The sequence below is a fragment of the Sphingomonas taxi genome, assembly GCF_000764535.1.
Lineage (GTDB): Bacteria > Pseudomonadota > Alphaproteobacteria > Sphingomonadales > Sphingomonadaceae > Sphingomonas > Sphingomonas taxi.
On record NZ_CP009571.1, the window covers coordinates 631,034 to 859,924 of the forward strand.

Annotated in this window: 209 protein-coding genes, 4 tRNA genes and 1 pseudogene (2 of these 214 only partly in view); 107 read left to right on the forward strand and 107 right to left on the reverse strand. The window is 67.9% G+C overall.

All coding sequences use genetic code 11. From position 1 onward, the window contains the following. Window positions 1-46, reverse strand: partial view of a hypothetical protein gene (locus MC45_RS02730; protein WP_038659191.1) — the 5' end (the start) only. 218 nt of this gene lie to the left of the window's left edge; 46 of the gene's 264 nt are visible here — the first part of the coding sequence; the start codon lies at window positions 44-46; its stop codon lies off the left edge, out of view. Window positions 47-182: 136 nt separating this feature from the next. Then, window positions 183-1,580 (reverse strand): M20/M25/M40 family metallo-hydrolase, encoded by a 1,398-nt coding sequence (locus tag MC45_RS02735; protein ID WP_038659193.1) that lies wholly within the window; start codon window positions 1,578-1,580, stop codon window positions 183-185. A gap of 160 nt (window positions 1,581-1,740) precedes the next feature. Between MC45_RS02735 and ettA the strand changes: the two genes are divergently transcribed. Beyond that, window positions 1,741-3,420: an energy-dependent translational throttle protein EttA gene (gene ettA / locus MC45_RS02740; protein WP_038659196.1), complete on the forward strand. Its 1,680-nt coding sequence runs from the start codon at window positions 1,741-1,743 to the stop codon at window positions 3,418-3,420. A 48-nt stretch (window positions 3,421-3,468) separates the two neighbouring features. On the opposite strand, the gene MC45_RS02745 is transcribed toward ettA, so the two are convergent. The 5 genes from MC45_RS02745 to MC45_RS02765 form a co-directional block, all read right to left on the reverse strand. Beyond that, window positions 3,469-4,041 (reverse strand): Uma2 family endonuclease, encoded by a 573-nt coding sequence (locus MC45_RS02745; RefSeq protein WP_038659199.1) that lies wholly within the window; start codon window positions 4,039-4,041, stop codon window positions 3,469-3,471. Between the two features lie 32 nt (window positions 4,042-4,073). Then, a complete protein-coding gene (locus MC45_RS02750; RefSeq protein ID WP_038659202.1) occupies window positions 4,074-4,859 on the reverse strand; it encodes an NYN domain-containing protein in 786 nt (261 codons plus the stop codon). Between the two features lie 23 nt (window positions 4,860-4,882). After that, a complete protein-coding gene (locus MC45_RS02755; protein WP_038659204.1) occupies window positions 4,883-5,263 on the reverse strand; it encodes a DoxX family protein in 381 nt (126 codons plus the stop codon). A gap of 86 nt (window positions 5,264-5,349) precedes the next feature. Continuing rightward, entirely contained in the window at window positions 5,350-5,835 is a 486-nt protein-coding gene (gene greB, locus MC45_RS02760; protein ID WP_038666307.1) for a transcription elongation factor GreB, read from the reverse strand. Window positions 5,836-5,844: 9 nt separating this feature from the next. After that, window positions 5,845-7,872, reverse strand: coding sequence for a lytic transglycosylase domain-containing protein (locus MC45_RS02765; RefSeq protein ID WP_038659212.1), 2,028 nt, complete (start codon window positions 7,870-7,872; stop codon window positions 5,845-5,847). A gap of 79 nt (window positions 7,873-7,951) precedes the next feature. Here MC45_RS02765 and dapA point away from each other — a divergent pair, with 79 nt between their 5' ends. The 13 genes from dapA to MC45_RS02830 all read left to right on the forward strand — a co-directional run bounded on the left by dapA (window position 7,952) and on the right by MC45_RS02830 (window position 23,940). After that, window positions 7,952-8,836 (forward strand): 4-hydroxy-tetrahydrodipicolinate synthase, encoded by an 885-nt coding sequence (dapA, locus tag MC45_RS02770; RefSeq protein WP_038659215.1) that lies wholly within the window; start codon window positions 7,952-7,954, stop codon window positions 8,834-8,836. Window positions 8,837-9,020: 184 nt separating this feature from the next. Further along, on the forward strand, window positions 9,021-9,503 hold the full coding sequence (smpB, locus tag MC45_RS02775; RefSeq protein ID WP_038659218.1) for an SsrA-binding protein SmpB: 483 nt from the start codon (window positions 9,021-9,023) through the stop codon (window positions 9,501-9,503). 20 nt (window positions 9,504-9,523) lie between these two features. Next, window positions 9,524-10,075 carry a DUF2062 domain-containing protein gene (locus MC45_RS02780; protein WP_038659222.1) on the forward strand — a complete coding sequence of 184 codons (552 nt, stop codon included), beginning with the start codon at window positions 9,524-9,526 and terminating at the stop codon, window positions 10,073-10,075. Between the two features lie 59 nt (window positions 10,076-10,134). After that, the gene (locus MC45_RS02785; RefSeq protein ID WP_038659225.1) at window positions 10,135-12,198 is read left to right on the forward strand and encodes a M13 family metallopeptidase; all 2,064 of its coding nucleotides are present in this window, start codon (window positions 10,135-10,137) and stop codon (window positions 12,196-12,198) included. 64 nt (window positions 12,199-12,262) lie between these two features. Next, entirely contained in the window at window positions 12,263-14,287 is a 2,025-nt protein-coding gene (locus tag MC45_RS02790) for a M13 family metallopeptidase (RefSeq protein WP_038659227.1), read from the forward strand. Window positions 14,288-14,497: 210 nt separating this feature from the next. Next, the gene (locus MC45_RS02795; RefSeq protein WP_038659230.1) at window positions 14,498-16,873 is read left to right on the forward strand and encodes a hybrid sensor histidine kinase/response regulator; all 2,376 of its coding nucleotides are present in this window, start codon (window positions 14,498-14,500) and stop codon (window positions 16,871-16,873) included. An 82-nt stretch (window positions 16,874-16,955) separates the two neighbouring features. Then, window positions 16,956-17,306 carry a response regulator gene (locus MC45_RS02800; protein ID WP_038659233.1) on the forward strand — a complete coding sequence of 117 codons (351 nt, stop codon included), beginning with the start codon at window positions 16,956-16,958 and terminating at the stop codon, window positions 17,304-17,306. Between the two features lie 228 nt (window positions 17,307-17,534). Further along, complete coding sequence (locus tag MC45_RS02805; protein WP_038659236.1) at window positions 17,535-18,302, forward strand: SDR family oxidoreductase; 768 nt, start codon at window positions 17,535-17,537, stop codon at window positions 18,300-18,302. A 10-nt stretch (window positions 18,303-18,312) separates the two neighbouring features. Then, on the forward strand, window positions 18,313-19,227 hold the full coding sequence (locus tag MC45_RS02810) for a glycoside hydrolase family protein (RefSeq protein WP_038659239.1): 915 nt from the start codon (window positions 18,313-18,315) through the stop codon (window positions 19,225-19,227). Between the two features lie 43 nt (window positions 19,228-19,270). Next, the gene (ilvD, locus tag MC45_RS02815) at window positions 19,271-20,989 is read left to right on the forward strand and encodes a dihydroxy-acid dehydratase (RefSeq protein ID WP_038659242.1); all 1,719 of its coding nucleotides are present in this window, start codon (window positions 19,271-19,273) and stop codon (window positions 20,987-20,989) included. Then, window positions 20,976-21,371 (forward strand): hypothetical protein, encoded by a 396-nt coding sequence (locus MC45_RS02820; protein ID WP_038659245.1) that lies wholly within the window; start codon window positions 20,976-20,978, stop codon window positions 21,369-21,371. The genes ilvD and MC45_RS02820 overlap by 14 nt, the downstream gene beginning before the upstream one ends. Further along, window positions 21,368-22,756: a bifunctional ADP-dependent NAD(P)H-hydrate dehydratase/NAD(P)H-hydrate epimerase gene (locus MC45_RS02825; protein ID WP_038659248.1), complete on the forward strand. Its 1,389-nt coding sequence runs from the start codon at window positions 21,368-21,370 to the stop codon at window positions 22,754-22,756. The genes MC45_RS02820 and MC45_RS02825 overlap by 4 nt, the downstream gene beginning before the upstream one ends. Further along, window positions 22,753-23,940: a class I SAM-dependent RNA methyltransferase gene (locus MC45_RS02830; RefSeq protein ID WP_038659251.1), complete on the forward strand. Its 1,188-nt coding sequence runs from the start codon at window positions 22,753-22,755 to the stop codon at window positions 23,938-23,940. The genes MC45_RS02825 and MC45_RS02830 overlap by 4 nt, the downstream gene beginning before the upstream one ends. 317 nt (window positions 23,941-24,257) lie before the next feature. Here MC45_RS02830 and truA read toward each other — a convergent pair whose 3' ends face one another. Both truA and fmt read right to left on the reverse strand, forming a co-directional pair. Then, window positions 24,258-24,995, reverse strand: a complete 738-nt coding sequence (gene truA / locus MC45_RS02835) for a tRNA pseudouridine(38-40) synthase TruA (RefSeq protein ID WP_038659254.1) — start codon at window positions 24,993-24,995, stop codon at window positions 24,258-24,260. Beyond that, entirely contained in the window at window positions 24,992-25,903 is a 912-nt protein-coding gene (gene fmt, locus MC45_RS02840; protein ID WP_038659257.1) for a methionyl-tRNA formyltransferase, read from the reverse strand. The genes truA and fmt overlap by 4 nt, the downstream gene beginning before the upstream one ends. A 54-nt stretch (window positions 25,904-25,957) precedes the next feature. On the opposite strand from fmt, the gene recR reads away from it, so the two are divergent. The 4 genes from recR (at window position 25,958) to MC45_RS02860 (ending at window position 28,989) form a co-directional block, all read left to right on the forward strand. Continuing rightward, window positions 25,958-26,551 (forward strand): recombination mediator RecR, encoded by a 594-nt coding sequence (gene recR / locus MC45_RS02845; protein ID WP_038659260.1) that lies wholly within the window; start codon window positions 25,958-25,960, stop codon window positions 26,549-26,551. A 72-nt stretch (window positions 26,552-26,623) separates the two neighbouring features. Further along, entirely contained in the window at window positions 26,624-27,142 is a 519-nt protein-coding gene (gene def / locus MC45_RS02850) for a peptide deformylase (RefSeq protein WP_038659263.1), read from the forward strand. 153 nt (window positions 27,143-27,295) lie between these two features. Further along, window positions 27,296-28,747, forward strand: coding sequence for a DNA recombination protein RmuC (locus MC45_RS02855; RefSeq protein ID WP_038659266.1), 1,452 nt, complete (start codon window positions 27,296-27,298; stop codon window positions 28,745-28,747). Window positions 28,748-28,758: 11 nt separating this feature from the next. Beyond that, the gene (locus MC45_RS02860; RefSeq protein WP_038659268.1) at window positions 28,759-28,989 is read left to right on the forward strand and encodes a hypothetical protein; all 231 of its coding nucleotides are present in this window, start codon (window positions 28,759-28,761) and stop codon (window positions 28,987-28,989) included. A gap of 182 nt (window positions 28,990-29,171) precedes the next feature. On the opposite strand, the gene MC45_RS02865 is transcribed toward MC45_RS02860, so the two are convergent. The 7 genes from MC45_RS02865 to MC45_RS02895 all read right to left on the reverse strand — a co-directional run bounded on the left by MC45_RS02865 (window position 29,172) and on the right by MC45_RS02895 (window position 34,368). After that, window positions 29,172-29,969: a TrmH family RNA methyltransferase gene (locus MC45_RS02865; protein ID WP_038659271.1), complete on the reverse strand. Its 798-nt coding sequence runs from the start codon at window positions 29,967-29,969 to the stop codon at window positions 29,172-29,174. Window positions 29,970-30,082: 113 nt separating this feature from the next. After that, window positions 30,083-30,358 (reverse strand): HPr family phosphocarrier protein, encoded by a 276-nt coding sequence (locus tag MC45_RS02870; protein ID WP_038659274.1) that lies wholly within the window; start codon window positions 30,356-30,358, stop codon window positions 30,083-30,085. Then, window positions 30,355-30,762 carry a PTS sugar transporter subunit IIA gene (locus MC45_RS02875; RefSeq protein WP_038659276.1) on the reverse strand — a complete coding sequence of 136 codons (408 nt, stop codon included), beginning with the start codon at window positions 30,760-30,762 and terminating at the stop codon, window positions 30,355-30,357. The genes MC45_RS02870 and MC45_RS02875 overlap by 4 nt, the downstream gene beginning before the upstream one ends. A gap of 14 nt (window positions 30,763-30,776) precedes the next feature. Next, window positions 30,777-31,685, reverse strand: a complete 909-nt coding sequence (gene rapZ, locus MC45_RS02880; RefSeq protein WP_038659278.1) for an RNase adapter RapZ — start codon at window positions 31,683-31,685, stop codon at window positions 30,777-30,779. Window positions 31,686-31,695: 10 nt separating this feature from the next. Continuing rightward, window positions 31,696-32,124 carry an HPr kinase/phosphorylase gene (locus MC45_RS02885; RefSeq protein WP_038659281.1) on the reverse strand — a complete coding sequence of 143 codons (429 nt, stop codon included), beginning with the start codon at window positions 32,122-32,124 and terminating at the stop codon, window positions 31,696-31,698. After that, window positions 32,121-33,692, reverse strand: a complete 1,572-nt coding sequence (locus MC45_RS02890) for a sensor histidine kinase (RefSeq protein WP_038659284.1) — start codon at window positions 33,690-33,692, stop codon at window positions 32,121-32,123. Before MC45_RS02890 ends, MC45_RS02885 begins: the two co-directional genes overlap by 4 nt. Next, a complete protein-coding gene (locus tag MC45_RS02895) occupies window positions 33,661-34,368 on the reverse strand; it encodes a response regulator transcription factor (protein ID WP_038659287.1) in 708 nt (235 codons plus the stop codon). The genes MC45_RS02890 and MC45_RS02895 overlap by 32 nt, the downstream gene beginning before the upstream one ends. A 248-nt stretch (window positions 34,369-34,616) precedes the next feature. On the opposite strand from MC45_RS02895, the gene MC45_RS02900 reads away from it, so the two are divergent. The 3 genes from MC45_RS02900 to MC45_RS02910 all read left to right on the forward strand — a co-directional run bounded on the left by MC45_RS02900 (window position 34,617) and on the right by MC45_RS02910 (window position 38,175). Continuing rightward, a complete protein-coding gene (locus tag MC45_RS02900) occupies window positions 34,617-36,230 on the forward strand; it encodes a phosphoenolpyruvate carboxykinase (protein ID WP_245640823.1) in 1,614 nt (537 codons plus the stop codon). A gap of 87 nt (window positions 36,231-36,317) precedes the next feature. Further along, complete coding sequence (locus MC45_RS02905; RefSeq protein WP_052075494.1) at window positions 36,318-37,538, forward strand: BtaA family protein; 1,221 nt, start codon at window positions 36,318-36,320, stop codon at window positions 37,536-37,538. Then, the gene (locus MC45_RS02910; protein ID WP_038659289.1) at window positions 37,531-38,175 is read left to right on the forward strand and encodes a class I SAM-dependent methyltransferase; all 645 of its coding nucleotides are present in this window, start codon (window positions 37,531-37,533) and stop codon (window positions 38,173-38,175) included. The genes MC45_RS02905 and MC45_RS02910 overlap by 8 nt, the downstream gene beginning before the upstream one ends. A gap of 21 nt (window positions 38,176-38,196) precedes the next feature. Here the strand turns inward: MC45_RS02910 and MC45_RS02915 are convergent, their stop codons facing one another. Genes MC45_RS02915 through MC45_RS02925 form a run of 3 tightly spaced genes read right to left on the reverse strand, consistent with a single transcriptional unit; the run spans window position 38,197 to window position 40,129 of the window. After that, window positions 38,197-38,637 carry an acyl-CoA thioesterase gene (locus MC45_RS02915; protein ID WP_038666315.1) on the reverse strand — a complete coding sequence of 147 codons (441 nt, stop codon included), beginning with the start codon at window positions 38,635-38,637 and terminating at the stop codon, window positions 38,197-38,199. A 59-nt stretch (window positions 38,638-38,696) separates the two neighbouring features. After that, complete coding sequence (locus MC45_RS02920) at window positions 38,697-39,149, reverse strand: NfeD family protein (protein ID WP_038659292.1); 453 nt, start codon at window positions 39,147-39,149, stop codon at window positions 38,697-38,699. Further along, a complete protein-coding gene (locus MC45_RS02925; protein ID WP_038659294.1) occupies window positions 39,146-40,129 on the reverse strand; it encodes an SPFH domain-containing protein in 984 nt (327 codons plus the stop codon). Before MC45_RS02925 ends, MC45_RS02920 begins: the two co-directional genes overlap by 4 nt. Before the next feature lie 74 nt (window positions 40,130-40,203). Between MC45_RS02925 and MC45_RS02930 the strand changes: the two genes are divergently transcribed. The 4 genes from MC45_RS02930 (at window position 40,204) to MC45_RS02945 (ending at window position 44,166) form a co-directional block, all read left to right on the forward strand. Next, a complete protein-coding gene (locus MC45_RS02930) occupies window positions 40,204-40,941 on the forward strand; it encodes an ATP-grasp domain-containing protein (RefSeq protein ID WP_038659297.1) in 738 nt (245 codons plus the stop codon). Window positions 40,942-41,003: 62 nt separating this feature from the next. Further along, window positions 41,004-42,461, forward strand: a complete 1,458-nt coding sequence (guaB, locus tag MC45_RS02935; RefSeq protein WP_038659300.1) for an IMP dehydrogenase — start codon at window positions 41,004-41,006, stop codon at window positions 42,459-42,461. Continuing rightward, the gene (locus tag MC45_RS02940) at window positions 42,462-43,634 is read left to right on the forward strand and encodes an RsmB/NOP family class I SAM-dependent RNA methyltransferase (protein WP_038659303.1); all 1,173 of its coding nucleotides are present in this window, start codon (window positions 42,462-42,464) and stop codon (window positions 43,632-43,634) included. Window positions 43,635-43,665: 31 nt separating this feature from the next. Then, the gene (locus MC45_RS02945) at window positions 43,666-44,166 is read left to right on the forward strand and encodes a tetratricopeptide repeat protein (RefSeq protein ID WP_038666318.1); all 501 of its coding nucleotides are present in this window, start codon (window positions 43,666-43,668) and stop codon (window positions 44,164-44,166) included. Between the two features lie 254 nt (window positions 44,167-44,420). Here MC45_RS02945 and rsmA read toward each other — a convergent pair whose 3' ends face one another. From rsmA to MC45_RS02965, 4 genes are all read right to left on the reverse strand, one after another. After that, entirely contained in the window at window positions 44,421-45,263 is an 843-nt protein-coding gene (rsmA, locus tag MC45_RS02950; protein ID WP_038659306.1) for a 16S rRNA (adenine(1518)-N(6)/adenine(1519)-N(6))-dimethyltransferase RsmA, read from the reverse strand. Further along, on the reverse strand, window positions 45,260-46,252 hold the full coding sequence (pdxA, locus tag MC45_RS02955; protein WP_081974315.1) for a 4-hydroxythreonine-4-phosphate dehydrogenase PdxA: 993 nt from the start codon (window positions 46,250-46,252) through the stop codon (window positions 45,260-45,262). The genes rsmA and pdxA overlap by 4 nt, the downstream gene beginning before the upstream one ends. Window position 46,253: 1 nt before the next feature. Beyond that, window positions 46,254-47,573: a peptidylprolyl isomerase gene (locus MC45_RS02960; protein ID WP_245640824.1), complete on the reverse strand. Its 1,320-nt coding sequence runs from the start codon at window positions 47,571-47,573 to the stop codon at window positions 46,254-46,256. A 126-nt stretch (window positions 47,574-47,699) separates the two neighbouring features. Then, window positions 47,700-49,922 (reverse strand): LPS-assembly protein LptD, encoded by a 2,223-nt coding sequence (locus tag MC45_RS02965; protein ID WP_179944572.1) that lies wholly within the window; start codon window positions 49,920-49,922, stop codon window positions 47,700-47,702. Window positions 49,923-50,099: 177 nt separating this feature from the next. Here MC45_RS02965 and MC45_RS02970 point away from each other — a divergent pair, with 177 nt between their 5' ends. From MC45_RS02970 to MC45_RS02985, 4 genes are all read left to right on the forward strand, one after another. Next, window positions 50,100-51,572 carry a leucyl aminopeptidase gene (locus MC45_RS02970; protein ID WP_038659315.1) on the forward strand — a complete coding sequence of 491 codons (1,473 nt, stop codon included), beginning with the start codon at window positions 50,100-50,102 and terminating at the stop codon, window positions 51,570-51,572. 327 nt (window positions 51,573-51,899) lie between these two features. Next, window positions 51,900-52,340: a DNA polymerase III subunit chi gene (locus MC45_RS02975; protein ID WP_038659318.1), complete on the forward strand. Its 441-nt coding sequence runs from the start codon at window positions 51,900-51,902 to the stop codon at window positions 52,338-52,340. A gap of 112 nt (window positions 52,341-52,452) precedes the next feature. Next, window positions 52,453-52,875: a nucleoside-diphosphate kinase gene (ndk, locus tag MC45_RS02980; protein ID WP_038659321.1), complete on the forward strand. Its 423-nt coding sequence runs from the start codon at window positions 52,453-52,455 to the stop codon at window positions 52,873-52,875. Then, a complete protein-coding gene (locus tag MC45_RS02985; protein ID WP_038659325.1) occupies window positions 52,875-53,393 on the forward strand; it encodes a GNAT family N-acetyltransferase in 519 nt (172 codons plus the stop codon). Before ndk ends, MC45_RS02985 begins: the two co-directional genes overlap by 1 nt. Window positions 53,394-53,734: 341 nt before the next feature. Here MC45_RS02985 and MC45_RS02990 read toward each other — a convergent pair whose 3' ends face one another. Continuing rightward, on the reverse strand, window positions 53,735-54,364 hold the full coding sequence (locus tag MC45_RS02990) for a carbonic anhydrase (RefSeq protein ID WP_038659328.1): 630 nt from the start codon (window positions 54,362-54,364) through the stop codon (window positions 53,735-53,737). Between the two features lie 139 nt (window positions 54,365-54,503). Here MC45_RS02990 and lipA point away from each other — a divergent pair, with 139 nt between their 5' ends. Then, the gene (lipA, locus tag MC45_RS02995) at window positions 54,504-55,454 is read left to right on the forward strand and encodes a lipoyl synthase (RefSeq protein ID WP_038659330.1); all 951 of its coding nucleotides are present in this window, start codon (window positions 54,504-54,506) and stop codon (window positions 55,452-55,454) included. Continuing rightward, window positions 55,447-55,905, forward strand: a complete 459-nt coding sequence (locus MC45_RS03000) for a type II toxin-antitoxin system RatA family toxin (RefSeq protein WP_038659333.1) — start codon at window positions 55,447-55,449, stop codon at window positions 55,903-55,905. Before lipA ends, MC45_RS03000 begins: the two co-directional genes overlap by 8 nt. Here MC45_RS03000 and MC45_RS03005 read toward each other — a convergent pair. The 3 genes from MC45_RS03005 to MC45_RS03015 are packed head-to-tail and all read right to left on the reverse strand — an operon-like array spanning window position 55,866 to window position 58,008. Then, window positions 55,866-56,366 (reverse strand): CinA family protein, encoded by a 501-nt coding sequence (locus MC45_RS03005; RefSeq protein WP_038659336.1) that lies wholly within the window; start codon window positions 56,364-56,366, stop codon window positions 55,866-55,868. The two genes, MC45_RS03000 and MC45_RS03005, sit on opposite strands and share 40 nt — an antisense overlap. Next, a complete protein-coding gene (locus MC45_RS03010) occupies window positions 56,366-56,887 on the reverse strand; it encodes a hypothetical protein (protein WP_038659340.1) in 522 nt (173 codons plus the stop codon). Before MC45_RS03010 ends, MC45_RS03005 begins: the two co-directional genes overlap by 1 nt. After that, on the reverse strand, window positions 56,884-58,008 hold the full coding sequence (locus tag MC45_RS03015; RefSeq protein ID WP_038659343.1) for a bifunctional 2-C-methyl-D-erythritol 4-phosphate cytidylyltransferase/2-C-methyl-D-erythritol 2,4-cyclodiphosphate synthase: 1,125 nt from the start codon (window positions 58,006-58,008) through the stop codon (window positions 56,884-56,886). The genes MC45_RS03010 and MC45_RS03015 overlap by 4 nt, the downstream gene beginning before the upstream one ends. A gap of 81 nt (window positions 58,009-58,089) precedes the next feature. Here MC45_RS03015 and dusB point away from each other — a divergent pair, with 81 nt between their 5' ends. The 7 genes from dusB (at window position 58,090) to hflX (ending at window position 67,655) form a co-directional block, all read left to right on the forward strand. Beyond that, complete coding sequence (gene dusB / locus MC45_RS03020) at window positions 58,090-59,097, forward strand: tRNA dihydrouridine synthase DusB (protein WP_038659346.1); 1,008 nt, start codon at window positions 58,090-58,092, stop codon at window positions 59,095-59,097. Between the two features lie 7 nt (window positions 59,098-59,104). Continuing rightward, window positions 59,105-60,166, forward strand: coding sequence for a two-component system sensor histidine kinase NtrB (locus MC45_RS03025; protein ID WP_038659349.1), 1,062 nt, complete (start codon window positions 59,105-59,107; stop codon window positions 60,164-60,166). Continuing rightward, window positions 60,163-61,578 (forward strand): nitrogen regulation protein NR(I), encoded by a 1,416-nt coding sequence (ntrC, locus tag MC45_RS03030; protein WP_038659351.1) that lies wholly within the window; start codon window positions 60,163-60,165, stop codon window positions 61,576-61,578. The genes MC45_RS03025 and ntrC overlap by 4 nt, the downstream gene beginning before the upstream one ends. Before the next feature lie 589 nt (window positions 61,579-62,167). After that, the gene (locus tag MC45_RS03035; protein WP_038666325.1) at window positions 62,168-64,378 is read left to right on the forward strand and encodes a sensor histidine kinase NtrY-like; all 2,211 of its coding nucleotides are present in this window, start codon (window positions 62,168-62,170) and stop codon (window positions 64,376-64,378) included. A gap of 3 nt (window positions 64,379-64,381) precedes the next feature. Next, entirely contained in the window at window positions 64,382-65,758 is a 1,377-nt protein-coding gene (gene ntrX / locus MC45_RS03040; RefSeq protein WP_038659353.1) for a nitrogen assimilation response regulator NtrX, read from the forward strand. A 122-nt stretch (window positions 65,759-65,880) separates the two neighbouring features. Beyond that, window positions 65,881-66,366, forward strand: coding sequence for an RNA chaperone Hfq (gene hfq / locus MC45_RS03045; protein ID WP_038659355.1), 486 nt, complete (start codon window positions 65,881-65,883; stop codon window positions 66,364-66,366). A gap of 2 nt (window positions 66,367-66,368) precedes the next feature. Continuing rightward, a complete protein-coding gene (hflX, locus tag MC45_RS03050; protein WP_038659357.1) occupies window positions 66,369-67,655 on the forward strand; it encodes a GTPase HflX in 1,287 nt (428 codons plus the stop codon). 9 nt (window positions 67,656-67,664) lie between these two features. On the opposite strand, the gene mazG is transcribed toward hflX, so the two are convergent. The 8 genes from mazG to MC45_RS03090 form a co-directional block, all read right to left on the reverse strand. After that, window positions 67,665-68,396: a nucleoside triphosphate pyrophosphohydrolase gene (gene mazG / locus MC45_RS03055; protein WP_038659359.1), complete on the reverse strand. Its 732-nt coding sequence runs from the start codon at window positions 68,394-68,396 to the stop codon at window positions 67,665-67,667. Between the two features lie 43 nt (window positions 68,397-68,439). Beyond that, on the reverse strand, window positions 68,440-69,057 hold the full coding sequence (locus MC45_RS03060) for a retropepsin-like aspartic protease family protein (protein WP_038659361.1): 618 nt from the start codon (window positions 69,055-69,057) through the stop codon (window positions 68,440-68,442). Next, on the reverse strand, window positions 69,054-69,818 hold the full coding sequence (locus MC45_RS03065) for an MBL fold metallo-hydrolase (protein WP_038659363.1): 765 nt from the start codon (window positions 69,816-69,818) through the stop codon (window positions 69,054-69,056). The genes MC45_RS03060 and MC45_RS03065 overlap by 4 nt, the downstream gene beginning before the upstream one ends. Then, entirely contained in the window at window positions 69,815-70,591 is a 777-nt protein-coding gene (locus MC45_RS03070) for a TatD family hydrolase (protein WP_038666327.1), read from the reverse strand. Before MC45_RS03070 ends, MC45_RS03065 begins: the two co-directional genes overlap by 4 nt. Beyond that, window positions 70,591-72,141 carry a methionine--tRNA ligase gene (gene metG / locus MC45_RS03075; protein ID WP_038659365.1) on the reverse strand — a complete coding sequence of 517 codons (1,551 nt, stop codon included), beginning with the start codon at window positions 72,139-72,141 and terminating at the stop codon, window positions 70,591-70,593. The genes MC45_RS03070 and metG overlap by 1 nt, the downstream gene beginning before the upstream one ends. 41 nt (window positions 72,142-72,182) lie before the next feature. Then, window positions 72,183-73,157, reverse strand: coding sequence for a DNA polymerase III subunit delta' (locus MC45_RS03080; protein WP_038659368.1), 975 nt, complete (start codon window positions 73,155-73,157; stop codon window positions 72,183-72,185). Window positions 73,158-73,167: 10 nt separating this feature from the next. Further along, window positions 73,168-74,334, reverse strand: a complete 1,167-nt coding sequence (locus tag MC45_RS03085) for a D-alanyl-D-alanine carboxypeptidase family protein (protein ID WP_038659370.1) — start codon at window positions 74,332-74,334, stop codon at window positions 73,168-73,170. Between the two features lie 68 nt (window positions 74,335-74,402). After that, window positions 74,403-75,404, reverse strand: coding sequence for a lytic murein transglycosylase (locus MC45_RS03090; RefSeq protein ID WP_245640825.1), 1,002 nt, complete (start codon window positions 75,402-75,404; stop codon window positions 74,403-74,405). A 137-nt stretch (window positions 75,405-75,541) separates the two neighbouring features. On the opposite strand from MC45_RS03090, the gene MC45_RS03095 reads away from it, so the two are divergent. Further along, window positions 75,542-75,631, forward strand: a tRNA-Ser gene (locus MC45_RS03095). Window positions 75,632-75,660: 29 nt separating this feature from the next. On the opposite strand, the gene MC45_RS03100 is transcribed toward MC45_RS03095, so the two are convergent. Then, window positions 75,661-76,560, reverse strand: a complete 900-nt coding sequence (locus tag MC45_RS03100; RefSeq protein WP_038659374.1) for a LysR family transcriptional regulator — start codon at window positions 76,558-76,560, stop codon at window positions 75,661-75,663. 176 nt (window positions 76,561-76,736) lie between these two features. On the opposite strand from MC45_RS03100, the gene MC45_RS03105 reads away from it, so the two are divergent. Continuing rightward, window positions 76,737-77,168 (forward strand): cupin domain-containing protein, encoded by a 432-nt coding sequence (locus MC45_RS03105; protein ID WP_081974317.1) that lies wholly within the window; start codon window positions 76,737-76,739, stop codon window positions 77,166-77,168. A gap of 5 nt (window positions 77,169-77,173) precedes the next feature. Next, window positions 77,174-77,731 (forward strand): DUF4865 family protein, encoded by a 558-nt coding sequence (locus tag MC45_RS03110; protein WP_245640900.1) that lies wholly within the window; start codon window positions 77,174-77,176, stop codon window positions 77,729-77,731. A 47-nt stretch (window positions 77,732-77,778) separates the two neighbouring features. On the opposite strand, the gene MC45_RS03115 is transcribed toward MC45_RS03110, so the two are convergent. After that, entirely contained in the window at window positions 77,779-79,893 is a 2,115-nt protein-coding gene (locus MC45_RS03115; protein WP_038659381.1) for a prolyl oligopeptidase family serine peptidase, read from the reverse strand. A gap of 84 nt (window positions 79,894-79,977) precedes the next feature. Here MC45_RS03115 and MC45_RS03120 point away from each other — a divergent pair, with 84 nt between their 5' ends. Continuing rightward, a complete protein-coding gene (locus MC45_RS03120) occupies window positions 79,978-81,375 on the forward strand; it encodes an MFS transporter (RefSeq protein ID WP_038659384.1) in 1,398 nt (465 codons plus the stop codon). A gap of 130 nt (window positions 81,376-81,505) precedes the next feature. Here the strand turns inward: MC45_RS03120 and MC45_RS03125 are convergent, their stop codons facing one another. Next, the gene (locus MC45_RS03125) at window positions 81,506-83,242 is read right to left on the reverse strand and encodes a DUF885 domain-containing protein (RefSeq protein WP_038659387.1); all 1,737 of its coding nucleotides are present in this window, start codon (window positions 83,240-83,242) and stop codon (window positions 81,506-81,508) included. 125 nt (window positions 83,243-83,367) lie between these two features. Between MC45_RS03125 and MC45_RS03130 the strand changes: the two genes are divergently transcribed. The 4 genes from MC45_RS03130 (at window position 83,368) to MC45_RS03145 (ending at window position 88,541) form a co-directional block, all read left to right on the forward strand. Then, window positions 83,368-84,195 carry an alpha/beta fold hydrolase gene (locus MC45_RS03130; protein WP_038659390.1) on the forward strand — a complete coding sequence of 276 codons (828 nt, stop codon included), beginning with the start codon at window positions 83,368-83,370 and terminating at the stop codon, window positions 84,193-84,195. 87 nt (window positions 84,196-84,282) lie between these two features. Continuing rightward, the gene (gene acs / locus MC45_RS03135) at window positions 84,283-86,220 is read left to right on the forward strand and encodes an acetate--CoA ligase (RefSeq protein WP_038666332.1); all 1,938 of its coding nucleotides are present in this window, start codon (window positions 84,283-84,285) and stop codon (window positions 86,218-86,220) included. A gap of 78 nt (window positions 86,221-86,298) precedes the next feature. Then, window positions 86,299-88,353 carry a carbon starvation CstA family protein gene (locus MC45_RS03140; RefSeq protein WP_038659393.1) on the forward strand — a complete coding sequence of 685 codons (2,055 nt, stop codon included), beginning with the start codon at window positions 86,299-86,301 and terminating at the stop codon, window positions 88,351-88,353. Next, window positions 88,350-88,541 carry a YbdD/YjiX family protein gene (locus MC45_RS03145; RefSeq protein ID WP_038659396.1) on the forward strand — a complete coding sequence of 64 codons (192 nt, stop codon included), beginning with the start codon at window positions 88,350-88,352 and terminating at the stop codon, window positions 88,539-88,541. The genes MC45_RS03140 and MC45_RS03145 overlap by 4 nt, the downstream gene beginning before the upstream one ends. Before the next feature lie 205 nt (window positions 88,542-88,746). Here MC45_RS03145 and MC45_RS03150 read toward each other — a convergent pair whose 3' ends face one another. Then, window positions 88,747-89,139 carry a MarR family winged helix-turn-helix transcriptional regulator gene (locus tag MC45_RS03150; RefSeq protein ID WP_245640826.1) on the reverse strand — a complete coding sequence of 131 codons (393 nt, stop codon included), beginning with the start codon at window positions 89,137-89,139 and terminating at the stop codon, window positions 88,747-88,749. Window positions 89,140-89,265: 126 nt separating this feature from the next. Between MC45_RS03150 and MC45_RS03155 the strand changes: the two genes are divergently transcribed. From MC45_RS03155 to MC45_RS03170, 4 genes are all read left to right on the forward strand, one after another. After that, window positions 89,266-90,453, forward strand: coding sequence for an HlyD family secretion protein (locus MC45_RS03155; protein ID WP_425423993.1), 1,188 nt, complete (start codon window positions 89,266-89,268; stop codon window positions 90,451-90,453). Continuing rightward, window positions 90,450-92,024, forward strand: coding sequence for an MDR family MFS transporter (locus MC45_RS03160; protein ID WP_038659402.1), 1,575 nt, complete (start codon window positions 90,450-90,452; stop codon window positions 92,022-92,024). The genes MC45_RS03155 and MC45_RS03160 overlap by 4 nt, the downstream gene beginning before the upstream one ends. 4 nt (window positions 92,025-92,028) lie before the next feature. Beyond that, window positions 92,029-93,477, forward strand: coding sequence for an efflux transporter outer membrane subunit (locus MC45_RS03165; protein ID WP_245640827.1), 1,449 nt, complete (start codon window positions 92,029-92,031; stop codon window positions 93,475-93,477). Window positions 93,478-93,563: 86 nt separating this feature from the next. Further along, on the forward strand, window positions 93,564-94,220 hold the full coding sequence (locus MC45_RS03170; protein WP_038659405.1) for a GntR family transcriptional regulator: 657 nt from the start codon (window positions 93,564-93,566) through the stop codon (window positions 94,218-94,220). Between the two features lie 93 nt (window positions 94,221-94,313). On the opposite strand, the gene MC45_RS03175 is transcribed toward MC45_RS03170, so the two are convergent. Continuing rightward, window positions 94,314-94,390 (reverse strand) — tRNA-Pro (locus MC45_RS03175). A gap of 205 nt (window positions 94,391-94,595) precedes the next feature. Between MC45_RS03175 and yajC the strand changes: the two genes are divergently transcribed. Genes yajC through MC45_RS03195 form a run of 4 tightly spaced genes read left to right on the forward strand, consistent with a single transcriptional unit; the run spans window position 94,596 to window position 97,905 of the window. Then, window positions 94,596-94,934, forward strand: coding sequence for a preprotein translocase subunit YajC (gene yajC / locus MC45_RS03180; RefSeq protein WP_038659408.1), 339 nt, complete (start codon window positions 94,596-94,598; stop codon window positions 94,932-94,934). Beyond that, window positions 94,934-96,535: a protein translocase subunit SecD gene (gene secD / locus MC45_RS03185; protein ID WP_038659411.1), complete on the forward strand. Its 1,602-nt coding sequence runs from the start codon at window positions 94,934-94,936 to the stop codon at window positions 96,533-96,535. The genes yajC and secD overlap by 1 nt, the downstream gene beginning before the upstream one ends. 16 nt (window positions 96,536-96,551) lie before the next feature. Next, a complete protein-coding gene (gene secF, locus MC45_RS03190) occupies window positions 96,552-97,526 on the forward strand; it encodes a protein translocase subunit SecF (RefSeq protein WP_038659414.1) in 975 nt (324 codons plus the stop codon). A gap of 10 nt (window positions 97,527-97,536) precedes the next feature. After that, window positions 97,537-97,905, forward strand: a complete 369-nt coding sequence (locus MC45_RS03195) for an Mth938-like domain-containing protein (protein ID WP_038659417.1) — start codon at window positions 97,537-97,539, stop codon at window positions 97,903-97,905. Here the strand turns inward: MC45_RS03195 and MC45_RS03200 are convergent. Both MC45_RS03200 and MC45_RS03205 read right to left on the reverse strand, forming a co-directional pair. Next, on the reverse strand, window positions 97,887-99,095 hold the full coding sequence (locus MC45_RS03200) for a glycosyltransferase (protein WP_038659419.1): 1,209 nt from the start codon (window positions 99,093-99,095) through the stop codon (window positions 97,887-97,889). The genes MC45_RS03195 and MC45_RS03200 overlap by 19 nt on opposite strands. 50 nt (window positions 99,096-99,145) lie before the next feature. Next, entirely contained in the window at window positions 99,146-99,970 is an 825-nt protein-coding gene (locus MC45_RS03205) for a pirin family protein (RefSeq protein ID WP_038659422.1), read from the reverse strand. Window positions 99,971-100,061: 91 nt separating this feature from the next. On the opposite strand from MC45_RS03205, the gene MC45_RS03210 reads away from it, so the two are divergent. Together MC45_RS03210 and recN are read left to right on the forward strand one after the other, a co-directional pair. Further along, a complete protein-coding gene (locus MC45_RS03210) occupies window positions 100,062-101,030 on the forward strand; it encodes an outer membrane protein assembly factor BamD (protein ID WP_038659425.1) in 969 nt (322 codons plus the stop codon). A gap of 89 nt (window positions 101,031-101,119) precedes the next feature. After that, window positions 101,120-102,778 (forward strand): DNA repair protein RecN, encoded by a 1,659-nt coding sequence (gene recN / locus MC45_RS03215; protein ID WP_038659428.1) that lies wholly within the window; start codon window positions 101,120-101,122, stop codon window positions 102,776-102,778. A 34-nt stretch (window positions 102,779-102,812) separates the two neighbouring features. Here recN and MC45_RS03220 read toward each other — a convergent pair whose 3' ends face one another. Then, window positions 102,813-103,793 (reverse strand): SDR family oxidoreductase, encoded by a 981-nt coding sequence (locus tag MC45_RS03220; protein ID WP_038659431.1) that lies wholly within the window; start codon window positions 103,791-103,793, stop codon window positions 102,813-102,815. Between the two features lie 162 nt (window positions 103,794-103,955). Here MC45_RS03220 and ligA point away from each other — a divergent pair, with 162 nt between their 5' ends. From ligA to MC45_RS03240, 4 genes are all read left to right on the forward strand, one after another. Further along, window positions 103,956-106,106, forward strand: coding sequence for an NAD-dependent DNA ligase LigA (ligA, locus tag MC45_RS03225; RefSeq protein ID WP_038659434.1), 2,151 nt, complete (start codon window positions 103,956-103,958; stop codon window positions 106,104-106,106). Between the two features lie 169 nt (window positions 106,107-106,275). Continuing rightward, window positions 106,276-109,065 (forward strand): TonB-dependent receptor, encoded by a 2,790-nt coding sequence (locus MC45_RS03230; protein WP_038659437.1) that lies wholly within the window; start codon window positions 106,276-106,278, stop codon window positions 109,063-109,065. Between the two features lie 102 nt (window positions 109,066-109,167). Beyond that, window positions 109,168-110,280: a sensor histidine kinase gene (locus MC45_RS03235; RefSeq protein WP_038659440.1), complete on the forward strand. Its 1,113-nt coding sequence runs from the start codon at window positions 109,168-109,170 to the stop codon at window positions 110,278-110,280. Beyond that, complete coding sequence (locus tag MC45_RS03240) at window positions 110,277-111,077, forward strand: LytR/AlgR family response regulator transcription factor (protein ID WP_038659443.1); 801 nt, start codon at window positions 110,277-110,279, stop codon at window positions 111,075-111,077. Before MC45_RS03235 ends, MC45_RS03240 begins: the two co-directional genes overlap by 4 nt. A 44-nt stretch (window positions 111,078-111,121) precedes the next feature. On the opposite strand, the gene MC45_RS19195 is transcribed toward MC45_RS03240, so the two are convergent. The 4 genes from MC45_RS19195 to MC45_RS03255 all read right to left on the reverse strand — a co-directional run bounded on the left by MC45_RS19195 (window position 111,122) and on the right by MC45_RS03255 (window position 114,935). Then, window positions 111,122-111,268, reverse strand: a complete 147-nt coding sequence (locus MC45_RS19195) for a lmo0937 family membrane protein (protein ID WP_137897336.1) — start codon at window positions 111,266-111,268, stop codon at window positions 111,122-111,124. 110 nt (window positions 111,269-111,378) lie between these two features. After that, a complete protein-coding gene (locus tag MC45_RS03245) occupies window positions 111,379-112,167 on the reverse strand; it encodes a 3'(2'),5'-bisphosphate nucleotidase CysQ (RefSeq protein ID WP_038659446.1) in 789 nt (262 codons plus the stop codon). Further along, window positions 112,160-113,509 carry a TldD/PmbA family protein gene (locus MC45_RS03250; RefSeq protein WP_038659449.1) on the reverse strand — a complete coding sequence of 450 codons (1,350 nt, stop codon included), beginning with the start codon at window positions 113,507-113,509 and terminating at the stop codon, window positions 112,160-112,162. Before MC45_RS03250 ends, MC45_RS03245 begins: the two co-directional genes overlap by 8 nt. Window positions 113,510-113,924: 415 nt before the next feature. Next, window positions 113,925-114,935: an aldo/keto reductase gene (locus tag MC45_RS03255; protein ID WP_038659453.1), complete on the reverse strand. Its 1,011-nt coding sequence runs from the start codon at window positions 114,933-114,935 to the stop codon at window positions 113,925-113,927. A 93-nt stretch (window positions 114,936-115,028) separates the two neighbouring features. On the opposite strand from MC45_RS03255, the gene MC45_RS03260 reads away from it, so the two are divergent. Continuing rightward, on the forward strand, window positions 115,029-115,925 hold the full coding sequence (locus MC45_RS03260) for a LysR family transcriptional regulator (protein WP_038659456.1): 897 nt from the start codon (window positions 115,029-115,031) through the stop codon (window positions 115,923-115,925). Window positions 115,926-115,935: 10 nt separating this feature from the next. Here MC45_RS03260 and ubiA read toward each other — a convergent pair whose 3' ends face one another. Beyond that, the gene (ubiA, locus tag MC45_RS03265) at window positions 115,936-116,850 is read right to left on the reverse strand and encodes a 4-hydroxybenzoate octaprenyltransferase (RefSeq protein ID WP_038659459.1); all 915 of its coding nucleotides are present in this window, start codon (window positions 116,848-116,850) and stop codon (window positions 115,936-115,938) included. Window positions 116,851-116,942: 92 nt separating this feature from the next. On the opposite strand from ubiA, the gene MC45_RS19490 reads away from it, so the two are divergent. The 3 genes from MC45_RS19490 to MC45_RS03280 are packed head-to-tail and all read left to right on the forward strand — an operon-like array spanning window position 116,943 to window position 119,273. Beyond that, the gene (locus MC45_RS19490; RefSeq protein ID WP_169742517.1) at window positions 116,943-117,116 is read left to right on the forward strand and encodes a hypothetical protein; all 174 of its coding nucleotides are present in this window, start codon (window positions 116,943-116,945) and stop codon (window positions 117,114-117,116) included. Next, window positions 117,113-117,862 (forward strand): 16S rRNA (uracil(1498)-N(3))-methyltransferase, encoded by a 750-nt coding sequence (locus MC45_RS03275; protein WP_038659462.1) that lies wholly within the window; start codon window positions 117,113-117,115, stop codon window positions 117,860-117,862. Before MC45_RS19490 ends, MC45_RS03275 begins: the two co-directional genes overlap by 4 nt. Before the next feature lie 37 nt (window positions 117,863-117,899). Then, window positions 117,900-119,273 (forward strand): glutamate--cysteine ligase, encoded by a 1,374-nt coding sequence (locus MC45_RS03280; protein WP_038659465.1) that lies wholly within the window; start codon window positions 117,900-117,902, stop codon window positions 119,271-119,273. Window positions 119,274-119,276: 3 nt separating this feature from the next. Here the strand turns inward: MC45_RS03280 and MC45_RS03285 are convergent, their stop codons facing one another. The 7 genes from MC45_RS03285 to MC45_RS03315 form a co-directional block, all read right to left on the reverse strand. Then, on the reverse strand, window positions 119,277-120,059 hold the full coding sequence (locus tag MC45_RS03285; RefSeq protein WP_038659468.1) for a polyphosphate kinase 2 family protein: 783 nt from the start codon (window positions 120,057-120,059) through the stop codon (window positions 119,277-119,279). Between the two features lie 73 nt (window positions 120,060-120,132). Next, a complete protein-coding gene (locus MC45_RS03290) occupies window positions 120,133-121,203 on the reverse strand; it encodes a DUF2332 domain-containing protein (protein WP_245640828.1) in 1,071 nt (356 codons plus the stop codon). Beyond that, a complete protein-coding gene (locus MC45_RS03295; RefSeq protein WP_038659471.1) occupies window positions 121,200-123,017 on the reverse strand; it encodes a HAMP domain-containing methyl-accepting chemotaxis protein in 1,818 nt (605 codons plus the stop codon). The genes MC45_RS03290 and MC45_RS03295 overlap by 4 nt, the downstream gene beginning before the upstream one ends. Before the next feature lie 273 nt (window positions 123,018-123,290). Further along, window positions 123,291-126,026: a TonB-dependent receptor gene (locus tag MC45_RS03300; RefSeq protein ID WP_038659474.1), complete on the reverse strand. Its 2,736-nt coding sequence runs from the start codon at window positions 126,024-126,026 to the stop codon at window positions 123,291-123,293. 186 nt (window positions 126,027-126,212) lie between these two features. Next, a complete protein-coding gene (locus MC45_RS03305) occupies window positions 126,213-126,353 on the reverse strand; it encodes a metal-sensitive transcriptional regulator (protein ID WP_179944557.1) in 141 nt (46 codons plus the stop codon). Window positions 126,354-126,571: 218 nt separating this feature from the next. After that, the gene (locus MC45_RS03310) at window positions 126,572-129,295 is read right to left on the reverse strand and encodes a TonB-dependent receptor (protein ID WP_038659477.1); all 2,724 of its coding nucleotides are present in this window, start codon (window positions 129,293-129,295) and stop codon (window positions 126,572-126,574) included. Between the two features lie 214 nt (window positions 129,296-129,509). Further along, window positions 129,510-129,788: a metal/formaldehyde-sensitive transcriptional repressor gene (locus MC45_RS03315; protein WP_038659480.1), complete on the reverse strand. Its 279-nt coding sequence runs from the start codon at window positions 129,786-129,788 to the stop codon at window positions 129,510-129,512. A 281-nt stretch (window positions 129,789-130,069) separates the two neighbouring features. On the opposite strand from MC45_RS03315, the gene MC45_RS19200 reads away from it, so the two are divergent. The 3 genes from MC45_RS19200 to MC45_RS03325 are packed head-to-tail and all read left to right on the forward strand — an operon-like array spanning window position 130,070 to window position 133,262. Beyond that, window positions 130,070-130,207, forward strand: coding sequence for a hypothetical protein (locus MC45_RS19200; RefSeq protein ID WP_156143766.1), 138 nt, complete (start codon window positions 130,070-130,072; stop codon window positions 130,205-130,207). 55 nt (window positions 130,208-130,262) lie between these two features. Next, window positions 130,263-131,900, forward strand: a complete 1,638-nt coding sequence (locus MC45_RS03320; protein ID WP_038659482.1) for an NRAMP family divalent metal transporter — start codon at window positions 130,263-130,265, stop codon at window positions 131,898-131,900. A gap of 24 nt (window positions 131,901-131,924) precedes the next feature. Further along, window positions 131,925-133,262: a carbohydrate porin gene (locus MC45_RS03325; RefSeq protein ID WP_038659484.1), complete on the forward strand. Its 1,338-nt coding sequence runs from the start codon at window positions 131,925-131,927 to the stop codon at window positions 133,260-133,262. 47 nt (window positions 133,263-133,309) lie between these two features. Here the strand turns inward: MC45_RS03325 and aspS are convergent, their stop codons facing one another. Then, window positions 133,310-135,142, reverse strand: coding sequence for an aspartate--tRNA ligase (gene aspS / locus MC45_RS03330; RefSeq protein WP_038659487.1), 1,833 nt, complete (start codon window positions 135,140-135,142; stop codon window positions 133,310-133,312). A 100-nt stretch (window positions 135,143-135,242) separates the two neighbouring features. Here aspS and rnd point away from each other — a divergent pair, with 100 nt between their 5' ends. Together rnd and MC45_RS03340 are read left to right on the forward strand one after the other, a co-directional pair. Further along, a complete protein-coding gene (rnd, locus tag MC45_RS03335) occupies window positions 135,243-136,418 on the forward strand; it encodes a ribonuclease D (protein ID WP_038659490.1) in 1,176 nt (391 codons plus the stop codon). Next, the gene (locus tag MC45_RS03340; RefSeq protein WP_038659494.1) at window positions 136,415-136,699 is read left to right on the forward strand and encodes an I78 family peptidase inhibitor; all 285 of its coding nucleotides are present in this window, start codon (window positions 136,415-136,417) and stop codon (window positions 136,697-136,699) included. The genes rnd and MC45_RS03340 overlap by 4 nt, the downstream gene beginning before the upstream one ends. On the opposite strand, the gene MC45_RS03345 is transcribed toward MC45_RS03340, so the two are convergent. The 4 genes from MC45_RS03345 to MC45_RS03360 form a co-directional block, all read right to left on the reverse strand. Further along, window positions 136,700-138,163 carry a Ppx/GppA family phosphatase gene (locus MC45_RS03345; protein WP_038659496.1) on the reverse strand — a complete coding sequence of 488 codons (1,464 nt, stop codon included), beginning with the start codon at window positions 138,161-138,163 and terminating at the stop codon, window positions 136,700-136,702. 133 nt (window positions 138,164-138,296) lie between these two features. Beyond that, window positions 138,297-140,462 (reverse strand): RNA degradosome polyphosphate kinase, encoded by a 2,166-nt coding sequence (locus MC45_RS03350; protein ID WP_038659499.1) that lies wholly within the window; start codon window positions 140,460-140,462, stop codon window positions 138,297-138,299. Next, window positions 140,459-141,097, reverse strand: a complete 639-nt coding sequence (locus MC45_RS03355; protein WP_038659502.1) for an HdaA/DnaA family protein — start codon at window positions 141,095-141,097, stop codon at window positions 140,459-140,461. Before MC45_RS03355 ends, MC45_RS03350 begins: the two co-directional genes overlap by 4 nt. A gap of 3 nt (window positions 141,098-141,100) precedes the next feature. Then, the gene (locus tag MC45_RS03360; protein WP_038659505.1) at window positions 141,101-142,339 is read right to left on the reverse strand and encodes a hypothetical protein; all 1,239 of its coding nucleotides are present in this window, start codon (window positions 142,337-142,339) and stop codon (window positions 141,101-141,103) included. A gap of 134 nt (window positions 142,340-142,473) precedes the next feature. On the opposite strand from MC45_RS03360, the gene purM reads away from it, so the two are divergent. Genes purM through MC45_RS03380 form a run of 4 tightly spaced genes read left to right on the forward strand, consistent with a single transcriptional unit; the run spans window position 142,474 to window position 145,007 of the window. Then, complete coding sequence (gene purM, locus MC45_RS03365) at window positions 142,474-143,586, forward strand: phosphoribosylformylglycinamidine cyclo-ligase (RefSeq protein WP_038659507.1); 1,113 nt, start codon at window positions 142,474-142,476, stop codon at window positions 143,584-143,586. Next, the gene (purN, locus tag MC45_RS03370; protein WP_038659510.1) at window positions 143,579-144,133 is read left to right on the forward strand and encodes a phosphoribosylglycinamide formyltransferase; all 555 of its coding nucleotides are present in this window, start codon (window positions 143,579-143,581) and stop codon (window positions 144,131-144,133) included. The genes purM and purN overlap by 8 nt, the downstream gene beginning before the upstream one ends. Next, window positions 144,130-144,420: a hypothetical protein gene (locus MC45_RS03375; protein WP_038659513.1), complete on the forward strand. Its 291-nt coding sequence runs from the start codon at window positions 144,130-144,132 to the stop codon at window positions 144,418-144,420. Before purN ends, MC45_RS03375 begins: the two co-directional genes overlap by 4 nt. After that, window positions 144,417-145,007 carry a hypothetical protein gene (locus tag MC45_RS03380; RefSeq protein ID WP_038659516.1) on the forward strand — a complete coding sequence of 197 codons (591 nt, stop codon included), beginning with the start codon at window positions 144,417-144,419 and terminating at the stop codon, window positions 145,005-145,007. Before MC45_RS03375 ends, MC45_RS03380 begins: the two co-directional genes overlap by 4 nt. Here MC45_RS03380 and MC45_RS03385 read toward each other — a convergent pair. Continuing rightward, window positions 145,004-146,275: a methyltransferase family protein gene (locus tag MC45_RS03385; RefSeq protein ID WP_081974318.1), complete on the reverse strand. Its 1,272-nt coding sequence runs from the start codon at window positions 146,273-146,275 to the stop codon at window positions 145,004-145,006. The genes MC45_RS03380 and MC45_RS03385 overlap by 4 nt on opposite strands. Before the next feature lie 129 nt (window positions 146,276-146,404). On the opposite strand from MC45_RS03385, the gene MC45_RS03390 reads away from it, so the two are divergent. Then, window positions 146,405-146,478 (forward strand) — tRNA-Gly (locus tag MC45_RS03390). Window positions 146,479-146,531: 53 nt separating this feature from the next. On the opposite strand, the gene MC45_RS03395 is transcribed toward MC45_RS03390, so the two are convergent. From MC45_RS03395 to MC45_RS03410, 4 genes are all read right to left on the reverse strand, one after another. Then, window positions 146,532-147,317 (reverse strand): SDR family NAD(P)-dependent oxidoreductase, encoded by a 786-nt coding sequence (locus MC45_RS03395; RefSeq protein WP_038659519.1) that lies wholly within the window; start codon window positions 147,315-147,317, stop codon window positions 146,532-146,534. A gap of 28 nt (window positions 147,318-147,345) precedes the next feature. Next, the gene (locus tag MC45_RS03400) at window positions 147,346-148,527 is read right to left on the reverse strand and encodes a zinc-dependent alcohol dehydrogenase (protein ID WP_038659522.1); all 1,182 of its coding nucleotides are present in this window, start codon (window positions 148,525-148,527) and stop codon (window positions 147,346-147,348) included. Then, a complete protein-coding gene (locus tag MC45_RS03405; RefSeq protein WP_038659524.1) occupies window positions 148,524-149,099 on the reverse strand; it encodes an SRPBCC family protein in 576 nt (191 codons plus the stop codon). The genes MC45_RS03400 and MC45_RS03405 overlap by 4 nt, the downstream gene beginning before the upstream one ends. 165 nt (window positions 149,100-149,264) lie before the next feature. Continuing rightward, window positions 149,265-149,350: transfer RNA gene (locus tag MC45_RS03410), tRNA-Tyr, on the reverse strand. 152 nt (window positions 149,351-149,502) lie between these two features. Between MC45_RS03410 and MC45_RS03415 the strand changes: the two genes are divergently transcribed. Both MC45_RS03415 and rlmB read left to right on the forward strand, forming a co-directional pair. Further along, the gene (locus tag MC45_RS03415; RefSeq protein ID WP_038659527.1) at window positions 149,503-151,098 is read left to right on the forward strand and encodes a M20/M25/M40 family metallo-hydrolase; all 1,596 of its coding nucleotides are present in this window, start codon (window positions 149,503-149,505) and stop codon (window positions 151,096-151,098) included. A 33-nt stretch (window positions 151,099-151,131) separates the two neighbouring features. After that, window positions 151,132-151,875, forward strand: a complete 744-nt coding sequence (gene rlmB / locus MC45_RS03420; RefSeq protein ID WP_038659530.1) for a 23S rRNA (guanosine(2251)-2'-O)-methyltransferase RlmB — start codon at window positions 151,132-151,134, stop codon at window positions 151,873-151,875. 146 nt (window positions 151,876-152,021) lie between these two features. On the opposite strand, the gene MC45_RS03425 is transcribed toward rlmB, so the two are convergent. Continuing rightward, complete coding sequence (locus MC45_RS03425; RefSeq protein WP_038659532.1) at window positions 152,022-152,339, reverse strand: 2Fe-2S iron-sulfur cluster-binding protein; 318 nt, start codon at window positions 152,337-152,339, stop codon at window positions 152,022-152,024. 57 nt (window positions 152,340-152,396) lie between these two features. On the opposite strand from MC45_RS03425, the gene MC45_RS03430 reads away from it, so the two are divergent. From MC45_RS03430 to treA, 9 genes are all read left to right on the forward strand, one after another. Beyond that, on the forward strand, window positions 152,397-153,032 hold the full coding sequence (locus MC45_RS03430; RefSeq protein ID WP_038659535.1) for a DNA-3-methyladenine glycosylase family protein: 636 nt from the start codon (window positions 152,397-152,399) through the stop codon (window positions 153,030-153,032). A gap of 466 nt (window positions 153,033-153,498) precedes the next feature. After that, a complete protein-coding gene (locus MC45_RS03435) occupies window positions 153,499-154,806 on the forward strand; it encodes an Nramp family divalent metal transporter (RefSeq protein WP_038659538.1) in 1,308 nt (435 codons plus the stop codon). 85 nt (window positions 154,807-154,891) lie between these two features. Next, the gene (locus MC45_RS03440; RefSeq protein WP_038659541.1) at window positions 154,892-157,330 is read left to right on the forward strand and encodes a glycogen/starch/alpha-glucan phosphorylase; all 2,439 of its coding nucleotides are present in this window, start codon (window positions 154,892-154,894) and stop codon (window positions 157,328-157,330) included. Then, window positions 157,327-159,492 (forward strand): 1,4-alpha-glucan branching protein GlgB, encoded by a 2,166-nt coding sequence (gene glgB, locus MC45_RS03445; protein ID WP_038659544.1) that lies wholly within the window; start codon window positions 157,327-157,329, stop codon window positions 159,490-159,492. Before MC45_RS03440 ends, glgB begins: the two co-directional genes overlap by 4 nt. A gap of 44 nt (window positions 159,493-159,536) precedes the next feature. Further along, complete coding sequence (gene glgC / locus MC45_RS03450; protein ID WP_038659547.1) at window positions 159,537-160,799, forward strand: glucose-1-phosphate adenylyltransferase; 1,263 nt, start codon at window positions 159,537-159,539, stop codon at window positions 160,797-160,799. After that, window positions 160,796-162,211: a glycogen synthase GlgA gene (gene glgA, locus MC45_RS03455; RefSeq protein WP_038659550.1), complete on the forward strand. Its 1,416-nt coding sequence runs from the start codon at window positions 160,796-160,798 to the stop codon at window positions 162,209-162,211. The genes glgC and glgA overlap by 4 nt, the downstream gene beginning before the upstream one ends. After that, window positions 162,208-163,827 carry an alpha-D-glucose phosphate-specific phosphoglucomutase gene (locus tag MC45_RS03460; protein WP_038659553.1) on the forward strand — a complete coding sequence of 540 codons (1,620 nt, stop codon included), beginning with the start codon at window positions 162,208-162,210 and terminating at the stop codon, window positions 163,825-163,827. Before glgA ends, MC45_RS03460 begins: the two co-directional genes overlap by 4 nt. Beyond that, window positions 163,824-165,734 (forward strand): glycogen debranching protein, encoded by a 1,911-nt coding sequence (locus MC45_RS03465; protein WP_052075496.1) that lies wholly within the window; start codon window positions 163,824-163,826, stop codon window positions 165,732-165,734. Before MC45_RS03460 ends, MC45_RS03465 begins: the two co-directional genes overlap by 4 nt. After that, entirely contained in the window at window positions 165,731-167,269 is a 1,539-nt protein-coding gene (gene treA / locus MC45_RS03470; protein WP_038659556.1) for an alpha,alpha-trehalase TreA, read from the forward strand. Before MC45_RS03465 ends, treA begins: the two co-directional genes overlap by 4 nt. A 3-nt stretch (window positions 167,270-167,272) precedes the next feature. Here treA and cyoD read toward each other — a convergent pair whose 3' ends face one another. The 16 genes and pseudogenes from cyoD to MC45_RS03550 all read right to left on the reverse strand — a co-directional run bounded on the left by cyoD (window position 167,273) and on the right by MC45_RS03550 (window position 183,499). Beyond that, on the reverse strand, window positions 167,273-167,653 hold the full coding sequence (cyoD, locus tag MC45_RS03475; RefSeq protein WP_038659559.1) for a cytochrome o ubiquinol oxidase subunit IV: 381 nt from the start codon (window positions 167,651-167,653) through the stop codon (window positions 167,273-167,275). Beyond that, the gene (gene cyoC, locus MC45_RS03480; protein ID WP_038659561.1) at window positions 167,650-168,273 is read right to left on the reverse strand and encodes a cytochrome o ubiquinol oxidase subunit III; all 624 of its coding nucleotides are present in this window, start codon (window positions 168,271-168,273) and stop codon (window positions 167,650-167,652) included. Before cyoC ends, cyoD begins: the two co-directional genes overlap by 4 nt. Beyond that, entirely contained in the window at window positions 168,270-170,276 is a 2,007-nt protein-coding gene (cyoB, locus tag MC45_RS03485; protein WP_052075497.1) for a cytochrome o ubiquinol oxidase subunit I, read from the reverse strand. Before cyoB ends, cyoC begins: the two co-directional genes overlap by 4 nt. A gap of 2 nt (window positions 170,277-170,278) precedes the next feature. Beyond that, entirely contained in the window at window positions 170,279-171,136 is an 858-nt protein-coding gene (gene cyoA, locus MC45_RS03490) for a ubiquinol oxidase subunit II (protein WP_081974523.1), read from the reverse strand. A gap of 167 nt (window positions 171,137-171,303) precedes the next feature. After that, complete coding sequence (locus MC45_RS03495) at window positions 171,304-171,636, reverse strand: GCN5-related N-acetyltransferase (protein ID WP_245640830.1); 333 nt, start codon at window positions 171,634-171,636, stop codon at window positions 171,304-171,306. A gap of 2 nt (window positions 171,637-171,638) precedes the next feature. Next, window positions 171,639-173,039, reverse strand: coding sequence for a dihydrolipoyl dehydrogenase (lpdA, locus tag MC45_RS03500; RefSeq protein WP_038659567.1), 1,401 nt, complete (start codon window positions 173,037-173,039; stop codon window positions 171,639-171,641). Window positions 173,040-173,134: 95 nt separating this feature from the next. Further along, window positions 173,135-173,422 (reverse strand): GIY-YIG nuclease family protein, encoded by a 288-nt coding sequence (locus MC45_RS03505; protein ID WP_281177480.1) that lies wholly within the window; start codon window positions 173,420-173,422, stop codon window positions 173,135-173,137. A 99-nt stretch (window positions 173,423-173,521) separates the two neighbouring features. Then, window positions 173,522-174,762: pseudogene (odhB, locus tag MC45_RS03510) on the reverse strand (2-oxoglutarate dehydrogenase complex dihydrolipoyllysine-residue succinyltransferase). A gap of 47 nt (window positions 174,763-174,809) precedes the next feature. Continuing rightward, complete coding sequence (locus MC45_RS03515) at window positions 174,810-177,782, reverse strand: 2-oxoglutarate dehydrogenase E1 component (RefSeq protein WP_038659569.1); 2,973 nt, start codon at window positions 177,780-177,782, stop codon at window positions 174,810-174,812. 175 nt (window positions 177,783-177,957) lie between these two features. After that, window positions 177,958-178,842, reverse strand: a complete 885-nt coding sequence (gene sucD, locus MC45_RS03520) for a succinate--CoA ligase subunit alpha (protein WP_037536645.1) — start codon at window positions 178,840-178,842, stop codon at window positions 177,958-177,960. Between the two features lie 49 nt (window positions 178,843-178,891). Next, on the reverse strand, window positions 178,892-179,182 hold the full coding sequence (locus MC45_RS03525) for a GIY-YIG nuclease family protein (protein ID WP_038659575.1): 291 nt from the start codon (window positions 179,180-179,182) through the stop codon (window positions 178,892-178,894). 87 nt (window positions 179,183-179,269) lie between these two features. Continuing rightward, on the reverse strand, window positions 179,270-180,232 hold the full coding sequence (gene mdh, locus MC45_RS03530) for a malate dehydrogenase (RefSeq protein WP_038666366.1): 963 nt from the start codon (window positions 180,230-180,232) through the stop codon (window positions 179,270-179,272). A gap of 121 nt (window positions 180,233-180,353) precedes the next feature. Beyond that, entirely contained in the window at window positions 180,354-181,454 is a 1,101-nt protein-coding gene (gene zapE, locus MC45_RS03535; RefSeq protein WP_038659578.1) for a cell division protein ZapE, read from the reverse strand. A gap of 140 nt (window positions 181,455-181,594) precedes the next feature. Further along, window positions 181,595-182,041, reverse strand: coding sequence for a PaaI family thioesterase (locus tag MC45_RS03540; protein WP_038659581.1), 447 nt, complete (start codon window positions 182,039-182,041; stop codon window positions 181,595-181,597). Window positions 182,042-182,051: 10 nt separating this feature from the next. After that, window positions 182,052-182,837 (reverse strand): succinate dehydrogenase iron-sulfur subunit, encoded by a 786-nt coding sequence (locus MC45_RS03545; protein WP_038659584.1) that lies wholly within the window; start codon window positions 182,835-182,837, stop codon window positions 182,052-182,054. Between the two features lie 80 nt (window positions 182,838-182,917). Beyond that, window positions 182,918-183,499: a ClpP family protease gene (locus tag MC45_RS03550; RefSeq protein WP_038659587.1), complete on the reverse strand. Its 582-nt coding sequence runs from the start codon at window positions 183,497-183,499 to the stop codon at window positions 182,918-182,920. Window positions 183,500-183,598: 99 nt separating this feature from the next. On the opposite strand from MC45_RS03550, the gene MC45_RS03555 reads away from it, so the two are divergent. Then, on the forward strand, window positions 183,599-184,606 hold the full coding sequence (locus MC45_RS03555; protein WP_038659590.1) for an SDR family oxidoreductase: 1,008 nt from the start codon (window positions 183,599-183,601) through the stop codon (window positions 184,604-184,606). Further along, window positions 184,603-184,839 (forward strand): hypothetical protein, encoded by a 237-nt coding sequence (locus MC45_RS03560; RefSeq protein WP_038659592.1) that lies wholly within the window; start codon window positions 184,603-184,605, stop codon window positions 184,837-184,839. Before MC45_RS03555 ends, MC45_RS03560 begins: the two co-directional genes overlap by 4 nt. Before the next feature lie 4 nt (window positions 184,840-184,843). Here MC45_RS03560 and galA read toward each other — a convergent pair whose 3' ends face one another. Further along, on the reverse strand, window positions 184,844-187,312 hold the full coding sequence (gene galA, locus MC45_RS03565; RefSeq protein ID WP_038666369.1) for a beta-galactosidase GalA: 2,469 nt from the start codon (window positions 187,310-187,312) through the stop codon (window positions 184,844-184,846). A gap of 457 nt (window positions 187,313-187,769) precedes the next feature. Between galA and MC45_RS03570 the strand changes: the two genes are divergently transcribed. Continuing rightward, complete coding sequence (locus tag MC45_RS03570) at window positions 187,770-188,012, forward strand: hypothetical protein (protein ID WP_137899379.1); 243 nt, start codon at window positions 187,770-187,772, stop codon at window positions 188,010-188,012. Window positions 188,013-188,087: 75 nt separating this feature from the next. Here MC45_RS03570 and MC45_RS03575 read toward each other — a convergent pair whose 3' ends face one another. From MC45_RS03575 to MC45_RS03595, 5 genes are all read right to left on the reverse strand, one after another. Then, the gene (locus tag MC45_RS03575) at window positions 188,088-188,342 is read right to left on the reverse strand and encodes a hypothetical protein (RefSeq protein WP_038659598.1); all 255 of its coding nucleotides are present in this window, start codon (window positions 188,340-188,342) and stop codon (window positions 188,088-188,090) included. Window positions 188,343-188,552: 210 nt separating this feature from the next. Beyond that, the gene (locus MC45_RS18560) at window positions 188,553-189,131 is read right to left on the reverse strand and encodes an acyltransferase (protein ID WP_052075500.1); all 579 of its coding nucleotides are present in this window, start codon (window positions 189,129-189,131) and stop codon (window positions 188,553-188,555) included. A 296-nt stretch (window positions 189,132-189,427) separates the two neighbouring features. Further along, a complete protein-coding gene (locus MC45_RS03585; protein ID WP_038659601.1) occupies window positions 189,428-190,027 on the reverse strand; it encodes a hypothetical protein in 600 nt (199 codons plus the stop codon). 9 nt (window positions 190,028-190,036) lie between these two features. Continuing rightward, window positions 190,037-191,176, reverse strand: a complete 1,140-nt coding sequence (locus MC45_RS03590) for a M48 family metallopeptidase (protein WP_038659604.1) — start codon at window positions 191,174-191,176, stop codon at window positions 190,037-190,039. 1 nt (window position 191,177) lies between these two features. Continuing rightward, complete coding sequence (locus MC45_RS03595) at window positions 191,178-191,879, reverse strand: hypothetical protein (RefSeq protein ID WP_038659607.1); 702 nt, start codon at window positions 191,877-191,879, stop codon at window positions 191,178-191,180. Window positions 191,880-192,129: 250 nt separating this feature from the next. Here MC45_RS03595 and MC45_RS03600 point away from each other — a divergent pair, with 250 nt between their 5' ends. From MC45_RS03600 to MC45_RS03645, 10 genes are all read left to right on the forward strand, one after another. After that, entirely contained in the window at window positions 192,130-192,837 is a 708-nt protein-coding gene (locus MC45_RS03600) for an endonuclease/exonuclease/phosphatase family protein (RefSeq protein WP_038659610.1), read from the forward strand. Next, complete coding sequence (locus tag MC45_RS03605; protein WP_038659614.1) at window positions 192,837-195,131, forward strand: patatin-like protein; 2,295 nt, start codon at window positions 192,837-192,839, stop codon at window positions 195,129-195,131. Before MC45_RS03600 ends, MC45_RS03605 begins: the two co-directional genes overlap by 1 nt. Window positions 195,132-195,404: 273 nt before the next feature. Next, window positions 195,405-195,731, forward strand: a complete 327-nt coding sequence (locus MC45_RS03610; RefSeq protein WP_038659616.1) for a lipopolysaccharide assembly protein LapA domain-containing protein — start codon at window positions 195,405-195,407, stop codon at window positions 195,729-195,731. Further along, window positions 195,728-196,399: an orotidine-5'-phosphate decarboxylase gene (gene pyrF / locus MC45_RS03615; protein WP_038659619.1), complete on the forward strand. Its 672-nt coding sequence runs from the start codon at window positions 195,728-195,730 to the stop codon at window positions 196,397-196,399. The genes MC45_RS03610 and pyrF overlap by 4 nt, the downstream gene beginning before the upstream one ends. 175 nt (window positions 196,400-196,574) lie before the next feature. Next, window positions 196,575-197,210: a phosphoribosylanthranilate isomerase gene (locus MC45_RS03620; protein ID WP_038659622.1), complete on the forward strand. Its 636-nt coding sequence runs from the start codon at window positions 196,575-196,577 to the stop codon at window positions 197,208-197,210. Continuing rightward, window positions 197,207-198,439 carry a tryptophan synthase subunit beta gene (gene trpB, locus MC45_RS03625; RefSeq protein ID WP_038659625.1) on the forward strand — a complete coding sequence of 411 codons (1,233 nt, stop codon included), beginning with the start codon at window positions 197,207-197,209 and terminating at the stop codon, window positions 198,437-198,439. The genes MC45_RS03620 and trpB overlap by 4 nt, the downstream gene beginning before the upstream one ends. Further along, window positions 198,436-199,239: a tryptophan synthase subunit alpha gene (gene trpA, locus MC45_RS03630; RefSeq protein ID WP_038659629.1), complete on the forward strand. Its 804-nt coding sequence runs from the start codon at window positions 198,436-198,438 to the stop codon at window positions 199,237-199,239. The genes trpB and trpA overlap by 4 nt, the downstream gene beginning before the upstream one ends. After that, the gene (gene accD / locus MC45_RS03635; protein WP_038659632.1) at window positions 199,236-200,090 is read left to right on the forward strand and encodes an acetyl-CoA carboxylase, carboxyltransferase subunit beta; all 855 of its coding nucleotides are present in this window, start codon (window positions 199,236-199,238) and stop codon (window positions 200,088-200,090) included. Before trpA ends, accD begins: the two co-directional genes overlap by 4 nt. A 92-nt stretch (window positions 200,091-200,182) precedes the next feature. Further along, the gene (locus MC45_RS03640) at window positions 200,183-201,496 is read left to right on the forward strand and encodes a bifunctional folylpolyglutamate synthase/dihydrofolate synthase (protein WP_038659635.1); all 1,314 of its coding nucleotides are present in this window, start codon (window positions 200,183-200,185) and stop codon (window positions 201,494-201,496) included. A gap of 69 nt (window positions 201,497-201,565) precedes the next feature. Then, window positions 201,566-201,994, forward strand: coding sequence for a DUF6628 family protein (locus tag MC45_RS03645; protein WP_038659638.1), 429 nt, complete (start codon window positions 201,566-201,568; stop codon window positions 201,992-201,994). Here MC45_RS03645 and MC45_RS03650 read toward each other — a convergent pair. Then, the gene (locus tag MC45_RS03650; protein ID WP_052075774.1) at window positions 201,991-203,325 is read right to left on the reverse strand and encodes an AmpG family muropeptide MFS transporter; all 1,335 of its coding nucleotides are present in this window, start codon (window positions 203,323-203,325) and stop codon (window positions 201,991-201,993) included. The two genes, MC45_RS03645 and MC45_RS03650, sit on opposite strands and share 4 nt — an antisense overlap. 237 nt (window positions 203,326-203,562) lie before the next feature. Next, window positions 203,563-203,997 (reverse strand): response regulator, encoded by a 435-nt coding sequence (locus tag MC45_RS03655; protein WP_038659641.1) that lies wholly within the window; start codon window positions 203,995-203,997, stop codon window positions 203,563-203,565. A 116-nt stretch (window positions 203,998-204,113) separates the two neighbouring features. Between MC45_RS03655 and MC45_RS03660 the strand changes: the two genes are divergently transcribed. Both MC45_RS03660 and rsmD read left to right on the forward strand, forming a co-directional pair. Then, window positions 204,114-205,646 carry a pseudouridine synthase gene (locus tag MC45_RS03660; RefSeq protein WP_038659644.1) on the forward strand — a complete coding sequence of 511 codons (1,533 nt, stop codon included), beginning with the start codon at window positions 204,114-204,116 and terminating at the stop codon, window positions 205,644-205,646. Further along, window positions 205,643-206,179 (forward strand): 16S rRNA (guanine(966)-N(2))-methyltransferase RsmD, encoded by a 537-nt coding sequence (gene rsmD, locus MC45_RS03665; protein ID WP_038659647.1) that lies wholly within the window; start codon window positions 205,643-205,645, stop codon window positions 206,177-206,179. The genes MC45_RS03660 and rsmD overlap by 4 nt, the downstream gene beginning before the upstream one ends. Before the next feature lie 5 nt (window positions 206,180-206,184). Here rsmD and MC45_RS03670 read toward each other — a convergent pair whose 3' ends face one another. Next, complete coding sequence (locus MC45_RS03670) at window positions 206,185-207,465, reverse strand: MFS transporter (protein ID WP_038659649.1); 1,281 nt, start codon at window positions 207,463-207,465, stop codon at window positions 206,185-206,187. 248 nt (window positions 207,466-207,713) lie between these two features. Then, window positions 207,714-208,052 (reverse strand): UrcA family protein, encoded by a 339-nt coding sequence (locus MC45_RS03675; protein ID WP_038659652.1) that lies wholly within the window; start codon window positions 208,050-208,052, stop codon window positions 207,714-207,716. A gap of 212 nt (window positions 208,053-208,264) precedes the next feature. Here MC45_RS03675 and MC45_RS03680 point away from each other — a divergent pair, with 212 nt between their 5' ends. Then, window positions 208,265-210,553: an ATP-dependent helicase gene (locus tag MC45_RS03680; protein WP_038659655.1), complete on the forward strand. Its 2,289-nt coding sequence runs from the start codon at window positions 208,265-208,267 to the stop codon at window positions 210,551-210,553. A gap of 83 nt (window positions 210,554-210,636) precedes the next feature. Then, window positions 210,637-211,176, forward strand: coding sequence for a glycine zipper 2TM domain-containing protein (locus tag MC45_RS03685; protein WP_038659658.1), 540 nt, complete (start codon window positions 210,637-210,639; stop codon window positions 211,174-211,176). 19 nt (window positions 211,177-211,195) lie between these two features. On the opposite strand, the gene MC45_RS03690 is transcribed toward MC45_RS03685, so the two are convergent. From MC45_RS03690 to MC45_RS03710, 5 genes are all read right to left on the reverse strand, one after another. Continuing rightward, a complete protein-coding gene (locus MC45_RS03690; RefSeq protein WP_081974524.1) occupies window positions 211,196-211,534 on the reverse strand; it encodes a hypothetical protein in 339 nt (112 codons plus the stop codon). A 99-nt stretch (window positions 211,535-211,633) separates the two neighbouring features. Next, window positions 211,634-211,957: a hypothetical protein gene (locus tag MC45_RS19645; protein WP_052075501.1), complete on the reverse strand. Its 324-nt coding sequence runs from the start codon at window positions 211,955-211,957 to the stop codon at window positions 211,634-211,636. A gap of 115 nt (window positions 211,958-212,072) precedes the next feature. Then, a complete protein-coding gene (locus MC45_RS03700; RefSeq protein WP_038659664.1) occupies window positions 212,073-212,378 on the reverse strand; it encodes a 2Fe-2S iron-sulfur cluster-binding protein in 306 nt (101 codons plus the stop codon). Beyond that, window positions 212,375-213,463: a cysteine desulfurase family protein gene (locus MC45_RS03705; protein WP_038666378.1), complete on the reverse strand. Its 1,089-nt coding sequence runs from the start codon at window positions 213,461-213,463 to the stop codon at window positions 212,375-212,377. The genes MC45_RS03700 and MC45_RS03705 overlap by 4 nt, the downstream gene beginning before the upstream one ends. Then, window positions 213,460-214,476 (reverse strand): cysteine desulfurase family protein, encoded by a 1,017-nt coding sequence (locus MC45_RS03710; RefSeq protein WP_052075502.1) that lies wholly within the window; start codon window positions 214,474-214,476, stop codon window positions 213,460-213,462. The genes MC45_RS03705 and MC45_RS03710 overlap by 4 nt, the downstream gene beginning before the upstream one ends. Window positions 214,477-214,610: 134 nt before the next feature. Here MC45_RS03710 and MC45_RS03715 point away from each other — a divergent pair, with 134 nt between their 5' ends. Next, complete coding sequence (locus tag MC45_RS03715) at window positions 214,611-215,267, forward strand: alpha/beta hydrolase (RefSeq protein WP_038659670.1); 657 nt, start codon at window positions 214,611-214,613, stop codon at window positions 215,265-215,267. Between the two features lie 61 nt (window positions 215,268-215,328). Here MC45_RS03715 and MC45_RS03720 read toward each other — a convergent pair whose 3' ends face one another. The 3 genes from MC45_RS03720 to MC45_RS03730 form a co-directional block, all read right to left on the reverse strand. Then, window positions 215,329-215,721 carry a hypothetical protein gene (locus MC45_RS03720; RefSeq protein ID WP_038659673.1) on the reverse strand — a complete coding sequence of 131 codons (393 nt, stop codon included), beginning with the start codon at window positions 215,719-215,721 and terminating at the stop codon, window positions 215,329-215,331. Window positions 215,722-215,925: 204 nt separating this feature from the next. After that, entirely contained in the window at window positions 215,926-216,105 is a 180-nt protein-coding gene (locus tag MC45_RS03725) for a hypothetical protein (protein WP_038659677.1), read from the reverse strand. Window positions 216,106-216,170: 65 nt separating this feature from the next. Beyond that, a complete protein-coding gene (locus tag MC45_RS03730; protein WP_245640831.1) occupies window positions 216,171-217,130 on the reverse strand; it encodes a threonine ammonia-lyase in 960 nt (319 codons plus the stop codon). A gap of 139 nt (window positions 217,131-217,269) precedes the next feature. Here MC45_RS03730 and MC45_RS03735 point away from each other — a divergent pair, with 139 nt between their 5' ends. The 4 genes from MC45_RS03735 to MC45_RS03750 all read left to right on the forward strand — a co-directional run bounded on the left by MC45_RS03735 (window position 217,270) and on the right by MC45_RS03750 (window position 220,534). After that, on the forward strand, window positions 217,270-218,508 hold the full coding sequence (locus tag MC45_RS03735) for a type III PLP-dependent enzyme domain-containing protein (RefSeq protein WP_081974320.1): 1,239 nt from the start codon (window positions 217,270-217,272) through the stop codon (window positions 218,506-218,508). 114 nt (window positions 218,509-218,622) lie between these two features. Further along, on the forward strand, window positions 218,623-219,705 hold the full coding sequence (locus MC45_RS03740; protein WP_038659683.1) for a 1,9-bis(guanidino)-5-aza-nonane synthase: 1,083 nt from the start codon (window positions 218,623-218,625) through the stop codon (window positions 219,703-219,705). A 218-nt stretch (window positions 219,706-219,923) separates the two neighbouring features. Next, window positions 219,924-220,349: an MAPEG family protein gene (locus MC45_RS03745; RefSeq protein WP_038659686.1), complete on the forward strand. Its 426-nt coding sequence runs from the start codon at window positions 219,924-219,926 to the stop codon at window positions 220,347-220,349. Beyond that, on the forward strand, window positions 220,349-220,534 hold the full coding sequence (locus tag MC45_RS03750) for a hypothetical protein (RefSeq protein ID WP_038659689.1): 186 nt from the start codon (window positions 220,349-220,351) through the stop codon (window positions 220,532-220,534). Before MC45_RS03745 ends, MC45_RS03750 begins: the two co-directional genes overlap by 1 nt. Before the next feature lie 23 nt (window positions 220,535-220,557). Here the strand turns inward: MC45_RS03750 and MC45_RS03755 are convergent, their stop codons facing one another. The 7 genes in view from MC45_RS03755 to MC45_RS03785 are tightly spaced (at most 12 nt apart) and all read right to left on the reverse strand, a layout consistent with a single transcriptional unit that may run on beyond the window. Continuing rightward, window positions 220,558-222,444, reverse strand: a complete 1,887-nt coding sequence (locus tag MC45_RS03755; protein WP_038659692.1) for an XrtA/PEP-CTERM system amidotransferase — start codon at window positions 222,442-222,444, stop codon at window positions 220,558-220,560. Beyond that, window positions 222,444-223,934 (reverse strand): exosortase A, encoded by a 1,491-nt coding sequence (gene xrtA, locus MC45_RS03760; RefSeq protein WP_038659695.1) that lies wholly within the window; start codon window positions 223,932-223,934, stop codon window positions 222,444-222,446. The genes MC45_RS03755 and xrtA overlap by 1 nt, the downstream gene beginning before the upstream one ends. Next, window positions 223,931-225,229 (reverse strand): glycosyltransferase, encoded by a 1,299-nt coding sequence (locus MC45_RS03765; RefSeq protein WP_038659697.1) that lies wholly within the window; start codon window positions 225,227-225,229, stop codon window positions 223,931-223,933. The genes xrtA and MC45_RS03765 overlap by 4 nt, the downstream gene beginning before the upstream one ends. Further along, the gene (locus MC45_RS03770) at window positions 225,229-226,254 is read right to left on the reverse strand and encodes a FemAB family XrtA/PEP-CTERM system-associated protein (RefSeq protein WP_038659700.1); all 1,026 of its coding nucleotides are present in this window, start codon (window positions 226,252-226,254) and stop codon (window positions 225,229-225,231) included. The genes MC45_RS03765 and MC45_RS03770 overlap by 1 nt, the downstream gene beginning before the upstream one ends. Beyond that, window positions 226,251-227,105 (reverse strand): XrtA system polysaccharide deacetylase, encoded by an 855-nt coding sequence (locus MC45_RS03775; RefSeq protein WP_038659703.1) that lies wholly within the window; start codon window positions 227,103-227,105, stop codon window positions 226,251-226,253. Before MC45_RS03775 ends, MC45_RS03770 begins: the two co-directional genes overlap by 4 nt. Then, window positions 227,095-228,276: an ExeA family protein gene (locus MC45_RS03780; RefSeq protein WP_038659706.1), complete on the reverse strand. Its 1,182-nt coding sequence runs from the start codon at window positions 228,274-228,276 to the stop codon at window positions 227,095-227,097. The genes MC45_RS03775 and MC45_RS03780 overlap by 11 nt, the downstream gene beginning before the upstream one ends. 12 nt (window positions 228,277-228,288) lie before the next feature. Next, window positions 228,289-228,891, reverse strand: the end of a protein-coding gene (locus MC45_RS03785) for a hypothetical protein (RefSeq protein ID WP_245640902.1). Its footprint extends 993 nt past the window's final position; the window shows 603 of its 1,596 coding nt (coding positions 994-1,596); its start codon lies off the right edge, out of view — the gene reads right to left on this strand; it ends in the stop codon at window positions 228,289-228,291.

Consider the following 228,891-nt stretch of genomic DNA (forward strand, 5'->3'; position numbering starts at 1 on the left):
CGGACATCAGGCCGGCGGCAGCGAGAACGAAAGCGATCTTCTTCATTCGGTTGCTCCCAAGCAAAGCAAAGCAAAATCGCGGCCGGCCCGATCGCCGTCGCGAGACAGCTCAAATACCGCACGACTCCCCCCGGTCAATCACGAAATTCACCGGGGCGAAAGGTTCCGACATTCTTTGGCCGTTATCGCCGCGGCGTGACCGATCCGATCTCCTCCGGCGCATTGGCCACGATCGCGAGCATCGTCGTCCACGCCGCGACGTTCTGGCGCAGCTGTTCGGGGTCGATCCGGTCGAGCGTGTCGTCGGGCGTATGGTGGGTATCGAAATAGCGGGTGCCGTCCTGGTTGAGGTCGATCGCGGCGACGCCGAGCGCCAGCGTCGGGCCGACGTCGGTACCGTCGCCACCCACGCCCGCGCCGCGCCCGATGCCGAGCGGCGCCAGCGCGGTCTGCAGCCGGTCGGCGATCGGCTTGGCGCTGTCGGGAAGGTTGACCTCGTAGCGCCAGATGCGGTCCGCGCCGAAATCGCTCTCGCCCGCGGTCGCATGCCGCTCGCCGCCATGCACCCGCGCATAGTCCTTGCCGCCATAGCCGCCCGGCTCCTCCGCGCCGAACCAGACGACGCGGATCGTCCGCTTCGGCCGCGGGCCGTCGAGCAGCCGCTTGGCGGCGGCGGTGGTGATCGCGACGCCCGAGGCATCGTCGATCGCGCCGGTGCCGAGATCCCAGCTGTCGAGATGGCCGCCGATCAGCACGATCCCGGCCTTGGGATCGCTGCCCGGCACTTCGGCGATGACGTTGCCGGAGGTGCCGGTGCCGGCGAAGCGCGGGGTGAGCACCAGCTTCAGCGTGATCGGCTTGCCGCGGTCGGCGATCCGTTCGAGCAGTTCGGCGTCGCTGACCGACAAGGCCGCCGACGGGATCGGGACGACACCGGCGGGGAAGTCGGTGACGCCGGTATGCGGGTTGCGGTGATGATCGGTGCCGATCGACTTGATGACGATCGCCGCCGCGCCGAGCCGCGCCGCCAGCGCCGGGCCGACGAAGCGGGCAGGGCCGTAGGCGCCGTAGCTCGATCCGTCCTGCGTCGGCACCATCGCATTGCCGACATAGACGATCTTGCCGCGCACCGCCTCGGCGGGGGCGTTGGCGAGATCGCCATAGGTGCGGAACACCACCACCGGCGCGGTCAGGCCCGCCGCGGGCGTCGCGCCCGAATTGCCGAGCGCGACCAGCTTGAGCGTCTGCGGGAAGGGGGCGAGCACCTCGGCGCGCTCCTCGCCGCGCAGCCAGACCGGCATCTGATAGGTCTCAACATGGACGTTCTTGAAGCCGAGCGCCTTGAGCTTGGCGACGCCCCAGGTACGGGCCCGCGCCTCCGCCTCGGTCGCCGCGAGCCGCTGGCCAACCTCGGTGGTAAGCCCCTCGACGATGTCATAGGCGACGTCGTCCTTCAGCGCCGCGTCGCGCAGCGCCGCGACCTTGGCATCGACCGGGGCGGGCAGCGGCGGCGCGGTGCGCTGCGCCGCCAGCGCGGTGGAAGAAGCGAGGGCCAGCAAGGTCAGTGCGATGCGCGTCATTCGGTCGTTTCCCTGTTCGATCGTATCGCCAGGTGTGAGCGATGGCCGCGTCAAGCACAAGCCGGGGCGGGCCGCGGCGGCGGCATTTGCACGGGGGGCATCGGATCGCTACATGCCGCTCCAAGATTTCCCGTCCTTATCGATCAGGAGCCGTCGGCACATGGCCGTCCAGTATACCTACGTCATGAAGGGTCTGACCAAGACCTTCCCCGGCGCGAACAAGCCCGTCCTCAACAATATCCATCTGCAGTTCATTCCGTCGGCGAAGATCGCGATCATCGGCCCCAACGGCGCCGGCAAGTCGACGCTGATGAAGATCATGGCGGGCATGGACGCCGATTTCACCGGCGAGGCATGGGCCGCCGAAGGCGTGCGCGTCGGCTATCTCGCGCAGGAGCCGCAGCTCGATCCGACCAAGGATGTGATGGGCAACGTCAAAGACGGCGTCCGCCCGGTCGCCGACCTCGTCGATCGCTTCAACGCCATTTCGGCGGAGATGGGCGATCCCAAGGACGACACCGACTTCGACGCGCTGATGGAGGAAATGGGCGAGCTTCAGGCCAAGATCGATGCGGTCGACGGCTGGACGCTCGACAGCCAGCTCGAACAGGCGATGGAGGCCTTGCGCTGCCCGCCGGGCGACGCCGAGGTCACCCGCCTGTCGGGCGGCGAGAAGCGCCGCGTCGCCTTGTGCAAGCTGCTGCTCGAAAAGCCCGACATCCTGCTGCTCGACGAACCGACCAACCACCTCGACGCCGAAAGCGTGTCGTGGCTGGAGAATTATCTCAAGGAATATACCGGCAACGTCATCCTCGTAACGCACGACCGTTACTTCCTCGACAATGTCGTCAACTGGGTGCTCGAGCTCGATCGCGGGCGTTATTACACCTATGAGAGCAACTATTCGGGCTATCTTGAGAAGAAGGCGAAGCGCCTCGAGCAGGAAGAGCGCGAGGAGGCCGGCAAGCAGAAGGCGATCGCCGACGAGCTCGCCTGGATGCGCCAGACTCCCAAGGCGCGCCAGACCAAGTCCAAGGCGCGTATCCGCGCATTCGACGAGCTGATGGCGAAGCAGGAGAATCGCGTCGCCGGCAAGGCGCAGATCCTCATCCAGCTGCCCGAACGGCTCGGCGGCAAGGTGATCGAGGCCAAGGGCCTGACCAAGGCCTATGGCGACAAATTGCTGTTCGATGGTTTGGACTTCACGCTGCCGCCGGGCGGCATCGTCGGCGTGATCGGGCCGAACGGCGCGGGCAAATCGACGCTGTTCAAGCTGATCACCGGCCAGGAAACGCCCGACAGCGGCACGATCGAGGTCGGCTCGACGGTGAAGCTCGGCTATGTCGACCAGAGCCGCGACGATCTCGATCCCAACAAGAACGTCTGGCAGGAGATTTCCGACGAGCTCGAGGTCTTCCGCTTCGGCAAGCAGGAACTCGGCACGCGCGCCTATGTCGGCGCGTTCAACTTCCGCGGCCCCGACCAGCAGAAGAAGGTCGGCCAGCTCTCGGGCGGCGAGCGCAACCGCGTCCATATGGCCAAGATGCTCAAGGAGGGCGGCAACGTCCTGCTCCTCGACGAACCGACCAACGACCTCGACGTCGAGACGCTGCGCGCGCTCGAGGAGGCGCTGGAGACGTTCGCGGGCTGCGCGGTGGTCATCAGCCACGATCGCTTCTTCCTCGATCGCCTCTGCACGCACATCCTCGCCTTCGAGGGCGACAGCCACGTCGAATGGTTCGAGGGCAATTACGAGAGCTACGAGGAAGACAAGCGCCGTCGCCTCGGCGACGCGGCCGATCGTCCGACGCGGCTGGCGTATAAGAAGCTCACGCGCTGAACGAAGGGGCAGCTCCGGGGACGGAGCTGCCCCTTTCGGGCATCGCGTTCAGATGTCGATGGTGGAGATGGTCAACTCGGGAATCGTCAGGGCAGTGATCACCTCGCCCAACGGAACGCGTCGCTGCGTCGCAAAGCCCGTCCCCTTGGGATCGGCCATCTGATGGATGACACGACCCCTCACGTCGATCACCCAATATTCCGGCACGCCCTCCTGCGCATAGACCTTGCGCTTGCGTCCGAGGTCGTTGCGGAGCGACGTATCGGCAACCTCGATCACGAGTGCGAGCGAGGCGAGCGGAATTAGGCCATCGCCCTCCGGTTCGGTCGTGAGCGCGATGTCTGGCTCCGGCACATTATGCGGCGGCATCGCGATCGATCCTTCGACCAGCGCCTCCAATCCAGAGTCGATCCGGTCAAGTGCGTCCGCCAGCAGTCGGAACAGGCGCGACTTTATCCGGGCATGCGGACGATGCTGCGCGTTCACGTGAACGATTTCGCCATCGAGCAACTCGGTCTTGCCATAGGCATCGAACGCCCCCGCCGCGTCGAGCGCCAGATAGTCCTCGACCCGCAGCTTGACCCGCCGTGGGGTGGTGATGCGCGGCACCAGTCCAGCCATGGCGGCCTTTTATCACCAAGCCGAACGCGACGCTACCGCACCCGCTTGACGAACACCCGCCCATCCTCGCGCCGCTCGCTCTGGAAGTTCGGCACCGCCTGGATCAGGTCTGACAGGCGCTGATAGCCGTAGTTACGCGCGTCGAAGCTCGAACGGTTGCCGGCGAGCTGGCCCATCGCCGACAGGCTGACATAGCCCTTTTCGTCGCGCTTCACCGACTGATAGGCGTCGATCAGCAGCGCGATCAGTTCGGGATCGATCGGCTTCTTCGCCTTGGGTGCGGCGATCGAGGGGGGCAGCGCATCGCCGATCGGGACGTCGACGTTCGCCGGTTTCGCCGCCGCAGCCGCCGGGGCGGTCGCCTCCGCCTTCGCCTCGCTGACCAGCGCGCCGACGTCGATGAAGCGCGTGCACGCCTGTTTGAACGCCTCGGGCGTCTTGAGATTGCCGAAGCCGTAGACGGGGATGCCGTCCTGGCGGATGCGCATCGCCAGCGGCATGAAGTCGCTGTCCGACGACATGATGCCGAAGCCACCGATCCGCCCGCGGAACAGCAGGTCCATCGCGTCGATCGTCATCTTCATGTCGGTGGCGTTCTTGCCTTTGGTCAGGTCGAACTGCTGCTGCGGCTCGATGCCGTGCTTGAGCGTCATGTCGCGCCAGCCCTTGAGCGCGGGCTTCGACCAATTGCCGTAGACGCGGCGGATGTTGACCGTACCCAGCTCGGCGAGCACGGTCAGTACGGGGTCGATCGCATGCCAGGAGGCATTGTCGGCATCGATCAGCAGGGCGATGTTGCGATTGTTGTCGTCGGGCATCCGCCCGGCCTATCAGAGCCGGCTCAGCCCCGCCAGCGCAGCGCGTCGACGCTCCACCGCCCGCCACCGGCGGCGGCAAGGTACAGAAAGCCGAAGCAATAGAGGATCGCCGCCTCGCCGCCATTGGCGAGCGGCAGCCAGCCCTGCGGCGCATGCGCGAGGAAATAGGCCACCGCCATCTGCCCCGACAGGAGGAAGGCGACCGGCCGGGTCAGCAGCCCGACCGCGATCAGCGCGCCGCCGACGAGTTCGAGCACCCCGGCGACGGTGAGCAGCGGATTGAGCGGCATCGGAAAAGGCGGCAGGCCGAAAAATTTCGATACGCCATGGCCGAGGAACAGCAGGCCAAGCACGAAACGGAAGACGCTGAGGAGATAGGGGGACCAGCGGTCGGGGATCGGCATGACGGGAGACCTTTCGTTGTCGTCCCGAAACATCGCGCCGGCCGGCAAACGGCGCAATACGAAGGGCCGAAACGGTCCGTTGCCGCTTATGCCGCGGGATAGGCGATCGCGATCACCTCATATTCCTTTTCGCCCGCGGGCAGCAGCACGCGGCGCAGATCACCCACCGTCGCGCCCCGCAGCGCGCGCGCGATCGGCGCGTTCCAGCCGATGCGGCCGGCACCCGCCTCCGCCTCGTCGTCGCCGACCAGGGTCAACACGCGTTCGTTGTCGTCCTCGTCGGCGATCGTCACCGTCGCGCCGAACCAGACGCGCGTCCGGTCCTCGGCGCGCGCCGGATCGACGACCTTGGCCGCCTTCATCCGCTTCGACAGCCAGCCGAGCCGGCGGTCGATCTCGCGCAGCCGCTTACGGCCGTAGATATAGTCGCCGTTCTCCGACCGGTCGCCGTTGCCCGCCGCCCAGGCGATCGTCTCGACCAGCGCCGGCCGCTCGGTGCCGAACAATCGGTCATATTCCGCGCGCAGCACCGCATAGCCCGCGGGCGTGATGTAATTCGGCCGTTGCTCCATCGCCATGGCTCAGCCCGGACGGCCCTTGCCGAGATACCAGCTCGTGTTCGCCGGCCCGCGGCTCTTCGCACGCGCCGGATTGATGAGGTCGTAGACGACCGCATTCTCGATCACGCGCTGCACGTAGTTGCGCGTTTCCTGATAGGGGATCGCCTCGATCCAGTCGACCATGTCGACCGCTCCAGTGCGCGGATCGCCATTGGCGCGCAGCCATTTGTTCACGTTGCCGCCGCCCGCGTTATAGGCGGCGATGGCGAGCGGATAGCTGCCGTAGATGTTGAAGATGCGCTGGAAATAGCTCGATCCCAGCATGATCGACAGCTTCGGATCGGTGGTCAGCGCGCCGGGGTCGTAGGCGATGCCGATCTTGCCCGATTGCTCGCGCGCGGTGGCGGGCATCAGCTGCATCAGCCCGCGCGCGCCGGCATGGCTGACCGCGGTCTTGTCGAACTGGCTCTCCTGCCGTGCGATCGCGTGGATCAGCGTCCAATTGTCCTCGTAACCGACCGGCACCGCCACCGTCGGGAAGCCGGTCGCCGAATAATCGCTGAGCCCGTTCTGCATCGCGCTGCGCCCGACCAGCACGCCGAGATCGGGCCGGCCGATCTGCGACGACAGCTCGGCGGCGAGCAGATGATCGTTCGGCGTGGTGGCGTCTACCGCGATCTGGCGGATGAACGCGGTCTGGTCCTGCCACTGGCCGATCTGGCCGAGGAAGCGCGCCGCGCGCACGGTCTCGCGGCTGGCGAAGGCCTGCCGCACCTCGGGCGCGATCGCCGGCGTGCCGATCGCGGGCGGCGCCACCAGCGGCCGCCCAGTCCGCTCGAGCGCGAGCTGGCCGTAGAATTGATCGCGATAGCCCGCCGCCTGCGCGTAATAGCCGGCCGCTTCCGCCGGTTTGCCCGCCGCCTCGGCGGCGCGGCCGGCCCAGTAGAAGCCCTTGGCGCGCGTCTGCGGCGCCTGGCTGCCGCGGCCGTAGCGGTCGAACATCACCATCGCATCGGCGGGCCGGCCGAGCTGCTTCATCGCGGTCTGCCCGGCGAGCCAGACGAGGCTCGTATAATCGTCGCGCTCGCCATAGGGCTTGGTCGAGACGTCGGTGCCGGCCGGATAGGCGTCGTCGACCTGCCGCGCGATGTCATAGGCGAGCTGATATTGCCCGTCCGCCGCGGCGCCGCGCGCGTTGGTCAGCAGCACTTCGTACCACGCCTCGACCGCGCCCGGCCGCGAGGCGAGGCTGCGCGGCCGCGCCAGCCAGTTGCGCGCGGTCGGCGACGCGCCCGAATTGCGCAGCCACACCGCGCGATCCGCGACATAGCCGGGGTCGCTGGCGAACTGGTCCTGCGTGCGCATCGCGAGATCGGCGGCGGTGGCGGCATTGGTGCGGAACGCGAGCCGCGCCTCGAACACGGGCCGCCGTGCCGGGCTGGTATAGGCGATCTGCCGGCCGGCGACGCCGGTCGCATTCTGCCACAGCAAGGCATCCATGCGCGCATCGTGATCGTCGGGCGTCAGCGCGCTGGCAAAGCTCGTCAGGATCGTCGCCTCGTCGTTTGCCGACAGTCCGCCCTTGCGCCACGCCGCACGCGCGGCGGCCTGGGCCTCGGCGCTACGCCCGACCGCCTGATAGGCGCGCGCCTGCGCGACGAGACCCGCGGTCGACTGCGGCGGGAAGCGGGTGAAGAAGGCGAGCACGTTGCTCGGCGAGGCATTGACCGCCTGCCGCTCGGCAGCGCGCCGGTTGGCGGTCTGGCTCGGCCAGCCGGGATGCGCCATCAGGAAGCCGGCATAGCTGTCGAAGGGCAGCGCGTCGGTTTGCTGGATCGTCTTCCATTGCGCGATCGCGGCCGCGATCGCGCCGTCGGCGGGCGATTGCGGCGCCTGCGGCGACATGTTCGCCATCTGGGTGCGATAGCGTTCGAGCGCGTCGGGGCTGCTCGCCTGATTGCCGGGCGGGATCTGCTGCTGTACGGGCGCCGCGGTGACTCCGGCGAAGGCGGCGATGAGGATCGAGATCGGCAGGCTGGTCGGGTGCATGTGGACATCATACGGTCTCGACCCGTATCTGTCCTGAACGAAAATCCCGACCCGGCGCAGCAGGAGCCCGAAAAGTCCCATGTTCTCTGGTTCCATCCCCGCTCTGGTCACGCCCTTCGCCGCCGACGGGGCCTTCGACGAAGCCGTCTATCGTGATCTTATAGACTGGCAGATCACCGAAGGATCGTCGGCGCTGGTCCCCTGCGGCACGACCGGCGAGGCGGCGACGCTGACCGCCGACGAGCATTTCGGCATCGTCCGCATCTGCGTCGATCAGGCGGCGGGCCGCGTGCCGGTAATCGCCGGCGCCGGCTCGAACGACACGCAGGTCGCCGCCGCCAACATCCGCCGCGCCAAGGAGGCGGGGGCCGACGCGGCATTGATGGTCCCGCCTTATTACAACCGGCCGAGCCAGGAGGGCATCTACCAGCATTTCGCCCGGCTCGCCGAGCAGGCGGACCTGCCGATCGTCCTCTACAACGTGCCGGGTCGGACGGTGACCGACATCCAGCCGGCGACGCTGGTGCGGATCGTCACCACCTTCCCCGACATCTTCGTCGCGGTGAAGGATGCGAGCGGCGCGATCGCGCGCGTCTCGGCGCATCGTGCCGGCTGCGGGCCGGACTTCGTCCAGCTTTCCGGCAACGACGATATGGCGCTGGCATTCAACGCGATGGGGGGCAGGGGGTGTATCTCGGTCTCCGCCAACGTCGCGCCGCGACTGTGCGCCGAATTCCAGGCGGCGTGTCAGGCGAGCGATTATGCCGCCGCGCTGGCGTTGCAGGACCGGCTGTATCCGCTCCACGACGCTTTGTTCACCGATGCGTCGCCGGGGCCGGTGAAATACGCGATGACCCGCGTCCGGCCGGGCTTCCCGCAAGGCCTGCGTCTGCCGATGACCTGGCCGTCGGAGGCGTCGCGCAACGCGGTCGATGCTGCGCTGGCGCACGCGGGACTCGTTTAAGCCGCTTCGTCACGCACCCATCCGTCACCCCGGCCTTCCGCCGGGGTCCCGCTTCTTGCGGTCTGCCGTACGGATGAACAGCGGGACCCCGGCGCAAGGCCGGGGTGACGATAAGGGAAAGCCGGAATGTTATAACTGCGACCCGCTTCCCCTTGCCCGCAACACCGCCTACATCGCCGGTCACATGTCGCGTCCCAAACCCGCCACCTTCGACAAGAAGAAGATCGTCGCCGAGAACCGCAAGGCCCGGTTCGAATATACCATCGATACCGTCTACGAGGCGGGGATCGCGCTGACCGGCACCGAGGTGAAGTCGCTGCGCTTCGGCGAGGGCAGCATCGCGGAAAGCTATGCCGAGGTGCGCGACGGCTCGGTCTGGCTGGTCAACGCCAACGTCCCCGAGTTCAGCCACGGCAACCGCTTCAACCACGAGGCCAAGCGCCCGCGCAAATTGCTGCTCCACGAACGCGAGATCAACAAGCTGCACGGCGCCGTCGCGCGCGAGGGGATGACGCTCGTCCCGCTCAGCGTCTATTTCAACGGCCGCGGCCGGGCGAAGGTGGAACTCGCGCTCGCCAAGGGCCGCAAGGACCACGACAAGCGCGCGGCGATCAAGGAGCGCGAATGGAAGCGCGAAGCCGGTCGCATCATGCGCGACCGCGGCTGACCGGAGCGAACGCGCACCGCATGTTCCAGAAAAGCGTCGCCTGGTGTCGTCGCAACATGCCGACCCGCGAATCGATGGAATCGAACCGGCTGCTGCGGCCGGTCGCGCATCGCGTGATGGAGCCGGGCCTGTGGCGGTTCAACCGCCGCTCGGTGCCGCGTGGCGTCGCGCTCGGCATGGTCGCCGGCTTTCTCTTCCCGGTCGCGCAGATCGCGATCGCCGCGCTGTTCGCGCTGCCGTTTCGCGCCAACGTGCCCGTCGCGGCGCTCACCACCTTCATCACTAATCCGCTCACCACGCCCTTCCTGTGGTTCGTCGCCTATCGCATCGGCGCGTGGATCCTGCACAGCGATGCGCCGGCAATCGTCCAGCCGGTGGCGGAGGCGACCGACTGGCTCCACCGCGTCACCGGCGCGCTCGGCTGGCTGTGGGACAAGGGGCCAGCGTTCGCGCTTGGCCTCGTCATCCTGACCAGCGTCTGCGCGGGCCTCGGCTATGCACTCAGCGCATTCGGCTGGCGATTGTGGATCGCCCGCAAATGGCGTCATCGTCATGCGGCAAACCGGGTTTGACGGACGGCGGCAAGCCGGTACAACAGACATGATAACATTCGATACTATGGGGGATTTTGATGCGTAAACAGGTACTTGGCGCCATTCTGCTCGCTTCGGCCGCATCCGGCGCGGTCTATGCGCAGACCGCCGCCCGTTCCGCCACGGCACCCGTCGTCACCAATGGCAAGCCGCAGCTCGGCGACTTCGGCGTCGACCTGACCGCGATGGACCGCAAGATCGCGCCCGGCGACGATTTCTACAATTACGTCAACGGCGCGTGGATGGCGCGGACTGAGATCCCCGCCGACAAGGCGAGCTGGGGCGGCTTCGGCATCCTGCGCGATTTGTCCGATACCCGCACCCGTGCGGTGATCGAGGGGGCGGCGGCCAATCCGGGCAGCGATCCCGTCGCTGCCAAGATCGGCGATACCTATGCGACCTTCATGGACGCCGCGGCGATCGAGGCGGCGGGCGCCACCCCGCTGAAGCCCTATCTCGCCAAGATCGCGGCGATCCGCTCGCAAAGCGATCTCGCCAAGGCGTTCGGCGAGGCGACGATGCACGGCATCGACGTGCCGGTCGGTGCCGGCATCGAACAGGACCTCAAGGACAATACTGTCTACGCCGTCTATCTCGGCCAGGGCGGCCTCGGCCTGCCCGACCGCGATTACTATCTGAAGGACGACGCCAAGTTCGCCGAGGCGCGGACCAAATACGTCGCCTATATCGCCGACATGCTGCGGATGGCCGGCCAGCCCGATCCGCAGGGCTCGGCGCAGCGCATCTATGATCTCGAGAAGCAGATCGCGCAGGTCCATTGGGCGCGTGCCGAGCTGCGCGAGGTCGAGAAGGGCTATAACCCCGCGCAGGTCGCCGATCTCGCCACCAGTATGCCCGGCTTCGACTGGAAGGCGATGCTCGCCGCCCAGGGTCTTGGCGCGCAGTCCCGCGTGATTGTCGGCCAACCCTCGGCGCTGACCGGCATCGCCAAGATCGTCGCGGCGACGCCGCTGCCGGTGTGGCGCGAATATCTGGCGTTCCATACCATCTCGAACGCCGCGCCGCTGCTGTCGTCGAACTTCGTCAACGCGCAATTCGCCCTGTTCGGCACGACGATCAACGGCACGCCGGAGCTCAAGCAGCGCTGGAAGCGCGGCGTCGATCTGGTCAACGGCAGCCTCGGCGAGGCGGTCGGCCAGATCTACGTGCAGAAATACTTCCCGCCCGAGGCGAAGGCCAAGGCCGACGAACTGGTCCGCAACCTGATCGCGGCGATGGACGCGCGCCTCGCCAAGCTCGAATGGATGGCGCCCGAGACGAAGGTGAAGGCGCGCGCCAAGCTCGCCGCCTTCACGCCCAAGATCGGCTATCCCGACAAGTTCCGCGACTATACCGCGCTGCGCGTCGTCAAGGGGGACGTGCTGGGCAATGCCGACCGCGTCGCCGAGTTCGAATACAACCGCCAGCTCAACAAGATCGGCAAGCCGGTCGACCGCAGCGAATGGTTCATGACGCCGCAGACGGTCAACGCCTACGCCAACCCGCTGATGAACGAGGTCGTCTTCCCGGCCGCGATCCTCCAGCCGCCGTTCTTCGATCCCAATGCCGATCCGGCGGTGAACTATGGCGCGATCGGCGCGGTGATCGGCCACGAGCTGAGCCATCACTTCGACGATCAGGGCCGTAAGTTCGACCCCAAGGGCAATTTCGCCGATTGGTGGACGCCCGCCGACGTCCAGCGCTTCACCGCGCTGACCGACAAGGTCGTCGCGCAATATGGCGCCTACGAACCGATCCCGGGCAGCCACGTCAACGGCAAGCTGACGCTCGGCGAGAACATGGCCGATCTCGCCGGCATCAACGTCGCCTACGACGCCTACAAGCTGTCTCTCAAGGGCAAGAAGCCGCCGGTGCTCGACGGGTTCACGGGCGACCAGCGCTTCTTCATGGGCTTCGGCCAGGTCTGGCAGACCAAGGCGCGCGAGGCGTCGATCAAGAACCAGCTCACCACCGATCCGCATACGCCGGGCCAGTGGCGCGCCTATGTGGTCCGCAACCTCGACGCCTGGTATCCGGCGTTCGACGTGAAGCCGGGGCAGAAATATTATCTCGCCCCCGCCGACCGCATCAAGATCTGGTAATTACGTTTTTATCCGCCGCCCGCTCCCCGTCGAGCGGGCGGCGGTTTCGTTTTCGGGAGCTTGCATGAAGTCCTTCCTCCTCGCCGGTCTGCTCGGCGCCTCGGCGCTCGCCGGCATCGTCCACGCGCAGAACGCGCCCGCACCCGCCGCACCATCGGGCAAGCCCGAACTCGGCACCTACGGCTTCGACACCGCCGGCATGAACACCGCGGTCGCGCCGGGCGACGATTTCTACGATTATGCCAACGGCACCTGGGCGAAGACCACGGCGATCCCCGCCGACAAGTCGAGCTTCGGCGCGTTCGACGTGCTCGCCGACCGCTCGCGCGACCGTACCCGCGGCATCCTCGAAGCCGCCGCCAAGACCAGCGGGTCGAAGATCGGCACCGCTTATGCGACCTATCTCGACACCGCGGGAATCGAAAAGAAGGGCCTTGCCCCGATCAAGCCGTGGCTCGCCGAGATCAAGGCGGTGACCAAGGCGAACTATCCGACGCTGATCGCCAAGGCGGCGAGGCAGGGCGTCGGCACGCCCTTCGGCACCGGCGTCGGCCAGGACGCCAAGAACCCCGAAGTCTATATCGTCGGGGTTCGTCAGGCCGGCCTCGGCCTGCCCGATCGCGATTATTACCTCGACGCCAAGAACGCCAAGGAGAAGGCGGGCTATGAGGCGCATATCGCGAAGATGTTCACCCTCGCCGGCGAGCGCGATGCGGCGGCGCGCGCGAAGGCGCTGGTCGATTTCGAGACGCAGATCGCGCAGGTGAGCTGGACGCGGATCGACAGCCGCGACGCCAACAAGACCTATAACAAGACCAATGTCGCCGATCTGGCGCGCAGCGCGCCGGGTTTCGACTTCGTCACTTACCTGAAGGCGCTCGGCACGCCGGTCGACAGCCTCAACGTCAGCCAGCCGTCGGCGATCGCCGGCATCGCCAGACTGATCGCCGATGCTCCGGTCGCGGTGTTGCAGGATCAACTGCTGATCCGCAGCCTCGACAATTATGCCGACGTGCTGCCTGCTGCCTTCGATCAGGAGCAATTCGCCTTCTACGGCACGTTGCTCTCGGGCACGCCGCAGCAGGAGGAGCGCTGGAAGCGCGCGGTCGGCTTCACCAGTGGCGCGCTGTCCGACGAGGTCAGCAAGGTCTATGTCGCGCAATATTTCCCGCCCGAGACCAAGGCGGCGGCGGACAGCCTCGTCAAGAACGTGTTGGCGGCGATGGGCACGCGCATCGACAAGCTTGACTGGATGGCGCCCGAAACCAAGGTCAAGGCGCATGCCAAGCTCGCTGCCTTCACCCCCAAGATCGGCTATCCCGATCGCTGGCGCGATTATTCGGCGCTGAAGATCGTCGCCGGCGACGCCTTCGGCAACGAGCGTCGCAGCGCGGAATGGCGCTACGCCTATAACATCGGCCATCTCGGCAAGCCGTTGCAGCGCTGGGAATGGGGCATGACGCCGATGACGGTCAACGCTTATGCCAATTTCGGCATGGTCGAGATCGTCTTTCCCGCCGCGATCCTGCAACCGCCGTTCTTCGACCCCAACGCCGATCCGGCGGTCAATTACGGCGGCATCGGCGCGGTGATCGGCCACGAACTGAGCCACCATTTCGACGATCAGGGCTCGAAATACGACGCCAAGGGCCAACTCACCGACTGGTGGACGCCGCAGGACGTGGCGCGGTTCAAGGCGCTCACCGGCAAGCTCGTCGCGCAATATGACGCCTATGAACCGCTGCCCGGCATGCACGTGAAGGGCGCGCTGACGCTCGGCGAGAACACCGCCGATCTCGCCGGCCTGTCGGTCGCCTATGACGCGTACAAGACGTCGCTGGGCGGCCGCGCGGCACCGGTGATCGACGGCATGACCGGCGACCAGCGTTTCTATCTTGGCTGGGCGCAGGTCTGGCGCCGCAATTATCGCGAGGCCAATCTCAAGCAGCGGCTGATGACCGATCCGCACAGCCCGTCGCAGCAGCGCACCTGGGTCGTCCGCAACCTCGACCCCTGGTATGCCGCCTACAAGCCGGCACCGACCGGCAAGATCGTCCTGCCGCCCGAACAGCGCGTGCGCATCTGGTAGCTGCGTCCTGCCCCGCCATGCCGCAACGACGGCATGGCGGGGTGTCGTAAGGGCAGGGGGCCGGCGGGCCGCCACGAGCGGGCGGCCCGCCGGCCGGGACATTTGGCCAATGCCAAACAGGAACCAATACGCCGCAACGGCTTACTCCTGCGCCGGACTGCTACCAATCGCTTGACCTGACCGGCCCGATCCCGCGATGACGGCGCGGAGATGGCCTCGTCCCCGATCCTCGATAACCCCACCCGCACCGCCGCGTTGATCGCCGGCGTGATCACGCTTGCCGCGGCGGCACTGATCCTCGCCGTCGTCGGCAGCCTCGTCGCCGCGGCGGGGTTCTTCGCGGTCGGGATCATTGCCGCCGGCATGGTCTTCGCCTGGCGCCTGCTGACCCCGCAACACGCCGGCGAGGCGCGCGCGGTCGACTGGGAGTTCACCCGTGCCGTCGCGCAGGCGAGCAGCGACGCCGTGGCGATCACGGACCGCGCCGGTCGGCTGGTCTGCGCCAACGACGCCTATGAGGCGCTGTTCGCCGGCTTCCCGACCCCGCCCGGCCTGCCGCTCGACAATGACGGCGTCGCCCTGCTCGGCAATGCCGGCCGCATCGCCTGGCGCGAGGGCAATGGCGTCGTCCGCAATCTCCAGGTCGGCGTCCACCGCGTCTGCGCGCGCATCACCCGCGCCGGCGACGAAGGCGACATGCTCGTCTGGCGCTTCAGCGTGACCGAAGAGCAGGACGTCGCCGCCTCGACCGAGGCGCTGATCGAGGGGGCGACCGGCGATCGCCTCGGCGGTGCCGGCGTGATGGCGGCGCTGATCTGCCCCGATGGCCGCGTCCGCGCCGCCAACCGGGTGCTGGCCCAGCGCGCGCTCGGCGGCGGCGAGCGGCTGGAGGGGCGCGACTTTGCGCGATTGCTGATCACCGACAGCCGCGGCCTCGTCCGCTTCGAACGCGAGGGGCTCGACGGCACGCCGCTGCGCGTCGTCCAGATCCCCTTCATGGATTCGGAGGACGCCCCGGTGCTCGTCGCGCTGCTCGACGACGAGGACAGCGCGCCGGCGATCGGCGCCTCGGCCTCGGCGCATGTGCGCAGCCTCGTCAGCCTGATGCCGTTCGGCATGGCGCTCGTCGACCGCGAGGGCAAGTTCCTGCAGATGAACGACGCCTTCATCCGCGCCGCGGGTGTCGAGCCGAAGGCGCCGCCGCTCTACCCGGGCGATCTCGTCGTGCGCGAGGACAAGGCCGCGGTCGCCGATGCGATCCGCCGCTTCGCCGGCGGCGCGACGCATTCCTCCGACATGGCGGTCCGCCTCAAGAGCCATCCCGACGAGCCCGTCGCGCTCACCATCGCCGGCGCGCGCGGGCTCGGCGATGCCGCGGTGCTGCTCAGCCTCAAGGACAATAGCGAGGAGAGCCGCCTCAAGCGCGAGGTGGCGCAGGCGACGAAGATGCAGGCGGTCGGCCAGCTCGCCGGTGGCGTCGCGCACGACTTCAACAACATCCTGACCGCGATCATCGGCCATTGCGACCTGATGATGATGCGCCATTCGCCCGGCGACAGCGATTACGACGATATCCAGCAGATCCGCACCAATTCGAACCGCGCCGCCAGCCTGACCCGCCAGTTGCTCGCGTTCAGTCGCCAGCAGACGCTGCGGCCGCAGACGCTGCAACTGCCCGACGTCGTCGCCGAGGTTTCCAACCTGCTCAAGCGGCTGATGGGCGAACAGATCCGCCTCGACGTCACCCACGGGCGCAACCTCGGGGCGGTGCGCGCCGATCCGGGCCAGCTCGAACAGGTCGTCGTCAATCTCGCCGTCAACGCCCGTGACGCGATGCTCGCGCATAATCCGGGCGGCGGCGGCACGCTGACCATCCAGACCAAGTCGGTCACCGCCACCGAGGTGCGTGCGATGGCGTCCGACATCCTGCCCGTCGCCGATTATACCGCGCTGGTGGTGAGCGACGAGGGCGGCGGCATTCCCCCGGAGATCCTGCCCAAGATCTTCGAACCCTTCTTCACCACCAAGGAGGTCGGCAAGGGCACCGGCCTCGGCCTGTCGACCGTCTACGGCATCGTCAAGCAATCGGGCGGCTGGATCTTCGCCGAATCGAAACCGGGCCAGGGCGCGACCTTCACCATGTACCTGCCGGTCCATGCCGCCGGCACCGTCAGCCGCGTCCCCGCCTCGCGGCCGAGCCCCAAGCCGGTCGAGATGTGGGGCACCGGCACGATCCTGCTCGTCGAGGACGAAGGCATGGTCCGCGCCGTCGCCGAACGCGCGCTGACCCGCCAGGGCTATACCGTGATGACCGCGGAGAATGGCGAGGCGGCGCTCGAACTGCTCGACCGCAACGGCCGCCCCGACCTGTTGATCAGCGACGTGGTGATGCCGACGATGGACGGCCCGACCATGGTCCGCCACGCCCGCGACCGCTATCCCGATCTGCCGATCATCTTCATGTCGGGCTATGCCGAGGAGCAATTGCGCCGCTCGATCGACCTCGACAACGTCGCCTTCCTGCCCAAACCGTTCAGCGTGCAGCAGCTTGCCGAGGCGGCGAGGGACGTGCTGGTTGGACGCTGATCGCGGGTTCGCCGCCGGAACGGGACACCGCGCGCGAAATCATATGTTGGCATTGCACAATGACCGCGGGTAAGGGCGCGGGATGGCTTCTCCTACGCAGATCCTCATCGTCGAGGATGAACCCCTCATTGCGATGATGCTCGAGGATTTCCTCGAGGTCCTGGACAAGACGTCCGCCGGCACCGTCGACACGGTCGCCGGTGCGCTGGCGCGGGTCGAGGACGGCGGCATCGACGCCGCGATCCTCGACGTCAACCTGCGCGGCGGCGAGAAGAGCACGCCGATCGCCGAAGCGTTGGCGGCGCGCGACATCCCCTTCATCTTCGCCACCGGCGGCAGCGACGACAGCGTCGACGCGCAGTTCCGCGACCGGCCGGTGCTGCAGAAGCCGTTCACGATGGACGGCGTGGCGAAGGCCCTCGAAGCGCTCTAAAGCGGGGCCTCTGCCAAATCCTGCCAGTGCTCCCGCGCAGGCGGGAGCCCAGGAGTCGCGTGCGCTACCGAACGTTTCTCTGTTTGGGTCCGTGTTCCCGCGTTCGCGGGAACACGGGCAGGCGATCGCGCGAAGCGACAGGTGCGCCCCCGCGCATGACGCATTTGTCACCGGAACGAAGGCCCTGCGGATCGCATTGACGGTCCAGGCTTTCAGGAGGGAACAGGCGTGGCAGGCGAACCGATTGCGATCGTGACCGGCGGGGAATCCGGCATCGGCGCGGCCTGCGTCGCGGCGCTCGCCAAGGCTGGCACCCGCGTCGTCTTCACCTATTTCCGCGACGCCGCCGCCGCGCAGGCGGTGGTGCAGGCTGCCGGCGGCGAGGCCCTCGCGCATGCCGTCCAATGCGACGTCTCCAGCGAAGCCGCGGTCGAGACCCTCTTCGCCGAGGCCGAGGCGCGCTTCGGCACCGCGACCTGGCTGGTCAATTCCGCCGGGCTCAACATGGCCGGCACCAAGCTGGTCGACATGCCGCTCGACCAGTTCGATCGGGTGATCCGCTCCGACCTCTACGGCCCGTTCCTCACCTGTCGCCGCTTCGTCCGCGCGGCCGAGGCCGCGAAGGCCGGCGGCCGTATCGTCAACATCTCCTCGATTCACGAGCGCGCGCCGCGTCCTGGCGGCGCCGATTACGATTCGGCCAAGGGTGGCCTCGCCCAGCTCACCGCGACGCTGGCGCTCGAGCTGGCGCCGTCGCGGATCGCGGTCAACGGCATCGCCCCCGGCATGATCCTGACCCCGATGAACGCGCATGCGGTCGCGGATCGCGACTATCGCGCGAAGCTGGAGGCGAACATCCCCTGGGGCCGCGCCGGCACCGCCGACGAGGTTGCGACGCTCGTCGCCTTCCTGCTCTCGCCCGCCGCCGATTACATCACCGGCACCACCGTGACGATCGACGGCGCCTTGTCGCTCGTCGTCGCGCAGGGCGCATAAGGAGCGCCCGATGCCCACCTACGCCGTCGAAGCGCTCGACACCGTCACCATCGCCCCGGGTTCGCCGATCGACGGCATGGACCTGATGAGCCCGTTCGTGTGGCAGGAGCACGGCCGCTACCGCATGCTGGTGCGCGGCGTCCCCGATCCGCTCGGGCCGCACGATCCGACCGGGCTGATCGCCAGCGGCTGGAGCGACGACGGCCTCCATTTCACGCTCGACGCGCAACTCGCCATTGCGCCGGGGACCGATCCGCAGGACGCCGACGCAGGCGGTTGCGAGGACCCGACCGTGCTGATCGCCGACGATGGCAGCTATGTCGTCTATTACACCGGCGTCGACGCCGCCCGCTCGCAGGGCGTGCTGATCGCCGCCAGCGGCCCGTCGCTCGATACGTTGGTCAAACGCCGCGTCGCGCTCGCCGCACCGGCAGGCGAAGGCAATATCAAGGAGGCGACCTTCGCGCAGACCCCGGCGGGCGACTGGCGCCTGTTCTACGAATATGCCGCCGCGGAGGACCGAGGCATCGGCGCGTCGCGCGTCGGCATCGCCCGGGCCGAAATGCTCGGCGATCCGTGGACGTCGCTCGCCGATCCGTTTCCGATCCGCGCTGATTCCTGGGACAATTGGCACCTCTCCACCGGCCCGGTCTGCCAATTGCCCGGCGCCGATCCGGTGATGTTTTACAATGGCGCGACGCTCGACGCGCGCTGGCGGATCGGCTGGATCAGTTTCTCGCCGGACTTCGCGCACGTCACCGGCCGCGGCCTCGAACCCGTCATCCTGCCGCCGCCGCCCGAGGATCGCGCCAAGACCGACATCGCCTTCGCTGCATCGACGATCATCGAGAACGGCATGATATCGTTATACTTTTCGCTGGAGGACCGCATCCTGCGCCGCGCGCGCATCCGATATTACGCGTAACAAGCTTGCGTTGAAGGGGCCTCCCGCGACATAGGGCGTCGCCATGACCCAGTTTGACAAGTCCCGCCTGCCGAGCCGTCACGTCTCCGTCGGCCCCGAACGCGCCCCGCATCGCAGTTATTATTATGCCATGGGCATCGGCGAGGAGGATATCGCCAAGCCCTTCGTCGCGCTCGCCAGCGCCGGCAACAATTCGGCGCCGTGCAACACCACGCTCGACGGTCAGGCCGATGCCGCGCAGGCCGGCGTGATCCAGGGCGGCGGCATGCCGCGCCGCTTCAACACGATCACCGTCACCGACGGTATCGCGATGGGCCATCAGGGGATGAAGGCGTCGCTGGTCAGCCGCGAGGTGATCGCCGATTCGGTCGAGCTGTCGGTGCGCGGCCATTGCTACGACGCGCTGGTCGGCTTCGCCGGCTGCGACAAGTCGCTGCCCGGCATGATGATGGCGATGCTGCGCCTCAACATCCCGTCGATCTTCGTCTACGGCGGCTCGATCCTGCCCGGCCGCTTCCACGACCGCGACGTCACCGTCGTCGACGTGTTCGAGGTGGTCGGCAAATATGCCGCCGGCGCCTGTCCGCTGTCGGAAGTCCACGAACTCGAAAAGGTCGCCTGTCCCGGTCACGGCGCCTGCGGTGGCCAGTTCACCGCCAACACCATGGCCTGCGTCGGCGAGGCGATCGGCCTCAGCCTGCCCAACAGCAACATGGTCCCCGCACCTTATTCGACGCGCGAGCAGATCGCCGTCGCCGCCGGCGCGCAGGTGATGGAGCTGGTCGCGAAGCAACTCCGCCCGCGCGACATCTGCACCCGCGAAGCCTTCATCAACGCCGCCCGCGTCGTCGCCGCCACCGGCGGCTCGACCAACGCCGCGCTGCACCTGCCGGCGATGGCGAGCGAGGCGGGCATCGACTTCGACCTGTTCGACGTCGCCGAGGCGTTCAAGTCGACGCCGTATATCGCAGACCTCAAGCCCGGCGGGCGGTATGTCGCGAAGGACATGTACGAGGCGGGCGGCGTCTACATGCTGATGAAGACGATGCTCGCCGGCGGCCTGCTCGACGGCAATTGCATGACCGTAACCGGGCGTACGCTGGGCGAGAACATCGATCAGGTGACGTGGAACCCCGACCAGAAGGTCATCTACGACGTCGCCACGCCATTGAGCCCGACCGGCGGCGTCGTCGGCCTGCGCGGCAGCCTTGCGCCCGACGGGGCGATCGTGAAGGTCGCCGGCATGCACCGCCTCCAGTTCGAGGGGCCGGCGCGCGTCTTCGATTGCGAGGAGGATTGCTTCGCCGCGGTCGAGGCGCGCAGCATCAACGAGGGCGAGGTGCTCATCATCCGCTACGAGGGGCCGAAGGGCGGCCCCGGCATGCGCGAGATGCTGTCGACCACCGCCGCGCTCTACGGCCTCGGCATGGGCGAGAAGGTCGCGCTCATCACCGATGGCCGCTTCTCGGGCGCGACGCGCGGCTTCTGCATCGGCCATGTCGGGCCCGAAGCCGCCGAGGGTGGCCCGATCGCCCTGGTCGAGGACGGCGACACGATCCGCATCGACGCGGAGGCGGGCACGATCGACCTGCTGGTCGACGATGCCGTGCTCGCCGAGCGCCGCGCCGCGTGGCGCCCGCGGGTGAACGATTACGGCTCGGGCGCATTGTGGCGCTATGCCCAGAACGTCGGACCTGCCTGGCAGGGCGCTGTCACCCATCCCGGCGCCAAGGCCGAAACGCACGTCTATGCGGATATCTGATCGCGGCGCGGCGGGGGCGGCGCTGCTGCTCCTCGCCGCGTGCAGCGATCCGCACGCCGACGGCAACACGCTGGCGCGGATCGAATTGGCGCAGGCCGAGGCGGCGGAGGACGACGGCAACATCCTTTGTGCGCGGGACGGGGAGTCGCTGAAGCGCGACTGCACCGTCGACCGCACGCAGGGCGAGCGCGGCCTGATCCTCACCGTGCGCCACGCCGATGGCGGCTTCCACCGCCTGCTCGTGACGCGGGACGGCCGCGGCGTGGTCGCGGCGGACGGTGCCGAGGCGGCAAGGGTGACGATCCCCGAGCCGGGTCTGATCGACGTCGCGCTCGGCACCGATCGCTACCGTCTCCCCGCGACGATCAAGCCCGCCCGATGATCGCGATCGACGGCCAGCCGATCCTCACCGCCGCGCAGATGCACGCCGCGGAAGATGCCGCGATCGCCGCCGGCACGTCGGTCACGGCGCTGATGCAGCGGGCGGGCGAGGGCATCGCCGCCGCCGCGCGCCGGCTTTCCGCCGGTGCCGACATCCTCGTCCTGTGCGGCCCCGGCAACAACGGCGGCGACGGCTATGTCGCCGCGACGACGCTCGCCCGCCTCGGCCACCCGGTCCGCGTCGCCGCCGGCGCCCCGCCGAAGACCGACGCCGCCATCGCCGCGCGCGCCGGCTGGACCGGTCCGATCGAGCCGCTCGCCGAGACCGCACCCGCGCCGGTCCTGATCGATTGCCTGTTCGGCACCGGCGTGACGCGTCCGCTCGCACCCGAGATCGACGCGACGCTCGCCCTCCTGTCGCGCGCCGCGCGCCTCGTCATCGCCGCCGATTTGCCCAGCGGCACGGATGCCGACAGCGCCCGGGCCCCAGATTGGGCCACGGACCACCCCGTTACGCTGACGCTCGCGCTCGGCGCGCTCAAGCCCGCACACGTCCTCCACCCCGCCGCGGCCGCCTGCGGCACCATCCGCCTGATCGACCTCGCTATCGACCGCCCCGATACGGTCGCCGTCGCCGGCGGGCCGACGCTGCCGCAGCCCGGCGCCGCCTCGCACAAATATACCCGCGGCATGGTCGCGATCGTCACGGGGGCGATGGAAGGCGCCGCCCGCCTCGCGGCCGTCGCCGCACTGCGCAGCGGTGCGGGCTATGTCACGCTTTACGGCGGCAGCGGGCAGGGCGGTCCCGACGCGATCGTCCACCGCCCCTACGACCCCGAAGCGCTCGCCGACGACCGCATCGGCGCGATCCTGATCGGCCCCGGCCTCGGCCGCGACGACGAGGCACGCGCGCGGCTCGCCGCGCTGATCGCCGCCGACACGCACCGGCTCGTCATCGACGGCGACGCGCTCCACCTGCTCGACCCGGACGCGTTGCGCGACCGCCGCAATCCGGTCGTCCTCACCCCCCACGCCGGCGAGTTCCGCGCGCTGTTCGGCACCCCCGACGGCGCGCTGATCGATCAGGCGCGTAGCGCCGCGGCCCGCGCCGCCGCCATCGTCGTCCTTAAGGGCGCGACCACGATCGTTGCCAGCCCCACCCATGCCCGCGTCCACCCCGCCGGCAATCCATGGCTTTCGACCGCCGGCACCGGCGACGTCCTCGCCGGCACGATCGCCGCGCAGCTCGCGCAACCCCACGCTGATCCGCTCGCCGCGGCCGACGCCGGCGTCTGGCTCCACGCCCGCGCCGCCCGGATCGTGGGGAAAAGCTTCATCGCCGACGACTTGGCAAATGCGCTCACCCCCGCCAGAGCCGGCGCATGACCTCCACCGATACGATCCTGCGCGTCGCGGCGCGCGGAGACGGCGTCACCGCCGACGGCCGCCACGCCGCCTTCGCCGCGCCCGGCGACCTGCTCGGCGCCGACGGCACGCTGACCCACGGCCCGCACCATCAGGCGCCGCCCTGCCGCCACTTCCCCGAATGCGGCGGCTGCCAGCTCCAGCACCTCGACGACGACGCTTATGCCGCCTTCGTCACCGACCGTGTTGCCAGCGCGCTCGACGGTCAGGAGCTGATCGCCACGCTGCGCCCGCCGCTCGTCTCGCCGCCCAACACCCGCCGCCGCGCGACGCTGCATGCGGAGGGGAAGGGCGGTCGCGTCACGCTCGGCTTCACCGCCGAGAAGAGCCATGCGATCGTCGACATGCGCGAATGCCATATCCTCGCGCCCGCCTTGTTCGCGGTCGTCGGCCCGTTGCGCACCCTGCTCCAAAAGCTCGGCTTCAAGCGGCGCGGCGACGTCCATCTGACCCTGTCCGACCAGGGTCCGGACGTGATGGTGACCAACCTCACCGCCGACGGCCTCGCCGCCGCCGAGGCGATCACGAGCTTCTGCGAACGCCACGGCATCGCGCGCTTCGCGCTCGACAGCGGCATCGGCGCCGAGACGCGCTGGGAGCCGCAGCCGGTGACGATCACGCTGGGTGGCCACCCGGTGCCGCTGCCCCCCGCCGCATTCCTGCAGGCGACGCAGGAGGGCGAGGACGCGCTCGTCGCCGCGATGCGCGAAGCGACCAGCGGCGCCGCGACGATCGCCGACCTGTTCGCCGGCCTCGGCACGTTCACGCTCGCACTGCCCGCGCGCGTCTACGCGGCGGAGGGCGCGCGCGACGCGCTCTTTTCGTTGAAGGCGGCGGCGGGCAGGGGCCAGCTTCCCGTCTTCACCGAACACCGCGACCTCTACCGCCGCCCGCTGACGGTGGCCGAGCTCGACCGGTTCGACGCGATCGTGATCGATCCGCCGCGCGCCGGCGCCCGCGAGCAGGTCGAGGCGCTCGCCGCCTGTCAGGCCAAGGTGATCGGCTACGTCTCGTGCAACCCGTCCAGCTTCGCCCGCGACGCGAAGCTGCTGATCGACGGCGGCTGGCGGATCGACTGGGTCCAGCCCGTCGGCCAGTTCCGCTGGTCCACCCACGTCGAACTGGCGGCGCGCTTCGTGCGGTGATGTCGCGCGAAGACGCGAAGACGCGAAGAGGTCCCGCCAGGCGGCGACCGAAGCGACCGGAAGACAATGCGCCGCATGGGGAACGCGCCCCAGCTATCCCGATCGCAACACCTTCGCGTCTTCGCGTCTTCGCGCGAAAACATCATCGGCCTGAAAAGAAAGATGGTTCACGCGGAGGCGCGGAGATGTTGCGCCCGCGGGCAGATCACCGATCGTCGCCAGCTTCCCGCTCGCGGCAGCCACAAACGCCAATGTCTCCTGATCGCGCCACCTGCGCCAAGGGCGGGATCTCCGCGCCTCCGCGCCTCCGCGTGAACTCAATATACGGCGGAGACGAAGAACAGCCCGTCCGGCGGCGCGTTCAACCCCAGCCGCGCCCGGTCCCGCGCCTCCAGCGCCACCCGCACGTCGTCCACCGACCAGCGCCCCATGCCGACAAGCGCCAGACACCCGACCATCGAGCGCACCTGATGGTGGAGGAACGACCGCGCCGCCGCCCGCACCGAGATCCGTTCGCCCGCCCGCGTCACCGATAGCAGATCGAGCGTCCGCACCGGGCTGTCCGCCTGACAATGTGCCGAGCGGAACGTGGTGAAGTCGTGCCGCCCGACCAGCACCGCCGCCGCTGCCGCCATCGCGTCGGCATCGAGCATCTGCGGCACCTGCCACGCCAGCCCCGCCTCCCAGGTCAGCGGCGCCCGGCGGTTGACGATGCGATACTCATACGCCCGCCCCAGACAGGAAAACCGGGCATGCCAGTCGTCCGCCACCACGACGCAATCGAGCACCGCCACCGGCGCCGGCCGTACCCGCGCATTCAGCGCCTCCATCAACCGGAACGGCCCGATATCCTTGGCGATATCGACATGCGCGCGCATCCCCAGCCCATGCACCCCGGCATCGGTCCGCCCCGCCGCATGCACCGCGGTCCGCTCGCCGGTCACCGCGAACACCGCCTCCTCCAGCGCTTGCTGCACGCTCGGCCCGTGTTTCTGCCGCTGCCAGCCCATGAACGGCCGGCCGTCATATTCCACCGTCAGCGCGAACCGCGTCAAAGCTGCGTACCCGATCGCACCGGAAAGCCGCGCAGCAACTCCGCCGTACTCGTCACCCCGCGCCCGGCGCGCTGCACCAGCGTCGGCCGGATCGCGCCGTCGGCGCAGGCGATCGTCAGCGCGTCGTCCACCGTCGTCCCCTCGCCACCGGGGAAGCTGAACGGCAGCACGTCCGCGGAGAGCACCTTGACCCGCTCGCCCGCGATCTCGAACCACGCCCCCGGCGCCGGGTGCATCGCGCGCACCAGCCGCTCGACCTCGACCGCGCTGCGCGTGAAGTCGATCCGCGCCTCCGCCTTGTCGATCTTGCTGGCATAAGTGACGCCCGCCTCGGGCTGCGCCACCGGCGGATGCGCGTCGGGATCGCCGAGCACTTCGACCATCAACCGCGCGCCCAACGCCGCCAGCTCTGCGGTCAGCTCACCCGCGGTCTTGCGATCGACCGCCACGCGCCCTTCCATCCGCACCGGCCCGGTATCGAGCCCCGCCTCCATCTGCATGATCCCAACCCCGGTCTCGGCATCGCCAGCGAGGATCGCGCGCTGCACCGGCGCCGCCCCGCGCCAGCGCGGTAGCAGCGAGCCATGCACGTTGAGACAGCCGAAGCGCGGCGCCGCCAGCACCGGCTTGGGCAGGATCAGCCCGTACGCCGCCACCACCGCGACATCCGCGTCCAGCGCCGCGAACGCCGCCTGCTCTTCCGCGCCCTTCAGGCTGACCGGATGCCGCACCGCGATCCCGAGCGCTTCGGCGCGCTGCTGCACCGGCGAGGCGACCGTCTCGCGCCCGCGCCGCCCGCCGGGGCGCGGCGGTTGGCTATAGGCCGCGACGACGTCATGCCCGGCCGAAACCAGCGCCTCCAGCGTCGGTACGGCGAAGTCGGGGGTTCCCATGAAGATGATCCGCATGGCCTGCCTTCAACGCGCTGGCGGGCGACGGCGCAACCCCCTATCTGTTCCGTCATGGCCTCTCCCGAAATCGAAGCCCTGACCCAGGCGCTCGCGCGCCTCCCCGGCCTTGGCCCGCGCTCGGCGCGCCGCGCGGTGCTGCATCTGCTCAAGAAGCGCGAGGCGGCGCTCGGTCCGCTGCGCGCCGCGCTCGAGGCGGTCGACGAACGGCTCGAGACCTGTGCCACCTGCGGCAACGTCGACACCGCCAACCCCTGCGCGATCTGCGCCGACCCGCGCCGCGACCAGCGCTCGCTCTGCGTGGTGGAGGAAGTGGCGGACCTGTGGGCGCTCGAACGCTCGCGGCTGTTCCCCGGTCGCTTCCACGTCCTCGGCGGCCGGCTGTCGGCGCTCGAAGGCATCCGCCCGGAAGATCTCGCGATCGACGCGCTGGTCACGCGCATCGAGGCGGGCGGTATCGACGAGGTCGTCCTCGCGATGAACGCGACGCTGGAGGGCCAGACGACGGCGCATTACCTCGCCGACCGCATCGAACGCTTCCCGGTACGCGTGACCCAGCTCGCGCACGGCCTGCCGGTCGGCGGCGAACTGGATTATCTCGACGAAGGCACGCTCGCGCAGGCGCTGCGCGCGCGGCGTCCGGTCTGAATTCCTCCCCGTGCCGGGGGACGATTACGCTCGAACTTGACGCCAAACCCCTCGCCACCTAGCTGACCGGGCATGGCAGTCCTCCCCATCGTCGAAGTCCCCGATCCGCGCCTGCGCCTGATCTCCAAGCCCGTCGAGCAGGTCACCGACGAGACGCGCGCCTTCGTCCGGGACATGATCGACACGATGTATGACGCCAACGGCATCGGCCTCGCCGCGATCCAGGTCGGTATCGACAGCCGCATCCTCGTCATCGACCTGCAGGACGAGAAGGACGAGGAAGACAAGCCGATCAAGGCGCCCCACGCCTATATCAACCCCGAAATCCTCTCGGTCAGCGAGGAGACGAGCAGCTACAACGAAGGCTGCCTGTCGATCCCCGAACAATATGCCGACGTCGCCCGCCCTGCGAGCTGCCGCGTCCGCTGGCTCGACGAACAGGGCGAGCGCCACGAGGAAGAGCTGACCGGCCTGCTCTCGACCTGCATGCAGCATGAGATCGACCATCTCAACGGCGTGCTCTTCATCGACCATATCAGCCGCCTGAAGCGCGACATGGTGATGAAGAAGCTGGCGAAGATGCGCCGCTAAGGCGTTTGCCCAGCCCCCCTGAAGGAAGGGGCGGGGCTTGCTAGCCTCTCGCATCCCATCTGCCGTATTTAGGGACTGTCCTCCCCCCGACGTTCGATCTATGTTCCTCGCCACGACAAGACTGCCGGCGCGGTTTGCCGGCCGCCAAAGGGAATGAACGTGGACCTGACGATCGTCATCATCGCCATCCTCGCGCTGGCCGCGGGCCTGCTCGTCGGCGCGCTGCTCGCCAACCGCAAGGCCGGCAGCCTCGCGGCCGATCTCGCCGTGGCGCAGAGCAAGGCCGCCGACGCCGAGCTGGTCGCCCGCGCCCGCGACGCCGTCGAGCGCGAGCGCAACGAGGCGATGCGCGACCTCGCCGCGTTGCGCGCCCAGTCGGAGGACCGCGCGGCTACCCTCGACGCGCTGCGCGACGAACTCGCGACGATCCGCGCCGATCGCGACGCCGCCCGCACCGCGCTCGCCAGCACCGGCGCGCAGGTCGAGGCGTTCGAAGCGCGCCTGCTCGACATGCGCGACGCCAAGGAGCAGATGGCGGCGCAGTTCAACGACCTCGCCAACAAGGCGCTGACCGATGCGCAAAAGGCGTTCCTCGACCGTGCCGAAGCGCGCTTCCGCCAGTCGGAGGAACTCGCCGGCACCAACCTCAAATCCTTGCTCCAGCCGGTCAACGACCGGCTCGCCCGCTACGAGGAGGGCGTCGCCAAGGTCGAGGCCGAACGCCGCGACGCCTTCGGCGACCTCAAGGGCCAGATCGAACAGATGCGGCTCGGTCAGGAACGCGTCTCGGGCGAGGCGGCCAAATTGGTCAACGCGCTGCGCAACGCGCCCAAGGCGCGCGGTCGCTGGGGCGAGCAGCAGCTCCGCAACGTGCTCGAAACCTGCGGCCTCGCCGAACATACCGATTTCGCGATGGAGGTCAGCGTCGCCGACGGGGAAGGGGGCCGCCTGCGCCCCGATGCGATCGTCCGCGTCCCCGGCGGCAAGTCGCTGATCATCGACGCCAAGGTCTCGCTCAACGCCTATCAGGATGCATTCGGCGCGGTCGACGAGAGCGAGCGCCACATCGGCCTCACGGCGCATGCCGCCTCGATGCGCGCGCATATCAACGGCCTGTCGGCAAAGGCCTATTGGTCGCAGTTCGACGATACGCCCGAATATGTCGTGATGTTCGTTCCCGGCGAGCATTTCCTCTCCGCCGCGCTGGAGCATGATGCCGGCCTGTGGGATTACGCCTTTGACAAAAGGGTATTGCTGGCAACGCCGACCAACCTCATCGCGATCGCGCGCACGGTGGCGGCGGTCTGGCGGCAGGAGAAACTGGCGACCGAAGCCCGTGCCATCGGCGCGCTCGGCAAGGAACTCTACGACCGGCTGGCCAAGGCCGGCGAGGATCTCCGCAAGGTTGGCGGGGGCCTCACCACCGCAGTCAACAATTACAACAATTTCGTCTCGAGCTTCGAAAGCCGCGCATTGGTGTCGGCGCGCAAGTTCCGCGATCTTAATATCGAGCCCGGTGCGCGTGAAATCGGCGTCGCGGAACCCGTCGAGGCCCTGGCGCGCTACGGCGAGGAAGCGCTGCGCCTGCCGGATGCGGCGGAATAGAGGAGCGGGCGATGAAGGGCATGCATCATGGCGATGTCATCATGGATCACGACGGCAGGCTGTCCGGCATGGTGGCGGGCGACGTGATCGTCCGGTCTGGCTGCGATGTCCGGATCAGCGGCATGGTCGCGGGAGACGTCTATGTCGAGGCCGGCGCCCGGGCGCGGATCAGCGGCATGGTGTCCGGGCGAGTCTTCAACCGCGGCGGCGCGATCCGGGTCAGCGGCATGGTCGGAGGCTAGGCCGATCGGCAAGGCTTTGATGCGGCGGCCGAACCCGGCGTTGCTGTCCTACTGGTGACACCCGTGATATCCGAATGGCTCTTTTTGATCGGTGCAGATGTCGAAATGATAGGGCTCGATCGTTTCGATTAAGGCGTCCAACTTGTCCATGTTGGCTGTTCGGCAAGACGCGAGGATGAGCCTTAGCCGTGCTGCGCCAGCACCTCATAGGCCATCACCGCCGTCGCCACCGCGGCATTGAGACTGTCCGCCTTGCCCAGCATCGGGATCTTGACCAGCAGGTCGCACGCCGCGGCATAGTCCGCCGGCATCCCCTGCGCCTCGTTGCCGGTCAGCAGGAAGGTCGGCGTCGCGTAGCGCGCGGCGCGATAATCGTGCTCGGTATCGAGGCTCAGGCCGACGAGCTGCCCCGGCCCCTCGCGCAGCCAGCCGAGGAACGGCGCCCACTCGCTTCGCACGACGGGAATGGTGAACAGAGCCCCCATGCTGGCGCGCACCGCCTCGACCGAAAAGGGATCGACGCATTCGCCGATCAGGATCAGCCCGCCCGCGCCGACCGCATCGGCGGTGCGCAGGATCGTGCCGAGATTGCCGGGATCGCGCAGCCGCTCGGCGACCAGCCAGATCTTCGCCGTGGTCCGATCGAGATCGGCCAGCGTCCGGTCGAATTCGTCGAACACGCCGACCACCGCCTGCGGATTGTCCTTGCCCGACAGTTTGGACAGGATGTCGGGCGTCGTCTGGATCGACTCGCCGCCCGCCATCTCGACGTCGATCGACAGCGCATGGACCAAAGGATGATCGGCGTTGCCCGCGGCATAGAACAGGATGCGCGGCAGCCGCCCGGTCTCGCGCGCCTCGGTGAGGATACGCAGCCCCTCGGCCATGAACTGGCGCGCGCCGCGGCGATGGCGCTTGTCGCGCAGCTCGCGGGCGTATTTGACAAGCGGGTTGGAAAAGGCGGTGATTTCACGGGGCATGGCGCGTCGGCCTTCGCGCTAGCCGACGGCTGGCGCAAGGCGAAAACGACGCGCCCGGCCGGCGCGGCATCGGCCGCGTCCGACGACGCGGCTTTGCCGCTGCGCCACCGCCGTCAATCTTCGCCGAACTTCGCCTCGACCAGCTCGCACAGCGCGCCGACCGCCGCCTCGGCGCCGTCGCCGCTCGCGCTGATCGTGATCGAATCGCCCTTGGCGGCGCCGAGCATCATCAGCCCCATGATCGACGTGCCGGTCACCGCGCCGTCGTCCTTGCGCACCCTGACCTCGACCGGCTGGGTCGAGGCGAGCGTGACGAACTTGGCGCTCGCCCGCGCGTGGAGCCCGCGCTTGTTGGTGATGAGGACGGTGCGGGCGATCTCGTCGCTCACGCCGCCGCCTCGCCGAGCACTTCGGAGGCGACCGAGATATATTTGCGCCCCGCCTCGCGCGCCGCAGCGACCGCCTCGACGACCTTCATCGACTTGCGCGCCGAGCCGAGCCGGATCAGCATCGGCAGGTTCATCCCCGCGATCACCTCGACCCGGCCGCGCTCCATCAGCGAGATGGCGAGATTGGACGGCGTGCCGCCGAACAGGTCGGTCAGCACGATCACGCCGCGCCCCGAATCGACCGCGCCGATCGCGGTGGCGATATCGGCGCGCCGCTCCTCCATATCGTCGTCGGGACCGATCGAGATCGTCGCGATGCGATCCTGCGGGCCGACGACATGGATCATCGCGGTCACGAATTCTTCCGCAAGCCGCCCGTGCGTCACCAGAACGAGGCCAATCATCTCAGATACGTTACTCATTTGCTGGCCGGCGGCCCCTCGAGCGAGTCCTGCGGTGCGGCCCCGAGGTCGCGATGCGTAATGGTGGGCGAAAAACCCGCTTTGCGCAACCGGTCAGCGAGACGCTCGGTGACATGGACCGATCTGTGTCTCCCTCCGGTACAGCCGATCGCGACGCTGACATAGGATTTGCCCTCGGCGCGATAGCGCGGCAGCAGCAATTCGAGCAGGCCGCCGATCTGTTCCATCGCCGCCGGATAGGCGGGGTCCGCCGCGACATAAGCGGCGACGTCGGCATCGAGGCCGGTGCCGGGTCGCAGCACCGGGTCCCAATGCGGATTGCGCAGGAACCGCATGTCGAAGACGAGGTCGGCGTTGCGCGGCAGCCCGCGCGCGAAGCCGAACGACTGGATCGACAGCACCGGCGCGTCGCGCCCGTGGCCGGCGAAGGTCGTGCGCACCTGCTGCGCCAGCGCATTGGCGGTGAGATCGGTGGTGTCGATCAACCGGTTGGCCCAGTCGCGCAGCGGGCGCAGCAATTCGCGCTCGCGGGCGATGCCGTCGCCCGCCGGCCGGTCGGGGGCGAGCGGGTGGCGCCGCCGCGTCTCCGAATAGCGCCGCTCCAGCTCGGCGCCCGAACAGTCGAGGAACAGCATGCCGATATCGAGGCCATGATCGTCGCGCAGCGAGCGGATGCGCTCGACGATCCGCGTCGGGTCGAAATCGCGGGTGCGCGCGCCGATGCCGATCGCCAGCGGCTGGCTGTCGTCCGCCGCCCCCGCGGCGAGCGGCGCGTCGAGCAGCCGGTCGAGCAGCACCAGCGGCAGATTGTCGACCACCTCCCAGCCGAGATCCTCGAGCGTCTTGAGCACCGTCGACTTGCCCGCGCCGGACAGGCCGGTGACGAGCAATATGTCCTTGGTCATAGCAGGAACCTCATTCCGGTGTCGCCTCGGGCTGACGCAATGCCCATTCGATCTTGAGCGGCGTCGCGGCGTGAAACGCGTCGAGCCCGATCTCGCGCACGTCGAGTCCCGCCAGCCGGCGCCGCTGCCGCTCTGGCATGCGGACGGGCGCGCCGTCGAGCCGGACGATCAGCGCGACCGGCACGTCGTCGACCGAGGCCATGCGGACGATGCCGATCCCGCGCACCTCGATCTGGCCGCGGATCGTCGCCGGCGCGCTGGCCAGCAGCGCTGCACCGTCGCGCACCAGCAATGTCTGGTCGTCGCTGACCAGCATCGCGCCCCGGTCGATCAGCCGCAATGCGAGGTCGGACTTGCCCGCCCCCGGCGGCCCTTCGAGCAGCACCGCGCGGCCGTGGATCGCGACGCAGGTCGCATGGCGGCGTTCGCGCGCGATCATTCGGCAACGAGCGGCAGGCGGACGACGAAGCGCGCACCGCCCAACCGGTCCTCGCGCGATTCGACCGCGATGCTGCCCTGATGCGCCTCGACGATCGTCCGCGCGATCGCGAGGCCGAGGCCGGAATGCTGGCCGAACGCCTCCGATTCGGGGCGGATCGACTGGAACCGGCGGAAGATCGCCTCGCGCGCTTCCTCGGGCACGCCCGGCCCCTCGTCCTCGACGCGGACGACGAGATCGTCGCCCTCGCGCGCCACCGCGATCGCGATCAGCGCGCCGTCGGGCGAGAAGGAGAGGGCGTTGTCGATCAGATTGTCGAACACGCGTTCGAGCCGCGCGCCCTCGCCGAGCGTCACCAGCGGTGCCCCGGCATGATCGAAGCGCAGCCGCACGCCGCGCTCGACCTCGCGGGCGAGCCGCTGGTCGACCAATGCGCGGATCATCGCCGCGATATCGATCGCCTCGAACTTGGCGCGGCTGAGCTGCGCATCGAGCCGCGACGCCTCGGAGATGTCGGTGATCAGCCGGTCGAGCCGATGGACGTCGTCGCGGACGATCGACAGCAGCCGCGCGCGCAAGTCGGGGTCCCTGACCGCGTCGAGCCCCTCGACCGCGGACCGCAGCGAGGCGAGCGGGTTCTTCATCTCGTGCGTCACGTCGGCGGCGAATGCCTCGGTCGCGTCGATCCGCGCCCGCAACGCGAGGCTCATATCGGAAAGCGCGCGCGCGAGGCTGCCGATCTCGTCGCGCCGCGAGGGCAGGCGCGGGACGACGACCTCGCGGGCGCGCCCCAGCCGCACCCGCACCGCCGCCCGCGCCAGCCGGCGCAGCGGCCGCACGATCGTCCGCGCGAGGAACAGCGACAGCGCGACCGAAACGATCGTCACCAGCAACAGCACGAGGCTCAATCGGAAGCGCTCGATCCGCACCGTCTGGGTGATGTCGCGCGCGTTGATCGTCGTCATCACCACGCCGCCGCTCGGCAAAGGCGCCGCGGCGGTGATCACCGGCGTCCGGTCGGGCGCCCGCCATACGCTCGCCGAACTCAGCCCGGTACGCGCGCGCCGCACGTCGGGCCATTGCCGCCCGTCGCTCCGCTCGCGATAGAGCGGCGCGCGCGCCGCGCCGACGATGATGTCGATCCCGGCGTCGAGCCAGCGCGCCACCACCTGGTCCCACGCCTGTTTGTCGGGATCGAGCAGCACCGCGTTGCGCGATCCCAGCGCGCGGCTGTCGACGATCGTCCGCCCCGTCGCGTTGAACACCCTGAGCCGCGCGCTGGTGTCGCGGGCCAGCCGCAACAGCAGGTCGTCGCGCTGGTCGGGGGCGACCATCGCCAGTGCCTCTCCGATCAGCCGCGCCTCGCGCGCCGCCTGCGCGACGCGGCTGTCGACGATCCGGCTGCGATACGAATCGAGGTAGAAGAAGCCGCCGGCGAGCAGCAGCAGCGCGATGATGTTGACCGCGAGGATGCGGCGGGTGAGCGAGATCTGCCCCGACCAGCGCAGCGCGAGATCGCCGCCCTCCGGCCGCGGCTCACTCGTCGGAGAATCGGTATCCGGCGCCATACAGGGTCTCGATCGCGTCGAAGGTGGGATCGACGCCGCGGAACTTGCGGCGCAGGCGCTTGATATGGCTGTCGATGGTGCGGTCGTCGACGTAGATGTCGTCCTGATAGGCGGCGTCCATCAGCTGGTTGCGCGTCTTGACGATGCCCGGCCGCTGCGCGAGCGTTTCGAGGATCAGGAATTCGGTCACGGTCAGCGTCACCGGCTCGCCGCCCCAGGTGGTGCGATGCCGCGCCGGGTCCATCGACAGCCGCCCGCGCACCAGCGGTTCGCTGCCAGTCGATGCCGGATCCTCCGCCGTGATGGCGGCGACCTCGGTCCGGCGCAGGATCGCGCGGATGCGGGCGATCAGCAACCGCTGGCTGAACGGCTTGGCGATATAATCGTCCGCGCCCATCGCCAGGCCGAGCGCCTCGTCGAGCTCGTCGTCCTTGCTGGTCAGGAAGATCACCGGGATCTGGCTCTTCTCGCGCAGCCGGCGCAGCAGCTCGAGTCCGTCCATCCGCGGCATCTTGATGTCGAAGATGGCGAGATCGGGCGGATTGTCGGTGAGCGCCTTGAGCGCAGTCTCGCCGTCCGAATAGACGCGGGTCAGGAACCCCTCGGTCTGCAGGGCGATCGAGACCGAGGTCAGGATATTGCGGTCGTCGTCGACCAGCGCGATCGTCGCGGTCATACGTGGGGGACCCTCGGCATCATCGGCCTGCGGTAGGGCAAAGCGGCGCGAGGCTCAACCTGAGGATCGTCTCCCCTGTGTAGCGGCTCACAAACGCCGGAAAGGCCATCATTCCGTCCCGTAACGACCCACCGTCCGTCGCGCGGCGATTTGACGCTACGTCGCGGCTGGCTTATGCGCAGGCCGATCACCGGCGTGCGTGCAGACCCTCCCCAGGATGCGCGCGCCGGGCCGAACGCATTGGGAGGATGTACGTGAACGAGCGCATTCCGCACGCAGGTCTCGCGAGCCAGTCTATCGAAACGAGAGCCGATCTCCACTGGAACCTGGTCACCGCGCGGCTGGTCGAGGCCGCGGTCGCCCGCGGCGAGGGCAAGCTCAGCGCCGACGGGCCTTTGGTCGTCGAGACCGGCGCGCACACCGGCCGCTCGGCGCAGGACAAGTTCATCGTCCGCGATGCCGAGACCGAGGACAGCGTCTGGTGGGGCAAGTCCAACAAGGGGATGAACCCGGCGCATTTCGCCGCGCTCAAGGCCGATTTCCTCGCTGCGCTGCGCGACAAGGAGCATCTGTTCGTCCAGGATCTCTACGGCGGTTCGCAGCCCGAGAACCGGGTCCGCGTCCGCGTCGTCAACGAGCTTGCCTGGCACAACCTCTTCATCCGCACGATGCTGGTCCGGCCGGAGGAGCATGAGCTGCAGGGGTTCGTCCCCGAATATACGATCATCGATCTGCCGAGCTTCCGCGCCGATCCCGCCCGCCACGGCACGCGCAGCGAGACGGTGATCGCGGTCAATTTCACCGAGAAGCTGATCCTGATCGGCGGCACCCGCTATGCCGGCGAAATGAAGAAGTCGGTGTTCGGCCTGCTCAACTATCTGCTGCCGAAGAGCGGCGTGATGCCGATGCATTGCTCGGCCAATATGGGCGCGGACGGCTCGACCGCGGTGTTCTTCGGCCTGTCCGGCACCGGCAAGACGACGCTCAGCGCCGATGCCAGCCGCACGCTGATCGGCGACGACGAGCACGGCTGGTCCGACACCGCGGTCTTCAATTTCGAGGGCGGCTGCTACGCCAAGATGATCCGCCTGTCGCCCGACGCCGAGCCGGAGATCTTCGCGACCACCAAGCGCTTCGGCACGGTACTCGAGAATGTCGTGATGGACCCGGTCACCCGCCAGCTCGACCTCGACGACAACAGCCTCGCCGAGAACAGCCGCGGCGCCTATCCGATCGACTTCATCCCCAATGCCTCGCGCAACAATATGGGCGGGGTGCCGAAGAACATCGTGATGCTGACCGCGGACGCCTATGGCGTGCTGCCGCCGATCGCCAAGCTGACCCCCGATCAGGCGATGTACCATTTCCTGTCGGGTTATACCGCGCGCGTCGCCGGCACCGAGATCGGCGTCACCGAACCCGACGCCACCTTCTCGACGTGTTTCGGCGCGCCGTTCATGCCGCGGCATCCCTCGGTCTACGGCAATCTGCTCAAGGAGCGGATCGCCGAGGGCGGGGTGGATTGCTGGCTGGTCAACACCGGCTGGACCGGCGGCAAATATGGCGTCGGTCATCGCATGCCGATCAAGGCGACGCGCGCGCTGCTCAACGCGGCGCTCGACGGCAGCCTCAAGCACGGCGAGTTCCGCACCGATCCGAATTTCGGCTTCCAGGTGCCGGTCGAGGTGCCGGGCGTCGACGGCGCGATCCTCGACCCGCGCAGCACCTGGGCGGATACCGCCGCCTATGACGCCACCGCCGCGAAGCTCGTCGATCTGTTCGTCGAGAATTTCGCGCAATTCGACGACCATGTCGATGCCGGCGTGCGCCGATCAGCACCGCAGGTGACCGAAGCGGCGTGATGCTGTCACGATAGCATCGCGCAACCGACCATGCGCCGTCACAATGGCGGCGCATGGGCCGCTCCCATGACCATGAGGGGCGGATCAATGACCGGTGAAACGCAAAAGGCCGTCGCGGCCGCGATGCAGCGGCACGGCCAGCTTTCCAGACAGGGCCTGCTCGAACGCGCCTTCACCTGGGCGTTCCGCGGCCTCGTCTATGCGCAGATCTGGGAAGACCCGGTGGTCGACATGGCGGCGCTGGCGATCACACCGGACAGCCATGTCGTCACCATCGCTTCGGGCGGCTGCAACATGCTGTCCTATCTGACCGCCGACCCCAAGGCGATCGACGCGGTCGACCTCAACACCGCGCATATCGCGCTCGGCACGCTCAAGCTCGCCGCCGCGCGCCATCTGCCCGATCATGCGAGCTTCCACCGCTTCTTCGGGCACGCCGCCAGCCGCGACAATCTCGCGGCGTACGAACGGCATGTGCGCCCGCATATCGACGAGCCGACGCGTCGCTATTGGGAAGGGCGCGATCTCAGCGGCCGGCGCCGGATCGCCGGTTTCGCCAGCGGCGTCCACAAGCGCGGGCTGCTCGGCCGCTTCATCGGTGCGGCGCATCTGCTCGCCAGGCTCAACGGCGTCGATCCGCGGCTGCTGCTCGAAGCCGAGACGATCGAGGAGCAGCGCGCCATCTTCGAACGCGATTTCGCGCCGGTGTTCGACCGCGGCTTCGTCAAATGGCTGACCGACCAGCCCGCCTCGCTGTTCGGGCTCGGCATCCCACCCGCGCAGTTCGAGGCGCTCGCCGGCGACGGCCGGATGGCGGCGGTGCTGCGCCAGCGGCTGGAAAAGCTCGCCTGCGGCTTCGACCTGCGCGACAATTATTTCGCCTGGCAGGCGTTCGGGCGCCGCTACGGCGAGGGGCCGACCGCGCCGTTGCCACCCTATCTGCAGGCAGAGCATTACGACGCAATCGTCGCGCGCGTCGGCCGCGTCGATCTCCGCCACGCCAATATGACCGAGCATCTCGCCGGCCTGCCTGCGGCGTCGCGCGACCGCTATATCCTGCTCGACGCGCAGGATTGGATGACCGACGAGCAGCTCGGCGATCTCTGGGCGCAGATCACCCGCACCGCGCGCCCCGGTGCGCGCATCCTGTTCCGCACCGCGGGTGAGGCCGACATCATCCCCGGCCGCGTCCCCGATCCGATCGTCGCGCGCTGGCGCTATCAGGCGGAGGCGTCGCGTCGGTTCACCGCGCAGGACCGGTCGGCGATCTATGGCGGCGTCCATCTCTACGTACTCGCCGATGGTTGAGGGGGACCATGCCGGCCGGATGGACCGCATCTACGGCGGGCAGCGGCATATCTACGATCTCACCCGCAAATATTATCTGTTCGGGCGGGATCGGCTGATCGACGGGCTCGACCTGCATGCGGGCGGTACGCTGCTGGAGATCGGCTGCGGCACGGGACGCAATCTGATCCGCGCGGCCCGCGCCTGGCCCGCCGCCCGGCTCTGCGGCATCGACATCTCCGCCGCGATGCTGGCCACCGCACGCGCCAACGTCGCCGCCGCCGGCCTGTCGGACCGGATCGTGCTGGCGCAGGGCGATGCCGCCGGTTTCGATCCGCAGATGTTGTTCGGGCTGGCGCGGTTCGATCGCGTGATGTTCAGCTACACGCTGTCGATGATCCCGCCATGGCGGGAGGCGCTGGCGCAGGGGCTGGCGGTGACGCGCGACACGGGACGGTTGGTGGTGGTGGACTTCGGCACGCAGTCGGGCTGGCCGGCGATCTGGCGCAAGCCGTTTCTGGCATGGCTCGCGCATTTCGACGTCACGCCGCGCGCCGAGCTGGCAGGCGAGGTCACGCGACTCGCCACGAGCCAGGGCCGCACGTGCGATACCAAAATGCTCTGGCGGGACTATTCGCAGATGGCATGGGTCGCGTAATCGACGCCGCCCCGACCCCGGTCAGCCGCGCTCGACCGGCCCCGTCGCCGGCAACGGCCCATCGCCCCGCTGGAAGAATTGCTCGACGATCTCACGCGCCAGCCGTGCCGGCCGCAACGTTTCCGCATCCAGGCAGCACCAGCTCGATTTGACCTCGGCGAGCACCTCTTCGCCGCGCCGGATCACCGTCTCGTAGAAGGCGCGCGCGCCCTGCACCTTTTCGAGCAGCACCGTCGCGATCACGTCGTCGCCGAGGAAGGTCGGCTTGCGGTAGGTGATCTCATGCTTCAGCGCGACCCACAGATGCGCGGTGACCGCTTCCGCCGGCGCGAGCTTCTGCCAGTGGCTGACCACGGCGTCCTGTACCCACTTCAGGTAGCTCGCGTTGTTGACGTGCCCCATGAAATCGATGTCGGCGGGATCGATGCCGATCGGGAAGCTGTGGGGGATGCTCTGGGTCACAGGCTCCATATAGCAGATCGCCGTGCCGCTTACACCCGGCAAGCGTGGTGCGCAGCGAATTAACCGCCCGCCGGCTCGACGATCGCGATCCCGTCGCGGATCGCGACGATCCGCACCCGTGCGCCCGCTTCCGCGACCACGCCGCGCGCCGGCCACGATCCATCGCCGACCACGACGCGGCCGCCCTCGGGACCGATCGCCACCTGCACCACCGCGGTGGTGCCGATCAGCCGCGCGACGCGGTCGTTGAGCTGCGGATCGCTGCTTGGCACCGGAAAATCCACGTACCAGCGCTTGCCGATCAGGACGGTGACGATGCTCCACAACGCGAAGGCGACGATCTGCGCCGCCACCGGCAGCCCGGGCAATACCAGCACCGCGACGCCGACCACCGCCGCGGCGATCGCGAGGAACACCGCGAAGACGCCGGGGATCACCAGCTCGGCGATCCCCAGCAACAGCGCCGCGATCAGCCACGCGCCGCCCGCTCCGCCGATCGTGTCCAGCGTCACGCCGGCGGCAGTTCGAACGGCCCGCGCTTCGCCCCGGGCCTGGCCGCCCCGGTGGCGGCGGTCGGGGCAGGTGCCTTGCCGAGCGCATCCTTGGCCAGCTCGCCGATCCCGCCGAGCGTCCCGATCAATTGCGTCGCCTCGACCGGGAACAGGATCGTCTTGGCATTGGGGCTGGTCGCGAATTTGCCGATCGCCTCGACGTATTTCTGCGCGATGAAATAGTTGATCGCCTGCGTCCCGCCGCGCTCGATCGCCTCGGACACCACCAGCGTCGCCTTCGCCTCCGCTTCCGCGGCACGCTCGCGCGCCTCCGAATCGCGGAAGGCGGATTCCTTGCGCCCTTCCGATTCGAGAATGCGCGCCTGCTTCTGCCCTTCGGCGCGCAGGATTTCTGACGCCCGCGTGCCCTCGGCTTCGAGGATGTTGGCGCGCTTCTCGCGCTCCGCCTTCATCTGCCGGCCCATCGCGGTGACGATATCGGCCGGCGGACGGATGTCCTTGATCTCGACGCGGGTGATCTTGACCCCCCACGGCACCGTCGCATGGTCGACGACCGACAGCAGCCGCGCGTTGATCTCGTCGCGTTTCGACAGCGTCTCGTCGAGGTCCATCGATCCCATCACCGTGCGCAGGTTGGTGGTGGTGAGCTGGAGCAACGCGACATACAGGTCCGACACCTCATAGGCCGCCTTCGGCGCGTCGAGCACCTGGAAGAAGACCACGCCGTCGGTCGAGACGATCGCATTGTCCTTGGTGATGATCTCCTGACCCGGAATCTCGATCACCTGCTCCATCATGTTCACCTTGCGCCCCACCCGGTAGAAGAAGGCGGGGTAGAAGTTGAAGCCCGGGCTTGCGGTGGCGGTGTAGCGGCCGAAATGCTCGATCGTATATTGATAGCCCTGCCGGACGATCTTGATGCTGGTGAACAGATAGAACAGCACCAGGACCAGTGCGAATGCAGCAATCGTGATACCCATGAGCCCTCCCGCCGGCGCGAATCCCTACGCCGTTGCCCGATCCTAGCACAGCTCGACGTCCGACAAAGGTCACCATGCAGCGCATTCTTTTCGGCAACCATTCCACACAGATGCCCGCGATCGCCCGCCATATCGATCATCATCGGTACGAGGCGAGCTTCGCCCCCTTCGACGCGGTCGACCTGTCGCGCTTCGATCTCGTCGTGCCGCTGCGCGTCGGGCAGATCGAGGGCGCGCGTGGCGGGCGCGCGGTGCTCCCGACCGCCGACCTCGTCGCGCTGTGCGACGACAAACTGGCACTCAACCTCTGGCTGATCGATCACGGCTTCGGCGACACCGTGCCCACGCTGCTCGGCGCGCGGCCGACTGACTATCCCTATATCCGCAAGACCCGGCGTGGCGATTTCGGCTTCGGCTGCGCGATGATCCGCGGTCCCGGCGAGAATGACGGCAGCGATCATCCCGACGTCTTCCGCCAGCGCGCGGTCGCCGGTGCCGACGAATACGTCCTCCACCTGCTCCGCGTCGGCGGCACGATCCGCTTCCAGGTCGCCTATCGCTACGACATGGGCCAGCCGCTCGGCGTCCGCGGCGCGGTCGATCGCCCGGCGAGCATCACCCCCGCCGATCCCGGCCCGGCGCTCGGCCCCTGCACCGCGATCCTCGAAGCGCTCGGCTATGACGGCAACTGCTGCTTCAACTACAAATGGGAGGAGGGCGCCTTGCGCATCCTCGAACTCAACCGGCGTTTCGGCGGCTCGCTGGTCGGCGTGGTGACGGAATACGTCACGGCGCATCTCGCCGCCCTCTAGCGCAGATGCTGCGCTGCGGTTACATGGCCCGCCACTTATCCCTCCCGCGAGGAAACGGCACCTTGGACATCCGGCTCGGCCTCACCTTCGACGACGTTCTGCTCGTACCCGGCGAGTCGGACATCCTGCCGAGCACCGCCGACACGCGCACGCAGCTGACGCGCGGCATCGCGCTCAACATCCCGATCCTGTCCTCGGCGATGGATACGGTGACCGAGGCGGACATGGCGATCGTCATGGCGCAATTGGGCGGCATCGGCGTGCTCCACCGCAACCTGTCGATCGAGGAGCAGGTCGCCGCGGTGCGCCAGGTCAAGCGGTTCGAATCGGGCATGGTGGTCAATCCGATCACGATCGCGCCGACCGCGACGCTGGGCGAGGCGCAGGCGCTGATGGCGCATCACAAGATCAGCGGCATTCCGGTGGTCGAGCGCGACGGCAAGCTCGTCGGCATCCTCACCAACCGCGACGTCCGCTTCGCCGGCGATCCCAAACAGCCGGTCGCCGAGCTGATGACGCACGACAATCTCGCCACCGTCTCGACCGACGTCGGGCAGGAGGAGGCGCGCGTGCTGCTCCACCAGCGCCGCATCGAGAAACTGCTGGTGGTCGACGAGGCCTATCGCTGCGTCGGCCTCATCACCGTCAAGGACATCGAGAAGGCGGTGACCTATCCCACCGCGACCAAGGACGCCTCCGGCCGGCTGCGCGTCGCCTCGGCGACCACCGTCGGCGACAAGGGGTTCGAGCGGACCGAGGCGCTGGTCGACGCCGAATGCGACCTGATCGTCATCGACACCGCGCACGGCCACAATCGCGACGTCGCGCGCGCCGTCGAGCGGGTGAAGAAGCTCTCCAACTCGGTGCAGGTCGTCGCCGGCAACGTCGCGACGGGCGAGGCGACGCGCGCGCTGATCGACGCCGGCGCCGACGGCATCAAGGTCGGCATCGGTCCGGGCTCGATCTGCACCACCCGCGTCGTCGCCGGTGTCGGCGTGCCGCAGCTCACCGCGGTGATGGATTGCGCCGAAGCCGCCGCGAAGCACGGCGTTCCCGTGATCGCCGACGGCGGCCTGCGTACCTCGGGCGACCTCGCCAAGGCACTGGCGGCGGGCGCCTCGACGTGCATGGTCGGCTCGCTGCTCGCCGGCACCGAGGAGGCGCCGGGCGAGACGTTCCTGTATCAGGGCCGCGCCTACAAGAGCTATCGCGGCATGGGATCGGTCGGTGCGATGGGCCGCGGCTCGGCCGACCGCTATTTCCAGGGCGACATCAAGGATCAGATGAAGCTGGTCCCCGAGGGGATCGAGGGGCAGGTCGCCTATAAGGGGCCGGCGCGCGACGTGATCCACCAGCTCGTCGGCGGCATCAAGGCGGCGATGGGCTATACCGGCTCGGCGACGATCCCCGATCTGCAGAAGCGCGCGCAATTCGTCCAGATCACCGGCGCCGGGCTCAAGGAAAGCCACGTCCATGACGTCACCATCACGCGGGAAGCCCCCAATTACCCGACCCGCTAAGTGACCCCCGCCGCCCGCACCCAGGCCGCGATCGAGTTGCTCGACGCGGTCATCGCCGCGGCGCGCGGCGGTGGCGCCGCCGCCGACACGCTCATCGCGCGCTATTTCGCCACTCGCCGCTACGCCGGGTCGAAGGACCGCCGCGCGGTGCGCGAGCTCGTCTATGCCGCGATCCGCCGCGCTGGCGAGATCCCCGCCTCGGGCCGTGCCGCGCTGCTTGGGGTCGCCGCCGCCGACGCGGCGATCGCCGCCACCTTCGATGGCTCGTCGCACGGCCCCGCACCGATCGCCGCCGGAGAGGGCGCGGCCCCCGGCGGCGTCATGCCCGCCTGGCTCGCCGATGCACTCGCCGCCTCGGGGATCGGCGCCGAGCAGCAGGCGGCGTTGATCGGTCGCGCTCCGCTCGACGTGCGCGTCAACCGGCTGCTCGCCGATCCGGCGACGCTCGCCGAACGGCTCGGCGGTACACCGATTCCCGGTCTACCCGACGCGCTGCGGCTGCCCGCCGGCACCAATATCGACACGCTCGCCGGTCAGGCCGAAGTGCAGGACGCCGGCAGCCAGATCGTCAGCCTCGCCGCGCTGGCGCAGCCCGGCGAGCGGATCGTCGATCTCTGCGCGGGCGGCGGCGGCAAGACGCTCGCGCTCGCCGCGGCGATGCGCAACGAGGGGCAGATCCTCGCCGCCGATATCGACCGCGGCCGCCTGTCGCGCCTCGCGCCCCGCGCCGCCAGGGCCGGCGTGACCATCGTCGAGACGCGGCTGCTCGACCCCCGGCGCGAAACCGAGGCGCTCGCCGACTGGCAGGACGCCGCCGATTGCGTGCTGATCGACGCGCCCTGCTCGGGCACGGGCACATGGCGGCGCAATCCCGAGGCACGCTGGCGGCTGACCCCCGACCGGCTCGCCGGCTTCGCCGCGCAGCAACGGCACGTCCTCGCCGTCGGCGCGGCGCTGGTCCGGCCCGGCGGCGCTCTGGTCTATATCACCTGTTCGCTGCTCGATGCCGAGGGCATGGATCAGGTCGACGCCTTCCTCGCCGATCATCCCGGCTGGACCGCCGCGCCGCTCGATCTGCCCGCCGGCACGCCGCGCGGAAAGGGCTATCGGCTCGATCCGGCAAGCGACGACACCGACGGCTTTTTTGTCGCGCGGCTGACCCGCCCCTGCTAATCCGGCAGCCGTGCCCCCAGTGGAGACCTTCATGCGCGTTACGTCCGTCGCTCTTGCCGCTGCGCTGACCCTCGTCTGTGTCTCGACCTCGCTCAGCGGCCAGCGACCCGACGACCAGATCGACGCGCGCTCGCTGCAATTGCTCGCGCAGGGCCGCGCCGCCAGGGCCGCCGGTAACCTCGACGGCGCGACCGACCTGCTCGAGACCGCGGTCGCGGTCGATCCGCGCAACCGTCAGGCGTTCGTCACGCTTGCCGAGGTCGCCGAGAGCCGTGGCCTGCCCGGCAAGGCGATCCGCTTGTACCGCGAGGCGCTGACGCTCGAACCCAATGACGTCGTCGCGTTGCGCGGGCAGGGCGAGGCGCTGGTCGCCAAGGGCGCGGTGGCGATCGCCAAGACCAATCTCGCCAAGATCCGCACGCTCTGCAAGGCCGGCTGCCCGGAGGCAAACCAGCTGGCGGCAGCGATCGCCAAGGGACCGCCGGTCACGACGGCACAGACCGAAACCAAGCCGACCGCGCCGAAGGAATAAACGCCCGGCACGGGGAGGGGACCGCATATGGTTGTTAGTGTGAGTCCCTCGTGTTCCAAACCCACCCCGTCACCCCGGACTTGTTCCGGGGTCCACTCCGCGGCGAGGAGAACGGCTTGAGCAAACACCGTTCTCCCGCGGCCCGGTGGACCCCGGAACAAGTCCGGGGTGACGGATCTAATTAGGGAACCGATCAAGCCTCATTACCGCAGCCATAGAAGAGGCTCGGTGTGGCACGCGTTGGGCCTCTAGGCTCAGCCCGCGCCGCCCACCACCCGCGCCAGCGCGACGAATTCGTCGACGCCCACCGTCTCCGCCCGCCGCGTCGGATCGATCCCGATCTGCTCCAGCCCGGCCAAGGCCCCCGGCACGCCCTTCAGGCTCTGCCGCAGCATCTTGCGTCGCTGGCCGAACGCCGCCGCGGTGATCCGCTCCAGCACGCGCACCTCGACCCCCTCCGGCGCCTCGCCCGGTACGATATGCACCACCGCCGACATCACCTTGGGCGGCGGGGTGAAGGCCGAGCGGTGCACCGGCATCGCGATCCGCGCCGACGAGCGCCATTGGCTCAGCACCGCCAGCCGGCCATAGGCGTCGTCGTTCGCCGAGGCGACGATCCGCTCGGCGACCTCTTTCTGGAACATCAGCGTGCACGACTGCCACCACGGCTGCCATTCCGCGGTCAGCCAGCCGACCAGCAGCGCGGTGCCGACGTTATAGGGCAGATTGGAGACGATATGCGGCCGCCCGGCGAACAGCGCCGGCGCATCCACCGCCAGCGCGTCGCCCTCGATCACGCGCAGCTTGCCGGGATAGGCCTCGCCCAGTTCCGCCAGCGCCGGGATGCAGCGCCGGTCGCGCTCGATCGCGGTGACGTTCGCCCCCGCCGCCAGCAGCGCGCGGGTCAACCCGCCGGGCCCCGGCCCGACCTCGAGCACCTCCGCGCCATCGAGATCCCCCGGCACCGCGGCGATCCGTGCCAGCAACTGGCCGTCGAACAGGAAATTCTGGCCCAGCGCCTTGCTGGCGTTGAGCCCGTAGCGCGCGATCACCTCGCGCAGGGGCGGCAGCTTGCCGCCCGCGGGTGCGTCGGTCATGCCCGCGCGCGCCGATCCGCTGCCTGACCTGCCAGCGCGATCGCCGCGATCATCGCGCCGGGATGCGCCTCGTCGCGGCCGGCGATGCCGAAGGCGGTGCCGTGATCGGGCGAGGTCCGCACGATCGGCAGGCCGAGCGTGATGTTGACGCCCTCGTCGAAATGCAGCGTCTTGATCGGCACCAAAGCCTGATCGTGGTAGCAGCAGAGCACCGCATCATAGCCAGCGCGGGCCCGCGCGTGGAACAGCGTATCGGCGGGGAACGGCCCGGTCGCGTCGATCCCCTCGTCACGCAGCTGCGCAATCGCCGGTGCGAGGATGTCGATCTCCTCGCGCCCGATCGCGCCGCCTTCGCCGGCATGCGGGTTGAGCCCGGCGAAGGCGAGCCGCGGCGCGGCGATCCCGAAATCGCGGGTCAGCCCCAGCGCCGTGGCGCGGCCCTTGGCGACGATCAGCTCGACCGACAGCAACGAGGGCACTTGCGCCAGCGGCACGTGGACGGTGATCGGCACGACGCGCAGGCTCGGCCCGGCAAGCATCATCACCGCATCCTCCGCGGCGATGCCGCAGCGTTCGGCGACGAATTCGGTCTGGCCGGGATGGTTGAAGCCGATGCCGTACAATTGCGCCTTGGATACCGGACCGGTGACCAGCGCCCGTGCGGCGCCGCTGCGGACCAGTGCGATCGACCGTTCCAGCGCCTGCAAGGCCGCCTTCGCACCGCCGACCTCGGGCGCGCCCGGCGTCACCGGTCCGGCATCGCCGACCGCCAGCACCGGCAGCGCACGGTCGAACACCGCCGCGGCCTCATCGAGATCGTCGATCGCCTCGACCGGTCCGCTCCACACCCGCCGCACCGCTGCGGGATCGCCGACGAGCGCGAACTGCGGCAGGCTGCGCAACGCCCGCACCGCCCAGCTCTTGGCGACGATCTCCGGTCCGATCCCGGCGGGATCGCCCATCGTGATCGCGAGCGGCGCCTGGCTCATGTCAACGATACTCGATGACCGCGTCGCGGCGCAGATCGCGCAGCTTGCTTTGCGCGCGCAGGTTGACGCGCTGCTGTTCGAGCTGACCCTGGATCTGCGCCGCACCCGGCACCGCCGACTGCTGCGCATCGTCGCGACCGCAGAGCACCAGCGCGCGCACGCCCTCGGTCGGCGAACCGAACGGCGGGGTCGCCTGACCGACCTGCAGCTTGAGCAGGATCTCCTGCAACTGCGGCGGCAGGTCGCGGATGCGAACCGAATCGTTGTCGACCACCTCGGCGCCGATCGTCGCGGCGACCTTCTCGACCGTGCCGCAGCCCTGGATCGACTGGACCGTCTTGGCAAAGGTCGCGGCACGCACCTGCGCCTGCGCCTGCGTCGTGCCGGCGGGGAAGCCGACGGTGAGCTGCTTCAGGCTGAGCCGCGCATCGCGTGGGTCGGCGGCACCGATCGTGCGCTTGTCGGTGAGGTAGAGGATCGAGAAGCCGCCCGGCGTCTCGATCGGGCCGGCGACCTGGCCGACCTGCATCTGCTGCGCCGCATCGGCGAGCGGCTGCGGCAGCGTCACCAGCCGGATCCAGCCGAGATCGCCGCCGACGCCGCGCGTCGACGCTTCCGAATAGTTGCGCGCGAACAGCTCGAACGGCTGCTGTGCCTTCTGGATCTCGCCGATGATCTGCTTGGCCTTGGCGAACACCTCGGCGCGGTTGGCGTCGTTCGCGCTCAGGTAGATCTCGCGCAGATTATATTCCTCGGTGCCGCGCGACGCTTCGATCCGCTTCTGGATCGCGCTCACCTCTTCGTCGCCGACGTTGACGAACGGCTCGATCTTGCGGCGCAAATAGCGGCTCCAGGCGAGCTCGCCCTCGATCGCACGGCGCAGCGACCGCTCCGACGATCCGGCCTTGCGCAGCGCGACGCGCAATTGCGGCACGGTCATGTTGAACCGCTTGGCGAGACCCGCCTCGCTCTGGTCGAGCTCGGCGGCGGTGACGGTGATCTCGGCGGTCTTCGCCTCCTGGATCTCCAGCGTCTCGTCGATCAGCTGGCGCAGGATCTGCAACTTGAACTCGTCGACCTGCTCCGCCGCCGGGCCGCGGCCGCCGTTGTTGAAGACGGTGAGCGCCAGCCGCTGGTCGACGTCGGTACCGGTGATGACCGTGTCGTTGACGATCGCGGTCGGCTTGCGCACGTTGGGGTCGAGCTTGCCGAAGATCTGCAGATTGGTGGGGATGTTGAGGTTGGTCTCGGGCACCTGCTGGTCGGGCACCGTCTGCGCGACCGCGCCGGTGGCGATCGCCGCCAGCGCGAGCCAGCTCATGGTGCGACCGATCCGGGCGCTGCGTCGATTGTTCTGCGTCACGTTCTTCCGTTACCCCAAAGCTCGGCGTCGCGCATCGGGCACGACGCCTGTTCCGGTCATGCCCCGATCCATCTGAACTGCGGCTTAGCGACCGAGGTTGGTCAAGGCCAGCGTCAACAGGAAGCTGTTGCCCGAGCGCGCGTCGCCCGTATCCTGATAATCGCGCCGCCACGTCATGCCGAGCCGCAGGCAGTCGTCCTCATATTGGACGCCGAGCCGGTGGCGGATCGGATCGAAGCCGTCGGACAGCGACTGCGGGTCCTCGCTGCGGTCGGTGAGGTCGATGACGGTCGAGCCGAACACCGACCAGAAGCGCGCGAACTGCACGCGGCCGGCGAGCCGCACCTCCTCGCGATCCTGGAGATCCTCGATCGCCGGGAAGATGTTGCGGTTGAGTCTTAGATAGCCGGCGAGGACATAGGTCGAGCGCGAGCCGATCGTCGCATCCACCTCGTTGCGGCGCACCGCCAGGCCGTCCTTGTCGAGCCGGTAGCGGTGGATGATCGAGACGAAGTCGCGGATGCGCAGCGTCGTGCGCCCGACGAAATCGGAGAAGCGGTCGCTCAGCCCGGTGCCGCTCGGCAGGATCGTCGGCCGCTCCGACAGGCGATAGCTCTGGCCGATCACCGTGTCGAAGGTCACGCCGGGCACCGCCACCGCCCATTCCGCGCCATAGGTGGCGCGGCTGCTGTCCTCCCACCGGTCGTAGCCGGCGAAGCGGTTCAGCGCGAACAGGTTCGAATCCTCCAGGTCGACCGCGCGCGCATCCTCGTTGGGCACGTCGAGATTGGCGACCTTGGGGCTGGCGACGATCTGCAACCGCGGCGTCAGCCGCTGCGTGCCGCCGAGGAACTCGCCGACGAACGGCCATTTGATGTCGGCCGCCAGCGCGCCGATCGCGCGCGCCTGAAAGCCGTCGATGCCGCGATAGCTGGCGACCGTCGTCAGCAGCGAATCGTGCGTGTTATAGGCGTCGGCGCGGGCGTAGGCGGTGAACGTCACCTCCTGGCCCCAGTTGGTCAGCCGCCGCAGGTCCCATTGCCCGGCGACGAACGCGCGCTGCGTGTCCTGTCCCTCGGTACGGGTGATCGCCAGCGTGTTCGCCTGCAACTGCAATTTGCCGCCGGCGAGATCGATCCGCTTGCGGAAGTCCATCTCGGGCAGCGCGATCGGCTGGTTGCCCTGCGGATCGTTGACCCGCAGCGTCTGGATGTACCAGCCGGTCAGCGCGAAATAGGTGTTGGGATCGATCCGCTCGAGCGAGGCGGTGGTGCGCAGCCGGTCGTCGCGCGAGATGTCGTAGCGGCGCAGGAAGGTGCGGTCGCTGGCGATCCGCGCCGATCCGCTGACGCTCCAATTAGGGGTCAGTTGGTAGCGGGCGATGCCGTCGATATAGCCGCGGAACGCGCGTTCGGTATCGGTCGGCGTCACCGTGTTGAGATCGTCGCTGCGCCGGCTCTCGGTGACGTAGCCGGTCACCTGGAAGGCGCCGTTGGTGCCGAGCGCCTCGTAGCGCGCCTGCATCATCGGCAGCACCGCGGAGAAGACGTGCGGGGTGAGCGTCAGCCCCTTGTTGGGCGCCAGCCGGAAATAATAAGGCGTCACCAGTTCGAGGCCGTTGACCCGGTCGAGCTGGAGGTCGGGCGCGAGCAGGCCGCTTTCCGAACCGCCGCCGACCGGCATCGAGAAAGCGGGCAGGGGCAGCGCCGGCAATCCGAACAGGTGGAACTGGCCACCACCGAAATAGACGCGCTCGCGATCGGGCCGATAGGTGATCCGCACCGCGGTGATCTGCCACGACGGCGTCTTCGGGCAGCCTTCGGAGGTCTGCACCGCGCACGGCGTATACGCGGCCTTGTCGAGCTGCATCGAGCCGTCGGTGCGGCGCGTGCCGCGCTCCGCCGCCATCCGGCCGCCCTGTTCGAGCACGACCAGCATGTTCTGGACGACCCCGTCCTTGAGCGAATCGGTCAGCTCGATCGAATCGCCGTAGGCGACGTCGCCCTGCGGATTGGTGACCGCGATGTTGCCGGTCGCGACGACCTTGCCGGTCTTGCGGTTCCACACCACCTTGTCGGCGCGCAGCCGGTCGCCCTGGCGGAACATCCGCACCTCGTCGAGCGCGGTCACCATGTCGGCATTGCTGTCATAGTCGAGACTGCCGGCGCTGAACTGCACCTGATCGTCGTCGGCGGGCGTCGCCAAGGCGGGATCGCTCGCCGGTGGCGGCGCGACCGGGCGGTTCTGCAGGTCCTGCGCCGCCGCCGGTGCGACGAGGAGGGCCGCGGCGAGCGCACAGCCGGCCATAAGGTCGAAACGCAACACGATTATCCGAATACCCTTTCGGCGTGGCCGGCCCCGCCCTGAACGGCGCCGCACCCCACGCCCGCCTATCGCATCACCCGCGCGGCGCTGCAATCGTTGTGCTTGCCGCCCGGCGACCTTAGATCATGCGCCTGTTCTCGTCCCAGGAAGTCACCCTATATGCAGATCGCCTTCTCGTCCGCCGCTTCCACCGCCCCTGCGATCCTCGCGCTGCCGATCGAGAAGGATCTCGCCGGCCGCGCCAGCTGGGCGGGTCTCGGCGACGGGCATCAGGCGCTCGCCACCGCCGCGGCCCGCGCAGCGCGCTTCGACGGCGAGGCCGGCGCGATCGTCGGGCTGTTCGTCGCCGAGGGCGACGCCACGCGCCAGGTGCTGCTGCTCGGCGTCGGCGCCAATGGCGAGGCGGATTGGGAGAAAGCGGGCGGCGCGCTCGTCGCCAGATTGCTCACCTCCGGCGCCACCGACGTGACCGCCGACCTCTCGGCCGCCAGCCCGACCGCGAAGGCCGCCGCGCGCTTCGCCGCCGCCGCCGCGCAGCGCGCGTGGCGCTTCGACCAGTATCGCACCAAGCTGCCCGAAAAGCAGAAGCCGACGCTCGCCACGCTGACCATCGTCGGCGCCCCCGCCGACACCGACGCCGCCTGGGCGGCGCAGCATGCGGTCACCCAGGGCCTCGACCTCACCCGCAACCTCGTCGCCGCGCCGCCCAACATCCTCTATCCCGAAAGCTTCGTCGAACAGGTCCGCGCCAGCGTCGAGGGGCTGGGGCTCGAGATCATCACCGTCGACGAGGCGGAGATGGCCGAACTCGGCATGGGCGCGCTGCTCGGCGTCAGCCAGGGCTCGGTGCGCGAGGCGCGCATCCTCGCGCTCAAGTGGAACGGGGCGGGCGAGGGCGATCCGTCGCTCGCGCTGGTCGGCAAGGGCGTGACCTTCGACACCGGCGGCATCTCGCTCAAGCCCGGCGCGGGCATGGAGGACATGAAGTGGGACATGGGCGGCGCCGGCGCGGTCGCCGGCACGATGAAGGCGCTCGCCGCACGTAAGGCGAAGCTCAACGTCGTCGGCGTGATGGGCCTCGTCGAGAACATGCCCGACGGCAATGCGCAGCGTCCCGGCGACGTCGTCACCTCGATGTCCGGCCAGACGATCGAGATCCTCAACACCGATGCCGAGGGCCGGCTGGTGCTCGCCGACGCGATCACCTGGACGCAGAAGACCTTCCGTCCGAAGACGATCATCGATCTCGCCACGCTGACCGGCGCGATGATCGTCAGCCTCGGCAACGAATATGGCGGCGTCTTCGCCAATGACGACGGCCTCGCCGACACGCTGCTCGCCGCCGGCCTCGCGACCGGCGACAAATTGTGGCGCTTCCCGCTGTCGGACGCCTACAACAAGCTGATCGACTCGCCGATCGCCGACATGAAGAACGTCGGCCCGCGCGGCGCCGGCTCGATCACCGCGGCGCAGTTCATCCAGCGCTTCGTCGACGAGGGCGTCGCCTGGGCGCATCTCGACATCGCCGGCATGGTGTGGAGCGACAAGGCCGGCGCCACCTACGACAAGGGCGCCACCGGTTACGGCGTCCGCCTCCTCGACCGCGCCATCGCCGACCATTTCGAAGCCTGACCGCGGCCACGCCCCTTCCTGCACGGGAGGGGCAGGACCGACGAGCAACCGCCTACGGCGGCGGCAGCGAGGCTCGATCGGGCTCCACCTGCTACCCGTCACCCCGGACTCGTTCCGGGGTCCACTGGGCCGCAGGAGAACGGGGTCGCCTCAAGCCGTTCCCCTCGCCGCGAGGTGGACCCCGGAACGAGTCCGGGGTGAGGGAGTGGGTACGGAAAGCGCGTGGCCAACCTCAGGGCCCGAATGGGACGGCCGTGCTCGATACGCGACCACGCATTCATCACCGCATGGGGTGACGCCGCTCCACCGCCACGCTACCCCGCCCCGATGCAGGTCGACTTCTACCATCTCACCGCAACCCCGCTCGACCGCGCGCTGCCGCAGATTGCCGCGAAGGTTGTCGAGACCGGCAACCGGCTGCTGATCGTCAGCGCCCGCGACGAGCAGCGCGCCGAACTTGACCGGTTGCTCTGGGTCTATCGGCCCGACAGCTTCCTGCCGCACGCCCAGCTCGGCGCCGGCGACGATGCCCGCCAGCCGATCCTCATCGCACCCGAGGTTCGCGCCGCGAACGGCGCCCGCTACGTCGCGCTAGTCGACGGCGAATGGCGCGACGCCGCGCTCGACTTCGACCGCGCCTTCCATGTCTTCGAAGACGAGTTCATCCGCCCGGCGCGCGACGCGTGGCGCGCGCTCGGCGGTCGCGACAGCGTCGAGCGGCGCTATTGGAAACAGAATGACGCCGGCCGCTGGGAACAGGCGGCCTAGGTCGCGGTCCGGCGCCGGTTTCGCGGCCCCGCCGAAGCGGTTGCAAAGCCGGCGCCCCCCGACTAGGGCGGCGCCACTTTCCGCCCGTTCAAGACAGGAGCCCGTGACCATCATGGCCGCGAACCGTACCTTTTCGATCATCAAGCCCGATGCCACCCGCCGCAACCTGACCGGTGCGGTCACCAAGATGCTCGAAGAGGCCGGCCTGCGCGTCGTCGCGTCCAAGCGCATCCAGATGACCCGCGAGCAGGCCGAGGGCTTCTACGCCGTCCACCGCGAGCGCCCGTTCTTCAACGACCTCGTCAGCTTCATGATCTCCGGTCCGGTCGTCGTGCAGGTGCTCGAGGGCGAGAATGCCATGCAGCGCAACCGCGACATCATGGGCGCGACCAATCCGGCGAACGCCGAGCCCGGCACGATCCGCAAGGAACTCGCCGAGTCGATCGAGGCGAACAGCGTGCACGGCTCGGATTCGGACGAGAATGCCGAGATCGAGATCGCCTATTTCTTCAAGCCCGAAGAGATCGTCGGCTGATGACCTGGCGGCTGCGGCGCGCGTCCCCGGAGGATGCGCCCGCGGTCGCACTGGTGGCGGCCGCAAGCTTTCTCACCACCTTCGCCGGCATCCTCGACGGTGCCGACATCGTCGCGCATGTCGCGAAGAACAGTTCGGCCGAGCGCTTCGCCGCATGGACGACCGATCCGGCCAGCGTGGTGACGCTCGTCGAGCATCCCGATGGCGCCGCGCCAGTCGGCTATACGTTGCTCACCACGCCCGATTTGCCGCTGACGATCGATGCTGGCGATATCGAACTCCGCCGCATCTACACGCTGCCGGCGGCTTATGGCTCGGGCCTCGGGCAGGCGCTGATGATGCGCGCGGTCGACGACGCGCGGGCGATGGGCAGGACCCGCCTGCTCCTCGGCGTCTACGGCGGCAACGATCGCGCGCGGCGCTTCTACGAACGACAGGGCTTCGCGATCGCCGGCCGCCGCCAATACCGGGTCGGCGCGACGCTGTGCGACGACTTCATCTACGCGCGCGCCTTATAAATCCTCCCCGCTAGGGGGAGGTGTCAGCGCAGAGCGCTGACAGAGGGGCAGGAAAGGGCGGGCGCCTGATTAGAAAGCTTCACCCCATCCTCCCCCTCCGTCACGCCTTCGGCGCGCCACCTCCCCCTTGCGGGGGAGGAATTAGGCGTTGCATCGCGCCCACGCGAATATGTGATCGGCAAAGTCCTCCCCCGCCAGGGGGAGGGGGACCGTTCGGCGAAAGCCGAATGGTGGAGGGGGAGGAAAGGGCGGCAGCCCTATTATAGCGCTCCGTCCTATCCTCCCCTCCGTCACCGCTGCGCGGTCACCCCCCTTTTTTGGGGGCGGACCGGATCACTTCATCACGCCGGTGCGAACACCCCGTCGTCGTCCATCACGTGCAACTGACCGTCGGCGATCGCGAAATACGCCCCGCGCAGCTTGAGCGTGCCCGCGGCCTCGCGGTCCGCGACGAACGGGAAGGTGCGCAGGTTGGCGATGCTGACCCGCACCGCTTCATGCTCCAGTTCGCGCTTCGCATCGGCGCCGTCGCCGAAATCCGCCTTCACCTTGTCGCGCGCATCGTCGAGCAGTCCGACCCAGTCGGAGATGAAGCCGCCTTCGCCCGGCTTGCTGTCCTTGAACCCGCCCGACAGCGCTGCGGCGCAACCGCCGCACGACGCGTGGCCCATCACCACCACCTCGGGCACCTCGAGCTGCGTCACCGCGAATTCTACCGCGGCCGAAACGCCGTGATAGCCCTTGCTCGTCTCGAACGGCGGGACGAGGTTGGCGACGTTGCGCACCGTGAAAATCTCGCCCGGCGCGACGTCGAAGATCTGCATCGGGTCGACGCGGCTGTCCGAACAGGCGACCACCATCACCTTGGGGTCCTGGCCCTGGCTGAGCTGGCTCCAGCGCTCGCGCTGTTCGGTCCAGCCCTTGGCGCGGAACCGGCGATAGCCTTCGACCATATCGGCGAAATCGGTCATTGTACCTCCATCATGTGTCCGTTTCGGCTGCTATAACGCATATTTGCGGGGAGGGTCCCCCCGACGCGCGGCGGGCAAAGCTTCTTCACAAACGGCATGACGGTTGTTCACAAACCCGGGAGTCGCTATCTCGCGGATCATGAACGAGATGACCCCGCTCGCCCGTCCGGAACGCCTGCGCAAGCCCGACTGGATCCGCGTCAAGGCGCCGACCAGCGCCGGCTTCGCCGCGACGCGCGAATTGATGCGTTCGAAAAGCCTGACCACCGTCTGCGAAGAGGCGGCCTGTCCGAATATCGGCGAATGCTGGTCGAAGAAGCATGCGACGGTGATGATCCTCGGCGACACCTGCACGCGGGCCTGCGCCTTCTGCAACGTCAAGACCGGCATGCCCCGCGCGGTCGATCCGATGGAGCCCAACAACGTCGCCGATGCCGCGGCGCAGATGGGCCTCGAACATATCGTCGTCACCTCGGTCGATCGTGACGATCTGCCCGACGGCGGCGCGAAGCAGTTCGTCAAGGTGATTGAAGCGATCCGCCGGTCGAACCCGAAGACGACGATCGAGATCCTGACCCCCGACTTCCGCAACAAGCACGAGGCGGCGGTCGAGGCGATCGTCGCGGCGCGCCCCGACGTCTACAACCACAATCTCGAGACGGTGCCGCGGCTCTATCCGACGATCCGGCCCGGCGCGCGTTATTATGCGTCGATCCGCCTGCTGGAGAGCGTCAAGAAGCTCGACCCATCGATCTTCACCAAGTCCGGCGTGATGCTCGGCCTCGGCGAACAGCGGCTCGAAGTGCATCAGGTGATGGACGACATGCGTTCGGCGGACATCGATTTCCTGACGATGGGCCAGTATCTCCAGCCGACGCCGCGCCACGCCAAGGTCGCCGAATTCGTCACGCCCAAGGCGTTCGACAGCTATGCCGCGATCGCGCGCGCCAAGGGGTTTCTGCTGGTCGCCTCGTCGCCATTGACCCGGTCGAGCTATCATGCCGGTGACGATTTCGCGAAGATGCGCGATGCCCGTGCCGCCAAGCTCGCCCAGGGCGCGGTCACGCCGACCGCGAGCGTTCGTGCCTAAACATTCCGAGACGCGCCATCTGCCCTACACGCCGGAGCAGATGTTCGACATGGTCGCCGACGTGAAGCGCTACCCGGAGTTCCTGCCCTGGGTCAGCGCGATGCGCGTGCGCCAGGACAGCGACACCGCGACGCTCGCCGACATGATCGTCGGCTTCAAGGGGCTGCGAGAGACCTTCACCTCGAAGGTCGAGAAGACGCGTGCCGAGACGATCCATGTCGAATATGTCGATGGGCCGCTGAAATATTTGCACAACGACTGGCGCTTCCGCCCCGAGGCGGGCGGCTGCGCGGTCGATTTCGCGGTCGACTTCCAGTTCAAGAACCGGATGTTCGAGATGCTGGCGGGGCAGGTGTTCGGTGTCGCGCTGCGCCGGATGATCGGCGCGTTCGAGGATCGCGCCAAGGTCCTCTACGGCAGCAGCAGTTCGAGCGCGACCAGCGCCGCCTGAAGCCGGATCCCGCCGCGGCCGAGATCGCCGAACGCCTTGCGATCGGCATGGACGTCGGACGGATCGCCGCCCTTCTCGGCGCGGGCGAAGACGACGGTGCCGACCGGTTTCTTGATCGATCCGCCGCCCGGCCCGGCGACGCCGGTGATCGCCACCGCGACGTCGGCGCCGCTGTTGGCGAGCGCGCCCTGTGCCATGCTCCATGCCACCGCGATCGATACCGCGCCGAACGTCTCGAGCACGTCGCTGTTCACCTTGAGCAGCTTCATCTTGGCGTCGTTCGAATAAGTGACGAAGCCCGCACCGAACACGTCGGACGAGCCCGGCACCTCGGTGATCGCCGCGGCGACCAGCCCGCCGGTGCAGCTTTCCGCGACGGCGATCGTGCGGCCAGCGGCGCGGTTCGCCTCGACGACGCGGGTCGCCGCCTCGATCAGCTCGCGGGGAAGGACGGTGTCCATCAGCGTTGGCCCTCCGGGCAGAGCGGCAGGTCGGGCACCGCGATCGCCTTGCCCTTTGCCTTCTCCGCCTTGAAATAGCGCAGGGTGGTGACGATCACCCCCGCGGTGTTCTGCGGCGGCAGCGGCGCGAGCTGGGTGACGAAGCGGTCGATCGTCCCGCAATCCGCCGGATTGATCCGCCCGACCAGCAGCGGCGCCAGGGCTGCGGTGAGCAGCGGCCGCGCGAATTCGGACTGGAGCAGCGAATCGATCATCGGATCGGACAGTTTGACGATCGCCGCGCGCGCATTCGGCCAGGCACGGTCCGCGGCGTCGCGGTAACGGTCGAGAAATTCGCTGTCCGTCCGCCGGATCAGGCTGGAGGAGGGGAGGCGCGTCGTGCAGATGATCCCGGTCTGCTGGATGATGTCGGGCAGCGCCACCAGCGTCATCGCCTCCGCCTCGGGCGTGGTGATGCAGCGCGATTGCGCCTCCGCCGACGAGGCGGCGAGCAGCGCGACGATCGCGACCAGCGCCCTCATCGCGGCAGGCTCACGGTCGCGACCGCCTGCGCGGCGATGCCCTCGCCGCGGCCGGTGAAGCCGAGCCGCTCGGTCGTCGTCGCCTTGATGCTCACCCGGTCCTCGCTCAGGCCGAGCAGCGCACCGATCCGCGCGCGCATCGCCTCGCGATGCGGCCCGATCTTGGGCGCCTCGCAGATCAGCGTCAGGTCGACAAAGTCGATCCGGCCGCCCTTGTCGGCGATCAGCGTCGCGGCATGCTGGAGGAATTGCGCCGAATCCGCGCCCTTCCACTGCGGGTCGGAAGGCGGAAAGTGCGTCCCGATATCCCCCGCCGCGATCGTCCCGAGCAACGCGTCGGTCAGCGCATGCAGGCCGACGTCGGCGTCGCTATGGCCGGACAGCCCCTTGTCGTGCGGGATCAGCACCCCGCCGAGCCACAATTCCTCGCCCGCCTCGAGCCGGTGCACGTCGAACCCCGACGCGCTGCGCGTCTCCCGGGTCACACGCGCCTCTGCGGCGGCGAAATCGTCTGGATGCGTTACCTTGTCGAGCATCGCATCGCCCTGCACCAAAGCGACGCTCCCGCCAAGCCGCCGCACCATCTGCGCGTCGTCGGTCGCCTCGTCGCCCGCCGGCCAGCCGGCATGCGCCGCGCGCAAGGCGTCGACACGGAAGCCTTGCGGCGTCTGCACCCGCGCCAGCCCGTCGCGCGGCACCACCGCACCGTCGCGCACCAGCGTGTCCGCCACCGCGAGCACCGGCATCGCCGCGTCGGCCGAGTCGAGCGCCGCCAGCACGCGGTCGATCACCGCGGCGGGCACGAACGGACGCGCCGCATCATGCACCAGCACCCGCTCGCCCGTCACCGCTGCCAGCCCGCGCGCCACCGACTCGCGCCGCGTCGCGCCGCCCACCACCGTCCGCACCGCGCCCAGAGCGTCTGCGGCCAGTGCCTCGGCCCCGGCGGCGATCACCACCACCACCTCGTCCACCGCGGGATGGCCGGCGAAGGCGGCATAGGCATGCGCGACCAGCGGTTTGCCCGCCACCATAGCATATTGTTTGGGAAGCGCGCCGCCGGCACGCGAGCCGCTACCCGCCGCCACGATCAGCGCCGTCGTCGAAGGTCGATCCGTCATCGCGTCGCTCTAGCCGCCCGCCCGCAACCTTGCCAGCACCGCCGCAAGCCGCTAGGGAGATGCCCAATTTTCAGGCAGATCATGGCAGCTCTCACGCCCATCCAGATCGGTCCCGTGCGGATCGACCAGCCCGTCGTCCTGGCGCCGATGACCGGCGTCACCGACATGCCGTTCCGCACGCTCGTGCGTCGCTACGGCTCGGGTCTCAACGTCACCGAGATGATCGCCAGCCAGGCGGCGATCCGCGAGACGCGCCAATCGATCCAGAAGGCGGCGTGGCATCTGTCCGAAGAGCCCGTCTCGATGCAGCTCGTCGGCTGCACCCCCTATGAGATGGCGGAGGCGGCGAAGCTCGCCGAGGATCGCGGCGCCGCGATCATAGACATCAACATGGGCTGCCCGGTGCGCAAGGTCACCAACGGCGATGCCGGTTCGGCGCTGATGCGCGACCTCAAGCTCGCCGCGCAACTCGTCGACGCGGTGGTCAAGGCGGTCAAGGCGCCGGTCACGCTCAAGATGCGGATGGGCTGGGATCTCGACAGCCTCAACGCGCCCCAACTCTCGCGCATCGCGCAGGATCTCGGCGTGCAGCTCATCACCGTCCACGGCCGCACGCGCAACCAGATGTACAAGGGCCAGGCCGACTGGCGCTTCATCCGCACCGTCAAGGATGCGGTGACGATTCCGGTCATCGCCAACGGCGACATCTGCACGATCGACGACGCCATTGCCGCGCTCGACCAGTCGGGCGCCGACGGCATCATGATCGGCCGCGGCGCCTATGGCCGCCCGTGGCTGCTCGGCCAGGTGATGGAGTATCTCGCCACCGGCAACCGCCGTCCCGACCCGTCGCTCGACGAACAATATTGCGTCATCACCGAGCATTACGATGCGATGCTCGACCATTATGGCGACGTCACCGGGGTCAACATGGCGCGCAAGCATATCGGCTGGTACACCAAGGGGCTGACCGGCTCGGCCGAGTTCCGCAACGCGGTCAACCAGCAGCCCGACGCCGCGGTGGTCAAGCGCATGCTCGCCGACTTCTACGCGCCGCATCGCGACCAGCCCGTCCGGCAGGCCGCCTGACGCGTCGATGGAGCAGCGCACCGGCTACACCTCCGGCCGGCCCGGTATCGCCGAGCTGTTCGCGGCGCTGCCGGTCGCGGTCGTGGTGGTCGATCCCGACGATCGCATCGCGCATGCCAATGGCTTCGCCGAACAATTGCTCAATTTGTCCGAACGGGTGATGTGCGGCCAGCCGCTCGCGGCGATCCTGCCGCCGCCCGCCGCGGACGATCGCCGCGACGGGCAGGGCTTCGCCTTCTACGACACCGAGATCGCGACGCCGCACGGCCCGAAGATCCGCGTCGATTTCGTCGAGGCGGCGGTTCCCGACCATCCCGGCTGGCGCGCGATCACGCTCCACACCGCCGCGAGCACGCGCGGCCTCACCCAGACCGGTCGCAGCGCCGGCGCGCGCGCGGCGAGCGGCGCCGCCGCCATGCTGGCGCATGAGATCAAGAACCCGCTGTCGGGCATCCGCGGCGCCGCGCAATTGCTCGGCACCGGCGAACTGACCACGCTGATCGTCACCGAGGTCGACCGCATCGCTGCGCTGATCGACCGGATGCAGGATTTCAGCGACACCCGCCCGCTGCCGATCGTGCCGGAGAACATCTATCCGCTGATCGGCCACGCCCGCCGCCTCGCGCTCGCCGGCTTCGCGCGCGGCGTCGCGATCGAGGAGCGGTTCGACCCGTCGCTGCCGCCCGCCGCGATCAATCGCGACGCGCTGCTGCAGATCCTCATAAACCTTCTCAAGAACGCCGTCGAAGCCAGTCGATCGGTACGCAATCCGCGCATCCTCATCACCACGGCCTATCGTCACGGCATGTCGGTGGCGGCCGCCCCCGGCAAGCCGCGCACGCCGCTGCCGATCGAGATCTGCGTGATCGACAACGGTCCCGGCGCCCCCGCCGATATCGCCGACCATCTGTTCGACGCCTTCGTCTCGGGCCGGCCGGAGGGGCAGGGGCTCGGCCTCGCGCTGGTCGACAAACTGGTCCGCGACATGGGCGGCATCGTCCAATATGCCCGCGAAGGAACCCCGGAAATGACGACGCTCCGCCTCCTGCTGCCGCGCGCCGCCGCATGACCCGCATCCTCGTCGTCGACGACGATGCCGCGATCCGCACCGTCGTCGCGCAGGCGCTGCGTCGTGCCGGCCATGACGTGCAGACCGCCGAGACGCTGGCGCAGGTCGACCGCATGCTCGCCACCCGCGTCCCCGACGTACTGATCACCGACGTCATCCTGCCCGACGGCGACGGCATCGCCCGCGCCAAGGAGATCGGCGAGCGCCTGCCGCAACTGCCGATCATCATCCTCTCGGCGCAGAACACGCTGACCACCGCGGTGCGCGCGGCCGAGGTCGGGGCGTATGAATATCTCCCCAAGCCGTTCGACCTCGACGATCTCACCCGCGCGGTGACCGGTGCGCTCGCCCGCGGCGCGGTGATGCCGCAGCCAGAGGCGAGCGAGGATCCGGCGCTGCCGCTGATCGGCCGCTCGCCGGCGATGCAGGACGTCTATCGCATCATCGCGCGCGTGCTCTCCAACGACCTCACCGTATTGATCTCGGGCGAATCGGGCACCGGCAAGGAACTGGTCGCGCGCGCGATCCACGATCTCGGCGCGCGCCGCGCCGCGCCCTTCGTCGCGATCAACATGGCCGCGATCCCGCGCGAGCTGATCGAGGCGGAATTGTTCGGTCACGAACGCGGCGCCTTCACCGGCGCTGCCGTGCGCAACGCCGGCCGCTTCGAACAGGCGGCGGGCGGCACGCTCTTCCTCGACGAGATCGGCGACATGCCGATGGAGGCGCAGACGCGGCTGCTCCGCGTTCTCCAGTCGGGCGAATTCACCACCGTGGGCGGCGCGCGGACGATGCGCGCCGACGTCCGCGTCGTCGCCGCCACCAATCGCGACCTCACCCAGCAGGTCGCCTCCGGCCAGTTCCGCGAGGATTTGTTCTACCGGCTCAACGTCGTGCCGATCGCGCTGCCGGCGCTGCGCGAACGCCGGCAGGACATTCCGTTGCTCGCCCGCCATTTCCTCGAAATGGCGGCGGCGCAGGGCCTGCCGCGCCGTCAGCTCAGCGATGCGGCGCAGGCATCGCTCACCGCGCACGACTGGCCCGGTAACGTCCGCGAGCTCGAAAATCTGATGCGCCGTCTGGCGGTGCTCGCCCGCGACGAACTGATCGACGCCGCGACGATCCGCGACCTGCTCGGCGCCCCCGGCACCAGCGGAGAGACATCCGATCCCGGCATCGCCGAAGCGGTCCGTCATCTGGTCGAGCGGATCGCCCGCGAGCGTCCCGGCGCACTCGACGACGGCACGCTCTACGACCGCGTCATCGGCGAGGTCGAACGCCCGCTGATCGAGGCGATGCTCGCCCGCCACGCCGGCAACCAGCTCCGCGCGGCGCGCGCACTCGGCCTCAACCGCAACACCTTGCGCAAGCGACTGGACACGTTGGGGATCAGCGCACGGGCGGAAGAATGACGGAATAGGGCTCGTGATCCTGCCGCGGAGGCACGGGTCATCCGCCACCACCCACGCGCCGTCCCCCCGTGCTCCTGCGAACGCAGGAGCCCAGGAGCCCGGAACGCCAATCGTTCATTCGAACCTGCCGTGTTCCAAGCTTACCCCGTCACCCCGGACTTGTTCCGGGGTCCACCCTGCGGCGAGGAGAACGGCTTGATTTGACGCCGTTTCCCTGCGGCACGGTGGACCCCGGAACGAGTCCGGGGTGACGGCTTCGATAAGGAAACCGATCGAGCCTCATCAACGCAGCCATATGCGATTGCCCGGGGTTCGAAAGGAAAGCGGGATCGGTTCACGCGGAGGCGCGGAGGCGCGGAGATGAACCGCCCGCGGCAACGTGGCCTGTCAGCGCCGGAGGTGCGATGGAAAGCGCTGCCGCCGCACCGGGGGCGACACCTCCGCGCCTCCGCGCGAACAAATCCACGGCACGCCCCACCAGCGACGCCCCGCTCATCTTACTGTCACCACAAACCACCGTTGCCGATAAATTATGTGGTTTCCGTGCAACAATCCACGTTGTACGAAGGGTCGAATGAACGCGGCCCCCATGCCCGATCTGATCGCACCCGCCCCGGACCGCCGGCTGCGCATCACGCCCGCCGTCGAGGCGCTGGTGCTCGCGCTAGCCATCGCCATCGCGACGGCGACCTATTTCGTCATCACCGGCAGCAGCAAGCCGGCACAGCCGCTCTCCCCGCCCGCGATCGCCTCGCTGCTCGTCGCCAACCTCGTCCCCAGTATCGCGTTGCTGATGCTGCTCGGCCGCCGCATCGCCCGCAAGCGCGCCGCGGCGTCGCTGGTCGGCGGGGAGGGGGTCCTCCACGTCCGGCTGGTGGCGATCTTTTCGATCATTGCCGCCGTCCCGGCGTTGCTCGTCACCGTCTTTGCCTCGCTGCTCTTCCAGATCGGCGTCGAATTCTGGTCCTCCGACCGGGCCAGCGGCATGCTGGAGAACGCCCGCAAGCTGGTCGGCGAAAATTATCAGCGTGAGGCGAACCGAGTCATCTCGCAGGTGCAGGCGATGAGCGGCGATCTCGCCATCGATCTCAGGACCCATGCGATCGACAGCGCATTTTTCCAGAATGCGCTGCTGCTCCAGACCTATCGTCGCGAGCAGTCGGAGGCGATGATCATCGGCCGCGACGATAGCGATCCCCTGATCGTCCTCAATCCCTACGACAAGCCGCTTCAGAACGTCGTCACGCCTGCGGTCGAACAGGCGATCGACAAGGGGGCACGCTACGTGCTCGTCCGCAACGATGACCGGATCGGTGCCGTCGTCCCGATTGCCTACGGCAATGGCGCCTATCTGTATTCGTCACGCATCTTCGACCCGCAGCTTGCCAGCCAGATCCGCCGCGGCGACGCGATCATCCGCGATTATCAGGCGCTGCAGAGCCGCTCACGCGCGTTGCAGCTCAAGTTCAACGCCGCGCTGCTGATCCTATCGCTGCTCATCGTCGGCATCGCGGTCTGGGCGGCGTTGGCGGTGGCGGACCGACTCGTCCGTCCGGTCGCCGAACTGGTGGGGGCCGCACGCAAGGTGGCCACCGGCGATCTCACCGCGCGGGTTCCCGACCCGCGTCGCAAGGACGAAGTCGGCACGCTCGCCAACGCCTTCAACCAGATGACCGGCCGCCTGCAGGAGCAGAACAGCGCATTGGTCACCGCCAACGACCAGCTCGAGAATCGCCGCGCGCTGATCGAGGCGGTGATGGCCGGCGTGTCCGCCGGCGTCGTCGCCACTGCCGAGGACGGCACGATCCGCCTCGCCAATCGCTCCGCCACCGAATTGATCGGAACGGGGGCGGACGGGCTGATCGGTCGGCCGCTCACCACCATCGCGCCCGAACTCGCCGACCTCGTCCTCGGCCATGAGCGCGAGGCGATCGTCCAGGTCATCCGTAACGGCGAGACGCGGACGCTCGCGGTGCGCATCGCGCGCACCGATGCCGGTCCGATCCTCACCTTCGACGACATCACCCAGCAGTTGCTCGACCAGCGCCGCGCCGCCTGGTCGGACGTCGCGCGGCGGATCGCGCATGAGATCAAGAACCCGCTCACCCCGATCCAGCTCGCCGCCGAGCGCCTCCAGCGTCGCTACGGCAGCAAGATCGATCCCGCCGACACCACCTTCGCGCGGCTGACCGACACGATCGTCCGCCAGGTCGGCGACCTGCGCCGGATGGTCGACGAATTCTCCTCTTTCGCGCGGATGCCCAAGCCCGTGTTCCGCGAGGAATCGCTCGTCGACATCGCCCGGCAGGCGCTGTTCCTGCACGAGGTCGCGCATCCCAACATCCGTTTCGAGCTCGACCACAGCATCCCCGCGCCCACGCTCGTCTGCGACCGCCGCCAGCTCGGCCAGGCGTTCACGAACATCGTCAAGAACGCCGTAGAAGCCATTGAAAGCAAAGGCGAAAGCGGTGGATCCGTGATGATGCATGTGCGTGAGGATAGTGATGTTACGACGGTCGAGCTCGCCGACACCGGCGTCGGCCTGCCGCCCGACCGCGACCGGATCGTCGAACCCTATATGACGACGCGCGCCCGTGGCACCGGTCTCGGCCTCGCGATCGTCAAGAAGATCGTCGAGGAGCATCACGGCACCATGACCTTCGCCGACCGCGACGGCGGGGGGACCGTCGTCCGCATGACCTTCGACGCCGCGGCGCTCGCCGCCCTCGACCAGGGGGCCGCGGCGCCCGAGCCGGCTGACGAAGGCCAGCTCGCCGCCCTCACACGCAATCGGAATTAAGACATGCCGCTCGACATCCTCGTCGTCGACGACGAACACGACATCCGCGAACTGGTCGCCGGCGTCCTCGAAGACGAGGGCTATGAGACCCGCTCCGCCGCCAACAGCGACGCGACGCTCGAGGCGATCGCCACCCGCCGCCCGTCGCTGGTGCTGCTCGATGTCTGGCTCCAGGGCTCGCGGCTCGACGGATTGGAACTGCTCGACGAGATCAAGCGCCGCGATCCGTCGATCCCGGTGCTCGTCATCTCGGGCCACGGCAATCTCGACACCGCCGTCGCCGCGATCCGCCGCGGCGCCAGCGACTTTATCGAAAAGCCGTTCGAGGCGGAGCGCCTGTTGCTGCTCGTCGCCCGTGCGACCGAGACCGAGCGCCTGCGCCGCGAGGTCGCCAGCCTGCGCGTCTCGGCGGGGCGCGAGAGCGACCTCACCGGCAGCTCGGGCGCGATCAACGGCGTCCGCGCGACGCTCAAGCGCGTCGCCGCCACCGGCAGCCGCGTGCTGATCATGGGGCCCGCCGGCGTCGGCAAGGAGGTCGCCGCGCGCCTGCTCCACGGCTGGAGCAACCGCGCGCAGGCGCCCTTCGTCATCGTCAGCGCCGCCCGCATGACCCCCGAACGCGTCGAGGAGGAGCTGTTCGGCGTCGAGGAAAGCGGCGACCTCGTCCGCCCCGGCCTGCTCGAACAGGCGCATGGCGGCACCTTGTTCCTCGACGAGATCGCCGACATGCCGGTCGCGACGCAGGCGCGTATCCTGCGTGTGCTCACCGACCAGAGCTTCAGCCGCATCGGCGGCACGCGGATCGTCAAGGTCGACGTCCGCGTCGTCTCCGCCACCTCGCGCGACCTGACGCACGAGATCGCCGAGGGCCGCTTCCGCGAGGACCTCTATTACCGCCTCAACGTCGTCCCCGTCGTGCTGCCGGCCCTGTCCGAACGCCGCGAGGACATTCCAGCGCTGGTCGAGCATTTCATGGCGCATTATGCCGCCGATCGCCGCGTGCCGACGCCCGAGATCGCGCCCGACGCGATGGTCGCGCTGCAATCCTACGATTGGCCAGGCAACGTCCGCCAGCTCCGCAACGTCGTCGAGCGGACGATCATCCTCGCCCCCGGCGACCGCATCGGTCGGATCGATCTCGACCTGCTTCCCGCCGAAGTGCTCGGCGATCAGGGCGATCTCGGCAGCGGGGGCGGGGGCGCGATCATGGGCGCGCCGCTCCGCGAGGCACGCGAAACGTTCGAGCGCGAATATCTCCGCGTCCAGATCCGCCGCTTCTCGGGCAACATCAGCCGCACCGCGAGCTTCATCGGCATGGAGCGCTCGGCGCTCCACCGGAAGCTCAAGCTGCTCGGTATCACCGACGTGCGCGAGGATTGAGCGCTGGACGAAGCGCTCCTTCGTTCATAGATGCAAGGTGCCGCCCGACCCGGGCGGCGATCCGACGCCGGGAAACGGCGCGATAGCGGGCAAACGGCTCGCCAAAAACCGAAAGGCTCATCATGGCCGAAAAACAAGGGTCCCTGCAGGACCTCTTCCTCAATGCCCTTCGCCGCTCAAAGACCCCGGTGACCATGTTCCTGGTCAAGGGCGTCAAATTGCAGGGCATCGTCACCTGGTTCGACAATTTCTCGGTGCTGCTGCGCCGCGACGGCCAGTCCCAGCTCATCTACAAGCACGCCATTTCGACGATCATGCCGTCGGGGCCGATGGATATCGCCGCGCTGATCGAATCGGTCGGCGAGGCGCAGCGCAAGCAGCCGCTGTTGCAGGAGATCTTCCTCAACGCGGTGCGCAAGTCCGAGGATTCGGTGACGATGTTCCTGATCAACGGCGTCATGCTGCAGGGCCAGATCGCCGGCTTCGACCTGTTCTGCATGCTGCTCCAGCGGGAGGGCATGGCGCAGCTCGTCTACAAACACGCCGTGTCGACGATCCAGCCGGCGCGCGCGCTCAACCTTGCCGATGACGGGGAGACGGAAGACTGACCGTGACCAATGGCTTCAATCGCGATCGTGACGATTTCGCCCGCGGCGGCCGCACGCTGATCGTCCTGCCCGACCAGGGCGATGCGCATCGCGATGCCGACGCCCGGCTCGACGAGACCGCGGGGCTGGCCGCTGCGATCGGCCTCGTCGTGACCGAAAAGGTCGCGGTAAGGGTGAGGGCGCCCAAGGCGGCGACGCTGATCGGCAGCGGTCAGGTCGAGCAGCTTGCGGTGCAGGTCCGCCAGAACGAGGCCGACCTCGTCGTCTTCGACGCGAGCCTGACGCCCGTGCAACAGCGCAATCTCGAAACCGCGCTCGAAGCCAAGGTGATCGACCGTACCGGGCTGATCCTTGAGATCTTCGGCGAACGCGCCGCCACTGCCGAAGGGCGGTTGCAGGTCGAACTCGCGCATCTCGACTATCAGGCCGGCCGACTGGTGCGCAGCTGGACCCATCTCGAGCGGCAGCGCGGCGGCTTCGGCTTCCTCGGTGGTCCCGGCGAAACGCAGATCGAGGCCGACCGCCGGCTGATCCGCGACCGCATGGCACGGCTGCGCCGCGAGCTGGAGCAGGTCAGCCGTACCCGCGGCCTGCATCGCGACCGGCGCCAGCGCGCGCCGTGGCCGATCATCGCGCTCGTCGGCTATACCAATGCTGGCAAGTCGACGCTGTTCAACCGGCTGACCGGGGCGCATGTCATGGCCGAGGACCTGTTGTTCGCGACGCTCGACCCGACGTTGCGGCAGATCTCGCTGCCGGGGATCGACAAGGCAATCCTGTCGGACACGGTGGGCTTCGTCTCGGACCTGCCGACGCAGCTCGTCGCCGCCTTCCAGGCCACGCTGGAGGAAGTGGTGTCGGCCGATCTGCTGATCCACGTCCGCGATATCGCGCATCCCGAGAGCGAGGCACAGCGCAGCGACGTCGAGGCGGTGCTCGCCGAGATCGGCGTGTCCGAGCTGACGCCGCGCTTCGAGGCGTGGAACAAGCTCGACCTGCTCGATCCCGAGCGGCACGAGGATGTGCTGGTCGAGGCGGGGCATCGCGACGATGTCGTCGCCATCTCGGCACTCAGCGGGGAGGGGATCGACGACCTGATCGAACAGGTCGCCGCCAAGCTCACCGCCGGCCACCGCCGCTATTGGATCACACTCGACGCCGGCGACGGGGCGGGGGCGGCCTGGCTGCACGCGCATGGCGAGGTACTCGGCCAGATCAGCGAGGATCTTCAGACACAATATGAGGTTCGCCTCGCAGAGCGCGATTACGAACGCTTTTTGCAGCGGTGAGGGGGCGACCTAGCCGCGCTTCACCCGCTGCCAGAGCGCTTCCTTGTCGTCGAGGCTGAGCGCCGGAAAGCTCTCGCCGGCGATCGCCTCCATCGCCCGGAAGCGGCGTTCGAACTTGGCATTGCCGCGGCGCAGTGCCGTTTCCGGATCGACGCCGAGATGCCGCGCCCAATTGACCGCAGCGAAGAGCAGATCACCGATCTCGTCTTCGATTTCGTCGCCGGTCGCGGCCGTGACCTCCTCGATTTCCTCATGCAGTTTGACGCGGGAACCGTCGGCGTCGGGCCAGTCGAAGCCGACGCGTGCGGCACGCTTCTGGAGCTTCACCGCGCGCATCAGCGCCGGCAGTCCCGCGGCGACGCCCGCCAGCGCGCTCGCATCGCTCTTGCCGCTGCGCTCGGCCGCCTTGAGTTCCTCCCAGCCGGGGCTCTGCGCCGCATCGCCGAAGATATGGGGGTGGCGACGTTCCATCTTCTCGCTGATCGACGCCACGACATCGTCAAGCGTGAAGGCGCCGGCTTCCTCGGCGATCCGGCTGTGAAAGACGACCTGAAGCAACAGGTCGCCGAGCTCGTCCTTGAGATCGGTCGCATCGTCGCGGGCGATCGCGTCGGCGACCTCATAGGCTTCCTCGATCGTGTACGGCGCGATCGTCGCCCAAGTCTGCGCGACGTCCCAGTCGCAGCCACGCTCGGGATCGCGCAGCCGCGCCATGATCGCTACCAGCCGTTCAACCGTCATGCGCCCCCTCTCACCGACCCAAGCTTAGGATCGATAATAGACATTATGTAAAATCCTGATGGTGGTGGGGTTCGAGGATCAGCGTCTGCCCCTCGACCCGCCACGATTTCAGCTTGGACAGGAAGTTCATGCCCAGCACGTCGGTATCGCCGAATGCCGGCGAGACGACGACGCCGAGGCCCCGCGCGGCGATATCGCCGAGCCGCAATTCGCGGACCGTCGCGGTCTGCGCGCTGATCTGGCCATTGGCGGTGTTGAGGATCATCGGGAACGCGCTGTTGCGCACGTCGAGCGCGGCGGCCTGCGCGGTGCGCGTCGACAGCGCGGTCACCGTCGCGCCGCTGTCGATCAGCATCCGCCGCGGGACACCGTCCAGTGTCACCCGCGCCCAGAAATGCCCGTCGGCGGCCATGCGGATCCGCGTCTCGCGCCCGACGACCGTCTGGTCGGCGATCTTCAGCACGCTGGCGATCCGCTGCAGATACGGATCGAACCGTTCGCGCTGGCCGACGACGATGACGAGCAGACCGATGATGAGCGCCCAACTTGCCAGCGACAGGACGATGCGGAGGATCGGGACGCGTCGGGCGATCAACGCCGAAATCGGGAGGATGAGCAGCACCAGATAGAAGAGCGCCGAGCCGCCCAGATCCGTGTTCATGGCGTGAATTCGAGTCCGTCGTAGCCAGGTTCGACGCCTGGCGGCAGCGTCGCCATCAACGTCGCATAATCCATACTATGGTCCATATGTATGAAGGCTGACCGCCCCGGGCGAAGCTGTTCGATCCAGTCGAGCACCGCCGGTACGTCGGGATGCGTCGGGTGCGGCGCATAGCGCAGCGCATCGACGATCCAGACGTCGAGCCCTGTATAAAGCGCGCGCATCGCCGGCGTGAGTTCGTGAAAGTCGGTGGCATAGCCGACCACCGCGTCGCCGGCGGAAAACCGCAGTCCGGCCGAGGTGATATGGCCATGCGGCTGGTCAACCACGTCAATCGTGATGCTGCCGATCGTCAGTCGATCGGGCAGCTCCGCCGCCTGTAGCGTCGGCGGATACCCCTGCCGGCCGGCGAAGACATAGGTGAACTTTTCGTGCAAGGCCGCCAGCGTCTTCGGTCGGGCGAAGCCTTGCACGGGTCTGCCGAGCGCATGGTAGATCTGGCGGACATCGTCGATACCGTGACAGTGATCGGCGTGATCGTGCGTCCAGATGATCGCGTCGACCGCCGCGACGTCGGCGGCAAGCAATTGCTCGCGCATGTCGGGCCCGGTATCGATGAGGATGCGCGTGCCGTCATGCTCGACCAGCAGCGACGCGCGGGTACGCCGGTTGCGTGGTTCGCCGGGGTCGCAGGCGCCCCAGTCGTTGCCGATCCGCGGCACGCCAGACGAGGTGCCCGAGCCGAGGATACGGACCTTCACCGCTGCGCTTTATTGAACAAGGTGAAGAAGTTGTCGGCGGTTCTTGCGGCCAGCTCTTCAAGTGGCTCGCCGCGCAGCTTGGCAAGAAAGGCGGCCGTATCGGCGACGAAGCCCGGTTCGCCCGGCTTGCCGCGATTAGGCACCGGCGCGAGGAACGGCGCGTCGGTCTCGATCAGCAAGCGGTCGCTCGGCAGCCGTGCGGCCGTCTCTTGCAGATCGCGCGCGTTCTTGAACGTCACGATCCCCGAAATCGAGATATAGAAGCCCAGTTCAAGGGCCCCGTCGGCGAACGCCCCGCTCGCGGTGAAGCAATGGATGACGCCGCTATAGGCCCCCTGCTCCATCTCCTCGCGCAGGATCGCCAGCGTATCCTCCTCCGCGTCGCGGGTGTGGACGATCAACGGCAATCCCGTCTCGCGACAGGCGGCGATATGCGTGCGGAAGCTCGCCTGCTGCCGCGCCCGATCGGAATGTTCGTAGTAATAATCCAGTCCCGACTCACCGATCGCGACGACACGCGGATGGGCGGCGCGATCGACCAGCGTGGCGCGCCCGACATCCGGATAGGCGTCGGCTTCGTTGGGGTGGATGCCGATCGCGGCCCAGACGTCGGGCTCGCGCTCGGCGGTGGCGACCACCGCATCCCATTCGCTCTCGCGCGTCGAGATGTTGAGCATCGCGCCGACGCCCCTCGCCCGCGCCCGGGCCAGCACCTCGCCCTGCTGCTCGAACACGCCCTTGTAGTTGAGGTGGCAGTGGCTGTCGGCGAACATCATTCCGTCACCGGCAGCTCGAGCCGCGGGAAGACCGGCGACGGCGGTGCGATCACGAAGCCGGACGCCGCCTGACGCGCATACCAGCCGTCGTCATCGATCGCAGCGTGATCGCGCGCATCGGCGCCGATCTGGTCGAGCACCTTGGCCGCCGCATCCGGCACCACCGGCAGGATCGCGATTGCCAGCATGCGGATCGCGCGGACGAGCGTGCCGAGCACGGCATGCATCCGCTCGGGATCGGTCTTGCGCAGCGCCCAAGGCGCCTGCGCATCGATATATTGGTTGCAAGCGAAGACACCGCGCATCCACGCCTCGATCCCCTGGCTCAGCATCAGATCGTCGAACGCGGTCTTGAGCCCGGCACAGGCGACGACGATCTCCTCGATCAGCATCGCATCGGCGGGATCGCTGCGGCCCGCATCGGGGAACGCACCGCCGAGATTCTTGGCGATGAACGACAAAGTCCGTTGCGCAAGATTGCCGAAGCTGTTGGCGAGTTCGGCGTTGACCCGCGTCACGATCGCCTCGGCCGAATAGCTGCCGTCCTGCCCGAAGCTGACCTCGCGGAGCAGAAAATAGCGGACCGCATCGACTCCGAACGCCTGCGTCAGTTCGTCGGGGCTGACGACATTGCCGACCGACTTCGACATCTTCTCGCCGCGATGAAGCACGAAACCATGCGCGAACACCTGTTTCGGGATCGGCAGGTTCGCCGACATCAGGAACGCCGGCCAGTAGACGGTGTGAAAGCGCGTGATATCCTTACCGATCAGATGCAGATCGGCCGGCCAGAAGCGCGCCAGCGCTTCGCTGTCGTCCGGATAGCCGGCACCGGTCAGATAATTGGTCAGCGCATCGACCCAGACGTACATGACGTGGCCGGGGCTGTCCGGCACCGGCACGCCCCAGTCGAAGCTGGTCCGCGACACTGACAGGTCGGACAGGCCGCCCTCGACGAAGCGCATCACCTCGTTGCGGCGCGTCTCCGGGCGAATGAAATCGGGATTGGCCGCATATAGGTCGAGCAGCGGCCGCTGATATTTCGACAGGCGGAAGAACCACGTCTCTTCCGCGGTCCATTCGACCGGCGTGCCCTGCGGCGAAAGGCGTTGTCCCCCCTCCCCGTCGATCAGCTCCTTCTCGTCGTAAAAGGCTTCGTCGCGAACCGAATACCAGCCCTCGTAGCGGTCGAGATATAGGTCGCCGCTGTCGCGCATCGCGCGCCAGATCGCCTGGCTCGCGGCATAATGAGCCGGCTCGACGGTGCGGATGAAGCGATCGTAGGAAATGTTAAGTGTGTCCGCCATCTCGCTGAAATGGGACGACATTTCGTCGGCGAAAGCGCGCACCTCGACGCCCCGGGTCCGCGCCGTCTGCGCCATCTTGAGGCCATGTTCGTCGGTGCCGGTCTGAAAGCGGACGTCGCGGCCCGCCTGCCGCTGGAAGCGCGCGATCGCGTCGGCGGCGATCATCTCATAGGCATGGCCGATATGCGGGCGCCCGTTCGGGTAATGGATCGCGGTGGTGATATAATAAGGATCGGCCATGCCGGGCCTCCTAGTCGATCCTCAGGGCGAGGTGAAGCGGGTCAGCGCAGCGCCGCGACGATCGCCGCCATCTCGAACACCGTCGCCTGCGCATCGAGCGACAGGCCCAGCGCCGCACCGGCGAGATCGCGCGCCGCGGCCTGCGCGTCGAGCGCTGTCTTGAGCCGAGCGCCCGACCGGCTCCGCGCCTCGCGCGCGATCATCGCCGGCACGCGATCGAGGAAGGCTTCGTAGCGCGCGGCATTGCCCTTCCCCGCCAGCGCTTTGGCGAGCGCGGCTCGGCGCGCGTTCATCGGATCGCCATCCTCGGCGATGCCTGCGATCGCCCGGTCGAGCCCGTCGATATCGAGCCCGGCATAACGCAGAGCACGGCCGGGCGCGCCCTCCCCGGTTCGCACCAGCGCGGCGATCTCATCCGCATCGGCCTCGGGCAAGGCCTGCCGCAGCGCCTTTGCCATATCGTCGTCGTCGAGCGCGGCGAAGCGCAGCACGCGGCAGCGCGAGCGGATCGTCGGCAGCAGTCGGCCCGGCGCATGGCTGACGAGCAGGAAGATCGTCCCCGCCGGCGGCTCTTCGAGGTTCTTGAGCAGCGCGTTGGCACCGTTGCGCTCGAGATCGTCGGCGGCATCGATGATGACGACGCGGCGCGCGCCCATCGACGGCGTCGTCGCGAACAGCGGCTGGAGACTGCGCACCTGCGCGATCGTGATGCTCCGCGCCAGATCCTGATCGGGCTTTTCGGGATCCTTGGGCAGCCGCTGCATCACGCGCAGATCGGGGTGGGAGCCGGCATCGACCAGCGCGCGCGTCGGATGCCCCTCCGGCACGACCAGCCCCGGCGCCGAGACGCCGGTCGCGCTCGCCTCGGCAAGCATGCGCAGCGCCGCGGCCTGCGCGAAGCGCGCCTTGCCGACGCCCTCCGGCCCGACCAGCAGCCAGGCGTGATGCAGGGCGCCGCCGCGCAGCGCCGCGACGAATGCGGTGTGCGCGTCGGCGTTGCCGAACAATTCGGTCACGGCCGCGGCATCAGCCGAAGAGCGAGGTCAGTCCCGCCCAGGCGCGACCGAAGAAGCCGGCCTCGCCGATATCCTTGTCGGCGACCAGCGGCAGCCGCTGTTCGGGCAGGTCGGGCGCCTTGACGACGAGATCGGCGATATGCTGGCCGGCCTTGATCGGGGCGCGGATCGGCCCATCGTAGACGACCTTGGCGCTCATCTGCGGCACCGCACCCGCCGGCACGGTGACGGTGAGCTGCCGCGGCGCGACGAGGCCGACGCTGCTCGCGCTGCCCATCTGCACCTCGGCGGTCGACACCTGCTTGCCCGCGGCGACGACCGGCTTGGCCTGCCAGGCGCGGAAGCCCCATTCCATGAAGCGCACCGATTCCTCGGCGCGGCCGTTCGACGAGGTCAGCCCGGCGACGACCATCACCAGCCGCCGGCCATTCTGCTCCGCCGAACCGGTGAAGCCGAAACCCGCCTCCTCGGTATGGCCGGTCTTGAGCCCGTCGGCGCCGGCGACGCGGCCGAGCAGCGGATCGCGATTGGCCTGGGTGATGTCGGCACCGGCGCCGAGCGTCTTGCCCCAGGTGAAGCTGCGCAGCGAATAGAAGCGCTTGTAGAGATCCGGGAAGTCCTTGATCGTCGCGCTGGCGAGATGCGCGAGATCCTTGGCGGTGACATAGGTCACGCCATTGTCGGGCCAGCCGTTCGACGTGCCGAAATGGCTGTTGGTCAGGCCGAGCTTCTTCGCCTGATCGTTCATCCGGTCGGTGAAGGTCTGTTCGGTCCCCGAAATGCCCTCGGCGAGCACGACGCAGGCATCGTTGCCCGAGAGCGTGACGATGCCCTTGAGCAGATTCTCGACGCTGACGTTCTCGCCGGTCGACAGGAACATCGTCGAGCCCGCCTGCGGCCCGTGCCAGCGCTGCCACGTCTCGGGCCGGACCTGAAACGTCTGGCCGAGCTTCAACTCGCCCTTTTTGATCATGTCGAAAGCGACGTAAACAGTCATCATCTTCGCCATCGACGCCGGCGGCATGCGGCGGTCGGCATCGCGCTGATAGAGCACCGCGCCCGACGACAGGTCTTCCATATAGGCGATCGGCGCGGTCCCCTGAAACTGGGGCGCGGCGGCGACCGACGGGACGGCGGCGGCGACGATCGCGAGGGGGGCGGCGAGCAGCTTGTTCATGACGGCGATGGGGCTTTCCGGGAGATTAAGCGGGAATGATGCTGGCATAGCGCCGCGCGCGGGCGGCGTCAGCCCTCAACCGCATCGGCGAGCAGGCCCACCGATAGCGCGTAGAAGTTCGAGCAATTGTAATCGAGGATCACCCGATAATTGCCGGTGAGCAGATAGGCGGTCGCACCGGGACCGTCGGGCTCGATCAGCGTCGCCTGCACGCTGTCGGCGGGCCATCCCCTGCCCTGCGGCACGACGCCCAGCGCGCGCCACTCCGCCATCGTCCGCCAGCGGCTGTGCCGTTCGAACACGCGTGGGCAGCGCGGCGACACGAGCCGGCTGGTCAGGCCGCTACGGTCGAGCCCCGCCGGAACGCTGACCGCAAGACCCCATGGCTGACCGGGACGCCAGCCGGCGTTGGCGAAGTAGTTGCCGATCGAGGCCAATGTATCGGCCGGGCTGGTCCAGATATCCGCCCGTCCGTCGCCATCGCCGTCGCGGGCGAGGCGGAGATAGACCGAGGGCAGGAACTGCGGATTGCCCGTCGCGCCCGCCCAGCTGCCCTTCAACTGCTCGCGCGGAATGCCGCGGTCGAGGATCTTGAGACCGGCGATGAACTCGCCTGCGAACAGGCTGCGCCGCCGCCCCTCATAGGCGAGGCTGGCGAGGCTGCGCAGCAAATCGAAATTGCCAGTATAGGCACCGTAATTGGTCTCATGGCCCCAGATCGCGACCATGATCGATTCGGGGACGCCCGTCTCGCGCTCGACGCGCGCCAGTCGCACCCGCTGCGCCTGATAAGTGGTACGGCCGCGGCCGATCCGCGCGGCGTCGACATGGCTCGCCTTATACGGCGCGAACGGCGGCGTCGCGGTGCTGCCCGGATTGCCCGGCTGGGCGCGATCGAGCTGGATGGTGCGGTCGCTAAGCGTGAGCGTCGGGAAGACGGCATCGACCGTCCGCTGCGTCACGCCCTCGGCCAGCGCCTGCCGGCGAAGCTCTTGCAGATAGGTCTGGAACCCGGCTTCGTCCTGCGCCGCGACCGGCGCGGCGCCGCCGAGCGCCAAGGTTGTTGCCATTACGCCGGTCGTCAGCGCGCGTCGCAGTCGTTGCCCCCACATGCCGGCCGTGGTGCCACAGCGGGCGGGTGGCGTGAACCTCTTATCGTCGCAGGGGTTGCACGGGCAGCCGCGGTGCGACTATCCGGGGTCACCACGGAGGGATGGCCGAGTGGTTTAAGGCAGCGGTCTTGAAAACCGCCGTAGGTGGAAGCCTACCGTGGGTTCGAATCCCACTCCCTCCGCCATTATCGACGCCGGCTCGGCACGCCGCCATTCAATGTTCGCTCAAGGTATTCGGCAGCGTCTCGCGCAACGCCTCCTTGATGATGAGCGCAAGACGATCTGTCACCGGGTCCGCCTCCTTGGCGGAGCGGAGCAGCACAAGGTCGAGCGAAGGCAAACTGGGTAGACGGTGGACGGCAGGATCGAGGATGCACACTGAGGCGGGGCGGCCAATATGCGTACGCAGCGCGATTCCTAATCCTGCCGCGGTTGCCGCCCACATGCCAGCAAGACTTGGGCTGACGAACGCGAGCCGCCAAGCGATGCCGTGCCGGTCCAAATGTTCGCATGCGATCGCACGCAGCGTGCACGGCGTGTGTAGAGCAACGATCGGAAGAGGCTGATCGTGGTCGATAGGCCAATGCGTGTCGTGACGGGCGCTTCCGAGCCAACGTAAAGGTACGGCGGCAATTCGTTCGCCATATGGTATGCCCCGGCTGTCCCAAGCAAGTGCGAGGTCGAGCTGGTTCGATGCGATCTTTTCAGTCAGTTCGCTGTTACGTGCGATGCGGCCCTCAATTCTGACCTTCGGATGCGCGCGGGCAAACCGGCCGAGCACTTGTGGGAGGACCGCCTCACCAAAATCTTCCTGAAGACCGAGACGAACCCAGCCTTCCAGTTCCATGCCGCGCACGGCCGCGACCGCTTCGTCATTGAGGTGAATCAACCGCCTTGCGTGGGTAAGCAGGATTTCACCGTTCTCCGTAAGCGAGAGACCGCGCCCGGAACGGCGCAACAAGGGCACCCCTGCCTGTGCCTCCAGCTTCTTGAGATGCGCGCTCACGGCAGATGTAGACCGTCCCAGCCGATGTGCGGCTCGAACGAACGAGCCAGCGTCCATACCGACGACGAAAGTGCGAAGAGCATCCATGTCCAGATTAGTCAGGCGCATCAACGATCCCGAATCTCAGGATTGACGATCCCGAACTTTCCGATTTTCAGAACGACGCTGATACCGCACGCTGCATGTGTCAACAGATGCAAGGAGCGCACCGTGCTTTCCACCCAATACGTCCTGCTAACCCATGGCGGTGTTCGGGCAGCCCCTGCTGAAAGCGATGCAGCGCGATGAGCAATCCTTTCGACATGGACGCCGCCTGTCCGTCGGCCATGACCGTCTGGCAGGCCGGAAAGGGCATCGTCGCTGCGCCGGCAGGTGTTTCAAGCAACCTTTTCCTTGTCCAGATGATCCTGTCGAGCCGGACCGAGGGCGAGATGACCGCAATGCGCGCATTCCTCGACCCCGGCGTGATCACCCATTGGCACAGCCATCCGCGGGGACAGCTTCTCTTCGTATTGGACGGCGTCGGGATGGTTCAGCGCGAAAGCGGCAAGGTGATCGAGGTTCGCACGGGGGACAGCATCTGGTTCGCGCCGGATGAAGTGCACTGGCATGGCGCTGCCCCTGCAAGCCCGTTCGGCTATCTCAGCGTGCAACCGGTGAAAGATGGAACAGCGGTTCATTGGTATGGCAAAGTCGAACGGGAGAAGCAGCCGTGATCGCGATGCAATATGGTTTCACCCTGCCCGCCGACTACGACATGGCGATCATCGACGAGAGGATCCGGACGAAAGGACCGCTGCTCGACGGTTTCCCGCATTTACGCTTCAAAGCCTATCTTTCCGCGCGCAAAAACGACGCCGGCTTTACCAGCGTCGAAAATCTCTATGCGCCCTTTTACCTTTGGGATGCCCCTGAGGGGATCGACGGCTTCCTATCCGGGCCGGGCTTTGCGACGCTCAGCCGAGACTTCGGCTGGCCGGCGGTGCGGACATGGATAGTTTGGCATGCGGAAATCGGACCGGAAATCAAAAGCGCCCGATACGCTAGCCAACGCATCACAACGATCAGCGCCTATTCCGATCTGGCCGCACAACGCGAAACTGCGTCCGCCAGCGTTCACTCTGCCGTGCAGAACGGCGCGCTCGCCAGCGTAGTCGGCTTCGATCCGTCCTGTTGGACACAAGTTAAATTTGACCTTTGGCGCAATCCCCCAGCACAGCCGCAGCCAGACACTCAGATGTATGCCGTGGGACACGTTTCACTGCCAACAGAGAAATGACGGTAGCAATGCCCCTCCAGCCGTCAGGCCGGAGGGGCATTGCTGGATCATTTCGCCGGGCCGAGCAGCTTCTGCGCGAAATAGGTCATCTGGAGCGCCTGCAACCGCGCACCCTGTTCGATGTCGGCATCGCCCGAATGGCCCCCGGCAGTATCCTCGTAGAACAGATACGGCAGGCCGTATTCCTTCAGCCGCGCGGCGAACTTGCGCGCGTGCTGCGGGCCGACGCGGTCGTCCTTGGTCGTCGTCCAGATATAGGGCTCGGGATAGGCCACGCCCTTCCTGATATTCTGATAGGGCGAGATCGTCGCGAGGAACGCCTTCTCCTCCGGCACCGAGGCCGAACCATATTCGTCGACCCAGGACGCGCCCGCGGCGATCTGTTCGTAACGCAGCATGTCGAGCAGCGGCACCTGAATGGTCACCGCCTTCCACAGATCGGGATGCTGGTTGAACTCGACGCCCATCAGCAGGCCGCCGTTCGAGCCCCCGTAGATGCCGAGCGTCTGCGCACTGGTCAGCTTGCGCGCGATCAGGTCCTTCGCGACGCTGGCGAAATCGTCGTAGATCACCTGCCGCTTGGTCTTACGGCCGGCGTCGTGCCATTTGGGGCCGAATTCGCCGCCGCCGCGGATATTGGCGAGGACGTAGCTGCCGCCGCGCTCGAGCCACAATTTGCCGGTGATCGCCGAATAGCCGGGCAGCATCGGCAGCTCGAACCCGCCGTAAGCCGTCATGATCGTCGGCGTCGTGCCGTCGAGCGCGATGCCCTTCTTGTGGACGATGAAATACGGCACCTTGGTGCCGTCGGTCGAGGTCGCCTCATGCTGCTCGACGACGAGATTGCTCGCGTCGAACTTGGCGGGCAGCGTCTTGACCGGCCTCGCGGCGCTCGCCGTGGCGGCGTCGAGCGGCAGCAGCGTCGTCGGCGTCAGGAAGCCGGTGACGGTGAGATAGCCGCGGTTGCTCTTGTCGTCGGCGCTGGCGACGCCGAGCGAGACGTTGTCGGGCAAGGCGATCGGTTTCGACGTCCAGCCGGCGTTGCCCGGCGTGTAGACCGACGCGCGGCCCCGGACGTTGTCGTTGTAGATCAGGACGACATGGTCTTTGGTCGTCACCACCTCGTCGACCGACTGGCGCGGCGTCGGCGCGAACAGCACGACGGGCCGGATCGCATTGGCCTGCACCTCGGCGAGCGGCGCCGACGCGACCGAGCCGGCGGTCACCGCACCCCATGGATCGCTGGTCTGGAACAGCACCTGCCCCGCGACCATGCCGACCGGGCTGGTCCGCGCCGGAATATCGAGCTTTTTGGTCCCCTCCGGCGTCCAGACGTGCGTCTCGCCGCCGAAGAAGGTGACGCGCCGTTCGATCGTCACCAGACGGTTGCCCTGGCCATCGGTGATCACGCCGGCATAGGTGCCGAGCTGGTCGGTCGGCTGGCCGCGGAAGATTTCCTGCGCCGCGTCGAGCGACCGGCCGCGCTTCACCAGCTTGACGACGAAGGGATAGCTCGACGCGGTCATCGTGCCCTGCCCCCAGTCGCGGCTGACCAGCAACGTGTCCTTGTCGAGCCAGCTCGCGCCCTGCTTCGACTTGGGCAGCGCGAAGCCGCCGGCGACGAACTGGCCGGTGGCGAGATCGAACTCGCGATAGCTGATCGCGTCCTCGCCCCCTTCGGACAGCGCGACGAGGCAGAGGCGTTCCTCGGGATGCAGGCAGGACGCGCCCTTCCATACCCATTTCTTGCCCTCGGCCTTCGACAGCGAGTCGAGGTCGAGCACCGTCGTCCATTGCGGCTGCGGCTGGGCGTAGCTCGCCTCGGTCGTCCAGCGCCAGATGCCCTGCGGATGATCGGCGTCGCGCCAGAAATTGTAGATGCGGCCATAGAGCTGGCTCGGCATCGGGATACGGTCCTTGGCGGACGCGATCGCCAGCGCTTCGGCATAGAAGGTCCGGTAGCGTGGATCGTTCTGCAGCCGCGGCAGCGTCTTGGCGTTCTCCGCCTCGACCCAGGCGAGCGGCCTGGCGCCGTCCTTGTCCTCGAGCCAGATATAGGGGTCGGTTTCGGTGGTCGGGGTGGTCGTCATCGGCCTGCTCTGCGCGAGCGCGGGCGCGGCGGCAAGGATCGTCGAGGCGATCAGCAGCGTGCGGAGGATCATCGGCGCGGTTTCTCCCTGTGATGGACCGGTCTTGCCGGGCAATGCGTTGGCGCGCAATCCGCCCGTATGCCTGGACCCTATCCGATGACCGATGGCCTGACCCTGCCCCGCCGCTATGTCGCGATCGGCGCGATCTCCGCGGGGACCGCGCTGGTCATCATCGACGGCGGCATCGCGACGGTGGCGCTGCCGACGATCGCGCGCGACCTGCACGTCGGCAACAGCGCGGTAGTGGCGGTGGTCACCGTCTATCAGCTCATCCTGGCGATGATGATCCTGCCCTTCGCCGGGCTCGGCGACAAATTCGGGCTCAAGCGCACCTATCAGTTCGGCCAGCTCGTCTTCACCGTCGCGACGCTGCTCTGCTTCTTCGCCAAGAGCCTGCCGTTCCTGCTCGTCGTCCGCGCGGCGCAGGCGCTCGGCGCGGCGGCGGCGCTCAGCGTCTCGTCGGCGCTGATCCGCTCGATCTATCCCGCCAAGCAACTGGGGCGTGGGCTCGGGATCAATTCGGTGGTGGTGTCGAGTTCGGCGGCGCTGGCGCCGACGATCGGCGGGCTGGTACTCGGCATCGCGCCGTGGCCCTGGGTGTTCGCCAGCGCCGTGCCGTTTGCGCTGCTCAGCCTCGTCCTCGGACGCGCGCTGCCCGCGCCCGAACCGCGCGACGAAAAGTTCGACGTGCTCGGCGCGGTGATGTGCGCGAGCATGATCGGCCTCGTCATCTCGGGGGCGGAGAGCGCGGTGCACGGTGACAGCCCCGTGGTGTCGGCGGCGATCGTCGCGGTCGGTGCGGGCATCGGCTGGATCTTCGTCCGGCGCGAGCGCGGCGAGGAAAAACCGATCCTGCCGATCGACCTGCTCGCGCGGCCGGTGATCGCGCTATCGGCGGTCGGTGCCTATACGGCATTCACCGCCTCGATGACGCTGCTGCTGTCGACGCCGTTCCGCTTGCAGCACGGTTATGGCTTCAGCGCGGCCGAGGTCGGCGCGGCGATCGCGCCCTGGCCGCTCACCAACATGATCGTCGCGCCGCTCGCCGGCTGGCTGTCCGACCGGGTGCCGGCGGGGCTGCTCGGCGGGATCGGCATGGCGGTGTCGATCGTCGCGCTGCTGCTGATCGCGACGTTGCCTGCCGATGCCGCCTATTTCGACATCGCGTGGCGGATGGCGTTGTGCGGCTCGGGGTTCGGCCTGTTCCTGCCGCCCAATGCGCGGCTCATCATCGGCTCCGCCCCACGCGAGCGCGCCGCGGCGGCGGGCGGCCTCGTCGGCACGGTGCGGCTGGTCGGGCAGACGACGGGCGCGACGCTGGTCGCGGCGCTGCTCGCGATGAACGTCGGCGCGGGGATGGCGCCGCCGCTGGTCGCCGCGGGCCTCGCTCTGATGGCGGGCCTGTGCAGCCTCGCCCGGCTACGCCCGTCGATCCGCAATCCGTCGAGCGACGAGGCGGAGGACGAGCAGCCGGGGACGCAGGTATCGCGGTGAGTCTTCCCCTTCCAGCCGACCGGCGACTATGTCCGCAACCGTTCGTGCTGAGCCTGTCGAAGCACGATGAGACTCACCTGCCCTTCGACAGGCTCAGGGCGAAAGGAAGGACGAAGGCCACGTCAGCCGATCAGAACACCGCCCGCGCCGTCTCCTCGCCCATCATCCGCTGCCGCACCAGCGGAATCGCCGGGCCGCCGTAGCTGAGAAACTGGTCATGGAACGCCTTCCACGCCTTGCGACCGCCGCGGGTGGCGGTCCAGTCGTCGCGCAGCTTGCGGATCATCAGCTTGCCGAGCGTATAGTTGAGATAGGCCGGATCATAGGTACCGCGCGCCGCCTGCTGGCGCGAATTGCCCTCGTCCTGATAGCATTGTTCGCGGAACATCTTGAGGCTCTGCTCCTGCGTCATGCCGCGCGCGTGCATGCCGATCGCCGACAGGAAGCGGCAGTCGCGCAGCAGCGCGTTGCTGATCTGGCCGATATGCGTCTCGGGATCGCCGTTATCGAGGCCCGCTTCCCACATCATCTCCTCGGCATAATGCGCCCAGCCCTCGGCGAAGGCATAGCCGACGAACACCCGGCCGAACATCGACTTGGACCGATTGGCGTGGAGGAACTGGAGGAAATGCCCCGGCATCACCTCGTGCACCGAGGTGAACAGCAGATCCTTCTTGCCCGGCACGAAGGCGTCCTGCGTCTTCTTGTCCCACGACGGATCGGGCGGCGAGATGTAATAGACCGACGGCACGTTCTTCTCATACGGACCGGCGGGGTCGATATAGGCCGAGTTCTGGCGGTTGTAGGGCGGGCTTTCCTCGACCTTCGCTTCCTCGGTGCCGGGAATGGTGACGAGGTCCTTGGCGACGACGAAGGCGCGCAGCGTCGGGATCTGCCGCCGCGCCTCCGCCACCGGGCCGTCGGCCGACTTGTTGGCATTCATCTTGTCGATGCAGGCGGGGATCGTCTGGCCCGGCGCGAATTGCTTGCAGGCGGCGGCGAGCGCATCCTGGTTGCGCTTGAGGTCGGCGCGGCCCGCCGCCTCCAGCGTCGCGAGCGACGCGTCGACGCCCTCGGTGGCGCGTACCATCCGCTGGAAGCGATCGGCGCCGAGCGCGAAATCGTCCGTCGCCGTGCCACGCTGCGCCGCGAGCCAGCCGCCGAGATCGCGCACCGCCTTGCTCGCCGCCGCCGATGAGGTCTTGAGTTGCGCCTGCAAGGCCGGGTCGCGGACGTCCGCGAACGCCTTGCGCGCGTCGCCGACGTAATAATCCGCGAAGCCGTTGAACCCGGCGACGCCGTAATCGATGAACGACCGCGGCATCGGCGTCTTGAGATTGGCGCGGATCGCCTGCGCCGCCGCCGGCACCCGCCCGAAGAAGGCGATCAGCGCCTTCAGCCGGGTCGGCGCGTCGGCATAGGGTCGGGCGATATAGACATTGGGGTCGAGCCCGCCGCCGACATAATAGGCCGGGTTGCTATGCGGCTGATCGGCATCCTCGAGCCAGAACAATTTCCCCTCGGCGACGCGGATCAGATAGTCGCGTTCGAACCGTTCGTCGGGGCTGAGATCGGCATCGCCGAACGCGCGAGCACGATCGATGGCGTGGTGGAGGAAGGCGGACTGGCGTTGCAGCCCGGCGCCGCTCCAGTCGGGCAACTGGCCGTCGAAATCGTGGCGGCCCTGATAGACCGCATTGGCCGGATCGAGCTTGAACCAGCCCTCGATGAAGCCGTCGCGGAATTGCGCGAAGCCGTTGCTGTGCGCCGGTTGCGCCGCCGCGCTCTCGTTGGTCGCGGAGGGCGCGCCGCCCGAACAGCCCGCCACGGCGAGCGCAAGCAGCGAGGCCGCCACGAAGATACGCATAACCTGATCCCCTGATTCGTTTTCGCCGCGATGCTGGCATCCGGCCGTCGCGAACGCCAGCCCGGGCGAGGAACGGCCCGCCGCGCGCCACGTTGACCGCGCTGACACTACGAGAGGACGGCTTCATGCCCTACGTCAAAACGCGCGACGGCACCGACATCTACGTCAAGGATTGGGGATCGGGCCGCCCGGTCATCCTGCTGCACGGCTGGCCCTTGTCGTCCGACAGCTGGGACCCGCAGATGATGGCGCTCGCCGACGCCGGTTTCCGGGCGATCGCCTACGACCGCCGCGGTTTCGGCCGGTCGGGCCAGCCGTGGAGCGGCTATGACTATGACACGCTCGCCGACGATCTCGCCGACGTGATGGCGGCGACCGGCGCCGATAGCGACGCTACGCTCGTCGGCTTCTCGATGGGCGGCGGCGAGGTCGCGCGCTACATGAGCCGCCATGGCGGCAAAGGCGTGATCGCCGCGGCGCTGGTCGCCTCGGTCGTGCCGTACATGTTGAAGACCGAGGACAATCCGCACGGCACGCCCGAGGACAAGCTCGCCGAGATCGGCGAGAACATCCAGAAGGACCGCGCGCATTTCTTCCGCGACACTTTCTTCAAGCAATTCTTCGGCGTCGGCGTGATCAGCCATCCGGTCAGCGACGACGTGCTCGACTGGGCGACGACCACCGCGTTGCAGGCGGGGCTCAAGCCGACGCTCGCCTGCGCAGAGGCGTTCGGCCATACCGACTTCCGTCCCGACCTCGCGTCGTTCAACGTCCCGACGCTGATCATCCATGGCACCTCCGACCAGACGGTACCGATCGACGCGGCCGGCCGTCCCGCCTCGCTCGGCATCGCGAACAGCCAGCTCGTCGAATATGACGGCGCGCCGCACGGTCTGTTCGCCACGCACGGCGATCGCCTGACCAACGACCTGCTGACCTTCCTCGGCCGGTAACGGCTGGCATCCTGCCGGCCGCTCCATTATCCACCCTCGCGGGCGCCCGGCGGCGCCCGCTTCATCATCATGGCGGGGATGCGTTGCGTGACCGATCCTGAAATCTACCCGATCACCGGCGACTGGACCAACGCCAGCCTCGACCCCAGGAAATACGAAGACCTTTACGAATCCGCGGCGAGCAGCCCGGGCAGCTTCTGGCTCGATCAGGCGACCAAGCGGCTCGACTGGATCACGGCGCCGACGATCGGCGGCGACTGGTCGTTCGCCAAGGCCGACTTCCACATCAAATGGTTCGCCGACGGCCAGCTCAACGTCGCGGCCAATTGCATCGACCGCCATCTCGCCAAACACGGCGATACCGTCGCGATCATCTGGGAGCCCGACGAGCCGTCGGAAGAGCCGCGTCGCATCACCTATCGCCAGCTCCATGACGAGGTTGGCCGCTTCGCCAACGTGCTGAAGGTGCATGGCGTCGGCAAGGGCGACCGCGTCACGCTCTACATGCCGATGATCCCCGAGGCGGCCTATGCCGCGCTCGCCTGTGCGCGGATCGGCGCGATCCATTCGGTCGTGTTCGGCGGATTCTCCGCCGATGCGCTCGCCGGCCGGATCGAGGATTGCGGGTCGAAGATCGTCATCACCGCCGACGAAGGCCGTCGCGGCGGCAAAAGGATCAAGCTCAAGGCGTGCGTCGACGAAGCCGCCGCGCGCGCGCCGACGCTGGAGACGGTCATCGTCGTCAAGGCGACCGGCGCCGAGGTGGCGATGGGGCCGCGCGACATCTGGTATCACGAGGCCGCCGCCGGCGTCGGCAGCGACTGCCCGGCGGAGACGATGGCGGCGGAAGACCCGCTGTTCATCCTCTATACCAGCGGTTCGACCGGCAAGCCGAAGGGCGTTCTCCACACCTCCGCCGGCTATCTGCTGTGGGCGGATTTCACCTTCAAGATCGCGTTCGACTACAAGCCGGGGCAGGTCTTCTGGTGCGCCGCCGATATCGGCTGGGTCACCGGCCACACCTATCTGCTCTACGGCCCGCTCTCCAACGGCGGTACGACATTGATGTACGAAGGGCTGCCGACCTGGCCCGACGCTAGCCGCATCTGGCAGGTGGTCGACCGCCACAAGGTCCATACGCTGTTCACCGCGCCCACCGCGCTGCGCGCGCTGATGAAGGAGGGCGACGACTTCGTCCGCAGGACCGATCGCTCGTCGCTCAAGCTGCTCGGCTCGGTCGGCGAACCGATCAATCCGGAGGCGTGGCGCTGGTATCACGACGTCGTCGGCGAAGGCCGCGCGCCGATCGTCGACGCCTGGTGGCAGACCGAGACCGGCGGGATCATGATCGCCCCCCTGCCCGGCGCGGTGCCGATGAAGCCGGGGTCCGCCTCGAAACCGCTGCCCGGCGTCGTGCCGCAGCTCGTCGACGACAAGGGAACGGTGCTGACCGGCGCGGCGCAGGGAAATCTGTGCATCACGCAAAGCTGGCCCGGCCAGATGCGCGGCGTCTGGGGCGATCAGGATCGTTTCTTCCAGACCTATTTCACCACCTACGAGGGCAAGTATTTCACCGGCGACGGCTGCCGCCGCGACGGCGACGGCTATTACTGGATCACCGGCCGGGTCGACGACGTCATCAACGTCTCGGGCCATCGCATGGGGACCGCCGAGGTCGAGAGCGCGCTGGTGCTGCACGAGGCGGTCGCCGAGGCGGCGGTGGTCGGCATGCCGCACGAGGTAAAGGGTCAGGGCATCTACGCCTATGTGACGCTCAACGCCGGACGAGAGGGCGACGAGGCGTTGCGCAGCGCATTGGTGGCCTGGGTGCGGCAGGAGATCGGCCCGATCGCCAGCCCCGACAAGCTGCAATTCGCGCCGGCCTTGCCCAAGACGCGCTCGGGCAAGATCATGCGCCGCATCCTGCGCAAGATCGCCGAGGGCGACGTGACCGCGCTGGGTGACACCTCGACGCTGGCGGACCCGGCGGTGATCGACGATCTGGTCGCGAACCGCATCGTCTGATCGTCCTCGACCGGGAGGGGAGCGGGTTGCCCTCTCCTCCCGCCCCCTTTAGGCACGCCGCCAGAGGGAGACGGAACGATGACCTTCGCGAGCAGGATCGGCTGGATCGTCGTCGCGCTGATCGGCGCCGGTGCCTTAGCGGTGGTGGCGACCGCCCGCGGCGAGACCGTCAATGCGGTGTGGATCGTCGTCGCGGCGGTGTCGGTCTATCTGATCGCCTATCGCTTCTATTCGCTCTATCTCGCCAAGGTCGTGGTCGGCATCGATCCGGCGCGCCCCACCCCGGCGCAGCGCCACCCCGACGGGCTCGACTTCGTCCCGACCGACCGGCGCGTGCTGTTCGGCCACCATTTTGCCGCGATCGCCGGTGCGGGGCCGCTGGTCGGTCCGGTGCTCGCGGCGCAGATGGGGTATCTGCCGGGCATGTTGTGGATCCTCGCCGGTGTCGTGCTGGCGGGTGCGGTGCAGGACTTCATGGTGCTGTTCCTGTCGATGCGCCGCGACGGTCGATCGCTCGGCGAGCTGATCCGCATGGAGATGGGGGCGGTGCCGGGGACGATCGCGCTGTTTGGCGCGTTCATGATCATGATCATCATTCTGGCGGTGCTCGCGCTGATCGTCGTGCGGGCGCTCGCCGACAGCCCCTGGGGGATGTTCACCGTCGCAGCGACGATCCCGCTCGCGATCCTGATGGGTGTCTATACCCGCTGGATCCGGCCCGGCCGGATCGGCGAAGTCTCTTTGCTCGGCCTTGTCGGGCTGATCCTCGCGATCATCTACGGCCAGAATGTTGCCGCCTCGGCCAGTCTCGCGCCGTGGTTCACCTATACGCCGGTGCAGCTCTGCTGGATCCTGATCGGCTATGGCGCGGTCGCCGCGCTGCTCCCCGTGTGGCTGCTGCTCGCGCCGCGCGACTATCTGTCGACCTTCCTCAAGATCGGCGCGATCGCCGCGCTGGCGATCGGCATCGTCGTCGTCGCGCCGCCGATGCGCATGCCGGCGCTGACCCGGTTCATCGACGGCAGCGGCCCGGTCTGGTCGGGATCGCTCTTCCCCTTCCTGTTCATCACCATCGCCTGCGGTGCGGTGTCGGGCTTCCATGCGCTGATCGCCAGCGGCACCACGCCCAAGCTGATCGCCAGCGAGGGTGATGCGCGCTTCATCGGTTACGGTGCGATGTTGATGGAGAGCTTCGTTGCGATCATGGCGCTGGTCGGGGCGTCGATCATCGATCCCGGCGTCTATTTCGCGATGAACAGCCCCGCCGCGGTCGTCGGCACCGACCCGGCCAGCGCCGCCGCGGCGGTATCGGCGATGGGCTTTGCGATCACGCCCGAGACGATCGCCGCCACCGCCCGCGACGTCGGCGAGACGACGATCATCAGCCGCGCGGGCGGCGCGCCGACGCTCGCGGTCGGCATGGCGCAGATCTTCAGCCATCTGATCGGCGGGCGCGCGATGATGGCCTTCTGGTATCATTTCGCGATCCTGTTCGAGGCCTTGTTCATCCTGACCGCGGTCGACGCCGGCACCCGCGCCGGCCGGTTCATGCTGCAGGACCTGATCGGCCTCGCGGTGCCGCGCTTCCGCAACTCGACCTCGTTCGTCCCGGGGCTGATCGGCACCGGGTTGTGCGTCGCGGCCTGGGGCTTCTTCCTGTATCAGGGCGTCACCGATCCGCTCGGCGGGGTGAACACCTTGTGGCCGCTGTTCGGCATCTCGAACCAGATGCTCGCCGCGGTGGCGCTGGTGCTCGCCACGGTCGTGCTGTTCCGGATGAAGCGCGAGCGTTATGCCTGGGTGACGATCCTGCCGGCGGCGTGGCTGGTGCTGTGCACGGTGACCGCCAGCCTGCTCAAGCTCTTCTCCGGCGATCCGAAGGTCGGCTTCCTCGCCCACGCCCGCCGCTTCGCCGACGCGGCGGCGCGCGGCGAGACGCTGGCACCCGCCAAGTCGCTCGGCGAGATGGGGCGGATCGTGATGAACGACCGGATCGACGCGGCGCTCTGCGCGCTGTTCCTCGCGGTGGTGGTGTTGATCATCGGCTATGGCATACGCACCTGCCTGATCGCGCGCCGCCTCGACGCGACGAGCGTCAGCGAGATCCCCGCGCTGGCAGTGGCAGCGGAATGAACGTCGGGACGATCCTGCGCGGTATCGCCGAGACCGGCCGGTTGATGGTCGGCGTGCCGTCCTATCGCACCTATGTGGCGCATATGGCGGCGGCGCACCCCGATGCGCCGGTGATGAGCGAGGCGGCCTTCTTCCGCAACCGGCAGGAAGCCCGCTATGGCGGACGCAACGGCGGTCGCTGCTGCTGACGTTCAGCGCGACCGCCGGGCGGATCAGCCCAACAGGGCGAACGTCACCGCGCAGATCGACAACGCCGCACCGCTCGCGCAGCACAGGATGCCGAAGCCGCATTGGCACAAGGTCGGCTGATACCGGTCCATAGCACCTCTCCTCAACGTCGCTCTTCCGGCGACGAACAGAGGCTAACACAGGCCGATCCGGATGCAATAGGCGTCAGCGCCGTGGACGCGCCTCTTCCGCGTCGAGCGCCGTCGAAAGGGTGTCGACCATGCCAGCAAGCGCGAGCCGCTCCTCGACGGTAAGCGCGCCGAACACGCCGTTGATGAGCTCGTGGCGCAGCGGTTCGGTCTCACCGATCACCCGCCGCCCCTCGTCGGTGATCGACACCTGTTTGACGCGTCGGTCCCGCTCGTCGGGTGTGCGCATCACCAGCCCGTCGCGTTCGAGCCCGTCGATCGCCTCGGTCACCGTCCGCGGCGCGTAATCGAAGAAGTCGGCGATGTCCGCCGCCCGCGACGGCCCCCGCTTGTACAGGAACAGCAGCAATTTGGTCCGCGCCAGCGACGCGCCCTGCTCCGCCATCCGCCGGTTCATCAGACGCTGCATTCGGAAAAAAAGCCGGAACAGCTCGGCGGCAAGGGGTTCGCAATCAGACATATGTGAGGACCCTCATTAAATGGTCTTGCACAATGCTGCAAGTGCGAGCATCACGACGCTGATCCAAGCAAGAAGATGAAGCTGATGGCCGAAAACGAGCAAAATCGGGATGATAGCGCCGAGTCGCAGAGCGACTCGGACCAAGCGCGAAGCAAGCCTTCGCCGCTCAAGAACCCGCGGGTGCGGATCATCCTGCTGATCGTCATCGCCGTCGCGGTGATCGGCGGCGTCTTGTGGTACGTGCGCTATCAAAGCGTCGGCAAATTCATGCAGGGCACCGACGACGCCTATATCCAGGCGGATGCGGTAACGATCTCGCCCAAGGTGTCGGGCTATGTCGACAAGGTGTTCGTCGCCGACAACCAGCAGGTGAAGGCCGGCACGCCGCTCCTCCAGATCGACGCGCGCGACTATAACGCGCAGGCGGCGCAGGTGGAGGCGCAGATCGATGTCGCCCGCGCCAATGCCGAGGGCGTGCGCGCGCAGATCCGCGAACAACAGGCGGCGATCGACAAGGCTCACTCGGACCTCAGCGCGGCGCGCAGCGATGCCGCCTTCGCGCATGCCGAGGTCGTCCGCTACCAGCCGCTCGCCGCCTCCGGTGCCGAAACGCGTGAAAAGCTGTCGCAGCTGCTGAACCAGGCGCGTCAGGCGGATGCGCAGGTCGCCTCGGCGCAGGCCGCGCTGACCAGCGCGACGCGCCGCGTCGGCACGTTGCAGGCGCAGGTCCAGCAGGCGAACGCGCAGGGCGAGGCCAGCCGCGCGCAGCTCGCCGCCGCCAAGGTCAACGTCGGTGCGACGATCCTGCGGGCCAGTATCGATGGCCGCGTCGGCGACAAGACGGTGCGCATCGGCCAATTCGCCCAGGCCGGTACCCGGCTGATGTCGATCGTTCCGGTGCAGCAGATCTACGTCGAGGCGAATTTCAAGGAAACGCAGCTCGGCCTGATGCGCGTCGGCCAGCCGGTCACGCTGGACGTGGACGCGCTGCCCGGTGTCGAGATCCACGGCCGCGTCGAGAGCGTCTCGCCGGGCACCGGTGCGCAATTCTCGCTGCTGCCGCCACAGAATGCGACCGGCAATTTCACCAAGATCGTCCAGCGCGTTCCCGTCCGCATCGCGCTCGACGCGGGGCCCGAAACGCGCAAGCTGCTGGTTCCCGGCATGTCGGTTGACGTGACGGTCGATACCCGTTCCGCCAAGGGCAGCGTGCAGCGCATCCGCGACGAGCAGGACCAGCATAACGAGCGGCGCGGCCGATGAGCGCGGCCGCCGCTCCTGCGGCTCAGGGCAATCGGGCGCGGGCCGCCACGCTCGAACGCGCCGATCTCGCCGCCTGGCTGGCGGTGGCGGCGGGCAGCCTCGGCGCGCTGATGGCGACGCTCGACATCTCGATCGTCAATTCGGCGCTGCCGGTGATCCAGGGCGAGATCGGCGCGAGCGGCACCGAAGGCACCTGGATCGCCACCTCCTATCTCGTCGCCGAGATCATCATCATTCCGCTCTCGGCCTGGCTCGAGCGCGTGCTCGGCCTGCGGACCTTCCTGCTGATCGCGTCGATCCTGTTCACCGCCTTTTCGGTGGTCTGCGGTCTGTCGACGACGCTGACGATGATGATCATCGGTCGCGCCGGCCAGGGGATCACCGGCGGCGCGCTGATTCCCACCGCGATGACGATCATCGCCACCCGCCTGCCGCGCTCGCAACAGCCGATCGGCACCGCGCTCTTCGGCGTCACCGCGATCCTCGGCCCGGTGCTCGGGCCGCTGATCGGCGGCTATCTGACCGAGAACGTCAGCTGGCATTACGCCTTCTTCCTCAACGTCCCCGTCGGCGCGGTGCTGCTGGTGCTGCTCCTCGTCGGCCTGCCGCACCAGAAGCCGCATCTGCGCGAATTGCTCAAGGCGGACTGGCTCGGCATCGCCGGCCTCGCACTGGGTCTCGGCGGCCTCACCGTCGTTCTCGAAGAGGGACAGCGCGAGCAATGGTTCCAGTCGGCGCTGATCATCAAGCTGACCGTGCTCACCGTCTTCGGGCTCGCGATGCTGTTCGCCGGGCAGTTCATTGCCGAAAAGCCGGTGGTCAAGCTGCGCCTCCTGATCGACCGCCAGTTCGGCAGCGTCGCGATCATGGGTCTGGTGCTCGGCATGGTGCTGTACGGCAGCAGCTACGTCATCCCGCAGTTCCTCGCGGCGATCGCCGACTATAATGCGCTGCAATCGGGCAAGGTGGTGCTGCTCAGCGGCATCCCCAGCCTGTTGATGATGCCGCTGGTGCCGCTGATGATCCGCCATCTCGACATCCGCGTCGCGGTCGCCTCCGGTCTGCTGCTGATGGCGCTGAGTTGCCACCTCGACACGACGCTGACCGCGCAATCGGTCGGCAGCGCCTTCACCGATTCACAGTTGCTGCGCGGCGTCGGCACGATCCTCGGCTTCGTCTTCCTCAACCAGGCGGCGATCGCTTCGGTGCGGCCAGAGGAGGCCGGCGATGCCGCCGGCCTGTTCAGCGCGGCGCGCAATATCGGCGGCTCGTTCGCACTCGCCGGCATCGCGACGCTGCAGGACCAGCGCAGCTATCTGCACAGCCGGCGGATCGACGAAGTGCTCAACGCCAATTCGGTCGCGCTGCAGGATTATCTCGCCGCCACCGGCCGGTCGCTCGGTGGCGCCGCCACCGCGATCCAGTCGCTTGGCGGCACGATCCAGCGCGAGGCGCTGGTGATGACCTATAACGACCTGTTCTGGCTCCTGTCGGTCGGCATCTGCTGCGTCGTGCCGCTCGTCCTGTTCCTCCGCCCGCTGCCGCAGGGCGGCCCCGTGGCGATGCATTGAGGCGATGATGCAAATTCTCCGCTCCCCTTCCCTTCTGCTGATCCCGGCATTGACGCTCGGCGCCTGTACGGTCGGCCCGAATTACGCCGGTCCGCCCAGGACGCTCGCCGACACCGCCGCCCCCGCCGGTTTCAAGCGCGGCGGCCCGCTCGCCTCGCCGGCGGCGCCGGGCGTCGCAGCCTGGTGGACGCAGCTCAACGATCCGCTGCTCACCCAGCTCGAGACGCAGGCGCTCGCCGCCAACCCGAACATCGCGGTGGCGACCGCACGGCTGCGGCAGGCGCGCGCCTCGCTGCGGCTGGAGCGCGCCAATCAGGCACCGAGCGCGAATGCGTCGGCAGTCTATCTGCACGCGCGCATTCCCGGCTTCGACTTCGGCGGCACGAGCGGCAGCGACACCGGCGCCAGCGCGGTCGACGTCTACAACCTCGGCTTCGATGCGAGCTGGGAGGTCGATCTGTTCGGTGGCCGCCGCCGCTCGGTCGAGGCCGCCCGCGCGCAGGCCGAGGCGGCGGAGGCGAACGTCGCCGATGCGCAGGTCAGCCTCACCGCCGACGTCGCTCAGGCCTATGTCAATCTGCGCGACGTCCAGCGCCGCATCGCCTTGGCGCGCGACGCGGCGCGGATGCAGCAGCAGATGCTCACGCTCACCCAGCAGCGGTTCGGGCAAGGCGCCGCCTCCGACCTCGATGTCGAGCGGCTGCGTGGCCAGGTCGAGTCGACCAACGGCCAGATCGTGCCGCTCCAGGCCGAGCTCGAAAGCTACCTCAACGCGCTGGCGGTCTTGACCGGGCAGGAGCCGGGCGCCCTCGATGCGCGACTGAGCCCGATCGCCGCAGTGCCGTTGCCCCCCGCCGCGGTCGCGGTCGGCGATCCCGCCGCCTTGCTCAAGCGCCGTCCGGACATCCGCGCGGCCGAACGCCAGTTGGCGCAGCGCACCGCGCAGGTCGGCGTCGCCGACGCGGCGCGCTTCCCGCGACTCAACATCCTCGGGCTGATCGGCCTCGGCGGGACCAAGCTCTCCGACATCAGCCCGGACAAGCTGGTCGGCCTCGCCGCGCCGATGCTGCAATGGAATTTCCTCGACTTCGGTCGCAACCGCGCGCGGATCAATCAGGCCGAGGGCCAACGCGACGAGGCCGAGGCGCAATATCGCGGCACCGTGCTCGGCGCGCTCAAGGATGCCGAGGATGCCCTCTCCCGCTTCGGCCACCGCCGCGAGACGGTCGCCAGCCTGTTGCGCAGCAAGGCGAGCGCCGATCGTGCCGCCGATCTGATGCAGCAACGCTTCCGCGCCGGCACCGCGACGTTGATCGACACGCTCGACGCCGAGCGGCAGCGGGTCGCCGCCGAACAGAATCTGTCGGCGGGCACCGCGGGGCTGACCGGCGACTTCATCGCCTTGCAGAAAGCGCTCGGCCTGGGCTGGGGGGCAGCGCCGCCAGCGGTGTGATCCGATTTGCAATATGTTGATCTTGCGGCCGGATTCTGGAAGAGGACCGTATACGCGTCGCGATCGTCGCGCTGGGAAACAAGCCGATGAGCATCGTCGTACGGACCCTTTCCGATCAGGTCTTCGAAATCGTCCGCGAACGGATCGTCGATGGATCGATCCGCGCCGAAGCGCCGATCCGGCAGGATGCGCTGGCCGCGGAATTGGGGGTCAGCAAGATCCCGCTGCGCGAGGCGCTCGTCCGGCTCGAACACGAAGGGCTGATCCACAGCCAGGCGAACCGCGGCTATTCGGTCCGCGCGCTATCGGCGGAACAGGCGGATGAAATCTATGCGTTGCGCCTGGCGATCGAGCCGCGCGCCGCGGCGATCGGTGCGGCGGAGGCGGATGGCGACGACCGCAGCTATGCGACGACCTCACTTGCCGCGCTCGAAGAGGCACGCGGCGCCGCGCCCACCGAAATTGCGGTGCGCCATCGCCGCTTCCACGTCGCGCTGGTGCGGCCCGGCGACCGCATGCTGACGACCCAGCTGATCGAGCGGCTGGCGATGCTCGCCGAACGTTATGTCATCGCGCATCTGGAGCCTGCCGGCCGGTTCGCGCGTGCCGACCGCGAACATCGCGATTTGCTCGCCGCCTGGCTCGACGGCGACGGCAACACGGTCGAGCAGCTCATGATCCAGCATCTCGAACTGACCCGCGCCGATCTGCAGGCCGAGCTGCAACACCTGCGCAACCGATAGGTTTGCGCCGGGACGGCGCTTACGCAATCTGCAATGTCATTGGCTGGAGATCCCGCGGGATCGATCCGGCTCGCCCGTCCCGAGCGAATGAAATGGTCGGGGCGACAGGATTCGAACCTGCGACCCCCACACCCCCAGTGTGATGCGCTACCAGGCTGCGCTACGCCCCGACCGAGGGACCGTCGGCACATGGCCATCGATCCCGGAGCGGGGCCTGTAGGCGGGTCCGTCGGGGGATGCAAGCGGCCTTTATCGATGGTGCGCCGGGAAGAGCCGTTGCAGCGGCGCAACATTGCGCGCCGCCCTAACCGATGCTAGCGCGCGGATTATCTTGTGCGGAGGATTTCCCCCGCCGATCAGCCATGCACGGATACGATGTTGATCTCTCCAGCTTATGCCCAGACCGCCGGCAGCGCCGCTGATGCCGGCGGGTACGCCTCGCTCATCAGCTTCGCGCCGCTGCTTCTCATCTTTATCGTCTTTTACTTCCTGATGATTCGCCCGCAGCAGACCCGCATGAAGGCGCTGCAGCAGGCGGTGGCCGCGGTGAAGAAGGGCGACAGCGTCGTCACCGCCGGCGGCGTGATGGGCAAGGTCACCAAGGTCGAGGATGCGTTCGTCGAGGTCGAGATCGCCCCGAACACCCGCATCCGGGTCGTCAAGGCGACGCTCGCCGAGGTGACCGGCCTCAACACGAAGCCGGCGAACGACTGATGCTCGACTTTCCGCGCTGGAAGGTAGCGTCGATCTGGGCGGTGCTCGCGCTGCTCTGCGCGCTGTCGATCCCCAGCTTCCTGCCCGAGTCCGTCACCAACAGCTGGCCGTTCCACCCGCGCATCAACAAGGGTCTCGACCTTGCGGGCGGCAGCTATCTGATGCTCGAGGCGGATACGCAGGATCTCGCGAACACCCGGATCGAGGCGATGCGCGAACAGATCCAGGGCACGATGCGCAACGGCACGCCGCGGATCGACATCGGCGACGTCTCGACGCGCAACAACCAGATCAGCTTCATGCTGCGCGACCCCAGCCAGGTTGATGCTGCGCGCGAGCGGCTGCTCGGCATCACCGGTGGCGGCGCGGGGATGACTGGCCAGCGCGAATGGGACATCCAGGTCGTCGATTCGAGCCGGTTCGTGCTCTCGCCGACGCAGGCCGGCCTGCAGCAGGCGATCAAGACGGCGATGGAAGACGCCACCGACGTCGTCCGCAAGCGCATCGACGCCCTCGGCACGCGCGAACCGACCATCGTCCGCCAGGGCGACAACCGCATCCTCGTCCAGGTGCCGGGCCTGCAAAATCCGCAGGCGCTGAAGGACCTTCTCGGCAAGACCGCCAAGCTCGAATTCAAGCTGGTCGATCAGACGGTCACCAACCCGGCGGATCTCGTCAAGGGCATCGCCCCGATCGGCAGCCAGATCCTGCCCTATCCAAAGAACCCGTCGGGCGTGCCCTTCATCGCCGTCAAACGCTCGGTGATGATCTCGGGCGACCAGCTCGCCGACGCACGCCAGGCGTTCGATCAGCAGACCAATCAGCCCAACGTCCAGATCACGTTCAACGCGGCGGGCGGCAACCGGTTCGCGCGCGTGACGCAGGCCAATGTCGGCAAGCCGTTCGCGATCATCGTCGACAATCAGGTCGTCACCGCGCCGAACATCGAGACCGCGATCCTCGGCGGCTCGGCGGTCATCAATGGCGGGTTCACGGTCGACAGCGCCAACCAGCTCGCGATCGCGCTGCGTTCGGGCAAGCTGGCGATCAACCTCAAGGTCATTGAGGAATCGACCGTCGGCCCCGACCTCGGCGCGGATTCGGTGCGGGCCGGCATCCTCGCCTGCTCGGTCGCCGTCGCGCTGGTCGTCGCCTTCATGTTCCTGACCTATGGGCGGTTCGGCCTCTATGCGAACATCGCCGTCGTCATCAACGTGTTCGTCATCCTTGGCGTGCTGGCGCTGCTCAACGGCACGCTGACGCTGCCGGGCATCGCCGGCTTCGTGCTGACGATCGGCACGGCGGTCGACGCCAATGTGCTCATCAACGAACGTATCCGCGAGGAACGCCGGCGGGGACGTTCGGTCGTCCAGGCGGTCGAACTCGGCTACAAGGAAGCCAGCCGGACGATCTTCGAGGCCAATATGACGCATGCCATTTCGGGCATCATCATGTTCGCGCTGGGCTCCGGTCCGGTGAAGGGCTTCGCGGTCGTGCTACTGATCGGCATCGCCACCTCGGTCTTCACCGCCGTCACCTTCACGCGCATGCTCGTCGCGCAGTGGATCCGGCGCGAGAAGCCCAAGACGATCAACATCTGAGGCGAAAGGCCAAGACATGCGCCTCCTGAAAATCGTACCCGACAACACCAACATCGACTTCGTCCGGCTGCGCGGCCTCGCCTTCGGGCTGACGCTGCTGTTGAGCGTGATCGCGGTCGGGCTGACCGTCTACAAAGGCCTCAACTTCGGCGTCGACTTCGTCGGCGGCCTGATGATCGAGGAGAAGTTCGCCAGCCCGCCCGATCAGAACAAGGTACGTTCGGTGATCGACGGCCTCGGCGTCGGCGAAGCCGCGTTGCAGCAGCAGGGCGGTCCGCAGACGCTGATCATCCGCCTGCCCGTGCAGGAAGGTGCGGACGAAGGTGCGACCAACGCCGTCGTGAAGAAGGTGGAAACCGCGCTGGCACGCGCCTTCCCCGGGGCGACGTTCAGCCGTTATTCGACCGTGTCCGGCAAGGTGTCCGGCGAGCTGATCCGCAACGGCGTGCTTGCCGTCGTGCTCGCGGTGCTCGGCATCGGCCTGTTCGCGATCCTGCGCTTCGAATGGCAGTTCGGCGTTTCCACCATCGTCGCGATCGTCCACGATCTGCTAATGACGGTCGGCTTCTTCGCCCTGTCGCGGTTCGAGTTCGACCTCAACATCATCGCCGCGGTGCTGACCATCATCGGCTATTCGATCAACGACAAGATCGTCATCGACGATCGCATCCGCGAGAACATGCGCCGCTATCGCAAGATGGACATGCGCGAGATCATCAACCTGTCGGTCAACGAAACGCTGCCGCGCACCGTTATGACCTCGGTGACGATCCTGCTCGCGCTCGTCGCAATGCTGCTGCTCGGCGGCCACGTGCTGCGCGGCTTCACCGCCGCGATGATCCTCGGCATCGTCGTCGGTACCTATTCGTCGATCTACGTGTCGTCGTCGCTGCTCATCACGCTCGGTCTTCGTGCCGAGCCGACCGGCGGCGACAAGCCGACCCGCGGCGTCGCCGACAATGCGGAGCGCGTCGGCCCGCGCGAGGGCTGAGGCGATGCGGATGCAGGCAGACGCGCAGACCGGCGGCCCGATCGTCCGCGGCTTCGTCGGTAGTGGGTTTCGTATCGACGACGAGCATGTGGCACGCGCTCTGTTGATGACGCATGAGACGGCGGTCGAATGGACCCCGCCGGCGCTTTCGGTGCTCGGCGAGGATGCGTTGCAGTTGCTGATCGACGCCGATCCGGAGTTCATCCTGATCGGCACCGGGGCGACGTTGGTGCGGCCGCCGGTCGCGCTGGTCAGCGCGCTCGAGGATCGCGGGATCGGCGTCGAGGCGATGGATAGCCGTGCCGCCGCGCGCGCCTGGGGCGTGCTGCGTGGCGAGGGGCGCGTGATCGGTGCGGCGCTCTACCCGCTCGACGCCTGACGCGTCCGGATCGTCCTGCGCCGGCCGTGGCGAACGAGCCCGCGTAGATGATCGACCAAGGCGGCGGTATTCGCCTCCCAGGTGAAGGCCGACGCGGTGGCGCGCACCGCCTCCGGCTCCGGCGGCGCCGCGAGCAGGTCGGCAATCGCCACGGCGAACGATGCCGGATCGCGGTGCGCGATGCGCCCGGCGGCGCGTGAGGCCACGACCTCGCGTGCACCACCCGCATCGGAGATGACGATCGGCGTCCCGCAGGCGAGCGCCTCCAGCCATGCGTTGGCCAGCCCCTCGGACGTGGAGGCCAGCGCCATGACGTCCGCCGCCGCACAGATCGCCGGAAGTTCGCCGTGCGGCACCGCACCGAGCAGGTGCAGGCGATCCGCACATCCCAATTCGTCGGCCAGAGCCAGCAGCCGCGCGCGCTCCGGTCCATCGCCTGCAATCGCCAATGCGACTCCCGGCAAGGCCGCCACGGCCCGGAGCACCAGATCGTGGCCCTTGCGTGAAATCAGCGCGCCGAGTGACAGCACCAGCGGCCCCGTCAGCCCCAGCGCCGTCCTCGCGGCCGGGCGGTCCGCGACCGGCCGGAACCGTGCCAGATCCACACCGGTGAGATGAACGCGGATACGCTCCTCCGGCATGCCGAGCGCCGCCATGTCCGTCCGCATGGCGGCGCTGACCGCGAGCAGGCCGTCGGCGCCGTGCGAGGCGGCGATGACCTGCGCGGCGGTCGGGCCGCTGGTGCCCCAATGGTGGATATCGGCGCCGCGCGCCTTGATCGACACCGGCACGCCATAGCGCTCGCCCAATGCCACCGCGGCCGGGCCGTCCGGAAAGAAGAAGGAGGCGTCGATGACATCAAAGGCGAAGTCGGTGCGGATGTCGTCGAGCAGCGGCACGAGCGCGCGGACCAGATGGTGTGCGTGCCAACGCCCGCCGACGCCGGGGATCGAGGTGAAACGCGGCCGATGGACGGGCAACCCGTGCCATATCTCGTGCAAGGGCAGCGTCAGCTTGTCGGCATGATGGATCAGCGCCAGCGGACCGGGCGGCAGGCCGATCGGCGCGACGACGCGAACCTCGACATCCTCGGCAGTGGCGAGGCCACGCGTCTGCCGTTCGACGAATATCCCGAAGTTCGGTCGGGTAGCGTCCGGAAACAAGGTCGAGAGCGTCAGTACGCGGAGCATAACCCGCGTACTAACCACTCGAAGTTAAAGCTTTCTCCCGACCCGTCCGGTCAGATGCGCCGGGTGCCCGGATAGGCGAACAGCAGGTCGGCGTCGGCGCTGGTGGTGATCGTCTCGCTGCCGCTGACGGTGAGGCATTCGCCCGCCTTGAAGGCGGTACCGGCGACCTCGCCCGAGCCGCTGATCGGCACCAGCCAGCCCGTCTGCCCTTCGGCCAAGGCGACGTCATGGCTGCCGGCGGACCAGCGTTCGAGGACGAATTTCGGCCCCTCGACGAGGATCGTCCGCCCCTCCCCGGCCGTGCCCGGCGAGGTGATCGGCTGATAGGGGGTCAAATGCGCCACCGCTACGCCGTCATCGAGGTGCAATTCGCGGTCGCTGCCATAATCGTACAGGCGATAGGTGGTCTCGCTATTCTGCTGCACCTCGATCAGCGTCAGCCCGCCGCCGATCGCGTGGATCGTGCCTGATGGCGCATAATAGAAATCGCCCGCCTTGACCGGCACCCAGTCGAGATCGTCCTCGATCGAACCGTCCTGCGCGTCGGTGCGCAGCTGCTCGGCAGAGATCGGCGCCTTGGGGCCGAGCGCGATCGTCGAATCGGGACGCGCCGCCAGGATCGTCCAGCATTCGTCTTTGCCGCGCGGCAGGCCGCGGGCATGCGCCTGCTCGTCGTCGGGATGGACCTGCACCGACAGTTTCTGGCCGGTGAACAGATATTTGATGAGCAGGTCGGGGGACGTGTCACCCGGCTCCTGGAACCAGATTTCGCCGATCGGCTCGCCGTCGGCGGGCGCATCCTCGAACCCGAAGCCCAGATCATGCCGGCCCCATGGCTTTTCGACGCGATGGGTGTGGAGCAGGGTAGCAGGCATGCGGGTCCTTTCGTGATCGTATCAACTCGGCGCCAACGTGCGACAGGGGGGATTGTTCGCACGGGCGGCCTTACGCTAAGAGCCTTAGCCGATGCGTATCCCCCAGTCCAAGGCGCTTGCCGCAGCGCTGATCGCCGTCCTCGCGCTTCCCGTCGCGGGCTGCGCCCGCAATCGTGCGAAGTCCGACCTGCCCTATGTCGCGCGCGACGTCGGCACGCTCTATTCGACCGCGCGCAAGCGGCTCGATCAAGGGCGCTACAAGGAAGCGGCGGTGCTGTTCGACGAGGTCGAGCGCCAGCATCCCTATTCGATCTGGGCGCGCCGCGCGCAGCTGATGAGCGCGTTCAGTTATTATCTGAACAAGGATTACACGCAGAGCATCCAGTCGGCGCAGCGCTTCCTGTCGGTCCATCCCGGCAACCGCGACGCCCCTTATGCCTATTACCTCGTCGCGCTGAGCTATTACGAGCAGATCCGCGACGTCACGCGTGACCAGAAGATCACCCGCCAGGCGCTCGACGCGCTCGGCGAACTGACCCGCCGCTATCCCAACACGCGCTATGCTTCCGACGCCCGGCTGAAGATCGACCTCGTCAACGATCACCTTGCCGGCAAGGAGATGGAAGTCGGCCGCTTCTACGAAACGCGCGGCCAGTGGCTCGCCGCGACGCTGCGGTTCCGCACCGTGATCGACAAGTTCCAGACGACCACGCACACGCCCGAAGCGCTGATGCGGCTGACCGAGAGCTATCTCGCCGTCGGCCTGCCCGACGAGGCGCAGAAGGCGACCGCGGTGCTCGGCGCCAATTATCCGGGAAGCGACTGGTACAATCACGCTTACGAGTTGATGCAGAAGCATCCGGTCAAGCCCGTTGCGCCGATCCCGGCGGGGCAGCCGATCATCCCGGCCGGCACGCCTGGTGCGAAGGCACAGACGCTGCCCGGCGAATCGGGCACCGCGACGCCCAAGGCCGAGGCCCCCGGTGCGCCCACCCCGGTCGGGACGACCGGCGGCACCACCGGCGGGCCGGTACCGAGCACCGAGACGCCGACGAGCTGATGGATCGCGGCGCGCCGGCCGACACTTTCGTGACGGACCGGAACGTTTAGGGATCAACATCCCGGTAACGCCGCGCTATATCGACCGCGATGCTGACCGCGCTGTCCATTCGCGATGTGGTGCTGATCGAGGCGCTCGACCTGGAATTCGGGCACGGGCTCGACGTGCTCACCGGCGAGACCGGGGCGGGCAAGTCGATCCTGCTCGATGCCCTGGGGCTGGCGCTCGGCGGCCGGGGCGAGACGGGTCTCGTCCGTCATGGCGCGACCCAGGCGGTCGTCACCGCGACCTTCGATCCGCCGAACGGCCCGCTTGCCGCGTTGCTCGACGACAATGGCGTGGAGATCGAGCCGGGAGAGCCGTTGCTGGTGCGCCGCATCGTCAAGGCCGACGGCGGCAGCCGCGGCTTCGTCAACAACCAGCCCGCCGGCGCTGCGCTGCTCCGCGAGATGGCGCCGATGCTCGTCGAGATCCACGGCCAGCACGACGATCGTGGCCTGCTCAATCCGCGCGGCCATCGCGCCCTGCTCGACGCATTCGGCCGGGTCGATCCGGGCGATACAGCGCGCGCCTGGACGACGCTGCGCGCGGCGGAAACCAAGCTGGCCGCCGCGCGTGCCGAGATCGAGACCGCGGCGCGGGATCGCGAATGGCTGGAACATGCGGTCGGCGAACTCACCACGCTGGCCGCCGAGCCCGGCGAGGAAGAAGCACTGGCCGACAAGCGGCGCGGGATGCAGCGCGCCGAGAAGATCGCCGACGAGCTTGCCGCGATCGACGACTATCTCGAAGGATCGAACGGCGGCCTCGCGCAGCTCCGCCAGGCGGCACGCGTCCTCGAACGGATCGCCGAGGATCATGCCGCGCTGGGCGAGGCGCTCGCCGCGATCGACCGCGCGGTGATCGAGGCGACGGTCGCCGAAGAGCAATTGGCCGAGGCGCGACGCGACCTCGCCTTCGACCCGCGCGCGCTGGAGGAGGACGAGGCACGCCTGTTCGAGCTGCGTGGCATGGCGCGCAAGCATCGCGTCCAACCCGACGAACTCGCCGCGCTGACCGAGGATCTTCAAACCAAGCTGGAACGGCTCGAAGCCGGCGAGGACGGCATCGCCGTGCTGGAGACCGCCGTCGCCGCGGCACGGGCCGATTACGACGCCGCCGCCGACATCCTGTCCCGGCGCCGCCATGCCGCCGCCGAACGGCTCGACGTGGCGGTGGCCGGCGAGCTGGCGCCGTTGAAGCTCGACGCGGCGCGCTTCCGCACCGTCGTCGTCACGCATGCGCCGGACGGCTGGTCGTCGCATGGCAAGGATCGGGTCGAGTTCGAGATCGCGACCAACCCGGGCGCGCCCTTCGCGCCGCTCGCCAAGATCGCCTCGGGGGGCGAGCTGTCGCGCTTCATCCTCGCGCTCAAGGTCGCGCTGGCGGAGGAAGGCGGCGCGGCGACGATGATCTTCGACGAGATCGACCGCGGCGTCGGCGGCGCTGTCGCGAGCGCGATCGGCGAGCGGCTGGAGCGGCTCGCCGAACATACCCAATTGCTGGTCGTCACCCACTCACCGCAGGTCGCCGCGCGTGGCGCCGAGCATCTGCTGATCGCCAAGAGCCACGACGGCATAGTGACGCGTACCGGCGTCCGCGTACTCGACGAGGCGGAACGGCGCGAGGAGATCGCGCGGATGCTGTCGGGCGCGACCGTCACCGACGAGGCGCGCGCACAGGCGGAACGGCTGCTCGAAACGGCCTGACCGCGGGGCCGGCGAATCGGCCCCGCGCTACCGGTCAGATCGCGCCCGTGCCGCCATTGGCGCCGAACGCGCTGCCCGTCGTGAAGCTGTTGCCGCTATCCGCCAGCGCCACGTAGAGGCCGGCGAGCTCCGCCGGCTGCCCCGCCCGCCCCATCGGCGTATCCTGCCCGAATTCGTGCATCTTGCCGGGCAATTGCCCGCCAGCAACCTGCAACGGCGTCCAGATCGGTCCGGGTGCCACCATGTTGACGCGGATACCCTGTTTGCCGAGCTGCTTGGCGAGCGCCTTGGTGAAGATCAAGATCGCCCCCTTGGTCGAGGCGTAATCGAGCAACTCCTCCTCGGGCGCGACCGAATTGACCGAGCCGGTGTTGATGATCGCCGCACCCGGCTTCATCAGCGGGATCGCCGCCTTGCTGAGGTGGAACATCGCATAGACGTTGGTCTTCATCGTCCGGTCGAATTGCTCGGCGGTGATCTCGGCGATCGATTGCTTCGATTGCTGATAGGCGGCGTTGTTGACGAGGATGTCGATCCCGCCCAGCTCGCGATTGGCGCGGGCGATGAGGTCTCGGCAGAATTTTTCGTCGGTCAGGTCGCCGGGGATCAGCACGACCTTGCGCCCCTCCGCCCGCAACAGTCGTGCGACGTCCTGCGCATCGGGTTCCTCGGTCGGGAAATAGTTGATCGCGACGTCGGCACCCTCGCGCGCGAAGGCGATCGCCGCGGCGCGGCCGATGCCCGAATCGCCGCCGGTGACGAGCGCCTTGCGCCCGGCCAGCTTGCCCGAGCCGCGGTAGCTCGCTTCGCCGCAGTCGGGCACCGGCTTCATCTCGCGCTGCAACGCCGGCCATTTCTGCTTCTGTTCGGGGAAAGGCTGGTTGGTGAACTTCGTCCGCGGGTCGGCCGGCGCCGCGGCGGGGCCGGTCTGCGCGATCGCCGATCCGGCGACGGCAGCGGCGCCGACGACGGCGGCACCCTTGAACAGGTCGCGGCGGTTGGTCTGATCGGTCATGGCAGGGCTCCGGAAGGCGTTCGTAGGAAAAGCTCCCGCACGCCCCGATAGTTCATCGATCGAGGAAGATTATTGCGGTTTTACAGCAAGATACTCGATGACGGGGTCTGCCCGTCGCGGCGAGCCTTGCCCGACCGGCCCTTGCTCCCCTACCCCGCTGCCATGACCGACCTGCCCAAGACCGCGCCGGATGCCGCCGCCGAGCTCGAAACACTCGCGGCCGAGATCGCCCATCACAACCAGCGCTATCACACCGAGGATGCGCCCGAGATCTCCGACGCCGCCTATGACGCGCTGGTCCGGCGCAACGCCGCGATCGAAGCGGCCTTCCCGGAGCTGGTCCGTGCCGATTCGCCGAACCGGCAGGTCGGCGCCGCCCCCGCCGCGCATCTGGCCAAGGCGCCGCATGCCCGGCCGATGACCAGCCTCGACAATGCGTTCAGCGAGGAAGACGTCGTCGAATTCGTCGCGCGTATCCGGCGCTTCCTGCGGCTCGACGCCGACGAGCCGGTCCTGCTCACCGCCGAGCCCAAGATCGACGGCCTGTCGTGCTCGCTGCGCTATGTCGACGGCGTGCTCGAACAGGCCCTGACCCGCGGCGACGGCCGGATCGGCGAGGACGTCACCGCCAACGTCCGCCATATCGCCGACATCCCGCAACGCCTCCCCGCCGACGCCCCGGCGGTGTTCGAGGTCCGCGGCGAGGTCTATATGGCGAAGGCCGATTTCACCGCGCTCAACCGGCGCCTGCTCGACGAGGCCGAGGACCCCGACAAGGCGCGCCAATTCGCCAATCCGCGCAACGCCGCCGCCGGCTCGCTGCGCCAGAAGGACGCGCGCGTCACCGCCACCCGGCCGCTGCGCTTCTTCGCCTGGGGCTGGGGCGATCACGACACATTGCCCGAGACGACGCAGTCGGCGATGGTCCAGCATGTCCGCAACTGGGGCTTTCGCGTCGCGGACGACGATCTGATCACGCCGCTGACCCCCAATATCGCCGCCGCGGGCGATGCGGCCGACGTCTTGCGTACCTATGCGGGGATCGAGGCGCAGCGCGCCGATCTGCCGTTCGACATCGACGGCGTCGTCTACAAGCTCGACCGGCTCGACTGGCAGGAGCGGCTCGGCGTCGTCGGCCGCGTGCCGCGCTGGGCGATCGCGCACAAATTCCCCGCCGAACAGGCGCAGACCACGCTGGAACGGATCGACATCCAGGTCGGCCGCACCGGTGCGCTGACCCCCGTCGCGCGGCTCGCGCCGGTCACCGTTGGCGGTGTGGTCGTGACCAATGCGACGCTGCACAATGCCGACGAGATCGAGCGGCTCGGCGTGCGCGAGGGCGACCGCGTCGTCGTCCAGCGCGCCGGCGACGTCATCCCGCAGATCGTCCGCAACCTCACGCCGGAGGCGGACCGCCCCGCCTGGCCCTTCCCGCGCAGCTGCCCCGATTGCGGATCGACCGTCGAGCGCGACGAGGGCGAGGTCGTCTATCGCTGCACCGGCGGGCTGATCTGCCCGGCGCAGCGGGTCGAGCGGCTGATCCACTTCGTCTCGCGCCACGCCTTCGACATCACCGGGCTCGGCGCAACGTTGATCGAGGCCTTCTTCACCGACGGCCTGATCCAGTCGCCCGCCGACATCTTCCGTCTCACCGAGGACCAGCTCGCCGCGCGCAAAAAGGATGGGCGGACGTGGGCGGCCAATCTGGTCGCGGCGATCGCCGCGCGGCGCGAGATTGCGCTCGACCGTTTCCTGTTCGCGCTCGGCATCCGCCACGTCGGCGAGATCACCGCCCGCGACCTCGCCCGCCGCTATCGCTCGATCCGCGCGCTCGGCGCGATGCTGCGCCACGCGGTGTTCCTCCACCATCGGATCGAGCCGGTCATCGGCGAGACCGAACGCAAGTTCGTCCTGCGCCGCGACCGGTTGCTCGTCGCGGCGATCGAGACGCCGGGGATCGGTCCCGAGGTCGCCGGCGCGCTGATCGGATTCTGCGCCGAGCGCCACAACCGCGATGTCGTCTTCGACCTGTTGCGCGAAGTGCGCCCGTCCGAATTGGTGTGGGAAACGCGCGCGTCGCAGGTGAGCGGCAAGACCGTGGTGTTCACCGGCAAACTCGAAACCCTGTCGCGTGACGAGGCGAAGGCACAGGCCGAGGCGCTGGGCGCGCGCGTCTCGGGATCGGTGTCGGCCAAGACCGATCTGGTCGTCGCGGGCGCGGATGCGGGGTCCAAGCTCAAGAAGGCGAGCGACCTCGGCGTGACGGTGATCAGCGAGGCGCAATGGGCTGAAATCGTGGCCGAACCGGCATGATCTGATCGCCACCGGCGTGGCTTTTTTGCAACGCAAAATATCGAAGCATCGCAGCACCATCGTCAGGCTCGCGAATGTCACGAACTCGCAATATTAGGCACCCAAGGGCCGCGGCAACGGCAAACAGCCGGCCGCGATTCCGAGCAGACGCTCAAAGGGGACTTATTCGATGCGCACGACATTCGCTTGCGGCGTGGCCTTGGCCGCGCTCATGATTCCAGCCGCAGCCTCCGCTCAGTCGACAGGATCGTCCGAAGCAGACAACGTGGGCACTGACATCGTCGTGACCGGCGCGCGGGAGGCCGGTGTCGGCGGCGTCGACATCCCCAACACGGCGAAGAACAAGCAGGTTCTCAATCAGACCTTCATCTCGCACCAGACGCCTGGCCAGACGGTGAACGACATCATCAACCAGCTGCCCGGCGTCAGCTTCCAGAACAACGATCCTTTCGGCTCAGCAGGCGGCACGCTCACCATTCGCGGGTTCGACGGCAGCCGCATCAGCCAGACGTTCGACGGTATTCCCCTCAACGATACCGGTAACTACGCGATCTATTCCAACCAGCAGCTCGACCCCGAGCTCATCGAGCAGGTCAATGTCAATCTCGGATCGACCGACCCGGACTCGCCGACCGCCTCGGCATCAGGTTCGACGGTGAACTATCGCACGCTGATCCCGACCGACGATCTCGGCGCCCGGATGGTCGGCTCGATCGGCGATTACAGCTTCTTCCGCGTGTTCGGCTTGGTCAACACGGGCGTCTTCACCCCGTTCGGCACCAAGGCATGGTTCTCGGGCTCGAGCGCGACCAACGACGTCGTGTTCAACAATTTCGGCAAGATCAACAAGCAGCAGTATAACGCGAAGGTCTATCAGCCTATCGGCAGCGGCAAGGACTTCATCTCCGTTGCCGGCCACTACAATCAGAATCGCAACAACTTCTTCGGCTCGGCACCGCTGCGCTATGATACGAACGTCTTCACCTCGACGGGCGGCACCGGTGCCAATGCCGCCGCCCCTGTTCTCGTCACCGGCGCGACCCGCGTTGCAGGAACGAGCAACCTTAGCCGCTTCCCGAACAGCCGCGACGAATTGCCGTATTCGGTGGGTCGCTGCCAGATCGACCAGCCGCAGGCTGGTGTCGCCGACACGCCGGCGATCGTCAACGTGCCCGGCGCGTCCAACAACGGCAGCGGCTGCGGCACCACCTTCGACGAGCGCTACAACCCTTCGAACACGGCCAACATCCGCGTCAACTCACGATTCACGCTAAACGACAAGCTGACGCTCTTTGTCGATCCGTCGTATCAATACACCAAGGCGAACGGCGGCGGCACGGTCACGGCACGTGAAAGCGGCTACACCCGCGCGGCGACGTCCACGCTGCCGGCGATCAGCACGCCGCAATACGGTTTCATCGGCGGCCAGTATTATTTCGGGCGTGACCTGAACGGCGATGGTGACGTGCTCGATCAGATCACGCTGCTTGCGCCCAGCCAGACGGTGACCAACCGCTATGGCGTCATCGCATCGCTGCGTTACGACTTTTCGGACACGCAGAGCTTGCGTGTCGGCTACACGCTCGATTACGGCCGCCATCGCCAGACTGGCGAGCTCGGCTACCTTCAGGCGAACGGCATTCCGTTCGACGTCTTCCCGAGCAATAACGGGCTTGCAGCCACCAACGGTGGCATCGTGCAGAAGCGCAACCGCTTTTCGAAGGCGATCCTGAACCAGGGCTTTGCGCAATACATCGGTAATTTCTTTGACAGCAAGCTGCGCGTCGAAGCGTCGGTGACCGGCAAATGGTTCAAGCGCGATCTAACCAATTATTGCTTCTCGACCTCGGCGGGCGGCAATGTCGACTGTTTGGCCACTCCGGGACAGAACACGGCGTATGCGACGGCCAACCCCTATGTCGTTGGTGGCACCGCAACCGCCCCGACGATAACTGGCTTCGCGGCGCCGCAGAACCGCGTCTACAAATATGATCGCATCCTACCGGCGGGCGGTCTGACGTACGAAATCAGCAATGCCTTCTCCATCTTCGGCAATTACTCGAAGGGCATTCAGGTCCCGGGCACGGACAACCTGTATCAGGCATTCTATTATCCGCAGAACACCAACGCCGCGAACCCGACGCCTGAGATTACCGACAATTTCGATGCGGGCCTTCGTTATGCGAGCAGCCGCATCCAGGCTTCGGTTGGCCCTTGGTACACGCGCTTCCAGAATCGTCTGGCAAGCTCCTACGACATCGACACCCAGCAGACGATCTACCGCAACCTTGGACGCGTCGATAAGTATGGTATCGACGGCAACATTTCCTATCGTCCGATCAACGAGCTGCTGTTCTACGTTTACGGCTCCTACCTGAAGTCGGAGATCAAGAACGACGTCGAGATCGGCCGCTGCCCGACGACGCTGACCGCAGCGAATACGACCAATAACTGCACCGTCGCGGGTGCGCCCATCCTCGCCCAAACCGCAGGTAAGCGTGAATCCGGTGCGCCCGTATACACGTTCGGCGGTCGTATCCAGGCGACGCTGGGGCCCCTCGAACTCGGCGCACAGGCCAAGCGCACTGGCCGCCGTTACGTTAACGACCAAAACCTCGGCAACTTCGGCTGCACGGTCGCACTCGTGAATACCGTTTGCCCCACGGTGAACGACGTGCCTGCGACGTACACCGGCACGCGCGGCATCTTGGTCCAGACTTGGGATTCTTATGCCAAGGGCTATACGGTCGTCGACTTTGACGCGCGTCTGGCGCTTGATTGGATCGGCATCGGCGGCAACAACAAGACGTATTTGCAGCTTAACGTCGTCAACGCCTTCAACAAATTCTACGTTGGCGGCTTCACGGGCGGTTCGACCCTTTCGGTCAATAACACCATCCCGTTCGTTCAGATCGGCAGCCCACGCGCTTTCATCATGTCGATCAACACGGCATTTTGATCCCCTATCCCGACTAGTAACGTCTTGGGCCGCCGCTCTTCTCGGGAGCGGCGGCCCTTCTTTTTTGCACCGTCGGCGTCACCCGTGTAGAGACGCCCCGACATGGCGACCCTTCCCGCCCCATCCCGCCCGGCGCTCAACGTGCGTCCGTTCTTCGAGAACAAAAGCCGCGCCTTCTGGACGTTGCAGGCGGTCGGCTGGACCGGCTACCTGCTGCTCCGCGGCGCCTCGACGCTGACCAACCTGTCGCTCGACGCGATCATCCCGGTGATCGTCGAGGCGATCGTCGGTTATTGCGTCACGCTGCTGCTCTCGACCTTCTACGGCTATTTCCGTGGGCTGGCGCGCGCGCCGGGGCTGTTGCTGACCGTCCTCGCCTTCGCCGCGGCAACCTTGTTCTTCGCCTTTCTCGACGCTTTCACCTGGTCGCTGATCCAGAACGGCCAGCCCGGCGTGACGCTGCCGCGACTGCTCGTCTCCTTCTACGTTGCCTTCACGGTGATGGCGGGATGGTCGGCGCTGTATTTCGGGATCAATTTCTATCTGATCGTCGAGCAGCAGATCGACGAGATGCAGCATCTCGAGAATCAGGCGTCATCGGCGCAGCTCGCGATGCTGCGCTACCAGCTCAACCCGCATTTCCTGTTCAACACGCTCAACTCGATCTCGACACTGGTGCTGCTCAAGCAGACCGAGCGGGCGAATGCGATGCTGAGCCGGCTGTCGTCGTTCCTGCGCTACACGCTCGCCAACGAGCCGACCGCGCACGTCACCGTCGCGCAAGAGGTCGAGACGCTGAAACTCTATCTCGAGATCGAGAAGATGCGGTTCGAGGAGCGGCTGCGGCCGGTGTTCGAGATCGATCAGGCGGCCGAACGCGCGCGGCTGCCGTCGCTGCTGCTCCAGCCGCTGGTCGAGAATGCGATCAAATATGCGGTCAGCACGCAGGAGGAAGGCGCCGAAATCTGCGTTCGCGTGCGGCTCGCCGGGGATCGCGTGCAGATCGGCGTATCCGACACCGGACCGGGTTTGCTCGACGGCCGTGTGATGCCAAGCCTTTCAACCGGCGTGGGTCTCCCCAATATTAGGGAGCGGCTGATCCAGGCCTATGGCCCGGACCACCGCTTCGAGACGCGTACCGCGCCGGCTGGAGGCTTTTCGGTGGAGATCGAAATTCCCTTCCAGCTCGACGATCTGAGTAGAGAGGCCGCATGACGATCAGAACCATCCTGGTGGACGACGAACCGCTCGCGATCCAGGGATTGGAGCTCCGGCTCCAGGCGCATGATGATATCGAGATCATCGAGAAATGCTCCAACGGCCGCGAGGCGATCCGCGCGATCAAGACGCACAAGCCCGACCTCGTCTTCCTCGATATCCAGATGCCGGGTTTCGACGGGTTTTCGGTGGTGCAGGGGCTGATGGAGGTCGAACCGCCGTTGTTCGTCTTCGTCACCGCTTATTCGGACCATGCGCTGCGCGCGTTCGAGGCGCAGGCGGTCGACTATCTGATGAAGCCGGTCGAGGAGGCGCGGCTCGCCGATACGATCGAGCGGGTGCGGCAGCGCCTGTCCGAGAAGCGCGGCGTCGAGGAGGTCGAGAAGCTCAAGGAGGTGCTCGCCGAGCATGCCCCCGAGGCGGCGGCCGATATGGTCGAGGGCGGCGACGCGGTCAGCGCCAATCGCTTCGAAAAGCTGATCAACATCAAGGATCGCGGCCAGATCTTCCGCGTCGACGTCGATACGATCGAGCGGATCGACGCGGCGGGCGATTATATGTGCATCTACACCGGCGACAACACGCTGATCCTGCGCGAGACGATGAAGGATCTGGAGAAGCGGCTCGATCCGCGGCGCTTCCAGCGGGTGCACCGGTCGACGATCGTCAATCTCGATCTCGTCAAGCAGGTCAAGCCGCACACGAATGGCGAATGCTTCCTGGTGCTCAACTCGGGCGCCAGCGTGAAGGTCAGCCGCAGCTATCGCGACGTGGTCGCGCGCTTCGTGCATTGATTAGGACGGCGACGGCCCCCTCCCGGGAGGCCGTCGCCGGGGGGTCAGAGGGCCTTGCGGCCGGTGAAGAGCTGGATCAGGCCGACGATGATCGCGACGACCAGCAGGATGTGGATGAGACCACCGGCGATGTGGAGCGAGAAGCCCAGCAGCCAGAGGATCAGCAGGATTACGGCAATCGTCCACAACATCGTACGGCTTCCCTTCCAAGGCGAGCGGCCAACGGGCCGTCGTGCGGAATAAAACGTTACGCAGGCGTTGCATGTTCCGTTGGCCGATCAACCAATTGGAACGGCACGGCTCAGTGGCCGAATGCGGCGTGGGCGCGATCCGCCAGCCAGGCCAGGGCCTCGGCATGGATGCCCGGCGCGGCGACCATCACGCCGAATGCGGTGGGATCGGGCTTGTTGTAGCGGAGCGGCGCGCCCAGAGCGTCGCTGACCGTCGCGCCCGCCTCCGCGGCGATCAGCGCGGCGGCGGCGATGTCCCATTCGTTGCCCCAGCGCAGCGTGGTCAGCAGATCGGCCTCGTCGGCGGCGACCATCGCCATCCGCAGGGCGATCGAATTGGGCTTGTGGACCGCGGTGAGATGCCGGTCGATCTTGGGGAGCGCATCGGTCGGCACGCGCGCCCCCGCCAGCACGTTGCGGTCGCCGGCGTGGAGCGCCACGTCGTTGCGCCACGCCCCCTGCCCCCGCGTCGCATGCCAGCGCTCGTCGCGCGCCGGGGCGTCGAGCACGCCGAGCACCACCTCGCCGTCATCGACCAGCGCCACCGACACCGCCCAGCCCGGCCGGCCGCGGATATAGTCGCGGGTGCCGTCGATCGGATCGACCACCCAGACGCGCGACCGCCGGAGCCGGTCGGGACTGTCGACCGTCTCTTCCGACAGCCAGCCGGCATCGGGCAGCAGCCCGGCGAGCCGGGCGCGCAGCATCCGGTCGACATCGAGATCGACCTCGCACACCGGACTGCCCGGGGTCTTCTCCCAGCGCGCGAAATCGGTCTGCCAGCGGGCGAACGCCATCGCCGCCGCCTCGCGCGTCACCGCGACCACCGCGGCGGTCAGGTCGGCGATCGCCTCAGCCACTCGCGACCGTCATGCCGTCGACCCGCACCGTCGGCACGTTGATGCCGTGACGGAATTCGAGATCGTTCGCGGGGGTGAGCGCAAGGAACATGTCCTTGAGATTGCCGGCCACGGTGAACTCCGCGACCGGGCCGGCGATCTGCCCGCCGACGATGCGAAAGCCGGCGGCGCCGCGGCTGTAATCGCCGGTGACGCCGTTGATGCCCTGCCCGATCAGCTCGGTGACGTAGACGCCATCGGCGATGTCGGCGATCAGCGTCGCGACGGGCACGATGCCGGCGGCCATATAGAGGTTGCTCGGCGACACGCCGGGACCGCCGCCGACGCCGCGCGCGGCATGGCCGGTCGGCTCCAGCCCCAATTGCCGCGCCGACCCGCTGTCGAGCAGCCAGGTCTCCAGCATGCCGTTCTCGACGATCGCGACCGGCGACACCGGCAGCCCCTCGCCGTCGAACGGCCGCGAGCGCAGCCCGTGCGGGCGATGGGGATCGTCGCAGATCGACACGCCGCCGGCGAACACCTGCGTGCCGAGCGCGTCGAGCAGGAAGCTGGTCTTGCGCGCGATCGCCTGTCCGGAGATCGCGCCGGTGAGATGGCTGAGCAGCGACGAGCCGACGCGCGGGTCGAACACCACCGGCATCGGCCCGCTCGCGACGCGGCCCGGGTTGCGGCGCGCGACGGCGCGTTCGCCGGCGCGGCGGCCGATCGCGTCGGGGCTGTCGAGATGCGCGCGCTTGCGGGCGGCGTGGTGCGCATAATCGCGTTCCATGCCGGTCGCGGCATCGCCGGCCAGCACGCTCGCCGACAGGCTGTAGGCGGTCGCGGCATAGGCGCCGGCGAAGCCGTGGCTGGTCGCCAATGCCCAGATCGAGCGCGACGCGCTCGCACCGCCGCCCTCGCTGTTGGTGACGCCGGGCACCGCGCGGGCGGCATCTTCCGCCGCCAGCGCCCATTCGCGCAATTCGGCCGGGGTCGGCTCGTCGCCGTCGGCAAGGTCGAGCAGCGGCGGCGCGCCATGCATCAGCCGGTCCTGCGGCGCGAGCCCGGCCCAGCGATCCTCGGGCGCCTCGCGTGCCATCGCGACGGCGCGGTCGACCAGCGCATTGGTCGCGTCGGTCGACAGATCGGAGGTGGAGACGCTCGCCGACCGCTGGCCGACGAAGACGCGCAGGCCGAGTTCCTCGCTTTCCGAGCGGCCGACATCCTCCAGCGCGCCGAGGCGGACGGAGAGGTCGAGCGAGGCGTCGGCGGCGAAGACGGCATCGGCGGCGTCGGCTCCGGCACGGACGGCACGGGCGACGATATCGGCGGCGCGATCGCGCGCCTGATCGGGGGTCAGCATCGTTCCGACTTAGGGGGCCAGCCGGCGGGATGCTAGGCCCCGCAATTGTGGCGAATTAAGGCAACGTGGACAAGATGGACACCTTAACGGAAACGATCCGGCCCCATCGTTTCCGTTTTTGCGATGATGGGAGAAGAACGGGTGCGACATGGCCGGCAGTATACGGTGCCATCGCCGTGTAGGACATAGCGGGGCATGCGGGGTCAAGCCTACCGTAGGTCGACATTCCGTATCGGGATGCCACGGATTCGCAGAGGTACGGAGATGCTGGCGCCGTTGCATCCGTGGTTCCGTGGAAATCTCGTCTCGTCACGGAAGGACTGCGCCTCCCGAGGATCGGACACCTCCATGCCTTTGTGAAACCCATCTTTGCAGCGAATCGTCCTCATTCAGCAGGTCGAACCGCTTCAAGTTGTTACCCAGCGCGATCCGGGACATTGGCACCCGAACCCTCCGGCAACAGCAATGCGATCTCGTCGATTTCGGCCGCGCTCAACCGGAACGTGGCGGCGGGCATCAGCGCGTCGACCTGCGTCGGCCGGCGAGCACCGACGATCGCTCCGGTGACAGCGGACTGACGGAGAACCCATGCGACGGCGACGACGGCCGGACTGACGCCATGTCGCTCGCCGATGGTGCGCATGCCATCGACCAACGCTAGATTGCGGCTTAACCGAGGTTCCCGAAAGTCGGCCCCGCGCGTCTTGCGCCAGTCATCATCGGGCAGTGCCGCGATGCGCACCGGTGTCATGCTGCCGGAGAGCAGTCCGGATTGCAGCGTCGAATATGGGATGACACCAACTCCAGCCTGTTCGCAGAACGGGAGGATATTATCCTCCACGTCGCGCATGATCGCCGAATAGGGCGGCTGCAGCGCAACTATGGGCGCGATCGCGAGGGCACGGCGTAATTGGGCGACGTCGAAATTCGAGACGCCGATCGCACGGATCTTACCGGCGCGCTGCAGGGTGGCCAATGCGTCAACCGCGGCCTCGATACCGTCGTCAGGATCGTCGGAGGAAAAAGCCGGCCAGTGGATTTGATAGAGATCGATGGTCTCCACCCCGAGGCGTCGCAAGCTCGCCTCGACCTCGCGGGTCAGGGACATCGGATCGAGTGAGTGGGATATCGCTCGCGTTGTCTCGTCCCATATCAGACTGCCCTTGGTGAAGATCATCGGCCGCTTGGCCGCGTCCATCGCTTTGAGCATCTGCCCGACCACGACCTCGGCATGACCCAGGCCATAAACGGCCGCCGTATCGATCCAGTTGAGCCCCCGTTCCACAGCACGCTCAAGTGTGGCGATGCTCTCGGCATCGTCTTGCGCGCCCCAGCCGAATTCCCAGTCCGGGCCGGCGATTGCCCACGTTCCGAGGCCCAGCGGCGAAATGAGGAGATCGGACGATCCGAGACGACGCAACTTCATGACGAGGCTCCTGCTGACGAATCGTCTATCGCAGGATGATGGCGTGCGGATTAGACGAGCTTTTCTCGATGCAGTGATGAGCGAGATTCAACAATGCCACCGGACCTTCAGGATCTTGCCACCTTCGCCGCGGTTGCGAGACATCGCAGCTTCCGCCGCGCTGCCGTGGAACGGCGAGTTTCCGCGTCGGCGATAAGCCATGCGATCCGCGCGCTCGAAGAACGACTGGGGGTGCGGCTCCTCAACCGTACGACGCGCAGCGTCATGCCGACCGAGGCCGGTGTCCGCCTGCTCGACCGACTGGAACCGGCGATGCAATCGATCAATGAGGCCTTGGCCGATCTGCGCGATCATCAGGACGTGCCGGTCGGACTAGTCCGCCTCAACGTGCCGCCTCCAGCAGCGCGGCTCATCTTCGCACCCCGGCTCGGCGCGTTCGCGGCCCGCTATCCTCGCGTACAACTGGAGATCGTATCCGACGACCGGCTGATCGACATCGTGCGCGAAAGCTTCGACGCGGGGGTGCGGTTTGGCGAAAGCCTCGCTGCGGACATGATCGCGGTGCCGGTCGGGCCGCCGCAGCGGTTCGTCGTTGTCGGATCGTCCGCCTATCTGGCATCATGCGCGTCGCCGGAGATGCCACAAGACCTCATCGGGCACCGGTGCATCAAACGGCGATTTACCGGCGGGAACCTGTATCAATGGCAGTTCGAAAAAAACGGGCACGCCGTCACGATCGCCGTCGACGGCAATCTGACAACCGATGACGACGCCGTAATGGTGCGTGCGGCGATCGACGGCGCGGGCCTCGCCTATGTTTACGAAGACTATGCGCGGGAGGCGATCAATGCTGGAGCACTCACGACGGTGCTGGAGGATTGGTATCATCCACCGGCCTTGTTCTTCCTTTATTACACGAGCCGGCGCCACCTAGCGCCACCGCTTCGTGCTGTTGTGGATTTCTTTCGAACCGGGACTTCCGGGGCCTAGGTGCCCCCCATCATCCCGCCGCCGATGTCCCCACGACGACGCAGGCGAGGAACATCAGCAGGCCGGCGAAGCGGTTGCTGCGGAAGCGGGCGAGCGCATTGCCGCCGTCGTCGGGGCGGAGCGTCGCGACCTGCCAGAGGAGATGCGCGGCGACCGGGAGCAGCGCGAGCAAGGCGACCGGGTCCGGCCGGACGCGCCAGATCGCCGCCGCCCAGCAGGCGAGTGCCAGCGCGTAGAAGAGTGCGGTGCCGCCCCTGACGTGCGCGCCCATGCGCAGCGCCGACGAGCGGACGCCGATCAGCGCGTCGTCCTCGCGGTCCTGCAGCGCGTAGATCGTGTCGTAGCCGATCGTCCAGGCGATGCAGCCGGCGTAGAGCAGCCACATCGGCAGCGACAGGTCGCCGGCGACCTCGCTCCAGCCGACCAGCGCCGCCCAGGAGAAGACGAGGCCGAGCCACGCCTGCGGCCACCAGGTGATCCGCTTCATGAATGGATAAGCGGCGACCGGGGCGAGGCTGGCCAGCGCGACGCCGCCGGCGAGCGGGCGGAGCTGGACGAGGACGACGAGGCCGATCAGGCAGAGGACGAGCAGCCAGACCCAGGCGAGCTTGAGCGAGACGAGACCGCTCGGGATGGGCCGCGCACGCGTGCGCGCGACCTGTGCGTCGAGGTCGCGGTCGACGATGTCGTTGTAGACGCACCCCGCCCCGCGCATCGCGATGCTGCCGGCGAGGATCCACAGGATCAGCGGCCAGCGCGTCAGCGTGCCGCCGGCGAGCGCCACCGCCCACGCCCCCGGCCAGAACAGCAGCCACCAGCCGATCGGCCGGTCGAGCCGGGCGAGCAGCGCGAGGCCGCGCGCGGTCGGCGGGAGGCGGCCGACGAGGCCGCGGTGTTCGCTGTCGGGGACGATCTCGGCTGACATGGCCCGCCTTTGCCGTGCAATCGCCGCCGCGGGCAAGGGCATGGGCGTGCTTTTGCCTCGCTATCGCGGCGGACTTGCGGCAATCGCGATGGATGATCGGGTTGTCGGTAGCGGTGGGACGGTTCGTGGAGGCGCTCTTCTGGGCGATCCTGCGCGTCGCCGGCGTGATTACCGTCGCCGTCGTCGCGGTGGCGGCGGCGGCGTTGCTGGCCTGGATCGTCGCACGCAAATTATGGGCGCGGCAACGCCGCAAAAGAGGATCATGACCGCCACCCCTGCCTGGCCGCCGCAATCGACGCCGCGGCTGTTCGTCGAGACCGAGCTGGCGCCGGGGCCGCTGCGTATCGACGGGCCGGCGGCGCATTATCTCGTCGCGGTGATGCGGATGGCGCCGGGCGATCCGGTGAAAGTGTTCGACGACATCACCGGCGAATGGCTCGCCACCGCCGCCAGCGTCGGCAAGCGCGAGCTGATTGTCGACGTGTCGACACGGTTGCGGCCGCGTGAGCCGGTGCCTGACCTGTGGCTGTGCGCGGCGCCGCTCAAGAAGGGGCGGATCGACTGGCTGGTCGAGAAAGCGTGCGAACTGGGCGTCGACCGGCTGGTGCCGGTGGTGACGCAGCGGACGATCGTCGACCGGCCCAAGCTCGACCGGCTGCGCAGTCATATGATCGAGGCGGCGGAGCAATGCGCGCGGACCGCTTTGCCCGTGCTCGCCGAGTCGGTGAAGCTGGCGGCGCTGCTGCGCGACTGGCCGGCGGAGCGGACGCTGTTCTTCGCCGACGAGACCGGCGGGCTGCCCGCCTTCGCGGCGATGCGCGCGCGGCGCGGGCCGGCGGCGATCCTGATCGGGCCGGAGGGCGGCTTCACCGAGGAGGAACGCGCCGCGATCCGTGCGTTGCCGCAGGCGGTGGGGATCGGCCTCGGCCCGCGCATCCTGCGCGCGGATACCGCGGCGGCGGCGGCGGTTTCGCTGTGGATGGCGGCTTGCGGGGACTGGCAGGAAGACTGACTGGCGCCGCCGTTCATCCCCGCGTAAGGGCGCGATCATGACGACCAAGACCGAGAGCGCCACGACCTCGCCCATCATCGAGTCGCGCGACCAGCTGATCGCGCATTTCGCGCGTGGCGAGAAGCCCGCCGACCGCTGGCGGATCGGCACCGAACACGAGAAATTCGTCTATCGCCAGAGCGATCATGCCGCGCCGAGCTGGGACGAGCCGGGCGGCATCCGCGACCTGCTCAACGAGCTCCAGCAATATGGCTGGCAGCCGGTCGAGGAAGGCGGCAAGATCATCGCGCTTAACGGCGCCGACGGCAGCGTCAGCCTCGAGCCGGCGGGGCAGTTCGAACTGTCGGGCGCGCCGCTCGACAATCTGCACCAGACCTGCGCCGAGACGGGGCGGCATCTGGAGCAGGTGAAGGCGGCGGGCGAGAAGCTCGGCATCGGCTTCCTCGGGCTCGGCATGTGGCCGGACAAGCGCCGCGACGAGCTGCCGATCATGCCCAAGGGCCGCTATGCGATCATGCTGAGACATATGCCGCGGGTCGGCAGCATGGGGCTCGATATGATGCTGCGCACCTGCACGATCCAGGTCAACCTCGACTACGCTTCGGAAGCCGACATGGTGAAGAAGTTCCGCGTCGGGCTTGCGTTGCAGCCGATGGCGACCGCGCTGTTCGCCAATTCGCCGTTCACCGAGGGCAAGCCCAACGGCTTCCTGTCGTATCGCAGCCATATCTGGTCGGACACCGATCCGGCGCGCACCGGCATGCTGCCGTTCGTGTCCGAGGACGGCTTCGGCTACGAACGCTACGCCGACTATATGCTCGATGTGCCGATGTACTTCGTCTATCGCGACGGCCGCTATATCGACGCCGCGGGCCTGTCGTTCCGCGACTTTCTCAAGGGCGAACTCAGCGTCCTGCCCGGCGAGAAGCCGAGCATCGACGACTGGAACGACCACCTGTCGACCGCCTTCCCCGAGGTGCGGCTCAAGACCTTCCTCGAGATGCGCGGCGCCGATGGCGGGCCGTGGAACAAGATCTGCGCGCTTCCCGCCTTCTGGGTCGGGCTGCTCTACGACAACCAAGCGCTGGACGCGGCGTGGGACCTCGTCAAGGACTGGTCGATGGAGGATCGCGAGGCGCTGCGTTCGGCGGTGCCGAAGCTGGCACTCGACGCGCCGCTGCCGGGTGGCGGGCGGCTCGGGGATATCGCCGGGCAGGTGCTCGACATCGCCCACGCCGGTCTCGCCGCGCGGGGCCGTGGCAACGGCATGGGTGACAACGAGACCGGCTTCCTCGACCCGCTGCGCGAGGTGGTGCGATCGGGCAAGGTGCCCGCGCAAGTGCTGCTCGACCGCTATCACGGCGAATGGGCGGGCGACCTGTCGCGCGTTTATGACGAGGCAAGCTTCTAACCGTCAGTCGAGGCCCAGTGCCGCCCGTGCGACGCGCTCCACCTCCGGGTCGAGCGCCGGCGGGGTCATGTCGACGTTCGCCTCGAGATGGTCGGCGATCGCGGTGAGGGCGTGGATGCGTGCGGCCTTCTTGTCGTTGCCGTTGATCACCGTCCACGGCGCGCCGCCGGTGTCGGTGCGCGCGAACATGTCGTGCATCGCCGCCAGATAGTCGGCGCGGCGGGCGCGGTTGCGATAGTCGTCGAGGCCGGTCTTCCAGCGCTTCCATGGGTCGTCGAGCCGGTCTTCGAGCCGGCGATCCTGCTCGGCCTGAGAGACGTGGACGAACAGCTTGATCAGCGTGGTGCCGCCGGCGATCAGATCGGCCTCGAAGGCGTTGATCTCCTCATAGGCGCGATGCCACTCGGCCTCGCTGGCATAGCCCTCGACGCGCTCGACGAGGACGCGGCCGTACCAGCTGCGGTCGAAGATCGCGATGTCGCCGGGCGCGGGCAGCGCGCGGCCGAAACGCCACAGGAAGTCGTGCGCCTTTTCCTCGTCGGTCGGCGCGGCGATCGGGTGGACGGCGAAGTGACGCGGGTCCCAGTCGGCGGTGAGGCGCTGGATGATGCCGCCCTTCCCCGCCGCGTCCCAGCCCTCGAACATCACGACGGCGCGGCGGTCGTGGACGATATGCGCGACGAGGATGCGCTCCAGCCGGTCCTGCAACGCGGCGAGATCGCGCTTGTAATGGCCCTTATAGGGCTTGGTCTTTTCGAAATCGGCAAGATCGATCACGCGCGGCATCCTCCTTGGCATCGCTGCGTCGAACGCACCAGTCGCGCGTGCGGCTCAGCGATGCGTCGAGAAATAGCGACGCTCAGTCGGTCGGGCCGTGCCAGTCGATCCACGCGCCATAAGCGTGGCAGGTGCCGAGATGATGCGTGGCGCCGTCCGGCCAGACGGTCAGCGACAAATGGACGGCATCGCGGGGCGTGGTCCATTCGAAGCCGATGCGGGCGAGCGGGCGCGTCGCGGTGGCGCGTGCGCCCGCGTCGCGGAACGCCGCCTCGACGGTCTGGCGGCGGACCGGATCGAGATATTGCAGCGCCATCGAATGGACGATGATCCGGCAGCGCCCCTCCGGCTGCGGCCGGGCGAGCTGGTCGGGCAGCCAGAGTGCGATGTCGCCCGCATCGACCTGCGGCGGCCGTTCGCGGGCGATCGCCAGCGCGGCGGCGAGCCGCGCGGCGCGATCGTGCTGGTCCGCCCAGATATAGGCCATCAACCGCGCGCGGGCGGCGGCATCACCGACGTCGACCGGGCGCAGGTCGACGCCGCATGCCGAGACGATCTCGACCGGGCGGACCGGCGGCGGCGCGCCGCGCCACGCCGGCGCGACGCGCACCGGCGATCCCGCCAGGCCGACGGTGCGGCCGCCGAGGTCGTAGACATAGCGATCGAGATTGAGGTTGAGTCCCGCGCTGGCGCCGAGTTCGCGCAGCTCGCAGGGCATGTCGTGATGCGCGCGCGCGACCATCAGCGCCGCCATGATCGCCGCGGTGCGCCCGACCTCGTTGGTCTGCGGCGGGTCGCGCATCCATTCGACGATGACGTCGTCCGCCACCGCCAGCGCCTCGCCGATGACGCGATCGAAGTCGCCCGCCTGATCGCGGTACAGCGCGGCGAGCGCGGGCAGCGTTTCGCCGCGCGCGACCGCATGAAGCGCGGCGTTGAAGCGCATCGCCAACGCGTCGGCGGCGACGTCGCGCGGCCAGGCGGCGATCAGCGCGGCGGTGCGCGGCGCCTGATGCAATTGGCGCTCCGCCGCCTCCAGTACGGTGGCGACGAAGCTCGATCCCATCTCGCGGACCGCGGCGGCCTGCCGTCGCAGCGGCCCGCGGTCGGCGGCGTCGTCAGACGTGGCGATCATCCCGGTCAGGACGGTCAAAACGTATCCCAATCGCCATTGGCGACGAGGCGCGGGCGCGAGGGCGCCTTGGGCAGGCGACCGACCTTGGGCTTCGACGGGGTTAGAACCCGCACCGGCGGCGGCGGCGGTGCCGCGAGCGCCGGTTCATGATCGATGACGAAGGCGCCGACCGACTGGTTGAGGTGGTCCGCCTCCTCCGCCAGCCGCCGCGCCGCCGCCGAGGTCTCCTCGACCATCGCGGCATTCTCCTGCGTCATCGTGTCCATCTCGCTGATCGCGACGTTGATCTGGCCGAGGCTCTTGGCCTGCTGATCGGAGGAGGTCGCGATCGCGTCGATCGCGACGCTGACCGTGCCGACGCGCTCGATGATCCGCGCCAGCGCCTGACCGGTCTGATCGACCAGATCGACGCCGGTGCGGATATGGACGGAGGCGGAGGTCACCTTGTTCTTCACCTCGGTGGCGGCGTTGGCCGAGCGCTGGGCGAGCGCGCGCACCTCCTGCGCGACGACGGCGAAGCCGCGGCCCGCATCGCCCGCGCGCGCCGCCTCGACGCCTGCGTTGAGGGCGAGGAGATTGGTCTGGAAGGCGATGCCGTCGATCAGGCTGATGATCTCGGCGATCTCCTTGCTCGCCTTCTCGATGCCCTGCATCGCGCCGATCGCCACCTTGACGACCGCGCCGCCGCGCTCGGCCTCGCCGCGCGTCTCGGTCATCGAGCCGCTCGCGCCGATCGCCGCGCCGGCGCCCTCGCGGATCGACTTGGTGACCTCGTCGAGCGCCGCCGCGGATTGCTCGATCGCCGCCGCCTGCTGTTCGGTGCGCTGCGACAGATCGAGCGTCGCGCGGCTGATCTCCTCGGAATTGTGCGTGATCGCCAGCACGCCGCCGCGCACCTCGCCGAGCACGCGCGACAGGCTCGAGGTGGCGCCGTTGAAGTCGCGCGACAGGCTCTGGAAGGCCTCGGGCACGTCGGTGATGCGGACGGTGAGATCGGCCTCCGCCAGACGATGCAGCGCCACGCCGATCGTCTCGCGTGCCGCATCGCGGTCGCGGTCGTCGGCGAGCTTGGCCCTGGCGGCGTCGCGGAAGACGGTCACCGCCCGCGCCATGTCGCCGAGTTCGTCGGTCCGCTCGGTCGCGGTGATCGCGATGTCGTGACGCCCCCTGGCGAGGTCGGCCATCGCCTCGGTCAGCGCGGTGATCGGCCGGGCGAGCTGGCGGCTCAGCATCATCGCGAGCGTGATGGCGATCCCGATCAGGGCGATGCCGCCGATCACCAGCGTGATCAGCGCGGTGCGGATCGCGCCATCCTGACTGGCGGCGTTCTGCTCCATTTCCTCGGTCTCGGCCTTGCGCAGGTCGCGCAGCGGCAGCGCGACCTTGCTGACCAGCACCTTGTCGCCGGCGGCCCGGACCGCGGCCTCCGCCTCCTCGCGACGGCCGGCCTTGACCCAGCCGATCAGCCGGTCGCCCCAGTCGCGCCGCCAGGCGAGCGCCTCGCGATTGGCGCTGCGCACCTGATCCAGCTTGACCGGGTCGGAAAGCAGCCGCTGGAGATCGACGGCGGTGTCGTCGAACTCCTTGCGCCCCTCTTCGTAGGATTTGAGGTAGCTGGGGTCGCCGGTGACGAGGAAACCGCGGAACTGGCTGTTCTGCCGCAGCATCGACGTCTCCAGCGTCAGCGCCTTGGCGTAGATCGTCTGGCTGACGTTGTTGCGCTCGGTCGAGCGCTGGATCGACAGGATGTTGGCGAGGAACACCAGCATCACGACCGCGGCGGACGCGTTGATCGCCAGAAAGGACAGGCCGAGTTTGCGCGGTATCTTCATGGTCGTCGTTCCTTCGGGGGCAGGATGAGAGCGATCTCACGTCGCGGATTGACGCCGGCGTACGGCGCCGTCGCTTCCACCATCCCCGTCGGTGCCCATGCTCTCGCCGATCGGTCCCAGCGACGGGTTGGTTTTCCTATTATAGCTGCTCGTCGGTCCCGGCTTGCGCCTGCGACGCATTCGTCACGCCGCTAAGATGTGGAGTCCGTTCGATAGCGGGAGGTCCGACCGGCGCAGCGACGCGAGAAATCGCGCGTCGCTGCGCCGGGAAGGTCAGAAGCGCGAGCGGAGCGTGACGCCGTAGGTGCGCGGCTCGGCGAGGTAGGCGCTGGTGACGGCATCGCCGGTCGCATATTTGGGCGCGCCGAACATCTGGACGTGAGAGGCGGTGCCAGTCCCTTGCAGATAGGGCGTGAAAGCGAGCTGCTGATAATCGGCGTTGAAGAGGTTCTGGCCCCAAAATTCCACCGCCCAACGCTGCTTGCGACCGCGGATGCCGATGCGCGCGTTCACGAGCACGAAGCCGTCCTGCGCCTTTTCGAGGAACAGGTCCGAGCCCGTGTTATAGTCGCTGGTCATCCGGCTATCGACGTAGAACAGGCCGGTCAGACCCTGGCCGCCGAGCGCCGGCGTCCACGTCGCCGAACCCGTCACGACGTGGCGCGGCGCGTTCGCCATCTGGTTGCCCGGCAGCAAGAACAGCGTTCCCGCCAGCGGTGTGCCGGACGCGCTACCGACCAGATCGTCCCTGTATTGCGTATGCGCATAGGTGTAGCCGAGGTTGAAGGTGAGGTCGGGCGTCGGATAGGCACCGGCATCCAGTTCGATGCCCTGGGTGATCACACCGGCGCGAACCTTGCCCGAACAGGCACCGGTCGTGGAGTCTTCGTCGCGATCGGCACCGGCAAGCGAATGGCTGCACGCACCGGCGTTCTGTACGACATAGGCGTTGCCGCTGAAGGTGTTGAGCTGGAAGTCGCGGAAGGCCGAGCGGAAAGCCGCAAGACTGGCGCTGAACTTTGGCACGCTGTACTTGATGCCAAGTTCATAGGCCTGCACCGTCTCCGGATCGAAGCGCAGCTGACGTCCCGCCTCTGCCGACGAATTGTAGGCCGCCCTGGTGAGGCCGAACCGCGTCAGGTTGAAGCCGCCCGCCTTGTAGCCACGGGCATAGGATCCGTAGAGCAGCGTGCTGTTCCGCGGTTGCCACGACACGACGGCCGTGCCGGTGAATTGCCCCTCGCGAATGGAATCGTTGATCCGCATGCCGTTGAGCGCCGGCGTGGCGCTTCCGGCGCAGCTCAGGTCACTCAGTGCACGCGCGATGCGCCTGCGCGTACCATCGTCACCCCGCATGGCGGCGCGCAGATTCGTGCGCTGTTCGATGCAAGCGACGTTGTTGTTATTGAAATCGGCGGCCAGGCGTTTGTATTCATTGGTGTAGCGCAGCCCCCCGGTCAGGCTGAGCGTGTCGGTAAGACGGTAGATGTTATGCGTGAAGAAAGCGAAATTGTCGCTCGTCTGGCGAAAGACGTCACGCACGGTACCGACGTCGTTGATCGTGCCTAGCCGGTCCAGGCCACCGACGATGTCCTTACCGAGCCTCGCCGTCAGCGCCGCGCGACCGGCGCGGCTGAGACAACCGGACGCCGACGGATCGCGCAACCCCGGCGCGCTGTTGATCGCGACCAACGTGCGGCAGGCCGCGAAGGCACCATATTGCGAACCGAACTTCAGATTGTCGATATTGTCGAGCGTTTCATGGGCGAAATAGCCCCCGACCAGCCAGTCGAGCCGGTTGCCGAACAGCGCGCCACTCAGCCGCGTCTCCTGCGTGAAGGTGTGGAACTGCCGATAGGCGTTGCCGTCGTCGCTGCGATAGACCAGATCGAGGTTGCTATAATCAAGATCGGCGGCGCCGCCCGCCTTGTATTCTCGATAAGCGCTGATTGAAATCAGCTGAACGCCGCCGATCGTCCACCCGATACGTGCGGAGCCGCCATAATCCTTTACGACGTTGCCGTAGGCGCGGCCGGGCGTCTGGACGATCTGGCGATTGTAGGGATGGCCGTCGCTCGGGAACAGGCCACCAAGTTCCTTCATAATCGTGACCACGCCATTGCTCGGCGCGATCGCATAGTCGCCCGGCACATTCGGCGTGGGATCTACCTTCGCATGCGTATCGTAATAGACCGCGCCGCAGCATTTCTCGTTGCGATAGGTATAATCGCCGATCAGTCGCAACGACAGATCGGGCTGCGGCCGGAAAAACAACTGGCCGCGCAGGAAGTAGCGGTTGCGATCGTTATAATCGGTGGCGTTGACGGTGTCGCGGTAGAAACCGTCTCGCTTGTTCACCAAGCCGTCGATCCGGAACGCGAGCGTATCCTTGATCACCGGCCCGGTAAGCCCACCGACAAGCCGAACCGCATTGTAATTGCCGTAATCCGCCTCGCCGAAGCCGCCGAACTGGAATTCCGGATACTTACTATAGATGCTGATCACGCCTGCGGAGGCGTTGCGGCCCGACAGGGTCCCCTGCGGACCATGCAGCACCTCGATCCGCTCGACCTCGCCGAGATCGGTAAGCCCCGATCCGGTGCGATTGCGGTAGACGCCGTCGATGAACACCGCGACGGAACTCTCCAGTCCGGGATTGTCGCCCATCGTCCCAACGCCGCGCAGCCGCGCGCTCGCATTTGCCTCCGATCCGGTCGACGACACCGAGAGCGACGACGAAAGCTGCGAGGCCTGGCGGATATCGGTGGCGCCGGAATGGCTCAGGGCGTTGGCGCCGTAAGCGTTGACCGTGATGGGCACCTGCGACAGTCGTTGTGACCGGCGTGTCGCGGTCACGACGATGTCGGTGCTATTCTCGGCGACGGGCTTGTCTCTCTCGCTCTCGCCCTGCTTCGGCAATGGCGCTACGCCGCGCAATCCCTGTGCATCAACCGGCGCGACCCCGCCCACGCTGGTCGCCGCCGCGACCAGAAACATCCACTTTCGCATTGATTCGTTACCCCCCGGCTACGCTGTTCGAGCAGCGCGAATGCGGGGTGAATCCTAACGAAAGGTTAATTCCATAATAGAGTCATAGAGGATTACGGGAGGCTCGAGCACATTGTGCGGTGATGTCACAGTGTTGACCTCGCACGAGGCCGTAAGATTTTTCGACGATACCACGCGTCTGCACGCTCACGTCAGGTATGCGTGGACGACGTCGATCAGCTCGTCGGCGGCGCGGCGGCGGGGACTGTCGGCGACGGCGGCGGGGTCGACGAGATGTTCGCGGATCTGATCCTCGATCACGTCGAGTCGACGGAGCGAAACACCCACTCGCCTGACGAAAGACAATGATGAAACCCTGATCTACGCCCGTGTCCGGCGCAGGGGACAGTAAGAGCGTTGCTCCGCTGATCCACTTGGCCCCGGCTTGGCCTGCGACGCATTCGTCTTGCCCAAAAAGATCTGGAGTCCGTTCGACAGCCGGGTGGTGCGGGCAGGATCGACCGGCGCAGCAACGCGAGGAGCAGTGCGCCGCTACGCCGGGCAGGTCAGAAGCGTGAGCGGAGCGTGACGCCGTAGGTGCGCGGCTCGGCGAGGAACGCAGTGGTTAGCGCGTTGCCGACCTCATAGCGCGGCCAACCGAAGGCCTGCACCTGCGACTGGCTGCCGGTGCCCTGCAAATAGGCCGCCGCGGCGATCTGCTCATAATTGGTGTTCAGGATATTCTGCCCCCAGAATTCCACCGCCCAACGCTGATTGCGTCCGCGCATGCCGATCCGCGCGTTGACCAATATGTAGCCGTCCTGACGCTTCTCGGCGAACAGGTCGGAACCGGTGTTATAGTCACTGGTCAGGCGGCTATCGACGTAGAACAGGCCGGTCAGCCCGTCATGGCCGATCGCCGGCGTCCACGTCGCCGAACTGGTGACCACGTGCCGCGGCGCGTTCGACATCTGATTGCCGGGCAGCATGAACAGGCTGGCGCTCAACGGTGCACCCGACGCGCCGCCCACCAGATCGTCGCGATATTGCGTATGGGCATAGGTGTAGCCGAGATTGAAGGTGACGTCCGGCGTCGGATAGGCACCGGCCTCGATCTCGAATCCCTGGGTCACGACACCCGGCCCGATCTTGCCCGGGCAGGCACCGGTCGTCGACGATTCGTCGCGATCCGCCCCGTCGAGCGAATCGGCGCAACTGCCGATATTCTGCACGACGAACGCGGTGCCGTTGAACGTGTTGAGTTGGAAGTTGCGGAAACTCGAGCGGAAGCCGACGAGATTGGCACTGAACTTCTCGGTGCTGTATTTGACGCCGAGTTCATAGGCCTGCACCGTCTCCGGATCGAAGCGCAGGTTGGACGCCCGGATGCGACCGGGGACGAGGCCGGAACGGGCGAGATTGTAGCCGCCCGCCTTGTAGCCGCGCGCATAGGAGCCATAGAGCAATGTGCTCGGCGTCGCCTGCCACGACAGCACCGCGGTGCCGGTGAACTGGCCCTCGTTTAGCGAATCGTGCAGCGGCACGCCGTTGAGGCCGCCGCCGGAATTGCCCGCGCATGCATAGCCGATGAGCAGCCCCGCCGCGCTGCGCCGCGTGACGTTGCCGTCGCCGAGATAGCTGCCCAGCGCCGCCTGCTGCGCCTGGCAGACGAAATTGTTGCTGTTGAGCGCCGCGTCGAGAACCTTGTGCTCGTTCGTGTAACGCAGGCCGCCGGTGACGCTGAGCGTGTTGGTGATGCGGTAGATGTTGTGCGTGAAGAATGCGAAATTGGTGCTCGACTGGGCGAACAGATCGCGCGTCGTGCCGACATTGTTGGCGGTGCCGAGCGTTTCGAACCCACGGACGAGCTCCTGGCCGAGCGCCTGCTCGAACACAGCGCGGCCGCGATCGCTCAGACAGCCGGGTCGGGCCGGATCGCGATAGGCCTGGACCGGTGCGAAGCGGGCGATGATTGTGCACGTCGCGGTCCTGCCGAACTGGCTGCCGAACTTGAAATTGTCCGACACCTCGAGCCGCTCGTGCGCGAAATATCCGCCGACGAGCCAGTCGAGGTGATTATCGAACAGACCGCCGCTGAGCCGGGTTTCGTGCGTGTAGGTACGGAAACGGCGGTAGGCATTGCCGTCATCCGCGCGATAGGACAGGTCGAGATTGCCATAGTCGGGATCGCCCGCGTCGCCCGCCTTATATTCGCGATAGGCGCTGATCGAGATGAGCTGCACGCCACCGATCATCCAGCCGATGCGCGACGAGATGCCGTAATCCTTGACGACATTGGCATAGGCGCGCCCCGGCGTCTGGGCGATCTGGCGGTTGTAGGGATTGCCCGCGCTCGGCAGCACCGCCCCGAGGCCCTGCAAGACCGAGACGACGCGGTTCTGCGGCGCATAGACGAAGTCACCCGGTACACCGCGCGTCGGATCGAGCTTCTCGCGTGTGTCGATGTAGACCGCGCCGCAGCATTTTTCCTTGCGATAGGTGTAATCGCCGATCACGCGTAGCGACAGGTCCGTGCTCGGCTTGAAGAACAGCTGGCCGCGCGCGAAATAGCGGTTGCGGTCGTTGAAATCAGTCTTGTTGACGACGTCGTGCAGGAAGCCGTCGCGCTTGCCGATTACGCCGTCGACGCGGAATGCGAGAACGTCCTTGACGATCGGGCCGGTCAGACCGCCGGCGAGCCGTACCGCATGGTAATTGCCGTAGCTCGCCTCGCCATAGCCGCCGAAGTCGAATGCCGGATATTTGGTGTAGATGCTGATCGCACCGGCCGATGAATTGCGGCCGGACAAAGTACCCTGCGGACCGCGCAGGACCTCGATCCGTTCGACCTCGCCGAGATCGTTGAGGCCCGAGCCGGTGCGGTTGCGGTAGACGCCGTCGATGAATACCGCGACCGAGCTTTCCAGTCCGGGATTGTCACCGACCGTACCAATGCCGCGCAGGCGCGCGGTGGCATTGGCTTCCGAGCCGGTGGAGGTGACCAAGAGCGACGGCACGAGCTGCGCCATCTGACGGATATCCGTCGCACCGGAATGACGGAGCGCGGTGGTACCGTAGGCGCTCACGGCGATCGGCACGTTCGACAATCGCTGCGAACGCCGCGTCGCGGTGACGACGATGTCCGAGGTATTTTCCGCCACGGCCGGCTTGGCCTTGTCCTGTTCGCCTTGCTTGGTCGTCGGCGCCAGCCCCCGCAACCCCTGCGCCTCGGCATGGCCGATCGCTCCTGCGCAGCCAGCCGCTGCCAAAAGATATACCCATTTACGCATTCTACCGCCCCCGGTTCGAGTTAACCGGGGCGCGATTGCCGTAACAAACGATAACGAAAGGTTAAACCTGTATAGGAGCGAAGGCGGTTATTCTGGGATGTTGAAGAATATGCCTTGCAAGATCCTGCACGAGAACGATTTCCGATTTTGTTACAAAACGAAAACCTTGAGCTGTGAATTGCGATCTGCAATCGTCGCTTGCTCAATCAGCCGCTCACGTCAGGTAGGCGTGGACGATGTCGATCAGTTCGTCGGCGGCGCGGCGGCGGGGACTGTCGTCGGCGGCGGCGGGGTCGACGAGATGTTCGCGGATATGATCCTCGATCACCTCCGCGATGAAACCGTCGAGCGCGCCACGGCAGGCCGTCGCCTGTTGCAGCACCCGGGCACATTCGCGATCCTCGGTGACGGCGCGCTCGATCGCGGCGATCTGTCCGCGCAGCCGGGCCAGCCGGTTGAGCAGCTTCTTCTTCTCTTTTTCGACGTGGCTCATGCCTGCTCCATTTTGGACTTGAACCTATACTCCGGAGGGGTATGTGGCGTCCATCGGCATCGCGGTGGACGCGAGTCGACAGAGCGGATCTCCCGCTCGCCTGACGAAGGACGATGATGAAACCCCGATCTACGCCCGTGTCCAGCGAAGGGGACAGTAGGAGCGCCGCTCCGCTGATCCACGTCGCCGGACATGCCCCGGTCGGGGAGCGCACGCCCACCGCCTGAGCGCGGCGGCGTCCCTCCCGGCCGGACCCCGTTATCCGGACCAAGGAGGTCGCCATGATCCTATCGATACGACGCGCCGATCCGCGCGCCGATGCCGGCCGTAGCGAGCCGCTCAACCGTCGCATCCGGCTGGCCGCGTGCCGCCTGCAGCACGACCGCGACCTGCGCGAGCGGCGAACCGCGGCGGCCTGAGCGCCGCCCCTCCCCCCTCGCCGCCTTATCGAACAACGCACGCGGAGACCGTGCCATGACCAACCTCGCATTAAACGGGGCGCCGCCGCGCGCCACCGCGCATCTCGACGACGCCTATCTCGGCGACATCATCGGCGCCTTCGGCACGATCGCCCGGGACGATACCGGCACCCGCCCGAACTGGCGGCGCAAGCTGATGACATTGGCCGCGATCATCGGTCCCGGCCTGATCGTGATGGTCGGCGACAACGACGCCGGTGCGTTCGGCACCTATACGCAGGCCGGGCAGAATTACGGCACCAGCCTGCTGTGGACGCTGCTGCTGCTGGTGCCGGTGCTCTACGTCAACCAGGAGATGGTGCTGCGGCTGGGCGCGGTGACCGGGGTCGGTCACGCCCGGCTGATCTTCCAGCGGTTCGGCCGCTTCTGGGGCGCGTTCAGCGTCATCGATCTCTTCCTGCTCAACGCGTTGACGATCGTCACCGAGTTCATCGGCATCACATTGGGGCTCGATCATCTCGGCGTACCCAAGGTTGCGGGCGTCGCGGTGGCGGCGGTGCTGATCGTCGCGGCGGCGAGCACCGGCAGCTTCCGCCGGTTCGAGCGGTTCATGATGGTGTTGGTGTTCGGGTCGCTGCTGCTGATCCCGGTCGCGCTGGCCATCCATCCGCCGGCCGGGCAGATCGCCCACGACGTGCTGATCCCCGGACTGCCGGCGCACGGCAGGCTGTCGGAGGTGATCCTGCTGATCATCGCGATCGTCGGCACGACGGTGGCGCCGTGGCAGCTGTTCTTCCAGCAGAGCTATCTGATCGACAAACGGATCGGGCCACGGTTCATGGCCTATAGCCGCATCGATTTGTGGGTCGGCATCGCCGTCGTCATCGTCGGCGGGGTCGCGATGATGGCGTTCACCGCCGCCGCCTTCGCCGGCACCGCCGCGGCCGGGCATTTCACCGACGCCGGCGCGGTGGCGCGCGGCATCGCGGCGCACGGCGGGCGGCTGATGGGCGTGCTGTTCGCGGTGGCGCTGATCGACGCCTCGATCATCGGCGCGTCGGCGGTGTCGCTGAGCACCGCTTATGCGATCGGCGACACGTTCGGCATCCGCCATTCGCTGCACCGCTCGCCCCGCGATTCGATCGCCTTCTACCTCGTCTTTGCCGGGCTGATCGCGGTGGCGGCGGCGCTGGTGCTGATCCCGGGGACGCCGCTGGGGCTGCTGACCAATGCTGTGCAGTCGCTGGCGGGCGTGCTGCTGCCGAGCGCGACGGTGTTCCTGCTGCTGCTGTGCAACGACAAGACGGTGCTGGGGCCATGGCGCAACGGCCGCTGGCTCAACCTGTTCACCGGGGCGGTGATCGCGATGCTGGTGCTGCTGTCGGTGATCCTGACCGCATCGGTGCTGGTGCCGGACCTCGGCGCGGGCACGATGCTGTGGATCCTCGGAGGCGGGCTGGGCATCGCACTGCTCGGATGGGGCGTGCAGCAATTGGTCGCGCCGGTCCGTGCCGCGCCGATCGATCGCACCGGTCGCGACGACTGGCGGATGCCGCCGCTCGACACGCTGGCCCCGGCGACGCTGCGGCGGGGCGAGAAAGCGTGGCTGACGGTGCTGCGCCTCTACCTCGTCGTCGCCGGCGGGCTGGTGCTGATCCGTATCGGCCAGCTCGCGCTGACCCACCAATTGTAATCAAGCGCGCCTAGGGGGACCAACATGACCCGTATTGCAACCCTGCTGGTGGGCGCCTGTGCGCTCGCCGGCCTGACCCTCCACGCCCCGGTACGGGCGCAGACGATCGCCGACCCCGCGGTGACCGATCAGGATTGGGCGATCCACGGCCAGGCGACCGGCGTGCTGCAGGGCACGCCCGGCTTCGCTTCGCCCTATCAGGGGACGAACAGCCTGACGCCGCGGCAGATCAAGGAGACGGTCGACGTCACGCTCTATGCCGGGGTGCGGCCATGGCGCGGCGGCGAACTCTGGATCAATCCGGAGATCGACCAGGGGTTCGGCCTGTCCAACACGCTGGGCGCCGCGGGCTTCCCGAGCGCGGAGGCGTATAAGGTCGGGCGCAAACGCCCGTATCTACGGTGGCAGCGACTGTTCTTCCGCCAGACGATCGGGCTGGGCGGCGGGCGCGAGGCGGTGGCCGGCGCGATGAACCAGCTCGCCGGCACGCGCGACAGCGATCGGCTGGTGCTGACCGCGGGCAAGTTCGGCGTCGGCGACGTGTTCGACACCAACAGCTATGCGCACGATCCGCGCAGCGACTTCCTCAACTGGTCGGCGGTGGATGCGGGCAGTTTCGATTATGCCGCGGATGCCTGGGGCTATTCGACCGGGATCGCGGGCGAATTGTATCGCGGCGACTGGACGCTGCGGCTCGGCCTGTTCAACCTGTCGAAGGTGCCCAATGGCGAGACGCTGGAGACGCGCTTCCAGCAATATCAGGTGGACGGCGAGATCGAGCACCGCCACCGCATCGGCGGCCACGACGGCGCGCTGCGGCTGACGCTGTTCCGCAACCGCGGACAGTTCGCCCGCTTCGACGATGCGCTGGCGCTGGCGGCGGCGACCGGCGGCGATGCCGACACCGCGCTCGTGCGGGCGCGGCGGACGCGGCTCGGCGCGAGCCTCAACGGCGAGCAGGCGGTCACCGATACGCTCGGGCTGTTCGCGCGCGCCGGGGTCGCCGACGGCGCGATCGAGCCTTACGATTTCACCGATATCGACCGGACGGCGCAGCTCGGTCTGTCGCTGAAAGGTGCGGGCTGGCACCGTACCGTCGACACGGTGGGGGCGGCGGTGATCGTCAACGGGATCAGCGCGGCGCATCAACGCTATCTCGATGCGGGCGGGCTGGGTGTGTTGGTCGGCGACGGCCGGCTGCCGCATCCGGGGGACGAATATATCGGCGAGGCCTTCTACAAGCTCGCCGCGACCCGTGGGTTCGAGCTGACGCTCGATTATCAGCGGATCGGCAATCCCGGCTACAATCGCGACCGCGGCCCCGCCAACGTGATCGGGGCGCGCGTGCACGGGGCGTTCTGAGCCGGTCCGGCCGACGGGCACCGCAAGGATACCCGTCGGCCGATCGATTAGCCGGCCTTGGGCGCGACCGCCTTGTCGACGTCGGTGGCAGTGGCACCCGCCTGCGGCGCGACGCGCAGGTTGAGTTCCTTGAGCTGCTTGGGCGTCGCGAAATTGGGCGCGCCCATCATCAGATCCTCCGCCTTCTGCGTCATCGGGAAGACGATGACCTCGCGAATGTTGGGCTCGTCGGCGAGCAGCATGACGATCCGGTCGATACCCGGCGCCGAACCGCCGTGCGGCGGCGCGCCGAATTTGAACGCGTTGATCATGCCGGCGAAATTGGTGTCGACCTCGGCCTGCGAATAGCCGGCGATCTCGAATGCCTTGTACATGATCTCCGGGCGGTGGTTCCGGATCGCGCCCGACGACAGCTCCACGCCGTTGCAGACGATGTCATACTGATAGGCGAGGATGTCGAGCGGGTCCTTGGTCTCCAGCGCCTCCATCTCGCCCTGCGGCATCGAGAAGGGGTTGTGGCTGAAGTCGACCTTCTTGTTGTCCTCGTCATACTCGAACATCGGGAAATCGACGATCCAGCAGAATTCGAAGCGGCTCTGGTCGATCAGGCCGAGGCTCTCGGCGACGCGGGTGCGGGCGAGGCCGGCGAGCTTGGCAGCCTGGCCTTCCTTGCCGGCGGCGAAGAACAGGCCGTCGTCCGGACCGAGGCCGAGCGCGTCGGCCATCGCGGTCATCTTGTCCTCGCCATGGTTCTTGGCGATCGGGCCGCCCCATTCGCCGCCCTTGCGGGTGGCATAGCCGAGGCCGGCGAAGCCCTCGCCTTGCGCCCAGGCGTTCATGTCGTCGAAGAACTTGCGGCTCTTGTCGGCGGTGCCGGGCGCGGGGATCGCGCGGACGACGTCGCCCGCCTCGACGATCGAGGCGAAGCGGCCGAAGCCCGAGCCGACGAACTGGTCGGAGACGTCGCTGATCAGGATTGGGTTGCGCAGGTCGGGCTTGTCGTTGCCGTATTTCAGCATCGATTCGCGGTACGGGATGCGCTTGAACGGCAGCGCGCTGACCGTGCGGCCCTTGCCCTGCCAGTCGGCGAATTCCTCGAACACGCCGTGGAGCACGGGCTCGATCGCCTGGAAGACGTCTTCCTGCGTGACGTAGCTCATCTCGAAATCGAGCTGGTAGAATTCGCCGGGGCTACGGTCGGCACGGGCATCCTCGTCGCGGAAACACGGCGCGATCTGGAAATAGCGGTCGAAGCCGGCGACCATCAGGAGCTGTTTGAACATCTGCGGCGCCTGCGGCAGCGCGTAGAACTTGCCCGGATGAACGCGGCTGGGGACGAGATAGTCGCGCGCGCCCTCGGGGCTCGACGCGGTGAGGATCGGCGTCTGGAATTCGGTGAAGCCCTGCCCGATCATCCGCTGGCGGATCGAGGAGATCACCTTCGAGCGCAGCATGATGTTCTGGTGGAGCCGCTCGCGGCGCAGGTCGAGGAAGCGATAGCGCAGGCGGATATCCTCGGGATATTCGGCGTCGCCCGCCACCGGCATCGGCAGCTCCTGCGCGTGGCTCTGCACGGTCGCGACCTGCGCGAACACCTCGATCGCGCCGGTGGCGAGATTGGGGTTCTGCGTCGCGTCGGAGCGCGCCTTCACCACGCCGTCGATCGTGACGACCGACTCGACGCGCAGCGATTCGAGCGTCGGCAGCGCCGGCGAATCGCTGTCGGCGACGATCTGGGTGATGCCGTAATGGTCGCGCAGGTCGACGAACAGCACGCCGCCGTGGTCGCGCTTGCGATGGACCCAGCCCGACAGGCGGACGGTCTCACCGACGTTGCCTGCGGTAAGCGCGGCGCAGGTGTGGGAGCGATAGGCGTGCATGATCGTTTCTTCCGGCCGGATAATGGCGTTGTGCGAGGGGTCGCGCTTCCCCGTCTCACTTGGCTTTGTCAACCCGGCCGCGTGTGGCTATGGCAATGCCATGCATATCCACCCGTTGATTACAGACAGCGCCAGCCTCGCCAATCTGTGTGCCCGCCTCGCCAATGCCGACTTCGTGACCGTCGACACCGAATTCATGCGCGAGAGCACCTATTACCCCGAATTGTGCCTGATCCAGATCGCCGACGTGAACGAGGCGGCGGCGATCGATCCGATGGCGCCGGGGCTCGACATGACGCCGCTGCTGGAATTGCTCACCGAGAATCAGGACGTGCTCAAGGTGGTCCATGCCGGCGGGCAGGACATCGAGATCATCTACAATCTTACCGGCAAGACGCCGCATCCGCTGTTCGATACGCAGGTCGCGGCGATGGCGCTGGGGCAAGGCGAGCAGATCGGCTATTCCAACCTAGTCGACAGCTGGCTCGGCATCGTCGTCGACAAGGGCGCGCGCTTCACCGACTGGGCGCGGCGGCCGCTCGATGCGCGGCAGATCGAATATGCGATCGGCGACGTGACGCATCTCGCGGTGATCTTCCCCAAGATGCTCGAACGGCTGCGCAAGACCGGGCGCGGCGTGTGGCTCGACCAGGAGATGGAGCGGCTCGCCGACCCGGCCAATTACGCCAACGATCCCGATCAGGCGTGGAAGCGCGTGCGCATCTCCGGGCGCAAGCCCGACGTGCTCGGGCGGCTCAAGGCGCTGGCGCGCTGGCGCGAGCTGGAGGCGCAGTCGAAGGACCTGCCGCGCGGGCGGATCGTCAAGGACGAGACGCTGGGCGACATCGCCGGCCATCCGCCGCGCAAACAGGCCGATCTCGCCAAGGTGCGCGGCCTGTCGGCGACCTGGGCGTCGAACGATATCGGCGGGCGGCTGATGGCGGCGATCGAATCGGCGGCACCGCTTGGCGCCGACGAGCTGCCGCCGCGCGACGACCGCAAGCCGGGGCTGGGCAAGGAGGGCGCGCTGGTCGCCGATCTGCTCAAACTGCTGCTCAAGATCCGCTCGCGCGATATCGACGTCGCGTCGCGCCTGCTGGCGCGGTCGGAAGAGCTGGAAGCGCTCGCCGCCGGGGTGCGCACCGGGTTGCCGATGCTGGAGGGCTGGCGGTTCGACCAGTTCGGGCGCGATGCGCTCGATCTGGTCGAGGGGCGGCTCGGCTTCGCAGTGCGCGGCGGCAAGCTCAAGATGACGCGAACGGAGGAAGCAGCATGATGCGGTTGGCCTTTCTACTGCCGGTGCTTGCGGCAGGATGTGCGACGATGCCCGCGCCCGAGCCCGAACGCGGCCCGTGCGTGATCGACGAGGCGGTCAAGATCCGCTTCGCAGGCGTCAAATTCCGCGAGCGGATGCGGCCCGAGATCGAGCATATGACGCATTCGGCGATCTCGCGGTTGATCCATCCCGACGACGTCACGACGCAGGATTTCCGCGTCGACCGGCTGAACATCCTGCTCGACGACGGCGGGCTGATCAGCGGACTGAAGTGCGGCTGATCACCTGATCGCGAGGCGCGGCTTGCGCTTGAGCGCCGTGGCCAGCGCGGCGTGGCGGCGCTCGACCGTCTCGGCATAGAGCGGCCGGTCCGCCTCGGTCAGCGACAAGGCGACGTGGCCGGGGACCAGCGCCAGCGACGCGCGCTGCAGCGGCCCGGCGAGACCGGCGCTGAACCGCTGGCCTAAGCGGATCGCCAGCCCCCAGTCGATCGCCAGCGCGATCTGGCCGGTGCTGGCGAGGCCGGCGAGCAGGGGATGCGGCGTCGTGCTGCCGCCGAGGCTGGTGTGCAGCGCCTGCGCGAGCATCGCGCGTTCGGGCGCGTCTATCGCCACCCAATTGCCGTGCAGCGCGACCTCGAAGCCGCGCTCGTCGCGGAATTCGGGATTGGCGCGCCAGCCGGTATCGGCGAGCAGGCAGGCGGCGTGGCGGATCCGCGAAGGCTCCGGCGTATCGTCGGGGAAGAGCGGTGCGATCCAGGCGGCGAGCAGGTCGCCGTGCTCGGCGAAGCGGCCGAGCAATTTGCCCTCCTCGCGCGCGGCGACGATCAACGGGTCGAGCGCCCGCGTTTTCGGATCAAGCGTCGCATAGAGCAACCCCTCGCGGAGGCCGAAGGTCGAGGCCATCGCGCTTGCCGAGCCGAGTTCGCGCATCACCACCGACAGCAGCGCGGTGGCGTCGCCGAGCTGCGCGGCGCGAACCGACGACATGCCGGGCACGCTGCGCAGCCGCGGGCGCGAGAGGTGCGCGATGCTGCGGCCGAGGCGACCGACGGTTTCGGGCGCGAGGCTGTAGCCATGAATGATCGGCAGCGGATAATGCGTCAGGCTCATGTCGAGCCGTGCCAGCGCGCGCCACGATCCGCCGACCATGTAGAGCGGAAGGCCCCTGCCCCGCCCGGTCCAGCCCGCCTCGGCGATCAGCCGGGTGACGTGGCGGTCGAACGCCGGGCCACGGCTGGAGCGCAGCGCGGCGATACGCAGCACGCCGAGCGGGAAGGAAATGCGATCGGTGACGGTGCCGGCGACGACGCGGACGAGTTCGAGGCTGCCGCCACCGAGATCGCCGACGATGCCGTCCGCATCGGGGATCGCCGACAGCACCCCCATGCCCGCGGCGGTCGCCTCCTGCTCGCCGGAAAGGAGCTCGACGGTGAGGCCGAGGTCCTTCGCGGCGGCGATGAAGGCGGCACCATTGCTCGCGTCGCGCACCGCGGCGGTGGCGACGGTGCGGACGGGGGCGTCCATTTCGCGGGCGACCATCGCGAAACGGCGCAGCGCGCCGATCGCGAGCGCCATGCTGTCCGCGTCGATCGCGCCGGTCGCGGCGAGGCTGCGGCCGAGCCCGGCCATCACCTTTTCGTTGAACAGCGTCGCGGGGATGCGCGGATGGCCCTGATACACAACCAGCCGCACCGAATTGGAGCCGATGTCGATGATGCCGGTGCGGGGATAGGGGTCGGTCATTGCCGGTTCAACAGCCGGCGCGGGCTGGTGTTCAGATGCGGGTTTGTCGCGCAGCGTCGTGATGAACGGCAAACGGACCATCAGCGGGCGTCCGCGGCGGGCCGCACACCCCGGACCCCGCCCCGATCCGCCGTCATCGCCGCCGCCGCAGCGCCAGCGTCGGCACCGCGTTGCTTTCCGCCAGCGCCGCGCCGCGGCCGGAGAGCGACGGGTTGGTCATGAAATAGCGGTGGAGGTTGAACGGCTTGTCGCCCGGCGTCTCGCGGACGTAGCGACCGTCCGATTCCAGCTCCCAGCTTTGTTCGGTGTCGATGAGGTTGGCGACCATCACCTGGTCGAGCACCTGGTCGTGCACCGTCGGATTCTCGATCGGCAGCATATATTCGACGCGCCGGTCGAAATTGCGCGGCATCCAGTCGGCCGACGAGATGAACACCTTCGCGCCATCGTTGGGCAGCGCGGCGCCGTTGCCGAAGCAGAAGATGCGGCTGTGTTCGAGGAAGCGGCCGATGATCGACTTGACGCGGATATGTTCGGACATGCCCGGTACGCCGGGGCGCAGGCAGCAGATGCCGCGGATGATCAGGTCGATCTCGACCCCCGCGCCGCTCGCCTCGTACAATTTGTCGATGATCGCGGGATCGACGAGGCTGTTCATCTTCGCCCATACCGCCCCGGTCTTGCCGGCCCGCGCATTGGCGATCTCGACGTCGATGAGGTCGAGCAGCTTCTGGCGCAGGTCGCGGGGCGAGAGGCTGAGTTTGGTGATGTCGGTCGGTTCGACATAACCGGTGACGTAGTTGAACATCTGCGCCGCATCGCGCCCCATCCGCGGATCGGCCGTGAAGAAGCTGAGATCGGTATAGATGCGCGCCGTGACCGGGTGATAATTGCCGGTGCCGAAGTGGCAATAGGTGCGGAACCGGCCATCCTCGCGGCGCACCACCATGGAGACCTTGGCGTGCGTCTTCCATTCGAGGAAGCCGTAGACGACCTGTACGCCGGCGCGTTCGAGCGCGCTCGCCCACAGGATGTTCTGCTCCTCGTCGAAGCGAGCGCGCAGTTCGACCACCGCGGTGACCGACTTGCCCGCCTCGGCGGCGGCGATCAGCGCGTTGATCACCGCGGGCTGCTTGCCCGCGCGATACAGTGTCTGCTTGATCGCGATGACGTCGGGGTCGAGCGCCGCCTGTTTGAGGAAGGCGAGGACGACGTCGAACGTCTCATAGGGGTGATGGACGATGATGTCCTTCGCGCGGATCGCCGCGAAGCAATCGCCGCCGAATTCGCGGATGCGCTCGGGGAAGCGGGGCACGAAGGGCAGGAACTTGAGGTCGGGGCGATCCTCGTCGATCACCGCGTCGAGATCGCCGATGCTGAGCAGATTGCCGCTCTCGGTGATCGTCGCATCGGCGCCGCCCAGTTCGTGGCGCAGCACCTTGGCGAGCGCGTCGGGCATCCCCGTCTCGAGTTCGAGCCGGATGACGCGGCCGCGGCGACGACGCTTGATCGCATTGGCGAAGTAACGGACGAGATCCTCCGCCTCCTCGTCGATCTCGATGTCGCTGTCGCGCAGTACACGGAAGGCGGCGGCACCGACCAGCGTATAGCCGGGGAAGAGTACCGGGGCGAAGCGCTTGAGCAGCGCCTCGATCGACACGTAGCGTGCGGGCTCGCCGGGCAGGCGGACGAAGCGCGGCGCACTTGCCGGGATCATCACCAGCTCGCGTACCGGCTCGCCGTCCGAATCGCGCACGACGTCGAACATCACCGACAGCCCCTTGTTGGGGATGAACGGGAAAGGATGCGCGGGATCGAGCGCCTGCGGCGTGAGGATTGGGAAAATCTGTTCGCGGAAATGCGCCTCGAGCCATTCGGCGTCTTCCGCGTCGACCTCGTCGCGGCGCAGGACGTGGAGGCCGGCCTCGTCGAGCAGGGTGCGCAGATCGCCCCACACCGCCTGCTGGCTCGCCATCAGCGCATCCGCCTCGCGGGTGATCGCGGCAAGCTGTTGCCCCGGCGTCAGACCGTCCGACGAGCGGCGGTCGACGTCCTTGAGCTGCTGCCCCTTCAGGCCGGCGACGCGGACCATGAAGAATTCGTCGAGATTGTTGCCCGAGATCGACAGGAAGCGGAGCCGCTCGAGCAGCGGATGCGCCGGATTGCACGCTTCCTCGAGCACGCGCCGGTTGAAGGCGAGCCACGACAGCTCGCGATTGAAATAGCGATCGTTTACTTCGGGAACAAACGGATCGTCATCGGGAGCGGCGAGATGCGAGAGGTGGATTGGGCGTGTCATACTTCGGTCATAGGTAGCAACGGTTGCGGTTGCGTGACGATCCCCGCCGCGGTCAAAACAGTGCGCGCGAGCGGGATCGACAGGCGACGGCGGCTCTCCAGCACCTCCTGATCGAGCGCGTCGACGACGCGCTGGACGATGACGTGGCTGCGTTCGATCCGCGTGCTCAGCCAGCTCACCAGATCGGGCCGTGCGTCGAGCCCGCGACGGTTGAACAGATGCGCCAGCAATGCGGCGATCAGTTCGTCGTCGGGCGCGCCGATCGCGGCATGCGGGCTGGCGGCGAGGCGCGAGCGCAGATCGGGCAGTTTGACCGCCCAGCTCGGCGGCAGCGCGTCGGCGACGATGACCAGCGGCCGCCCCTCCGCCTGCGCCTGGTTCCAAGCGTGGAAGATCTGCGCCTCGGGCACCGCCTCGGCATCGTCGATGATCCGGCCCTGGCTCTTGGCGGCGAAGATGCGCGCGAGCAGGCTGCGGCCGGATTTCCGCGGGCCGGTCAGCACCGCCGCCATCACCGGCCAGCTCGCCCATTGCTCCAGCACCTGCGCGGCGCGGATGTTGGACGGGGTGACGAGAAAGGCGTCGTCCTTGGGGTCGGCCGGCCACCCGAGGGGCAGCGCCAATTGGTTGCTCATGCGTCAGCCGGTCGGACTGGCGGAGGCGGCGGGTGCCGGTGCCGCACGGCGGATGCGCAGCGTCTGGCCCGAACCGCTGACCTGATAACCGCGCACCTCCAGCGCCGCCCGCAACGCATCGGGATCACCGTCATAGGTGACGCGCATCAGCGACAGACCGCCGAGCGCGAGGCTGGTGGTGCTCGCCGCGCGGACGCCGGGGATGCTGCGCACCAGCCCTTCGGTGTTCGCCACCGCGCTCGCGCCCGGCGTCTCGAACTGGATGGTGAGCGGGATGCCGGCGTTGGCGGCGCCGGTGTCGCCGACGATCTCGGCGAGCGTCTCGCCGCTCGCCGCGTCGTCGATCGCGTCGGGGTCGACCACCGGCTCGGGCGGCGGCGGCGGCGACAAAGACGGGTCGACGCCGAGCGCGCCGCCGCGCAGCGCCTGCTGGAACAGCGCATCCATGCGGGTGACGCCGGTGTCGAGCAGTCGCGGCAGGCCGGCGGCACTGCCGACGCGCAGCGTGAAGCTGCCGATCAATTCGTTGTCGGGGCCGTGACGCGCCTGGAACACGCCGATCACCGGCCCGCCGGGATAGCTGCGATAGAGGCGGACGACGGGGATGAGAATGTCGGCGGCGCCATATTGGTCGATCACCGTCCGCCACCAGCCGCGCCCCGGTCGCGCGATCTGGCCGGCGTTGAGCAGCAGCGAATCGGCACCGTTGCCCGAGGGGCGGACGTAATCGACGGCGCTGTTGCCGGTGCGGAAGCGTGCCCAGGCCTCCTGCCAGTCGGTGCGCTGTTCGAACACCGTCTCGACCCCGCCCGACACCTGCAGCGGCAGGAGCAGCATCGGCCGCGACCGGTCCGAATAGGCGCTGATGCCGAGTACCGATGCGGCGCGGCTGCGGTTGAACAGCACGCCGAGCTTGGCGATGTAGCGGGTCGGGCCGAGCTGTTCGTTCTCGACGACGATGCCCGAGACGAGCTGGTCGAGCGTGCCGTCCGAGACGAGGCCACCGTCGCCGCCGAGCCGCTTCGAAAGCTGCACCCAGGCCTTGCGCTGCGCCAGCCGCCAGCCGCCGAGCCGCGCCGCCTGCGCCGTCCTGGCGGCGACGTCGACATCGACGCCGCTGACTTCGAAATCGCCCGAACTGTCGACCGGCGCGACGCCGCGCCCGCCCTCGATCTGCGCATAGGCGCCGGCGGCGAGCAGCAGGGCCGCACCGGCGAGCGAGGGAAACAGGGGGATGCGCATGTCGCGGGCCTTTTGGCGAAGCCGGCGGGTGATGCCAAGCAGGATGTGCGGCAACCGTCATTCCTCCGCCGGGCGGGAGCGGTATTCGGTTCGGCATTGCCAGCAACCATCGCAAATCGTAGCAGGCTGGCCGGATGAGCAACCCGCCCTCCCCGTCCGACCAGTCCTACACCTATGCCGATGCCGGCGTGTCGATCGCCGCGGGGAACGCGCTGGTCCGCGCGATCGGGCCGCTCGCCAAGGCGACGCGCCGGCCCGGTGCCGATGCCGAGCTCGGCGGCTTCGGCGGCATGTTCGACCTCAAGGCGGCCGGGTTCAACGACCCGCTGCTCGTCGCCGCCAACGACGGCGTCGGCACCAAGCTCAAGCTCGCGATCGAATGGGACCGGCACGAAGGCGTCGGCGTCGACCTCGTCGCGATGTGCGCCAACGATCTGATCGTCCAGGGCGCCGAGCCTTTGTTCTTCCTCGATTATTATGCGACTGCCAAGCTCGACAACGGCATCGCCGAGCGCGTCGTCGCGTCGATCGCCGAGGGCTGCCGGCAGGCGGGCTGCGCGCTGATCGGGGGCGAGACCGCCGAGATGCCCGGCATGTATGCGCCGGGCGATTACGACCTCGCCGGCTTCTGCGTCGGCGCGGTCGAGCGCGACCGCGTGCTGACCGGGCGCGAGATCGCCGCGGGCGACGTGATCCTCGGCCTCGCCTCGTCGGGCGTCCATTCCAACGGCTTCTCGCTCGTCCGCCGGCTGGCGGCGGATCGCGGCTGGAAGCTCGACCGTCCCGCGCTGTTCGATGCCGACCGGCTGCTGATCGACATCCTGATGGCGCCGACGCGTATCTACGTCGCCAGCCTGCTGCCGCTGCTGCGCGAGGGTGCGATCAAGGGGCTGGCGCATATCACGGGCGGCGGTCTGCTCGAGAACATCCCGCGCGTGCTGCCCGATGGCGCGCATGCGGTGATCGATGCCGATGCGTGGGAGCAGTCGCGGCTGATGGCCTTCCTCCAGGCGCAGGGCGCGATCGAGCCCGAGGAGATGGCGCGCACCTTCAACTGCGGGATCGGCATGGCGGTGGTCGTCGCGGCGGAGCGTGCCGAGGCGGTCGCGGCGGCGCTGTCCGCGGCCGGCGAGACGGTGCATCGCATCGGCGCCGTCGAGGCGGGGACGCGCGGCTGCACCGTGCGCGGCTCGACCGAGACGTGGAGCGCCCGGAGCGACTGGACGGCAACGCACCACCATGGCTGATGCGAAGACGGTCGGCATCCTGATCTCGGGACGCGGCTCGAACATGATGGCGCTGGTCGAGGCGGGGATCCCCGTCGCGCTGGTCGCCTCCGATAAGCCCGACGCGGCCGGTCTTGGCTGGGCGCGAGGGCGCGGCATCGCGACCTTCGCCTTGTCGCCCAAGGGAATCGGCAAGGCTGCTTATGAGGCGCAGCTCGACGCGGCGCTGCGCGAGGCGGGGTGCGAGGTGATCGCGCTCGCCGGCTATATGCGGCTGCTGTCGGACGCATTCGTCGCACGATGGCGCGACCGGATCGTCAACATCCATCCTTCGCTGCTGCCCAAATACAAGGGGCTCGACACCCATGCGCGGGCGATCACCGCCGGCGATGCGGTCGCCGGCTGTTCGGTGCATATCGTCACCGAGGAACTGGACGGCGGCGCGCTGCTCGGCCAAGCCGAGGTGCCGGTGCTGGCCGGCGACACCCCCGATACGCTCGCCGCGCGGGTGCTCGCCGCCGAACACCGTCTGTATCCCCAGATCCTCAAGGAATTCGTGACGCGATGACCGACGTTTCCCCTGTCCTGGCGCGGGTACGCGCCGTCGCCCTGCTGCTGCCCGACGTCGAGGAGCGTACGCAGGATGGCCACAGCTTCGTCGTCGGCGACGCCGCCTTCGTGCGGGTGCGCGATGGGGAGAATGGTGCGGCCGTGGTGCAGGTGCTCGACGACGTCCACCATTGGGCCGATGTCGCGATCGGCGCGGATACCGACTGGACGCTGGTCGAGGACCGGATCGCGCATAGCTGGGAGCTCGCCGCGCCGCGCGACCTGCTCGAAGCGGGCGGGCGATGAGCGAGACGCGCGATCAGGCGCAGACCCGCCGGCGCTGGATCACGCTCGCCGAGGTGGTCGCGGTCGCCGGCGTCGTGATCGCCGCGCTGACGCTCTACAGCAACTGGCAGGACCGCAAGCAGGCCGCCGCCGACAAGGCGATCGAACAGGCGAGCGCGACGCGCGACAAGACGCGCTTCGTGCTGCGCGGCGCGCCCGACAAGGACAAGCGGACGATCGTGCTGGCGCGCGAGGAGGCGCATCCGCTCGGCGACATCCGCGTCAGCTTCCCCACCGCGCTCGGCGTGTCGCCGCAGGATTCGGTGACGCAGACGATCCCGGCGGACTGGTTCGACAAGGCGCTGCGCCAGGCGACCGACGGTGGCGCGGACGACCTGACCGGGCGGTTGCCGGTACTGATCCGCTACACCTATTTCACCGACGACCAGCCGACGACGCGGCAGGCGATCTACGACATCGTCTGGCATACCCGGCCGCAGCGCTTCCAGGGCCGCAAGGTCGAGCTGCTCGACCTCCGGCTGCGCGAGACCGGCGGCAACCAGAAGCGCGTCGACGCGCTGTGGACGAAGGATAAGCCGAAGGTCTAGCGTCCGACCAGCCAGCGGCCGAAGCGCGGCACCGCGCCGTATCGCGTCATCCAGTCGCTATAGGCGCGATAGACCGGGTCGAGGCCGAGGTGGCGTTCCTCGGTGCGCGCGCGCCAGTAATAGATGCCGCTGACCACGCCCATCAGCGCGGTCGCGCGCACCGCGTCGACCAGGCTGCCCGTCGTCAGGATCGGCACGGTCGACAGCCACCAGAACAGGTTCTTCGACAGATAGGCCGGGTGACGCGACCAGGCATAGGGACCGTGCGTCAGGATGCCGCGGTGGGTGAGGTTGGAGAAGCGCAGCCCGAATGCGACCGTCGCCCAGGCGTAGACCGCGGTCAGCAGCACGAGGATGGCGCCCCATGACGCCAAGACGGTCGGGTGGCCGGCGAACCATGACGTCCAGTCCTGCGTCCCCGGATGATAGTCGAGCGGGCCGCCCGCCTCCATCAGGATGAACGGCGGATAGCACATCAGCGCGGCGGTCCAGGCGGCGGCATAGGGGTTGGCGCTGCGGATGTGCGCGTCGAGCGGGCGCAGCGTCAGGATATAGCCGACGGTGGCGAAGCTGACGTCGATGACGAACATCAGCCCGATCAGCCATTGCGCGAGCGCGACGGGATCGCGGAGGCTCGCCCGATCGGTGTGGATGAAGCCCGCCCAATTGCCCGGCAACACCGCGAGCATGAAGGCGAGGAAGAACGCCTTGACCGCCCAGGCGCGCAGATGGCCGTAGATCGCCTCGGGCATGACGCCGGGCTGGCCGGTTAGCCACGCGCCGAGGTGCCAGGCGCCGTCGCGCGGCTCGACCAGATAGCGGTCGATCCATAGCACATAGGGCATTGCGAACACCGCGACGACCGGCATGACCCAGCCGAAGCACCACATGGCGAACGCGAAATTGCCGTCCCAATAGAAGCGGCCGATGCCGTAGAGGAAGGCGATGCCGCCCCAGGTGAGATACAGGCCGGCGAGCTTGGTCAGGCTGACGTCGCGGCGTTCGACCAGCGGGCGTGGGTTATGCCAGTCGATGCCGGTGCTGGCGCGGCGATGCACCTTGTCGACCAGCAGCGACCAGCCGATCATCGGCAGCGCGCAGGCGACGAGCGCGACCAGCGCCGCATAGGGGCCGTCCATGCCGATCGCGAGCGCCGCCACCAGCCAGCCGAACAGCCCGGCGATGCCGGCAAGTCCGACGCCATGGCCGACCGCCGATGCGGGTCGTACCTCGGCCGGTCCGGCTGCCTGCTCGGTGTCATGCTCCATGCCGGTGGCTTAGCGGGGCAACGGTAAGCAAGCCATGAACCACGGCATGCCACGATCTTGGGTCTTGACCCCGCATGCCGGGCGACGATAAGCCGCCGCTCGATCGACGCCTGCGGGTCGTCAGGTCGTGCGGGTATAGTACAATGGTAGTACAGCAGCCTTCCAAGCTGAATACACGGGTTCGATTCCCGTTACCCGCTCCACCCTCCCGAGCGCGGACGGCTGCGGCCGACGACCGGCCACAGCCGCCGCACGATCAATGGTCGGCGGTACCGGGTTCCGCCATCTTGCGATGCTGTTCGGCGAGCACCGCATTGGGGGTGACGTTCGCCACCGCCGACTGGATCTTGTTCTTCCAGCCCGAAACGATCGCGGCCTTGCCCTCCATCAGCGCGTCCCAGCCGTCGGCGGCGACCTTGGCGGGGTCGTCCTTGTTGGGATCGCTGCCGACATCGGTGTCGAGCATGTCGCCACGCGCGAAGAACTCGGTGTCGGTCGGCCCCGGCATCAGATTGGTGAGCGTGACGCCGTCGGCATCCTTGATCTCGTTCTGCAGGGCGGCGACGAAGCTGTCGAGAAACGCCTTGCTGCCGTTGTAGACCGCCTGGAACGCGCCCGGGATGTAGCCGGCGATCGAGCCGGTCACGAGCACCTTGCCGTCGTTGCGCGCGACCATGTCGCGGAGCACCTTCTGCAGCAGATAGGCGGTGCCGGTGATGTTGGTGTCGACCACCGCACGCCAATCCTCGACCTTCTGGTCGAGGAAGGCGTGGCCGAGACCGCGGCCGGCATTGGCGCAGAGCAGGTCGATCCGCCGCCCGCCCGCGGCGTCGAGCAGACGGTCGACGCCTTCGGGCGTCGACAGATCGGCCTCGAGCGCCTGCACGTCATGCTCATACTGGCGGAAGTCGGCCGCGGCCGATTCGATCAGCGGTTCGTCGGCGACGACGAGGATGTCGTAGCCGTTGCGCGCCGCGAGCGAGGCGAGTTCGAAGCCGATGCCGGTCGAGGCGCCGGTGATGATCGCGAATTTGTCAGCCATGTTCGATTATCCTTGCAAGGCGTTGAGGTCAGCCGACCATGTCCGGCTTCAGCACGATCTTGGTCGTTTCGTTCTGGTGGTTCTTAAACAAGTCGTAGCCCTTGGGCGCATCGGTCAGCGGCATGCGGTGCGAGATCAGGAACTCGGTATCGATCTTGTCTTCCAGAATCGCGTTGAGCAGCGCCGGCATGTAATGCTGGACGTGGGTTTGGCCGGTCTTGAGCGTCAGCCCCTTTTCCATGAACGCGCCGAGCGGGAATTTGTCGACGAAGCCGCCATAGACCGCCGGCATCGAGACGCGTCCGCCCTTGCGGCAGGCGATGATCGCCTGACGGATCGAATGCGGGCGATCGGTGCCGAGGAAGGTCGACGCCTTGATCTGGTCGATGATGTTGTCGACGAACATGCCGTGCGCTTCCAGCCCGACCGCGTCGATCACCGCATCGGGGCCGATGCCCCCGGTCATCTCCATCAACGCCTCATAGGTGGCGCTTTCCTCGAAGTTGATCGTCTCCGCGCCGAAGCGCTTGGCGAGTTCGAGGCGATGCGGGAAATGGTCGATCGCGATGACCCGCTCGGCGCCCATCAGGAACGCCGATTGCACCGCGAACAGCCCGACCGGGCCGCAGCCCCAGACCGCGACCGTGTCGCCCGGCTCTATCTGCGCATATTCGGCCGCCTGCCAGCCGGTTGGCAGGATGTCCGACAGGAACAGCACCTTGTCGTCAGACACGCCGTCGGGGATGACGATCGGGCCGACGTCGCTGAACGGCACGCGGACATATTCCGCCTGGCCGCCCGCATAGCCGCCGGTCATGTGGCTGTAGCCGAACAGGCCGGACATCTCGTGGCCGTACAGCTCCTGCGCGATATCCTGATTGTCGGCGGGCAGGCCGTTGGGACAGGCCGAATATTGATGCTTGCCGCAATGGTAGCAGCTGCCGCAGGCGATGGTGAACGGCACCACGACGCGCTGGCCCTTCTTGAGCGTCGACTTGGCGCCGACCTCGACCACTTCGCCCATGAACTCGTGGCCGAGGATGTCGCCCGCCTGCATCGTCGGGATGTAGCCGTCGTAGAGGTGGAGGTCGGAGCCGCAGATCGCGGTGGAGGTGACCTTGATGATGCAGTCGCGATCGTTGACGATCTCGGGATCGTCGACGGTGTCGATGCGGACGTCGTGCTTACCGTGCCATGCGAGCGCTTTCACAGGCCCATCTCCTCGAACTGCTTGGGGTTCATCGCGGGCGTGGCGATCTCGCCGGTCTCCATGAGCTGCTTGAAGCGGCGCAGGTCGCGGCGGGCCTGGATGGCGGGCTCGCGCTGGAACATCTTGGCGATCAGCTTGCCGACGATGCCGCCGGGCGGGTCGTAGGCGATCGTCGCGGTCACCACCGTGCCGCGTGGACCGGCGTCGCGGAACTCGATGCGGCCGGAGTTGGCGACGTCGGCACCGGGTTCGGAGGTCCAGGCGATCAGCCGGTCCTGCTCCTCCTGCGTGATCCGCGCGTCCCATGCGACGGTCGCGCCGGCGGGGGCCTTGACCACCCAATGCGACAGCTTGGCGTCGACGACGTCGATCGAGACCACATTCTCCATGAAGTGCGGCAGGTTCGTGAAGTCTCGGAAAAAGTCATAAAGTTCACGCACAGGCCGGTTGATCGTCACCGATCGGCCGGCGACCGCACTGCCCTGCCCCTCGATCAGCGAGGCGGTGGTGGCGTCGGCGGCGTCGCCGTGCTTGTAGGTCGTGGGGGGCGCGTCATCGCGTCGGTCGGTCATGCTGGTCTCCCTGCGCAAGACCGCTCCAACCCGTCTGGAGTCGCACCCGTTCCTATCGTTACGCGTGTGGATTCAAATAGATAAAGCTGATTTTACCATGCGGCGCGGGGCGTTTCCGATCGGCGGCGGCGCTGGGTGCAGGCCCTCCCCGCCGAAGCGGGGAGGTGGTGGACAGGGCTGGATTCGAACCAGCGTACGCTTGCACGGGCAGATTTACAGTCTGCTGCCTTTAACCACTCGGCCACCTGTCCAGATGGGCCGCTTCGCTGAAGCGAGGCGGCCTATTGGCGAAGCGAAACGCGGCTGTCAACGCGCCCGCGGCGGTTTTTCGCATCGCCCTCGCCGGCTTGCGCGAACCGCGACCGCCGCCTAGCACCGGCCGCAACGTTCGCCGGGGACCTTCATGCGCCACTTCCTGCTCGCCACCGCCGCCCTTTGCCTCGCCCTGCCCGCCGCGGCGCAGGATCGCGCCGCGCTGGCGACGATCATCGATCAGGGCACCAACCACAGCCAGGTGGTGCAGACCGCGCAATATCTCACCGACGTGATCGGCCCGCGCCTCGCCAATTCGCCGGGTGCGCGCGCCGCGGAGGCATGGACGCAGGGCAAGTTCCGCGAATGGGGACTGCGCAACGTCCGCAAGGAGGGGTTCGCCTTCGGCCGCGGCTGGGCGATCGAGCGCGCGAGCGTGCGGATGGTGACGCCGCGCGCGGTCCAGCTCACCGCGATTCCCGTCGCCTGGACGCCGGGGACCAACGGCACGATCACCGCGCCCGTCGTCGTCGCGCCGATCGCGCGCGAACGCGATTTCGCCAAATATCGCGGCCAGTTGCGCGGCAAGATCGTGATGGTCACGCTGCCCCGCGCCGCCAAGGACCCGACCGATCCCGATTTCCGCCGGCTGACCGGCGACGATATCGCGAAGCTCGACCAGTTCCAGCAGCCCGAATACGACCCCGCCAGCATCAACCGCCGCGCCAAGCGGCTCGATTACACCAAGAAGCTCGATGCCTTCCTGAAGGCCGAGGGCGCCGTCGCGATGGCGACGATGTCGTATCGCGACGGCAAGCTCGTCCATGGCGAAGGCTATCTGTTCGGTGTCGGCGACACCGCCACGCTGCCCGCGGTACAGATCGCGCAGGAGGATTATCTGCGCCTCGCCCGGCTCGCCAAGATGGGCCCGGCGCCGACGCTGGAGTTCATTAGCGACGTCCGTTTCGACGATGGCGACGTTAACGCCTATAACGTCATCGCCGAGATCCCCGGCACCGACCCCAAGGCCGGCTATGTCATGGCGGGCGCGCATCTCGACAGCTGGGTGGCCGGCGACGGCGCGGCGGACAATGGCGCGGGCTCGGCCGAGGTGATGGAGGCGGCGCGCATCCTCGCCGCCAGCGGCGTGCGGCCGAAGCGGACGATCCGCTTCGTGCTATGGGGCGCGGAAGAGGAAGGGCTGCTCGGCAGCCTCGCTTATACCAAGGCGCATCTCGCCCGCCGCGGTGCGCCGTCGGAACAGCCGGCCGGCGCCGATTATGGCTTCTCGGATCGCTGGCCGATCGTGCCGCTGCCCGGCCATGGCGAGCTCGCCGCCTATTTCAACATCGACAACGGCTCGGGCAAGCTGCGCGGCCTGTATGCCGAGAACAATCCGGCGGTGGTGCCGATCTTCCGCGAATGGCTCGCGCCGCTCGCGTCGATGGGCGCGGCCAACGTCGTCGCGCGGCAGACCGGCGGCACCGATCACGTGCTGCTCCAGCAGGTCGGCATCCCCGGCTTCCAGTTCGTCCAGGACCCGCTCGATTACGGCAGCCGCGTCCATCATTCGTCGGTCGACACGTTCGACCATCTCAAACCCGAGGATCTGCGGCAGGGATCGATCGTCCTCGCCGCGGTCTTGCTCTCCGCCGCCAACGCCGACAAGGCGCTGCCCCGTCCGCCGCTGCCGACGCAGCCGGTGGTCACCGACCCCTTTGCCTATAGCGATGCCAATGATGACTGACACCATGACCCCGATCCCCGCGAGCGCCCGCTGATGGCGCGCCGTGGCCACCGCCCGTCGACCGGCACCGCCAACCGCCCCAAATTCTGGGGCCGTCATCCGGTGACGGCGGCGCTCGCCAATCCCAACCGGGTCGTGCGCAAATTGTGGGGGACGCGCGAGGCGCTGTCTTCGCTCGACATTCCGGCGTCGATGCCCGTCGTCTATGCCGATGTCGCCGATCTCGGCCGGCTGGTGCCGTCCGACGCGCCGCATCAGGGGCTCGTCGCCGAGGTCGAGCCGCTCGAGGACAGCTGGCTCGCCGATCTGCTGATCGAGGGCAAGGACGACCAAAGGCCGCTGGTGGTGCTCGATCAGGTCACCGATCCGCACAACGTCGGCGCGATCCTGCGCTCGGCGGCGGCATTCGACGCGCTCGGCATCGTCACGCAGGACCGCCATGCGCCGCCGGAGAGCGGCACGGTGGCACGCGCCGCCTCGGGCGCGCTGGAGACGGTGCCGTGGGTGCGCGTCGTCAACCTCGCGCGCGCGCTGGAGGAGATCGCCGAGGCGGGCTTCTGGCGGATCGGCCTCACCGGCCATGCCGAGCAGACGCTGGCGCAGGCGATGGGGACGCAGCGGATCTGCATCGTGCTCGGCGCCGAGGGCGAGGGCATGCGCCAGAATACCGAGGCGCATTGCGACGAACTCGCCAAGCTGCCGATCAGCGAGAAGGTGGAGAGCCTGAACGTCTCGAACGCCGCGGCGATCGCGCTGTATGCGGTGGCGGCGCGGTAGACGCATTCGCCTTGATCGTCATCCCCGCGAAGGCGGGGATCCATATACGCTGACGCCGCGGCTCAAGCCGGGTCAGAGGGTATGGATCCCCGCCTTCGCGGGGATGACGGTAGGGATTTAGACTACGATCCTAGACGAGATACCGATCAATCCTCCCCCGCGATCGTCACCTTCAGGCCGTCGAGGGCCGGGGTCATCTGGATCTGGCACGACAGGCGCGAGGTCGCGTTGCGCTCGTCGCTCGAATCGAGCAGGTCGTCCTCGTCCGGACCCATCGCCGGCAACCGGTCCGCGAAGGCCGGATCGACATGGACGTGGCAGGTCGCGCAGCTGCAGCAGCCGCCGCATAGCGCGAGCAATTCGTCGATCCCCGCGTCGCGGATCACTTCCATCACCGACAGGCCGGCTTCGCCGTTGATTTCGCGTTCTTCCCCCTCGCGCGTGACGACGATAAGCTTGGGCATGACAGTCTCCGATAAAGGTGTCGCCGGCCATGCCGCGCGACGGGTCAAGGATCAAGCATGGGCCTGAGCGCCGAACAGATTCGCGCGGCGATGGACGCACTTGCGCTGACCGAACCCGCCTTCGCCGCCGGCCTCGCCCGCGTCGGCTATCCGCCGCCGCGCATCCGCGAGCGCGGCTATGCGACCTTGCTGCGCACGATCCTCGGCCAGCAGGTCAGCGTCGCCTCCGCCGCGGCGGTCTATCGCAAGCTCGAGACGCTGGTCGGCGATCCCGGCGATCCGCATACCATCCTCGCGGCCAGCGACGAGACGCTGCGCGCCGCCGGCCTGTCGCGGCAGAAGGCGAGCTATGCGCGCAGCCTCGCCGAGGAAGTGACCAGCAAGCGGCTCGATCTCGACCACCTGCCGGCGGACGACGAGGAGGCGATCGCACAGCTCGTCCGGGTGAAGGGGATCGGCCGCTGGTCGGCGGAAATCTATCTGCTGTTCGCCGAGGGGCGCGAGGACGTCTGGCCGGCGGGCGATCTCGCGGTGCAGATCGAGGTCGGGCGGCTGCTCGGCCATGACGAGCGGCCGTCGGAGAAAGTGACGCGCGCGCTGGCCGAGGCGTGGCGGCCGCATCGCGGCGCGTTGGCGATCTTCACATGGCACCATTATGGCGCAGGTCCCGACGTGGATGCGGCGCCGGTCTAGGCGGGGTCGATTTTCGATATTCGCTGTCTCCGTCGCCCTTTCGTGACCCCGGGGTCGGCTAGCACCCCTGCGGAAGCCTCCATCATCGGTTAGATCAGCGCAGTGCTCCTGCGGACGCAGGAGCCCAGAGCCAAGTGCTACAACGTCTGATGGCGTGCGTGACTCCTGGGCTCCTGCTTTCGCAGGAGCACTGGGCTCTCGCAGATGTCTGGGCTCGGGGGTGCCGCTTTTTCGCGATCGGTCCTCGACGAACATAGCGGGACCCCGGATCAAGTCCGGGGTGACGAAGCTGGGATGGCGAGGCCGCGTGCGAGTGAACGTCGATCCGACAGCCCGCGTGGTGGGTGTGGGCGGGCGCAAGTCTCTGATCCGTCGCCTCTCCCTCGTCCGATCGTTGCAGCCGATTGATCCGGCCGACGCTCTCGCACCTTGCCCGCGCGCGCGGCTTCCGCCACACACCGGCGCCATGACGCCACCCGCTTCTGCCCCAGCCGTTTCCCTCAGTGGCAGTCATCGCAGCATCGCATTGCCCGTCGGCGGCGCCGGCTGGCGGCGGCTCGCGGCATTCATGGGGCCGGGCTTCCTCGTCGCGGTCGGCTATATGGACCCGGGCAATTGGGCGACCGACATCGCCGGCGGTTCGGCGTTCGGCTATACCCTGCTGTCGGTCATCCTGCTGTCCAACCTGATGGCGATCGTGTTGCAGGCGCTGTCGGTGCGGCTCGGCGTCGCCGCGGGGCTCGACCTCGCGCAGGCGTGCCGGGCCTATTATTCCAAGCCGGTCTCGCTCGTCCTCTGGCTGCTCGCCGAAGTGGCGATCATCGCCTGCGATCTCGCCGAGGTGCTCGGCACCGCGATCGCGCTGCAATTGCTGTTCGGGATTCCGCTGGTCTGGGGGGTGATCGTCACCGCGCTCGACGTGTTCCTGATCCTCGCGCTGCAACGCTACGGCTTCCGCAAGATCGAGGCGTTCATCCTCGCCCTGCTCGTCCTCATCGCCGGCTGCTTCGCCTTCGAGCTGTTCTACGCCAAGCCCGACATAAGCGCGGTGCTCGCCGGGCTGGTGCCGACGCCGGGGATCGTCACCGATCCCGCCAAACTCTATCTCGCGATCGGCATCCTCGGCGCGACGGTGATGCCGCACAATCTCTACCTCCATTCGTCGATCGTCCAGACCCGCGCCTTCGCGCCGACCGACGAGGGCAAGGCGGAGGCCGCCAAGCTGGCGACGATCGACAGCACGATCGCGCTCGGCCTCGCCTTCTTCATCAACGCCGCGATTCTGATCGTCGCCGCCGCGGTGTTCCACACCGCCGGCCGCACCGAGATCGCCGAGATCGACGAAGCCTATCGCCTGCTCGCGCCGATGATGGGCGTCGGCGCCGCCAGCCTCGTGTTCGGCGTCGCGCTGCTCGCGTCGGGGCAGAATTCGACCGTCACCGGCACGCTCGCCGGACAGATCGTGATGGAAGGGTTCCTCAATCTGCGGCTGCCGGTGTGGCTGCGGCGGATGGTGACGCGACTGCTCGCGATCATTCCGGCGGTGTTCGTCGTCGGCCTGTCGGGCGACGGCGGTGCGACCAGATTGCTGGTGCTCAGCCAGGTGGTGCTCAGCCTGCAATTGCCGTTCGCGGTGGTGCCGCTGGTGCTGTTCACCGGCCAGACGCGGGTGATGGGGCGGTTCGTCAGCCCGTTATGGTTGCGCGTCGTCGCATGGGCGATCGCCGCGATCATCATCGGGCTTAACCTGACGTTGCTGATCGGCATGCTCTAAGTCCGGGTCGGCGGCATTCGCGGACGATCGCCCCGCCCTCTTCGCCCCGCCCTCTCCTTCGCCTTCCTCTTGCATCGGATATGCCGTGACAGACAGCCAAGCCGCCGCACCGACCGCACTCGACCCCCGCCCGGCCCTCGCCTCGGCGATCGTCGACACGCTCGTCCACCGCATCGGCAAGGACGCGCAGGCGGCGCGGCCGCACGACTGGCTCGCCGCGACGATCCTGACGCTGCGCAACGAGATCATCGAACGCTGGATGGAATCGACCAAGGCGGCGCATGCCGCCGGGGCGAAGCGCGTCTATTATCTCAGCCTCGAATTTCTGATCGGCCGGCTGCTGCGCGATGCGCTGTCCAACCTGCGCCATAACGACGAAGTGGCGGCGGCGCTGGCCAGTCTTGGCGTCGACCTCGCCGCGATCGAGGAGATCGAGCCCGACGCGGCGCTGGGCAACGGCGGGCTCGGGCGGCTGGCGGCCTGTTTCATGGAGAGCCTCGCCAGCCTCGACCTGCCTGCTTACGGTTATGGCATCCGCTATGTGAACGGCATGTTCCGCCAGCGGCTCGACGACGGCTGGCAGGTCGAGCTGCCCGAGAACTGGCTCGCGCACGGCAATCCGTGGGAGTTCGAGCGGCGGGAGAGCGCCTATTTCGTCGGCTTCGGCGGCGAGGTGACGGCGACGACGTCGGGCCAGGTCCATTGGTCGCCGATCGAAGCGGTCGAGGCGGTCGCGGTCGATACGCCGATGGTCGGCTGGCGCGGCAAACGCGTCAACACGCTGCGGCTGTGGAACGCCCGCGCCTTCGACCCGATCAAGCTCGACCGGTTCAACGCCGGCGATTTCGAGGGCGCGCTCGCCGGACAGATGCGCGCCGAGACGCTGACCCGAGTGCTCTATCCCAACGACAGCACGCCCGCGGGGCAGGAATTGCGGCTGCGACAGGAATATTTCTTCTCCTCCGCCTCGATCCAGGACATCGTCCGCCGGCACCTGCAATATTTCGGCGACATCCGCACCTTGCCCGAGAAGGCGGCGATCCAGCTCAACGACACCCATCCCGCAGTGGCGGTCGCCGAGCTGATGCGGTTGCTCACCGATTTCCACGAACTGTCGTTCGACGAGGCGTGGGAGATCACGCGGGCAACCTTCGGCTATACCAACCATACGCTGCTGCCCGAGGCGCTGGAGAGCTGGCCGCTGCCATTGTTCGAGCGCCTGCTGCCGCGGCACATGCAGATCGTCTATGCGATCAACGCCAGGCTGCTGCGCGAGGCGAGCAAGGTCGACGGCATCGACGGCAATGCGATCGCCGCGATCAGCCTGATCGACGAGGGCGGCGAGCGGCGCGTGCGGATGGCGAACCTCGCCTTCGCCGGCAGCCACAGCGTCAACGGCGTCGCGGCGCTGCACACCGAATTGATGAAGAAGACGGTCTTTGCCGACCTTCACCGGCTGTATCCCGACCGGATCAACAACAAGACCAACGGCATCACGCCGCGCCGCTGGTTGCAGCAATGCAATCCCGGCCTGACCGGCCTGCTGGTCGAGGCGATCGGCGAGGATTTCAAGGACGACGCCGCCCGCCTGACCGCGCTCGCGCCCTTCGCGAATGATTCATCGTTCCGGGAGCGTTTCGCTATGGTTAAGCGTTCCAACAAGGTGACGCTCTCGACCTACATCAAGGACAGCATGGGTCTGACGTTGGACCCCGATGCGATCTTCGATGTGCAGATCAAGCGGATCCACGAATACAAACGCCAGTTGCTCGGCATCGTCGAGGCGGTCGCGCTGTACGACCAGATCCGCAGCCATCCCGAACGCAACTGGACGCCGCGCGTCAAGCTGTTCGCCGGCAAGGCGGCGTCGAGCTATCATACCGCCAAGCTCGTCATCAAACTGGCCAATGACGTCGCCAAGCGGATCAACGCCGACCCCGCGGTCGGCGACCTGCTCAAGGTGGCGTTCGTCCCCAATTACAACGTCAGCCTCGCCGAGAAGATCATCCCCGCCGCCGATCTGTCCGAACAGATCTCGACCGCGGGCATGGAGGCGTCGGGCACCGGCAATATGAAGTTCGCGCTCAACGGGGCGCTGACCATCGGCACGCTCGACGGCGCCAATATCGAGATCAAGGATCATGTCGGCGACGACAATATCTTCATCTTCGGCCTCACCGCCGACGAAGTCGCCGAGAAGCGCGCCAGCGGCTATCGCGGCCGGCAGGTGATCGAGGGATCGCGCGAGCTGGCGCAGGCGGTCAATGCGATCGCCTCGGGCGTGTTCTCGCCCGACGATCCCGATCGCTACAAGGGGTTGATGGACGGGCTGTACGAGCATGACTGGTTCATGCTCGCCGCCGATTTCGACGCCTATGCCGCCGCGCAGCGCGAGGTCGACGCCAAGTTCGGTGACACGGCGGCGTGGGGCCGTTCGGCGGTGATCAACGTCGCCAATATGGGCTGGTTCTCGTCGGACCGGACGATCGGCGAATATGCGAAACAAATCTGGGGGGTGATGTGAAACCACCGCGTGGCGCCATCGCCGCATTGCTGGAAGGGCGCCACGACGATCCGTTTTCGTTGCTCGGCACGTTCGCCGGGCCGCAGGGGACGTTCGGACGCGCCTGGATCCCCGGTGCCGAAACCGCCGAGGCGCATGATCTGGCCGGCAAGCCGCTCGGCGTGCTGACGCGGATCGAGGATGCCGGCCTGTTCGAGGGGCCGATCGCCGGCGATCCGCAGCCGGTGAAATACAAGGCGCAGGGGTTCGGCGCCGAATGGTGGGTCACCGATCCCTACAGCTTCGGCCCGGTGCTCGGCCCGACCGACGATTATCTGATCGCCGAAGGCTCGCACTTCCGCCTCTACGACAAGATGGGCGCGCATCTGATCGCGCATGAGGGCGCGAGCGGCGTGCATTTCGCGGTCTGGGCGCCGAATGCGCGACGCGTCTCGGTGGTCGGCGACTTCAACGACTGGAACGACACGCGCCACGTCATGCGCCGCCGCAGCGACATCGGCGTGTGGGAGATCTTCCTGCCCGATGTCGGCGCGGGACGCAGCTACAAGTTCGCGATCGTCGGCCCCGACGGCACGCTGCAACCGCTCAAGGCCGATCCCTTCGCCTTCGCCGCCGAGCTGCGGCCGAAGACCGCGTCGATCACCACCGCCCCGCCCGCGCACGTCTGGGGCGACGAGGCACATCGCGCGACTTGGGCGAAGGTCGATCCGCGGCGCGTACCGGTCAGCATCTACGAGGTCCATGCAGGCAGCTGGGACAAGGACGAGAACGGCTGGTATCTGTCGTGGGACGCGCTCGCCGACCGGCTGATCCCCTATGTCGTCGATCTCGGCTTCACGCATATCGAGTTCATGCCGATCAGCGAGCATCCCTATGATCCGTCATGGGGCTATCAGACGACCGGCCTCTACGCGCCGTCTGCGCGGTTCGGCGATCCCGACGGTTTCGCGCGCTTCGTCGACGGCGCGCACCGTGCCGGCATCGGCGTGCTGCTCGACTGGGTGCCGGCGCATTTCCCGGTCGACCCGCACGGCCTCACCCGCTTCGACGGCACCGCTTTGTACGAGCATGAGGATCCGCGGCTCGGCTTCCATCCCGACTGGAACACCGCGATCTACAATTTCGGGCGCCGCGAAGTGCGCTCGTTCCTCATCAACAACGCGCTGTTCTGGCCGGAACGCTATCATGTCGACGGCCTGCGCGTCGATGCGGTCGCCTCGATGCTCTACCGCGATTACAGCCGCGAGGCGGGCGAATGGATCCCCAACGAGGACGGTGGCCGCGAGAATTGGGAGGCGGTCAGCTTCCTGCGCGAGATGAACCGCGCGGTCTATGGCAAGGACGACGGCGTTTTCACCGTCGCCGAGGAATCGACGAGCTGGCCGGGCGTGTCGATGCCCGCATTCGAAGAGGGGCCGCGTGAATCGCTCGGCTTCGGGTTCAAGTGGAACATGGGCTGGATGCACGACACGCTCCAGTATTTCGCGCGCGAGCCGGTGCATCGCCGCCATCATCACGGCGAGATCACCTTCGGCTTCGTCTATGCCTTCGACGAGAATTTCGTGCTGCCGCTGAGCCACGACGAGGTGGTGCACGGCAAGGGATCGCTGCTGACCAAAATGGCGGGCGACGACTGGCAACAATTCGCCAATCTGCGCGCTTATTATGCCTTCATGTGGGGCTATCCGGGCAAGAAGCTGCTGTTCATGGGCCAGGAGTTCGCACAGCGGCAGGAATGGAGCGAGGAGCGCGCGCTCGACTGGCATCTCGGCCATTCGGCGGCGCATGGCGGCGTGCGCAAGCTCGTCCGCGATCTCAACCGCCTCTACCGCGACACCCCGGCCTTGCATGCGCGCGACTGCGAGCCCGAGGGGTTCGAATGGCTGATCGGCGACGACGCCGCCAATTCGGTCTTCGCCTGGCTGCGCAAGGCGCCGGGTGAGCAGCCGGTCGCGGTGATCGCCAATCTAACGCCGGTGGCGCGCGCGCCCTATCGCATCCCGCTGCCGCAGGACGGACGCTGGCGCGAGATCATCAATTCCGATGCGCACGACTATTGGGGTTCCGGCCTCGGCAATCTCGGCGGGGTCGAGGCCAAGGACGGTGCGGCGTGGGTGACGCTGCCGCCGCTGGCGACGGTCATGTTGCAATTCGACGGCTGATCGCGCCCCGCGCGCACCGATAACGACGATAATGGAGGGAGCCGATGGTAGACAGACGAGGACAGCCGCTTTCGCGCGACGCGATGGCGTACGTGCTGGCGGGCGGGCGCGGCAGCCGCTTGATGGAATTGACCGATACCCGCGCCAAGCCGGCGGTCTATTTCGGCGGCAAGAGCCGGATCATCGACTTCGCGCTGTCGAACGCGATCAATTCGGGCATCCGACGGATCGGCGTCGCAACGCAATACAAGGCGCATTCGCTGATCCGCCATCTCCAGCGTGGCTGGAACTTCCTGCGTCCGGAGCGCAACGAGAGCTTCGACATTCTGCCCGCCTCGCAGCGCGTGTCGGAATTCCAATGGTATGAGGGCACCGCCGACGCGGTGTTCCAGAACATCGACATCATCGAGACGTATAACGTCGAGTATATGGTGATCCTCGCCGGCGATCACATCTACAAGATGGATTACGAGATCATGCTCCAGCAGCATTGCGACAGCGGTGCGGACGTGACCGTCGCCTGTATGGAGGTGCCGCGGATGGAGGCGGTGGCCTTCGGCGTGATGCACGTCGACGAGACCGACCGGATCATCGACTTCGTCGAGAAGCCCGCCGATCCGCCCGCGATCCCCGGCCAGCCCGACATCGCGCTCGCCAGCCTCGGAATCTATGTCTTCCGCACCAAGTTCCTGATCGAGCAGCTCCGGCGCGATGCGGCGACCGAAGGCTCGGCGCGCGACTTCGGCAAGGACATCATCCCCTATCTCGTCGAACATGGCGTGGCGCAGGCGCATCGCTTCTCGAAGAGCTGCGTGCGGACCAGCGAGGAGCCGGCGGCCTATTGGCGCGACGTCGGCACGGTCGATGCCTATTGGGAGGCGAACATCGACCTCACCGACATCATCCCGCAGCTCGACGTCTACGATCACGAATGGCCGCTGTGGACCTATTCGGAGATCACCCCGCCGGCCAAGTTCGTCCATGACGAGGACGGGCGGCGCGGCTCGGCGGTGTCGAGCCTCGTCTCGGGCAATTGCATCGTGTCGGGCTCGGCGATCCATCGCAGCCTGTTGTCGACCGGCGTGCGCGCGCACAGTTTCTCGTCGCTCGATGAAGCGGTGGTCCTCCCTTATTGCCATATCGGCCGCAACGCGCGGCTGAGCCGGGTCGTGATCGATCGCGGCGTGGTGATTCCGGACGGGCTGGTCGTCGGCGAGGACCCCGAGCTGGATACGCGCCGGTTCCGGCGGACCGACAAGGGCATCTGCCTGATCACCCAGCCGATGATCGACCGCCTCGGGCTGTGACGCTCTCCGTCCTCTCGGTCGCCTCGGAGGCGTTTCCGCTGGTCAAGACCGGCGGGCTCGCCGACGTGGTGGGGGCGTTGCCCGATGCGCTGGCGCCGCATGGCGTCGCGACGACGACGCTGATCCCGGGCTATCCGGCGGTCGGCAAGGCGGTGAAGGGCACCAAGGTGGTGCGGCGCTGGCGCGATCTGCTCGGCGTCGAGGCGCGGTTGCTCGGCGCGCGGCTGGGCGAGCATCCGCTGCTGGTGCTCGATGCGCCGGCGTTGTTCGCGCGGGCGGGTGGGCTCTACGACCAGACCGACGACTGGCACAGGTTCGCGGCCCTGTCGCGCGCCGCCGCCGACGTCGCGGAAGGGTTCGACGTGCTTCACGCGCACGACTGGCAGGCCGCGCTGGCGCCGGCCTATCTGCGCTATTGCGGTACGGCGCAGCGCCGGACCGCCAGCGTGATGACGGTCCATAACATCGCCTTCCAGGGCCAGTTCGGTGCGGAGATATTTGCCGGGCTCGATTTGCCGGACGAGGCCTATGCGATCGACGGCGTCGAATATTATGGCGGTGTCGGCTTCCTGAAGGCGGGGCTGGAGGCGGCCGATGCGATCACCACGGTCAGCCCGACCTATGCCGCCGAGATCCGCGAGCCGCGGTTCGGCATGGGGCTGGAAGGGCTGATCGACACCCGACGTGATCGCGTGCACGGCATCGTCAACGGCATCGATCCCGCCGTGTGGAATCCCGAGACTGACGCCGCCTTGCCGAGCCGCTTCACCGCGCGTGCGCTCGGCCGGCGCAAGGCCAACAAGCGCGCGGTCGAGAAGATGTTCGGGCTCGATCGCGACGACGGACCGCTGTTCACCGTCATCAGCCGGCTGACGTGGCAGAAGGGCATGGACGTGCTCGTCACCTGCCTCGACGAGCTGGTCGCGGGCGGGGCGCGGCTGGCGCTGCTCGGCTCGGGCGATGCGCATCTGGAAGCGGCGCTGCTCGCCGCGGCGGCGCGCTATCCGGGGCGGATCGCGGTACGGATCGGCTATGACGAACCCCTGTCCCATCTGTTGCAGGGCGGTGCCGACGCGATCCTGATCCCGTCGCGGTTCGAACCGTGCGGGCTGACCCAGCTTTACGGCCTCGCTTATGGCTGCGTGCCGGTCGTCGCGCGCACCGGCGGGCTCGCTGATACGGTGATCGACGCCAACGAGGCGGCGCTCGCCGCCGGGGTCGCGACCGGCTTCCAGCATGGCGAGGCGAGCCACCATTCGCTCGGCCACGCGATCCGTCGTGCCATTGCCGCCTACGCGCGCCCCGATCTATGGTGCGCCATCCAGCGCAACGGGATGCGCGCCGATTTCTCCTGGTCGGAAAGCGGTCGCCGCTATGCCGACCTCTACAAGAGCCTGACAGGAACCGCATGATCCGTACCGTCGCCAGCCACGCCTATTCCGACCAGAAGCCCGGCACCTCCGGCCTGCGCAAGAAGGTCACCGTCTTCCAGCAGCCCAATTATGCCGAGAATTTCGTCCAGGCGGTGTTCGACGTCATCGACGGCAAGGACGGCGCGACCTTGGTGATCGGCGGCGACGGCCGGTTCCTCAATCGGGAGGTGATCCAGAAGGCGATCCGCATCGCCGCGGCGAACGGCTTCGGCCGCGTCGTCGTCGGCCGCGGCGGGCTGCTGTCGACGCCCGCGGCGAGCAACATGATCCGCATCCGCAAGGCGCTGGGCGGGCTGGTGCTGTCGGCAAGCCACAATCCCGGCGGCCCGACCGAAGATTTCGGCATCAAGTACAATATCGCCAATGGCGGCCCGGCGCCGGAGCAGGTGACCGAGGCGCTGTACGAACGGACGAAGACGATCGACCGCTGGCTGACGGTCGATGCCGAAGACGTCGATCTCGATACGCTCGGCGAGGTGACGGTCGGTGGGATGACGGTCGAGGTGGTCGATCCGGTCGCCGATTATGCCGCGCTGATGGAGCGGCTGTTCGACTTCGACGCGATCCGCGCCGCGAAGCTGACGATGGCGTTCGACGCGATGAGCGCGGTGACCGGGCCTTATGCGACCGAGATCCTCGAGACGCGGCTCGGCTTCGCCGCCGGCACCGTCCGCAACGGCGAGCCGCTGGAGGATTTCGGCGGGCATCACCCCGATCCCAATCTCGTCCACGCGCACGAACTCTACGAGACGATGATGGCGGCGGATGCGCCCGACTTCGGCGCGGCGTCGGACGGCGATGGCGACCGCAACCTCATCATCGGGCGGGCGCGCTTCGTGACGCCGTCGGACAGTGTCGCGATGCTGGCGGCGAACGCGCATCTCGCGCCGGGCTACAAGGACGGGCTCAAGGGGATCGCGCGGTCGATGCCGACCAGTGCGGCGGCGGATCGTGTCGCCGAGAAGCTCGGCCTGCCGATCTTCGAGACGCCGACGGGGTGGAAATTCTTCGGCAATCTGCTCGACGCGGGCATGGCGACGATCTGCGGCGAGGAGAGCGCCGGCACCGGATCGGATCACGTCCGCGAGAAGGACGGGCTGTGGGCGGTGCTGCTGTGGCTCAACATCCTCGCGGTACGGGGCGAGTCGGTCGACGCGATCGCGCGCGATCACTGGGCGACCTATGGCCGCAACTATTACGCCCGCCACGATTACGAGGGCGTCGAGAGCGCACGCGCCGATGCTTTGATGGCGGAGCTGCGCGGCAAGCTGGATATGCTGGCGGGGACGCAGGTCGGCGGGCTGAGGATCGCGGCGGCGGACGATTTCGCCTATACCGATCCGACCGACGGCTCGGTGAGCCGCAACCAGGGCGTGCGCGTGCTGTTCGAGGGCGGCAGCCGCGTCGTGTTCCGCCTGTCGGGGACCGGCACCAGCGGTGCGACATTGCGGGTGTATCTGGAACGCTACGAGCCGGCGGGCGGCGATCTCGAACGTGAGACCGGCGACATGCTGGCGGATATCGTCGTGGCGGCGGACGAGATCGCGGGCATCGTGCGGCATAGCGGGCGGACCGAACCGGACGTCATCACGTGAGCGACGCGCCCGCGCTGGGCGCGATCTCGTACGATGGCGAAGTGCGGTTCGCGGTGCGCTCGGCGACGGCGGTGACGCTGTGCCTGTGGGACGGCGTAGCCGAGCGGCGTGTGGCGATGACCGGTGCCGACGGTATCTGGTCGGTGGATGTGCCGGGGATCGGGGCGGGCCAGCGCTACGGCTTCCGGGCGGCGGCCGATCCGGCGAAGCTGCTGGTCGATCCCTATGCCGTCGAGCTGGATCGGGCGTTCATTTTTGACCAGCGGCTGGGTCAGCCGGGAGTCGAGACGGGTGGGTTGGTGCCGTGGGGTGTAGTCGTTGGAACACCCTTCCCCCATCGTCATCCCCGCGAAGGCGGTGATCCAGACGCGCAGATGCTCGAAGGGGCCGCGAGGTCCGTGGGTATGGATCCCCGCCTTCGCGGGGATGACAACAAAGGGGTTGCCGATAAGGGGGAGGACGCGAACCTCCTCCCCCCGCCGCTCTTCACGCCGGGCGGGTTGATCTACGAACTCAACGTCCGCGGGTTCACGATGCTGCACCCCGAGGTGCCCGCGGCGCAGCGGGGAACGATCGCGGCCTTGGCGCATCCCGCGATCATCGCGCATCTGCGGCGGCTGCGGGTCAGCGCGATCGAGCTGATGCCGATCGTCGCGTGGATCGACGAGCGGCATCTGCCGCCGCTCGGGCTGCGCAACGCCTGGGGCTATAATCCGGTGGTGCCGATGGCGATCGATCCGCGGTTGGCGCCGGGAGGGATCGCCGAGCTGCGCGAGACCGTCGCGGCGCTGCGGGCGGCGGGGATCGGCGTGATCCTCGACCTCGTCTTCAATCACACCGGCGAGAGCGACGTGCACGGGCCGACGCTGTCGCTGCGCGGGTTGGACGAGCGGCTCCATTATGCGCAGGCCGAGGACGGCACGCTGATCAACGACACCGGCACCGGCAACACGCTGGATTGTTCGCGACCCCAGGTCCGTGCACTGATCCTCGCCAGCCTGCGCCATTTCGCGCGGCTAGGCGTGGACGGCTTCCGGTTCGATCTGGCGCCGGTGCTGGCACGCGGGCCGGGGTTCGATCCGCATGCGCCGATCTTCGCCGAGATCGCCGCCGATCCCCTGCTGTCCAGCCGCATCATGATCGCCGAGCCGTGGGACATCGGCCCGGACGGCTATCAGCTCGGGCGGTTCCCGGCGCACTGGCTCGAATGGAACGACCGCTATCGCGACGACGTGCGCCGCTTCTGGAAAGGCGACGGCAGCGCGGGCGCATTGGCGACGCGGCTCGCGGGCTCGGACGACGTCTTCGGTGGCGGCGACACGCGCAGCGTCAATTTCATCGCGGCGCACGACGGCTTCACGCTCGCCGACACCGTCGCTTTCGCCGAACGCCACAATCACGCCAACGGCGAGGACAATCGCGACGGCCATGGCGACAATCACAGCTGGAACAACGGCGTCGAGGGACCGAGCGACGATCCCGTCGTCACGGCACGGCGCGATGCCGACCGGCGCGCGTTGCTGGCGACGCTGTTCGCATCGCGCGGTACGATCCTGCTGACCGCGGGGGACGAATTCGGGCGGACGCAGCGGGGCAACAACAACGCTTATGCGCAGGACAATGCGATCGGCTGGGTCGATTGGCACGGGCGCGATCGGGCGCTGGAGGATTTCGCCTGCGGTCTGGCGGCGTTCCGGGCGGCGGCCGGGCTCGATCGCGTCGCGCCGTATGAGGCACCCGACTGGCGGCGGCTCGACGACGCGCCGATGCGGCCGGACGATTGGGCCGGCGCCGACGGCTTCGCGCTGCGCTTGCCCGACGGCGAGCGGTGCGTCACATTGCGATTCGATCGCCGCGCGCGGCGCGTGACGCTGACGCAGGGCACGCTGTTGGAGAGTCGCGCATGATCCGTCCCTTGATGTTGGCGCTCGCCGGCCTGCTCGTCGCGGCGGCGCCGCCATCGCCGGCGCAGCGGTTCGGCGCGCTGTTCCGCGACGTGCAGATGCGGCAGATCTTTCCCGATTCGAAGACCTTCGCGGATGCCGAACCGCGCCGCGGCGATGCCGCGATCCTCGCCGCCTACCGCCGTTGCGATTGCAAGGACGATGCCGCGCTGAAGGCGTTCGTGCTCGCCAATTTCAACGTGCCGGTGGCACCCGCCGCGCCGCCGCCGTCGCGCAAGCTGGGGCTGGCCGAGCATATCGACGCGCTGTGGCCGCAGCTTACCCGGACGCTGCCGACCGTGCCGGCGGGATCGTCGGCGCTACCGCTGCCCAAGCGCTTCGTGGTGCCGGGCGGGCGGTTCCGCGAGATGTATTATTGGGACAGCTGGTTCACGATGCTCGGTCTGCAGGTGTCCGGGCGGCAGGATCTGGTCGAGGACATGGTGACCGACTTCGGCAGCCTGATCGATCGCTACGGCCGCATCCCCAATGGCACGCGCAGCTATTATCTCAGCCGCTCGCAGCCGCCGTTCTTCTATCTGATCGCCGGCCTGTCAAAGAATGCCGCGACGCTGGCGCAGCGCACGACATGGATGCGCGCCGAGCATGACTTCTGGATGGCGGGCGCATCCGGATTGCGGCCGGGCGGCGCGCGCGCGCGCGTGGTGCGGCTGGCGGACGGGTCGCTGCTCAACCGCCATTGGGACGATCGCGACGATCCGCGCGACGAAAGCTATCGCGAGGATGCGGCGCTGGTCGCGGCGACGCCGGGACGCGATGCCAAGGCGATGTACCGCGACCTGCGCGCCGGGGCGGAAAGCGGCTGGGACTTCAGCTCGCGCTGGCTTGGCGACGGCAAGACGCTGGCGACGATCCGGACGACGCGGATCGTGCCGGTCGATCTCAACAGCCTGATGTACGGGATGGAGCGCAGCATCGCCGACAATTGCCGCATTTTGAAGGATGCCGCCTGCGTCGCCACCTATGCGGCGGCCGCCGATGCGCGGGCGAAGGCGATCGCGACGCATCTGTGGAATGCTGCCGGCTATTATGCCGATTACGACCTCGACGCGCGCCGCGTCGCCGACGGCCGTACCGCGGCAATGGCCTACCCCCTGTTCGTCGGGCTGGCCGCACCGGACCGGGCGAAGGCGACCGCGCAGGCGCTGGCGCCACTGGTCGGCGAAGGCGGTCTCGGCACTACCGGCTTGAAGACGGGGCAGCAGTGGGACGAACCAAACGGCTGGGCGCCGCTGCAATGGATCGCGATAGAGGGCCTGCGCCGCTATCGCGAGGATGCGCTCGCCAAGCGGATCGCGACCAACTGGCTGGCGACGGTGGACCGGGAGTATGCGGCGAGCGGCAAGCTGCTCGAAAAATACAATGTCGTCGAGCGGTTGCCCGGTGGCGGCGGCGAATATCCGCTGCAGGACGGCTTTGGCTGGACCAACGGCGTGACGCGCGCGCTGCTCGCGGCGGGCTATGCGCCGCCGCGATAGGCGCTACATCGCCGGCATGCTCGCCGGCATCAGATTGTGGTCGAGGTGCGCCATGATCCAGATCGAGCCGATCAGCACCAATCCGACGATCAGCACGCCGAACGCCAGCGCGAGGACGTTGTTGGTATTGTCCGGCCCGCTGGTGACGTGGAGGAAGAAGACGAGGTGGACGCCCATCTGCGCGATCGCCAGCGCGATCAGCGCCACCGGGATGCCGGGACCGTAAATCACCCCGCTATGCACCGCCGCGAAGGAGGCGATGCTGAGCACCGCCGCCAGCACAAAACCGGCCACATAGGTCAGCACCTTGGCGCGGATGTCGCCGGCGTCGCTGCTGCCCTCGCCGGGCGCGCGATCATCGTCCAGGTCGCTCCGGTCGCTCATCGCGCCACTCCCAGCAGATAGACGGTGGTGAACAGCGCCACCCAGATGATGTCGAGTGCGTGCCAGAACAGGCTGAAACAGGCGATGCGGCGGACGATCTCGTCGCGGAAGCCCTTGGCCTGGACCTGCGCCATCATCGTCGTCAACCAGATCAGCCCGAGCGTGACGTGCAGGCCGTGGCAGCCGACGAGTGCGAAGAAGGCGGAGAGGAAGGCACTGCGCTGCGGCCCGTTGCCCTCGTGGATGAGGTGCAGGAACTCATAGGCTTCGAGGCCGAGGAAGCCGGCACCGAGCAGTGCGGTCGCCGCCATCGCGATTTGGAACCAGAAGCGGTTCTTTGCCGCGGTCGCGATCCCCGCCATGCCGCAGGCGAAGCTGGACGCGAGCAGCAGCGCCGTCTCCGCGCCGACCAGCGGCAGTTCGACGATGTCGCGCGCCGCCGGCCCGCCTGCGGTCGCCTGGGCCAGCACCGCATAAGCGGCGAAGAAGCCGGCGAACATGATGAAGTCGGTGAGCAGGAAGATCCAGAAGCCATAGGCCACGACGATCCGCTTGGGCGCGGGGCCGCGTTCGCTGGGTGCCGTCTCGCCGCGGCCGAGCTTGTGCGGATCGCCGCTCATGCCGGCTGGTCCGCAGGGATATCGAGCAATTGCGCCTTGGCGGTACGCCGTTCGCGGTCGAGCCGCTCCGCCTCCTCGGCGCTGATCTCGGTCTCATTCTCGTCGCGCCAGGCGAAGACGACGAAGGTCGCCCAGGCGCCGAGGAAGCCCAGCCCGAACAGCCACCAGATATGCCACACCGCGGCGAAGCCCAGCGCGGTGGTGAAAAAAGCGGTGACGACGCCGGTCGGCGAATTGCGCGGCATGTGGAACGCCTCGTATTTGGGGCGTTCGGAGAGTTCGCGATTTTCCCGCGCGGTCGACTTGATGTCCCAATAGGCTTCCTCGCCCTTCACGTCGGGCAGCGCCGCGAAGTTGAACGGCGGCGGCGGCGAGGTGGTGATCCATTCGAGGCTGCGCCCGTCCCATGGATCGCCGCTGGTGTCGGCAAGGTCCTTGCGGTTGCGGATCGAGACGTAGAGCTGGATCACCTGACACGCCATGCCGCCGGCGATCATCAGCGCACCGAAGGCGGCGGCGATCAGCCACGGCTGCCAGCCCGGCACGTCGTAATGCTGCATCCGCCGCGTCATCCCCATCAGTCCGAGCACGTAGAGCGGCATGAACGCGACGTAGAAGCCGATCACCCACAGCCAGAAGGCGCGCTTGCCCCAGCGTTCGTCGAGGGTGAAGCCGAACGCCTTGGGGAACCAGTAATTGTAGCCGGCGAAGGCACCGAACAGCACGCCGCCGATGATGACGTTGTGGAAATGCGCGACGAGGAACAGCGAATTGTGCAGCACGAAGTCGGCGGGCGGCACGGCGAGCAGCACGCCGGTCATGCCGCCGATCACGAAGGTGATCATGAACGCCACCGCCCACATCATCGGCACGTGGAAGCGGATGCGGCCGCCATACATGGTGAACAGCCAGTTGAAGACCTTCACCCCGGTCGGCACCGCGATAATCATCGTCGTCACGCCGAAGAAGCCGTTGACGTCGGCCCCCGCGCCCATCGTGAAGAAGTGGTGCAGCCAGACGATGAACGACAGGATGCAGATCACCATCGTCGCGACGACCATCGAACGATAGCCGAACAGAGGCTTGCTCGAGAAGGTCGAGACCACCTCGCTGAACACGCCGAACGCCGGCAGGATCAGGATATAGACCTCGGGATGGCCCCAGGCCCAGATGAGGTTGACGAACATCATCTGGTTGCCGCCGGCATCGTTGGTGAAGAAGTGGAAGCCGAGGTAGCGATCGAGCAGCAGCATCGCGAGCGTCGCGGTGAGGATCGGGAAGGCCGCGACGATCAGCAGGTTGGACGCGAGGCTGGTCCAGCAGAACATCGGCATGCGGGTATAGCCCATGCCGGGGGCGCGCATCTTGAGGATCGTGGTGACGAGATTGACCCCCGACAGCAACGTGCCGACGCCGGAAATCTGTAGCGCCCACAGATAGTAATCGACGCCGACGCCGGGCGAGAAGCGCAGCTCCGACAGCGGCGGATAGGCGAGCCAGCCGGTCTTGGCGAATTCGCCGATGACGAGGCTGAGATTGATCAGCAAGGCGCCGCTCGCCGTCAGCCAGAAGCTGACGTTGTTGAGCGTCGGGAAGGCGACGTCGCGCACGCCGAGCTGCAACGGCACAACGAAGTTCATCAGCCCGATGACGAACGGCATCGCCACGAAGAAGATCATGATCGTGCCGTGCGCCGAGAAGATCTGGTCGTAATGCTCCGGCGGCAGATAGCCCGGATTGCCATAGGCGATCGCCTGCTGGCTGCGCATCATCGCCGCATCGACGAAGCCGCGCATCAGCATCAGCAGCGCGAAGATGCAATACATGATGCCGATCCGCTTGTGATCGACCGAGGTGATCCACTCGTTCCAGATATAGGGGACATGGCCGGCGCGCCACGTCCAGACCAGCACCGCGAGGATGCCGCTGCCGACGATGGCGGCGGCGATCAACGGGATCGGCTGGTCCCAGGGGACCGAATGCCAATTGAGCTTGCCGAACATGCTCAATTCTCCCGTCCGCCGTTATCGACCTCGTGCACCGGCGCGCCGGCCTCGCGCACCGCGGCGGCGAAGAAGCCGGCAGGGACGCTGCCGTAGGCGAAGGGCTTCAGATTGCCCCGCTGCCGGGCGAGCGCGTGATAGCTGTCGGCGTCGAGCGCCGGCCCCCGCCCCTTGGTGCCCGCCGCCCAAGCCGCGAACTGCTGCGGCGGTACGGCGTCGACGACGAAGTCCATGTCCGAGAAGCCTTCGCCGCTATAATGCGCCGACAGGCCGGGATATCGGCCGGGTTTGTCCGCCATCAGGTTGAGCTTCGCCTCCATGCCGGACATCGCGTAGATCTGGCTGCCGAGCCGCGGCACGAAGAAGCTGTTCATCACCGTCGCCGAGGTGATGCGGAAATCGATCGGCGTGCCGGCGGGGACGATCACGCGGTTGACCGTCGCGATCCCCTGTTCGGGATAGACGAACAGCCATTTCCAATCGAGCGCGACGACCTGGACGACGATCGGCTTCTGCCTGGACGCCAGCGGCCGGCGCGGGTCGAGATCATGCGCAGCGATCCAGCCCATCCCGCCGAGGAAGATGATGACGAGCAGCGGCACCGACCAGACGAGCAGTTCGAGCTTGCCCGAATAGGCGAAGTCCGGGCGGCGCCTGGCGCGCGCATTGCCGGCGCGGAACCACCAGGCGAAGGCGATGGTCGCGACGATCACCGGCACGACGATGCCGAGCATCACCGCGAGCGAATTGATCAGCAGCGTCTTCTCGCCGGCGGCGACCGGTCCGGCGGGATCGAGCAGCGCAGGTGTGCAACCGCCCAGCCCGAGCGCGGTCGCGGCAACAGCGAGCGGTTTCAACATGCGGTCGACGGCGAGCAGATCATCGAATCCCTTTGCGGAGCCGTCGTGACGGTTCTCCTTCATCGGGCAAACGGATGGCGATGCGGGTGGTTTCGTCGGGTGACGAACTATTGCTGGTTGCGCACCCGTTCGAGTCGATCATCGATGAGGTGGCCCTGCACCAGATATCAGAGCATTGTGGGAGCCGCAGCCTTCCTCTCGCGCCGCCACGTCAGCGACTGGCGGTTGAGCGCGGCGAGATCGACCGTCCCTTCGGCGGCCCCCTGCCCGAGCGACACCGCCCGCTCCAGCAGGTCCACCGCGATGAACCGATACGCCGGCCGCCCCTCGACCGCGTCATACCAGATTCCGCCTACCGCCGCGTCGAGCAGGATGCGCTGGAAACAATGATCCGCGCGTACCGGCCACATACGAAGACCCGCGAGACCGGGCAGGGTCCCGCGGGTCAGCGTCAGCCATGCGACCTCCAGCGCGGCGCGGCGGGTGTCCGCGCCCGCCACGATCAGATGTGGATCGGCTTGCCGGTCACCGCCATCGCCGCTTCCTTGATCGCTTCGGAATGCGTCGGATGGGCGTGACAGGTATAGGCGATATCCTCCGATGTCGCGCCGAACTCCATCGCCTGCGCCGCCTGCGCGATCATCGTGCCCGCGACGCTGGCGATCGCCCAGACGCCGACGACGCGATCGGTCTTGGCATCGGCGATGATCTTCACGAAGCCGTCGGGCTCGTGATTGGTCTTGGCGCGGCTGTTCGCCATCATCGGGAACTTGCCGACCTTGATCTCGCCCTTCGCCTTGGCGGCCTCTTCGGTCAGACCGACGCCGGCGAATTCGGGCAGCGTGTAGACGACGCTCGGGATGATGTCGTGGTTCACGATGCCGGTCAGGCCGGCGATGTTCTCCGCGACCGCAATGCCCTCGTCCTCGGCCTTGTGCGCGAGCATCAGGCCGGGGGCGACGTCGCCGATCGCCCAGATGCCGGGGACGCTGGTGGCGAAGTCATGGTCGATCTCGACCTGGCCGCGCGCGTTGACCGAAAGACCGGCGGCGTTGAGGTTGAGGCCATCGGTGTTCGCCTTGCGGCCGATCGCGAGCAGCACCACGTCCGCGTCGATCGTCTGCGCCTCGCCGCCGGCGGCGGGCTCGACGGTCAGCGTCGCCGCGTCGCCATTCACCGCCACGCCGGTGACCTTGGTCGACAGCTTGAACTCGAAACCCTGCTTCTTGAAGATCTTCTGCGCTTCCTTGCGGACGTCGCCGTCGAAGCCGGGCAGGATCTGGTCGAGATATTCGACGACCGTGACCTTGGCGCCGAGCCGGCGCCACACGCTGCCGAGCTCGAGGCCGATGACGCCGCCACCGATGACGACGAGATGCTGCGGCACCTTGGCGAGTTCGAGCGCGCCGGTGCTATCGACGATGACCTTCTGGTCGACGGTGACGCCGGGCAGCGGCGTGACCGACGAGCCGGTGGCGATGACGATGTTCTTGGCGCGAACGGCCTTGCCGTCGATCTCGACGCTGTCCTTGCCGGTGAAGCTGGCGCGGCCCTTGAGCCATTCGACCTTGTTCTTCTTGAACAGATATTCGATGCCGCCGGTGAGCTGGTTGACCGCGTCGCGGCGCTGGCCGTGCATCGTGTCGAGATCGAGCTCGGCGGTGACCTTGATGCCCATCTTGGCCATCGTGCCGTTCGAGGCGGCATCGAAGAACTCCGACGCGTGCAGCATCGCCTTCGACGGAATGCAGCCGACGTTGAGGCAGGTGCCGCCCAGCGTCTCGCGGCTTTCGGCGCAGGCGGTCTTCAGCCCGAGCTGCGCGGCGCGGATCGCCGCGACATAGCCGCCGGGGCCGGCACCGATCACGAGGACGTCATAGTCGTATTGCTGTTCGTCAGCCATTGCTCAGCTCCATCGTGCTCCTGCGAACGCAGGAGCCCAGGGTTACGGGCGATGCCGTTCTTGGCTCTGGACTCCTGCGTTCGCAGGAGCACGCGTCAGAACAGCGTCTCGTACAAATCCTTCCACTGCGGGTTGCCCTGTTCGATCAGATCGACCTTCCAGGCCCGCTTCCACTTCTTCATTTGCAGCTCACGCTGCCGTGCCGCCTGTATGTCGTCGCTCGCGTCGTACCAGACAAGCAGGATGCAGCCATGTTCTTTGGTGAAGCCATCGACGAGCCGGTTACGATGTTCATATGCCCGGCGGATCAGATCGCTGGTCACACCGAGATAGAGCGTGCCGTTGCGTCCGCTGGCCATGAGGTAGACGTAACTGGGGCGCATGCCGGACTCCTACCGTGTTCCTGCGAACGCCGGAACCCAGAGCCAAGTGGCGATACCGCCCGTGACCCTGGGCTCCTGCGTTCGCAGGAGCACAAGCGCTTACAGGTCGATCAGGATGCGGGTCGGGTCTTCGATCGCGTTCTTGAGCGCGACGAGGAAGGTCACCGCCTCGCGGCCGTCGATCAGGCGGTGATCGTAGGACAAAGCGAGATACATCATCGGACGCACGACGACCTGGCCGCCGACCACCACGGGACGCTCCTCGATGCGATGCAGGCCGAGCACCGCCGCCTGCGGCGGGTTGATGATCGGGGTCGACATCAGCGAGCCGAACACGCCGCCGTTGGAGATGGTGAAGGTGCCGCCCTTCATCTCGTCCATCTTGAGCGTGCCGTCCTTGGCGCGGCGGCCGAAGTCGCCGATCGTCTTCTCGATGCCCGCGACGGTCAGGTCCTGCGCGTCACGGATCACCGGCACGACGAGGCCGTTGGGCGCGCTGACCGCGACCGAGATGTCGGCGTAATCGTGATAGACGATCTCGTCGCCCTCGATCGAGGCGTTGACCGACGGGATGTCCTTCAGCGCCATCGTCGCGGCCTTCACAAAGAAGCCCATGAAGCCGAGGCGGACGCCGTGCTTCTTCTCGAACAGGTCCTTATACTTGGCGCGCGCCTCGATCACCGCGGTCATGTCGACGTCGTTGAACGTCGTCAGCATCGCGGCGGTGTTCTGCGCTTCCTTGAGGCGCTTGGCGATCGTCTGGCGCAGGCGCGTCATCTTGACGCGCTCTTCCTTGCGGCCGCCGGTGGGGGCAGCGGCGGGCGCCGGCGCGGCGGCGGGGGCCTGCGTCGCGGGCTTCGACGCGGCGGCGGCGGCGACGTCTTCCTTGGTGATGCGGCCGTCCTTGCCGGTGCCGGTGATCGACGACGGATCGAGACCATATTCGAGCACCGCACGACGCACCGACGGCGACAGCGCCGCGGGCGAATCGCTCGACGCTTCCGGCTGCGCGGCCGGTGCCGGAGCGGCAGCCGCTGCCGGCGCGGCGGGGCCGGAGCGGCGGCGGGCGCGGGCGCCGACGCCGGAGCGGCGGCCGCGCCGTCACCCGCCTCGATCGTCGCGAGCATCGCGCCGACCTCGACCGTGTCGCCGACCTTGACCGCATGCTGGCCCATCACGCCGGCGACCGGCGACGGCACCTCGACCGAGACCTTGTCGGTCTCGAGGCTGGCGATCGGCTCGTCGACCTTGACCGGGTCGCCGGGCTGCTTGAGCCATTCGCCGACGGTGGCTTCGGTGATCGATTCACCCAGAACGGGCACGGTAACTTCGGTTGCCATCTCTTGCATCCTTCTCCCCGGGGAGGGGTCTCAATCGGGGAACGTTGTTAGCTGCTGGGGGCCTGGGTGGGCCGGGCGGTGGTGGTGGACGCCTCGCTGCGGGTGCGGCGGATTTCCTCGCGGACGTTGTGGCCGAGCGCATCGGCGACCAGCGCGCCCTGTTCGGCGGTGTGGCGCTTCATCAAGCCCGTCGCCGGCGAGGCGGCGGACTGACGGCCCGCATAGCGCGGCCGCTTGACCGCGCAATCGGCGGCCTTGAGCGATTCCTCGATCAGCGGCTCGACGAAGAACCAGTAACCGTTGTTCTTCGGCTCTTCCTGCGCCCAGACGACATCCTCGAGCTGCGGCATCCGCGCGATCCGGCGGGCGAGCGCATCGCCGGGGAACGGATAGAGCTGCTCGATCCGCACGATCTGCGTGCCGGTATCGCCCGCGGCGTTGCGCGCCTCGATCAGATCATAGGCGACCTTGCCGGTGCACAGCACCAGCCGCTTCGTCTCGGCATCCGCCGCACCATTGGTGTCGGACAGGATGCGCTTGAAGTGGCTGTCGCCCTGGAAGTCCGCCGCGGCCGACACCGCCAGTTTGTGGCGGAGCAGCGACTTGGGCGTCATCACGATCAGGGGTTTGCGGAAGTTGCGGTGCATCTGCCGGCGCAGCAAGTGGAAATAGTTCGCCGGCGTGGTGCAATTGGCGACCTGGATATTGTCCTGCGCGCACGACTGGAGGAAGCGTTCGGGACGTGCCGAGCTATGCTCGGGTCCCTGCCCTTCGTAGCCGTGCGGCAGCAGCATCACGAGGCCGTTGGCGCGCAGCCACTTGGATTCGCCGCTGGTGATGAACTGGTCGATCATGATCTGCGCGCCGTTGACGAAATCGCCGAACTGCGCCTCCCACATCACCAATGTCTTCGGGTCGGCGAGCGCATAGCCGTACTCGAACCCGAGCACGCCATATTCGGAGAGCGGACTATCGAGCACCTCGAACCGGCCGTGCTCGACCGTGGTCAGCGGCACGTACTTGTGCTCGTCGGTCTGGTCGACCCAGACCGCGTGGCGCTGCGAGAAGGTGCCGCGGCCCGAATCCTGACCCGACAGGCGGACGCCATAGCCCTCCGACAGCAGCGAGCCGAAGGCCAGCGCCTCGCCGGTCGCCCAGTCGAAATTCTCGCCGGTCTTGAACATCTGGCGCTTGGCGTCGATCACGCGCGACAGCGTCTTGTGGATCTGGATGCCCTCGGGCACCGTCGTCAGCGTGCGGCCGAGCGCGTCGAACAGCTTGAGCTCGATGCCGGTCTCGACGTTGCGGCGTTCGCTGCCGCCGTCGGTCGGCGCCGACAGACCCGACCAGCGACCGGCGAACCAGTCCGCCTTGTTGGGCTTGTAGCTCGCGCCCGCCTCGAATTCGCCTTCGAGCAGGGTGGTGAACTGGTGGACCTTGTCGTCCAGCCATGCCTGATCGATCACGCCTTCCGACATCAGACGCTTGGCGTAAATCTCGCTGACGCCGGGATGCTGGCGGATGACGTTGTACATCAGCGGCTGCGTGAAGCCCGGCTCGTCGCCCTCGTTGTGACCAAAGCGGCGATAGCACCACATGTCGATCACGATGTCGCGATGGAACTTCTGGCGGAATTCGATCGCCATCTTGGTGGCGAAGGTCACCGCCTCGGGATCATCGCCGTTGACGTGGAAGACCGGCGCCTGCACGCCCTTCGCCACGTCGGACGGATAGGGCGACGAGCGCGCGAATTGCGGCGAGGTCGTGAAGCCGACCTGGTTGTTGATGATGAAATGGACACAGCCGCCGGTGTTGTAGCCGCGGATGCCCGAGAAGCCGAGGCATTCCCAGACGATCCCCTGCCCCGCGAACGCCGCGTCGCCGTGGATCAGCACCGGCAGCGAGCCGGTATGCTCGACGAGGTCGTTGGCGAGCGTCTGGATCGCGCGCGTCTTGCCGAGCACGACCGGATCGGCAGCCTCGAGGTGCGACGGATTGGCGACCAGCGACATATGGACCTTGTGACCGTCGAACTCGCGGTCGGTCGAGGTGCCGAGGTGATATTTGACGTCGCCCGAACCGCCGATCTCGTCGGGGTTGGCCGAACCGCCGGCGAATTCGTGGAAGATCACGCGCAGCGGTTTCGCCATCACGTTGGCGAGCACGTTGAGACGGCCGCGATGCGCCATGCCGTAGACGATCTCGCGTACGCCGGCCTGGCCGCCGTATTTGATGACGCTTTCGAGCGCCGGGATCATGCTCTCGCCGCCGTCGAGGCCAAAGCGCTTGGTCCCGACATACTTCTTGCCGAGGAACTTCTCCCATTGCTCGGCCTCGATGACCTTGCTCAGGATCGCGCGCTTGCCGTCGCTGCTGAACTCGATCGCCTTGTCCTTGCCCTCCATGCGGTCCTGCAGGAAGCGGCGCTCCTCGACGTCGACGATGTGCATATATTCGAGGCCAACGTTGCCGCAGTAATTGCGACGCAGCGTGTCGACGAGCTCGCGTACGGTTGCCCATTCGAAGCCGAGCGTGCCGCCGAGGTAGATCGGCCGGTCGATGTCGGCGTCGGTGAAGCCGTGATATTCGGTGCGCAGATCCTCGGGCATGTCGCGGTGCGACAGGCCGAGCGGATCGAGATTGGCGGCGAGATGGCCGCGGACGCGATAGGTACGGATCAGCATCTGCGCGCGGATCGCATCGCCCGCCGCCTTGATGATGTCGTCCTTGGAGGGCGCCGCGGTGGCGGCTGCGGCGGGCTTGCCGCCCTTGGCGGGCTTGGGCGCGGGCTCCATCTGGGTGGGGTCGAGGCCCGCGGTCAGGTCGTCGGTGGTCGACAAAGGCCAGCGCTTGTTGGTCCAGCTCGGACCGCCGGTGCCGGCCTCGAGACCCTCGAAGAAGCCACGCCAGCCGAGATCGACCGACGACTGGTCGGCCTGATATTTGGCGTAGAGCGCTTCGATGAACGCAGGCGACACGCCGGATGCGATGTCGCCGAAATCCTGACCTTCGTAGCCCATGGTCTTCTTCCTTCAACCCCTCTCCCCTTGTGGGAGAGGGAGGGGCCCGCCGCCGTCAGGCGGTGGGAGGGTGAGGGGAAAGGGTGTCGCTCAACATCCCCCTCATCCAACTTCGACTAGGCGGCTGCGCCGCCAAGTCTCCGTATCCTTCTCCCACGAGGGGAGAAGGGTCAGATCAGCCGTTCAGCACTTCCAGCAGCGTCGAGCCCAGTTCCGACGGGCTCGCCGCGACCTTGATGCCGGCGGCTTCCATCGCCGCGATCTTGCTCTCGGCGTCGCCCTTGCCGCCCGACACGATCGCGCCGGCATGGCCCATGCGACGGCCCGGAGGCGCGGTGCGGCCCGCGATGAAGCCGGCCATCGGCTTCTTGCGGCCACGCTTGGCCTCGTCGATCAGGAACTGTGCGGCCTGCTCCTCGGCGTCGCCGCCGATCTCGCCGATCATGATGATCGACTGCGTCGCCTCGTCGGCGAGGAACAGTTCGAGCACGTCGATGAAGTTGGTGCCGTTGACCGGATCGCCGCCAATGCCGACCGCGGTGGTCTGGCCGAGGCCGGCGTTCGAGGTCTGGAACACCGCCTCATAGGTCAGCGTACCCGAGCGCGACACGACGCCGACCGAGCCCTGCTTGAAGATGCTGCCGGGCATGATGCCGATCTTGCACTCGCCCGGCGTCAGCACGCCCGGGCAGTTCGGACCGATCAGCCGCGACTTGGAGCCCGACAGCGCGCGCTTGACGCGGACCATGTCGAGCACCGGGATGCCTTCGGTGATCGCGACGATCAGCGGGATCTCGGCGTCGATCGCCTCGAGGATCGAATCGGCGGCGAAGGGGGGCGGCACGTAGATCACCGACGCATCGGCGCCGGTCTTCGACTTGGCTTCGGCGACGGTGTTGAACACCGGCAGGCCGAGATGCTCGGTCCCGCCCTTGCCCGGCGTCACGCCGCCGACCATCTGCGTGCCATAGTCCAGCGCCGCCTTGGTGTGGAAGCTGCCGGTTTCTCCGGTCATGCCCTGGGTGATGACCTTGGTGTTCTTGTTGACGAGGATGCTCATTGGTGCTCCCACTCTTTATGGCCCCCGCCGAGGCGGGAACACTTGATATCTAGAACAGCGACTCGAACAGATCGTCCCAGTCAGGGTTCTTCTCTTCGATCAGCCGCAACTTCCACTGGCGGTTCCACTTCTTGAGCTGGAGTTCGCGGTATCGCGCACTCTCCAGTTCGTCGTGGACCTCGTACCAGACGAGACGTTTGCAACCATATTTCTTGGTGAAGCCTTCGACCAAGCCGTTGCGGTGCTGGTACACGCGGGCAGGAAGGTCGCTGGTGACACCGAGATAAATCGTGCCGTTCAACTGGCTCGCCATCATATAGACGTAGCCTGGCTTGCTCACCGCCCGCCCCCATGTGTCCCCGCGAAGGCGGGGACCCAGTCTGGGCTCCCGCCTTCGCGGGAGCACAAAGGGGCCGCGGGTTGCACCTTAATTCAGCGAGCTGTCGATGCCCTTGCACGCCTCGAGCAGTTCCTTGACCGCGTCGACCGAGACGGTGAGGTTCGCCTTCGCCTCGTCGTCGAGCGCGATCTCGACGATCTGCTCGACGCCGCCGGCACCGATCACCACCGGCACACCGACATAGAGGTCGTTCACGCCGTACTGGCCGTCGACATAGGCCGCGGCGGGCAGGACGCGCTTCTGGTCGTAGAGATAGGCCTCGGCCATGGCGATGCCGCTGGTCGCCGGGGCGTAATAGGCCGAGCCGGTCTTGAGCAGGCCGACGATCTCGCCGCCGCCGCTGCGGGTGCGCTTGACGATCGCGTCGATCTTGTCCTGCGTCGAGCGGCCCATCTTGATAAGGTCGGGAACCGGGATGCCCGAGACGGTCGAATAGGAGATGACCGGGACCATCGTGTCGCCGTGGCCGCCGAGCACGAAGCTGGTGACGTCCTTGACCGAAACCTGGAACTCGTCGGCGAGGAAGTGGCTGAAGCGCGCCGAATCGAGCACGCCGGCCATGCCGACCACCTTGTTGTGCGGCAGGCCCGAGAATTCGCGCAGCGCCCAGACCATCGCATCGAGCGGGTTGGTGATGCAGATCACGAACGCGTCGGGCGCATTGGCCTTGATGCCCTCGCCGACCGCCTTCATCACCTTGAGGTTGATGCCGAGCAGATCGTCGCGGCTCATGCCGGGCTTGCGCGCGACACCGGCGGTGACGATGATGACGTCGGCGCCGGCGATATCGGCATAATCGTTCGAGCCGGTGATCTTGGCATCGAAACCTTCGACCGGGCCGCACTGCGACAGGTCGAGCGCCTTGCCCTGCGGCACGCCTTCGACGACGTCGAACAGGACGATGTCGCCAAGGCCCTTCAATGCCGCGAGGTGCGCGAGCGTGCCGCCGATGTTACCGGCGCCGATCAGCGCGATCTTCTTGCGAGCCATCCAATCCATCTCCGTTACAGGCAGGGCGTGATTGGCCACGCCGGTTACGCCCGTTTTGCGCGCCCGGCAACCGTTAAACGGCATGGGTTAAGAGTTTATCTGATAATGGTTCGCAAGTGCATTAGGCCGTGCCATGGCCTTGTGCTAGATAGTCTTCGGACCGCATTTCTTCCAGTCGGCTGACCGTGCGCTGGAATTCGAACCGGCCGTCGCCCTCGGGATAGAGCGCGTCGGGCTCGGCATCGGCCGCCGCAAGCAGCTTGACCTTATGCTCGTAGAGCGCGTCGATCAGCGCGACGAACCGTGCCGCCTCATTGCGGTTCTCCGGCCCCAGCTTCGGAATGCCGACGAGGATCACCGTATGATAGCGGCGTGCGACGGCCAGATAGTCGGCCGCGCCGCGCGCCTCGCCGCACAGCTTTTTGAAGGAGAAGACCGCGACGCCCTTCAGCGTCTTGGGGACGTGCAGGGTACGCCCCTGCACCGCGATATCCTCCGACGGGATCGGCTCGGTCACCTCGTGATCGGTCAGGCGGAAGAAGGCGGCGGACAGGTTGCGCGTCGCCTCGGCGCCGTTGGGGACGAGCCAGGTGTTCTGCTGGCCGAGCCGGTCGCGGCGATAGTCGATCGGCCCGTTCAGCGTCACCACGTCGAGCCGGCTTTCGATCAGTGCGATGAAAGGTAGGAAATGCTCGCGGTTGAGGCCGTTCTTGTAGAGGTCGGCGGGCGCGCGGTTGGAGGTGGTGACCATCGTCACGCCGGCTTCGAGCAAGGCGGTGAACAGGCGGCTGAGGATCATCGCATCGGGCGAGTTGGTGACCATCATCTCGTCGAAGGCGAGCAATCGCGTCTCGGCGGCGAGCGCCGCGGCGACGGGGGCGATCGGGTCGCCAGCTTCCCGGCGGCGTTCGATCGCGATGCGGCCGTGCACCTCGAGCATGAATTCGGAGAAATGGACGCGGCGCTTCTTGTCCACCGCGACATTGGCGAAGAACAGGTCCATCATCATCGACTTGCCGCGGCCGACGTCGCCGAACATGTAGACGCCGCGCGGTCCGCCGCCGCCGCGCCCGGTGAGGCGGCTCAGCAAGCCCTTCTTGCGTGGCGCCTCGAGTGCGGCGGCGAGTTCGTCGAGGCGGGTGGCGGCGGCGCGCTGTTCGGCGTCGGGGCGCAGCTCGCCCGCGGCGACGAGCGCGTCATAGGCGTTGAGGACTTTGGTCATGGGGAGCTCCTGCGAACGCCGGGGCGCTCATGGTCATTATAGGCGTTTCGCCTCACCCTCACCTGTCGGTCGGCGGGAGAGGGATAGATGCCGCAGGCGGCGCCGGGTGCGGGCAGGCGCGATCGGACAAAGCGTTCGCCTCAGGCCGTCGCCTTGCGCAGCGTGCCGGTGAAGCTGGCGATCGTCCGCGCCTCCTGCACGATCAGCCCGCGCAGGAACAGCATGCGGCCGGTTTCGCGCAACAGTTCGATGCGTGCTTCCAACGGCACCCCGATCGCGCCGCCATCGATGAACTGCGCCGACAGATCGACCGTCACCGCGCCCCCTGCCCCGAGAACGCCGAAGCCGCGCGACGCGGCGAACAGCGCGACGTCCATGAAGCCGAGCAGCGCCCCGCCATGGACGTTTTCGCGCATATTGGAATGGTCGCGCCGCGGCTGCATGCGGACGCGGGCGATGTCGTCCTCGACGCGGACGTGCAGCGGCTCGATGAACGCGTTGAAGCGCGACACGTCCCGGAACTGCCAGCGTTTCCAGCCGGGCAGCTCCGGATCGTCGTCGTAGACGAAGGCCGGCGACTCCGTCACGCCACGTGCCTTACAGGATGCGCTCGGCTTCCATCTTCTTGATCTCGGCGATCGCCTTGGCCGGGTTGAGACCCTTGGGGCAGGTGTTCGCGCAATTCATGATCGTGTGGCAGCGATAGAGGCGGAACGGATCCTCGAGCTGGTCGAGCCGCTCGCCGGTCATCTCGTCGCGGCTGTCGGCGAGCCAGCGATAGGCCTGGAGCAGGATCGCCGGCCCGAGGAACTTGTCGGCGTTCCACCAATAGCTCGGGCACGAGGTCGAGCAGCAGGCGCACAGGATGCACTCGTAGAGACCGTCGAGCTTGGCGCGATCCTCGGGCGACTGCAGCCGCTCCTTGCCCGAGGGTGGCGGACTGACCGTCTGCATCCACGGCTTGATCGAGCTGTATTGCGCATAGAAATGCGTGAAGTCGGGGACGAGGTCCTTGATGACGTCCATCGCCGGCAGCGGGGTGATCTTCACCTCGCCCTTCACGTCCTCGATCGCGGTGGTGCAGGCGAGGCCGTTGCGGCCGTCGATGTTCATCGAGCAGGACCCGCAAATGCCCTCGCGGCACGACCGGCGGAAGGTGAGCGACGAATCCTGCTCGGCCTTCATCTTGATGAGCGCGTCGAGCACCATCGGGCCGCATTCGTCGAGGTTGATCTCGAACGTATCGTAACGCGGGTTCTCGGCGGTATCGGGATCGTAGCGATAGACCTTGAAGGTCTTGATGCGCTGCGCGTCACCGGTCGCTTTATGAACCTTGCCCTTCGCCTTGACCTTGCTGTTCTTGGGCAGGGTGAACTCGGCCATCGCCGCAACGCTCCTCTATATGCTGCGTTGCGGCTATGCCTTTCGTCGGGCGAGTGCAACCCCCGAGAGATAGGCGGCGATCAGATCACATCAAGAACAAGGCCGCGCTGGCGCGCCTCTTCGGCCTCGATATACCAGTTGGACGGCGCCTTGCTGCGCAGCTCGTCCAGCGTCACCGACGAGCCGCGGACGATCTCGCGGAAGCCCTCTTCCTGGATCTTGATCGACTCCTCGATCTCATGGAGCTTCGCCTTGAGCACCGCGGGCAAGGTGGTGAGCGGACCGGAGAGCTGCACCGTGCTGGTCATCAACCGCTCGTGCAGCATCAGCCGGGTGCCGCGGGTGAGGAACCGCTTCTCGACCGGGAAGGCCGCCATGAAGGTCGCGCCGGCCGAATAGACCGCGACCTTGCCGAGGAACAGCGTCTCGCGGCCGGTATAGTCGCGCAGCAGCTGGATGTCGTCGCCCATCGCGCGGCCCATCTCGGGGTCGCCGCCGAGCGTGGTGATCGACACGACGAGCGAGCCGTCCTGCGGCGCCTCGGCGAGCTGCGTCTTGAAGCGGGCGTACATCATGTCGTCCACGGTGCCGTGGAGCTGGATGTGCGGAAATGCCAGCAAGGGGTATTTGCTGGCGACGTTTTGGCGGGCGCTATCGGTCATGTCGCGGCGAACCCCCGTGGCCCGCCGAGGTTCCCGACCTTGGCGGAACCCGCCGCCGTGGTGGCGCGCTTGTTGCGCACCCCAGCGAAAGATGAACCCATGAAGCCAGCGCTAAAGCCTCTCGCCGAGCAGGTGATCGTGATCACCGGAGCAAGCTCCGGTATCGGCCTCGTCACCGCGCGGATGGCGGCGGCGCGCGGCGCCAAGGTGTTGCTGATCGCCCGCGACGAAGCGGCGCTGCGCGAGGCGGTACAGGGCATCGTCGCGGCGGGAGGGACGGCGGACGCCTATGCCGCCGACATCGGCGACGCGGATACGATGCGCGCCGCAGCCGCGCATGCCAACCAGCGGTTCGGACGGATCGACACCTGGGTCAACGATGCCGGCACCGCCATCTACGGCAAGCTGGTCGAGCTGCCCGACGACGAACATCGCCAGCTGTTCCGGACCAATTATTTCGGCACCGTCCACGGCTGCCTCGCCGCCATCCCGTATCTGACCGCGTCGCGCGGCACGTTGATCACGGTCGGGTCGGTCGCGTCCGACATGCCGAGCCCGATCATGGGCGCCTATGCCGCGAGCAAGCACGCGACCAGGGCCTATATCGACGCGCTGCGCATGGAGCTGGCCAGCGACGGGGTGCCGATCCAGGTGACATTGGTCAAACCGTCGGGGATCGACACGCCGATCGCCCAGCATGCCGCCAATCACGAGCCCGGCGAGGCGCAGATCCCGCCGCCGGTCTATGCGCCCGAGCTGGTCGCGGACGCGATCCTGTTCTGCGCGACGCATGCCAAGCGCGACATCACCGTCGGCGGGGCGGGCCGCGCGCAGGCGCTGTTCGCCGCGCATTTCCCCAAGCTGTTCGACCGGCTCGCGCCGCTGGCGGCGACGATGTTCGTCGATCCCAAGAAGGACCAGCCAGCGCCGAGCAATCTGTTCACCACCACCGATACCGGCCGCGTCCATTCGGGCGAGCATCCGGCGGCGCGGCAGACCAGCCTGTATACCGCCGCGGCGAAACATTCGGGGCTGACCACGGCGCTGGTCGCGATCGCCGCGGCGGGCGCCGGCGCCTTCCTCTACGGCCGGAAGGATGCGGCGTGAGCGATATCGAATGGCAGATGAGCGCCGTCCTCGCCAACGTCGACCGCGGCGGCAACGAGGTTCCCGAGGTGACCAATCTCGCCGATGCGGTGCGGGCGTGGCTGGCGCTCGACAACGGCCTGCAGAATGACGCGGTGCTGCGTCCCGAACGCGCGGTCGACGTCGATGGCGAGCCGGTCGCGGTGTTCGCCGGGCAGGCGATCCGCGCTCTGGCGGCACGACTGAGCGGCTGAACCGTCAGGCGCGCGCCGCGCTTCCGATCAGGGGCAGCATCGTCGCGGCAAGGCCGTCGCCGCGTGCCTCGAGGCGGATCGGACCACCCTTCTCCCCTGCCTGGACCAGCGCCATCGCCAAGCCGTTGAACGCGGATCGCGTCGTGGCGTGATCGGGCTCCAGGCTGCGCGGATCGCCGTTGCCGACACCGAGCAATACCGCGTCGCCGCTCAGCACGAAGCTGATGCGGTTGCTGGCGGTCGGTACCTCGCGGCGCCGTTTGTCGAGGATCGCGGCGCGGACCACCGCGACCTCGCCCGGTGCGAGCTGGCGTCGATCGCTCGACAGGCCGATCCCTGCGGGTGCGCCGGTCGTCTGTCGTTCGGCGGTCAGGATAAGGCCACCATTACGGAAACCCCGCGCGGTGATCCGGCCCGGTGCGTACGGCACCTGCCAAGCGAGATGCGCGTTGCGCGCCACCGTCTGCCGCCCGAGGCTGCGACCGTTGAGGAACAATTCGACCGCGTCGCAATTGCTGTGCACCCAGACCGCGACCGTCTGCCCCTCTCGACCCGGCCAGTTCCAGTGCGGGAAGAGGTGGAGCACCGGCTCCGCCCCCCACCAGGCGCGGTAATAATGGAAATTGTCCTTGGGGAAGCCGCACAGGTCCATCTGGCCGAAGTGGGAGACGTTTTCCGGCCAGCGTTCGAACGGCGTCGGCTCGCCGCGATAGTCGAAGCCGGTCCAGACGAACCCGCCGGCGAGGAACGGCCGCGCGTCGTAGAAGGACCACCATTTCTCCGCGGTCGTCGCCCAGACCGGATAGTCCTGATCGTAGGCGGGGACGAGCCCTTCCTTGTCGTTGCGGGCATATTCGCCGCGCGTCATCACCGTGCTGCCCGTCTCGGTGCCGATCATCGGCACGGTCGGATGCTTGGCGTGATAGCCGTCGATCTCGCCGAGATAATAATTGCAGCCCATGACATCGAGCACGCGCGAGGCGCCCTGCCCGAGCTTGCCGTTGAATGCCTCGGTCACCGGACGGGTGCCGTCGAGCGCGTGGACGCGGCGCTTCATCGTCTCGGCGATGCGGGCGCCGTTTTCGGTGCCGCGGTGGATCTCCTCGTTGCCGATGCTCCAGATGAAGACACTGGGGTGGTTGCGACCCTGCCGCACGACGCGGTCGAGCTGTGACAGGCCTTCGGCATTGCTCGACATCTGCCGCGTCTCGCTCATCACGAGGATGCCGAGCCGGTCGCAGGCGTCGAGGATCGCCGGCGCGGGGGCATGATGGGTCGAGCGATAGGCGTTGGCGCCCATCGCCTTGAGCTGTTCGAGCCGCCAGACGTGCAGGCTGTCGGGCACCGCGAAACCGACGCCGGCATGATCCTGATGATTGCAGGTGCCCTTGATCTTCACCGGACGGTCGTTGAGGAAGAAACCGCGGTCGGGATCGAAGCGGATCGTGCGGATGCCGAAGCGCGTCTCGTCGCGGTCGACCGGCGCATCGTCGATCAGGATCTCGCTGGTCAGCGTATAGAGGTGCGGCGTCTCCAGCGACCAGAGCGCCGGACTGGCGAGCAGCGTCTGCTGCGCCGCGATCGTCTCGCCCCAGGCGGGCAGCGCGAGCGGATCGGAGGTCAGCCGCGCCACCACCCGTCCGTCCGGCGCGGCGATCGTCGAGCGCAGCCGCACGCGTGTGGCGGGGCCGTCGTTGACGATCTCGGTCGCGATCGCCACCTGCGCGCCCGCTGCGGCGACGGTGGTGCGTACGGTCGCACCCCATTGCCGGATGTGCACCGGCGCGGTCTTGACCAGCCGCGCGTGGCGATAGAGGCCGGCGCCCTCGTACGACCATGCCTCGCCGAGGCTGACGTCGCAGCGGACGAGCAGCACATTGTCCTCGCCCGGCTTGGCGAAGTCGGTGACGTCGATCTCGAACGGCGTATAGCCGCTCTCGTTCGACCCGACGACGAAGCCGTTGAGGATAACGAGGCAGTCGCGCGACACGCCGTCGAACTGGAGCAGCAGCCGGCGCGTCGCATCCGCCGGCGTCAGGCGGATGATGCGCCGGTACCAGCCGACGCTGGTCGCCGGCCACATCCGGCCGAGCGGCTTGAAGCCCTGATAGGCGCCGGTTTTGTCCGCGTCGCTGCCCGGCGCGCCGAACCGCTCGAACGGCAAGTCGACTGCCCAGTCGTGCGGCAGCGACACCGTCGCCCAATCCTTGGCGTCGAACTTGGCTTCGGCGGCCGGGGTGCCGGCGTCGCCCGATTTGGCATAGGTATCGTGGCTGCGGCCGAAGCCGAAGTCCCTGGCCGGATCGCTGGCGTGGCCGAGGTGGAAGCGCCAGTCGGTGTCGAGCGGCTCGACGATGCGCGGGTTCGGCGAACCGGCCGGAGCCGCCGCAGCGAGCGGCGCGGCGGGCAACAGCGCCGCGACGGCGGAGGCGCCGCCGGTCTTCAGGAGCGCGCGGCGGTGCGGGTGGCTCAAAAGGCGTCCTTCCGTCGGTTGATCGGATCGCCATTCCATCATTTCGCCTTTAGTCCGTCAAATATATTATACGATGATAAGGTCTTCGACCGATTGCGTATGGCAAGCGACGGGGTGAGGAATGATTTGATTTCACGTGCGTTCGCAATGACTTGAGTGAGCATGCCCGCTCGGATTGCGGATGGATGTTTGACGTCAGTGGCTTGGGTCGATTTGCATCAGCGCAGGCGGGTGCAGCCTTGTGAATCACGTCCGGACTTTTGCTGATAAGCAGTTGAGGACGCGCGTATTATCCAAAGTTCGATGCCGCTGGGCCGATCGTTTCGTGTGCCGACCGCGGCGATTGCGACGCTGCCATACGTCGTTGCCCGAGATTGCAAAATCGCCTGCATTAACCCAATGGTAGCCTCCTCGTGCCAGGGATGGCCGAGGGGTAACCCTACAATAGGAGATTAGCGTGATTCGTAAGTACCTCACCGCCGTTGCCGCTACGGCCCTCGTCGCTGCACCGGTCGCTGCGGCACCGGCCAACCCCGCTGCGAGCCTGTCGGTCGCCAAGTCGGTGCGCACCGGTTCCACCTCGGCCAAGAAGAACGAGCTCGCCGGTGGCGGCGTCATCATCGCCGTACTGGCGGTCGCTGCCGTGGCAGCCGGCATCGTTGCCGTCGCTTCGGACGACGACAAGGCCGACAGCAACTAAGATCCGTTTTCCGCGGTCGTCGCCTGTGGGCGCGGCCGCCGGTCACGGCAGCGCCACGGGCGCTCGCAAAGGGGGCTACGGCCCCCTTTGTTGTGTCTGCGGGCGGGACACGTCGTCGCGCTGGTCGGTCAGGCGCGCCGGGCCGCGGCCCCATCGGCCCATCAGCGCGCGCACCAGTCCGCCGCGCCGGTAATAGGCATCGTGCCACTCGGCGGCACGCCGCTGCTGCACGCGCCGGTCGTAGCGCAACGCGAGACACAGGCTGGCGATCAGCACCGCGATTCCGGCGAGGATCAGGGCATCGCTTGCGGAAAGATGTTCCCAATACATTCTCAAGCGCCCCATCGGGCGCCCTGCCGGCCCGGGAGTTGACGAGCCCGCCGGCAGGGCGTGGTACAGACATGCCGGTCGGGACGCCGGCGAGCAACCGCAATCGCTATAGGGTCTTGCGCCGGAATCCCGTTCCGAAACAAATCAACTCACGCCGCACGGCTTCGCTCCGCCCGGCGCATCGCTACTAAGCACCGCCGGCAGCGGGCATCAGGCGCGCTTCGTCGCCAGCACCACCGGCGTCGCGGCGACGCCGGGCACGGGCAGGTCCTTGATCCGTCGCGCGCGGATGGCGCCGGAGGGACCGGCCATGTTGACGTACAGGCCGTTGGGCTCGGTATCCTCGACGACCAGCGCCTTGGCGCCGATCTCGCAGCCCGCGCCGATCGTGACGCCGGGATTGATCGTCACGTCGGTCATCACCCAGCTGCCCGCCTTGATCGTGATCGGCGAGTCGATCGTCTCCTGCGACGAGCGCCGCTTGGGATTGCCGGTGTGATGATGCGTGCTGGTGGTGAAGGTGACGCCCGACGAGACGCGCGCGCCCGCCTCGAAGATCAGCGGCGCGGCACCGTCGTAGCGGGCGAAGCAGTTGAGCATCGCATCCGGTCCCATCACGATGTCGGCGCTGTCGAGCCAGCAGGAATGACGGATGGTGGCGGTCGGGTGGATCCGCGCGCCTGCGAAATTGAGCAGGTGCCGCCGCAAGCCGTCGGAGATGAACACCGAGCCCTGGATGCGCAGGATCAGGGCGCGCAGCTTCGTTCGTTTCCAACGAATCTGGGTCATCGGCTGTCTCCCGGCACACTACGGTCATCGTCGTTTTCGACGGAACTCGGGCACGAATGTTGTCCTAAAGCTACAGACCCATTTTGTCATCAGTCAAATGATTCTGTCCGATCGGCGTCACGGTCGATCGCATGACAATCCGATGGCCACGAACATACGGAACGCGACGTTAACCTTCTCCGGCTACACGCAGACTCGGTCGGAAAGACCATGGAAGGGATTGCCGGACTGACCTGCCCGCCCAGTATCTGGTGGGTGGGTCAGTTTACCCACAAACCCCTGCCCTGCCGCGGCCGTCACACCCGCGCGCTGTCGACGACGCGCCGCGCCGTCGGTGCGCTCCGCTCGTAATAATAGAGCGCGGGCGCCTCATAGGTGATCAGATACAGGCGGCCGCGGATGATCGCGCCGAACGCCTCGCCGCGCCGGTGCAGCGATTCGTCGAGACGGATATAGCTGTAGGTGAAATGGACGCCGTCGCTGCCGGCGAAGCGTGCCGGCTCGACCCGCTCGATCGTCATCGCCGCGATGCCGCGCGCGACGCGATAGCTGTTCTCCAGCAAAATCGGGATGTCGGTGACCAGCATCGTCGCCGCCACGCGCGGCAACGGCCGCTCCTTCCGGTTGACCTCTCGGAACAGCGTCTTGCCGTCGGCGATCCCGCCATAGAAGGTCAGTGCGTCGAGCTGGTCGCCGTCGCGCGTCCAGCGTTCCGCATAGCGTCCGGGGCGAACGCCGAGCCTGTTCCATTCGGCGTCAGGCTGTACGGTCAGCACCGATCCGGCGACGGCGATGCGCTGCCCCGCCGGGATGAGCGTGTTGGCGGCGTGGACCGGCGCCGCGAGAGCGAGCGCCGCGGCGGCGAGCGCGATGGAGGGGAAGCGGCGCAACGTCATCGGCAAGCCTCATGAAGCGATCAGGGTGGAGATCAGCGGCGCATCGCCCGCATCGGGCTTGCGCCGAAGATAGTCGCGCAGCGCCGCCTTGCCCGGCTCGGCCTGGTTGCCGCGCAACAGCGCGAGGCCGAGCCCGCGATAGGCTTCCGGCGGCGCGTCGCCACGGCCGATCGCGTCGCGATAGAAACCGGCGGCGCTCACCAGATCGCGCGGATTGCCGCGTTCGCGATACAATTCGCCCCGCGCGAACAGGAGCGGCGTCGTCCAGCCGTCCGCCGCCAGTTGCGCGAGCAGATATTCGCTGCCGCCGAAGTCGTTGCGCTTGATCTGGTCGGCGAGCAGGCGCGGCAGCCATGGCGCGACCGCCGCGCGATACCGCGCCGCCTCGTCCGCGCCGTGGACGCCGATCGCCGCCGCCGCGGCACGCAGATAGGTGGCGCGGGTGAGATCGGTCGGATGCGTCGCGAAGAAACCGGCGGTGTAGCGTTGGTCGGGCTTGCGATAGCGGCCGATCGCGCTCGCGTCCGTCTCCGCCATGGCGCGCACCCAGATGTCCGCCGCCGCCGATGCCGGATAGGACGAGGCCGCTAGGTAGCGCAGGCCGAGCAGGTCCGCCGCTTTCTCCTGCGCGCGATCGAAGCGGTAGAAGCCGCCGATCGTCGCCACCTGCAAGGCGAAGCCGCCGCCGAGGATCGATGCCCAGGCGAGCAAAGCGTTGCCGCTGCGCCGGTGGCGGAAGCTCGCCACGGTATGACGCAGCTCGAAATGGCCGAATTCGTGGCCGAGCATCGCGCCGAGCTCCGCCTCGCTGTGCAGCCGCAGCAGCGCACCCGTCCACACCGTCATCATCCCGTTGGGATAGGTGGTCGCGTTGAACGCCGGGATGCGCACGATGTAGAGCCGGATCGCGGCGCAGCGATCGGCACCGACGGTGCGGCACAGGACGTCGCGGACGAAGGCGTTGAGCGCGGGATCGCGGATCACCTCCGGCGCATCGCGCAGCCGCCGCTCCTCTTCGTCGGCGATCATCCACGCACCACGCTCGTCGACATCGGTAGGCTGATAGGCGGGAACATAGGGCGGCAGCACCGGATCGGACGCCGCAGTCGCGGTCGAGACGATCAGCGCGGCGGCGATCAGGCGGCGCATCTCAAGGCGCTGCTGCGGGCTTGCCGGGGAAGCCGGCGAGCAACTGCCGCACGCGCTTCTCGGCGCCGGCGGCATCGCGGACGTCCCCGCCCATCTGCCAATCGGCGTTGAGCCACACCAGATCGCCGGTACGCAGATCGACCAGCCCGGCGAACCCCCGGTGTACCCCGGCGGTGACCGGCACCCGCGCGAGTGCGGCGAAGATCTGCAACACCTTGCGTCCGGTCGAACCGAAATGATCCTCGGTCGAGACGAACAGCGCGTAATCGGCGCCGGCGAGGCCGGGCAGCGTCGCAACCTCCGGCCCGAGGCTCCAGGCGAACTGGTCCTTGCGCTTCTTGGTCGGCAGCCGGTTGCCGACGAAGAACTGATATTCGATCACCGACGCCGCGACCGTATCGAACAGCGCCTGATATTCGGCAAGCCGCGCGGCGTCCGCGCCGACGGGCTCGACATAATCGGTCACGTCGTTGCCGAGCCGCCGCTCCGCCGTACGCAACGCGGCGCCAAGTGCGTCGCGTGCCTGTGCGGTCCAGTCGGCATTGGGTTCGAACATCCCCGCGGTCGATTGCGCCCCGACCTGGATCGAAGGCCGGATCAGCACGATATGCGCCGATCCCGGCGTCAGCGTGAAACCCGGCTTGACGCCGGACTTCTCCTGCGCCGACGCCGACGACGCCCCGACCAGCAACCAGACCACCATAATGATCCGAACAATCTGCAAGTTACCGCCCCCGGCCATCGGACTGCTATCCGACTCGCAACTTTGCATATCACACAGAGTCGAGATTTAGAACTGCGACTTTAGCCCTAGTTTCTGCCTATTGCTTCACCGTCGAGCTACAACACATGGGTGGCCCGTCTAATATATTGATTGCGTTGCCATTCGCAGACGTGACGCGCCCGATCACCGGGTCGGCACCAAACCGGCGCACGGGCGTTACGATCGCGCAATGGTTTCACGCCACCTGAAAGTCGCCAGCTACAATATCCACAAGGGCGTCGGTCTCGACCGTCGCCGCAACCCGGAACGGGTGCTGGAGGTGCTGCGTGAGATCGACGCCGACGTCATCGCCTTGCAAGAGGCGGACCGCCGCTTCGGCACGCGCGAATCGGTGCTGCCGACGCATCTGCTCGACGAGCACAGCGACTGGAAGCCGGTCGAATTCGGCATGCGCGCGCTGTCGATGGGCTGGCACGGCAACGTCATCCTCGTGCGCAAGTCGGCGCGGGTGGTCGAGCGCGCGCCGATCCATTTGCCCTCGCTCGAACCGCGCGGCGCGGTGATGGCGGATATCGAGACGCATGCCGGCATGCTGCGCGTCGTCGGCATGCACCTCGACCTCTCCGGCCTGTGGCGGCGGCGGCAGGCGGCGGCGATCATGGCACATGTCGAGACCGCGACGCTGCGCCATCCGACCGTGCTGATGGGCGACCTCAACGAATGGACCGCCGCGGCAGGGTGCCTGCGCGACTTCTGCCGCGACTATCGCATGGCCGCGACCGGGCCGAGCTTCCACGCGCGCCGGCCGGTCGGGCGGCTCGACCGGATCATGGTGTCGCCCGAGCTGACCGTCGCCGAGTGCGGCGTCCATGCCAGCGCCGCGGCGCGCAAGACCTCGGATCATCTGCCGATCTGGGCGACGCTGGCGCCCGCCTGATGCGCGAGAAGGAACTGCGCCTCGCCCTGGTCTGCTACGGCGGGATCAGCCTTGCGGTCTATATGCACGGCATCACCAAGGAGGTGTGGCATCTGGTGCGCGCGAGCTGCGCCTACCATGCCGGCGATGCGCGGGAGGGCGGCAGCGAAGCGGTCTATGCCGCGCTGATCGAGGAGATCGAGGCGCTCGCCGGCATCCGGCTGCGCGTTCTCGCCGACATCATCGCCGGTGCGTCGGCGGGCGGGATCAACGGCATCTTCCTCGCGCAGGCGATCGCCACCGGGCAGAGCCTCGAACCGCTCACCGATCTGTGGCTGACCTCCGCCGATGTCGAGGCGCTGATCGATCCCGATGCCGCACCCGCCAGCCGCTTCTCGAAACTATGGGCGCTGCCGCTCGCCTGGGTCGCGGCGGGGCGCAGCAAGGACAAGGTCGAGGCGCTCGACGAGGCGACGCAGGACGAGGTGCGGACCAAATTGTCGCATTTCGTCCGCTCGCGCTGGTTCGAGCCGCCGTTCGGCGGTGCGACCTTCACCGGGCTGCTGCTCGACGCCTTCGCGGCGATGGCACGATCGACGGCGGGGCCGCGGCTGCTGCCCGACGGCCAGCCGCTCGACCTGTTCGTCACCTGCACCGATTTCACCGGCCATCCCGAACGGCTGCGCCTCAATTCGCCGCCCGAGGTGATGGAGACCGAGCATCGCGTCGTGCTCGGCTTCTCCGATCATGCCAGCGGCGGCGTGATCGGCGCGATGCCCGACCTAGCCTTCGCGGCGCGCGCGACGTCGAGCTTTCCGGGGGCCTTCCCGCCGTTCACCGTCGGCGAGCTTGACGACGTGCTCGCGGCGCGCGGCATCGACTGGCCGGGCCGCGCCGCCTTCCTCAAGCGTGCGCTGCCACGGCAGTTCGCCGCCAACCAAGTCGACAAAGCGGTGCTGATCGACGGATCGGTGCTCGCCAACGCGCCGTTCCGGCCGGCGATCGACGCGCTCAAGGAGCGGCCGGCGCGGCGCGAGATCGATCGCCGCTTCGTCTACATCGACCCTTCGCCGGGCATCAAGATCCGGCTCGGTTCGGGCGGCGAGAAGCCCGGCTTCTTCCAGACGATCCTCGGCGCCCTCAGCGACCTGCCGCGCCAGCAGCCGATCCGCGACAATCTCGATGCGCTCGCCGAGCGCTCCGGCCGGATCGACCGGATGCGCGGCATCGTCACCGCGCTGCGCCCCGCGGTCGAGGAGGAGATCGAGCAGCTCTTCGGCCACACCTTGTTCCTCAACCGGCCGACGCCGGCGCGGCTGGTCGCCTGGCGACGCCGCGCGCAGACCGCGGCGGCGACGCGCGCCGGCTACAGCTACGCCGCATACGGCCATCTCAAGCTCAGCGGCGTGGTCGAGACGATCACCGGCCTGCTTTACCAGGTCGGCGGCGAGCCCGGCCAGCAACGCTGGCGCCGCATCCGCGCGCGTATCGAGGCGGCGATCGCCGAACGCGGCTTCGGCGGGCTCGCGCCGAGCTTCTCGGGCAAGGAGAGCACGGCGACGATCGACTTCCTGCGCACCTTCGACCTCGGCTTCCGCATCCGCCGGCTGCGGCTGATGGCGCGGCGGCTGGAGGAGATCGAGGCGCAGCATGACGGTGCCGCGGGCGAGGCGAGCGCGATGCGCGAGGCGATCTATGCCTCGCTCGCCGCCTATCTCGACCGCCAGCGCGCCGACCAGCATCCCGAGCTCGGCCACCACGTCCGCCGCCTGCGCAGCGGCGATGCCGCGCCGCTGCTCGACGCGCTCGGCGCGGCGCTGGACCTCACGACATTGGACGGCGATACGGACCGGCGGCTGGCGCACGCCTTCGCGACGCTCGACCGGCCGATGCGGCGGGCGTTGCTGCTCGCCTATCTCGGCTTCCCCTATTTCGACACCGCGACCTTGCCCTTGTTACAGGGCGAGGGGCTGGACGAATTCGATCCGATCAAGGTCGATCGCATCGCTCCCGACGACGCCACCGCGATCCGCGCGGGCGGTGCGGAGGCGACGCTGAAGGGCATTCAGTTCAACAGCTTCGGCGCGTTCTTTAGCCGCGCCTATCGCGAGAACGACTATCTCTGGGGCCGCCTCCACGGTGCCGAGCGGATGATCGACATCTGCGTCTCGACGCTGCCCGCGCAGGTGCGGATGAAGCCCGGCCGCGTCGCCGCGATCAAGCGCGCCGCCTTCCGCGCGATCCTCGACGAGGAGGAACCGCGGCTGACGGCGATCCCGGCGCTGATCGCGAGTTTGCGGGTGGAGGTGGGGTGACGAGACTCTCTCCCTGCAAGGGCAGGCTGTTTCAGGGGGTTGCGATGTTACATATCTCCCTATCATGCCGGACCTGATCCGGCATCCCGCTTCTTCATACCCTCCGAAGAAGCGGGATGCCGGCACAAGGCCGGGATGACGGAGTGGCTTTGGAAGTTCGGCCAGAGCAGACAGACGCTCGTAGGCGATAGCCCTGCCCTTCCGGGAGAGGACCGCCCCCTCTGGCCATCGGCGCGCGCCCCGGCTACCCTCGCCGCTCCTCAGGAGTGTTGCATGCAGTTCCTCAAGATCCTGTTCTGGTTCCTGCTCGCGTTCGTCGCGGCGCTGTTCACCTATGGCAATTGGACCGGCGTCCAGATCAATCTGTGGAGCGGCCTGATCGCCGACGTGAACCTGCCGCTGCTGCTGCTCGTCACTTTCCTGCTCGGCTTCCTGCCGACCTATCTGTACCTCGGCACGGTGCGCTGGCGACTGCGCCAGCGTCTCGCGGCGTGCGAGCGGCTGCTGGTCGACCAGCGGGCCGCACCGGCGATGCCCGCACCCGTTGCGGCCGAGCCGGTCGTGCCGGCCGACCCGACGCTCGACGGACGCCCGGCATGAGCCCGATCTACGTCGCGATCGACACGCCCGATCTCGCCCGCGCCAAGGCGATCGCCACCCGCACCCGCGCGCATATCGGCGGCATCAAGCTCGGCCTCGAATTCTTCTGCGCGCACGGCCAGCATGGCGTGCGCGAGATGGCGGAGCTCGGCCTGCCGATCTTCCTCGATCTCAAGCTGCACGACATCCCCAACACCGTCGCCAAGGCGGTGCAGGCCTTGAGCCCGATCGAGCCCGCGATCCTGACCGTCCACGCCAGCGGCGGCCGCGCGATGCTCGAGGACGCCAAGGCGGCGGCACCGCTCAACACCAAGGTCGTCGCGGTGACGATGCTGACCAGCCTCGACGCGAGCGATCTCGCCGCCACCGGCATCGGCGGCAGCGCGCACGACCAGGTCCTGCGCCTCACGGAACTGGCGCATGAGGCGGGGATCGACGGCATCGTCTGCTCGGGCGCCGAAGTCGCCGCGGCGAAGAAGGCGTGGCCCAAGGGCTTCTTCGTCGTCCCCGGCGTCCGCCCCGCCGATGGCCCGGCCGGCGACCAGAAGCGCGTCGTCACCCCCCGCGCCGCGCTCGATGCGGGCGCCTCGATCCTCGTCATCGGCCGCCCGATCACGCAGGCAGAAGATCCCGACGCCGCCGCGCGGGCGATCGGCGGGACGCTGTAGGACCCGATCGATCCTCACCCTTCCCACCGCCTACGGCGGCGGGCCCCTTCCCTCTCCCGCCGGGAGAGGGAAAAGCCGCCGGAGGCGGCGACGGGTGAGGGTGACGGCTGAATGCGATCGGCCCGTAGCCGCCGAACCCTTGCACTTCCCCCGCCGAACGCCGACACGCGCAATCATGCCCGTCCACACCAAGATCTGCGGCCTCTCCACGCCCGAGACGCTCGATGCCGCGTTGCGGCACGGCGCGAGCCATGTCGGTTTCGTCTTCTTTCCACCGTCGCCGCGCCATCTCGATTTCGCGCGCGCGGCCCAGCTCGCCGCGCGCGTGCCCTCGCACGTCCGCCGCGTCGGCGTGTTCGTCGATCCCGACGATGCGCTGGTCGAAGAGGCGGTGGCCAGCGGCACGATCGACGCGGTGCAGCTCCACAAGACCGCCGCGTCCCGCGTCGCCGCGATCCGTGCCCGCAGCGGTCTCGAAAGCTGGGCCGCGGTGGCGGTGAAGACCCGCGCCGACCTCGACGCGGCCCGCGCTTTCGCCGGCGCTGCCGATCGCATCCTCTACGACGCCAAGACCCCGGACGACGCGAAACTCCCCGGCGGCATGGGTTTGCGGTTCGACTGGGCGCTGCTCGACGGCTTCCGCCACCATTTGCCGTGGGCGCTGTCGGGTGGGCTCGACCCCGCCAATGTCGGCGAGGCGATCGCGCGCACCGGCGCGTCGCTGGTCGACGTCTCGTCAGGCGTCGAATCCGCGCCGGGGGTCAAGGATATGGACAAGATCGGCGCCTTCCTTAAAGCGACGCAGTCATGAACGCCCCCAACACCTATCGCGCGCAGCCCGACGAGCGCGGCCACTTCGGCCAGTTCGGCGGCCGCTATGTCGCCGAGACGCTGATGCCCTTGGTCCTCGACCTCGATCGCGAATATCGCGCCGCCAAGGCCGACCCGGCCTTCGCCGCGCAGTTCGACGACCTCATGGAACATTATGTCGGCCGCCCCAGCCCGCTCTATCACGCCGAACGGCTGAGCGAGGCGGTGCGCGAGGGCGCGGAGCCCGGCATGGGCGCGCAGATCTGGTTCAAGCGCGACGAACTCAACCATACCGGCGCGCACAAGATCAACAATTGCATCGGCCAAATCCTGCTCGCGATCCGGATGGGCAAGACGCGGATCATCGCCGAAACCGGCGCCGGCCAGCATGGCGTCGCCACCGCCGCAGTCTGCGCGCGCTTCGGCCTGCCGTGCGTCATCTACATGGGCGCGAAGGACGTCGCGCGGCAGCAGCCCAACGTCTTCCGCATGAAGCTGCTCGGCGCCGAGGTCCGCCCGGTGACCAGCGGCGCGGCGACGCTGTCGGACGCGATGAACGAGGGGCTGCGCGACTGGGTCGCCAACGTCCACGACACCTTCTACATCATCGGCACCGCCGCCGGCCCGCATCCGTATCCGGAGCTGGTCCGCGACTTCCAGAGCATCATCGGTCGCGAGGCGCGCGCGCAGATGCTCGCCCGCACCGGCCGCCTGCCCGACCTGCTCTGCGCGGCGATCGGCGGCGGCTCGAATGCGATCGGCCTGTTCCATCCGTTCCTCGACGATCCCGCGGTCGGGATGCTCGGGGTCGAGGCGGCGGGCCACGGGCTCGACGGCAGCGAACATGCCGCCAGTCTGGCGGGCGGCTTCCCCGGCGTGCTCCACGGCAACAAGACCTATCTGTTGCAGGACGAGGACGGCCAGATCGCCGAGGGTCATTCGATCTCGGCCGGACTCGACTATCCCGGCATCGGCCCCGAACACGCCTGGCTGCGCGATATCGGCCGCGTCGAATATACCAGCGCGACCGACAAGGACGCGCTCGACGCCTTTCAGTTGCTCTGCCGCACCGAGGGGATCATCCCCGCGCTCGAGCCGGCGCATGCGATCGCCGCGGTGGCGGTGCGCGCGCGGACGATGCGCGACGACCAGATCATCCTCGCCAACCTCTGCGGTCGCGGCGACAAGGATATCTTCACCGTCGCCGACGCTCTCGGGGTGGCGATATGAGCCAGCGGCTCGCCAACGCCTTTGCCAAGGGCCGCCCGGCGCTGGTGACCTTCGTCACCGCCGGTGATCCGACGCCTGATGCGACCGGCGCGATCCTCGACGCGCTCGTCGCGGGCGGCGCCGACGTGATCGAGCTCGGCATGCCGTTCACCGATCCGATGGCGGACGGCCCGGCGATCCAGGAGGCGAACCTGCGCAGCCTCGCCGCCGGCACGCGGACCGCCGACATCCTCGCCATCGCCACCGCCTTTCGCGCCCGGCATCCCGAGGTGCCGCTGGTGCTGATGGGCTATGCCAATCCGATGCTGCGCCGCGGCCCCGACTGGTTCGCCGAGGCGGCCTCGGCGGCGGGCGTCGATGGCGTGATCTGCGTCGACATCCCGCCCGAGGAAGACGATGCGCTGGGGCCGGAGCTGCGCGCGCGCGGCATCGATCCGATCCGCCTCGCCACGCCGACCACCGACGCCGCGCGCCTGCCGCGCGTGCTCGATGGCGCGAGCGGTTTCCTCTATTACGTCTCGGTCGCCGGCATCACCGGGCTGCAGCAGGCGGCGCAGGGCTCGATCGACCAGGCGGTCGCGCGGCTCAAGGCGACCACCGACCTGCCCGTCGCGGTCGGCTTCGGCGTCCGCACCCCCGAACAGGCCGCCGCAATCGGCGCGGTCGCCGACGGCGTCGTCGTCGGCTCGGCGATCGTCGAGCTGGTCGCCACCCACGGCGCCGCCGCGCCCGATGCGGTGCGCACCTACGTCCACTCCCTCAGCGAGGCGCTGGCCTCGTCGCGAAAGGTCATCCGATGAGCTGGATCACCAACGTCCGCAACGCTTTGCCCTTCGTCGCCAAGCGTGAATCGTCCGACGAGAACCTCTGGCACAAGTGCAAGGGCTGCGGGCAGATGGTCTTCACCAAGGAGCTGGAGGAGAACCTCTACGTCTGCCCGAAATGCGATCATCACGAGCGCATCGGCCCCAAGCTGCGCTTCGCACAGATCCTCGACGAGGGCAGCTGCGCCGAACTGCCAGTGCCCAAGGTGCCCGAGGATCCGCTCAAGTTCCGCGATTCCAAGCGCTATACCGACCGGCTCAAGGCGGCGCGCACCTCGGCGCACGAACAGGACGCGCTGATCAACGCGCGCGGCACGATCCTCGGCCATCGCGTCGTGATGGGGGTGCAGGATTTCGCCTTCATGGGCGGCTCGATGGGGCTCGCGGTCGGCGAGGCGTTCGTCCGCGGCGTCGAGGAAGCGATCCGCGAGAAGGCTCCCTATGTGATCTTCACCGCCGCGGGCGGCGCGCGTATGCAGGAGGGCATCCTGAGCCTGATGCAGATGCCGCGCAGCACGGTCGCGATCCAGATGCTGCACGACGCCGGCCTGCCCTATGTCGTCGTGCTGACCGATCCGACCACCGGCGGCGTCACCGCGAGCTATGCGATGCTCGGTGACGTGCAGATCTCCGAACCCAATGCGCTGATCGGTTTCGCCGGCCAGCGCGTGATCGAGAGCACGATCCGCGAGAAGCTGCCCGAAGGCTTTCAGCGCGCCGAATATCTGCTCGACCACGGCATGCTCGATATGGTCGTCCACCGCAAGGAGCTGCGCGAGCGGCTGGCGACGGTGATCGGCTATCTGTCGGTGGCGCAGGCGGCGTAACCGGGGGAACGCTGTCCCACCCACGTCGTCACCCCGGACGTGTTCCGAGGTGACGAAGGGAATTTGGCAAGCGGACCCCCGGACTCCAACAAATGCCAGACCACGCCACCTCCACCGATCCCGCCGTCCAGCAGCAGCTCGACCGGCTGTGGTCGCTCTCCCCCGGCGCCGATATCCTCGGCCTCGACCGTATCACTACGTTGCTCGCGCGGCTCGGCGACCCGCATCTGGCGCTGCCGCCGGTGTTCCACGTTGCCGGTACGAACGGCAAGGGCTCGACCTGCGCCTTCCTGCGCGCGGCGATCGAGGCGGCGGGGCATGACGTCCACGTCTTCTCCAGCCCGCATCTCGTCCGCTTCAACGAGCGCATCCGCACTGCCGGGCGGCTGATCGACGACGCCGCGCTCGCCGCCCTGCTATCCGAGGTGCTCGACCATGCCGACGGCATCGGCGCGAGCTTCTTCGAGGTCACCACCGCCGCCGCCTTTCTCGCCTTCGCGCGCACCCCCGCCGCCGCGACGATCGTCGAGGTCGGCCTCGGCGGCCGGCTCGACGCGACCAACGTCATTGCCCGTCCCGCGGTCACCGGCGTCGCGGCGCTCGGCATGGACCACGAGGCCTTTCTCGGCAGCCGCATCGTCGACATCGCCGGCGAGAAAGCGGGGATCGCCAAGCCGGGCGTGCCGCTGGTGACGATGAACTATCCCGCCCCCTGCCGCGCCCGCGTCGCGGCGGTCGCCGCCGCCGCCGGCGCTCCCGTCATCGCGCGCAACCTCGACTGGTGGAGCGAAACCGCGCGCCAAACGATGCGCTATCGCGACGGCGGCTTTGCGGTCGTCACCGATCGGCCCCGACTGGTCGGTCCGCATCAGTCGCGCAATCTGGCGCTCGCCATCGCGATGCTGCGCCATCAGGGCGCGCTGGCCATTCCGGAGGCGGCGATGCGCGCCGCCGCCGATTGGGCGCAATGGCCCGCGCGCATGCAGCGACTCGGCGCCGGACCGCTCCACGATCGCCTGCCGGCCGGCAGCGACCTGTGGCTCGACGGCGCGCACAATCCCTCCGCCGCGCAGCCGGTGGCACGCGCGCTGCGCACGCTCGCCGGCGACCGGCCGGTGGTGATCGTCCTCGGCATGCTCGCCAACAAGGATGCGCGCGGGGTGCTGCGCCTGCTCGCCCCCGCGGTGTCGCGGATGATCGCGGTGCCGGTCCCCGGTCACGCCTGTCACGCCCCCGCCACGCTCGCCGCGCTGGCCGGGGAACTCGGCGTCGCCGCCGGAGTCGCCGACGATCTGCCGCAAGCGCTCGATCTGGCGGGAGAAACCGCTGCGCCGGTCGTGCTGATCGCCGGTTCGCTCTATCTTGCCGGTGAAGCGCTCCGCCTGAACGACGAGTATCCGCAATGACGCGCTGATTGCGATTGACTTGCAATAGCGGATTGTTGAGTGTTCGGGACGACCACAGGAGTTGCCCCGATGTCCGACCTCACCACCACGATCGCAGCCCTGCCCTATGCGCTCCCCGCCTGCCCCAATGCGCGGATCGCGTTGTTCGCGCTGCGCCGGATGGGCGCGCAGGGATTGCACGACGCACGCGCCAGCCACGCGCTGTTCACCGCCTTCGGGCAGGAATTCCGCCGGCCGCTGGTGCTGATGCGCGCGCTGATGGCGGATCTCGCCGGTACCGCGGCGGGGACGATCGCGATCGCGCCCTGCTGCTGCGCGCGGATGACCGCGGCGGAGCGGACGATGCTCACCATCCTCGCCCGCGTCGAGACCGCGCCCGACACCGCACGGCTGCTGCTCGGCGACCTGCTCGGCGTCCGCCGCGTCGACGCGGTGCTGGCGAGCGTCGCGGCGGTGGCGACCGCCTTCGCCGACGACGGCCGCCCGATCTGCGTCTAGGCTTGGGGCGTGTCGCGCACGTCACCTTCGCCCGCCACGCCGGCGCTGCCGATCGACCGGTCGATCAGGCCCGACCGGCACATCCACCAGAACAGCAGCACGCCGGGCAGCGCCGCGACCGTCGTCCCCCAATAGAAAGCGACATAGCCGAAACTGTCCACCAGCCGCCCGGTCGTCGTCGCCGTCAGCACGCGGCCGACGATGCTCGCCGCCGCCGAGATCAGCGCATATTGCGCGGCGGTGAAGCGCAGGTCGCACAATGCCGAGAAATAGGCGACGACGGTTACGCCGCCGATGCCGCTGGCGAGATTTTCGAATGCCATCGCCCCGGCCAGACCGAGGTTGCTGTGCCCCGCCCCGGCGAGCAGCGCAAAGGCGGCGTTGGAAACCATCATCAGCACGAGGCTGAGCATCACCGAGCGCTTCAGCCCCATGCGCGCGTAAAGCACGCCGCCGACCGCGATCCCGATCCAGAACGCCCAGAAGCCGATGACGACATCGTACAGCGCGATCTCGTCGTTGCTGAAATGGAGGTCGTCGAGCAACAGCCGCAGCGCCTGCTGCCCCAAAGTGTCGCCGATCTTGTGCAGCAGGATGAAGGCGAGGATGATGAAGGCACCGTGGCGGCGGAAGAATTCGAGGAACGGGCTGACGATCGATGCAGCGATGTCGCGTGCGCCATGCCGCTTGATCGGCTCGCGGCGCCGATGCGGCTCGCCGCGGACCAGCGCGACGATCATCGCCGGAAAGGCGAACAGCACGCAGGCGAGATAGGCGACATGCCAGTTCGAGCGAGCGGCGATCACCAACGCCAGCGCGCCGGCGAGTACCGAACCGATCCGCCAGCCATATTGCGTCATGCCCGAGCCGATGCCCATCTGCTCGGGTTCCAGTGTCTCGATGCGATAGGCGTCGATGACGATGTCATAGGTCGCGCCGGCAAAGCCGACTAGCACCGTCGCGATGATCGTCGCCTGCAGACTGGCGGCGGGATCGACGAAGGCGAGGTTGGCGACCGCGAGAATCACCAGCACGCCCGACAGCAACACCCACGACACCCGCTGCCCCAGCCTGCCGATCAGCGGCAGCCGCACGCCATCGACCATCCACGCCCATAACGGCTTGAGATTGTAGACGAGAAAGCCGAGCGTGAAGGCGGTGATCGTGCTCTTGTCGAGCCCGTCCTGCTTCAGCCGCGTGGTCAGCGTCGCGCCGATCATCGTGAAGGCGAGCCCCGAGGATATCCCCATGAAGAACACCGCGATCGGGCCGCGCTCGGCATAAGGTGCCAGCGGCGCGAGCCGCGCCCACAGCGCCGCGGAGCGCCGCATCGCGACGATCAGCACAAGCACGAGCGCGACGACGATCAGGAAATACAGGTTATTGCCGGTCATCGGCGCGACACTAACGTCAATTTCGCGTGCGCCTAGCGGCTTTGCGAATGGGGCGGGGACCGAAGTCATCGCCCCATCCCATACCGTTCACCCTGAGCCGGTCGAAGGGCGGCAGGACCCACCGTGCTTCGACAAGCTCAGCACGAACGGCGTCGGGATGTATCCCGACCCGTCTTATCCCGCCGGCGCCTCGAACAACTGGAACCCCGACGGCAGGCGCTTGGTCTTGCGGCCGGCGCGTTTGGCTTCGATCGCCTCGATCGCGCCGATCAGGTCGCGCTGCTGGTAGGGCTTGGCGAGGCAGCCGGCCGCCAGCGGCATCGCCTCGGCCGGAAAGTTGCCGGTGACGAACAACACCGGCACACCGCCCTCGCCCGCGGCGCGCGCGACGTCGAGCCCCGATCCGTCGGCGAGATGCACGTCGACCAGCACCAGATCGACCTCCGCATCCGAGCGCAGCACGCGAACCGCATCGGCGACCCGGTCCACCGTCGCGACGATCTGATAGCTCGCATCGGTCAGCAGGTGCTCGACGTCGAAGGCGATCAACGGTTCGTCCTCGACGACCAGCAGGCGCACGATCTGGCGCTTCTTCCTCCCGAACAGCATCGATGCGCTCCGCGTGGCGTCAGGGTATTCGTTACGCCTCCGCGACATAACGCACGCACGCAGCTTCGGACGCAAATATTTTCGCAGCTTGGACGAATGCGCGTTATGGGCGGAGCATGGCCCAAACCCCCGAACCCCGCACCGGCGACCGGATCGCGAAACTGCTCGCCCGCGCCGGCGTCGCGAGCCGCCGCGAAATCGAACGGATGATCGCCGACGGGCGCGTCGCGCTCGACGGCAAGCCGCTCGACACGCCCGCGACGGTGCTGCGCTCACTCGCCGGCGTCACCGTGGACGGCGAGCCGGTCGCGCCGCCCGAACCGACGCGTCTGTTCCTCTATCACAAGCCGACCGGCCTGCTCGTCACCGAGCATGACCCGGCGGGGCGGCCGACGATCTACGACCGATTGCCCGACGACCTGCCGCGGCTGGTGCCGGTCGGCCGGCTCGACCTCAATACCGAGGGGCTGCTGCTGCTGACCACCGACGGCGGCTTCAAGCGCCAGCTCGAACTGCCGGCGACCGGGGTCGAGCGCAGCTATCGCGCGCGCGCCTACGGCAATGTCACGCAGCAGCAGCTCGAGGACCTGGCCGAGGGCATCGAGATCGACGGCATCCGCTACGGCCCGATCGACGCCAATATCGAGCGGCGCACCGGCGCCAACGTCTGGATCGAGATCACGATCACCGAGGGCAAGAACCGAGAGGTGCGGCGCGTGCTCGAACATCTCGAATTGCAGGTCAGCCGGCTGATCCGCACCCGCTACGGCCCGTTCATCCTCGGCGACCTGCCGGTCGGCGGCGTCGGCGAGGTCAAGCAGCATGAGGTCGTCGCCTTCCGCCGCACGCTGAAGGGCGGCGCGCCCGACGAACCGATGATCGAGGCGCCACGCGACGGCTTCCGCACCGCACCGACCGCCAACCGGCCGGCGCGTGCCCGGCCGCGCCCCGTAGACGTGCCGGCACCGCGCGACGTGCAGGAACGGCCGGCCCAGGCGCGCACGCCCGCTACCGGCGAAGGTCGCCGCGCGCCCCGCCGCAGCGATGCGGCACCGGCCGGCGTCGCCACGCGTCCCGCTCGTCCCGGCGCGACGCCGGCGTCGTCGGCAGGCGGTCGTCAGGACACCCGTCGCGTCGCCCCCCGCGCCGAACGCACCGGTTCGGAGGAAGGCCGTCGCTTCACTCCGCGCGCCGATCGCGGCGGCGAGCGCGACGCTCCCCGTCAGGAAGGCCGCCGCTTCGTGCCGCGGGCGGATCGCGGCGACGAGCGTGATGCGGGCCGCGGCCGGTTCGGCGATGCCCGCCGCGCGGTCCGTGCCGGCGACGCCAAACCCGCTGGCGCGCGTCCGCCCCGGTCGAACACCCGCCCGCCCCGCGACGACGACCGGCCGAAAGTCCCGACCGGTGGCTCGGCGATCAAGCCGTGGGAGCAGGGCGACGATCGCAACGGCGGTCGCACCCGATCGAATGACGGCCAGCGCTCGTCCACCGCCGGCAATCGTCCGGCGCGCGCGGGCGCCCGCCCGCCGCGCGGCGATGCGCCCCGCAGCGGAGGTCCCGCCGGCGGTCGCGGCTCGCCGCGTCCCAAAACCCCCGGCGGCGCCCCCCGCGGGACGCCGCGCGGCGCGCCAAAGGGCGGCCGTCGATGAGGGTGATCGCCGGCCAATGGCGTGGCCGCCCGCTCGTCGCACCCAAGGGCGACGCCACCCGCCCCACCGCCGACCGTACGCGCGAGGCGCTGTTCTCGATGCTGACCAGCCGGCTCGGCAGTTTCGAGGGGCTCGCCGTCGCCGACCTCTTCGCCGGCTCGGGCGCGCTCGGCATCGAAGCGCTGTCGCGCGGTGCCGCCTCGTGCCTGTTCGTCGAACAGGACGGCGCGGCGCTCGACGCACTCAAGGGCAATCTCGCCAAGCTCGGCACCCGCGCCGACGTGCGTGCCGGCTCGGTGATGGGGCTCGGTCCCGCACCGGCGGCGCTCGATCTCATCATGATGGACCCGCCTTACGGCACCGGCGCCGGCCTCGTCGCGCTCGACAAGCTGGCGCGGCTCGGCTGGGTCTCGCCGGCGACCTGGGTCAGCATCGAGACCGCCAAGGTGGAGGAGATCGCCCCGCCCGGCTTCACCGTCGATGCGACCCGCGTCCATGGCAAGGCACGGCTGACGCTGCTGCGGCAGGCGTAGCGCCGTTACGCCGCGGGCCGTCCCCGCAGCAACGCCAGCCCGCCCAGGCTGAGCAGCCCCGCGCCGACCAGATACAGGCCGATCCACCCCAGACCGCGATGCGCCAGCGCCTCCGCGGCGATCGGTGCGACCGCGCCGCCGAGGATGCCGCCGAGGTTGAAGGTCATCGACACGCCGGTATAGCGCACCCCCGCCGGAAACAGGCTCGGCAGCCACCCGCCGAGCGGCCCGTAGGCGAAGCCCATCACGAACAAGGCGAAGGCGAGCCAGAGGAAGACGACGAAGAGCGAGCCCGCGCCGAGCATCGGCCCCATCGCGAGGCCCGCGGCCATGCAGCCGAGAAACCCGATCACCAGCATCCGTCGCGCACCGGTGCGATCGGCGGTGACGCTGGCGACGATCACCCCGGCGGCGAGGAACAGGATCGCCACCAGTTCGACCGCCAGCATCGCCTCGCGTCCGTATCCCAGCGTCTTGGTCCCGTAGCCGAGCGTAAAGGCGGTCGCGAGATAGAAGAGCGCGAAACAGGCGATCACCCCGCCCGTCCCCGCCAGCACCGCGCGGCCATGGTCCAGCATCAGCGTCGCGATCGGCACCTTGGGCAGCGCCTCCGCCTGCTCCGCCTCGACGAACGCGGGCGTCTCGGTGAGCTTCAGCCGCACCCATAGCCCGAGCACGACCAGCACCGCGCTGACCAGGAACGGCAGCCGCCAGCCCCACGCCCGGAACTGCGCCTCGTCGAGCGCCAGCCCGAGGATGAGGAACAGTCCGTTCGCCATCAGGAAGCCGACCGGCGCACCCAGCGGCGGGAACATCCCCCAGGTGTTGCGGCGGTGCGGCGGTGCGTTCTCGACCGCGAGCAGCGCCGCCCCGCCCCATTCGCCGCCGAGCCCGAACCCCTGTCCCAGCCGCAGCAGGCACAGCAGCAACGGCGCGACCCAGCCGACCTGATCGTAGGTCGGCAGGAAGGCGATCGCGACGGTCGACCCGCCCATCAACATCAGGCTGGCGACGAGGGTCGACTTGCGCCCGACGCGGTCGCCGAAATGACCGAACACGATCGCGCCCACCGGCCGCGCAATGAACGCGAGGCCGAAGCTGGCGAAGCTCAGCATCTGCTGCGCGGTCTTGCTCTCGGCAGGGAAGAACAATTCGCCGAACACCAAAGCGGCGGCGGTGGCGTAGATGTAGAAATCGTAGAACTCGACCGCGGTGCCGACCAGGCTGGCGGTCAGGATGCGTCGGGCGGAGGCGGGCGCGGGCGGCGTGGCGGACGGCGAAGGCATGCGGTCATTCTAATCGCGAAAAAATCGTCGCGGGCAACAGTTGTGAAATCCGTTCGCAACAATCCACGCCTAGACAGAGAACGTCGCTGCTCCTCTCCCCCTGTGGGTAGCGACGTGTCGGTCGCCTCCCCTGTCGGCCGACCCTCCCTGAACTACGGGGCGGTCGCTTTGCGGCTGCCCCGATTTTTCATGGACTTGACCGCTCGTCGCGACGCGACGGCGATCGCCGCGCCGCCGAGCGAAAAGCCTTATTCCGAACGATCGGCGTCGTGCAGACCGGCGAGTCGCACGTCGCCCGCCCGTGCCGCGAGCTGGCGCGTGCCGTCGTCGCGCATCTCCCTGACGCAGCGCAGCGCATCGAGCCGCATCTCCAGCGTCGCTCCATTGGGGATGCACGCCGCGCGCGCCGCGCGGACGATGCGGCCTTCCAGCGACCGCCGGCCCGATTCGCTGTGCAGGTCGAGCCCCTTGGCCGACACCTTGACCTGCACCGGCTCCCGCTCCGCAGCGATGGCGGCGCCCGGAACCGCGGCGAACAGGCACGACAAGGCGACCGCCGCGATGGCGGCGTGATGCGACGTCTTCATGATGACACTCCTGCAAATCGGACTCGCCGCGGCGGGCCGGCTCGATCCCCGCGCGCCTCCCGGGCGCCGGCTGGACGAAGCCGACCATTCCGCCGGCGGGGTCGCCCTAGCAGTCGGTCGTTACGCATGCGTTACATGCCGGTGTCGCCTTGATGACGACCGGTCGCCGATCGGACTTGCCCGCTCGCGCGCCGTTCCCTACCTGTTCGCCGGTGACCGATCTCAGCGCCCCCGCCAACGCCTTGCAGGACCCGCCCTATCTCAAGGGGCTCAACCCGCCGCAGCGCGACGCGGTCCTGACCACCGAAGGCCCGGTGCTGATGCTCGCCGGCGCCGGCACCGGCAAGACCGCCGCGCTCACCGCCCGGCTCGCGCACCTGCTGTGGACGCGCAAGGCGTGGCCGTCCGAGATCCTCAGCGTCACCTTCACCAACAAGGCGGCACGCGAGATGCGCGAGCGCGTCGGCCGGCTCGTCGGCGACGCGGTCGAGGGCATGCCGTGGCTCGGCACCTTCCACGCGATCGGCGCCAAGATGCTGCGCCGCCACGCCGAACTGGTCGGGCTGCAGAGCAATTTCAGCATCCTCGACACCGACGACCAGCTCCGGCTGCTGAAACAGCTCATCCTCGCCGCCGATCTCGACGAGAAGCGTTTCCCCGCGCGCAGTCTCGCCGGGCTGATCGACGACTGGAAGAACAAGGGGCTGGTTCCCGCCGATATCGATGCCGGCGAAAGCGAACGCTATGCCAACGGCCGCGGCGGCGAACTCTACGCGCAATATCAGGAGCGGTTGAAGGCCCTCAACGCCTGCGATTTCGGCGATTTGCTGCTGCACATGCTGACCGTGCTCAAGACCTATCCCGAGGTGCTGAAAATGTACCAGGAGCGGTTCAAATACATCATGGTCGACGAATATCAGGACACCAACGTCGTCCAGTATCTCTGGCTGCGACTGCTCGCGCAGGCGCGCAAGAACATCGCCTGCGTCGGCGACGACGACCAGTCGATCTATTCGTGGCGCGGCGCGCAGGTCGAGAACATCCTCAAGTTCGAGAAGGACTTTCCGGGTGCGAAGGTGATCCGGCTCGAACAGAATTACCGCTCGACGCCGCATATCCTCGGCGCCGCCTCGGGCGTCATCGCCAACAACGGCGGCCGGCTCGGCAAGACTTTGTGGACCGAACTCGACGCGGGCGAGAAGGTGCGCGTGCTCGGCGTCTGGGACGGCCCCGAGGAGGCGCGCCGCGTCGGCGAGGAGATCGAGGCGGCACAGCGCAGCGGCAAGAGCCTCGACGAGGTGGCCATCCTTGTCCGCGCGCAGCATCAAACGCGCGAATTCGAGGACCGCTTCATCGCGATCGGCATGCCCTATCGCATCATCGGCGGCTTCCGCTTCTACGAACGCGCCGAGATTCGCGACGCGCTCGCTTATCTGCGCATCGTCAACCAGCCGTCCGACGACCTCGCCTTCGAACGGATCGTCAACGTCCCCAAGCGCGGGCTCGGCGACAAGGCGCTCGCCAAGATCCACCAGCTCGCTCGGATCGAGGGCATACCGCTGACCATCGCCGCGGCGCGCATCCTCGACACCGACGAACTGACCCCGCAGGCGCGCCGCGCGCTCGGCAACCTGGTCGGCGACATCGCCCGCTGGCGCGACATGGCGCGCGACCTGCCGCATGCCGAGCTCGCCCGCCAGTTGCTCGACGAGAGCGGCTATACCGCCATGTGGCAGGCGGAGAAATCGGTCGACGCCGCCGGCCGGCTCGAGAACCTGTCCGAACTCGTCCGCGCGATGGAGGAATATGAATCGCTCGGCGCGTTCCTCGAACACGTCAGCCTCGTCATGGACAAGGAGGGCGGCGTCCAGGACCCGCAGGTGACGATCATGACGATCCACGCCGCCAAGGGCCTGGAATACGACACCGTCTTCCTCGTCGGCTGGGAGGAGGGGCTGTTCCCGTCGCAGCGCTCGCTCGACGAGGGCGGCACCAAGAGCCTCGAGGAGGAACGCCGCCTCGCCTATGTGGCGATCACCCGCGCGCGGCGGCGCGCGACGATCCTCCACGCCGCCAACCGCCGCATTTACGGCCAGTGGACGTCGAGCATTCCGAGTCGCTTCGTCGGCGAACTGCCCCCCGAACATACCGATGCCGAGACGACGATGTCGGGCGGGGAGAGCCTGTGGCGCGCGAACTGGAGCGAACGCGCCGACCCCTTCGCCGACGTCGGCCGCGGTACCGGCCGCGGACCCGGCTGGCAGCGCGCGGCGGGCAGTGGCTCGGGCTTCTCGACCGCGCCGACGCGCGTCGTCGAAAGCCGGTCGAGCGCGGTCAGCATCGGCAACAAGGGGCGCAGCGACCTTTCGGTCGGCCTGCGCGTCTTCCACCAAAAGTTCGGCTATGGCGCGATCGCCGAGATTGAAGGCAACAAGCTCGAGATCGACTTCGAGGCGGCGGGCCGCAAGCGCGTGATGGACAGTTTCGTCACGATCGGGTGAGGGTCGTTCAGGAACCGCCAAGGTCGGATCGGATTATGCTCGTTGCGGACCCGACTTCACGGGTCCCTTAAAGGATCATCCCGATGTTCAGGTCCCTTCTGCTGTCCGCCGCGGTCTGCGCGAGCCTCGCCGCGACCGCCCCGGCGATCGCCCAGTCCGCCGCCGACGATGCCCGCTTCGCCGCCGCGCAACAGCGGTTCGATGCCGAGATGGCGCGCTACCGTTCCGAATTCGACCGCTATCGTGCGCTGCGCGGCACGCCGGGCCCGGGCGGCTATCGCCAGGCGCCGGTGCCGGGCGGCTATGACGACCAGCGCTACGACGATCGCGACGACGACCGGTACGAAAACGGCTACGATCCCGCCCGCTACTATCGTCCCGGCGCGCAAGAGCGCGTGCTGAGCCCCAACGACCGCGTCTATGCGGGCAATGACGGCCGCTATTATTGCAAGCGCAGCGACGGCACGACCGGCCTCATCGCTGGCGGTGCGGCGGGTGGCATCCTCGGCAACGTCATCGACGGCGGCCATAGCCGGATCGTCGGCACGTTGCTGGGCGGCGCGGTCGGCGCGCTCGCCGGCAAGGCGATCGACCAGAATCAGGCGCAGGTGCGCTGCCGCTGAGCGAGCGGCGGTCGAACGGTCAGGCCCGTTCGACCGCCATCAGCGTCACGCCGGCATATTTCTCGGCTTCGGGCTCGAACAGGCTGCTCGGCGCGAACGCCTTGTCGGTCAGCGTCGGCTCGCCGAGCCCGTCCATCTTGAACGTGCCGACCTTCTCCTCGCGCGGCGGCTTGCCGTCGCGCTCCACCGTCACCGCGTCGACGTAGATCTCGCCATGGCGGGTGTAGAGAATATGCGGCGCGATCGTCACCGTCCCCTTGTTGTAGGTGGCGGTCACGGTCAGCAGGCGCACGATCGCTTCGAACATCGTCGGCACCGGTCCCGTCGGTGCGGCAGTCGCGGCTTCGGTCTGGGTCATCGGCGGCACCATAAACGTTCGTGTTGCGTCGCAGCAAGAACGCTTTGCCGTTAACGATGTTTCACGGCCGGCGGATCGCCCCGCCGGCCGCCGTCCGCCTTAGCGATAGACGGTGAAACAGCGGCGCTGCGGCCCATAATAGCCACGATGCACTCGGCAGACGACGCGGCCGCGACCATAACCGCGGCCATAGCCCCGCCCGTAACCGCCGCCATAACCCCGGCCATAGCCATAACCGCGACCACGATCGTAGCCGCGCCCGTGGAATCGCGGACCATCGCGCCAGTGCCGGTCGTAGCCGCGATGATCGTACCCGCGGTGATAGCCGCGATCGTAGCCGTAGCGCTGCGCCTCGGCGGGCGCGGCGGTCATCAAGGTGCCGGCAGCGAGCGCCGCGGCGCTGAACAAAGCAATGAGCTTCATGGGGTTACTCCTCACACGCCCGACATCGGGCATGTCCGCACCATGGCGCGGGCGCCATGCATGCGATCTGAACCCGCGGTTGTGAAAATGTCAGGATCGCTGCCCCGCCACCCCGTCAGGGCAGGCGCACCGTCAACCCGTCGAGCGCCGCGGTCAGCCGCACCTGGCAGGCGAGGCGACTCGTCCGCGACGCGGCGGGGACCAGATCGAGCAGATCCTCCTCCTCCTCCCGCGCCGCCGGCATGCGGGCAAAATCCTCCGCGGCGATGACGACGTGGCAGGTTGCGCAGGCCATGTCGCCGTTGCACGTCCCTTCGAGCGGATGGCCATCCGCCTGCGCGAGATCGAGCAATCGGGTGCCCTCGGTGCCCTCCGCCTGTCGGCTGCGGCCATCCGGATCGACGAACACCACGCGAATCATGCCATTCCCCCCTGCCGCGCCGCCGCCGCGACGATGGCCGCCAATCCATCCCGCAGCGCGTCCTCGCCGGTATAGCGCCCGAAACCGAGCCTGATACTCGACCGCGCCTGCGCCTCGGTCATGCCGAGCGCGCGCAGCACGTGGCTCGACCGGCCCGAGCCGCTCGCACACGCCGATCCCGCCGAAAAGGCGAGATCGCGACAGTCGCTCATCAGCCGTGCCACGTCGAGCCCGTCGCGCCGCACGTTGAGATTGCCGCGATACCGTCGCGTCGCCGACCCGTTGACGTCCCATCCCGCCAGCGTCGCGGTCGCGATCGCCCAGAGCCGGTCGACATGCGCCGCATCGGCCGCAGCCCGCTCCGTCATCAGCCGCGCCGCGGCACCGAAACCCGCGCACAGCGCCGGCGACAGCGTCCCCGAGCGTCCCGCCGCCTCCTGTCCGCCGCCGTGGATCAGCGGCGCCAGCGTCACGCCGTCGCGGACCCACAAGCCGCCGATCCCCTTCGGCCCGTGCAGCTTGTGCGCCGACACCGCGACCAGATCGCATCCCGGCGGCACCGGCATGCGCCCATAGCCCTGCACCGCATCGCACAGCATCAGCGCGCCTGCCGCATGCGCGAGTTCGGCGAGCGCCGCGATCGGCTGGAGCACGCCGATCTCGTTATTGACCAGCATCGCCGCGACCAGTCCCACCCCCGGCCCGATCGCCGCCGCGGCCCGATCGAGGTCGACCAGCCCGTCGTCGCCGACCGGCAGCACCGTCACCTGCCGTCCACGGGCCGCCTCCGCCGCGACGGTGTCGAGCACCGCGGCATGTTCGGTCGCCAGCGTGACGATCGCGCCGCCGGTCCCCTTGATCGCCCAGTTGAGCGCCTCGGTCGCACCGCTGGTGAAGCTGAGCGCGCCCCCCGCCGGCGCGAGCGCGGCCACCGCATCGCGCGCAACCTCGACCGTCGCCCGGGCGGCGCGGCCCGGCCGATGCGGCGAATGCGGATTGGCATGTTGCGATTCGAGCCATGGCAGCATCGCCGCCAAGGCTTCGGGGGCGAGCGGCGTCGTCGCCTGATAATCGAGATAGATCATGCCGCGCGCCGCGTCGTCTTCGCCATCTGCCGCCACGCCGCAACGAAGGCGTCGACGTCCGCCTCGCTTGTGGTGCGCCCGAAGCTCACCCGGATCACCTCGCGCCCGGCGGCCGCGTCCCAGCCCATCGCACCGAGCACATGGCTCGGCTTCATGGTGCCGCTCGAACAGGCGCTGCCCGCCGAGACCGCGAAGCCGGCGCTGTCGAGCAGGATGAGCTGCGCCGCCGCCGCGACCCCGCGCAGACGATACGATCCGATCGCCGGATGGCGCGGACTGTCGGCGGCGACGATCTCGCCCCCCGACCGCAGGATCGCATCGTCGAGCCGGGCGCGCAGCGCGCCATGGTCCGGCTCCGCCTCGCCGAGCGCCGCGGCATAGCCGAGCGCGCCGGGCAGGTTCTCCGTCCCCGGTCGATAGCCGCGCTCCTGCCCGCCGCTGGGATGCAGCAGCGCGAGATCGCGCACCAGCAGCGCCCCGATCCCCGGCGGGCCCCCGCGCTTGTGCGCCGACAGCGCCACCATATCGGCCACCTCCGCCAGTTCGACGGACGCCGGCATCTGCGCGGCATCGATCAGCAATCGGCTGCCGGCGTCGCGCACCAGCGCAGCGATCTGTGCCAGCGGCTGCCGCACCCCCGTCTCGCTGTTCGCCCATTGCACGCAGACCAGCGCCGGCCCCGCCGCGAGCAGCGCCGCAAGCGCCGCCAGATCGACGATCCCATCCGCAGCCACCGGCGCCACGGCGGCATCGCCGCCGGCGCGCAGCACCGCATCATGTTCCACCGCGGTAACGATCCGCCGCGGCAGCGTCGTCCGCCCCAGGGCGATCGCAAGCGATTCGCTCGCGCCGCTGGTCAGCAGCGTCTCGCCCCGCCAGCCGTACGCCGCGGCGATGGCGCGTCGCGCCGCCTCCAGCGCCGCCCGCGCCGCGCGCCCCTCGGCGTGCGGCGACGACGGGTTCGCCCAGCGCGCCAATCCGTCGACGACGGCCGCGCGTGCGGCATCGGTCATCGGCGTGGTGGCGGCGTGATCCAGATAGAGACGTTGGGACAGGATTCGTTCCAATTGCGTGTCGGAGCCCGACGCCTATATAGCGCGCAACGTTCTGCGCTGCACAGCGCGCCCCTTCTTACGTGGCGAGACCCATGCCCGAAGTCATTTTTCCCGGCCCCGAAGGCCGTCTCGAAGGCCGTTTCGCGCCCGCTCCCCGTCCGCGCGCACCGGTGGCGATGATCCTGCATCCGCACCCCGCCGCCGGCGGCACGATGAACAGCCGCATCGTGCAGGAGCTCTACAAGACCTTCCAGCGCCGTGGTTTCGCAACGCTGCGCTTCAACTTCCGCGGCGTCGGCAAGAGCCAGGGGACGTTCGACAACGGCATCGGCGAACTGTCCGACGCGGCGAGCGCGCTCGACTGGGTGCAAAGCTTCCATCCGGAGGCGTCGACCACCTGGATCGCCGGGGTCAGCTTCGGCGCATGGATCGGCATGCAGCTGCTGATGCGCCGTCCCGAGATCCGCGGCTTCATCTCGATCGCGCCGCCCGCGAACATGTTCGACTTCTCGTTCCTGGCACCCTGCCCCTCCTCGGGCATCATCATCCAAGGCGAGGCCGACGAGGTCGCCACCCCTGGCGCGACGCAGAAGCTCGTCGACAAGCTGCGCACCCAGAAGCACATCACGATCCATCACGACACGATCCCGAAGGCGAACCACTTTTTCGAGAACGAGACGCCGGAGCTGATGCGCTCGGTCGACAAGTACCTCGACATGCGGCTCGACCCGAACTCGCCGATCCGCTGACGTCGACGCCGGGACCGCCCGATGATGCGGTCCCGGCCACGCTGGCGGTCGCTGGTCTCGATCAGTCGCCGGTCAGCAGACCCTCGAAATCGAGGATGCCGGCGTGATATCGTTCGCCCCGCACCTCTTCGAGGATGTCATAGATCGCCATGAGCTTGTCGCATCCCTCGGCCGTCTTGCCATTCGTGTCGTCGGGATCGGCTAGAAACAGTGATTTGGCTTCATCCGCATCAGCGAGAACCGTCCGGTAGCGCTCTTCGCCGACCTTGTCCGCGACGGCGGCTAGCCCAAGTTGAATACTTCGAAACTCGTTGTCGACCGACCGATGATAGCCGTAAGACGTCACCTCGGCGAAGCGCGGCGCCGCCGCCATCATGCACATGAGGAAATCCTGGATTTCGCTCAACTGTTCGGGGACGTACAAGCGCCCACCTTCCTTGCGCTGCGGTTCCATATTGCCTCACTGTTTCATGACATACGTATGGTCGTATCCCGCCCTCCCTTCCGGTTACGGTAGGAACATATCAGCAACATTTTCCAACAAAGCAAATGCGTATTACGGCACGCTGGCACCAGATCGCCGACGTGGTTGATATCGGGAGATTCTATCTTTGCTCTTATCGTCGACGGTCGACGCGCATGCCCGGCGACTCGGCCGTTAAAATTGCCAGATCACCACATTGCCGAGCAATACCGCCGCCATCACCAGCAACAGGATGGCCTTCCGGCGATCCCCGCCGCGGGCGAGCAGCGCGCCACCGCCGATCAGGCAGGCGAAGCAGCCGAGCATGGCGATGGCCGGGGCGGCGTTGGCGATCGATCCGAGAAGCGCTTGCATTACGATAATTTGCCTCTCACCGCCTGCAATGTCGAGGCGACGCGCGCGCGTGACCGCGTAGCGCGCTAGCCGATCGCCCGCGCATAAGCGTCGATGTCGACGTTGCCGCCCGAAAGGATCACGAGCAGCCCCGGCTCCGCCGCGACCTTGCCCGCGAGCACCGCTGCCAGCGCCACCGCGCCGCCCGGCTCGATCACCAGCCGCAAATTCTCCGCCGCCCAGCGCTGCGCCGCCGCGGTCTCCGCCTCGCTCACCGCCACGCCGGTCGCATCGCGCCGCGACAGCACGTCGAAGGTCAGCGGCGACACGCGCTGCGTCTGCAAGGCATCGCACGCAGTTGGCGGCGGATTGGGGCCGACCGGCTCGATCCACGACGCCTCCAGCGAGCGGCGCATGTCGTCCCAGCCCTCGGGCTCGACGACCGTCACCGCGCTGTCCTTGAGCGCCAGCGCGAGCCCGGCCGCCAGCCCGCCGCCGCCGCAGGGTACGACGACGCGAGCCGGAACGCCCAGCCCCAGCGCCGCCATCTGCGCCGCCGCCTCGATCCCCGCGCTGCCCTGTCCCTCGATGATCCACGGATCGTCGAAGCTCGGCACCAGCGTCGCGCCGCGCGCTTCGGCGAGTCGGGCGGCGATGCCTTCGCGGCTCTCGGTGACGCGATCGTAGCGCACCACTTCGGCGCCGAGAGCCAGCGTCGCCGCCAGCTTGGCGTGCGGCGCATCCGCGGGCATCACGATCGTCGCGGCGATGCCCAGCCGCCGCGCCGCCCAGGCGATCCCCTGCGCGTGGTTCCCCGAGGAGAAGGCGACCACCCCGCGCCGCCGCGCATCCTCGTCCAATGCGGTGAGCCGATGCCAGGCGCCGCGAATCTTGAACGCCCCGATCGGCTGCAGCGACTCCGCCTTGAACGCCACGTCCAAGCCGTTGATTTCGCGCACATAAAGTGGCGTCGGCGGCAGGATCCTGGCGATCTTTTCGGCCGCGTCGCGCACCCCGGCGCGCGTCGGTTGTCGCAAAAACGTCACTTTTCGTCCTTTCCTACGCTAACCCACTTTACATGGGGGTCGGACGACCATAGATCGCGCCTCCGCTGCCCCATGGGACTTCCAACCGCAAGGCAGCTTTTGTCACCGTATGCCGAAAGGCAATTGGAGGTCCCTTGAATTGGCCAAGCACCATAGCGCGCTGGGGTTAGCGCCCCTCTCGACCGCCCGTTCCGCCTTTAGCCGCACGGGCATCGACATCGCCAAGAGCCGACCGGTCGATCCGGTCACGCTCGTTCGCCCGCACGCCGCTGCGCGCGCCGCCCGCTTCTTCGTCGAGAAGTTTCCGGGCCGCTCGATGTATGCCGTGAAGGCGAACCCCAGCCCGGACCTGCTCAAGGTCCTCTGGGACAATGGCATCACGCATTACGATACGGCATCGATCGCGGAAGTGCGTCTGGTCAAGGCGACGCTGCCGGAGGCGACCTGCTGCTTCATGCATCCGGTCAAGTCGGAAGAGGCGATCGCCGAGGCGTATTTCGTCCACGACGTGAAGACGTTCTCGCTCGACAGCATGGAAGAGCTGGCGAAGATCGTCCGTGCGACCGACGGCGCCACCGACCTCACGCTCTGCGCGCGGCTGCGCGTCTCGTCCGAATATGCCAAGCTCAGCCTGGGCTCGAAGTTCGGCGTCGGTCCCGGCGAGAGCAAGGAATTGCTGATCGCCACCCGCCAGGTCGCGGACGCGCTCGGCATCTGCTTCCACGTCGGCAGCCAGACGATGTCGCCGGACGCCTATACCAATGCGATGGAGCGCGCCCGCGCGGCGATCGTCGAGGCGGCGGTGACCGTGGACGTCATCGACGTCGGCGGCGGCTTCCCCTCGGCCTATCCCGGCATGACCCCGCCGCCGCTGGAGCGGTTCTTCGAAACGATCCACCGCGCGTTCGAGAGCCTGCCGATCAGCTATTCGGCCGAATTGTGGGCCGAGCCGGGCCGGTCGCTGAGCGCCGAATATGCCTCGGTCGTGGTGCGCGTCGAGCGTCGCCGCGGCACCGAGCTGTACATCAACGACGGCGCCTATGGCACGTTGTTCGATGCGGCGCACATCGGCTGGAAATATCCGGTACAGCTGCTGCGCGAGCCGGATTCGGACGCGCGCGACATGGACTTCGCCTTCTGGGGTCCGACCTGCGACGATCTCGATTACATGCAGGGGCCGTTCCCGCTGCCCGCGGACACGGTCGCCGGCGATTATTTCGAGATCGGCATGCTCGGGGCGTACGGCTCCGCGATGCGGACCGCGTTCAACGGCTTCGGCACCGGCGACACGGTCGTCGCGTCCGACGAGCCGATGCTGTCGGTCTATCTCGACGACGAGATCGCCGACGTGCGCACGAACAACGTCGTAAAGCTGTAACGCCAACGCTATAACCGATTGTCTTCCCTCCTCCCGCTTCGGCGGGAGGGGCGGCCCCTGGGTTTCCGCGTCCCCAATGTTGAACGACGACGGCTGGATAGCCAAAGGCGAACCATGACCGACACGCTGAACAAGACCGCCGGCGCCAACGCGCCGATCAACGACAACCGCAAGGCCGAACTGCTCTCGAAGCAGGTCAAGCATATCGACATCAAGAGCTTCGACGCGCGCCCGATCGTCGACGCGATGGCCGACATGAGCTTCACCAGCCGCGATCTCGGCCGCGCGACCAATATCTACAACCAGATGCTAGCCGACAAGGATTGCTCGATCTTCCTCGTCATCGCCGGTTCGACCTCGGCCGGCGGCTGCATGGACCTCTATGCCGAGCTGGTGCGCAACAACATGGTCGACGGCATCGTCGCGACCGGCGCGACCATCGTCGACATGGATTTCTTCGAAGGGCTCGGCCACAAGCATTATCAGGCGCTCGAGATCCCCGACGACGATACGCTGCGCTCGCTCTACATCGACCGTATCTACGATACCTATATCGACGAGGAAGCGCTCCAGAACGTCGACCACACGATCTTCGAGATCGCCGAGAGCCTCGAGCCGCGCGCCTATTCGAGCCGCGCCTTCATCCGCGAGATGGGCAAGTATCTCGTCGAGCATGGCAAGAAGGACAACAGCCTCGTCAAGCTTGCCTATGAGCATGACGTGCCGATCTTCTGCCCGGCGTTCGTCGATTCGTCGGCGGGCTTCGGCCTCGTCAAGCATCAGGTCGATGCCGCCAAGGCGGGTCGTCCGTATCTGATGATCGACGCGGTGGCGGACTTCCGCGAGCTGACCGAGATCAAGATCCAGGCGGGCACCACCGGCCTGCTGATGATCGGCGGCGGCGTGCCGAAGAACTTCATCCAGGACACCGTGGTCTGCGCCGAAATCCTCGGTCACGACGACGTCCAGGTCCACAAATATGCGGTGCAGATCACCGTCGCCGACGTCCGCGACGGCGCCTGTTCGTCCTCGACGCTGCAGGAAGCGGCAAGCTGGGGCAAGGTCAACACCGGCATCGAGCAGATGGTGTTCGCCGAGGCCGGCTCGGTGATGCCGCTGCTGGCGTCTGACGCCTATCACCGTGGCCTGTGGAAGGACCGCCCGGTCCACCGCTGGGGTGCAATCTTCGACAAGTAAGCCATACCTAAGTCCTCCCCCGCCAGGGGGAGATGGCACGGCCAAGCCGTGACGGAGGGGGAGGACAGGGCGAAGCTTCGTTATGGAGCTGCCACCCTGTCCTCCCCCTCAACCGTTCGGCTAACGCCGAACGGTTCCCCTCCCCCTTGCGGGGGAGGAATGGTGGATATTGCGCCTGCCCTTCCGATCCGGCACTTTGATGCGAAAGGGAGCCACCGATGCACGCCGAAATCCTGCGCCCGATGGCGGCGCTCGTCGCCTGGACGCTCGTCATGCTGGTCTGGATGCTCGCCACCCGCCTGCCGGCGATGAAGGCCGCCGGTCTCCGCCTCGGCACGCTCGTCGGCACCAAGCCGTCCGATGCCGACCGCGGCCTGCCACCCCAGGCGCAGTGGAAGGCCCACAATTACAATCACCTTCACGAACAGCCGACGCTGTTCTACGCGATCTGCACGGTGATCGCGCTCAGCGGCACCGGCAACGGCGTCAACGCCGCGATCGCCTGGGCCTATGTCGGCCTGCGCGTCATACATTCGCTGGTACAGGCGACCACGAACAAGGTAGGGCCTCGCTTCATGCTCTTCATCGCCTCCAGCCTCGCGCTCGCCGCGCTCACCCTCCACGCCGTCATGGCGGTATTCTGATGGCCAAGGGTGAGGTATTCGAACGCCACCGCCAGCCGTGGACGCAGGACGAGATCCAGAAGCTCCACCAGTTCGCCAAGAAGGGCATGGCGCTGAAGGCGATCGCCAAGGCGCTCAAGCGCAGCGAGGAATCGACCAAGGATCGCGCCAAGGCAGACAATCTGTCGATCGCCAAGCTGCGCTAAGCGCCTCCCGAACCGGACGACGCTTAGCCGAACAACCGTTTCGCGCTGCGCTCCAGCATCAGCAACTGCCACAGGGTGCGGCCGTGGTCCGCCCGGCCGCTGCGATGCGCATCGGCGAGCCGCGCGACCTGCGCCATGTCGAGCCAGCCGCTCTCCACCAGCGTCCGCGACCGCGCCAGCCCGTCCGCTTCCGACGCCAGCGCGCCGCGGAACCATGCGCTGATCGGCGTCACGAACCCCATTTTCGGCCGATAGAGGATCTCCTTGGGGAGATAGCGTTCGAGGCTGCGCTTCATCAGCCATTTGCCCTCGCCGCCGTGCAGCCGCATGCCGGCCGGCAGCGTCGCGCAGAATTCGACCAGCCGGTGGTCGAGCAACGGCTCGCGCGCCTCCAGCCCTACCGCCATGCTGGTGCGATCGACCTTGGTGAGGATGTCGCCGGGCAGCCAGATCATCATGTCGGCATATTGCGCGCGGTCGAGCGCATCGCGCGCCGGCGCCGCCCGCATCGCCGCGACGTAGCGATCCTCGGCGCGATGTCCGCCGAGCACCCGCCGCGCCTCCGCGCTGAGCAATTGCGCGCGCAGCTCGGGCGAGGTCACGCCCACGGCGCGCGCATAGGCTTCGTCGCCGTCCGTCCCGAGCGCAAGCAGCGTCGCCTTGGCGCGCAACGGTCGCGGTGCCCAGTCGGCCTTGGGGTAATAGCGCCCGAGCGTCCCGAACGCCGCGCGCCGCCACCGATCCGGCAGCATCCCGCGCACCCGTTCCTCCGCCGCCTGGAATCTGTAGCGGCGATAGCCCGCCAGCATCTCGTCCGCGCCGTCGCCCGACAGCGCCACCGTCACGCTCTTCCGCGCCAGTGCCGCGACCTGATAGGTCGCCAGCGCGCTGCCGTCGGCGAAGGGTTCGTCGAAATGGTGGACCAGCGTGTCGATCAGCGCGAAATCGTCGGGCCGGACCACCTGCGCGTGATGATCGGTGGCGAAGCGCTGCGCCACCAATGCGGCATGCGCGCGCTCGTCGTGTCCCGCCTCGTCGAAGCCGATCGTGCAGGTCTTGACCGCCGCCTTGCTCGCCTCCGCCATCAGCGCGACCACCGCCGAACTGTCGACCCCGCCCGACAGGAAGGCGCCGAGCGGCACGTCGGCGACCATGCGGCTGCGCACCCCGTCGCGCATCCGCGCCAGCAATTCCTCGCCGAGCGCCTTGGCCGATCCGCCCGCGCGATCGGCGAAGCTCAGCGACCACCAGCGCCGCGGCCGCGGCACGCCCTGCCAGCGTTGGACGTGGAGGAAATGGCCGGCAGGCAGCTTGCGGACGCCCGCGACGAGGCAGGCATCGTCGGGCACATAGCCATAAGCGAGGAAATCCTCAACCGCGGTGACGTCCGGCACCCGCCGCAGCAAGGGATGCGCGAGCAGGCCCTTCAGTTCCGAGGCGAAGGCGAGGCTGCCGTCGGACAATTCGACGTAATGGAGCGGCTTCACCCCCATCCGGTCGCGCGCGAGGAACAGCGTCCCCTGGTCCGCATCGTGCAGCGCGAAGGCGAACATGCCGTTGAGCCGGTCGAGCAGCGCCGGCCCCCACGCCCGCCAGCCGTGCAGCAGCACCTCGGTATCGCCCTCGGTGACGAAGCGCGCGCCCTTGCGCTCCAACTCGGTGCGCAGTTCGGCGAAATTGTAGATCTCGCCGTTATAGGTGATCGTCAGCGCGCCTGCCTGCATCGGCTGCGGCGATCCGTCGAGATCGATGATCGACAGCCGGCGATGGCCGAGCCCGACGCCGGGTGCGGTCCAGATCCCCTCGCCATCCGGCCCGCGATGCGCCTGCGCGGCGATCATCGCCGCGATCCGCGACGGATCGACCGGCTTTGGCGTCTCGGGATGGAAGATACCGGCGATGCCGCACATCAGCGCGGCGCCACGACGGCATCGCTCAAGCCGTCGACCGGGCCGAGCGCCGCCGCCAGCGCAGCGATATCGGCGCGGGCATCGCGCCCTGGCAGCACCTCCGCGGAGAGATGGATTGCCACCGCGCGCTGCGCGCCGCCGAACAGTTTCGCCTTCATCGTCTCGATCTTCACCACGCGCTCGTCCGACGTTACCGTATCGCCGACGACGTACCATGTCGCGACGACGCGCTCCACCGGCCCGGCGGCGGTGATCCGCATCGCCTTGCCGCCGGCGATCGGCGCTTCGTCAGCGACGCGCACCCAGCGGTCCTCTTCGCGGATCGCGCCGGTGCCGAAGGCGCCAATTTTATGCCCCTCGCCCTGCGATCCGAAGACCGCGACCGCCAGATCGACCGCCGCGCCGCCACGCGCATAGCGACCGAACAGCATATGGTCGGCACCCGGATAATACGGCATCCACGGCGCCCGCCGGCTGAGCGCCGCGCGCGTCCACCCTGCCACCTGCGGCAATTCGATCCGCGCGGGCAGCGGTGTCGCGCGATGCGCGATTCCCGCGCTCCACATCGGCCAGACGCCCGCCACCGCCAGGGTGAGCAGCACGCCGATCGGCAGCCCCATCCGTCCCCCGGCGACCGGCCGCAGCGCGGCGGGATCGAACGCCGGCGCATCGGGCGTGCGATCGAACCAGCGCCAGCCGATCGCCAGCACCGCCGCCATCACCAGCCCGAAGAACAGCCAGCCGTAGACGATATGGTCGAAGCCCGTCGCCGCCTCGACGCTGGTCAGATGCGCGGCATAGATCGTTCCGAACGCGCGCAGCCCGTTGGCGAGCACCGGCACGACCAGCGCGGCGAGCAGGAACCACGCCCGCCGCCGCCACGACACGAAACAGACGTCGGCGACTAGCACGCCGAAGGCGAGCATCGCGATGACGAACTTGGCGCCCGAACACGCCTCCGCGACCTCGAACCAATAGCGGCCCGCATGGATCAGCACGCCGTTCGAACTCGCCGGCACGCCGGCCAGATGCAGCAGCGGCATCACCATCCGCACCGTCACGGCTTGCAGCAGCGACTCCATCTCCTCGCCGAACGGCACGAGGAACAGCGCATAGCCGAGCGGAAAGGCGAGCCCGCGCGCCACCTGCGGCCCGAGCAGCGTCACCACCGCGCCCTGCAGCATGACGACCAGCCCCAATTGCCGCGCGAAGCCGACCGAGCCGGCGTCGCCCATCAGCCACCCTGCCCCGCCGACCGCGACCAGCGCCAGCCCCGGCCACCACGCCACCGGCGTCAGCGCCGCCAGCTCGCGCCGCCGCTGCCACACCAGCCAACCGATCACCGGCCCGATGAAGAGGCAATGGCCAAAGGTCGTGCTCGTCCACCAGATCGACACCAACCGCGCGACATCGTCGCGAACCAGCAGCAGGATCGCCGCCGCCGCCAGCGCCAGCCCGATGGCATGCCGCCGCCATTGTGCGCCGGTCACGCCAGCCCCAGCAGAGCATCGAGCGGCGCGAGCCGCGCCTCCCAGTCGTACCGTGCGATCACCCGCGCCCGTGCCGCGGCACCAAGCGCCGCAGCTGCGTCTGGATCGTCGAGCAGCGCGCCGATCGCCGCGACATGCGTCGCGGCGTCGTCGGCGACACGCAGCGTGCCGCCATGATCGATCCCCTCGGCCGCGGCGACGGAGGCGACGACCGGCCGCGCCATCGCCATCGCCTCGAGCACCTTGTTCTGGATACCGCGCGCGAGCCGCAACGGCGCGACGCACACGTCCGCCGCCGCGAGCCACGGCCGCACGTCGTCCACCGCACCGGTGACGATCACGGCGTCGGACGCGAGCGCCTGCACTGCGGCGGTCGGCGCCCGCCCAACGATAGCGAAGCGGACGCCGGAATAGCGCCCCCGCAAGCCCGGCAGCACGTCGCGGACGAACCAGATGACGGCGTCGACATTGGGCCGGTAATCCATCTGCCCGGTAAAGACGATCAGCGGCCTGTGCGGCACGGACCCGCCCCCCAATCCCCCCGTCACCCCGGACTCGTTCCGGGGTCCACTCTGCGGCGAGGAGAGCGGCGCATGAGCCGCGACCGTTCTCCCGGGGACGGGTGGACCCCGGAACAAGTCCGGGGTGACGGCGTGGGTAGGGCCGGCATTCCGTGCCACCACGCCCGGATCGAACGCCGCGGCGTCGATCCCGTTCTCCACCGCCACGATCCGCCCGGTCGCGCCGCCGGAGCGAAACAACGCCGCCTCCGCCTCGCTGACGAACAGGCTCGCCGAAACCTCCGCGGCAACCCGCCGTTCGAACGCGCCCAGCACCCGCGCCTCGCGCCGCATCAACCACCGCATCGGTGCCGATCCCGCCTTGGCGAAGCCGGCGAACTTGGCTGAATCGACATCGACGAAGTCCATCACCGCTGGCACGTCGGCGGGCAGATATTGCGCCATCTGTCCCGAGAAGCAGTAGACCGCATCGGCCCTTACCGCCGCGACCGCACGCCGCATGTCTCCCGACCCGAAGGCGGTCAACGACACCGGCAAGCCGCGCGCCAGCGCCGCCACCGCCGCCACCGCCTGCGGCTTGCGCCGCCGCACGATCGTCACGCTCGCCAGCCCGTCGAGCGCGGCCGGCACGTCGAAATCCGCCTCGCCCTCTCCGAACGCGACCAGATGCACCCGCGCCCGCGCCATCAGATAGCGCAACACGTGATAGCTGCGGATCTTGTCGCCCCGATCGGGCGGGAAGGGCGCGCGATGGGCGAGGAAGAGGAGCTCCATCACCCCAGCCCGCGCGAAATCCACGGCCCCAGCGCATTGGCGACCGGCAACGGCAACCGCTGCCACGTCCGTACCATCAGCGCATATTTCGGGTTGAGCGGATTGACCTCGCGGCTCTCCCCCTCGCTGCGCTTGGCATAGAGCCGCGGCACGCCGGCGAAGCCCCAATTCTTCTTGAACGCCGCCGCCCCCGTCCCGGTCTTCGATCGCCCGAAGTCGAACCGCGTACAGCCACGCGCCCGCGCATGGCCCATCAGCGCGAAATACATCCGGTCGTTGGCGCGCAGACCCCGCGCCGCCGCGGTGCCGCCACCCCAATAGGGAAACACCGTCCCTTGGAAATACAGGCTGAGCACGCTCGCCACCGCCCGCCCCTCGTGCCGCACGGTCAGCACATCGGCGTCCATCGCCTCGGCGACGCAGCGGAACAGTTTCGCCGGAAACACCGGGGTGCCGAGATTGCGCACCGATTCGGCATAGACGCGATAGTGATCGCCGAGCAGCGCCGCCCCTCCCGTCTCCACCGTCAGATCGAAGCTGAGCGCCCGCCGCACCTCGGCACGCTGCTTACGCGGCACGGCGAGCAATTCGGCATCGTCGTCCGCCGCCAGATCGCGCACGAAGCCGAGATAGGAGGTGTCGTCCGTCTCCCATCCCGCCGGCGCCGGTCCGCCACGCAACTCGACGCCCGGACAGCCGATCCGCCGCGCCAGCGCCCAGGCCGCCTCGCCCAGCGCATCGACGCCCTCGCCGAGCACCCCGCCATCCACTCCGAAGCCGGTCGACACCAGCGCCTTGCCGAACAGCGGCGACCGCATCGCGGTCAGCGGCAGCGCGCCGACGATCGCCCCGCCCCGCTCGGCGACGAGATAGCGCGCGCGCTGGCCGCAGCCGCGTTCGACAGCGCGGCTCCAAGCGGTGAGATGGAACGGCGTCGCGCCTGCGCTACGACGGACGAAGTCGTCCACCGCCGCGCTCTCCCTGCTATCGCGCAGATCGGCCTCGCGCACGCCGGTCGCGGTCACGACAGCAGCGCCGCCTCGCGCGCCACGACCGTATCGACCCGGCCCCAATCGTGCCGTTCGATCAGCCCGCGCAGCTTGCCCGCCATCGCCCCCAGTCGCGAATAATGCCGCACCTTCGATCGCAGCGGCGCCTGCCGCACCCGCGGCTGGTCGGCATCGACCTCCCAGGGGTGGAAATAGAAGATGCCGGCATGGCCTTCGCGATTGACCTGCCGCACCGCGAAATCGGTCAGCGCCGAAGGCAGCAGCCGGAAGAACCCGCCCCCCGTCGCCAGATGCCGCCCGCCGATCCGCGCCACCGTCACCGGCAATTCGATCAAAGGCGAGTCCTTGAGCGGCCGGAACGCATAGCGTGGCGCATCGCGCCAGCCATAATGGTCGTGCGCCACCGGTGCGACGCTCGACGAATAGGCATAGCCCGCCTCCGCCAGCTCATTGAACGCCCACAGATTGCGCGTGTCGATCGAGAAGCTCGGCGCGCGATAGCCCGTCACCGCCTGCCCGCCGGCATCCTCCAGCGCCGCCCGCGCCCGCGCGAGATCGGCGCGGAACGCCGCCGCATCCATCGTGAACACGCGCTGGTGGTCCCAGCCGTGGCTGGCGATCTCATGCCCCGCCTCGGCGATCCGCCGGATCAGCCGCGGCTGCCGCGCCGCCACCCAGCCAAGCGTGAAGAAGGTCGCCTTGACCCCGCTCTCCGCGAACAGGTCGAGCACCGCGCCGGTGTTCGCCTCGACGCGGCTGGCGATCGTCGCCCAGTCGCTCTTGTCGATGACCCGCTCGAACGCGCCGACCTGAAACCATTCCTCGACGTCGACCGACAGGCCGTTGCGCACCGCGCTACGCGGCATGGTCCCACGCCGCCGGAGGACGGATCGGGACGTGATCGTCGCGGATGTCGGATGCGCCAGCGGCCATCGCCGCGGAGGCTGCCGCCGCCTCGTGACGATCGGCCTCGACCCAGTCGACCAGCAGCGTCAGCACGCGCCGGAGCGCGCCCTCCTGCTGGTTGATCCGCGCCTCCAATGCCGCGATCCGCGCCTCCGCGGCGGCAGACAGTCCCTCGTCCGCGGCGGCACGATCCGGCACCGGCTCCGCGACCGGCTCCGAAGGCGCGGCGCGCGGCACGAAGCGCCGCACCGAACTTTCCTGCTCGACCGGCGCCGGTGGCGGCGCAGCGGCCGCCGACGGTTCGCTCGCCGGCATCGGCAGATCGCCGTGGAGGTCGCCGAGCACCTGCCGGACGACCGCGCCGTCGATGATCTCCGCCCCCTCGACCGCAGCGTGCAGCATCACCCGTCCCGCGAGCTGGTTGAGCCGCCGCGGCACGCCGCCCGACCCCTCGTACAGCGCCGCAAAGGCATCCGCGGCGAAATCCGGCCGCCCCTGCCAGCCGACCACCGACAGCCGGTGCGCGACGTAATCGGCGACCTCATGCGCCTCCATCGGGTCGAGATGGTGGATGGCGATCACCCGCTGGCGCAATTGCTCCAGCCGCTCCGAACCGTGCAGCCGCTCGCGGAATTCCGGCTGGCCGAGCAGCAGGATCTGCAGCAGCGCATGCCCGCCCGCCTGGAAGTTGGACAGCATGCGCAGCTCTTCGAGCGAATCGATCGGCAGCGCCTGCGCCTCGTCGACGATCAGCAGCGTCCGCCGTCCCGAGCGCGCCACCGCATGCAGTCCGCGCTCGATCGCGGTGAGCAATTGCGCCTTGGCGAGGCCCTGCGGGTCGACGCCCAGCCCGGTCGCGACGATGCGCAGCAGGTCGTCGGCGGGGACGGCGGTCGACACGATGGTGATGACGTTGAGCGCCTCGGGATCGATCTGCGCGGTGAGATGGCCGACGAGCGTCGTCTTGCCCGCGCCGATGTCGCCGGTGACGACGACGAAGCCTTCGCCCTGCGCCAGACCGTAACCGAGATAGGCCATCGCCTTGCGATGCGTCGCCGTCTCGTACCAGAAGCGCGCGTCGGGCGTCAGCTGGAACGGCCGCCCCGATAATCCGAAATGCGCGTCGTACATAAGCCGATGCCCTTAGAACGAGTAGCGCGCGGCAAGCAGTGCCTGCGCCGACCAAGCGGTATCCACGTCACCGGTATCGAACGCGTAAACGCCCGCGCTCGCCGTGGTGGTGATCCGCCCGAAACTGTGACCATAACTCGCCGTACCGCCATAGGACCAGAGCCCGGCGCTGCGTGCGATCCCCGATTCGTAGTAATTGACGAACAGATTGGCGTCGAACGTCGACAGCGCGGTCAGCGTGCGGTTGAAGAACAGCTGCGCATAGGCGCTCTGGTCCTCGATCCCGTACAGCGTCACGCCGGGCACGTCGTCGCGGTTGAACAGCTTGCGGTTGGCATAGCCGACGCCGCCGCCATAGGTCGACCGTCCGCGCGTGATCGACAGCACCGCGTCGACGCCGCGCGCGCGATAGCTTGCGGTCGAGATCGACTGGAACACGTCGTTAAGGCAGCCACCCGGCGTCGATCCGCTGGTCGAGAATATGCAGCCGTTATATTGCTGGGTGAAGGCGTCGCGCGCCGACAGGAAGCTGGTCGGCAGATTGGCGAGCCCGGTGCGCAACTGCCGGCCGAAGGTGGTGACGCTGTCATAGACGTCGGCGGCGAAGCCGACATG

Coding starts and splice junctions, on each gene's coding strand:
- MC45_RS02735 (WP_038659193.1), bottom strand. CDS start 1,580: ATGACGCGCATCGCACTGACCTTGCTGGCCCTCGCTTCTTCCACCGCG.
- ettA (WP_038659196.1), top strand. CDS start 1,741: ATGGCCGTCCAGTATACCTACGTCATGAAGGGTCTGACCAAGACCTTC.
- MC45_RS02745 (WP_038659199.1), bottom strand. CDS start 4,041: ATGGCTGGACTGGTGCCGCGCATCACCACCCCACGGCGGGTCAAGCTG.
- MC45_RS02750 (WP_038659202.1), bottom strand. CDS start 4,859: ATGCCCGACGACAACAATCGCAACATCGCCCTGCTGATCGATGCCGAC.
- MC45_RS02755 (WP_038659204.1), bottom strand. CDS start 5,263: ATGCCGATCCCCGACCGCTGGTCCCCCTATCTCCTCAGCGTCTTCCGT.
- greB (WP_038666307.1), bottom strand. CDS start 5,835: ATGGAGCAACGGCCGAATTACATCACGCCCGCGGGCTATGCGGTGCTG.
- MC45_RS02765 (WP_038659212.1), bottom strand. CDS start 7,872: ATGCACCCGACCAGCCTGCCGATCTCGATCCTCATCGCCGCCTTCGCC.
- dapA (WP_038659215.1), top strand. CDS start 7,952: ATGTTCTCTGGTTCCATCCCCGCTCTGGTCACGCCCTTCGCCGCCGAC.
- smpB (WP_038659218.1), top strand. CDS start 9,021: ATGTCGCGTCCCAAACCCGCCACCTTCGACAAGAAGAAGATCGTCGCC.
- MC45_RS02780 (WP_038659222.1), top strand. CDS start 9,524: ATGTTCCAGAAAAGCGTCGCCTGGTGTCGTCGCAACATGCCGACCCGC.
- MC45_RS02785 (WP_038659225.1), top strand. CDS start 10,135: ATGCGTAAACAGGTACTTGGCGCCATTCTGCTCGCTTCGGCCGCATCC.
- MC45_RS02790 (WP_038659227.1), top strand. CDS start 12,263: ATGAAGTCCTTCCTCCTCGCCGGTCTGCTCGGCGCCTCGGCGCTCGCC.
- MC45_RS02795 (WP_038659230.1), top strand. CDS start 14,498: ATGGCCTCGTCCCCGATCCTCGATAACCCCACCCGCACCGCCGCGTTG.
- MC45_RS02800 (WP_038659233.1), top strand. CDS start 16,956: ATGGCTTCTCCTACGCAGATCCTCATCGTCGAGGATGAACCCCTCATT.
- MC45_RS02810 (WP_038659239.1), top strand. CDS start 18,313: ATGCCCACCTACGCCGTCGAAGCGCTCGACACCGTCACCATCGCCCCG.
- ilvD (WP_038659242.1), top strand. CDS start 19,271: ATGACCCAGTTTGACAAGTCCCGCCTGCCGAGCCGTCACGTCTCCGTC.
- MC45_RS02820 (WP_038659245.1), top strand. CDS start 20,976: ATGCGGATATCTGATCGCGGCGCGGCGGGGGCGGCGCTGCTGCTCCTC.
- MC45_RS02825 (WP_038659248.1), top strand. CDS start 21,368: ATGATCGCGATCGACGGCCAGCCGATCCTCACCGCCGCGCAGATGCAC.
- MC45_RS02830 (WP_038659251.1), top strand. CDS start 22,753: ATGACCTCCACCGATACGATCCTGCGCGTCGCGGCGCGCGGAGACGGC.
- fmt (WP_038659257.1), bottom strand. CDS start 25,903: ATGCGGATCATCTTCATGGGAACCCCCGACTTCGCCGTACCGACGCTG.
- recR (WP_038659260.1), top strand. CDS start 25,958: ATGGCCTCTCCCGAAATCGAAGCCCTGACCCAGGCGCTCGCGCGCCTC.
- def (WP_038659263.1), top strand. CDS start 26,624: ATGGCAGTCCTCCCCATCGTCGAAGTCCCCGATCCGCGCCTGCGCCTG.
- MC45_RS02855 (WP_038659266.1), top strand. CDS start 27,296: ATGAACGTGGACCTGACGATCGTCATCATCGCCATCCTCGCGCTGGCC.
- MC45_RS02860 (WP_038659268.1), top strand. CDS start 28,759: ATGAAGGGCATGCATCATGGCGATGTCATCATGGATCACGACGGCAGG.
- MC45_RS02865 (WP_038659271.1), bottom strand. CDS start 29,969: ATGCCCCGTGAAATCACCGCCTTTTCCAACCCGCTTGTCAAATACGCC.
- MC45_RS02875 (WP_038659276.1), bottom strand. CDS start 30,762: ATGATTGGCCTCGTTCTGGTGACGCACGGGCGGCTTGCGGAAGAATTC.
- rapZ (WP_038659278.1), bottom strand. CDS start 31,685: ATGACCAAGGACATATTGCTCGTCACCGGCCTGTCCGGCGCGGGCAAG.
- MC45_RS02885 (WP_038659281.1), bottom strand. CDS start 32,124: ATGATCGCGCGCGAACGCCGCCATGCGACCTGCGTCGCGATCCACGGC.
- MC45_RS02890 (WP_038659284.1), bottom strand. CDS start 33,692: ATGGCGCCGGATACCGATTCTCCGACGAGTGAGCCGCGGCCGGAGGGC.
- MC45_RS02895 (WP_038659287.1), bottom strand. CDS start 34,368: ATGACCGCGACGATCGCGCTGGTCGACGACGACCGCAATATCCTGACC.
- MC45_RS02900 (WP_245640823.1), top strand. CDS start 34,617: ATGTACGTGAACGAGCGCATTCCGCACGCAGGTCTCGCGAGCCAGTCT.
- MC45_RS02905 (WP_052075494.1), top strand. CDS start 36,318: ATGACCGGTGAAACGCAAAAGGCCGTCGCGGCCGCGATGCAGCGGCAC.
- MC45_RS02910 (WP_038659289.1), top strand. CDS start 37,531: ATGGTTGAGGGGGACCATGCCGGCCGGATGGACCGCATCTACGGCGGG.
- MC45_RS02925 (WP_038659294.1), bottom strand. CDS start 40,129: ATGGGTATCACGATTGCTGCATTCGCACTGGTCCTGGTGCTGTTCTAT.
- MC45_RS02930 (WP_038659297.1), top strand. CDS start 40,204: ATGCAGCGCATTCTTTTCGGCAACCATTCCACACAGATGCCCGCGATC.
- MC45_RS02945 (WP_038666318.1), top strand. CDS start 43,666: ATGCGCGTTACGTCCGTCGCTCTTGCCGCTGCGCTGACCCTCGTCTGT.
- rsmA (WP_038659306.1), bottom strand. CDS start 45,263: ATGACCGACGCACCCGCGGGCGGCAAGCTGCCGCCCCTGCGCGAGGTG.
- pdxA (WP_081974315.1), bottom strand. CDS start 46,252: ATGAGCCAGGCGCCGCTCGCGATCACGATGGGCGATCCCGCCGGGATC.
- MC45_RS02960 (WP_245640824.1), bottom strand. CDS start 47,573: ATGAGCTGGCTCGCGCTGGCGGCGATCGCCACCGGCGCGGTCGCGCAG.
- MC45_RS02965 (WP_179944572.1), bottom strand. CDS start 49,922: ATGGCCGGCTGTGCGCTCGCCGCGGCCCTCCTCGTCGCACCGGCGGCG.
- MC45_RS02970 (WP_038659315.1), top strand. CDS start 50,100: ATGCAGATCGCCTTCTCGTCCGCCGCTTCCACCGCCCCTGCGATCCTC.
- MC45_RS02975 (WP_038659318.1), top strand. CDS start 51,900: ATGCAGGTCGACTTCTACCATCTCACCGCAACCCCGCTCGACCGCGCG.
- ndk (WP_038659321.1), top strand. CDS start 52,453: ATGGCCGCGAACCGTACCTTTTCGATCATCAAGCCCGATGCCACCCGC.
- MC45_RS02985 (WP_038659325.1), top strand. CDS start 52,875: ATGACCTGGCGGCTGCGGCGCGCGTCCCCGGAGGATGCGCCCGCGGTC.
- MC45_RS02990 (WP_038659328.1), bottom strand. CDS start 54,364: ATGACCGATTTCGCCGATATGGTCGAAGGCTATCGCCGGTTCCGCGCC.
- lipA (WP_038659330.1), top strand. CDS start 54,504: ATGAACGAGATGACCCCGCTCGCCCGTCCGGAACGCCTGCGCAAGCCC.
- MC45_RS03005 (WP_038659336.1), bottom strand. CDS start 56,366: ATGGACACCGTCCTTCCCCGCGAGCTGATCGAGGCGGCGACCCGCGTC.
- MC45_RS03010 (WP_038659340.1), bottom strand. CDS start 56,887: ATGAGGGCGCTGGTCGCGATCGTCGCGCTGCTCGCCGCCTCGTCGGCG.
- MC45_RS03015 (WP_038659343.1), bottom strand. CDS start 58,008: ATGACGGATCGACCTTCGACGACGGCGCTGATCGTGGCGGCGGGTAGC.
- dusB (WP_038659346.1), top strand. CDS start 58,090: ATGGCAGCTCTCACGCCCATCCAGATCGGTCCCGTGCGGATCGACCAG.
- MC45_RS03025 (WP_038659349.1), top strand. CDS start 59,105: ATGGAGCAGCGCACCGGCTACACCTCCGGCCGGCCCGGTATCGCCGAG.
- ntrC (WP_038659351.1), top strand. CDS start 60,163: ATGACCCGCATCCTCGTCGTCGACGACGATGCCGCGATCCGCACCGTC.
- MC45_RS03035 (WP_038666325.1), top strand. CDS start 62,168: ATGCCCGATCTGATCGCACCCGCCCCGGACCGCCGGCTGCGCATCACG.
- ntrX (WP_038659353.1), top strand. CDS start 64,382: ATGCCGCTCGACATCCTCGTCGTCGACGACGAACACGACATCCGCGAA.
- hfq (WP_038659355.1), top strand. CDS start 65,881: ATGGCCGAAAAACAAGGGTCCCTGCAGGACCTCTTCCTCAATGCCCTT.
- mazG (WP_038659359.1), bottom strand. CDS start 68,396: ATGACGGTTGAACGGCTGGTAGCGATCATGGCGCGGCTGCGCGATCCC.
- MC45_RS03060 (WP_038659361.1), bottom strand. CDS start 69,057: ATGAACACGGATCTGGGCGGCTCGGCGCTCTTCTATCTGGTGCTGCTC.
- MC45_RS03070 (WP_038666327.1), bottom strand. CDS start 70,591: ATGTTCGCCGACAGCCACTGCCACCTCAACTACAAGGGCGTGTTCGAG.
- metG (WP_038659365.1), bottom strand. CDS start 72,141: ATGGCCGATCCTTATTATATCACCACCGCGATCCATTACCCGAACGGG.
- MC45_RS03085 (WP_038659370.1), bottom strand. CDS start 74,334: ATGAACAAGCTGCTCGCCGCCCCCCTCGCGATCGTCGCCGCCGCCGTC.
- MC45_RS03090 (WP_245640825.1), bottom strand. CDS start 75,404: ATGGCAACAACCTTGGCGCTCGGCGGCGCCGCGCCGGTCGCGGCGCAG.
- MC45_RS03100 (WP_038659374.1), bottom strand. CDS start 76,560: ATGCGCCTGACTAATCTGGACATGGATGCTCTTCGCACTTTCGTCGTC.
- MC45_RS03105 (WP_081974317.1), top strand. CDS start 76,737: ATGAGCAATCCTTTCGACATGGACGCCGCCTGTCCGTCGGCCATGACC.
- MC45_RS03110 (WP_245640900.1), top strand. CDS start 77,174: ATGCAATATGGTTTCACCCTGCCCGCCGACTACGACATGGCGATCATC.
- MC45_RS03115 (WP_038659381.1), bottom strand. CDS start 79,893: ATGATCCTCCGCACGCTGCTGATCGCCTCGACGATCCTTGCCGCCGCG.
- MC45_RS03120 (WP_038659384.1), top strand. CDS start 79,978: ATGACCGATGGCCTGACCCTGCCCCGCCGCTATGTCGCGATCGGCGCG.
- MC45_RS03125 (WP_038659387.1), bottom strand. CDS start 83,242: ATGCGTATCTTCGTGGCGGCCTCGCTGCTTGCGCTCGCCGTGGCGGGC.
- MC45_RS03130 (WP_038659390.1), top strand. CDS start 83,368: ATGCCCTACGTCAAAACGCGCGACGGCACCGACATCTACGTCAAGGAT.
- MC45_RS03140 (WP_038659393.1), top strand. CDS start 86,299: ATGACCTTCGCGAGCAGGATCGGCTGGATCGTCGTCGCGCTGATCGGC.
- MC45_RS03145 (WP_038659396.1), top strand. CDS start 88,350: ATGAACGTCGGGACGATCCTGCGCGGTATCGCCGAGACCGGCCGGTTG.
- MC45_RS03150 (WP_245640826.1), bottom strand. CDS start 89,139: ATGCAGCGTCTGATGAACCGGCGGATGGCGGAGCAGGGCGCGTCGCTG.
- MC45_RS03155 (WP_425423993.1), top strand. CDS start 89,266: ATGAAGCTGATGGCCGAAAACGAGCAAAATCGGGATGATAGCGCCGAG.
- MC45_RS03160 (WP_038659402.1), top strand. CDS start 90,450: ATGAGCGCGGCCGCCGCTCCTGCGGCTCAGGGCAATCGGGCGCGGGCC.
- MC45_RS03165 (WP_245640827.1), top strand. CDS start 92,029: ATGATGCAAATTCTCCGCTCCCCTTCCCTTCTGCTGATCCCGGCATTG.
- MC45_RS03170 (WP_038659405.1), top strand. CDS start 93,564: ATGAGCATCGTCGTACGGACCCTTTCCGATCAGGTCTTCGAAATCGTC.
- yajC (WP_038659408.1), top strand. CDS start 94,596: ATGTTGATCTCTCCAGCTTATGCCCAGACCGCCGGCAGCGCCGCTGAT.
- secD (WP_038659411.1), top strand. CDS start 94,934: ATGCTCGACTTTCCGCGCTGGAAGGTAGCGTCGATCTGGGCGGTGCTC.
- secF (WP_038659414.1), top strand. CDS start 96,552: ATGCGCCTCCTGAAAATCGTACCCGACAACACCAACATCGACTTCGTC.
- MC45_RS03195 (WP_038659417.1), top strand. CDS start 97,537: ATGCAGGCAGACGCGCAGACCGGCGGCCCGATCGTCCGCGGCTTCGTC.
- MC45_RS03200 (WP_038659419.1), bottom strand. CDS start 99,095: ATGCTCCGCGTACTGACGCTCTCGACCTTGTTTCCGGACGCTACCCGA.
- MC45_RS03205 (WP_038659422.1), bottom strand. CDS start 99,970: ATGCCTGCTACCCTGCTCCACACCCATCGCGTCGAAAAGCCATGGGGC.
- MC45_RS03210 (WP_038659425.1), top strand. CDS start 100,062: ATGCGTATCCCCCAGTCCAAGGCGCTTGCCGCAGCGCTGATCGCCGTC.
- recN (WP_038659428.1), top strand. CDS start 101,120: ATGCTGACCGCGCTGTCCATTCGCGATGTGGTGCTGATCGAGGCGCTC.
- MC45_RS03220 (WP_038659431.1), bottom strand. CDS start 103,793: ATGACCGATCAGACCAACCGCCGCGACCTGTTCAAGGGTGCCGCCGTC.
- ligA (WP_038659434.1), top strand. CDS start 103,956: ATGACCGACCTGCCCAAGACCGCGCCGGATGCCGCCGCCGAGCTCGAA.
- MC45_RS03230 (WP_038659437.1), top strand. CDS start 106,276: ATGCGCACGACATTCGCTTGCGGCGTGGCCTTGGCCGCGCTCATGATT.
- MC45_RS03235 (WP_038659440.1), top strand. CDS start 109,168: ATGGCGACCCTTCCCGCCCCATCCCGCCCGGCGCTCAACGTGCGTCCG.
- MC45_RS03240 (WP_038659443.1), top strand. CDS start 110,277: ATGACGATCAGAACCATCCTGGTGGACGACGAACCGCTCGCGATCCAG.
- MC45_RS19195 (WP_137897336.1), bottom strand. CDS start 111,268: ATGTTGTGGACGATTGCCGTAATCCTGCTGATCCTCTGGCTGCTGGGC.
- MC45_RS03250 (WP_038659449.1), bottom strand. CDS start 113,509: ATGCTGACCCCCGATCAGGCGCGCGATCGCGCCGCCGATATCGTCGCC.
- MC45_RS03255 (WP_038659453.1), bottom strand. CDS start 114,935: ATGAAGTTGCGTCGTCTCGGATCGTCCGATCTCCTCATTTCGCCGCTG.
- MC45_RS03260 (WP_038659456.1), top strand. CDS start 115,029: ATGCCACCGGACCTTCAGGATCTTGCCACCTTCGCCGCGGTTGCGAGA.
- ubiA (WP_038659459.1), bottom strand. CDS start 116,850: ATGTCAGCCGAGATCGTCCCCGACAGCGAACACCGCGGCCTCGTCGGC.
- MC45_RS19490 (WP_169742517.1), top strand. CDS start 116,943: ATGATCGGGTTGTCGGTAGCGGTGGGACGGTTCGTGGAGGCGCTCTTC.
- MC45_RS03275 (WP_038659462.1), top strand. CDS start 117,113: ATGACCGCCACCCCTGCCTGGCCGCCGCAATCGACGCCGCGGCTGTTC.
- MC45_RS03280 (WP_038659465.1), top strand. CDS start 117,900: ATGACGACCAAGACCGAGAGCGCCACGACCTCGCCCATCATCGAGTCG.
- MC45_RS03285 (WP_038659468.1), bottom strand. CDS start 120,059: ATGCCGCGCGTGATCGATCTTGCCGATTTCGAAAAGACCAAGCCCTAT.
- MC45_RS03295 (WP_038659471.1), bottom strand. CDS start 123,017: ATGAAGATACCGCGCAAACTCGGCCTGTCCTTTCTGGCGATCAACGCG.
- MC45_RS03300 (WP_038659474.1), bottom strand. CDS start 126,026: ATGCGAAAGTGGATGTTTCTGGTCGCGGCGGCGACCAGCGTGGGCGGG.
- MC45_RS03310 (WP_038659477.1), bottom strand. CDS start 129,295: ATGCGTAAATGGGTATATCTTTTGGCAGCGGCTGGCTGCGCAGGAGCG.
- MC45_RS03315 (WP_038659480.1), bottom strand. CDS start 129,788: ATGAGCCACGTCGAAAAAGAGAAGAAGAAGCTGCTCAACCGGCTGGCC.
- MC45_RS19200 (WP_156143766.1), top strand. CDS start 130,070: ATGATCCTATCGATACGACGCGCCGATCCGCGCGCCGATGCCGGCCGT.
- MC45_RS03320 (WP_038659482.1), top strand. CDS start 130,263: ATGACCAACCTCGCATTAAACGGGGCGCCGCCGCGCGCCACCGCGCAT.
- MC45_RS03325 (WP_038659484.1), top strand. CDS start 131,925: ATGACCCGTATTGCAACCCTGCTGGTGGGCGCCTGTGCGCTCGCCGGC.
- aspS (WP_038659487.1), bottom strand. CDS start 135,142: ATGCACGCCTATCGCTCCCACACCTGCGCCGCGCTTACCGCAGGCAAC.
- rnd (WP_038659490.1), top strand. CDS start 135,243: ATGCATATCCACCCGTTGATTACAGACAGCGCCAGCCTCGCCAATCTG.
- MC45_RS03340 (WP_038659494.1), top strand. CDS start 136,415: ATGATGCGGTTGGCCTTTCTACTGCCGGTGCTTGCGGCAGGATGTGCG.
- MC45_RS03345 (WP_038659496.1), bottom strand. CDS start 138,163: ATGACCGACCCCTATCCCCGCACCGGCATCATCGACATCGGCTCCAAT.
- MC45_RS03350 (WP_038659499.1), bottom strand. CDS start 140,462: ATGACACGCCCAATCCACCTCTCGCATCTCGCCGCTCCCGATGACGAT.
- MC45_RS03355 (WP_038659502.1), bottom strand. CDS start 141,097: ATGAGCAACCAATTGGCGCTGCCCCTCGGGTGGCCGGCCGACCCCAAG.
- MC45_RS03360 (WP_038659505.1), bottom strand. CDS start 142,339: ATGCGCATCCCCCTGTTTCCCTCGCTCGCCGGTGCGGCCCTGCTGCTC.
- purM (WP_038659507.1), top strand. CDS start 142,474: ATGAGCAACCCGCCCTCCCCGTCCGACCAGTCCTACACCTATGCCGAT.
- purN (WP_038659510.1), top strand. CDS start 143,579: ATGGCTGATGCGAAGACGGTCGGCATCCTGATCTCGGGACGCGGCTCG.
- MC45_RS03375 (WP_038659513.1), top strand. CDS start 144,130: ATGACCGACGTTTCCCCTGTCCTGGCGCGGGTACGCGCCGTCGCCCTG.
- MC45_RS03380 (WP_038659516.1), top strand. CDS start 144,417: ATGAGCGAGACGCGCGATCAGGCGCAGACCCGCCGGCGCTGGATCACG.
- MC45_RS03385 (WP_081974318.1), bottom strand. CDS start 146,275: ATGGAGCATGACACCGAGCAGGCAGCCGGACCGGCCGAGGTACGACCC.
- MC45_RS03395 (WP_038659519.1), bottom strand. CDS start 147,317: ATGGCTGACAAATTCGCGATCATCACCGGCGCCTCGACCGGCATCGGC.
- MC45_RS03405 (WP_038659524.1), bottom strand. CDS start 149,099: ATGACCGACCGACGCGATGACGCGCCCCCCACGACCTACAAGCACGGC.
- MC45_RS03415 (WP_038659527.1), top strand. CDS start 149,503: ATGCGCCACTTCCTGCTCGCCACCGCCGCCCTTTGCCTCGCCCTGCCC.
- rlmB (WP_038659530.1), top strand. CDS start 151,132: ATGGCGCGCCGTGGCCACCGCCCGTCGACCGGCACCGCCAACCGCCCC.
- MC45_RS03425 (WP_038659532.1), bottom strand. CDS start 152,339: ATGCCCAAGCTTATCGTCGTCACGCGCGAGGGGGAAGAACGCGAAATC.
- MC45_RS03430 (WP_038659535.1), top strand. CDS start 152,397: ATGGGCCTGAGCGCCGAACAGATTCGCGCGGCGATGGACGCACTTGCG.
- MC45_RS03435 (WP_038659538.1), top strand. CDS start 153,499: ATGACGCCACCCGCTTCTGCCCCAGCCGTTTCCCTCAGTGGCAGTCAT.
- glgC (WP_038659547.1), top strand. CDS start 159,537: ATGGTAGACAGACGAGGACAGCCGCTTTCGCGCGACGCGATGGCGTAC.
- MC45_RS03460 (WP_038659553.1), top strand. CDS start 162,208: ATGATCCGTACCGTCGCCAGCCACGCCTATTCCGACCAGAAGCCCGGC.
- treA (WP_038659556.1), top strand. CDS start 165,731: ATGATCCGTCCCTTGATGTTGGCGCTCGCCGGCCTGCTCGTCGCGGCG.
- cyoD (WP_038659559.1), bottom strand. CDS start 167,653: ATGAGCGACCGGAGCGACCTGGACGATGATCGCGCGCCCGGCGAGGGC.
- cyoC (WP_038659561.1), bottom strand. CDS start 168,273: ATGAGCGGCGATCCGCACAAGCTCGGCCGCGGCGAGACGGCACCCAGC.
- cyoB (WP_052075497.1), bottom strand. CDS start 170,276: ATGTTCGGCAAGCTCAATTGGCATTCGGTCCCCTGGGACCAGCCGATC.
- cyoA (WP_081974523.1), bottom strand. CDS start 171,136: ATGTTGAAACCGCTCGCTGTTGCCGCGACCGCGCTCGGGCTGGGCGGT.
- lpdA (WP_038659567.1), bottom strand. CDS start 173,039: ATGGCTGACGAACAGCAATACGACTATGACGTCCTCGTGATCGGTGCC.
- MC45_RS03505 (WP_281177480.1), bottom strand. CDS start 173,422: ATGCGCCCCAGTTACGTCTACCTCATGGCCAGCGGACGCAACGGCACG.
- MC45_RS03515 (WP_038659569.1), bottom strand. CDS start 177,782: ATGGGCTACGAAGGTCAGGATTTCGGCGACATCGCATCCGGCGTGTCG.
- sucD (WP_037536645.1), bottom strand. CDS start 178,842: ATGAGCATCCTCGTCAACAAGAACACCAAGGTCATCACCCAGGGCATG.
- mdh (WP_038666366.1), bottom strand. CDS start 180,232: ATGGCTCGCAAGAAGATCGCGCTGATCGGCGCCGGTAACATCGGCGGC.
- zapE (WP_038659578.1), bottom strand. CDS start 181,454: ATGACCAAAGTCCTCAACGCCTATGACGCGCTCGTCGCCGCGGGCGAG.
- MC45_RS03545 (WP_038659584.1), bottom strand. CDS start 182,837: ATGGCCGAGTTCACCCTGCCCAAGAACAGCAAGGTCAAGGCGAAGGGC.
- MC45_RS03550 (WP_038659587.1), bottom strand. CDS start 183,499: ATGACCGATAGCGCCCGCCAAAACGTCGCCAGCAAATACCCCTTGCTG.
- MC45_RS03555 (WP_038659590.1), top strand. CDS start 183,599: ATGAAGCCAGCGCTAAAGCCTCTCGCCGAGCAGGTGATCGTGATCACC.
- MC45_RS03575 (WP_038659598.1), bottom strand. CDS start 188,342: ATGTATTGGGAACATCTTTCCGCAAGCGATGCCCTGATCCTCGCCGGA.
- MC45_RS18560 (WP_052075500.1), bottom strand. CDS start 189,131: ATGACCCAGATTCGTTGGAAACGAACGAAGCTGCGCGCCCTGATCCTG.
- MC45_RS03585 (WP_038659601.1), bottom strand. CDS start 190,027: ATGACGTTGCGCCGCTTCCCCTCCATCGCGCTCGCCGCCGCGGCGCTC.
- MC45_RS03590 (WP_038659604.1), bottom strand. CDS start 191,176: ATGCGCCGCCTGATCGCCGCCGCGCTGATCGTCTCGACCGCGACTGCG.
- MC45_RS03595 (WP_038659607.1), bottom strand. CDS start 191,879: ATGGTGGTCTGGTTGCTGGTCGGGGCGTCGTCGGCGTCGGCGCAGGAG.
- MC45_RS03600 (WP_038659610.1), top strand. CDS start 192,130: ATGGTTTCACGCCACCTGAAAGTCGCCAGCTACAATATCCACAAGGGC.
- MC45_RS03605 (WP_038659614.1), top strand. CDS start 192,837: ATGCGCGAGAAGGAACTGCGCCTCGCCCTGGTCTGCTACGGCGGGATC.
- MC45_RS03610 (WP_038659616.1), top strand. CDS start 195,405: ATGCAGTTCCTCAAGATCCTGTTCTGGTTCCTGCTCGCGTTCGTCGCG.
- pyrF (WP_038659619.1), top strand. CDS start 195,728: ATGAGCCCGATCTACGTCGCGATCGACACGCCCGATCTCGCCCGCGCC.
- MC45_RS03620 (WP_038659622.1), top strand. CDS start 196,575: ATGCCCGTCCACACCAAGATCTGCGGCCTCTCCACGCCCGAGACGCTC.
- trpB (WP_038659625.1), top strand. CDS start 197,207: ATGAACGCCCCCAACACCTATCGCGCGCAGCCCGACGAGCGCGGCCAC.
- trpA (WP_038659629.1), top strand. CDS start 198,436: ATGAGCCAGCGGCTCGCCAACGCCTTTGCCAAGGGCCGCCCGGCGCTG.
- accD (WP_038659632.1), top strand. CDS start 199,236: ATGAGCTGGATCACCAACGTCCGCAACGCTTTGCCCTTCGTCGCCAAG.
- MC45_RS03640 (WP_038659635.1), top strand. CDS start 200,183: ATGCCAGACCACGCCACCTCCACCGATCCCGCCGTCCAGCAGCAGCTC.
- MC45_RS03645 (WP_038659638.1), top strand. CDS start 201,566: ATGTCCGACCTCACCACCACGATCGCAGCCCTGCCCTATGCGCTCCCC.
- MC45_RS03650 (WP_052075774.1), bottom strand. CDS start 203,325: ATGCGGCGCTCCGCGGCGCTGTGGGCGCGGCTCGCGCCGCTGGCACCT.
- MC45_RS03655 (WP_038659641.1), bottom strand. CDS start 203,997: ATGCTGTTCGGGAGGAAGAAGCGCCAGATCGTGCGCCTGCTGGTCGTC.
- MC45_RS03660 (WP_038659644.1), top strand. CDS start 204,114: ATGGCCCAAACCCCCGAACCCCGCACCGGCGACCGGATCGCGAAACTG.
- rsmD (WP_038659647.1), top strand. CDS start 205,643: ATGAGGGTGATCGCCGGCCAATGGCGTGGCCGCCCGCTCGTCGCACCC.
- MC45_RS03670 (WP_038659649.1), bottom strand. CDS start 207,465: ATGCCTTCGCCGTCCGCCACGCCGCCCGCGCCCGCCTCCGCCCGACGC.
- MC45_RS03675 (WP_038659652.1), bottom strand. CDS start 208,052: ATGAAGACGTCGCATCACGCCGCCATCGCGGCGGTCGCCTTGTCGTGC.
- MC45_RS03685 (WP_038659658.1), top strand. CDS start 210,637: ATGTTCAGGTCCCTTCTGCTGTCCGCCGCGGTCTGCGCGAGCCTCGCC.
- MC45_RS03690 (WP_081974524.1), bottom strand. CDS start 211,534: ATGACCCAGACCGAAGCCGCGACTGCCGCACCGACGGGACCGGTGCCG.
- MC45_RS19645 (WP_052075501.1), bottom strand. CDS start 211,957: ATGAAGCTCATTGCTTTGTTCAGCGCCGCGGCGCTCGCTGCCGGCACC.
- MC45_RS03700 (WP_038659664.1), bottom strand. CDS start 212,378: ATGATTCGCGTGGTGTTCGTCGATCCGGATGGCCGCAGCCGACAGGCG.
- MC45_RS03705 (WP_038666378.1), bottom strand. CDS start 213,463: ATGATCTATCTCGATTATCAGGCGACGACGCCGCTCGCCCCCGAAGCC.
- MC45_RS03710 (WP_052075502.1), bottom strand. CDS start 214,476: ATGACCGATGCCGCACGCGCGGCCGTCGTCGACGGATTGGCGCGCTGG.
- MC45_RS03715 (WP_038659670.1), top strand. CDS start 214,611: ATGCCCGAAGTCATTTTTCCCGGCCCCGAAGGCCGTCTCGAAGGCCGT.
- MC45_RS03720 (WP_038659673.1), bottom strand. CDS start 215,721: ATGGAACCGCAGCGCAAGGAAGGTGGGCGCTTGTACGTCCCCGAACAG.
- MC45_RS03725 (WP_038659677.1), bottom strand. CDS start 216,105: ATGCAAGCGCTTCTCGGATCGATCGCCAACGCCGCCCCGGCCATCGCC.
- MC45_RS03740 (WP_038659683.1), top strand. CDS start 218,623: ATGACCGACACGCTGAACAAGACCGCCGGCGCCAACGCGCCGATCAAC.
- MC45_RS03745 (WP_038659686.1), top strand. CDS start 219,924: ATGCACGCCGAAATCCTGCGCCCGATGGCGGCGCTCGTCGCCTGGACG.
- MC45_RS03750 (WP_038659689.1), top strand. CDS start 220,349: ATGGCCAAGGGTGAGGTATTCGAACGCCACCGCCAGCCGTGGACGCAG.
- MC45_RS03755 (WP_038659692.1), bottom strand. CDS start 222,444: ATGTGCGGCATCGCCGGTATCTTCCATCCCGAGACGCCAAAGCCGGTC.
- MC45_RS03765 (WP_038659697.1), bottom strand. CDS start 225,229: ATGGAGCTCCTCTTCCTCGCCCATCGCGCGCCCTTCCCGCCCGATCGG.
- MC45_RS03775 (WP_038659703.1), bottom strand. CDS start 227,105: ATGCCGCGTAGCGCGGTGCGCAACGGCCTGTCGGTCGACGTCGAGGAA.
- MC45_RS03780 (WP_038659706.1), bottom strand. CDS start 228,276: ATGTACGACGCGCATTTCGGATTATCGGGGCGGCCGTTCCAGCTGACG.